This window comes from Rhodococcus sp. C1, from assembly GCF_020809065.1.
GTDB lineage: Bacteria > Actinomycetota > Actinomycetes > Mycobacteriales > Mycobacteriaceae > Rhodococcus_F > Rhodococcus_F qingshengii.
Genome location: NZ_CP078080.1, coordinates 4,087,501 through 4,252,500 on the forward strand (window position 1 = coordinate 4,087,501; position 165,000 = coordinate 4,252,500).

A 165,000-nucleotide genomic window follows, 5' to 3' on the forward strand; every position below is an offset into this window, starting at 1 on the left:
ACCCGTTCGCCGCTCGTGTACCCCGAAAGGCCTTACCGCTCGACTTGCATGTGTTAAGCACGCCGCCAGCGTTCGTCCTGAGCCAGGATCAAACTCTCCGTTGAAGACTCTAGATATCACCAACCCGAAGGCCGGCTAATCAGTCATAGACAAAAAGAGTCAAATCACTAGCAAAAAAACTCAACTAGCAAAAAATGTGTCGGCAACCATTCAGACGGAAGAATGAACAATCACCGACGAAAAATACTCACACCACACACAAACCAACCAAACCCCAAGAGGCGGTTGATCATTCGCGGATGTGAAGTACCAAAAAAATTTTGGCACTGACATTCATCGACACACTGTTGAGTTCTCAAAGAACACGCACACACCATCACCACGACCCTATGGCCGCCGCTCCGGGGCAACTTTTCCAGCCTATCCCAACCAAGTCACCGGCGCAAACCGGAACCCCGTGAAGAAAAACTGGATTGTGTTCGCCAGGCACTTCGTACAACCTCGTGTCACTCACCCTCGCAGGTGGGAGTCGGTGTCCGTGTCGCTCTGACCTGGAATAAGTTACGCGAACCTTCAATCAATTCACAAATCGCCTGGTCACCACACCGAATTGGCCGATTAAGGCCAGGTCAGACCGTTGAGCTTTTCCGCCAACTGCGAATAGGCCCGAGTGTGACGCCGAGCACCGAAGCTATTCGGAGCCCACCCGCTCGATCACTCCCCCGAGTCCACGGAGATTCTCGACGAATCGCGGGTACCCACGGTCGATGTGGAAGATGTCGTGAACTTCGGTGGTTCCGTCCGCAACCAACCCCGCAAGCACGAGCCCGGCGCCGGCCCGAATGTCCGAAGACCACACCGGTGCACTCGACAACACCGGAACTCCGCGGATCACCGCATGGTGACCGTCAGTACGAGCGTCGGCGCCGAGTCGGATCATTTCCTCGACAAATCGGAAGCGCGATTCGAACACGTTCTCGGTGATCATCGACGTGCCTTCGGCAACCGCAGCCAAACCGATTGCCATCGGCTGCAGGTCGGTCGGGAATCCGGGGTACGGCAACGTTGCGAAATTGACCGCTTTAGGCCGTTCACGCTGAATGACGCGGAAACCGTCAACCTCGGGAGTCACCTCCGCGCCGGCCGTCCGAAGCTTGTCGAGGACCAGTCCGAGATGCTTGTGGTTCACCCCGCGAACGCGGACGTCACCCCTGGTCATGGAGGCAGCGACACCCCATGTTGCGGCAACGATCCGATCACCGATGACGCGGTGCGTAGTCGGTTCCAACTTGCGGACGCCTTGAATGGTGAGCGTCGAACTTCCGCCGCCAGATACCTTGGCGCCCATCTCGTTGAGCATGTTGCACAGATCCACGATCTCGGGCTCACGTGCAGCGTTGTCGATCACTGTCTCACCACGGGCGAGGACCGCTGCCATCAAGATGTTCTCGGTTGCACCCACAGACGGGAAGACCAGGCGGATGTTCGCTCCATGCAGGTCGTCTGCCTCGGCAACTACACATCCGTGTTCGATCTCGCTGCACGCACCCAACAGGCGGAGCCCGGATTGGTGCATGTCGAGGGGCCTCGAACCGATGGCGTCACCGCCAGGCAAGGCAACAACAGCGCGTCGACAACGCGCGACCAGCGGACCGAGAACACACACTGACGCTCGGAACTGTTTCACCGCATCGAAGTCAGCGTGATACTTCGGCTCGGCCGGCGTCGTGATCCGCACTTCGGAATCTTCGAGTTCGACTTCGCAGCCCAGACCTCTCAGAACGTCCGCCATCAGCGGTACGTCGAGAATGTCCGGGCAGTTGGTCACGACAGTGGTGCCTTCGGCCAACAGCGCCGCGGCCATCAGCTTCAACACACTGTTCTTGGCCCCTCCCACCAGTACTTCACCTTCGAGGCGGTTACCCCCGGTCACAAGAAAGTGCTCACTCACGGTTCACAGCCTAGAGCCACAACCTCGTCGGCACCGCGCCGGTACCGTAGCCCTATGTCTGTTCACCTGACGAAGATCTACACCCGGACCGGCGACGACGGGACCACGGGCCTCAGCGATTTTTCCCGCGTGTCCAAGAACGATCCGCGTCTGATCGCATACGCGGATTGCGACGAGACCAATGCAGCGATCGGTGTGGCCGTTGCCCTCGCCACTCCCCCGGAGAATCTCCTCGCAATGCTGCGCCAGATCCAGAACGACCTTTTCGACGCAGGGGCCGACTTGTCCACCCCCGTGGTCGAGAACCCGAAGTACCCGCCGCTACGAGTGACTCAGTCCTACATCGATCGACTCGAAGGATGGTGCGATGAGCTCAATGAGCAACTGGCACCGTTGAATTCGTTCATTCTGCCGGGCGGTACCGCCTTGGGGGCCCTGCTTCACGTAGCAAGAACCGTCTCGCGGCGTGCGGAGCGTGCGGCTTGGTCCGCCATCGATGCGAACCCGGAAGACACGAGCGTGCTCCCCGCGAAATACCTCAACAGATTGTCGGATCTGCTCTTCATCATGGGAAGAGTGGCAAATCCTGAAGGTGACGTGCTCTGGAAGCCCGGCGCCGGGGCTTGAGCGGGACCGGTCAGGCGGTGCGTCGCCTACGGGCGCGCCCGTCCGGCCGCGATTCCACCCAGGACAGGAACGCTGTCAATGCTCCACTGTCCAAAGCGATTTCGTAGGCCGACGAGCCGTCATTGACCTTGACCACGACGATGTCGTCGCTCATGATGTCGAATTCGGTACCCGAGGGAGAACGACGGCTCTCGACCTCGATACCTTGACGATCGATCCTGGAGTCCGGGCCCGGCCGCAGACTCGACAGTTTGAAAAAGACAAAGGTGCTTTCGCCGTAGCGAATGATTCCGTGACGCCACCCGCTGTCCCCCGGGGATGGCAGAACACGAAGCAGTGCAGCGGTACCGCCGCGACGCAGAACCAGCAGACGATACAGAAAAGCCGCGACGAGAACCGCGAGCAGCACAACCAGAATGATCAACACAGTCATTCCGAATGTCACTGTTCGTCGGCTCCCGTCGCGGCTTTACTCGAGTAACTTACGCGCGCTCGACGGCCCGGAGCTGACCCTTGGCGACCGCAATCGCTTCGAGGTCGCCCGAGTTCTCGGCCAAGACAGCCTTGGCTGCCTCGACGTCGATGTCCTGTGCCATGTCCGCGGACTCGGCAAGGATCGTCACCGTCGTCGCAGTGACGGAGAGGAATCCTCCGTGTACCGCAGCAACGATACGCTCGCCGTCGACCGAGGTGATCGACACGGTTCCGCCCTCGATCAGCTGGCCGAGGACCGGCTCATGCCCAGGCATGATTCCGATTTCACCCTCGGTGGTCTGAGCGCTGACCAGCGTCGCCGAACCAGACCACAAGCGCTGCTCGACGGCAACGAGTTCTACGGTCATCTCAGCCATCGTGGACTACTTCCCGGCCATCTTCTTGGCTGCAGCCTCGACGTCGTCGAGTCCACCGCAGCTGTTGAATGCCTGCTCGGGCAGGTGATCGAACTCGCCCTTGCAGACGCGGTCGAAGGCTTCGATCGTGTCGCGGAGCGGCACGACGGAGCCGGGCTCACCGGTGAACTTCTCGGCAACGATGAAGTTCTGGCCGAGGAACTTCTGGATACGACGGGCGCGGCCGACGAGGACCTTGTCCTCTTCCTGAAGCTCGTCCATACCGAGGATGGCGATGATGTCCTGCAGTTCCTTGTACTTCTGCAGGATGCGCTTGACCTCGTTGGCAACGCGGAAGTGCTCGGCACCGACGATGCCGGGCTCCAGGATGCGGGAGGTCGAGCTCAGCGGATCCACAGCGGGGTAGATACCCATCTGCGAAATCGGGCGCGAAAGCTCGGTGGTGGCATCGAGGTGCGCGAACGTCGTAGCCGGCGCGGGGTCGGTGTAGTCGTCGGCGGGCACGTAAATAGCCTGCAGCGAGGTGATCGAGCGACCACGGGTCGAGGTGATGCGCTCCTGGAGCTCACCCATCTCGTCCGCCAGCGTGGGCTGGTAGCCCACTGCCGAAGGCATACGGCCGAGGAGGGTGGAAACCTCGGAGCCTGCCTGCGTGAAGCGGAAGATGTTGTCGATGAACAGCAGAACGTCCTGGCCCTGAACGTCGCGGAAGTACTCCGCCATCGTCAGTGCGGACAGGGCGACGCGCATACGCGTTCCGGGGGGCTCGTCCATCTGGCCGAAGACAAGGGCGGTGTCCTGGAGGACGCCCATCTCTTCCATTTCCAGGTGGAGGTCGGTGCCCTCACGGGTACGCTCACCGACGCCTGCGAACACCGAGGTGCCCGAGAACTCGCGAGCGATACGCGTGATCATTTCCTGGATCAGAACGGTCTTGCCGACGCCGGCGCCACCGAACAGGCCGATCTTTCCACCCTTGACGTACGGGGTGAGGAGGTCGATGACCTTGATGCCGGTCTCGAGGATCTCGGTCTTACCTTCGAGCTGATCGAAGGCTGGTGGCTTGCGGTGGATTCCCCACTGCTCGCCGTCGCGGCCGAGGCCCGGGGTGTCGAGGCAATCGCCCAGTGCGTTGAACACGTGGCCCTTGACGACGTCACCGACGGGAACCGAGATCGGCTTGCCCGAGTCGGTCACTGCAGTGCCGCGGACGAGGCCGTCGGTGGGCTGCATGGAGACGGTGCGGACCAGGTTGTCACCGAGGTGCTGTGCAACCTCGAGCGTCAGCGTCTTGGCGACCGAGGGAAGCGTGATCTCGGCGTTCAGGGCGTTGAACAGTTCAGGAACAGCGCCACGCGGGAATTCAACGTCCACGACGGGACCGATGACCCGCACGACGCGGCCGGCTACGGCCGAAGCCGAACCTGCCCCGTTGTTTTCGGTTACTGCTGCGGTCATGTGCTAGTCACTTCCTGCGCTCGAGGCGAGCGCGTTGGCGCCGCCGACGATCTCGCTGATTTCCTGGGTGATCTGGGCCTGGCGAGCCTGGTTGGCCTGACGGCTCAACGTGTTCACCAGTTCGTTTGCGTTGTCCGTCGCGGCCTTCATGGCAGTACGACGGGCTGCCGACTCCGATGCCGCAGCATCGAGAAGCGACGAGAAGATACGAGTGCTGACGTACTTCGGGAGAAGAGCGCCGAGAAGCTTCTCGGGCTCGGGCTCGAAGCTGAAGTCCGCGACGGGGCCATTGTCATGGTCGTCGTCGTGGCCGTTGGTCAGCATGTCGTCACCGAGTTCGATGCGCTCTTCCGACACGAAGACCTCGAGAGGAGCCATACGGCGAACCTCGGGAGTCTGCGTCAGCATCGACACGAAGCGGGTGTAGACGATATGGAGTTCGTCGACGCCCTCGATCGTGCCTTCACCGTTCGGAGCGGCAACCTGGTTACCCGAACCAGCCATGAACAGCTCCACCAGGTGGCGGCTGGCCTTCGCTGCATCCGAGTAACCCGGATCCTGCGAGAAGCCGGTCCACGCAGCACCGATGTCGCGGCCGCGGAACGTGTAGTAGCCGAGCCCCTTGGAACCGAGCACGTACACGACCGGCTCCTTGCCCTCGCTGCGGAGGAGAGCCATGAGCTCTTCTGCCTGCTTGAGGACGTTGGAGTTGTAGCCACCACACATGCCGCGGTCACTGGTGACAACGAGGACCGCTGCCCGCTTGGGCTCCGGACGCTCGTTGAGCAACGGGTGATCGAGCGAAGCAGACGCACTCGCCAATTCGGTGAGTACCTTCGTGATCTCCTCGGCATACGGCTTGGACGCGGCGACGCGAATCTGAGCCTTGGTGATACGCGAAGTCGCGATCAGTTCCTGTGCCTTGGTGATCTTCTTGGTCGAGTTGACCGACTTGATACGAGACCGCAATTCGAGAATGCTCGCCATCGATCAATCACTCTCCCTTCGGAATTCGCAGTGTCATGGGCGCGTACGTCACTTGCTGACGGTCTTGCGCTTGACGTTGATCTGCTCGTTCGCGACCTCGTCGGCGCCCAAAGCGTCAGCCTCGGCTTCGTTCACGACCCGGCTTCCGTCGGATGCGATGAAGCCTTCCTTGAACTTGTTCGTCGCGGCGATCAGCTCAGCAGCGTTGTCGGCATCGAGTGCCTTACCGCCGTTGATGCTGGAGTAGACGCCAGCAGCCGAGTGCTTGAGGTCTTCGAGCAGTTCCTTCTCGAAGCGACGGACGTCGCCGATCGGAACGCTGTCGAAGATGCCTTCGCCGGCCAGGTAGATCGAGACGATCTGGTCCTCGACAGGGATCGGGCTGTACTGATCCTGCTTGAGCAGCTCGACCAGACGGGCACCGCGCTCGAGCTGAGCCTTGGAGGCAGCGTCGAGGTCGGATGCGAAAGCGGAGAACGCTTCGAGCTCACGGAACTGAGCCAGTTCCAGACGCAGCGAACCGGAAACCTTCTTCATGCCCTTGGTCTGTGCAGCGCCACCGACGCGGGAGACCGAGATACCGACGTTGATCGCGGGGCGAACGCCCTTGTTGAACAGGTCGGACTCGAGGAACACCTGACCGTCGGTGATGGAGATGACGTTGGTCGGGATGTACGCCGAGACGTCATTCGCCTTGGTCTCGATGATCGGCAGAGCCGTCAGCGAGCCGCCGCCGAGTGCGTCGGACAGCTTCGCCGAACGCTCCAGCAGACGGGAGTGCAAGTAGAAGACGTCACCGGGGTAAGCCTCGCGTCCCGGCGGGCGACGCAGCAGCAGCGAGATGGCGCGGTACGCCTCTGCCTGCTTGGTCAGGTCGTCGAACACGACCAGAACGTGCTTGCCCTGGTACATCCAGTGCTGGCCGATGGCCGAGCCGGTGTACGGTGCGAGCCACTTGAAGCCTGCGGAATCAGATGCCGGAGCAGCAACGATGGTGGTGTATTCCATCGCGCCCTTCTCCTCGAGGGCAGCCTTGACGCCCGCGATGGTGGAACCCTTCTGACCGATGGCAACGTAGATGCAGCGCACCTGCTTGTTGACATCGCCGGAATCCCAGTTGGCCTTCTGGTTCAGGATGGCGTCAATGCAGACCGCGGTCTTGCCGGTCTTGCGGTCGCCGATGATGAGCTGGCGCTGGCCGCGGCCAATCGGGGTCATGGCGTCGATAGCCTTGATACCGGTCTGGAGCGGCTCCTCGACCGGCTGGCGCTCGAGCACCGAAGCGGCCTGGAGCTCGAGTGCACGGTTCTCGGTGCTCTCGATCTCGCCGAGGCCGTCGATGGGCGCACCCAGCGGGTCGATGACGCGGCCGAGGAAAGCATCGCCGACGGGAACCGACAGAACGTCGCCCGTGCGCTTTACTTCCTGGCCTTCTTGAATGTTCTGGTAATCGCCAAGGATGACGGCACCGATTTCGGTGGCATCCAGGTTGAGCGCGACGCCGACGATTCCACCGGGGAACTCCAACAGCTCGTTGGACATAGCCGAAGGCAGGCCAGAGACGTGCGCAATGCCGTCACTGGTGTCGGTCACTGTGCCGACCTCCTCACGGGAGGCCTCCGGGGAGTAGCTCGCGGTGTAGTTGTCGATCGCGCTACGGATCTCGTCGGAGGAGATCGTCAGCTCCGCCATGTTTTTCCTGCTCTCGGTGTCTGGTCTTCGAAAAGATCTGGAGTATGTGTTCGGCTGAAGGACTACTTGAGGTTCTTCCGCAGTGCTGCGAGTCGACCCGCTGCGCTGCCGTCGATAACCTCGTCGCCCACCCGGACGACCAAGCCGCTGAGGAGTTCTGGATCGACCTCGACGTGCACTGCTACCGGCTTCCCGTAGGTGCGGGTAAGAGTGCTCGCCAAGCGATCCGACTGCTCCGAGCTCAACGCCGAGGCGCTGCGAACGTGAGCAACGGTGGTATCGCGCTGCGCTGCGGCAAGATTCGACAGCTGATCGAAAGTGTCTGCGGGTGCAGACTTCAACCGGCCGACAGCCTGTCCGGCGAGTGCCTCGGTGACCGCGGTGACCTTGCCGTAGAGCAAGCGGGAGAGGAACTCACGCTTGCGGGCTGCGGGAACCGACAGATCCGAGAGCGTCTGCTCCAGGCTGGGATCCCCTGCCACGATGCGACCGAGACGGAAGAGCTCGTCCTCAACGGTGTCCAACTGGCTCTGATCGGCTGCGGCGCGGAGCAGAGCTTCGCGTCCGAGCAGTTCGAGCGAGTTGACCAAGTCGCGGGCCGCAGACCAGTCCTGGCCTGCAGCTGCCTTCACGGTGGCGAGCGCCTCGGCGCCGACCTTTCCGGAGAACAACTGCTCTGCCAAAGCCTGGCGACCAGCGGCCGGTGCCGAAGCGTCAGCCAGCGCGCTGCGAAGAGCGCGCTGGCCGTCGAGTACCTCGACCACCGAGAAGAGCTCGGACCCAGCCTGAGCAGAAGCAGCAGTTGCGGCTCCTGCAGAGACGGCGCCCAGGGCACTGCTCAGCGCAGAACGAGTCTGCGCCAAGGCTTCACGGCTCGCTGCGTACATGTTGCTCACTTCCTGGCTGAATCAGCGCTGACGGTGTCGAGCTCGTTGAGGAAACGATCAACCGTTCCGGCGCGCTTCACGTCGTCGGCGAGGGACTCCCCGATGACCTTCTCGGCCAGGTCTACAGCGGTCTTGCCGAGATCCGAGCGGAGCTCAGCGACAATCTGCTGACGCTGGGCGACGAGCTGGCTGTGGCCTGCGGCCACGATGCGGTCGCTCTCGTCCTGCGCCTGAACCTTCATGTCAGCGATGATCTGCTGACCCTGGGTACGCGCTTCCTCACGGATCTGCGCTGCCTCGGTACGAGCTTCGGCGAGCTGCGCGCGGTACTGCTCGAGCGCTGCTGCTGCCTCCGCCTGTGCGTCTTCGGCTTTCTTGATGCCGCCCTCGATCTGCTCGGTGCGTTCGGCCAAGACCTTCTGGAACTTCGGAAGAACGAGCTTCCAGAAGACGAAACCAACTACTACGAGCGCGACCGCGGACCACACGATGTCGTATGTCTCGGGGATGAGGGGATTGTGTTCAGTCGTCCCCTCCGCCGCGAGAATTGCGATGGTGGCTGCCATGTCGGTCTTAGAAGATGAAGCCGGCGACGAGGCCGATCAGCGCGAGGGCCTCGGTGAATGCAATACCGAGGAACATGGTGGTACGAACCTGGCCGGCCATCTCGGGCTGGCGGACCATGCCTTCGATTGCCTTGCCCACAACGATGCCCACGCCGATGCCGGGGCCGATTGCTGCGAGGCCGTAGCCGATGGCTCCGTAGCCGCGCGACTTGGTCTCGACAACTTCCTGAGCGAGGTAAGCGATGCTCATGGTGTTCCATTCCCTTTCTGTTGACCTCCGCCGGATTCGGCAAGAGGCTCAGTTCTTGGTGTAGCTGGTGAGGAGGTAAAAGGTCAGTGCTCGTCGGCGTGGAGCGCCAGATCGATGTACACCGCGGTCAGCAGCGCGAACACATAAGCCTGCAGGAAGATGACCAGCAGCTCGAAGAACGTGAATGCGATACCGGCAATGATCGACGGAACACCGAAGATCGCCTGGAATCCGCCGGACACGAAGAAGAAGTAGTTCGTCGCGCTGAAGAACAGCACCAGCAGGATGTGGCCGGCCAACATGTTGGCCATGAGACGAACCATCAGCGTGAACGGGCGCAGGATGAAGGTCGAGATGAACTCGATGGGCACCAACAAGAAGTGCAGGGGCAGCGGGACGCCGGGAACGACGATGCTGCTCTTGACGTACTTGAAGAAGCCGTACTTCTTGATTCCGACGTAGTTGAACACGATGTAGGCGAGCGCCGCGAGTACCAGGGGCATACCGATTCGTGCGTTCGGCGAGATGTTCAGGAAAGGAATGATGCTGGCCAGGTTGCTGGCGACCACGATGAAGAAGATCGTCGTGATGACCGGCAGGAAGCGCTTGCCCTGTTCCTTGCCCAGGATCTCCTCGGCGATGTTGATCCGAACGAAGTCGAGCGCAAGCTCAGCGGCGTTCTGAAGTCCGCGGGGAACCAATCGAGGGCTGCGCATCGCGATCACGAAGAAGGCTGCGACCAGCACCGACATCAGCAGACGAATCAGCATCAGACGGTCGAGCTCGAAGGGGCCCGCGTGGATCAACACGGAGGGCGGGAAAAAATCGTCTAGTGACGGCGCATGGAATTCATCCGCGGCCAGGGTGGTGACGCTCAGCGTTCTCTCCCGTAGTCGGTCCGCAGCCATCATTGACTGCGGTTCGATCGGACATTGACGATCTACAAGTCGACAAGTTCGACTCGCGCATTCGTCAGCAGCTGGAGAACCCTAGAGGGGCCTGGCGTCTGTCGGTGTCGGCGACTCTCGTCGACTCAGTGGTCAGAATTTCGACCACCTGCGAGCACATGGCATCGTCGGCTGAGTGTTACTCGGCCCACCATTGCTCTCGCTTGAACCGAACCTTATCAAGTCATCTACGACATTGTGTAGATGGGGTACCTGGAAGTCCGATCAGTTACCTCTTGTAGTACTACTCGTCGTCGTCGACGTTGCTGCTGGGAGTGGGATCGACGTACGGAGTTTTGGTTCCCAGGACGCCGTAAGTCTCCGCACCGAGCACCACGACCAGCGACATGATGATGACCAGGACGAGGGCGGTCTTGTTGTAGAAATCCATGTCCGAGAGGACAAAGAGAACCACCATCGCGAGAATCATCTTCAGCAGCCAGGTACCGAGCAGAACTGCACCGGCCGTGAGCGCAGGCAGCTTCGCTGTGAGCAGCACGCCCAACGCCGTGAACAGGATGAACCCGCCGCCTACGGCTGCGCCGATCAAAGCGCCGTAGACGCCTTCCTTACCGGCGAAGAGCCCGCCCAGGAGCGCGCCGACCACGGCCAGCGCGATCAGCCCCATCACACCCCACTTCACCGCCGACTTCATGGCGGCGGTCGAATCAGGGATGGGTTGCGAGGCAGGTACAGGCTGCGGCGTGTTCGTCACGATGCCCAAGGGTAATGGATCGGAAAACTTGGCTACCGACGCTGTTGCTTGCGATCGATCAGGGAAGGCACCGCGGTGAAGAACAAGGCAATGACCAACCCGGCCGCAACCAGTACGACAACCAGCTGTCGATTGAGCAGCGAGGATCCGACGGCACCGAAAGCCAGAACGCTGACCCACAGGTAGATGACCAGCACAACCCGTCGGTGCGTGTGTCCGATTTGCAGGAGGCGATGATGCAGGTGCATCTTGTCCGGGCTGAACGGACTGACGCCCGCTTTCGTCCGGCGGATCACGGCCAGGAGCATGTCCAGCATGGGGATGAACATCACAGCTCCGACCAGCAACAACGGCGCGAGAAGGCCGACGAGGTCGCGGGTTCCGTAGGCAGTGAGTGGAATACGACCGGATGCACTGGTCGAGATCGCAGCCAGCATCAGACCGATCAACATCGACCCGGAATCGCCCATGAAAATGCGCGCTGGATTGAAGTTGTGCGGAAGAAAACCGAGACAAGCGCCTGCCAAAGCCGCCGCGATCATCGCCGGCGGGTAGACACTCGCGTCGCCGCCCTGATCGTGGAGAAGACCGATCGAGAAGATGAGGATGGCGAGCGCCGCAATCAGACCCAACCCGGCGGCCAATCCGTCGAGACCGTCGACAAAATTCATGGCGTTGATGGTCGCGACGGCAACAGCAACGGTGAACAGTCCGGATTGAATCTGATCGAGGATGATGGTGGACCCACCGTCACCGCCGAACGGGTTGTAGATGATGAACCAGCTGACGCCCATCACCACGAGAACGCCGGCAGCAGTCACCTGACCGACAAATTTGGTGAGGGCGTCGAGGCCCCACCTGTCGTCGATCACACCCACGAGGACGATGACGGCGCCAGCTACGAGCGCAGCGTGTACGTCAGGACTGCCGAAGCCGAAACCTCTTGTGAGCGCGGGTAATTGCTGCGCAAACAGCAGACCGACAGCCATGCCGATATACATTCCGACGCCACCGAGGCGCGGAATCGGCTCGACGTGAACGTCCCGATCACGAGGAATCGCGACAGCGCCGAACCGCAGCGCCAACAACCGGACTGCGCCAGTCGCCAGGTAGGTCACCACCGCCGCCGTACACAGCACGAGCAAAAGTTCACGGATGGGAACACCCGCTCCCCCGCCACCCTGTGCCAGATACGTGGTCGCCTCGTAGGAAGTGATCACTGCTCGAGATCACCCGTCTGGCGGGCATAGGCAGGCTTTGCCCGGACCAGTTCGCGAACGCCGTCGGCAACTGCTGCCAACTCGGCCTCTCCTGACGTGGTGGCGGGGTCCGCGACAACTGCGCGCGCGATCAACTCCCCCACCACGCTCATGTCGGAGCGGTTGAAACCCTGGGTCGTCACGGCCGCGGACCCGACGCGGATTCCGGACGTGACGGCGGGCGACTGCGGATCGAACGGAATCGCGTTCTTGTTGAGCGTGATCGAAGCCAGTCCGCACCTACGCTCGGCGTCGACGCCGGTGACACCGCTTGCGCGCAGGTCGAGAAGCGCCAGATGTGTGTCGGTTCCACCGGACACGGTGCGCAGACCGCGAGCTTCCAACGACAGCGCGAGCGCCGATGCGTTGGCAACCACTTCCTGTGCATACCAACGATATTCCGGCGTCGACGCCTCTTTGAACGCAACCGCTTTCCCGGCGATCGCATGCATCATCGGGCCGCCTTGAATGAAGGGGAACACCGCGCGATCTACAGCCGAGGCATGCTCGCTGCGGCACAGGATCATTCCGCCGCGCGGGCCTCTGAGGACTTTGTGCGTCGTCGCGGAGACGACGTCGGCGTACGGAACGCACGAAGGTATCGCCCGGCCTGCCACCAGTCCGATGAAGTGGGCGGCGTCGACCCACAGGATCGCACCGACCTCGTCTGCGATCGAGCGGAAGGCTGCGAAGTCGATGGTGCGGGAGTACGCGGTCGCGCCGGCGACGATGATTTTCGGCTTGTGCGCCAGAGCCAGGGTGCGAACCTCGTCGTAGTCGATCAATTCGGTGGCCGAATCGACGTGATAGGGAACGGTGGTGAACCACTGCCCAGAAAAGCTGACGCGAGACCCGTGAGTCAGATGCCCACCGTGCGGCAGACTCATCGCCAATACGGTGTCGCCGGGCTTGGCGAATGCGGCGTACACCGCGAGATTCGCAGTGGCCCCCGAATGCGGTTGGACGTTGACGTGCTCGGCGCCGAACAGCGCCTTTGCCCGATCGATCGCCAGATTCTCGGCTACGTCGACGTACTCGCACCCGCCGTAGTAACGCCGACCCGGATAGCCCTCGGCGTACTTGTTGCTCAGGGTCGAACCCAAGGCAGCCAGTACCGAGGGGCTGGTGAAGTTCTCGCTCGCGATGAGTTGAAGTCCGTCGCGCTGACGCTCGAGTTCGGCCAGCGCAACAGCCGCGATCTCGGGGTCTGCCGTGGCAAGCTCACCGAAATCCGGTCCCCAATACGTGGATTCCCCCGCGCGCTCGCCGCCGGCGCCGACCATCGTTACGAAACTCCCTCTACGAGACTTTCCGGACTGGTGCCCAATACCTCGGCGATGGATTCTGCCGAGACGGCACCCACTCGCAAGATACGCGGTGAATTGCCGGTCAGGTCGACGATCGTGGAAGCAACGGCGTGTTCGGCCTTGCCCCCGTCGAGATACACGCTGGCAGATCCGCCGAGCTGATCTCGGGCTTCCTCGACGGTAGTTGCCGGCGGACGCCCCGAGATGTTGGCGCTCGAGACGGCAAGCGGTCCGACATCGCGCAACAGTTCGAGGGCAACCGGGTGGAGGGGCATGCGGAGCATGACGGTTCCGCGGGTATCACCGAGGTCCCAGGCAAGTGAAGGCGCCTGCTCGACGACCAGGCTCAGTCCGCCGGGCCAGAATGCGCGGATCAGATCCCGTGCCTGCGGGCGCACGCTGTAGACGAGCCCGTCGATGGTGTTCCACGATCCGACCAGTACCGGGACGGGCATGTCTCGCCCGCGTCCCTTGGCGCGCAACAGACTCGCGACAGCTTCGCTGTCGAACGCGTCGGCGGCGAGTCCGTAAAGGGTGTCGGTGGGGAGAACTACGAGTCGGCCGGCCTTGAGCGCGTTCTTCGCGGCGGCCAAGCCTGCGGTTCGGGAATCTGTCTGACTGCAGTCGTACACGGTGCTCACTCAGCCATCCTTTCACTCTGCGCTTCGGGCGTTCGATTCCGCTGTGCTTCGACGTCGGTGGCGACACGTCTGGCGACGACGAATCGCGGACGACCGGCAAGATCTGGATGCTGCGCGACCTCGCCGAATACCCGGCGCGCCGAGAACAGCGCAGCGACGCCGTCCCCGTTGGTGTCGTCGTGCTCGATGCCTGCCGCGCCGCCGATTCGAAGCCACCGCGCGATGTTGCTGATCATGGGTTTGATGACGGACAGACCGTCGACGCCACCGAACAACGCGGTGTGCGGGTCGTAATCCATGACCTCAGGCTGCAATTGCGCGCCTTCGGGGATGTACGGCGGATTGGAAACGACCAGATCGACGCCGCCCTCGAGCCCCGGCAACAGGTTCCGATCGGTGACATCGCCCTGATGCAGATGGATCGGTGTATCACCGGCGGCCTCGCGGTCGGCAGCATTACGACGCGCCCACGCCAACGCGGCGGGCTCCTTCTCCACGGCGTGAACGACGGCGTCCGGACGGGCCTCGGCGATGGACAGCGCGAGTACACCCGATCCCGTGCACAGGTCCAGAACTACCGGCGGCTTGCTTCCGCAACCTTCGAGGAACGAGAGTGCCCAACCCATGAGCAGTTCGGTTTCCGGCCGCGGAATGAAGACACCCGGCCCGACAGCGACGTCGATGTTGCCCATCGACGCGACTCCGATGATGTGCTGCAACGGAATCCGCTTCACGCGTTGGGCAACCAACTCGTCGAAGGCCGCGATGACCTCGGGATCGACCAACGGAATCAGTCCGAGACGCGTGCGTTCGACCCCGAGAAGGTGGGATGCCAACAACTCGGCGTCGGTGCGTGGGCTGGGCACACCTGCGGCGTCGAGCTGTTTTGCAGCTTCGATCAGCGCCAAACGAAGTGGAAGTCGACTCACGGGTACAGCCTGCCACGCTCGACCGACACGCGGTTCACCGAGTTCCCGGCGGGATGGAGGTCAGTCATGGTCTGCATCTACTCGGCCGCGAGACGCGCCTCTCGGTCCGCCTTGCCCAATGCATCGAGAAGTGCGTCGAGCTCACCGTCGAGCACCGCATCGAGGTTGTGCGACTTGAATCCGATGCGGTGATCGGTGATGCGGTTCTCGGGGAAGTTGTAGGTGCGGATGCGCTCCGAACGGTCCACCGTCCGAACCTGACTCTGGCGACCTGCCGACGCTTCAGCGTCCGCGGCTTCCTCGGCGACTACCTGCAAACGGGCTGCAAGGACCTGCATGGCGCGCGCCTTGTTCTGGAGCTGCGAACGCTCGTTCTGGCAGGTGACGACGATGCCAGTCGGAAGGTGCGTGATTCGGACAGCAGAGTCGGTCGTGTTGACGCCCTGACCGCCCTTGCCGGACGAACGGTAGACGTCGATACGCAGGTCACTTTCGTCGATCTGGACCTGCTCGACCTCTTCGGGCTCCGGGTAGACCAGAACGCCGGCAGCCGAAGTGTGAACGCGCCCCTGGGATTCGGTGACGGGCACTCGCTGGACGCGGTGAACGCCGCCCTCGAACTTCAGCCGCGCCCACACTCCGTCCGGGGTGTCCGACTTGCTCTTGATCGACAGCGTGGCTTCCTTGTATCCGCCGAGATCGGAGACCGTCGCGTCGAGAATCTCGACGCGCCAGCCATGCCGTTCCGCGTAGCGGACGTACATGCGGGCCAGGTCCGAGGCGAAGAGCGCGGATTCTTCGCCGCCCTCACCGGACTTCACTTCTAGGACGATGTCGTCGCCGTCATGCGGATCACGCGGCGCCAACTGATCGGTAAGCGTCTGCTCGAGCTGCGCGACCTCGGCTTCGAGATCGGGGATCTCGGCGGCGAAGCTGGAATCGTCGGCGGCTAGTTCGCGCGCGGCTTCCAGATCGTCCTGCGCAGCGGTGAGCTTGTTGTACGTCGACATGATCGGCGAGAGCTCGGAGAACCGCTTACCGACGCGCCTGGCAGCGGCAGGGTCGTTGTGCAGCGCCGGATCGGACATCTGTGCTTCGAGACCGGCGTGCTCCGCCAAGATGTCGTCGATGGCCGAGGGCTGGGTTGCGCCTGCCATGGTTCGCTCCGCTCTGAGTTTCGATTCCTACGGTGCGCGCTTGAAGGTATTTCGACGCCGGGACCCGGGAAACGCGCAAACCGAGTGCAGGCACAAAAAAGCCGACGCCCGATCTGCGCATGGCAGATCGGGCGTCGGCGGAACAGCTAGGACTCGGTGGCCGGGACCTTGCTGTCTGCGCGCTTGCCGTAGCGAGCCTCGAAGCGAGCGACGCGTCCACCGGTGTCGAGAATCTTCTGCTTGCCCGTGTAGAACGGGTGGCACTGCGAGCAAACCTCGACGTTGATGCGTCCGGACTCCTTGGTGCTGTGGGTCTCGAACGTGTTACCGCAACCGCAGACGACGGTGGTCGCTACGTAGGTTGGGTGGATTCCTGCCTTCATGGTGTCCCTTTCAATGGTCGCCGGGTCGACGTCGCCAATCGACATCGTGAACCGGAACCGGACTCGGCCGTTCAGTATGCCAGATGCGGTACCTCACCGGATAATCCGCGTCTCGCACGCCTCGGGGTGGCTGTACGAAGTTGTCAACGCACTGTCGCTCGGTTTTGTTCCGCCCACGCAAAAGGCCCACAACCAGCTGGTTGTGGGCCTTTTGACGTCGAATCGATCAGTCGTCGATCGCACCCGGTGCGGTCTTGGAGACCTGCATCAGGAACTCGAGGTTGTTCTTGCTCTTCTTCAGTCGATCGATCAGCAGATCGATGGCCTGATGCGAGTCCAGACCGGACAGGACGCGGCGGAGCTTGTGCAGCACCGCAGCTTCGTCCGGGCTCAGGAGCAACTCGTCCTTACGCGTGCTGGACGGGTTGACGTCCACGGCCGGGAACACGCGGCGTTCGGCGATCTTGCGATCGAGCTTGAGCTCGGCGTTGCCGGTGCCCTTGAACTCTTCGAAGATCACGGTGTCGCCGGTGGATCCGGTCTCGACCATTGCGGTAGCGATGATGGTGAGCGATCCACCGTTCTCGATGTTGCGGGCAGCACCGAGGAAACGCTTCGGCGGGTAGAGCGCCGTCGAGTCGACACCACCGGAGAGGATGCGTCCCGACGCCGGCGAGGAGTTGTTGTACGCACGACCCAGACGCGTGATGGAGTCGAGCAGTACGACGACGTCCTTACCCATCTCGACCAGGCGCTTCGCACGCTCGATTGCCAGCTCGGCAACTGCGGTGTGATCTCCCGGCGGGCGGTCGAAGGTGGAGGAAATGACCTCACCCTTCACGCTGCGCTGCATGTCGGTCACTTCCTCGGGACGCTCGTCCACGAGGATGACCATCAGGTAGCACTCAGGATTGTTGGTGGCGACGGCATTCGCGATCGCCTGCAACACGCTGGTCTTACCTGCCTTGGGCGGGCTCACGATGAGGGCGCGCTGGCCCTTACCGATGGGCATCACCAGGTCGATGACACGCGTGGTGAGAATGTGCTGCTCGGTCTCGAGGCGCAGACGCTGGTTCGGGTACAGCGGCGTGAGTTTGTTGAACTCGGGGCGCTTCTTCGCGGCCTCGACGTCGCCGCCGTTGACCGTGTCGATGCGAACCAGCGGGTTGAACTTCTGGCGCTGGCTGCCCTGCTCACCGTCACGCGAGACGCGGACGGCACCGGTGATGGCGTCGCCACGGCGAAGGCCGTTCTTGCGGATCAGGTTCATGGAGACGTAGACGTCGTTGGGACCGGCGAGGTACCCGGACGTACGCACGAAGGCGTAATTGTCGAGGACGTCGAGGATGCCGGCGACCGGCTGAAGGACGTCGTCCTCACGAATCTCGGTCTCGCGTGAATCGTTGGGTGCGCCACCCTCACCGCGGTCACGACCACGGCCACGGCGCTCGCGGAAACGGCGTCCGCGGCGTCCGCGTCCACCCTCTTCGTCGTCGTCCGGCCCGTTGTTGCGGTTGTCCGTGCGAGGACCGGCGTTGTTCTGGCCGGCGTTGTTCTGATTGCCGCGATCCTGACGGTCCTGGCGATCCTGGCGATCCTGGTTGCCCCGGTTGCCCTGGTTCTCGCGCTGGCCCTGGTTGTCCCGCTGGCCCTGGTTGTCCCGGTTTCGCTCGCGGCGGGGACGCTCGTTGCCCTGCTCGGCGGGAGCCTGATCAGCGTCGGACTTGCCCTCGGTGCGCGCAGGACGCTCGGCCGGAGCCTCGGCCTTGGCGGTCTCGGCGACCTTCGAAGAATCGGCGGCCTTCGCGGTGTCCGCGTCGGACTTCACCGAAGGAGCTCCCTGCTCGATGCTCAGTTCGCCCTGGTCGGGTGAACCTGCACGACGAGCGGCGCCACGACGCTGACGTCCGCGACGGGGTGCGCTCTGATCGGAATCCTCGGCGGATTCGGTACGCGCAGGCGCGGCCTCGGCAGGAGCCGACTCGGCTGCCGGAGCCGTTTCGGCTGCGGGGGTTTCGGTGCGTGCGGCGCGAGTGCTCTTGGCACGAGTGCGCGCAACGGGTGCGTCGTCGAGAGTGAGTTCACTCTGTGCGGGTGCAGCCTTCGCGCTGCCGCCCTGGCGCTCCTTGATGGCTGCGATCAGGTCACCCTTGCGCATGCCGGAAGTGCCTTTGATGCCCAGTTCACCCGCAAGAGTGCGGAGTTCGGTGAGCACCATGCCGGAGAGTCCGGCACCACGGCGCGTTTCGGCACGCTTCGTGGAGGTCGCCACCGCACCGTTCGATGCTGAAGATGACGCCTGAGAATTGTCGCCTGATTCCGACCCGGCGGGTGCAGAAGTGGCGATGAGGTCCGTATCGGTCACGGAGGTCCTTTCCTTCCCTCACTCGCACTGCGCAAAGTCGAGGGTTCGTCCCGCAGTTCGATTGAATACCGAACTCGGTGGTGCCGTACGTGGTTGCTGTCCAGAACTGCCGGCTTGTCCGCCGTCACATGATTGTCGGAAACTCTCGCCTCAAACTTTTCATGCGCTCGCAAACCTGCCCAACGCGCCTTCGTCGACGATTCACTCCCCCGTGTGTTGAACCCCAGAGTGATGGAACCTCTGAGTGTTCGATCCGCGGAGGATTCAAACCTTCGGAGAAGGTACAAGCGTGAGGATCATGCCTGCGAGAATCATGCCAAGGACTGTGGACCCCGATTGGGAAGGAGTTTTGCCCCCTGGTGATGCACCGGCGACTGACGCGCACGATGTACGGACATAGCCCAGGATAGCGCCCAAACCTGAGTCCGGCAAGAATTTGGACGACTGGGTGTGTCAGTTCACTACCGATCGGTAGTGGGCGATCACCAGGACCAAGGCAGGGATCAGACCGTCGTCGTGGATACTTCGACGCCGTCGGCGATGTCCAATTCGAGCACACGTAGTCCGTCTGCCCGCGCCGCTTCCGCGAGTTCGACGGGGAAAGGTTCTGTGCTGAGCGCCAACACGGTGGGGCCGGCTCCGGAAACGGTCGCAGCAATACCCGCCTCGCGCAGGATCCCGATCCATCGCGTCGTGAGCGGAAGCGCGGGTGCGCGCTGTGCCTGATGCAGGCGATCCTCGGTGGCCGCCATCAACAGATCGGGCCGAGCAGTGAGCGCAACGACGGCGAGCGCGCTGCGGCTCGCGTTGAACGAGGCATCCTGGTGCGGAACCAATTCGGGCAGGAGCCCGCGAGTGTGTGCGGTGGACGACCGCTCCTCGGGAACCAGTGCCACAGCACGGATGTCGGGATGGACGTCGAGTTTGGCCGCGGAGTAGATCGGCTCGTCGCCTTCGACGGCCGGTGGGCAACTCCACGAGACGACTGCGCCACCGAGAACACTGGCAGACGCGTTGTCCGGGTGACCTTCGAACTCGGACGAGAGCTGAACCAACTGCTCTTCCGTCAAGCCGATCTCGGCATCGAGAGCGCGCGCCAGACCGTTGGCTGCTGCCAATCCACCGACAGCCGCGGAAGCCGAGGATCCCAACCCGCGCGAATGTGGAATCGCGTTGCGGCACAACACGTCCAGGCCACTGGCCCACACTCCGGCCGCCTCGAGACCACGCTCGATGGCGCGGACCACGAGATGCGAAGGACCCCAGGGCACGTCGGCAGCGCCTTCACCTTCGACGCGAATCTGAAGGCCTGAATCCGTTGTGGTGACCACGATTTCGTCGTACAACCCCAACGCCAGACCGAGGGTGTCGAACCCCGGCCCCAAGTTTGCACTCGAGGCCGGGACGCGAGCAGTCACCGAAAGGCCGATAGGCAGGGTTATAGTCATGTCAGACACCGGATTCCGCGGAGTGGTCGATGAATCCACGGACACTATGCAAGCTCGAGGGCAGCCGCGACGGCAACGGGATCGACACCGATCGGCTCGACGTTCGGCATACCCTTCAAAGCCGTGTCAGGATCCTTGAGACCGTTACCGGTCACCGTGCACACGACGGTCAGGCCCGGCTCGAGCCAGCCCTCTGCACGTGCGGCGAGCAGGCCGGCGACGCTGGCTGCCGACGCCGGTTCGACGAAGACGCCCTCGGTGGCGGCGATCAGACGGTAAGCCTCGAGGATCTTCTCGTCGGTGGCGGCACGGAATGCACCGTTCGACTCTTCCTTCGCGGCGACAGCGCCGTTCCAGGAAGCGGGAGAACCGATTCGGATTGCGGTGGCGATGGTTTCGGGATCCTTGACGGGTGCACCGTTGACCAGCGGAGCCGCTCCGGCTGCCTGGACGCCGAGCATGCGGGGCTTGACCGTGGTCAGACCGTCCGCGTAGTACTCGGAGTATCCGCGCCAGTACGCGGTGATGTTACCGGCGTTTCCGACCGGGAGTGCGTGCACGTCGGGAGCCTTGCCGAGGACGTCCATGATCTCGAATGCCGCGGTCTTCTGGCCTTCGATGCGCACCGGGTTGACCGAGTTGACGAGACCGATGGTGGGGAATTCGGCCGTGGTCTTGCGTGCCAGCTCGAGGCAGTCGTCGAAGTTGCCCTGGACCTGAATGATCTTGGCGCCGTGCATGACTGCCTGCGCAAGCTTGCCCATGGCGATCTTGCCCTGCGGGATGAGCACGGCGCAGGTCATGCCGGCCTTGGCTGCATACGCAGCGGCCGAGGCGGAGGTGTTGCCGGTGGACGCGCACAGAACTGCGCGCTGGCCACGGGCCAAGGCGTCGGTGACGGCCATCGTCATGCCGCGGTCCTTGAAGGAACCGGTGGGGTTGAGGCCCTCGACCTTGAGGTAGACGTCGCAGCCGGTGATCTCGGAGAGGTGGCCGGCCGGCAGGAGCGGGGTGCCGCCTTCGCGCAGGGTGACGGTCTTCCAGTTGTCACCGATCGCGAGACGGTCCCGGTATGCCTCGATGAGACCCGGCCATGCCTTGTGGACGGGGTTGACGATGCCGGTCATTGTTCAGTGCCTTCCAGTCGCAGCACGCTGGTCACAGCGGTGACGAATTCGAGTTCGTTGAGGGCCGCCACGGTCTCGGAGAGAGCCGCGTCGGTTGCTACATGAGTGACGACCACCAGACGCGCGCCGGCGCCGGCGCCCTCCTGGCGGACGACGGAGATGCTCACGCCGTGCTTGGCGAACTCGGCGGCGACTGCGGAAAGCACACCTTCCTTGTCCGCGACCTCCATGTTCACGTAGTAGCGCGTGAGGATGTCGCCCATCGGGGCGACCTTGAGCTTGGCGTACTTGGACTCGCGGGGGCCGCGGCCGCCGTGAACCTTGTTGCGCGCAGCCATCACCAGGTCACCCATCACCGCGGAAGCGGTGGGGGCGCCGCCTGCGCCCTGGCCGTAGAACATGAGCCGGCCGGCGTTCTCTGCTTCCACGACAACGGCGTTGAACGCGCCGTTGACCGAGGCCAGCGGATGGCTGAGCGGAACCAGCGCCGGGTACACGCGAGCGGAAATCCGCTCCTTGCCCTTGGGCGTGACGATGCGCTCGCAGATCGAGAGCAACTTGATCGTGCAGTCGAGTGCCTTCGCCGAAGCCAGGTCGGCGGAGGTGATCGTGGAGATTCCTTCGCGGTACACGTCCGCGGCAGTGACGCGGGTGTGGAACGCGATCGACGCGAGGATCGCTGCCTTCGCCGCGGCGTCGTAGCCTTCGACGTCCGCGGTCGGGTCGGCTTCCGCGTATCCGAGGCGTCCGGCTTCGGCCAAGGTCTCTTCGTAGTCGGCGCCGGTCTCGTCCATCGCCGAAAGGATGAAATTGGTGGTGCCGTTCACGATTCCGGCGACCTTGTTGACACGGTCTCCGGCCAACGACTGTGTGAGCGGGCGGATCACGGGGATCGCGCCGGCAACAGCGGCCTCGAAGTACAGGTCGACAGAGTTGGCCTCTGCAGCCTCCGCCAATTCACCGGTGTGGTCCGCGAGCAGCGCCTTGTTGGCGGTTACGACCGACTTACCGGAGTTGAGGGAAGAGAGAATCAGCTTGCGAGGGAGCTCGATTCCGCCGATCACCTCGACCACGATGTCGACGTCGTCACGACCGACCAGGGACTCGGCGTCCGTCGTCTGCAGTTCCTCGGGAATTCCGCGGTCCGAGCCGATACGGCGGACGGCAACCCCCCGCAGTTCCAACGGGGCGCCGACGCGAGCTTCGAGTTCCTCGGCCTGCTCACGAATGATCCGGACGACCTCGCTCCCGACGTTGCCGAGGCCGAGAACGGCCACACCGATAGCGCGATGCGCCGATTCGCTCGTCACTGCGATACCTCCAAGCTGAGCAGATCTTCCACTGTTTCCCTCCGCAGAATCACGCGTGAGACTCCGTCACGCACCGCCACCACGGCTGGGCGGGTGAGCAGGTTGTACCTGCTCGACATCGAATAGCAGTATGCACCGGTCGCTGCTACCGCTAGTAAATCACCGGGCCCGACGTCCTCGGGCATCCAGGTGTCCCGAATGACCACGTCACCGGACTCGCAGTGCTTACCGACGATACGTGCAACGACGGGATCAGCCTCGGAAGTTCGCGAAACCAACTTGGCTTCGTACTCCGCACCGTAGAGGGACGTGCGGATGTTGTCGCTCATCCCGCCGTCGACGCTGATGTAGCGGCGTGTCAGCGAGCTACCCACCGTGACGTCCTTGATGGTGCCGACCTCGTAGAGCGTCACCGTGCCAGGTCCGGCGATGGCGCGGCCGGGTTCGACGGCAAGCGTCGGCTCCGGCAATCCGGCCAGTGCGGACTCGTTGCGCACGATGTGGCCGAGCTTTGCTGCCAGTTCGTCGACGGGCGGCGGGTCGTCGGAGGGGATGTACGAGATCCCCATGCCGCCGCCGAGGTCGATGATCGAAATCTGCTTGGTCTTCTCGACTCCGAACTCGGTGACGACGTCGCGGAGCAAACCGATCACGCGGTGCGCTGCCACCTCGAAACCGTCGACGTCGAAGATCTGCGAACCGATGTGGCTGTGCAGGCCGACCAGGCGCAAGTTGTCGGCAGCGAAGACGCGACGGACCGCGTCGATCGCCGCTCCCCCGGCCAGCGAGAAACCGAACTTCTGGTCCTCGTGTGCGGTGGAGATGAATTCGTGAGTATGCGCTTCGACGCCGACGGTCAGTCGGATCAACACGTCCTGAACGACACCGGCCTCACCGGCGACACGATCGAGTCGGTCGATCTCGATCGACGAGTCGAGCACGACGTGTCCGACGCCCGCGGCGACACCAGCGGCCAGTTCGGCGACTGACTTGTTGTTGCCGTGCATGGCAATTCGCTCGGCCGGGAAGTCCGCGTGCAACGCGATCGCCAGTTCGCCGCCGGAGCAGACGTCGAGCGAGAGGCCTTCGTCGGCGACCCAGCGTGCGATCTCGCCACAGAGGAATGCCTTGGATGCGTAGTGCACCTTGGCATCCGGGCCGAAGGCGCGGGCCATGTCACGGCAGCGCGAGCGGAAGTCGTCCTCGTCGATGACGAACAGCGGGGTGCCGTACTTCTCGGCAAGTTCACCGACCTTGACACCCGCGAGGGTCACTTCACCGTCGTCGCCACGAGAAGCGTTGCGCGGCCACACCTGCGGTGAGAGTTCGCCGAAGGCTTCGGGGCTGGTCGGACGGTCGGGCAAGCCGGGGGCCTGCAACTGCTCGGCGTGCTTGGGGCCGGCGGGGTGCGCGTTCACATTTGCTCCGGTGCGGTGACGCCGAGCAGTTCGAGACCGTTGGCCAGGACCTGTCGGGTGGCGGCGCAGAGAGCCAGACGCGCGCGGTGCACGTCGGTGGCGTCTTCGTCGCCTTGCGGAAGGATGCGGCACGCGCCGTAGAAGCGGTGGTACGCACCCGCGAGTTCTTCGAGGTAGCGGGCAATACGGTGCGGCTCACGCAGATTCGCAGCGCTCGACACGACGCGTGGATACTCGCCGATCGTGCGGATGAGGTCACCCTCCTGCTCGACGGTGAGCAGGGCGAGGTTGCTCGCGTCGGCGGACAGACCGAGGTCTGCGGCGTTGCGGGCGATCGCCGAGAGGCGTGCGTGCGCGTACTGCACGTAGTAGACGGGGTTCTCGCTGCTGGTCTTGGTCCACAGGTCGAGGTCGATGTCGATGCTCGAGTCGACCGACGAGCGGATCATGACGTAACGCGAGGCGTCGACGCCGATTGCCTCGACCAGGTCGTCGAGGGTGATGACGGTGCCTGCACGCTTGCTCATCTTGACGGCAGTGCCGTCCTTGACGAGGTTGACCATCTGGCCGATCAGCACCTCGACGGTGTCCGGATCGTCGCCGAATGCGGCAGCGGCAGCCTTGAGACGGCCGATGTAACCGTGATGGTCGGCGCCGAGCATGTAGATACAGAGGTCGAACCCACGGGCGCGCTTGTTCTGGAAGTAGGCGATGTCACCGGCGATGTAGGCGGCGTTGCCATCGCTCTTGATGACGACGCGGTCCTTGTCGTCGCCGTAGTCGGTGCTCTTGAGCCACCACGCACCGTCTTCGTGGAAGAGGTTGCCCGAACCCTTGAGGGATTCGACGGCCTTCTCGACCGCACCGGATTCGAAGAGCGAGTTCTCGTGGAAGTAGACGTCGAAGTCGACGCCGAAGTCGTGCAGGGTCTGCTTGATGTGCGTGAACATCAATTCGACGCCGATGGCGCGGAAGGTTTCCTGCTGCTCGTCGGCAGGCAGATCCATGACGTCGGGACGCTGCTTCAGAACCGAGGCGGCGATGTCGGCGATGTATGCACCGGCGTAACCGTCTTCGGGAGCAGGTTCACCCTTCGCTGCAGCGATCAGCGAACGCGAGAAGCGGTCGATCTGGGCACCGTGATCGTTGAAGTAGTACTCACGTGTTACCAAACCACCCTGCGCGGACAGAATGCGTCCGAGCGCGTCTCCGACTGCGGCCCAACGGGTTCCACCGAGGTGAATCGGTCCGGTGGGGTTGGCGGAGACGAATTCGAGGTTGATCTTCTTGCCGGCGAGGGAGTCACCCGAGCCGTACGACGCACCGGCTTCGAGAACCGACACGACGATCCCGCCCTGGGCGTCCTTGTCCAACCGAATGTTGAGGAAGCCGGGCCCGGCGATCTCGGCGGATTCGATTCCGTCGGCAGCGGTGAGGGCTTCGGCGATCCAGCCCGCCAGCTCGCGGGGATTCGTGCCGACCTTCTTGGCTACCTGCATGGCAATGTTGGTGGCGTAATCGCCGTGCTCGGGGTTGCGTGGTCGCTCGACGGTGAGGGTTTCGGGTAGCACGGATACGTCGAGGCCACGATCGGCAAGGACGCTCGCTGCGGTTCCGCGGAGCAGTTCGGCAAGGTCAGCTGGAGTCACAGGTATTCATCCTATTGCCTGCACACCGGAAGTGGAGACTCGCCTCACGCCTCGCTCTCCGTGAACGTGCGCGGGGCCGCTGTGGCGTGTCGCACGCCACTCTCAAAGTTTGCCCTCAGACTCGGAAAGTACAGTGGTAATGCCCGAGCTACCACCGCGTACCTTCATGCGCGGGCGCGCCACACCTCAAGCCCACACACCGAAAGAGCCCAATCGATGCCAAGCGGTTCCGATAGTCGCGGTCCCAACAAGAACTCCGGGGCCAAATCAGCCAAGGCCATCAAGGCCGCCAACAAGAACAGTCGGCCGGCCAAGAAGGGCAAGGGCGGCGTCCCCGCTCCCCGCCAGATCCCCTGGCTGTCGATCGGCGCCGGTGTGGCTGTGCTCGCACTCATCGCCGTGCTCGGTATCAATCTGTGGCCCAAGGTCGAGGAGCGGCAGGCCCTCGAGCCGTACAAGTACAGCTCCGAGAACAAGGATCCGTCCGACAAGATCGACGGCGTCCTCAAGATCGAGTACCCGGCCGGCCAGCACGTCGATTCCACTCAGCGCGTGGCGTACGACCAGACCCCGCCGTTCGGTGGCCCGCACGACGCCACCTGGGCTAACTGCACCGGAACCGTGTACGCCGACCCGATTCGCACCGAGAACGCCGTCCACTCGCTCGAGCACGGCGCCATCTGGATCACGTACAACCCCGATCTCGTCGACCAGGACCAGATCGACAGTCTCGCCGGACGCGTGAACGGCAAGTCCTACATGCTGATGTCGCCGTACCCCGGTCAGAGCAGCCCCATTTCTCTGCAGTCGTGGGGCCATCGCCTCGAGATCGACAAGGCCGACGACGATCGCATCGATCAGTTCATCACTGCGCTGAACCAGAACCCGAACGTCTACCCCGAGGTCGGCGCGAGCTGCACCAACCCGCTGTTCACTCCGTCGACGTCGCCGTTCGATCCGACACCTCCGGGCGCCGACGCCATCCAGATGGACGGCACGGGCGCTACCCCGGCCACCGACGAACAGATTCCCGCCGGTGGATAGTTCGACGAACACCGATCAGTCTTCGAAGCCGAGTCAGCGCACCGCACTGCTGATCATCGGTCTGATCGGCGCGATCGCCGTCGGTTTTGCGCTCGGCGCACTGACCAACCTCCTCGGACCCGATGCGAAGTCGTCACTGACCGTTCCGGCTTCGGATTCGGTGGACGTGGGCTTCGCGCAGGACATGAGCGTGCATCACAGCCAGGCCGTCGACATGGCGGCCATCGCCCTGACGAAGTCCACCGACAACGACGTACGCACGCTCGCGTTCGACATCTTGACCACGCAGCAGAACCAGCTCGGTCAGATGCAGGCGTGGCTGACCATGTGGGATCAGCCGCTGTCCAAGGTGGGCCCGTACATGGAGTGGATGTCGTCCGATTCGGGCTCCGGCCATGGATCGCACGGGACTTCGGCCACGATGGACATGAGTCATTCCGGGCCGGTCGACACGATGCCCGGCATGGCGTCCCCCGAGGACCTTGCGGCTCTCCGCGCAGCGGAAGGTCTGCAACTCGACACCTTGTTCCTGCAGCTGATGCTTCGTCACCACGAAGGTGGGCTTCCGATGATGGAGTACGCAGCAGCCGACGCCACCGAGGGGCCGGTGCGCAGCCTGGCGCAGACGATGGTCAACACGCAGCAGAGCGAGTCCAAGCTGATGACCGACATGTTGGCAGCTCGCGGCGCAGTGCCACTGCCCATGAACTGAGCAGAACTGAACTGAGCCGAAATTGTTCAGACCCAACTGGGCCTGGTCCTGAATTTCAGGACCAGGTCCAGTTTTCTACTTCCGGCATGTCTTCGAGGTGCTCGACGATGTAACGCGAGTGCTTTTCGAGTTGTGTGCGGCAGAACTCCGCCAACTCGGATGCCCCGGCCGGCCGACGCTTGGAGCGTCGTAACGCCTCGATCACCAGGTGGTAGCGGCTCATCTTGTTGAGGACAACCATGTCGAACGGTGTTGTGGTTGTTCCCTGTTCACTGAATCCGCGAACGTGGAAGCGCTCGGGACTCGGACGCCCGTGAATCAGTTCGTGCACGGCACGCGAGTATCCGTGGAATGCGAACACGACGTCGGTCTGCGCGGAGAACAGATCGAGGAAGACCCGCTCCCCGAATCCGTGGGGATGCTCGGTTGGCGTCAGCAAGGCCATCAGATCGACGACGTTGACGACGCGGGTGATCAGTTCGGGTGTGTGATCGCGCAGCAACTGTGCAGCAGCCAGGATCTCCTGCGTCGGCACATCTCCCGCGGCGGCCAGGACCACGTCCGGTTCCTGTCCGCGAGCCTCGGTTCCGGCCCATTCCCAGACCGAAGCGCCCGCCGCGCAGTGCTCGTGCGCTTGCTCGAGCGTGAGGTACTGCAGGTGCGGTTGCTTGTCCACGACTATCAGGTTGACGTGGTCGGTACTACGCAGGCAGTGGTCCGAGATCGAGAGCAAGGTGTTGGAATCCGGCGGCAGCCACACGCGGATCACACTGGGTGCCAAGGGAATAACGGCGTCGATCATGCCGGGGCCCTGATGACTGAATCCGTTGTGATCGTTGCGCCAGCACGTACTGGTCAACAGCACGTTGAGCGAAGCGACGGACGCCCGCCACGGCAGGTCGACGGCATGTTGGAGCCACTTGGCGTGCTGGATGAGCATCGAGACACTTACCATGGCAAATGCTTCGTAGCTCGCGAACATCCCGTGTCGGCCCGACAGCAGATAGCCCTCGAGCCAACCCTCGCAGAGGTGCTCGCTGAGGACCTCCATGACACGACCGTCCGCGGACAGCCCGTCGTCGTAGTCGGTGATCGGCAGTTGCCAGCAGCGATCGGTTGTCTCGAATACGGCGCCGAGGCGATTGCTAGCCGTCTCGTCCGGACAGAAGAGTCGGAAGATCCCGCCGCTGTCCTCGGTTTCCGTGGCGGCGTAGATGTCGCGCAGAAGCTCGCCGAGCACTCGCGTCGTCTCGTGGAAGGTCGAACCCGGCGATTGGATGGGAAGCGCGTACTTTTCGAGCGGCGGCATCGGGAGATCGACGCGAAGTCGTCCACCGTTCGCGTAGGGAGTGCTCCCCATGCGCTTGTCCCCCGTCGGCGAGAGCGCCGCCAGTTCCGCGGCCAGTGATCCGTTGGCGTCGAACAACTCGTCCGGACGGTACGACCGCATCCACTCTTCGAGTTGCCGCAGATGCGATTCGTTGGTTCGCACGCCGGACAACGGCACCTGGTGCGCACGATGTGTGCCCTCGACCAAAATTCCGTCGACGGTGTGTGGACCGGTCCATCCTTTTGGCGTCCGCAACACGATTGCCGGCCACGAACCCGTCCACTCCTCTCCGCGGCGTGCGGCACCCTGCATCTCGCGGATCTTCTCGTGCGCCTGCGAGATCGCTTGATACAGCTGAGGAAACACCGCGTCGGGGTCGTCACCGGAGACGACGATCGGCGCCCACCCCTGTCCACCAAGATAGGCCTGGATGTCTTCGTCGCTGCTGCGTCCGTAGACCGTCGGCCCGGCGATCTTGGCACCGTTCACGTGCAGGATCGGCAACACCGCGCCGTCGCGTCGTGGATTCAGGAACGCCGGGAGCTTCCACGAACCGGACAACGGCCCGGTCTCCGCTTCGCCGTCGCCGATCACACAGGCCACCACGAGGTTCGGATGATCGAAGGCAGCGCCGGCCGCATGGGCAAGGGCGTAGCCGAGTTCGCCGCCTTCGTGGATGCTTCCGGGTGTCTGCACACTCACATGGCTGGGCACTCCGCCGGGAGCGGAGAATCGCCGACACATCCGGTGGATGCCCTCGGCGTCGTCCGAGACTTCCGGATAGATCTCCGAGTACGTTCCCTCGAGATACGTCGACGCGACCAGCGCCGGACCGCCGTGCCCGGGACCGGTCACGTAAAGCCAGTCTGCGCCGGTGGCGACGATGTGCCGATTGAGGAGCGTGTAGATCATCGACAAGCCGGGGCTGGTCCCCCAGTGCCCGAGCAGTCGGGGCTTGATGTGCTCGGCACGCAACGGTTCCCGCAGAAGCGTGTTGTCCTTCAGATAGATCTGCGCGACGGTCAGGTAGTTGGCCGCTGCCCACCACTTCAGGTCGAGCGCGAGCTGGTCTTCGGAATAGTGGTGATCGGTCATCAACGACTCCCGTACCTCACGAGGGTGCCCGAGCAGTCCGCCCGAGCCTGTGCTCAGAGCCGAGCCTAGGCGTAAAAAGCATCCGAGTCAGTCGGTACAGATGATTCGACGACCATGGTCCCCGGCCGCATCCTCGACTACCTCACGCGAGGACGCCATGCCGAGACGGGTGCCGGTTTGGTCTTGTCCCCCCGTGATGCGCTACGCTAACGCAGCCCAATCGGCACACCGAGTATTCGGTGCGCCCCCGTAGCTCAGGGGATAGAGCGTTCGCCTCCGGAGCGAAAGGTCGCAGGTTCGAATCCTGCCGGGGGCACCACGAAGACGCAGGTCAGCGATTGATCGTCGACCTCTTCACGGTGCCACACCAAAATATTCAGGGCAATCTACCCGACTACTGTCGATCTCATGCCTCGCATCGATCCTGCTCCCACGTACACGATGCGTCAGCTGGCCGCGTTTGTCGCGGTAGCCGAGACCGGAACGATCAGTGCCGCGGCCGAGCGCCTGCACCTCTCTCCTTCCGCCCTGTCCGCGGCGCTCACCGAACTCGAACGCGCGCTCAAAGTTCAACTGTGCGTTCGCCGTCGCTCATTCGGCATTCAACTGACCCGCACCGGTGAAGCGGTTCTGGTGCGCGCCCGGGCGCTACTTCAGCAAGCCGGGGAACTCGAATCCGATGCGCTCGGAACCGGCGGAAGCGTGTCGGGGCCCATCGCGATCGGCTGTTATCCCGCTCTGGGGCCGACGGTGTTGCCGTCGATGATCGCCGGGTTCACCCGTGAGAATCCTGACGCGCAGGTGGAGTTCCGCGAGGACACTCAGAATCGGCTCCAGACACATCTCGAGAACGGCGAGTTGGACCTCGCGATCGCTTACGACCTGGACCTGTCTCCACAATTGCGCACAGTTCCGTTGGCCGTCCGCGAACCCTTGATCGTCCTGGGTGCAGAACACCCACTCGCGCGGTCCGAGCGACCGATCCATCTTCCGGACCTGGCGGAACACCCGATGGTTCTCCTCGACGCGCCGCCGAGCACCAAACACGCGCTCGACGTCTGTCGCGCAGGCGGATTCGCCCCGAAGGTTGCCTACAGAACTGCGAACTTCGAGACGGCGAGGGCATTTGTCGGCCGTGGCCTCGGCTGGACGCTGCTACTCCAGCGGCCCAAGATCGACGTCACGTACGAGGGGCTCGAGGTGGTCGTCAAGACCATCGCTTCCCCCGCCGTGCCGTCGGTGCACGTAGTTCTCGCTTGGCACCAGAACACTCGCCTCAGCCGCGTCGCACGCGCTTTCATAGAATTCGTTTCACCCTCAGAACCTGCCCAATAGTCCCGCTACCAGGCAGCGGAGCTGGTTCCACGCATTTTCCGTGCAAGAACCTCCAATTCTTTCGCTTTTCAATTGTTGTGGCGCACGTCATTGTTTCTTCAAGCCACATTCATCTCGAAAGGCACTTCATGACCTCCATCGCCTCACCGACCGCAACGCGCGCCGCCGCGACGGTCAAGGCGCGTAAGGCCGCCCTCGGCAGCTTTGTCGGCACCGCCATCGAGTGGTACGACTTCTTCATCTACGGCACCGCCGCCGCGCTCGTACTCGGCAAGCAGTTCTTCCCCGGCACGTCCGATCTGGCCGGCACCCTCGCCGCCTTCGCCACCCTCGCCGTCGGATTCGTCGCGCGTCCCATCGGCGGAATCGTGATGGGCCACTTCGGCGACCGCATCGGACGCAAATCCATGTTGGTCACCTCGTTGATGCTGATGGGCTGCGCCACCGTTGCCATCGGGCTGCTACCCAACTACGCCGCTATCGGCGTCTTTGCCCCCATACTCCTGGTGACCTTGCGATTCGTTCAGGGACTCGGTGTCGGCGGCGAGTGGGGCGGCGCAGTTCTGGTCGCCACCGAAAACGCACCCGAGGGCAGGAAGGGGCTGTACGGCAGCGCACCACAAATCGGTGTTCCCGCAGGCGTACTGGTGGCCAATCTCGTCTATCTCCCCCTCGCCGCCTTCATGGACGACGATGCATTCAACTCCTGGGGATGGCGAATCCCGTTCCTGCTCAGCGCAGTTCTGGTGGGCGTTGCGATGTGGATCCGTCTCGGCCTCGAGGAAAGTGACGAGTTCACCGCGTCGAAGTCCGAGGCACCGGCGGAGTCCATGCCGATTCTCGAGGTTCTCACCAGACACTGGAAGACTGTGCTCCTCGCCGGTGGAACCTTCATCGCCACCAACGGAATCGCGTACGCGTACATGGTTTACGTCCTCAAGTACGGCGAGACCGAACTCGGCTTCAGCAAGACCACGATGCTCTTTCTTCTCATCGCATCCTGCCCGTTCTGGATGGCGGGAATGGCTTTCAGCGCTCACAAGTCGGACACTCTCGGACGCCGGACCGTCTACATCCGCAGTTCGATCACCCTGGTAGTGGCGGCAGCGGTGTTCTTTCCGCTGATCGACACAGCGATCGTTCCGGTGATGCTCGTATCGATGATCGCCCTCGGCTTCACGCTCGGCTGCTGCGCCGGCCCACAAGCGGCACTGTTCGCCGAATTGTTTCCCGCACACATCCGCTACAGCGGAGCGTCACTCGGCTACCAGATCGGCGCAATCCTCGGCGGCGGTCTGGCCCCGATGATCGCCACCGCGCTCTACGCCGCCTTCGACACCTCGTTCGCCATCACCGTGTACTTCGTGATCATTGCCGTGATCAGCCTGGTTTCCATCCTGCTGCTCCCGGAACCTCAATTGATCCCGAAAAACACTGCCGCACAGAAAGCCTCGTGACCATGTCGACCTACTTTCATCCGAAGAAGTACGCACCCGAGGACTTCGCTTCCCTGGCGCCTTCGGCCGACGCACTTCCCGTCGTGATCGTCGGAGCCGGCCCCGTCGGCATGGGCGTAGCCATGGGCTTGGCGCAGCGCGGCATTGCCGTCACGATTCTCGAAGCAGCCGATCAGGTCTCGTTCGGCAGTCGCGCGATCTGCGTGTCACGCCACAGCCTCGAAGTTGCCGAACGCCTCGGCTTCGGTGCCGAGCTCGAAGACATCGTTCTGCCGTGGGTGGGTGGTCGGAGTTACTACCGCGATCAGGAAGTACTGCAGTTCCGCATGGCATCCGCCGAGCACGACGCGCGTGGACCCATGGTCAACGTCTCGCAATCCGAGTTCGAGCAGATCATGACCGACAAGCTGCTCGCTTACCCACTGGTGAACTTCCACTGGTCGTCGTCGATCGCCGGCATCTCCGTCGGTGACGACGAGGTGACTCTGACCGTCGACACCGCGTTCGGAACCCGCGAACTGCGCGCGGCGTGGGTCGTTGCCGCCGATGGTGGACGCAGCAAGATGCGCGAACTCAGCGGAATCCGCTTGCAGGGCAACAGCTACGAGGGCAACTACGTCATTGCCGACATTCATTGGGAATCGGAACTCCCGGCCGAGCGTCTGGTGTGGTTCGACGCACCCAGCAACCCGGGGTCCACGATCATCATGCATCGCCAACCACGGGACATCTGGCGCATCGACTACCAGCTCGACGCCTCGGACGATCCGGAAGCGGAGACGCAAGAAGATCGCATCCGTGACCGCATCACGCGTCACCTCGAATGGCTCCAGAGCGACATCCCCTGGACCCTGGAATGGTTCGGCTTCTACCGCGCCCACGCACTCGCTCTGGAAGATTTCACTCACGGCCGTGTGCTTTTTGCCGGCGACGCCGCGCATCTCGTTCCGATCTTCGGTGTTCGCGGCCTGAACTCGGGCATGGAAGACGCCGAGACCTTGGTGTGGCAACTAGCCGCCGTCATCAACGGAGCTGCCGATTCCACCATCCTCGACGCGTATTCGAAGGAACGTCGCAGCGCGTGGCAGCAGAACGTCGACAACGCAGGCAAGTCGACGCTCATCATGTCGCCGGGAAGTCACGGCTACCGGACCACCCGCGATGCCGTACTCGAACTCGCCACCAAGCGAAGCGAATTCGCGCACCTCATCAACCCGCGCCAGTCGAGTGCGACGCACGCCCGGCTCTCCCCGCTGACGTGGCCGACAGCTGCGGGCGCCGAGGGCGTACTACCCGGCGATCCGTTGGAAGACAGGGTCGTCCAGGTCTCGGCGGACGGTTCATCTACCTCCTTGAACAGTCTGCGCGGTACTGGATTCGGCCTGCTGGCTTTCGGACTGTCAGCTGAGCTGGTATCCGAACTCGACACGCAAGCCGAAATCCTTGCTCAGGCCCTTGCACCGGAAACCGTACGCGTGATCACCGTGGGAACTACCGACTCCACGGTTCCCGATGCCGAAGGCAATCTCGCATCTGCCCTCGGCGCTCGTGTCGGCGAAATCTTCGTGATTCGGCCCGACGGATTGTTGCTGTGCCGCATCAGCGATCCCACGCAATTGAACGACGTGGCCAAACACCTCACCGCCGGCACTGCGCCGACGCACTTCGATACGGCACAGTCGGCGACAACTGCGGTGGTCGACGACGAGGGCCATCGCGAACACGTCTGGTTGGCACTGTCGAACGCACTGGATCAGGCTGATCCGTCCGACCGCGAAGCCATGTTGGTGCGCCTTGCCTTGATTCTCGGTTCGCAAGCTACGTCGACGAGCTTCGACCTAGCACTGAAAGACGCAGCCCTGAAAGACGCAGCCCTGAAATCTGCCACCCGATAGTTCAGACACAGCAACTCGGCCGCGCAGGATTGTCCCCTACGCGGCCGAGCGCATTCGGGGATGAAGCGAGTATTCAGTTGACCTCGGCCAATTCCTTTTCTTCCTCAGCGCGCATTTCACGCACGGATCTTCCCCGCTGCGACCTTCCACGTACCAGCGGCGAGACGGTGATCGCCAAGCCCACCAGCGCGACCCCGGTGACCAGGATCAGTCCGGGATGGAACTGCTCGAATCCGGCGGTACCGGCGCCGGACGCGGTGTGCGATCCAGCGGTTACGAGGGCAGTGGTCAGAGCGAGCACGAGCGCCGCACCGACCTGAGCGGAGGTGTTCACCAGCCCGGACGCCAAACCCTGCTCCGAGTCGTCGACACCCGAGGTGGCCTGGGCCATGATCGAGGTGTACCCCAGCGCGAATCCGAGTCCGAGCAGGATGACGCTCGGCAGAATCGCCACGACGTACGACGGTGAATCGCTGCCCGCGAAGAGGAACCAGAGGTACCCGACGCTGAGCGACGTCAGTGCCGCGATGATGAGCTTGGCACTGCCGTACAGGTCGACCAGCCGTCCGACGAACGGTGATCCGAAGGCGACGATGATGCCCGCGGGCAGCAGTGCCATCGCCATCTTCAGGGGCGACCAGCCGAGGGCCGACTGCAGGAAGATCGTCATCATGAACTGGAAGCTCAGGTAGGAACCGAAGAGCGCGATGATGGCCAGATTCGCACGAACGATAGTGCCGACGCGCAGAAGCCCAAGTCGCACAAGCGGATGCGCCACCTTCTTCTCCACGAAGAAGAACGTCGCCAGAAGCACGGCTGCGACGGCGAACGAACCCAGCGTCATCGGGTGTGCCCATCCACGGGTCGGAGCCGAAACCATCGTGTACACCGTGAGAAGCATTCCCGTCACCAGGGTGACGGCGCCGACGAGATCGTGTCCCCCGGTATCTGCGGGACGGTCCCGCGGAATGAGGAAGTACCCACCGATCAGCGCGATGACGGCAAACGGAACCGGCATCAGGAACGTGAATCGCCAACCGGCACTGGTCAACAGCCCACCGAGGATCAGACCGGACGAGTAACCACTGGCGCCGAACACGGAGAACACCGACAGCGCACGGTTACGGGCCGGACCTTCCTTGAACGTCGTGGTGAGAATGGACATTGCGGTCGGAGCGGTGAAGGCCGCGGCCAATCCCTTCACGAATCGTGATGCGATCAGCAGTGTTCCGTTGTCGACAAGGCCACCGACCAGCGAGGCGATTGCGAACACGGTCAGTGCGATCAGGAAGACCTTCCTGCGCCCGAGAAGATCGGCGGTACGTCCACCGAGTAGCAACAGGCCGCCGAATCCGAGGACGTAGCCGTTGATGATCCACTGCAGCGAGGTAGTGGACAGGCCCAGTTCATTGCCGATGGACGGAAGCGCGACGCCCACCATCGACACATCGAGACCGTCGAGGAACAACACGAGGCAGAGCACCGCGAGGATGCCCCACAGCTTGAGGGACCAGCCCTCCCCTGTGGCCGGATCCGAGGATTCCGTAGAAACCGGGGCTTCCGGCGAATCGAATGGTTTGAGTGTCGAGTCTGTGCAAGTCACGTCAGCGAGAATAGATGCACATGCACATAATGCACAAGCATTTAATGCAATTGCACGTAATCGAGTCTTCAACTAGAATGCGGTCGTGACGTCGGAATCCGAATTGCGCAACACCTGGCGCTCGCTGTCGACCAGCTACAACGACATCGCGTGCGAACTCGATCGCCAGATGCAGTCGGCGCATGGGCTGAGCATGAGCGACTTCGAGGCTCTCGACCGACTCATGGACGCCACGTGCGAACGTCCACGCATGCAGGAGCTTGCCTCGGAGATGTACCTGAGTCCCAGCGCGCTCTCCCGTAGCGTGGCCCGTCTCGAGAAGGCCGGACTGGTTCAGCGAGCACTGTGCGAGGCCGACCGGCGCGGAGTCTTCGTCGACGTCACCGACAAAGGACGTCAGGTACACGCGGACGCCAGCAAAATCCAACTGGCCGTACTGGATTCACGCCTGCGCGAGCAGTAGCCACACGTCAGCGGAGCACGACACAGCGCCCGGCCACCGGGTGAGGGCCGTTCCGGACTAGACTGAGCACATACCGACGCGCCTTTCTGTTGCCGTCGGCGATCGACAGCAGCGCAGCCAGCACGCTTTCACGCGGTCCTGGCCGAGGCAATCTGCCAGCGTTCCTGCGGCTTCTGCTAGTCCCTCAGGCTCCTGCCTGACATCTCTACCTGCTCCTATCGAGAGATACACAATTGAACAACGCACGCACCCTTGGAGTCATCGGACAGTCGAGCAAACCGGCAGAACGCCGGTTGCCGATCCATCCTGCGCATTTCGATCGCATCGATGCCGAACTACGTTCTCGGATCTACCTCGAAGAAGGCTACGGCCACCCCTTCGGCTACTCCGACGACTACCTCTCGCGCCTCGTTGCCGGAATCCGCACGCGCAAGCAGATTTTGGCGGAAACCGATGTGGTTCTGCTACCGAAGCCGTTGGTGCGTGACCTCGCCGAACTACGGTCAGGTCAGGTTCTCTGGGGCTGGCCGCACTGTGTCCAGGACACCGAACTGACACAGATCGCGATCGACAAGAAACTGACTCTCATCGCCTTCGAGGCCATGAACTTCTGGCACAGCGACGGATCGTTCAATCTGCATGTGTTCCACAAGAACAACGAGCTCGCCGGTTATTGCTCGGTACTGCACGCCCTGCAGTTGATCGGTTCCACCGGTGATTACGGCCGGCGTCTCACCGCTGCCGTGATCGGTTTCGGAGCCACTGCACGCGGCGCGGTCACAGCACTCAAGGCGCACGGTATCCACGAAGTGGACGTCCTCACCCAGCGTGGAGTCACCGCCGTCAGCTCCCCCATCCACTCGGCGCGCATGGTCTCGTTCGACAACAACAACGGTGACGTCCGTGGCAGCCACGTCATGCTCGACAACCACAGCGTGCCGGTGCCCGGCTTCTTGGCCGAGCACGACATCGTCGTCAACTGCGTACTGCAGAACACGGACGCCCCACTGACGTTCCTGACCGAGGAAGACCTCATGGACTTCCAACCCGGCAGCCTCATCGTCGACGTCTCGTGCGACGAAGGCATGGGGTTCAGCTGGGCTCGTCCCACCTCGTTCGCGGATCCGACCTTCATCGTCGGCGACAACATCACTTACTACGGCGTCGATCACAGCCCGTCGTACCTGTGGAACTCCGCGTCGTGGGAGATCAGCGAATCACTTCTTCCCTACCTGCCCACTGTGATGGCAGGAGAGACGGCCTGGAAGGCAGACGAGACCGTCGATCGGGCCATCGAAATCCGGGACGGCGTCATCGTGAATCCCGCCATCACACGTTTCCAGCACCGCTCGTCGGACTACCCGCACGCTGTCATCGCGGAGTAGGCGCCCCGATCAGGCCTGGCCGGCTGCCGCATTGATCGGCGCCATGTCGAAATAGTCGCGCCAGGCTTTGATCTTTCCGTCCTCGACTTCGAATACCCCCATGACCGGGAGCGCTACCTCGGCGCCGTTGATGGTGAAGACGTCGACGCGCTCGTTCATGACGGTGTTGCCGTCCGCGACCTGACGCTTGATCTGAAAGTCGATGTTGCCGAAGGCACCGACAAACTGCTCGATGAACGCCCGGACGGCCTCGCGACCGACCACGGGCTCCATCGGAATGTTGTGATAAACGACGTCATCGGTGAAGTAGTCGACGATCTTTGCAACATCGGCGGCCGCCCACAGCGCGCAGAAATCGGTGATCAGTTTGTCCGATGTCATTGTGTGCCAGCCTCTTTCGAATTGTCTTCGTGGGGTTCGATGATTGCCAGGATGCTTTCGATCTCGCCTGCCGGTATCCCGAAGTACTCGGTCACGAAAACCGTGACGGCCGGTGCCTGGCCAGGTGTTCCGAGGTCGAGCAGATACCGGGCTACTACGCTCTCGCCCCACTCACGCAGCGCGAGTTCACGTATCGCCACGATTCCGCGATATTGCTGGCCTTGTTCGAGCTCGTTGCTGATGAAGGCGCCGCTGTCACCGGTTCGCTGACCGTTCTCGACCCGCCAGGCGTCGGCGGCGAAGCGGACCTTCGTTGCGTCATGAGTGAGCAATGCGTTCACGTATTCACGCGCCATGGCGACGCGTCCGCTGACCGCAGACTCCGTGGAGTGCTTGGCAATTGCGCCCAGGATCGACTCCGACAACTCCGGTCGGCAGATCACGAGATCCGGCAGGTACGGATGAGATTCGTTGTAGAGCAGCGGCGAACCGTCGATGCGGCTGCAATGCAGTCCCGCCGCCTGTGCGACGCCGACGGGCGCAGCCGAATCCCATTCCCACTGCCCACCGGCGTGCAGGTACGCGTCGACCTCGCCGCGCACCACCGCCATCGCCTTGGCGCCGGCCGATCCCATGTGCACCACGTCGGCGCCGAGTTCGGCTGCCACCGCTTCGGTGAATGCGGGTGGTCGCGATCCGCTGACTACTACGCGGAGCGGCGAGTTGGCGGCAACCGAAGCTGCCTCGTCGCCACTGGAGTACACCGCTCCGAGCGCCGGCTGAGCAACCGCGGCTGCGGTAATTCCGCTACCGCTCTCCCAAAGCGCCACGTGCACTGCCCAATCCGCATGATTCGGCAAGCCGTATTCCTTGGAGCCGTCCAGCGGATCGATGATCCAGACCCGAGCTGCATCCAGACGACTGCGATCGTCGGCAGATTCCTCAGAGAGCACGGCATCGCCCGGCCGCTCGGCAGCCAACCGGTCGAGGATGTAGGAATCGGCGGCCTTGTCGCCCCGGCGACCCAGTTCACGACCGTCGTCGACACCCAGACCCTCGGCTCGGATCCCCAGGAGGATCGCACCGGCGGCCTGCGCCAATTCCGCCGCGAGTGCCTCGTCGGCGATTCTGCTGTGTGTGGATTCGCTCACCGGTCCAACACTTCCATAATTCGCAGCGCAAGTTCGGTAGGCGTTCCGTCTTCGGGTCTGATCACCAGCTCGGGACTTGTCGGAGCTTCGTAGGGATCGTCGACTCCGGTGAATCCCGTGATTTCCCCGGCCCTGGCCTTGGCGTACATGCCCTTGGGGTCTCGGGCTTCACATTGCTCGATCGGGGTGTCGACGTAGACCTCGACGAACTTCAGCCCGGCGGCCTCGTGCGCCGCCCGCACTCGATCACGATCTTCGCGGTACGGGCTTATCAGGCAGGCCACTGCCACTGCACCTGAATCAGCGAACAACTGCGCCACCGAGCCGACTCGGCGGACGTTCTCGGCGCGGTCATCGGCACTGAATCCCAGATCCGCGTTCAATCCGTGCCGGAGGTTGTCGCCGTCGAGGCGGTACGCCGGGATACCCGCGGCCACCAACCGCCGCTCCAGTTCCACCGCGATCGTCGACTTACCCGAGGCCGAGAGACCGGTGAGCCACACGGTGGCGCCGGCAGTCGCACGTTCCTCGCGAGAAACCTCCGAACTGTGCCAGACGACGCGCGATTCCTTGAGCGTCGGACCGTTGATCATTCCGGCGGCGACGGTATTGCCCGTGGTCTCGTCCACGAGAATGAAGCTGCCCGTCACGCGGTTGCGGCGGTAGGGATCGAACATCAACGGCTGCTGCGTCTTGATCGAGATGCGGCCGATCTCGTTGAGGGACAGAGATTCTGCCTTCTCGTCGCGGTGCAGAGAATTGACGTCCAGCCGGTAGTCGAGCTTGACGATCTCCGCTTTCGTGGAGCGCGTGGTGTGCAGCAACGAGTAGCGATTGTTCTCCGACAGAGTTGTCTGTTCGGTCAACCAACAGACCATCGCATCGATTTCCTGCCCGACCTGCGGCCGGTTGTTGAGCCGACACAATTGGTCCCCGCGGCTGACGTCGAGATCGTCGGTCAGCTCGATGCATACGGCCGAGGGCGCAAACGCTTCGTCGATCACGTCACCGCCCGGCCCGTGGACTGCCTTCACCGTCGAGGTGAATCCTGAAGGCAAAGCCACGATTTCGTCGCCGGGCTTGAAGACGCCACTGGCCACCGTTCCGGCGTATCCACGGAAATCGTGGAGGTCGGCGTCGGTCTGCTTCTGCGGACGGATCACGTACTGCACCGGGAAACGCGCGTCGATCAAATTGCGATCCGACGCGATGTGCACCTGCTCGAGATGGTGCAGCAGAGAAGGCCCGTCGTACCAGGACATGTTCTCGGTCCGGGCAACGATGTTGTCCCCCAACAGCGCCGAGACCGGAATGAACGTCAGGTCGTGGACGTCCAGTTTGATCGCGAACTGTCGGAATTCTTCCTTGATCTCCTCGAACCGTTCCTGAGACCAGCCCACGAGGTCCATTTTGTTCACACACAGCACGAGGTGGGGTATCCCCAGGAGAGTGGACAAGAAGGCGTGCCGCCGCGTCTGTTCGAGCACCCCTTTGCGAGCATCCACCAGGATCAGGGCAAGATCGGCCGTCGACGCGCCGGTCACCATGTTGCGGGTGTACTGCTCGTGCCCGGGAGTGTCCGCAATGATGAACTTCCGATGAGGGGTCGCGAAATACCGGTGGGCCACGTCGATCGTGATGCCCTGTTCACGCTCGGCGCGCAATCCGTCGGTCAGTAGCGCGAGGTTGGCGTACTCGTCGCCGCGTTCTCGACTGCTCCGTTCCACGGCCTCGAGTTGGTCCTCGAAGATCGACTTGGAGTCGTAGAGCAACCGGCCGATGAGTGTCGATTTTCCGTCGTCGACACTGCCCGCTGTAGCGACTCTCAGCAGTTGCGGCATCAGAAGTACCCCTCTTTCTTACGATCTTCCATGCCAGCTTCGGAAATCCGGTCATCAGCTCTGGTTGCGCCACGCTCCGTGATACGGCTCGCCGCAACTTCTTCCACGACAGCGCCCGGTGTTTCGGCCGACGATTCGACACATCCGGTACACGTTGCGTCGCCGACCGTACGGAAGCGCACCAACGCCTCGTAGGACTCTTCGCCGGCGCGAAGCTCGAGGAAACGGGTGCGTGCCAACAACATTCCGTCGCGTGGAACCACCTCGCGACGATGGGCGTAGTAGATGCCGGGGAGGTCGATCTGCTCGCTCTCGATGTACTGCCAGATGTCGAGCTCTGTCCAGTTGGAGAGCGGGAAGATCCGAATATGTTCGCCCTTACGGTGTTTGCCGTTGTACAGGTTCCACAGTTCAGGTCGCTGCACCTTCGGATCCCATTGCCCGAACTCGTCCCGGAAGCTGAACACCCTCTCTTTGGCGCGCGCCTTCTCCTCGTCTCGGCGAGCACCACCGAACACGGCGTCGAACTTGTTGTCGCGAATTCCGCGCAGCAACGCGTGCGTCTGCAGGCGATTGCGACTGGAACCGACTCCGGTGTCCTCGATGACGCGTCCGGCGTCGATGTCGTCCTGCACGCTGGAGACGACAAGACGCAGGTTGAAGCGATCGACCGTCTGGTCGCGGAATTCGATCACCTCGTCGAAATTGTGACCGGTGTCGACGTGCATCACAGCGAACGGCAGTGGGGCAGGCCAGAATGCCTTGGCCGCTACGTGCAGCATCACGACGGAATCCTTACCTCCGGAGAACAGGAGGACCGGCTTTTCGAAAGTCGCTGCGACTTCGCGGAAAATATGGACCGCCTCCGCTTCGAGTGCTCGCAGATGCGACAACTCGTAGGCGGGCGGGGTCTGGAGTGTTGCCATGTCTTTCGCTCCTGAGCATCACGTACTCCGTGCGGAACACCATTTCCGCATCGGTACATTTATGTACCGGACTGGTTCTAAATTGAACGCAATCACAGAATAGAACTCGTTCTACCCAAAGGTCAATGACCGGCAATAAGACGTCACAGACCGCGAACCGGACTCCTGCCACCAACTTCCGCCGTCACCGCATCCGCCGCCGCAACCAGCACCGCGGCGCGGCGCTCGATCTCGGCGCCCGTGATCGCCCCACCCACATAAAGTGTCAGCACAAGGGCCTGATGCCCCTCGGCGTCGTAGGTCGGGGCCGCGATGAGACTGACGGGATGCTCGTCGTCAGAGCTGATGTCGCGCCCGAGATACACCCTCTCGCCCAGGCTCGACACCATCTCACCGAGCAGTTCACGCACCTCCGGCGGAAGATCGTGCGTCGCAACGCCCGCCATCAGCGTGTGCAGTCGCTGCCCGACGGGATCCAGACTCTCGACCAGATACCCCGCAGCCCGACACTCGCGGACCACGTTCCACAGACGCTCGCGATCCAAGCGCACCGGCAAGCTCGGCTCTTTGCTCAGCCAACTGTCCATGTCGTGATCCGAACCCCAGAGGACGTACATCAGCCCGACCGGCGGAGCGAACGGGTACACCTGACCGACCTTGGCAGCGCGACGCGCGCCGATCGGTCCGGTCACTTCGAGAACGCTGATCTGATCACCGATCACACCGGACGCCGTGCACGTCGTCCCGAACTCCGTGCTCACTTTCTCCAGATGGGTGCGGGCAATGGGTCCGACGGCAAATCCTCGCTGAGCTGCACGTCCGGCCGCGATCAAGGCCGGACCGAGCCCATAGGTCTTCGACACCTCGTCCCGAGTCAGGTATCCACGATCAGCCAGCGCCGTGAGGATTCCCAAGCAGGTGGGCTTGCTGATCTCGAGCGCGCGGGCCAGTTCCGACAGCCCGAACCGCTGATCAGGGCGGCCGACGAGGTAGTCGAGCACCTGAACCACCCGTTCGGTGGGAGGCGATTGTCTCCCCCTCGGGCGTCCCTCTTCAGGCGTCTTCTCCGGTCCACCCATTGACCACTCCCTAGAACGCGTTCTATTGTCGAAATACCCAACATCTACCAAATAGGTACATATTTGTACCACGACGCTCTGGACCGGCGACATAGTCGGAACTGTGAGGAGCCAGCGTGCTGACGGACCCGTTTGCCGAGGCGATCGCCGAAGCCGAGAAATTGATCGAGACTGCGCCGCACATCAGATCCGAACAGGATCTACTGGAGGGATACCAATATCTGGCCGGCGGAATCATCGCGACGACGCATGCCGCCTGGGCCGGCGAAAAGACCCATCCGAGTTTCATCCAGGGCACCGGACCATTCACCAAGATGGGCCTCGACAACCCCGACACTCTGTACTTCGGCGCCCGAATCAACGACGACAAGGAATACAAGGTCACCGGAAAGCGCGGCACCACAGCCGATCTCAGCTTCCAAGTGTTGAGTGGGAACTACACCAACTCGAACGTTCCCGGAAGCGAAATTGCCTTCGACGACCGCGAGCTGGAGATAGACGACGACAGCAACTTCGTCGCTTGGTTCGGCCCCGGCCCCGCCGACGGCCGAGCCAACTACTACACCCTGGCGCCCGGATCCTCGCAGCTGGTCGTTCGCGAGGTCTACAGCGACTGGAGTCAGCAGCGCGGCGTGATCCGCATCGAGCGCACCGATTCGATCGGGATCGCGCCGCCACCTCTCACCGCCGAAGAGACCGAGAAGCGTTACGCCCGGGCTGGGAAGGCACTGGTCACGCGGGTCAAGACGTGGCTCCAGTTCCCGGAGTGGTTCTACCTCAAGCTCGCGGTCAACACCATGACCGAACCACGCCTGACACCGGGCGGGCTGGCAACGCAGTACTCGTCGGTGGGACATTACGAACTCACCGACGAGCAGGCGATGATCATCACCGTTCCCGCCTCCGACGCACCGTATCTCGGCTTCCAACTGGGGAGCCTCTGGTACATCTCACTGGACTACGTCAATCATCAGACCTCCCTCAACAACGGCCAGGCACAGGTCGATCCGGACGGGATGGTCCGAATGGTGGTCAGCGAGAAGAACCCCGGTGTCACCAACTGGATCGAAACCGTCGGACATCCGCGCGGCATTCTGCAGTTCCGTTGGCAGCGCGTGTCCCGCGAGTTGACGCCGCAGGACGGTCCCACCGTCGACATCGTCGCCGTCGCAGATATTGCGAAGCACCTGCCGCATTTCGACACCAACGCCATCACCGCCGAGGACTGGGCAGCACGCATTGCCCAGCGCCAGGCCGCCATCGACAACCGAATGCTGGGGTAATCATGACCGCCTTGCTCGAAGACCGTGTAGTAGTCATCTCCGGAGTCGGCCCGGCACTCGGCCGCGCTCTGGCCCTTCGATGTGCGTCGGCCGGCGCGAGTCTTGTTCTCGCAGCACGTACGCAATCGCGACTCGACGACGTTGCGAAGGAAATAGTCGATGCCGGTGGGCGCGCCGTCACCGTTGCCACCGACATCACCGACCAGGCTTCCGCCGAGAATCTGGTGGCCGAGTCCATTGCCGCCTACGGCAAAGTGGACACTCTGATCAACAATGCATTCTCGATTCCGTCGATGAAACCGTTGGCTCGCACCGATTACCAGCACATCCGCGACAGCATCGAACTGACCGTTCTCGGGGCGTTGCGCCTGACTCAGCTGTTCACGCCGGCACTTGCCGAGTCGGACGGCTCCGTGGTGAACATCAATTCGATGGTGTTGCGGCATTCGCAAGAGCGTTACGGCAGCTACAAGATGGCGAAGTCGGCCCTGCTCGCCATGTCGCAGTCCCTGGCCACCGAACTCGGCCCGCAGGGAATTCGTGTCAATTCGATTGCACCCGGCTATATCTGGGGCGACACCCTCAAGGGATACTTCGCGCACCAGGCGGAGAAGTTCGGCATGACTGTCGAGCAGATCTACGAGCACACTGCGTCGAACACCGACCTCAAGCGCCTGCCGACGACGGATGAAGTATCCGATGCGGCGATCTTCCTGGCGTCCCCGATGGCCAGCGCGATCACCGGCCAATGCATCGACGTCAACTGCGGCGAATTCCATCACTAGGAGCACCATGACTGAACGCACTCACGTCGGCACCGTCGAGGATCTCCATGCCTCGGCGACGCGGATGACCGGCCTGACGGACTTCGGCGCCGACGATTACACCGAGGCTCTGTCGGTCCTCCTCGAGTCCTACGACCGCGACGAGGATCTGACGCCCTTCGGCAGCAAGATCTCTCGGGTATTCCTTCGCGGCGCCCTGGTGGCCCGTCTGCTCAGCGAATCGGCGTGGAAGGAGCATCCGGAACACGCCGACGTCAAGATCGAGCGGCCGATCTTCGTCACCGGATTGCCACGGACGGGCACCACTGCCTTACACCGCCTCCTCACGGTCGACCCGGCTCACCAGGGCCTCGAGATGTGGCTGACCGAGTTCCCTCAGCCTCGCCCGCCTCGCGATACGTGGGAATCGAACCCGGTCTTCGCCAAGATCGAGGAGACATTCGGTCAACACCACGTCGAGCATCCCGAATTCATGGGCGTGCACTACATGTCGGCCAGCGAAGTCGAAGAATGTTGGCAACTCTTGCGTCAGACGTTCAAGTCCGTGTCGTACGAGTGCCTGGCAAATCTACCCACGTACTCCGCATGGCTGAAGGACCAGGGGTGGTCGAACGCCTATGCACGACACAAGAAGAACCTGCAGCTGATCGGTCTGCCCGATCAGGATCGACGGTGGGTCCTCAAGAACCCGAGCCACCTGTTCGCGCTCGATGAATTGATGGAGGCGTACCCCGACGCGCTTGTCATCCAGACTCACCGCTCCCCTACGACGATCATTCCGTCGGTATGCAGCCTGGCCGCCCAGGCGACAGAGGGTTGGTCGAACACGTTCACCGACAAGGTGATCGGCGAAAGTCAGCTCGAATTGTGGGCCAGGGGGCTCGAGCAGTTCGACAGTGCACGCGCACACCACAATCCCGCGCAGTTCATCGACGTCGACTATCAGGACTTCGTCACCGATCCACTGGGAACCGTCGAGAACATCTACACGCATTTCGACATCCCGTTGACATCTACCGCTCAGCAGTCGATGGAGGCCATGCACGAGGAAAGCCGCTCGGGTGCTCGCAAACCGTCGCACAAGTACACGCTCGAGGAGTTCGGCCTGACGAAGGAGCAGGTGGAAGAGCGATTCGGAGCTCGCTGACCACGGTTGGTCGACGACCTTGCTGACGACTGAAGCCCCCGCCGAACGGCGGGGGCTTCGGTACGAAACTCGGTCAGCTGCTGAAATGCTCACCGAGCAACCGATCCAACTCCGTCGGCGCCTCGTCGGGGATCCAGTGGCTCACACCCCGGAGAACTTCGAACCGATACGGACCGTCGACAAACGCGGGGGTGAGCGCAGACCCTTTGGGTCCGATGGCGGCGTCGCCGTCACTCCAGACGTGCAGGGTCGGCACGGTGACCCTGGCAGTTGCGGGGTTCGGCTTGGTCATCCACATCGCGCGGTACCAGTTCAGACCGCCGCGTAGCCGACCGGGAGCCAGCATGGCGTTCAGATCGCGCCGCGCGTTCTCCGGCGTCTGCCCGCTCGAAATCAGGAACTTTTCACCCGCCGACGTGGAGGACAGAATCTTCTCGGGGACGAAGGGCAATTGGAACGCCCCCATGTACCACGACTTCAGTCCCTGTGTGCTGGTCACCATCGCCTTGATGAACGCCAGTGGGTGCGGAACCGACACCGCGGTAACGGTGTTGAGCAAATCCGGCCGCTCGGCAGCGACCTGCCATGCGACTGCGGCACCCCAGTCGTGGCCGACCAGGTGCACTTTGCCCACTGCGAGCGCGTCGATCAGTGCGACAGTGTCAGCGGCGAGTTCGGACCCGCGGTACGCCCAGCGCGCTTTCGGCCTGGCGCCGGGTGAGTACCCTCGCTGATCCGGCGCCACCGTGCGGAAGCCGCGGGTGTGCAGCAGCGGTGCGAGCTGATCCCACGAGCTCGAATCCTGCGGAAAACCGTGCAGGAGGACCACCACCGGACCGTCTGCCGGACCTTCGTCGCGTACGTCGAAGGTCAGCCCGGACCGGGAGTACGAGGTGAGGCGATCCGCCGGTGTAGTCATAGCGCCACGCTAGTCTTCGCGGCCCTGGTAACCGGAGCCTTTTCACCGGCACGCAGGAACTGACCTGTCTTTTCGATTCCGAATCCGGGGGCGAATTCGCCGTCGCGGTAGACGAGTCGGCCGTTGATCACCGTAGCGACCGCTGCGTCGTCGCTGCGGTTGACCATCCGGCTGATCCCGCCGTACTCGGGAACCTTTGCCTCGAACAACCCGTCCACCGACTCGTCGAGCCCGGCCGGGTCGATGACAACGAAGTCCGCGCGGTCACCCTGGCGTAGATGCCCGGCGTCGATGCCGTACCAGTCCGCCAGTTCGCCCGTCAGACGGTGGATTGCGCGCTCGATGGTGAGGAACGGCTTGCGGTCACTCTGAGCGTCCTTGACGCGCTTGAGGAGTCGCACCGGGTAGTTGTAGAACGCCATGTTGCGCAGATGCGCGCCGGCATCGCCGAAGCCCATCTGCACACCGGAACTCGCGGCGAGTTTCTTCGCGAACTTGGGCCGGTGATTGGCAATGGTGGTGCGCCAGCGAAGATCTCGCCCGTACTTCACCACCAGGTCGAGGTACGCGTCCACCGGGTGCACTCCGCGGATGTCACCGACCTGACCGAAGTTCTTGCCGATCAACGTCTCGTCCGGGCATCCCACGATGACCGCATCGTAGAAATTGCGATGCCAGATGCGGGGTGAGAACTTGTTGTCGTAGTCCTTACGGAATGCGCGACGGTACGACTCGTCCTGGAGCAGTTCGTTGCGCTCCACCTGGTCCTTGAGGTGCAAAGCGGCGGCGCCGGCACCGAACTCCTCGAACACGACCAGGTCGATTCCATCCGCGTAGACGGTGAAGGGAACCGGAAGGTGCTGCCACTTGAAATCGGTCTTCGCGAAGCGATTGAGCAGTGGGGCCGCAGCGAGCATGAAGTACACGATCACCGGGTAGGCCTTCGAATCCGCACCGGAGAGCAGCGACGTCTTGAGCGGCTTCTTGCGTCCGATCGCCGAGCTTTCGGCGAAGAACGCCGCGACGTTCGGATGCAGGTTGATGGTCGGAGCGCTCTGCAAGATCTTACCGCGATCGCGAAGGATGCGGTTGAGGAATCGGAACTCTTTCCACCGTGCATACGTAGACGGCAAAGAGCGAGAACGATATTCGTCGCCGTCGATCTTGTCGAGGGCATTGGTCATCGACGACAGGCCGAGCATCCCAGCGTCGATGGCATCCTCGAGCATCGAGCCCATCCGGCCGAGTTCCGAGCGAGTCGGCTTGACCTTCTTGTCGGTGCCGCGCCCCAGTCCGAGTACGTGCGTGCGGATGTCGGAATGACCGATGAAGGCCGCGACATTGGGTCCGAGGGGAAGGGCTTCGAGGGCGGCGGTGTACGCCGCGGGACCGGTCCAGGTCTTGTTCGCTTCGAGGATGCGCAGCACCGCGTCGTGGGGAACTGCTTCGACCCGGCTGAACAGATCCGCGATCTCGCGCGGCGTCGAATACACCGTCGACAGCGAGCAATTGCCGAGCACGACCGTCGTGACGCCGTGGCGAACCGATTCCGGAAGCCCTGGACTGACCAAGGCTTCGGCGTCGTAGTGCGTGTGGACGTCGACAAAGCCGGGGAGAACCCATTTGCCGGCCGCGTCGATCACTTCTGTGTCCGGCCCGATCTCGAGGCGCGTCGTGGACACCTCCGCGACCACGCCGTCTCGAATTCCGAGATTACGACGCAGACCTGGAGCCCCCGTCCCGTCGAACCACAACCCGTCGTTGACCACGATGTCGAAAGCAGACACTGTCGGACTCCTCGCCTCACGTATGTGTTACCTCACGTTATAGACAGCGTTGAGTAAAAGTCAATGAACCTTCCGAACCAATACATAAGATGACGGAATGGCTGCAGTCCCCCGCTCCCCCGAAGACCGTCAGAGGCAAATCCTCGAGGTGGCAGTACAGATGCTGCGGACCGAGCCTTTCGACCAACTGTCGATGGATCGCGTCGCAGCCGAGGCCGGTGTCTCGCCGCCACTGCTGTTCCACTACTTCAAGAACAAGAAGGGTTTCCAGAACGCCATCCTCGAGGCCGCCTCGGCCGATCTCGAAGATCGAATGCGACCGGATCCCGAGCTACCCATCACGTCCCAGCTGCGCTCAGGTATCGAGACATTCGTCGACGCCGTTATCGAGCACCCCACCATTTACCTCGCCGTGATGCGTATGGCCGGCAGTGGCGACGTTCGAATGCGCACGATCTACCGAGGCATGCGCCGCACTTTCACCACGTGGATCGTCGCTGCGCTGACGAATCTAGGCATCGAATCGAATGCGACCGTGGAGGCGACAATCGCCGGGTGGCAGGCATTCATGGAGGAAATCGTCGTCAACTGGATCGACGAGCCGACGCTCGAGCGAGGCGAAATGGTCGACCTCTGCGAACGAATCTTCTACCACTGCCTACCGGCAGCGGGCATCAGCGTGGAGCAAATAGTGGCAGCCACCGTTGTCGCGACGGCCAGTGAGTCCGGCGCAACACAACTGTGATCTTCGTGCCGGGGTTTCACAGGTGGTCACGATTGGGTATCTTGCTTGCAGTGGCACTGGACCACGACCCCAACACATGAAGGATCCAACATGGAGTCTGTCGAAAACGTATTGCCCGAGGGTGTCAAGCTCGAAGACGTCTTGAGTGTCCTCAAGGTCGCAGTTGCGGGCATCGGCCTCATCAGCGCACTTTCGGCATTCAGCTGATCGCAAAGCGTCATCGACAGGCCGGACTTCGGGGAGTCCGGCCTGTTTTTTGTTTACGTTCCTGAACAATCCGTGAACTTTTCAGCAACTTCAGCGCAAAGCGGTCATTTCGACCCAAACAAGCGTCCAGTTTGCTAACTTGTGTCTGCGACACAAGGTCGTACAGAAACACCACGCAGACACAACCTTGTACATACACACCTGTACATACGACACGGAGGACCGAAACATGGGTTCCATCAACACCCTCAGCGCCGTCATCGACATCATCAAGGTCGTCCAGCCGTTGATCGCCAAGCTCAACCTCAGCTGAATCACTTGCACCACACCCCTGCCAGGGCGTAACTCGAAATGGGGCCGACAATGTCGGCCCCATTTTCCGTAGGTGCTCTATCTCAGCCGAGTGCCTTCTTGATCTCTCCTGCCAGCGCCGAGGCCAGTTGCGGCGGCACCGCATTGCCGATCATCGTGCGCACCGCTCCCCACTTGCCCTCGAAGACGTAGTCGTCGGGAAAGGTCTGGAGGCGAGCAGCTTCTCGAACGGTCAACGATCGCGTGTGTTTCGGATGCACGTTGCGTGAAGCCGAGATCATCCCGAAAGTGGTTCCGACCGTGGACGCCGGCTCGTCCCACCGCAATCGCTTGTACGTCGTGTTGTATCCGGACGACGGTCGCATGGCCGGATCTTCGTTGTCGTGAGCCGACATTCCCTCCGGCACATCGCGCAGCCACCGCAAGACGTGCTCGGGATGTTCGACGGCCCAGTGCAGCGGGTCCGTCTCGCAGGCCTGCCCGGATTCCAGCGGGGCCAGGTCGACGGTGGCGTCGCGGAAAGTCCTCAGCGGTGCAACATCATTCACGCCGTGAGTCTTCGGCGGGAAACGCAGCGGCCCGATACCACTGTCGCGGCAGGTCGCCACGATGAACACTCGTTCCCGGAACTGCGGGACGCCGTAATCCTGCGCATTGACCGTGTTGACCGACGCGTCGTAACCGCATGCAGCCATCTCGCCGAGAATCCGGTCGACGACCATCCCACCGTCCGGGTCTTTCATGCTCAGCAGCAGCCGAACATTTTCCATCACCACGACCTTCGGCCTCACCAGATCGGCGAGCTCGAGTAGGTTCCGGAAGAGATGGTTACGCGGATCGTCGCGGTCTCGCCGTCCGGCGAGACTGAAACCCTGACACGGCGGTCCCCCGGCCAACACATCGATATTCACCTGTGCCAGAAGATCTTTCACCCGGGCTTCGTCGATCGCCCGGATGTCCTCACCGAGGCACTTCGCGCCGGGGAAGTTCCGATCGAAGGTCGCGCGCGCCTCCGGCACGACTTCGATGTATCCCTCCACCGAAAACCCCGCCATCCGAAAGCCTTCGGCCATACCGCCACAACCGGAGAACGCCGTCAATACGGTGGGGCCACCGTTTCCTGCCCCCGCGACCGCACGCCTGGCCACCGAGGCGGGGTCGTTGACCGGTGTCGCTCGACGCGCACGGGTACTACCGCTCGATCGCTTCCGGGGGGCCGCGTACGTGCCCTCACGCTTGGCCGCTTCCAGCGCGGAGAGGGCCGTGAGAACTGCTCGTTCCGCCGGTGGCTTCGGATACGCCTTGTCGAGTTCCCACGCGGAGACGACGGCTGACGAGACTCCCGCCTGGCGGGCGAACTGGAACTGACTGATCCCCACGTGCAAGCGCCGCGATCGCAGGTCCTGTCCCGAAATCAATTCAGTGCCTCACTCATGTGGTCCGCTCGCTCCGGCAGCCCAGACTATCGCAGCCGACCCCGCGAACCGGGACCACACAAGAGAGACCGGCAGGCGATATGCCTGCCGGTCTCCGACACGAGCGGATGACGGGACTCGAACCCGTGTGAACGGCTTTGCAGGCCGGTGCCTAGCCACTCAGCCACACCCGCGTCAGTGAGTAACTCTGCCCTGAGTGACGATCTCGAACCACAGTTCCGCTCAGCATGATTCGAGTGCATTCTCACCAAGCGTTCCAGTCTCTGGGAAAAGTGCGGGCCCTTCGGGAACAAATCGGTCAGTCTCGATGCTGACTCCCTCGGTGGGCGCAGGTCATACGAATTTCGCCCGAACGACCGAGCAGTTCGCCAGACCCAGACAACCCAGAAGGTTTCATGAGTGCCGAGAACACCGCCATCGCCCCGCCCGTGAAGGCAGCCCCGCTGGAAACGAGCAGTATCGACCGTAAGCCGAGCGTCGGGAAGATTCTTGCCCTCGGTTCCATGACGGCGCTCGGGCCCTTCACCATCGACATGTACTTGCCCGCGCTGCCGGATATCGGTGCCGATCTCGGAGTCTCGTCGTCAACGGTTCAGCTGACGATCACCGGAACCCTCATCGGCCTCGCACTCGGACAGCTGTTGGTCGGGCCGCTTTCGGACACTCTCGGCCGCAAGAAGCCGCTGCTCGCCGGGATCGGTGTGCACATCCTGGCTTCGCTGCTGGCGGTCTTCGCACCGAGCATCGCTGTCCTCGGCATCCTGCGGGTTTTCCAGGGCATGGGCGCGGCGGCCGCGGCAGTGGTCACCATGGCGATCGTCCGCGACCTCTACAGCGGTAACACCGTTGCCGTCGTGATGAGCCGGCTGATGCTCGTGCTCGGCGTTGCGCCGATCCTGGCGCCCAGCATCGGTGGCGCCCTCCTCGTCGCCCTCGACTGGCGCGGGATCTTCGTCGTACTGGCACTGATCGGCGTCGGCACAACGATGATCGGTGCGTTCGGACTGTCCGAAACATTGCCGAAGGAAAAGCGTCGCCCGAGCGGATTGACGTCGGTTCTCCGTACCTACGGTTCGCTGCTCGGCGACCGCACGTTCATGGTCCTCACGCTCGTCTCCAGCGTCGGCATGGCGTCGTTGTTCGCGTATGTCTCCGGCGCGTCGTTTGTCTATCAGGATCAGTACGGCCTCAATCAGCAGGAGTTCGCACTGCTCTTCAGTGCGGGCGCGATTGCGTTGATCGGCGCTTCGCAGGTAAACGTCCGACTGCTCGACCGGTGGACTCCTCAGCAGATCACCAAGTGGGCCCTCGTGGCTGCCGTTGTCTCCGGGGCCGTCGTCATTGCTGTCGCGGTCCTGGAACTGGGCGGGCTCGCTGGATTCGTGATCGCACTGTGGGTCATGGCCGGCGCCATCGGGTTCGTTCTGCCCAACGCCCCGGCACTGGCGCTCGCTCGTCACGGCGAAGCGGCCGGTACTGCCGCCGCAATGCTCGGTGCATTCCAGTTCGGCGTCGGTGCGGCCATCGCGCCGGCCGTCGGCCTACTGGGAAACACGAGCACAGCCCTGGCCGTCACGATGACGGCGTGTGTGTCGCTCGGTCTGATCGCTCTTCTGGCTACGACCCGAAAGAGTGAATCGGTCTAACCGGCAGCGGAGAACCACTCGCTGTAGAAGGTGGCAAGTCCCAGGACGCACGAGATCGCGACGAAGATCCAGAATCTTGCGATCACGACGGTTTCCGGCCAACCGAGTAACTCGAAGTGATGATGGATCGGGGCCATCTTGAATACGCGTCGACCGGACGATCGGAAGACCAGAACCTGGATGATCACCGACAGGATCTCAGCGACGAACAGGGCGCCGATGATGACCATCAGCAGCTCGGTGTGCGTCGTGACGGACAGGCCGACAACCAGGCCGCCGAGTGCCAAGGAGCCGGTGTCGCCCATGAAGATCTGAGCCGGGGCGGCATTCCACCAGAGGAAGCCGAGGCACGCCCCGCCTGCTGCGGCAGCGACGATCGCTAGATCGAGAGGGTCACGAACGTCGTAGCAACCGGCGGCAGGCTCGAGGACACACGAGTTCCGGTACTGCCAACCGGCGATGACGACGTAGGTCCCCAGGATCATGCCCATCGAACCGGCCGCGAGACCGTCGAGGCCGTCGGTGAAATTGACGGCGTTGGACCAGGCGAACACCAGAATGCAGAAGAAGACCACAAAGCCGATGGCACCCATGGAGAACACCGAGATGTCACGAACATGGGACAGGTACTGGCTTCCGGGAGTGACTCCGTTGTTGTTGGAGAACTGCAGGAACAAAATGCCGAAGATGATGGCACTCGCCAGCTGACCGACGGTCTTCGCTGTCTTGTTGAGCCCGAGATTGCGCTTCTTACGGATCTTGATGAAGTCGTCGAGAAAGCCGACGATTCCCAGTGACGTGGCGAGCGCGAGAACCAGCCAACCGGATGCAGACAGCCGCGGTAGCCGCGAGCCGAATCCGATGATGTGTGCCGCCAGGTAGCCCGCCCACATGCCGGCGATGATCGCGATCCCGCCCATCGACGGGGTGCCACGCTTGCCCTGATGACTCTGCGGACCCTCGATCCGAATCTCGTGCCCGAGCCCCTGCCGCGAAAGCACACGAATGAGAAACGGAGTCAGGAAGAGCGCGACGAACAACGAGACGCCACCCGCTACGAGGATTGAAATCACCCGTGGGACTCTACAGACGTAAGCGGCTGCGACACACAATCAGACAAGGCACCCGACCGCTTGCCAGCATGGGATGATCGAACTTATGTCTCCCCCCGCGCCGCTCCCCCTCGACCCCATCGAAGAGGCGCATCGTCAGTGGACGAAGCACGGTTGGAGCGATGTCGCCGACGGTATGGCTGCGGTCACGTCGGTGATGCGTGCGCAGCAGATCATGATGGCGCGGGTCGAAGAGGTACTCAAGCCTCTCGGGCTGACCTTCGCCCGCTACGAACTGCTGACGCTTCTCACCTTCACCAGGTCGGGCGCACTCCCGATGGCCAAGGCAAGTGCCCGACTCCAGGTTCACCCCACCAGCGTCACCAATGCCGTCGACCGTTTGGAGAAAGCGGAGTTGGTCAGGCGGGTCCCGCATCCCAGCGATCGCCGTGCAACGCTCATCGAGATCTCGGACGCCGGTCGCGCACTGGCCCTCGAAGCCACCGAAATGCTCAACAGCAAGGTGTTCGCTCACCCCGGACTCCAGCAGGACAAGCTCGAGCAATTGGTGACGATCCTCACTGAACTTCGCAAGACTGCGGGTGACTTCGACACCGGCGGCGCACCGACCAAGTGGTGAACCGACCACCCGTACACACAAAGAAACTGCCCTCACACTCTCGACGAGTGTGAGGGCAGTTTCAGCGCTGTTGAAATTCGGCGCTGTTGAAATTCAGCGATGCTTGAATTCTGCCGACCGCTTCTCCACGAACGCGGTCATGCCTTCCTTCTGATCCTCCGTCGCGAAGGTCGAGTGGAACACCCGACGCTCGAAGCGGACGCCCTCGGCGAGGGTGGTCTCGAAGGACCGGTTGACTGCTTCCTTGGCCATCATCGCAATCGGCAGCGACATCTCGGCGATGGTGGTTGCGGTCTTCAGGGCATCGTCGAGCAGATCGGCGGCCGGAACGATCCGGGCAACCAGGCCTGCACGTTCGGCTTCTTCTGCGTCCATGTTGCGACCGGTGAGGCACAGCTCCATGGCCTTGGCCTTGCCCACGGCGCGCGTAAGGCGCTGCGAGCCACCGATACCCGGAATGACACCGAGCTTGATCTCGGGCTGGCCGAACTTCGCGGTATCCGAAGCGATGATGAAATCGCAGAGCATCGCAAGCTCGCAGCCACCACCGAGCGCGTATCCGGAGACGGCGGCGATCAGCGGCTTACGAGCTGCTGCGACGCGGTCCCACGGGGTGAAGAAATCCTCGACGTATGCGTCCATGTACGTCTTGGACTGCATTTCCTTGATGTCGGCACCGGCGGCGAAGGCGCGCTCGGAACCGGTGATCAGGATGGCTCCGATGCCGTTGTCCGCTTCGAGGTCGGCAACCGCGGCGACGACCTCGTTCATCAGCTCGGAGTTCAGCGCGTTGAGAGCCTTCGGGCGGTTGAGCGTGATGACGCCGACGCGACCCTTACGCTCGAGGATGATGGTGTTGAAGTCGGTCACTACTGTCCTTCGGTCGAACGGTCACGGATGTCGTTGATGATGGCAGAGAAGTCCTGACCGCCACCGCCCGCGGCATGGAAGCGACTGTAGAGTTCGGCGGCCTTGAGTCCGATCTCCGCATCGACGCCGTTGTTGCGCAGCGCATTTGCTGCCAGACCGAGGTCCTTGTCCATCAGTGCAACAGCAAAGCCAGGCTGGTAGTCGTTGTTGGCCGGGCTGGTGGGCACAGGTCCCGGTACCGGGCAGTTGGTGGTCAGTGCCCAGCACTGTCCCGAGGCGTTGGACGCCACGTCGAAGAGCGCCTGGTTGCTCAGTCCGAGCTTTTCGCCCAACACGAACGCCTCGCTGATCGCGATCATCGAAATGCCGAGGATCATGTTGTTGCAGATCTTGGCTGCCTGGCCGACACCGGCGTCGCCGCAGTGAACGACCTTGCGGCCCATCACGTCCAGCAACGGTGACGCGGCTTGGAAGTCAGCCTCGGAACCGCCGACCATGAATGCCAGCGTGCCTGCGGTAGCCCCGACGACTCCACCGGAGACCGGAGCGTCGACGCTGCGGTGACCGGCCGCTTCGGCCTTGTCGTGTGCCTCGCGGGCGTCGGCGACGTCGATGGTGGAACAGTCGATGAACAGCGTGCCCGGTGTTGCCACCGGCAGCAGCTCTTCGTACAGACCCAGAACGTGCTTACCGCTCGGCAGCATCGTGATCACGACGTCGGCACCGCGAACGGCGTCGACCGCCGAATCCGCTACCGATGCACCGTCTTTGACTGCCTGCTCCAGCGCCGCAGGTGCCAGGTCGAAACCGACGACCTTGTGTCCGGCCTTGACGAGATTGGCCGCCATCGGGCCACCCATGTGACCGAGTCCGATAAATCCAATGGTGCTCATTAGTGATGCTCCTTCGGCGGTGATCAGTTGCCTTGCGGTTGAGGGGCGAGTCCGAGCTCGTTGTCGCCCAACGGGGCGAAGTAGGCGTCGACGGATTCTGCCGTGACGTCGTCGAGAGTTGCCGGCAACCACTTCGGGTTTCGGTCCTTCTCCACGACCTGGGCGCGAATGCCCTCGACCAGATCGTGTGAGGCGAGCGCAGCGGTCGAGACCCGGAACTCCTCGTTGAGGACTTCTTCCAAGCTTGCTGCTTCCTTGGCATGTCGAAGGGATCGCAGGGTCACCGACAGTGCAATCGGGGACTTGCCGAGAATCTGCTCCGCTGCCTTCTCCGCTTCGGGGATTCCACTCGCTCGAAGACGCTCGACGATCGTGGATACGTCGTCGGCCGAGTACGCGGCGTCGATCCAGCTCTGCTGGGCCAACAGTTCCGACACCGGAGCCGGCTCCGCGTACTGCGCCACGGCGTCGGCAACCGAAGACGACGCGAGTGCGACGATGAACGTCTCGATGTTCTCCGACGGGATGAAGTGGTCAGCGAAACCTGCTGCGATGGCATCGCCGGCGCTCAGTCGCGCCGTGGTGAGCGCGATGTGCGTCCCGAGTTCACCGGGAGCACGCGAGAGCAGGTAAGTTCCGCCCACGTCTGGAATGAAACCGATTCCGGTCTCGGGCATTCCGATCATCGAGCGCTCGGTCACGATGCGAATGTCGCCGTGTGCGGACACTCCGACGCCACCGCCCATGACGATCCCGTCCATGATCGCGACGTACGGCTTCGGGTAGTTCGCGATCTCGGAGTTGAGGATGTACTCCTCACGCCAGAAGTCGAGCGAACCGGTCTTGCCGTCCTTGGCGTCATGGTAGATCGAGACGATGTCGCCGCCGGCGCACAGACCACGCTCGCCGGCGCCCGTGAGTACGACTGCCTTGACGTCCTCGTCGGACTTCCATTCCTCGAGGGCCTTGGCCATCGCCTTGACCATCGAGTGGTTGAGGGCGTTGATCGCCTTGGGACGGTTGAGAGTGATGAGCCCCAGTCCGTCACGCTTTTCGATCAATACCTCGAGCTCGTCGCTCATGCTGCTCCCTGCTTTCCCTGACCTGATGCGACCACGCTGCGGGCGATGACCACCCTCATGATCTCGTTGCTGCCTTCGAGGATCTGATGAACCCGAAGATCGCGGACGATCTTCTCGATCCCGTACTCAGCAAGATAGCCGTACCCGCCGTGAAGCTGGAGGGCCTTGTTGGCTACGTCGAATCCGGTGTCGGTGGCAAAGCGCTTGGCCATCGCACACAACTCCACGACGTCGGACGCTCCGTCTTCGAGTGCGGCAGCGGCGCGCCACAGCAACGTCCTGGCCGCTTCGAGTTCGGTACGCATGTCGGCGAGCTGGAACTGCAGGGCCTGCGACTCGATCAGTGCCGAACCGAAAGCTTTGCGGTCCACCAGATATGCGACTGCCTTCTCGAGCGCTGCCTGGGCCCCACCAACCGAGCAGGCGGCGATGTTCAGCCGGCCGCCGTTGAGACCCTTCATGGCGATGCGGAAGCCGCTGCCCTCTTCACCGAGCATGTTGGCGGCAGGGACTCGCACGTCTTCGAAGATCACCTGACGGGTGGGCTGCGCGTTCCAGCCCATCTTGACCTCGTTGGCACCGAAGGACAGTCCGGGCGAATCCTTGGGCACGATGAACGCCGAGATCCCCTTGGCGCCGGCAGATCCGGTGCGCGCCATCACGACGTACACGTCGGAAGTGCCTGCGCCGGAGATGAACTGCTTGACGCCGTTGAGGATGTAGTCGTCACCGTCGCGAACGGCCTTGGTGCTCAAGCCCGCAGCATCGGAGCCAGCGCCGGGTTCGGTGAGGCAGTAGCTGCCCAGTTGATCCATCGAGCAGAGTCCGGGAACCCACTTGTGGCGCTGTTCGTCGTTGCCGAACTGGTCGATCATCCACGTGACCATGTTGTGGATGGAGATGTACGCGGCGATCGACGGATCGCCCTTGGCCAGCTCTTCGAAGATCCGTGCAGCGTCGACGCGGCTCAGCTCACTGCCACCCACGTCTTCACGAATGTAGATACCGCCCATCCCCAGGGACGCCGCCTTACGGAGGACGTCCACCGGGAAATGCTTGGTCTGATCCCACTCCACTGCGTTGGGCGCCAGATGCTCGGCCGCGAAGTCGCGGGCAGTGTCACGAATCGCCCGCTCGTCATCGGTCAGAGTAAACATGGAAGTGTTCCGATCAGTTCATCGTGGGGATGACGAAGTGGTTGGTCTCTTCCTTCTTGCCGGAAGGCCAGCGCTGCGTCACGGTCTTGGTCTTGGTGTAGAAGCGGAAGGAGTCGGGACCGTGCTGGTTCAGGTCACCGAATCCGGAGCGCTTCCAGCCACCGAAGGTGTGGTACGCGATCGGGACCGGGATCGGCACGTTCACGCCGACCATGCCGACGTTGACGCGAGCGGTGAAGTCACGCGCGGTGTCGCCGTCGCGGGTGAAGATGGAGACGCCGTTGCCGTACTCGTGTTCGGTCGGAAGACGCAGTGCCTCTTCGTAATCGGCAGCGCGGACCACCTGAAGGACGGGTCCGAAGATCTCTTCCTTGTAGATGCGCATGTCCGAGGTGACGTTGTCGAACAGGGTTGCGCCGGCGAAGAATCCACCTTCGTGGCCTTCGAGGGTGAAGCCGCGGCCGTCGACGACTGCCGTTGCGCCCTCGTCGATGCCGATCTGCACGTAGTTGTTGACGCGGTCGAGGGCATCCTGGCAAACGAGCGGTCCGAAATCGACACCTTCGTCGTCACTGCGACCGATCTTGAGCTTCGCGACGCGCTCCTTCAGCTTCGCGACAAGAGCGTCCGCAGTCTCCTCGCCGACGGGAACGGCAACCGAGATGGCCATGCAACGCTCGCCGGCGCTGCCGTAGCCCGCACCGATCAGGGCGTCGGCAACCTCGTCGAGGTCGGCGTCCGGCATGACGATCGCGTGGTTCTTGGCGCCACCGAAGCACTGTGCGCGCTTGCCGTGAGCTGCGGCCGTCTCGTAGATGTACTGAGCGATCGGCGTGGAGCCGACGAAGCCGACGGCCTTGATGCGATCGTCGGTGAGCAGAACGTCGACAACTTCCTTGTCACCGTTGACCACGTTGAACACACCCGCGGGCAGTCCCGCTTCGAGGAACAACTCGGCCAGGCGCAGCGGCACGGAGGGGTCGCGCTCGGAGGGCTTGAGGATGAAGGCGTTACCGGCGGCGAGGGCGGGGCCGGCCTTCCACAGCGGGATCATCGCGGGGAAGTTGAAGGGCGTGATGCCTGCGACGACGCCGAGCGGCTGACGCATGGAGTACACGTCGATGCCGGTGCCGGCACTCTCGGTGAATTCACCCTTGAGCAGGTGCGGAGCGCCGACGGCGAACTCGATGACCTCGAGGCCACGCTGGATGTCACCCTTGGCATCGGCGACGGTCTTGCCGTGCTCGGACGAGAGGAGGCGGGCCAGAGAATCCATCTCGGCCTGAGCGAGCTGCAGGAACTTCATCAGCACGCGGGCGCGCTTCTGCGGGTTGAACGCTGCCCACACCTGCTGCGCCTCTTCGGCATTGGCGATGATGGCTTCGGTCTCAGCCTTGCTCGCGAGGGGGACGCGGGCCTGCACCTTGCCGGTGTTGGGATCGAACACGTCCGCAAATCGATCAGATGTCCCGGGAACACGCTTGCCACCGACGAAGTGCGTCAACTCGTGAACCGTCGCATTTTCAACCATTGTGCTAACCCGTTCCTTGCTCGTATGGACCGCCCAGGAGGCAGCAGTGAATATGTCTACCATCCTATAGTTGGATGTCCATGTATGTCTAGAGCCCAAGGGCTGTGCGCCTTTATTAACCGCGGGGGGTTAATAAAGGCGCACAGCGCGGAGCGCGGCTGCCGCTTCCTGCGCGACTACTGCATCGGTGACGTCGTATCCGTCCGATCCCCCACCAGGTCCGCCGGAAACTGCGACAACCTTGCGTGCCGAGAGATGCACCGCATCGACGCCGACGGCGGCGATTGCCGGGATCTCGTCGACGGTTATTCCGCCACCGGCCATGATCTGGATCCGGCCCGCGGCATGTTCGACCATTCGACCGATCTCGTCGAGTCCCTCGTTGCAAGTGTCCGCACCCCCGGACGTCAGCACGCGGGTCACGCCCAGGTCGATCAGTTCGTCCAGCGCAGTCAGACGGTCGGTCACCACGTCCATCGCACGATGTACTGTCACCTCGACTCTCGCCCGGTCCACGCATCCGATGATGCGGCGCAGCACGACGGTGTCGATCGAATTGTCTTCTGTCAGCGCGCCGATCACGATGCCGGAAGCTCCACCGGCCACAGCAGCATGTACGTCGTGCTCCATCACCCACACTTCGTCGGGTGAGAACACAAAACCTCCGGCGCGCGGACGGATCAGCGGGTGAACCGCGATCCCCACTTCCGACACAGCCTCGATCACTCCGATGCTGGGCGTCAATCCCCCCGTCGGGCCGAGTGCCGCACACAACTCGACTCGAGTCGCTCCCACCGAACGCGCGATCCTCGCCCCCCGCACGTCCTGCACAGCCAGCTCCAGAACCGTCATGTCAGAAGGACTGCCACGACGGCTTGTGTTCGAGCGCATACCGGTAGTAGTCGGCAAGTTTGAGTGAACTGGCCGCAGCTTCGTCGATGACGACGGTGACATGGCGATGCAATTGCATCACCGAAGCCGGGCAGAAAGCAGACAACGGACCTTCGACGGCAGCGGCGATCGCGTCAGCCTTGCCTTCTCCGGTCGCGATCATCACCAGATGCCTTGCATCGCTGATGGTTCCGAGCCCCTGGGTGAGCACGTGATGTGGGACGTCGTCCACACCGTCGAAGAAGCGTGCGTTGTCGATCCGGGTCTGCTCGGTCAGCGTCTTCACGCGGGTTCTCGAGGTCAACGACGATCCGGGCTCGTTGAAGCCGATGTGGCCGTCGGTACCGATGCCGAGCAACTGCACGTCCACTCCCCCGGCCGCCGCGATGCTCTGGTCGTACCGGGCGATCTCCTGCTCCGGGCACGGCGCTTCACCGTTGGGACTGGACACCATCGCGGGATCCAGGTTGACGTGATCGACGAACTCCGACCGAATCACCGAGTAGTACGACTGCGGATGGCGTTTCGGCAATCCCAGGTACTCGTCGAGCAGGAATGCCCGAGCCAGCGAGAAGTCGAGTTCGGCGTCGCGATGCCTCGCTGCCAGTTCACGATAGGTTCCGATCGGCGACGACCCCGTTGCGAGACCGAGCGTCGTCGCCCCGGCTCTGACGTAGCCTTCGACGATGTCCGCGACGGTCGAGTCGACCTCCGCGGGTGTCGGCTGAATTACGATTTCCATGATTTTTCCTTTCCGGCGACTTTTCCGCCGAGTAGTACACGCCCCAGGCGCAAGTGACGATCGGTGATCAGGATGTCGGCTCGGCAGCCCACGGCTAGCGATCCGATCAGGTCGCCAAGTCCCAGCAGACGCGCTGGGCTCCGAGTTGCCGCTGCCACAGCGTCTTCCAGCGCGACGCCGCCGTCGAAGACAGTGCTGCGAAGCACGTCGAGCAATCTTGCAGTCCCTCCGGCGATGGCACCGGAACTGCCGTCGGTGGTCGCGAGTCTTGCCACTCCGTCGGCAACCGTGACGTCGAGCGCACCGAGTTGGTAGTCGCCGTCGTCCATTCCCGCCGCGGCCATCGAATCACTGACCAAGGCGATCTGGTCCGGTCCGACAGCGTCGAAGACCATCGACACGGTCTCGGGCGCAAGATGCACACCGTCTGCGATCAGTTCCACCACCATCTCGCCTCTCGCGGCAGCCGCCAGGCACGCCGCGACGGGACCCGGAGATCGATGGTGCAGGGGCGGCATCCCGTTGAAGAGGTGGGTCGCGCTGATCTGTCCGGCCCAATCCCCCTGCACCGCAGCATCGATCCGCGCCGACGTCGTTGCCGCGTCGGCATCGGTGTGACCGAAACTCGGCACGATGTTGCGATGACGCATGATCGCGAGCAACTCTTCGAAATTCTCGGTCTCGGGCGCCAAGGTCATGGACCGCACGGTCCCCCGCGCAGCGTCACACACGGCTTCGAGCAGATCCGGATCACCGGGAATGATCGCTGCCGGATCCTGGGCACCGCAGCGGACGCCGTTGATGAACGGCCCCTCGAGGTGGATACCCAGAAGTTCTCCGCGTTCGACCAGATCGGCGAGCATCGTTGCTTGTCGCACCAGATCTGCGCGCGGTGCGGAGACCAGGCTGGCCAGCATTCCGGTCGTGCCGTGCTCACAATGATGCGCCGCCGCGCGGCTCGCTCCATCGGCGTCGGTGTTCGGGAAACCAGCACCCGCGGCGCCGTGGCTGTGGACATCGATCAGGCCGGGCATGATCACCGCGTCGGTGCGTTCCGGAATGACGACGACGGGTGTGGACGCCACATAGTCCGCAGCCGAGCCGACCCAACTGATCTTTTCGCCGTCCACGACGACGACTCCGTCGTGAATCTTCCCGGCCGGAGATCCGATCACAGTTCCCCGCAATACGATCGGATCGCCGACAGTAGCCGAGCCTGATGTACTCATGCCGACTCGCGAATCCGCGCGACGGCCGCTCTACCCTCGATCGGATTTCGCGCGCCCCGCGCCGCCGCGGCCATGTCCTTGCACACCGCCAGATCGAGAGAGGCCAGTTGCGCGCGAACTGCGCCCAATGCCGGGACCGACATCGACAGACTCGTCACGCCCAAACCGACCAGAACCGGAGCCAACAGCGGGTCCGACGCGGATTCTCCGCACACACCAACAGGTTTTCCGGCATCGGCGCCCGCCTGACCGACCATCGCGATCAGATCGAGGACCGCCGGCTGCCACGGATCGAGCAGTTGCGCCAGGCCTCCGGCCATACGATCCACGGCGCAGGTGTACTGGCTCAGATCATTGGTACCGATACTGACAAAATCGAGGTGCTCGAGGATATCCTTCGCCCGCAACGCTGCAGCTGGAACCTCGATCATTGCTCCGACCTTGCCGATCCCCCGCGAACGCGCAAGTTCTGCAAAGTCTTTCGCCTCGTCGGCCGTAGCTACCATCGGCGCCATGACCCACAGATCGGCGCCCGTCGCATTGCCTGCCGCCGCGAGGGCGTCGAGCTGGCTGATGAGTGTGTCGGGATAAACCGTGCCGACACGGAGCCCGCGGATACCAAGGGCCGGATTCTCCTCGACCCCGAGATCGAGAAACGGCAACGGCTTGTCCGAACCCGAATCGAGAGTGCGGACCACCACCTTCTGTCCGGCGAAGTGCCCGAGCACCGACGCGTACGTCTGTGCTTGCTCCTCCACCGACGGTGCGTCGTGACGCCCGAGATACGAGAATTCGGTACGAAACAGTCCGACGCCCTCGCAATCCGCCGCTCCGGCCCGCGCGGCGTCCTCGAGGGTTCCGATGTTGGCCGACAACCTCACCGCGAACCCGTCACGCGTGCGTCCTGGACCCTGTGCCGAAGCCGACTGCTCTGCCACGAACGATGCTTCGAGGACTGCGCGCTCGCGCGTTTCTGCCGAGGGATCGATGGTGACCGTCCCGGTGGTGCCGTCGAGGATGAGAAGTTTCCCCTCCGCCAGCAGATCGGTTCCCGAGCAGTTGACCACGGCCGGGATTCCGAGCGACTTCGCCAAGATAGCCGTATGGCTGGTCGGACCTCCTTCGGCAGTCAACAATCCGACCACGTCACTGGTGCCCAGCGTCGCCGTATCCGCCGGAGCGAGGTCGCGCGCCACCAGTATGTACGGGTAACCGGGAGTGGGGATTCCGGGCATCGGCTCCCCTCGAAGAACGGCCACGGCTCGCTGCCCGAGATCGCGCAGATCGGTTGCCCGTTCGGCCATGTACCCGCCGAGCGCCGTGAGCTTTTCACAGAAGGCGTCGAAGGCGACTGCGACGGCGTGTGCGGTCGGCAGCCCCGATTCCAGGTTCGCCTTGGCCGCCTTCACGATGCCCGCGTCGCGCGCCATCGCAGCCGACATCGTCAGGATCTCCGCGGAGACGCCCTCGACTGTCTTTGCACGCGAGAGCAGTTCCTCCGCGACGGCGTCCAGTGCCTCACGGATCCTGATCAGCTCCGCCTCGGGACTGCCCGTGATCGGGTCCGCCGCCGAGGTCGGCTCAGGCGTGGAGAATCGCAACCACGGCGCGCAGACCGAACCCGCGCTCACTCCGATACCCGCGATGCGGTTGTCCACACTCGCCGTCATCAGGCTTCGTCCAGTTCGGATGCGAGAAGCTCTGCGAGCGAACCGACCGCAGCGTCGGCGCCGTCACCGTCAGCACGCAAGGTCACCGAATCCCCGAATGCTGCACCGAGAGTCATGACAGACAACATGCTGGAGGCATCGACGGGTTCGCCGTCGCCGAGCGCGATGGTGACGTCTACCGGTAGATCGGCTGCGGCGCGCGCGAAGAGCGCTGCGGGTCGTGCGTGGAGTCCGACGCGGGATCCGATTGTCGTGGTTGCGATCGCCATGTTCAGCGTCCTTCCAGTTCCTTGTCGAGCTTGTTTTCCAGTTCGGCGACGAGCGGGGCGTCGGTGCGGCTGTCACCTTCGGCAGCCAGTGCCAGTTCGGCTTCGAGCAGCGCTGGGTCGGGCTCACCTGCAGCCACCTCGACCTCTTCTTCTCGTCCTGGCGTGCGCAGATTCCACTTCTTGATGACGAAGCTGAAAAGGAAGTAGTAGATCACGGCGTAGCCGAGTCCGATCGGGATCAACATCCATGCGTTGGTTGCCTTGCCGAAGTTCAACACGTAGTCGAAGAAGCCTGCGGAGAACGTGAATCCGTCGTGAATCCCGAGCGCATTGACCAAGGCCATCGACGTTCCGGTCAGGAGCGAGTGGATGACGTACAGGGGCCACGCGACGAACATGAAGGAGAATTCGAGCGGCTCGGTGATACCGGTGAGGAATGCGGTCAGGCCGGTGGAGAGCATGATGCCGCCGACGAGCTTCTTCTGAGAAGGCTTGGCGTTACGCCAGATTGCGAAGGCTGCAGCGGGGAGGGCGAACATCATGATCGGGAAGAAGCCGGTCATGAACGTACCGGCGGAGGGGTCGCCGGCGAAGAACCGGTTGAGGTCACCGCGAACGATTTGACCGCTCGCGTCCTGGTAGTCGCCGATCAGGAACCACACGGCGGAGTTCAAGATGTGGTGCAGGCCCGTGGGGATCAGGAGGCGGTTCGCTGCGCCGTAAATGCCGCCGCCCACAACAGTATTGGAAGCAACTGCTTCACCGACCCAGTTGAGGCCGGAGTTGAACAAGGGGTACACGAATGCCATCAGGACACCGACCACAAGACCGGTGATCGCTGTCAGGATGGGAACGAGCCTGCGCCCGTTGAAGAACCCGAGATAATCGGGAAGCTTCGTTCGATAGAACCGCTGCCACAAGATCGCCGACAGCAAGCCCATCACGATACCGGCGAGCACACCGTAGTTGATCAGGGATTGATCCCCGTTCGGGTCCGTCTTCCCTTCGAGGACGATCGGCGACATCGCCTTGAACACGCCGTCGATCACCATGTAGCCGACGACGGCTGCCAAGGCAGTCGATCCGTCGGCCTTCTTGGCCCAGCCGATCGCGATACCGACGGCGAAGATCAGCGGCAGCCACGTGAAGACTGCTTGTCCTGCCGCAGAGATCACTGCAGCAGCACTGTGCATCGAACTGAATCGCCCGAGCAGGTCGTCCTGGCCGAGGCGGAGCAAGATTCCCGCAGCCGGCAGAACGGCGATCGGAAGCATCAAGCTTCGGCCGAGGCGTTGAACCCCGGCGAACACTTTCGATTCCTTCTTCGGGGTGTCTTCGAGAGTCATCAAGGACCTTCTTCGTTCGCCGGGCCGCGTCGCGATCGGCCGCTGGTTCTGGAAATTCGGGTGTCGTACACGTGCAGGTTTCGTGAAAATGCAGGTCACGGTTCTTGCTCGGAAGTGAGGCCGAAACCGTTTTGTCGAAACTGTTGTGGAGCCGGACTTCCAACGGGTACTGTCCGGTCATAACCAGTTGTAGTTTTACCTGGTGGAGGCGAGTTGTCAACACCCAAATGTGACATACGTAACCGGGATAGCCTTGACCAGCAACTAGTCAGCCCACCTGCACGACCGTTCAACGATCACGACCAACCCGACAATCAGGAGCAGCAAATGTCGAAAGCGGAAGCAATCATCAAGGGCCTCGGCGGCGCAGAGAACATCGTCGAGATCGAGGCTTGCATCACCCGCCTGCGTACCGAGGTCAAGGACGGAGCGAAGGTGAACGAGTCCGCTCTCAAGGCTGCCGGCGCACACGGCGTACTCAAGGCCGGAACGGTTGTCCAGGTCATCGTCGGGCCCGAGGCCGACACCCTTGCCGAGGACATCGAGGACATCCTGTGACGGTCGTCCTCGCCCCGCTCCCCGGTCGGGTCGTCGCACTCGCTGACGTACCGGACCCGGTGTTCGCTCAGCAGATGGTCGGCTCGGGCGTCGCGATCGAACCCGCTCGCGGTCAGGGCCCACTCACGGTCGTGGCGCCGATCAGCGGAAAGATCCTGAAACTTCACCCCCACGCGTTCGTGATCTTCGGCGAGAAAGCCACCGGCGTGCTGGTCCATATCGGCATCGACACGGTCAAGCTCGAAGGCGACGGATTCACCCTCATCGCCGCCGAGGGTGACACCGTCGATGCGGGTGATCCCATTGTCAGCTTCGATCCAGCGCACATCGACACGACCGGTTACTCGGCGATCTGCCCGGTAGTCGTGATGGATTCCAAACCGGACACCGTCGAATCCCCTTCCGTCGGTGGGGACGTCGCCACTGGCGACACTCTGTTCGACTGGTCGGCGTAACGCAAAGGGCGAGCACACCGGAAGGTGTGCTCGCCCTTTCGCTTCGAACGATGACTATTGGTCGCCGCGCGTTTTGGGCCGCGCTTGGCCCTGGACTTCCATCTGCAACTGGTAGCGGTCGGATCGGTACCAACTGCGAGTGTGCTCGACCGGTGCGATCTCGCTGAACGACACTCGATCGAAGTACAGAACCGGAGCGCCCTTACGAGTGCCCAGGAGAGTCGCGATCTCCGTACTGGCACCATCGGCACTGACTGTCTGCTCTGCCCGATCGATCGGCTTGTCGTACTTGTCGGCGGTTGCCCGATAGATCGAACCGGTCAAGTCCATGTCGAGTAAACCCGGCAACAGTTCGGGATTGAACCAGCCGTCGTCCACGCTCACCGGCTCGCCGTCGGCAAGGCGCAAGCGCTTGACGTGGTAACCGTCGGAACCCGGTCGCATATTCAGTGCGGCAGCAGTGTTTTCGGGGACCGGCCCCTGTTCGCTGACCAGGACCACTGTCGTGGGGTGATGCCCCTGGGCGCGCATTTCCTCGGTGAAGGATGCAAGGTGCAGCTTGGATTGGACAGCACGGTGCGCAACGAAGGTTCCCTTGCCACGCACGCGAACGAGGTGTCCGTCATTGACCAGTTGCCCGATTGCCTCGCGAACGGTGATCCGACTGACGCCGTAGTCCTGCATCAGGTTTCGCTCGCTGGTCATCAAGTCGCCAGGCTGGAGTTCTTGGGTGCACTTGCGCAGGAGAATGGTGCGCAACTGTTCGTGTTTGGGTATTGCGCTGTCGCGCAAATGAACGGGCATCACAGCGACTGTCCCTCCGAGAAATGAATAGTCGTCTATTCGCCGACGACAACGACCTGAAATCGCAGGCAGGTCCCGACCGGACCGGTCCAATTAACGATACTGGAATTTACGACAGGAAACTAGCACCAGTCCGGAGTTGTCCGATTTCAACCGTCCAACCGTCGGTAGATGGACCGTATTTCGTCCAAGGCGACGTTCTGCTGAGCCATGTCCAATCCCAATGCCGCAACCGCCTCGCGCAACCGCCTGATATCCAGATCGTCGATCGCCGCGCGAAAAGGCACCTTCGGTAGCGCAGGGAGGGCAGCCGCGATTCCGAACCAATTCTCGACGTCCACCGAAACAGTCGACTCGTCTTCCACTCCCCCGATCAACTGCTCCAGGTCGACCCCGCGAAGTCTCAGCAACCTGAGCGGATCGGTGTCGATTCGCTCCGCGGTCAAGAACGCCACGGCCGCAGCGTGTTTGCACGGCCAACCGACATCGGGGCAGGTGCAGTCGAAGCGAAACGCCGACGGACCGTCCGGTATCAGTTGAGCAGCAAGCATGTCCGGCACAACGCCGGACACCAGTGCGGCAAGACTTCCCGGCACTCGGCGGATCTTGGTGATGATGTCGTCGATATCCGATTGATCGAGGGTGTCGATCGACAGCGTGGAAACGAAAGGTTGAAGTTGGCTGCCCTGAACCTCGGCCGTCACCACTCCCGGTTCGATGTCGAGCGCCAAAACCTGACCCGAACGCGCATACGTTCGCCCACGCGTGACACGAGGTTTGTCGCCGATCTCTTCGACGACGCGGACAAAAGCCTTGCCCCAGAATGTCCTCCCGAACGCTGGACGAGGCTTGACCGGCGCGGGTGCTCGCCGTCGAGGCCCGGTGTACTCACTGAAATCGGGGCCCTTACCGCGCGGACTCATTCGCCCACCGCGTCGTCGCCGAGTCGCAACAACTCGTCCAGTTGCTCGACGCTCATCTCCGTCACCCAGTTCTCACCCGTCCCGACTGCAAGTTCGGCGAGTTCACTTTTACTCGCGATCATCGTGTCGATTCGCTCTTCCAAGGTTCCGACGCACACCATCTTGCGTACCTGAACGTTCTTTCTCTGACCGATGCGGAAGACACGGTCCGTCGCCTGGTTCTCTACCGCCGGGTTCCACCATCTGTCGAGGTGAACCACATGGTTGGCCGCCGTGAGATTCAGACCCGTGCCGCCGGCCTTGAGCGAGAGCACCATGATGGGCGGGCCGCCTTCACCTTGGAATGCCTCGACCATTGCGTCGCGCCCGGCTTTCGACACTCCGCCGTGGAGAAACGGAACTTCGGTGGTGAACCGGTCGGCCAGGTACGGCACCACCAATTCGCCGAACTCACGAAACTGTGTGAACAACAGAACCTTCTCGTCGTCGCCGATGACCGACTCGACGATGTCCTCGACCAGTCCGAGCTTTCCCGAACGGTGTTGCCCGCGGCGCATCACCGGCGAACCGTCGCGCAGGAAGTGCGCGGGATGATTGCACACCTGTTTGAGTTTGGTCAGCGCAGACAGGACGGCGCCCTTGCGCTTCATCCCTTCCGTCCCCTTGATCTGCGCCATCATCTCGTCCACCACGGCGCGGTACAACGCGGCCTGCTCTTCGCTGAGATTCGCTCGAACCGTCATCTCCAACTTCTCCGGGAGATCCGCGATCACGGCGGGATCGGTCTTCACGCGCCGCAGCACAAAGGGGGACGTGACGGCTCGCAGTCGCGAGACGGCAAGCTGATCTTTTTCCCGCTCGATCGGTACGACAAACCTTTTGCGGAACATCTGCTCCGAGCCGAGTACACCGCGATTGGCAAAATCGAGGATTGACCGCAGCTCGTCCAGTCGGTTCTCCACCGGCGTTCCGGTCAGAGCAACGCGATGATCCGCGGGGATGCTGCGAGCAGCTCTCGCCTGAGATGTCTTGGCGTTCTTGATGTGTTGAGCCTCGTCGAGCACTACGCGCCGCCAGTCGAGATCCTTGAGCGCCGCGACGTCGCGGGTCATGAGCGCGTAGGTGGTGATCACGAGGTCACTCTCACGAACTGCCTGTTCCAACTCCGCCCCGGTAGCGCGATCCGAACCGTGATGAACGTAGACGCGCAAGCTCGGCACGAATCGCGCCGATTCACGCTGCCAGTTACCCACAACCGACATCGGGCACACCAAAAGGGTTGCTGTCTTGGACTTCTCGTGCGCAAGTAACGCCAACAGTTGCAGCGTCTTACCCAGACCCATGTCGTCGGCCAGAACAGCGCCGAGCCCGAGAGCACTCATGTACGCCAACCAGTCGAGACCGCGTCGTTGATACGGACGCAAAGTCGCGTTGACCGTCGACGGTACCGCCACCTGCCGCGGAGCCACCGACTGGTCGAGCAGTGCAGAGGCCCATCCAGTTGCTTTCACTTCCTCGACCGGCAGGTCTTTGAGGTCGTCGGCGATCAAGTCCTTGATCAGATCGACGATCGCTCGGTCCCCGCTCGAGTGCCGCTGACTGACAAAACGAGCCGCGCGGGCCAGGACGTCTTTGTCCGCCTGAACCCACTCGCCGCGCAACTGGACCAGATCGGACTTCGCATCGACGAGTCGGGTCATTTCCTCGGCGGTGAGCACCTTGTCTCCGAGCGCCAATTCCCAATCGTATTCCAGCAATTGGTCCATACCGACCGTACGATTCTCCGCAACGATCGGAGATGCTGCCGAGGTCACGCGCACACGCAGGGATGGAGACACCACGTTCCATGCGCGAGGAAGCAGCAGCGTGATCCCTCGCTCTCGCAGGACAATCGCGCCGTGTCCGACCAGGTCCATCACGACAGGTGTGGGCAGCAACAGGTCGAGGCTGTCCTCGTCACGCGGCACGTCGCGAAAACGTGGGTAAGCCTTGATTGCGTCTTCGAGCTTGCGGCTGCCGAGCTGGATACGTTTGGGATCTGCCCGGTGCAGTCGAACACGTTCGGGCGCTTCACCTTCAGGACGCAAACACACTTGCAGACGCCACAGCGCATCGTCGTCGGGATCGGAATTGTCGTCGAGTTCAGGCTCGATCAGCCGCAGAACCAAGTCCGGCTCTCCGGCGGTGAACGTCGACCCCCATTCGGCGAGTCCCTCGGCCGCTCGTACCGACACGTCGTCGAAAGCGTCCCCGGACAACACGGCCTGCCACAGCGGGGTCTGCACCACCGGATGTGAGTCCCCGAGAGCACGACGAACGATCGGGTCCGTGAGTTCGTTCGTGATGTCTTCGATCGTCGCCCTCGGCGAACCGACCGCCCGCTGCACCGGCGGCATCGCCACGACCAGTTCGCCGATCCAGGCGCGCTGGCGTTCCCCCACCGACAACTGCCAGCGTGGCCACCAACTTCCTTCAGCCCGCGTCAGTGCGGGGACCACCCGTCCGGCGCGCACCCACCGGTCGATTCCTCGCGTCACGTGCACGAGAAAGTGCAGGTCTCCCGCGATTCGCTGGTCGTCGGCCTTGAACCGCAGCAGGAGATCGACTGCGTCCGGCGGCGCCAACGCGACAGCTGCGTACTCACTCTGCAAAGGTCCGCCAGGTACGGGCGGCATAGCGATATTCACACGATGACGGAACTTACGATGCAGGACAGCACTGACCGGATCACGGGGATCGTCGGTCCCGGCACCGTCGTGCCCGTCGACCCACAGTTTGAGCCCCGATCCCGGTGACCAGAGTCCATGCAGCATCAGACCATCCAATCAGGTGCCACCGACACCACTTCCGGCCTACCGGGCAATAGGCTGGCAGGCATGACGACGGCATACGGCTTCACCGAGTACGGCGGACCCGACACACAGTCCTACTTCGACGTCACCTTGCCCCCGCCCGGTGCCGGCCAACTGCTGGTGTCGGTCCGAGCGGCGGGCGTCAACCCCGCTGACTGGAAAGTTCGCGCGGGTACTCGAAAAGATACTGTCCCGGTGACGCTGCCTGCGGTTCTGGGCCGCGAAGTGTCCGGTGTTGTCATCGGAGTAGGTCCGCGGGTCACCGAGTTCGAGGTCGGCGACGAAGTGTTCGGCGCTACCGCGACCGGCTTCGGCGGCTACGCCGCGTCGACATTGCTCAACGTCTCCTCGACAGCACACAAGCCGCCTACCGTGTCCTGGGCCGATGCCGCAGTGCTGACGGTTGCGGCAGGAACGGCCTACGACGCACTCCACGATCTCGGTCTGAAACCCGGGGCGACACTCCTGCTGCTCGGCGCCGGCGGCGGCGTTGGTCGCAGCACGATCGCGCTTGCTCTGGCGCGGAGTATCAACGTGATCGGTGTCGCGAGCGAGTCCAAGAGAACCGCGATCGAGGAAGCGGGAGCACGTTGGGTTGCGTCGGGGGACGGCTTCGCAGACGACGTGTCCGCGTTGTCCCCAGTCGGAGTGGACGCGGTTTTCGACCTGGTCGGCGGGGACACTCTCACTCGCGGCGCTGAGCTCGCCCGACCGGACGCACCGATCCTGAGCATCGCCGATCCTCTGGCGGCGAGCCGACTCGGCGGCGGTGGTGTCGAACGCCGAAGAACTACAGCAGTATTCACGGAGGTCGCGGCGCTCGTGGCCGACGGGATCCTCGACCCGTCCGTGTCCGGGCGGTACCCATTCTCCCGCGCTGGGGAAGCGCTCGCTGCAGTCGAAGACGGCCATGCCGCCGGCAAAGTGGTGATCGAGTTCGGCTGATTCCTGTCGGACCCCGATGGTTCAATCACCGTCTACGACGGACGGCGTTGAATCACCGTCTACGACGGACGGGGGCACAGGTGGTTGCACGGTTATCTGCGATCCTGTCGACGCTCGTGCTCGTATGTCTCGTCGCGTCCTGCGGATGGGTCGGGGACGAGCGTCTCGAGTCGGCCCCGGGCAGCCCGACACGATCGGAGCTCGAATCGCTGCTGTCCCGGACCGCGATTGTCGACAACCGCCCACATCCGGGTGGATACGAGCGCGGCTGCGGTAACGGCGAGGCCTGCGTCTTCGGCCCCGCGTGGTCCGACGACCAGGACGCACCTGGTGGCCACGACGGGTGCGATACCCGCAACAACGTTCTGGCCCAAGATCTCTCGGACGTGGTGTTCAAACCGGGAACACGTGACTGCGTCGTACTGTCGGGCGCGATGACCGACCCGTACTCCGGAGATCGCATCGAATTCGAACGCAGCCAGGCCAAGTCCGTCCAGATCGACCACGTCTTCCCACTCGCCGCGGCTTGGGACTTCGGCGCGAACTCCTGGACGCCCGCGCTTCGGATGAGGTTCGCGAACGACATGTCTCTGAACCTGTTGGCCGTCAACGGCCCCGACAACCAGTCGAAAGGCGACAGCACGCCCAGTGAGTGGTTGCCGCCCGATCCTGCATACCGATGCTTTTACGCCGGCAAGTACTTGACCGTCGCGATTTCCTACGGCTTACCGGTCAGCCGGGCGGATCACTCGGCGTTGACAGAACTCGCCACTCGCTGTTGAGCTACCGGCCGTCCTTCACCACTCGACCGCTCTGAATGACGAGTGCGATGCGCTCACGATCGGCAAAGATGGACGGATCCGTCAACGGATTGCCGCGGAATGCAACGAGGTCGGCGAACTTGCCGACTTCGATGGTGCCGACCTCGTCGGCGATACCGAGAATGTCGGCGTTGATCCGGGTAGCGGAAACCAATGCGTCCATCGGGGTTTCGACCTTGGCGCGCAGGACCAGCTCCATTCCCCGGCCCGTTTGATCGGTACCGATGAGGTCCGATCCCAAGCCCACTCTGACGCCGGCATTTCGAGCAGCAAGAAGCCCGTCGATCTGACCCTGCATCATCTGGCCGATCCGAGCCGAAATCGATTCGGGTAGACCCGCCGACGCCGCACTGTCCGAGAGCGCCTGCACCACAGCCAACGTCGGCACCAAGGCGACGTCGTGCTCGGCCATCAACTTGGCGGTCTCGTCGTCGATATCGGAGCCGTGCTCGACGCATTTTGCCCCGGCTGTGACAGCGTTACGGATTCCCTCGTTGTTGTGAGCATGCACCGTGACATAGGTACCGCGCGCATTGGCTTCCTCGACGGCAACTTCGATCTCGTCGACCGTGAACTGGGTATCGGTGAGCTTGTCATGAGTGGATACCACTCCCCCGGTAACACACAGTTTGAGGAAGTCCGCGCCCCTGCGGAACGTCTCGCGAACGTTTTTTCGCATTTCGTGCGGACCGTCGGAAAGCAGAGACATACACCGTAATCCGGGGATGTCATGATCGGACCAGTCCGAAGTCGGCTCCCATTCGGCCGCCAGGTGTCCGTGTCCACCGGTCTGGCACTGGATCGGGCCGCACTGAATGATCCGCGGACCCGGAATCTTGCCCGAGGCGACAACTCCGGCGAGTCCACCGTCGATTCCGCCGCAGTCACGAACAGTGGTGAATCCCCCGTCGAGGGTCGATGCGCAGGTCGCGAACATGTCTGCAGCGAGCTCCGCTACCGAGATCTGACGCCGCAGACTCGGTGCGAGATCGCTCGATCCACCGAGATGAACGTGCGCGTCGATGAGGCCGGGCGTGATTGTCAGCCCGGTGCAGTCCAACACCTCCGCCCCCGCAGGTGGCGTGCCACCGAGTGCACTGATCCGCCCGTTTTCCACAGCAACAGCGCAGTTCTCGATCGGGTCGGCGCCCGTCCCGTCGATGATCGTTGCACCGGTCAGCCATACGACAGACATTTTGAATGTTCCTCCGACGTGTACCGATCGCCGGAAGATTCCGCCGACATACCGAATAGGGTTCGGTTAGTATGATGCATACCGGCTCCCGAAATCAAGGAGTTGTCATCACTCGATGAAGTCCGAGATTGCTGACGAATCCCTCACCAGGAGAATCGATGCCGCGTCCCACTCAGCCGATACTGTCCACGCGAAACATCACCGACGCGGCTCTGGATGCTGTCGACGCAACCGGCGACTTCACCATGCCCGGGATCGCCAAGCAACTGAACGTGACTCCGTCTTCGCTCTACACACATATTTCGGGTCGGTCCGAGATCGTCGAACTCATGCGCATCCGCGTGATGTCGTCGATCTCTGTCCCCCACCCACCCCCAGGATGGAGCGAACGGATCAGCGCGTGGGGGTGGGCCTATCGCCGAGCTGCCGTCGAACATTGGCGCCTCATCCCGCTACTCATGACACGCAGCGTCCGCACCGAGGTGACTTTTGATATCGATACTGCACTGGTTCAAGCATTTTCGGACGGCGGTTTCGATCCGACCGACACTCGTCACGCAATCTCCACGCTGGACAGTTTGGTTCTCGGATCCGTCGTGAAACTCTCGACGCCGGATGTCGCGTGGACTCAATCCTCCAACCCGAGCGAGGTCACGCGCGAGGCCACGACCCCGCTGCGAACCGACGACACGTTCGACTTCGGCCTGCGAACCCTGATCGCCGGATGGATGGCTCAGCGCGTTGTTCGTCTGTATACCGAACCTCATTCGGATTCCGACGTCACTTCACGGTGAACGACCTGGTGTGCCATCCCGTGGCGCCACCGGGAATCGGCGGAGTGCGCTCTTCCACCTGAACGTTCCCGTCCAAATCCGTCGCTCTGACCTGCACCGTGTGCAAACCCGAGCCTGCATCCCACATCCACGACCATTGACGCCAGGTGTCGATCGAGTACTCCTGCGCCAGTGTCGCCGGTTGCCATTCACCGTTGTCGACGCGAACCTCGACCTTCTCGATCCCGCGATGCTGCGCCCAGGCCGTTCCCGCCACCAGCACCTGGCCCGGCTCGATGGGAGCCAGAGCTGCCGGCACCTCGATACGCGAGGACGTCTTGATCGGTGCCTGCGCACCCCAACCGCGCTGGGTCCAATAGGCCTCGACCTTGTCGAAACGCGTGAGTTCCCACTCCGTCACCCACTTGGTGGCGGACACGAAACCGTACAGACCGGGAACGACCTGCCGAACGGGATAGCCGTGCTCGAACGGCAACGGCTCACCGTTCATCGCCACGGCGAGAATCGCGTCACGGCCGTCGGTGACTATCTCGACCGGGGTGCCGACTGTGAAGCCGTCGACGCTGGTCGAGAGGAGCATGTCGGCGTCGGGATGGACACCGACTTCGTCGAGCAGGTCCTTCATGGGATAACCGATCCACTTCGCGTTCCCGGCCAGAACGCCGCCCACCTCGTTCGAGACACACGTCAGCGTGATGACTCGCTCGATGGGCGTTCGCGCCACCAGATCGTCGAACGACAACGTCATCTCGCGGTCCACCATTCCGTGAATCCGCAGTTCCCACGAATCCGTTGTCAATTGCGGAACGAGGAGTGCAGTGTCGATTCGGTAGAAGTCGTCGTTGGGCGTGATGTACGTCGACGCACCCGCAATCGCGATGTCCGCACCCGCCGGAATCGGCGGCGCCGGGTCAGCGGCGGTGGGCACGACAAAATCTTCACGATTCGCTACTGCTCCGGCGATTCTCTGCCCCACGAACTTCCCGGCCGCACCCGCTGCCGCAGCCACTGCCAACGCCGCACCCGCAAGCAGGAGGAACTGACGACGAGGCAACCACGAGTCGGCGACGCCCGGCGAGAGCGGCACTTCGAGTTGTGTGATCAGCAACCGCAAGGTTGCGACGCCCGCCACCACACCGACCAGTGTCGGGAACACGTACATCGCGTCGGCAGTCGGGCGCTGCATCGCCGCATACACACCAACCGCGCCCAGAAGAACAAGGATGACACTGCCGATCGGGCGGCGTCGCCGTTCCAGGAGCCCGGCCACCGCACCGAGCAGAACGATCAAGATCGACATTCCGATGAACAGCGCCGGCTTGTCATTGGTACCGAAAGTGTCGATCGCGAACTCGCGAGCCCACGCCGGCGTTCGGTCGACGGTAGTCGCACCTACCGCGTAGAAGGGCGACGCGTCCGGGTTGATCGGCAACGCAACCAGTTCACCGACGCCCAGGACGACAGCCGCGGCCAAGACCCCGGAGATCGCGTGAGCAGCCCATCTACGACGCGGTGGACGAGATTCGGTGCTCGGGTGCTCGTCGATGTTCTGTGTGACCATGTCGTCTCGGCTCTGTCGGTGCGAGTGGTGCTTCGATCGGATACCCGACATTCGGCGCTGCGGGCCATCCGGATGGGTGCACTCCTCCATCAAGAACTACTCCGAACTCGCGATTAGAGTGGGAACGATGACCGTCGACCTCAACAAGGACACGCTCCTGTGCATGTCGCTCTCCGGGCGACCGAGCAACATCGGCACCAGATTTCACAATTACCTCTACGAGGAATTGGGCCTGAACTTCGTCTACAAAGCCTTCACCACCGAAGACGTGCCAGCCGCGATCGGCGGCATCCGAGCACTCGGGATTCGAGGCTGCGGGGTGTCGATGCCGTTCAAGGAACAGGTCATCGAGCACATCGACGTCATGCATGATTCGGCCAGCGCCATCGACTCCGTCAACACGATCGTCAACGAGTCCGGAGTGCTGCACGCCTACAACACCGACTATCAGGCGGTGGCCGATCTACTGCGTGACAACAACGTCGACACGAGCCTGTCCGTCGCTGTCGCCGGCAGCGGTGGCATGGCAAAAGCAGTCGTCGCCGCGGTGCGCGACACCGGATTCACCGACGTCACCGTGATCGCCCGCAACCAGCAAGTGGGGTCATCGCTTGCGAAGCAGTACGGCTTCGACTGGCAGGCCGAACTCGGTGAGCTTCGTCCCGGTGTGCTGATCAACGCCACCCCGATCGGTATGTCCGGCGGCGCAGAAGCAGATGCACTGTCGTTCCCCGAGCACGCAGTGCGCGCAGCCGATGTCGTCTTCGACGTCGTCGCGATGCCTTCGAAGACGCCACTGATCGCGTTGGCGACCGAACTCGGCAAAACGGCGATCACAGGAGCGTCGGTCATTGCCCTTCAGGCCGCCGAGCAGTTCGTTCTCTACACCGGTGTGCGCCCGAGCGCGGAGCAGATCCAGCGAGCGTCGGAATACTCACGGGCGTAGGAACCACGTCGCCGTGAACGAGACCGGGGAGACTCCACCTCAACAACTCGCGCGGAACTTCAACGAGTTGTTGCAAGAGCTGCGCGTCGCGCTCTCTGGTGTGCAGATCCTGTTTGCCTTCCTGCTGGCCGTGGCATTCACCGAACGCTACGAGGAAGCGTCGGCGTACATCCGCGGCATCCACTTGGTGACAGTGATCCTTGTTGCCATCTCGTTCGGGTTCCTGATGGCACCCGCGGTCTGGCATCGCATGCTTTTCCGCCGTGGGCACCGCGAGAACATATTGCCCGTGGCCAACCGATTCGCCCTGTGCGGCATAGCCTTTCTGGCCGCCTCCATGACCGGCACGGTCCTGTTGATCGCCGAGGTCGCCGTCGGCGGAGTTGCCGCAAAGGTTTTGGCAGCGTGCGCCGCGATCATGTTCACGGCGCTGTGGTTTCTCGTGCCGTCATTCATCGATCGCACCAAGAGCTGACTCAGGCTCCGGTGTCGACGGCGCGAGTGCTGTCGTTGGACCACTGTGACCACGAGCCCGGGAACAGCGTCGCGTCGTAGCCGGCGATCGCGAGCGCCGCGATCTCGTGCGCTGCAGTCACTCCGGATCCGCAGTACACCGCCACCTTGTCTCCGACGCCCAGTCCGGCGAATCGCTCACGCAGGTGGGTCGTATCCAGGAATCGCCCGTCGCCGGTGATGTTCTCGGCGGTCGGCGCGTTCACCGCACCGGGGATGTGCCCTGCGACGGGATCCATCGGCTCGACCTCGCCGCGGTACCGCTCCCCGGCTCGGGCGTCGAGAAGGACACCGCCCTCGCTCGTCCAGTTGCCGACACCGTCGATGTCGACAGTCGGCATGTTGCCGCCGGTGACAGTCACGTTGCCCGGGCTGACGGACTCGCCGATACCGGCCGCCAACGGCAGTCCTGCGGACTCCCAGGCCTGCAGCCCGCCGTCGAGCAGTCGGACGTCCGAGAGCCCGGCCCACCGCAGCAGCCACCAACCACGGGCCGCGGCCGTGTTGCCGGTGGCGTCGTAGAGCACCACCGAATCACCGTCGTCGATTCCCCAACGACGCGCAGCGGCCTGCAGGTCTTCGAGACTCGGCAGCGGATGCCTCCCCTCGTCCGGCGACGGCGGCGAGGCAAGTTCCTCGTCGAGGTTCACGAATACCGCACCGGGAATATGGCCGTCGCGAAAATGCTGCTCGCCGTTCGAATCACCCAGCGCCCATCGGACATCGAGCAATCGCGGCGCAGCGCCGGCCTCGATGAGAGCGGACAGTTCTTCGACGTCGATCAGCACGGGAAGTGTCATGAGCCCATCCTGACACGACCACTCATGCAACCCCGAAGAAGGCACCGAGGCCCACCAACAACACTCCCGTCACCACGTCGATTCGCTTCCCGACGCCAGGGCGACGCAGCTTCTTGCCGGCTCCGGCCGCCAACACCACCACGATCGCCCACCACAGTGCCGCGGCGACCACCGTCGCGCCCGCCAACATCAACGTCCGCAGCCCTGCGCCTTCACCCGGCTCGATGAATTGCGGGAGTAGCCCGAGAAAGAACAACAACGCCTTCGGGTTCAGCAGGTTCGAGAGGAAGCCGTAGCGAAATGCCGTGGTGACCGCGATCGGTTCTTTCGCTGCCGGAATTCCCTCGTCCGAGGCGCGGGCTTTGAAAGCACTTCGAATCGCGGAGATGCCGAGCCAGGTCAGATATGCCGCCCCGGCGTAGGTGAGCGCGGAGAGCAACTGTGGCCGTGTCGCCACAAGTGCGGAGAGACCCAGTGACGCGGCAGCGGTGTGAACGAAGAGCCCGGAAATCACACCGGCGGCCACCACCGCGCCGGTCCGACGATCTGCTAGAGAATGACGCAGGATCAGGACAAAATCCGGTCCCGGCGTGAACAGGACGATGGATAGCAGGGAGCCGAAAGCGAGCCATTGACCGACACTCATCCGAAATACCTCACACCCGAGCTGATTCGAGACACATGTTCATGCCAGGAGTGTGCAACTGGATCCGGGAAGTTCAAAACGACTCCGGATATAGTTCGGCAGATGACGAAGAATGAGCCTCTGGATCCGGTGGACTGGAAGATTTTGGCCGAATTGCAGAACGACGCGTCGATCACCAACAAGGTGTTGGCCGATCGAGTCGGCTTGGCGACGTCCTCGTGCCACGAGCGCGTACGACGCCTACGCGCCAACGGCACGATCAGCGGCATCCATGCGGTTGTCGATCCGGCAGCCGTTGGCCGGTCGATGCAGGCGATCATCGCCGTTCAATTGCGACCACACCGCCGCGACCTCGTCGACCGGTTCACCGCCGACGCGCTAGCGCTGCCGGAAACGCTTGCGCTCTTCAACGTCTCGGGGCCCGAGGACTTCTTCCTCCACGTCGCGGTCCGTGACAGCGCTCATCTACAACGGGTATTGATCGACCACCTCGCCGCACATCCCGAGGTCTGGCACGCCCAAACGCACCTCATCTACGGCAAAGCGGTCACCTCACCCATCCGACCGGACAGGTAAATCGGGCCTCGAGCGGGTCGGGCAGAATCACTGACCATGTCGGACTCCACAGATACCACCGAACCGGAAGCCGTTCGCAGCAACTCGCAACCGATGAGCGCAGGCATCGTCACGGCCCTCGTCGGCTTCACCAGTTCGTTCGCGGTGGTCCTCACCGGCCTCGCCGCTGTCGGCGCGGACGCGACCGAGGCGGCGTCCGGACTGCTGGTTCTGTGTGTGACCCAAGCGTTGGGAATGCTCTGGCTCTCACGCCGGTATCGGATGCCGATCACCCTGGCCTGGTCGACTCCCGGTGCCGCTCTGCTCGCCGGCGCCGGAGCCGTCGAGGGTGGGTGGCCTGCGGCGGTCGGAGCATTCATCGTCGTCGGAATCGCGATTGTTCTGACCGGACTGTGGCCGACGCTCGGAAGGATCATCTCGGCAATCCCGACGCCCCTCGCGCAGGCGATGCTCGCCGGGGTTCTGATGCCGTTGTGCCTGGCGCCGATCATCGCCGTCCGGGACGCCCCCGCAGCGGTCGCGCCCGTCATCCTGGTTTGGCTTGCCGCGCAGCGCTTCTCCAAGCGATGGGCGGTTCCGCTCGCGTTCCTCACCGCCGCGGTCGTGATCGGGATCAGCCTCGTCACGTCGGATCGAGTGCTCGACGCCGGCGCCATGATTCCCCGCATCGATCTCACCGCGCCGTCGTGGACCTGGCAGGCAATGATCGGCATTGCGATTCCCCTCTACATCGTCACGATGGCTTCGCAGAACATTCCCGGTGTGGCCGTGATGAATTCGTTCGGATACACCGTTCCCTGGCGACCGTCGATGATCGTGACGGGTATCGGCACCATCGTCGGCGCACCGGCCGGTGGCCATGCGATCAACCTCGCGGCGATCAGCGCAGCCCTGGCCGCCGCCCCCACCGCACATCCGGATCCCAAACGTCGATGGATCGCTGCCTTCACCGCAGGCTGGGCGTATCTCGTTCTCGCTGCCGGCGCGGCCGCGGTGGCCGCTCTGGTAGCCGCCGCACCGGCCGGAGTCGTGGAAACTGTTGCCGGACTGGCGCTCCTGGCAACGCTTGCCGGCGCCCTCACGTCGGCGCTGAGCGAGGCGAGTGAACGTGAAGGCGCCGTGGTCACGTTTCTGATCGCCGCATCCGGGGTCAGTATCCTGGGAATCGGTTCGGCATTCTGGGCACTGTTGGTGGGGCTGATCGTGCGTGCAGTCCTACAGGGCACCACCCTGCCCTCACTCTCGCGAAAGTCCTCACTACAGTCGAAGCCGTGAGCACAGCGCAGACGCCCCCGTCGATCAGCGAGTTTCCCGTTCTCTGGCCCGTCCCGACGCGGTGGGACGACAACGATCACTACGGCCACGTCAACAACGTGACCTACTACTCGTACTTCGACACCGCGGTCAACGCCTGGCTGATGTCTTCCACTGGAACCGACATCCGCACCCTGCCTGCCATCGGCGTCGTCGCCGAGACGTCGTGCCGGTACCTGAGCGAACTGTCGTTCCCCGAGCAGTTGCAGGTGGGTATCTCCGTCGAGAAGCTGGGCACCAAGAGCATCGTCTACGCCCTGGCGATATTCCACGAGGTCGACGGTGGCAATTGGGAACCCGCTGCCACCGGCCGCTTTGTCCACGTCTACGTCGACGCCGACACCCGTAAGCCGGTGGAGATCCCGGCGGCCATCAGATCTGCAGCCGGGACCTTGACCGAAAACTAGCTCAGACCGAGCTGATCTGCCGTCAAGACGGCGCGTGCAACGATTCCGTCGATCAGCGCGACCGTCGGGCCGCCGTGCTCGGCCTTGTTGCGCGGATCGTCGAGGATACGTCGCAGCACGCCCTCCGCGATGATCGAGAGCTTCCACAGAGCGAGTACGTGCCAGTATCCGACCGCTGACACGTCGCGGCCAGTCGCCTCGACGTAGGCAGCGACCAGCTCGTCACGGTTCGGGAAGCCTTCCAGCGTGGACGCCATGAACGGACCGGCAACCTTGTCACCGGCTTCCGGCCAGTACGCGAGTAGCGCACCGAGGTCCGCGAGCGGCTCCCCCAACGTGCACAGCTCCCAGTCGACGACGGCAACGATGCGCCCCTCGGCCGGATCGGTGATGACGTTGTTGAGGTGGAAGTCGCCGTGAACCAACGTCACTTCGTTCTGTTCCGGAATGTTTCGGTGCAGAATCTCGGCCAATCGGTCGACATCCGGAACATCGCGGGTCTTCGACTTCTCCCACTGCGCCGACCACCGCTTGAGCTGACGCTCGGCAAAGGGCTTGCGGCTGGCCAGGTCGTCCAGCCCGGTCTCTTCCAGGTCAACTCCGTGGATGCTGGCGAGGGTTTTGGGCATCGCCAAGCCGACCGCGCGACGCTCGTCCTCGGTCAACTTCTGAGCCACCGGAACGCCGTCGATCACAACGCCGTCGATGTAGCTCATGAGGACCAGCGGAGCGTCCGTGATCTCCGGATCTTCCGTGATGCCGAGGATCTTCGGAACCGGCACTTTGGTTCCCTGGAGCGAGGACAGGATGCGGTGCTCGCGAACGACGTCGTGCGCGGACGCCAACAACGTGCCGAGTGGAGGTCTGCGCAGTACCCACCGTCCTCCGCCCGCATCCGTCACGGAGTAGGTCAGGTTCGATTGCCCGTTACCGATCCTCTCGAAAGTCAGTGGTGTCGTGGCGCCGACCCCCAGTTCGGCGATCCACGCGGAAACAGCTTCTTCGTTCAAACCGACTGCAGTCACCGCACCGATGCTAGCGGTTGAAGTCCGATCGGTTGGCCGTACCGACACGTTTGTTACTCGCCAGTTCGCAGTTCAGGTCTTGATACGGCAGTGAAAATACTTGCGGATTTCCCAATCAGGGGGATCCTGATGGTAGAGCGACAACTGCATACGACACATCGGGATTGTGCGGCGTACTCACGAGGCACGCCGGGCATGAGCAGAAACCGAGGTGAGCGAAGATGATCGACAACCTCGATTATCCGGTCCAACTCATCCAACCGAACGGCGCACGGGTGTGCCGTCCCGAATTCGACCGCCTGATAACGGACATCGGGCCTGACGAACTGCTGTCGTTGTATCGCGATCTCGTCGTGAGTCGCCGAATCGACACCGAAGCTGTTGCCCTGCAGCGTCAAGGCGAAATCGGTTTGTGGGCTCCGATGCTAGGCCAAGAAGCCGCCCAGGTCGGTTCCGCGAGAGCGCTCGCCCCAGACGACTTCGCGTTCACCAGCTACCGCGAACATGCCGTCGCGTACTGCCGGGGTGTTCCCCCCGAATTGCTGACCACCATGTGGCGAGGAATCTCCCATTCCGGTTGGGATCCAGAACAATTCAACGTCACCAATCCGGCGATCGTCGTCGGCTCCCAAGGGCTGCACGCCACCGGATACGCACTCGGCGCACACCTGGACGGCGCCGAGATCGCAACGATCGCGTACTTCGGCGACGGCGCCACAAGTCAGGGTGACATCGCCGAGGCGATGGGATTTGCCGCCAGTTTCCGTGTCGGCGTTGTCTTCTTCTGCCAGAACAACCAGTGGGCAATCAGTGAACCGGTATCCCTGCAGTCCCGTACACCCATCTCGCATCGGGCGATCGGTTACGGTATTCCGGCGATCCGCGTCGACGGTAACGACGTCCTTGCCGTGCTCGCCGTGACGCGCTCGGCGCTCTATCGCGCACGCGAAGGCAGCGGCCCGACGTTCATCGAGGCGATCACCTGCCGGATGGGCCCGCACACGACCTCCGACGATCCGAGCAGGTACCGCACCGATACGGATATGTCGGAGTGGAAAAGCCGCGATCCGCTCGAGCGAATGCGTCTGCTCCTCGGCCGTCGCGATCTTCTCGGAGAAAACGAACTCAGCACCATCGCGGCAGCCGCCGACGACGTCGCCGCTGGACTGCGACGCGCAACCATCGCGCTCGCCGATCCGCCCCCGTCAGCGCTCTTCGATCACGTCTACGCCGAGGCACACCCACTGATCGACGCTGAACGCGAAGAGCATCGCGCGTATCTCCGTAGCCTGGAAGGGGCTTCGTCATGACCGTCATGAATCTGGTGACCGCGCTCAACACCGGCCTTCGACGCGCACTCGAAGACGATCGTCGCGTTGTCATCATGGGCGAGGACGTCGGCCGTCTCGGCGGCGTATTCCGGGTTACCGACGCCCTGCAGAAGGACTTCGGCGACACTCGGGTGATCGACATGCCCCTCGCCGAATCAGGGATCGTGGGAACAGCTTTCGGGCTTGCCTTGCGCGGATATCGTCCTGTCTGCGAAATCCAGTTCGACGGTTTCGTCTACCCGGCCTTCGACCAGATCGTCTGCCAGGTGGCAAAGATTCACTACCGCACCCGAGGCACTGTGACCGCACCACTGACGATCCGGATTCCCAGCGGCGGCGGAATCGGTGCGGTGGAACATCATTCGGAGTCGCCGGAAGCGTACTTCGCTCACACCGCAGGGCTGCGGGTGGTGTACCCGAGCAATCCGAGCGACGGTTTTCACATGATCCGCCAATCCATTGCGGCCGACGACCCGGTGATATTCCTCGAACCCAAACGGCGCTACTGGGATACCGCCGACGTGAATACCGATGCCGCGCCCGAGCTTCCGCTCCACCGTGCTCGCGTCGCCCGCTCGGGGAACGACGCGACAGTGGTTGCGTACGGATCCATGGTCACCACCGCACTCGACGCCGCGCGGATCGCCGAAGAAGAGGGCCATGATCTGGAAGTGGTGGATCTGCGTTCACTCTCCCCCGTCGACTTCGACACGATCGAGGCGTCGGTGAACAAGACAGGCCGGCTGGTCGTTGTCCACGAGGCTCCGAAGTTTCTCGGCGTCGGCGCCGAAATCGCAGCACACGTCGCGGAACACTGCTTCTATCAGTTGGAGTCACCGATCCTGCGGGTCACCGGATTCGACATCCCCTACCCGCCCGCCAAGCTCGAGCGTTTTCACCTTCCGGACGCCGACCGGATCCTCGCGGCGCTCGACCGAACGCTGGCAGCATGAGCACGGCACACGAATTCCGGTTACCGGATCTCGGCGAGGGCCTGACGTCCGCCGATCTGGTCGAGTGGGCGGTCGGCGTCGGCGACACGGTGGCACTCAATCAAGTTCTCGCCCAGGTAGAGACAGCCAAAGCTCTTGTCGAACTGCCGTCGCCCTACGTCGGTGTTGTCAGAGAACTCCTCGTCGAACCTGGCACTACCGTTCCGGTGGGTACTCCGATCATCCGTATCGAGGAGTCTTCAAATTCACCGTCTCCAAGTAATTCTCAGTCTCCGAGCGTGCTGGTCGGATACGGACCCGCGACCGAGAGACCGAGCCGCCGACGGAGCAAGATCACGCCGTACTCGCAATCCGCGGCGAGTACCGAGCGTCGGCCCGCAACCCCCGCGGCGCGGCGCGCGGCCCGCGAAGCCGGCATCGATTTGAGCGAAATCACCGGCAGCGGATTCGACGGTGCCGTCACCGCAGCTGACGTCGCAGACGCGCTTACCGTGCAGTCGCCTTCGGATAACGCGACACGCCTGGCCTCGTCCGGCATACGAAAACAGATGGCGTCGGCGATGGTTGCCAGCACCCGTGCTCCGCAGGCCAGCGTCTTCCTCACCGCCGATGTCACGCCTTCGATGGAACTGCTCGGCAGGCTCCGTTCCTCGGAGGCGTTCACCGGACTGTCCCTCACTCCGCTGACTCTCGCTGCCAAGGCAATGGTGGCCGCCGTCGCCTCGCACCCGATGGTGAACGCGCATTGGGACGAGGCCCGCGGCGACGCCGCCGTCGACGATGACGTGAATCTCGGCATCGCCGTCGCCTCCGAACGTGGACTGTCCGTGCCCAACATCAAGAGCGCCCAGACCCTGAGCCTGGTCCAGCTCGCACGCGCGGTGACCGAACTGACCGTCGCTGCCCGTGAGGGAAAGACGGACGTCCGTCATCTGACGGGTGGCACCGTCACGATCACCAATGTCGGAGTCTTCGGCGTCGACGGCGGCATTCCGCTTCTCAATCCGGGAGAAGCCGTCATTCTCTGTCTGGGCTCGGTGAGCGAGCGTCCGTGGGTGATCGAGCGCAAGATCGAAGTGCGGAGCGTCGTGACACTGACGTTGACGTTCGACCACCGCGTGCTGACCGGTGAGCAGGCCGCGAGATTCCTCTCATTTGTCGCACAGATGCTCGCGGACCCGGACCTGTTGCTGACTCACCTGTAGAAAGGAACGAGTGAGCGTCAACCCCACCGACCGCGCAGTCCCCACCTCCGCCCTGGTGCGCGCCCGCGCCGGCATCTTCGGCATTTTCGGCATCAACGGATTTCTCCTCGCGATGTGGGTCGTCCACATCCCGTCCATCGAACACCGAGTGGGGATCAGTCACTCGACGCTCGGCTCACTTCTTCTCCTTCTTGCAGTCGGAGCCATTGCCGGCATGCAGTTGAGCGGCCCGCTCGCAGATCGATACGGCAGCAGACGCATGGTCGTCCTGGCGGGTAGCGGGCTGGCATTCGCCACTCTCGGCCCGGGGTTTGCCACGAACACCTGGCAGCTGGGCGCTGCACTTGTCGTGTTCGGCTTTGCGAACGGCGCGTTGGACGTGTCGATGAACTCGCAGGCCGTCGAGGCCGAACAGTTGTACCGGCGCCCGATCATGGCGGCCTTTCACGGCATGTTCTCGGTCGGTGGCGTATTGGGCTCTGTCATCGGATTCGGCACTCTCGCACTGGATCTTCCGCCGTATGTCACGCTCAGCATCGCGTCGGCAATCGGCTTGCTGGCAGTCTGGTTGTGCTCGCGACCCCTTCTCCCTCACGTCGACGTGCATGCCGAAACCGCGTCGACTACCGGAAAGACACACGGCAGATTCTCGGCTCGCGTACTTGCCCTCGGAACCCTCGCCTTTGTTCTGATGCTGGCCGAGGGAGTGGCAAACGACTGGAGCGCGCTGCAGGTCAAGGAAGATCTCGGTGTTTCGAATGCCGTTGCCGCACTGTCGTTCGGCGCATTCTCCGCCACGATGACCGTCGGCCGGTTCACCGCGGATCGGATCAGCGCGGCGGTAGGCCCGGTGGCCGTGGTTCGCTACGGCGCGTTGCTGTCGTCCGTCGGCATGCTGACCGTCGTGGTATCCGGCTGGCTACCACTGACGTTGCTCGGTTGGGCGCTGTTCGGCGCAGGCCTGTCGGGATGTATTCCGCAGATCTTCACCACGGCCGGAAATCTGGGCTCAGGTTCGGCCGGTACCAACATGTCTCGCGTCGTCGGCATGGGATACATCGGATTCCTCGCCGGGCCGGCAACCATCGGGTGGGTCACCAAGCTTGTGCCTCTCACCACAGCAATGTTGATCCCGTTTGCATGCGTCCTGGTCGCAGCGGGTTGTGCGGGTGTCGTTCGGCGCGATTCTCCGACCGCCTACAGACCTCACAGCTGATCCTCACGATCGGCACAGACTCAACAGGGATGCTGGTACTCGTGACCGTCTCGACCTCCACCCAGCACCCCGCTCCCTCCACAACCACTCGCTTCCTCGTCCTTGCCGCGATCGCCGTCGTAGCGCTGGGCGTCTTGTATTTCGTGCGACCCACCTCGCCCGGTTTGAGCGTCCCGGAACAGGTGCGCGCACTTGCCGAGTGGACGGTAGGCCGATTCGACGTCACCGCTGTACTCGCAGCCACTACCGCTCTGGCCGTCGTCTCGATGGTCCGCGGACTGCCATACGGCATCGGCGCGATCCTGCTCCTCGGAATGGGCGCCAATCTCACCAACGCGGCATTCGGTTCCTGGCTCCCCGATGTGCCCCAGGACCTATTGCCCAGCGGTCACGTCGCAGCGGCGACCGCGCTGTACTGCTCGGCGATCTTGATCTCCGCCCCGCAGTGGCGTCCGGTGGTCGCCGGGCTCGGATTCGTCGGAGTTGCTGCGATCGGTGCCAGCGCGCTCGCCGCCGAGCTGAGCGGCCTTTTCGGAGTGATAGCTGGCATTCTGATCACCCTGGTATGGGCCTGTGCCGCAGCCATTTTGATGGCACGATCGCCCATCGCCGCGAAACGTGAAGAGCTACGCCCGGATACGGCAGCCATCGCGTTCTCCAGGCACCGGAGCATCCGACTTTAGTCCTAAATCTTTGGGATTCAGAGATTTTCGCCGATAGCTCGCCCGCCACGGTTGCACATGACGTATGTTCTGAAATGTCCGAATCAAGTAGTTCCACAGCGAAGGAGTCTTTACCGTGAGCCTCGAAGATCTGAACCCGCTCGAACTGATCCAGAAGTTGATCGAACTACTTTCCGGCTTCTCTTCCGACCCCGAAACCCCCGAGGTTCCGTAAAACGTCGCCAGAGGCGCCTGTTCCGAGTTTCGTCTCGGACCAGGCGCCTTTGTCGTTTCAGCACAAGAAGTCGTTGCAGCACAAGAAGTCGTTGCAGCACAAGAAGTCGTTGCAACACACGACATCTTTGCAACACACGGCCACGAAAAAGGCGTCCACTCGCAGCTGCGAGTGGACGCCCCTTCCGAGTACCAGCGCTAGAGCGCCTTGAGTTCCTCGGTTACTTCGGAGACCGACTTCTTGGCGTCACCGAAGAGCATCGAGGTGCCCTCGGCGAAGAAGAGCGGGTTCTCGATACCGGCGAAACCGGAGTTCATCGAGCGCTTGAGCACGATGACGGACTTCGACTGGTCGACGTTGAGGATCGGCATTCCGTGAATCGGTGAGCTCGGATCGTTGCGCGCCGCCGGGTTGGTGACGTCGTTCGCGCCGATCACCAAGGTGACATCGGTACGAGAGAACTCGTCGTTGATGTCGTCCATTTCCTTCATCGCGTCGTACGAGACATCCGCCTCTGCGAGAAGGACGTTCATGTGACCGGGCATACGGCCGGCGACCGGGTGAATGGCGTACTTGACCTCGACGCCCTTCGACTCGAGCAGTTTCGCCATGTCCTTGACGGCATGCTGAGCCTGCGCGACGGCAAGTCCGTATCCGGGTACGACGATGACCTGGTTGGCGTAGGCCATCTGGATGGCCGCGTCGGCGGCCGAGGTCGCCTTTGCCGTGCGCACGACGCCGTCGGAGGATGCGGCTTCACCGCCACCACCACCGAAGCCGCCGGCAACGATGGCCGGGATGGACCGGTTCATGGCCTTGGCCATGAGGTTGGTCAAGATGGTGCCCGAAGCACCGACGATCATGCCGGCGACGATCATCGCCTGGTTGTTGAGCGCCAAACCTGCAGCAGCAGCTGACAAACCGGTCAGAGCGTTGAGCAGCGAGATGACGACGGGCATGTCCGCGCCGCCGATGGGCAGCACGACCATCAGTCCGAGGATGCCCGAGAGCACGAGCACGCCGACGATCCACAGTGAGCTGGTCGGGCCTTCCGGTGAGATCGCCTTGATACCGATGATCACCGAGAACGCGACGGCGGCAATGAGCAGCAGAGCATTGAGCGGCTGCTGGAGCTTGCCGATTCCGATCGGACGACCAGGCAGAGTTTCCTGCAGCTTCAGGAACGCGATCACGCTGCCCCAGAAGGAGATCGATCCGATCACCGCGGCAAAGAGCGAAGCGATGACGATGTGTACCGTCGGCGATTCGCCGTGCTGGAATGCGGTGAAACCGTCCGAGTCCAGGAACTCCGCGTACGCGATCAACGCGACTGTGCCGCCGCCGACACCGTTGAACAGTGCCACCAACTGCGGCATGGCCGTCATCTTCGTCCGGAGCGCCGGCGGAACGCCGAGCACGACACCGATGACAAGGCCGGCAGCGATGAGGATCCAGTTCCCCATCTCCGCATCACGAATGGAGATCAGAGTTGCAACGACGGCGATGAGCATGCCGACCGCGGCGATCTGGTTGCCGCGGACTGCGGTCTTCGGGCCGGTAAGACCCATGAGGCCGTAGATGAACATCGAGAACGCGACAATGTAGAGCGCATTGACCAGGTATTCCATTACTGGTCACCATCCTTCGACACAGACTTGGCAGCCGGCTTGGCCTTGAACATCGCCAACATGCGGTCCGTGACCACAAAACCACCGACAACGTTCACGGTTCCGAAGACGAGCGCGACGAACAAGATGATCTGCAACCCGATCGAGGGATCGTGCACCTTGCCCAGGACGACCAACGCACCCAGGACGACGATGCCGTGGATGGCGTTCGTACCGGACATCAACGGGGTGTGCAGGGTGTTCGGAACTTTGGAGATCACAGCGAAACCGACGAACCCGGACAACACCAGGATCGCGATGTTCGCCAGAAGTGATGTGTACATCAGGCGCCCTTCTCTTCACGGGTGACGCACGCACCGGCCAGAACCTCGTCGGAGAAATCAGGCGCCAAGGCACCTTCCACCAACATGAGTTCGATCAGCGCGGAAATGTTCTTCGAGTACAACTCGGACGCATGCTCCGGCATGGACGCCGGCAAATTCAGCGGAGAGCAAATGGTCACGCCGTGCTTGACGACGGTTTGACCCGGCTCGGTCAGCTCGCAGTTACCACCGGTTTCACCCGCGAGGTCGACCACGACACTGCCCGGCTTCATGCCTTCGACCGCGGCAGCGGTCACCAGGCGCGGCGCGGGACGACCCGGAACCAGAGCTGTGGTGATCACAACGTCGAAGCCCTTGATCGCATCTTCGAGTGCCTGCTGCTGCTTCGCTCGCTCGTCGTCGGTCAACTCGCGGGCGTATCCACCCTCGCCCGCCGCATCGATTCCGAGGTCGAGCCACTGTGCACCCACCGAACGCACCTGGTCGGCGACCTCAGGACGCACGTCGTACCCGGTAGCGCGGCCACCGAGACGCTTGGCTGTCGCCAGCGCCTGCAGACCTGCCACACCCACTCCGAGGACCAGAACCGTCGCAGGCTTCACCGTGCCCGCAGCGGTGGTGAGCATCGGGAAGAACCGCGTCGACTCCGATGCTGCCAACAGAACAGCCTTGTACCCGGACACGTTCGCCTGCGAGGACAACGCGTCCATCACCTGCGCGCGGGAGATACGAGGAATCGCCTCCACGGCGTATCCCTCGATGCCGGCGGCCTTCAACTCGGCGATGCGGTTGTCCGCATTACGCGGATTCAGGAAACCGATGAGCTTCGCGCCGGTACTGATCCGGGCGATCTCTTCTGTCGACGGAGGCGCAACCTTGACCACCACGTCAGCAGTCCACGGATCGCCGATCTTCGCGCCGGCAGCGGTGTACAACTCGTCGGGAATCAACGCCCCGAGACCGGCCCCGGACTCGACGACCACGTCGACACCCTTGCCGATCAAAGCGGACACAATTTTCGGCACCAATGCGACCCGACGCTCACCATCACTCGATTCCCGAGGGACGCCGACCGACGGACGCACTTGTGCGCTCTTCGATGTTTCCATTTTCCATTACCTTCTGCGGTTGGTGGTTCGCCTGCTGCGACGAGCGGCAACCAGCATGTGATGAGCGGAAGATGACCCGCTTTTGGGTGAATGGTGACTGATAGTAGCCAGAGTTAACGCGGCGTAGGGAAACCGACGACGCACTTTCTCCATCTGAATCGAGTCCGAACAGTATGTTTGGACATACCTGAAGAAGCCTACTGTGAGGCCGATCACACCGGAATGGCGGACTATTCCACTATTTGAAACGGCCGAAAGACGTAAAGGCATCAGAATGACGCGCCGAATAATCACCGTCGAGCGAGTTTACGAACCGGCTTCCGAATGTAACGCCGTCCGACTCCGTGTAGACCGACTCCGGCCACGCGGCCTCAAACGCGAAAACCTGCAGTACGCCTCGCACCGGCCTCGGATGCTCGACCCGTTGTTCTACTGACAGCAAGCAAGGACCTGCCATACGGTCACGCGCAGGTCCTTGCCGACTATCTCGCAGAATTACTCTGATGTCCTAGCATTTCACTAGAGCATCAATTGCTCACATATTGAGACCGCAACTTGTGCTTGACGAGCTTTCCTGTAGCGGTCCTAGGCAATTCGTCGGCAAAGTCAATGCTTCTCGGTGCTTTGAAATGTGCGACCTGACTGCGAACGTATTCCAGCAATTCCTCGGCGACATGGGCACCAGGCTCGATTCCCTCCGCTAGTTGGACAACCGCCTTGACCTGCTCACCCATTTCTTCGTCGGGAACACCGATGACCGCCACGTCGAACACCTTCGGGTGCAAAGTAAGGATGTTCTCGGACTCCTGTGGGTAGATATTCACACCACCGGAGATAATCGTGAACGCGGCGCGGTCGGTCAGATAAAGGAAACGCTCGGAGTCGATATAGCCGATATCTCCACTCGTCGTCCACGTCGGATGATCCGGATGCTGCGCGGCAGCCGTTTTCTCGGGATCATTGTGGTACCGGAACGGCAAAGTCTCCCGCTCCCAGAACACGGTACCGATCTCGCCGACCGGAAGATCGCGCCCGGCGTCGTCACAGATGTGCACGATCCCCATCACTCCGTCACGCCCGACGGAACCCGGATGCGACAAGGCCTGCTCACTGTTGATGAAGGTAGCGCCCGAACCCTCGGTCGAGGCGTAGTACTCGTAGATCACCGGCCCCCACCAGTCGATCATTGCCGTCTTCACTTCGGGCGGGCAGGGAGCAGCAGCGTGAATGGCGACCTTCACCGTCGAGACGTCGTAACGATCACGGGTCTCCTTCGGAAGTTTCAACATTCGAACGAACATCGTCGGTACCCACTGACTGTGCGTCACAGCGTATTTACCGATCAACTCCAGCGCGGTTTCGGCTTCGAATGCATCCATCAAGATCACGGTTCCGCCGACCGAATTGATCACGCCGCAAAAACGCAGGGGCGCCGCGTGATAGACCGGAGCCGGGCACAAATAGACTGTGTCGGAATCGAACCCGTACATCGGTGCGAACACCGCGGTGTACGGATCCATGGTGGTGTTCACCTCACCCTCCGGGAGATCTCCTTTGATCCCCTTCGGCCTGCCGGTGGTTCCCGACGAATACAGCATGTCAGCCCCACGCGGCTGCGAGTCGAGTGGAGCAGTGGACTGCGCATCGACCGCTTCTTCGTAGTCGTCGAAGCCCTCGAGGGCGCCGCCGTACACCAATCGGTGCCGCACGCGTGGAATCAGCTTCTCGTCCAACGGAACTGCTGCGGACGCCTGCCCCGACGCCACCAGAATTGTCGCCTCGCAGTCGTCGACGATGTAGGCAGCCTCCGCAGCCGTGAGATGCCAGTTCACCGCGGTGATGTAGAGGCCGGATCTCAACGCTGCCCAGTACACCTCGAACGCCCGGAGATCGTTGTTCGAGATGAGAGCGACGTGGTCCCCAGGCTTGGCACCGACACTTCGGAAGTATCGCGCCAACTGCGTCGACCGTTCGTCGAGTTCCCGATAGGTGATGGACTCACCCGTCGCAGGGCGAATGACGGCGGGCTTGTCCGGTGTGGACTGGACAAAATTTCCTGGAAACACGAAGACTCCTCTGTCGGTGACGACAACGCCGCGTGAGCCTGATTCGGCGTCGACAATCCTGGTCTACCACAGGAACTCTGCCACCCTCGGAGGTTTGGCGACACCGACTCGAAGCATGGGAATGCCCGCTCACTTATCCGCCGGGACATACAGTGAGGAGAACCGCACCGTCCGAAACAGGAGATGTCCACATGAGTGGTTGGCCCCAGGACTCAGTAGTCGACGCATTGACCGAGGAATGGAGAGTCATCGACGCACTGCTGGCCGAACTCGACGGCGATCAGTGGTTGGCACCGTCGAACCTTCCGGGGTGGACGGTTCACGACATCGTGTCCCATCTGATCGGTACGGAATCACTGCTCTCGGGCATCAATCCGCCGTCGATCAATCTGGACGTGCACGCATTGCCCCACGTCCACAACGAGATTGCGGCGTTCAACGAGCGCTGGGTCGAAGGCCTGCGGCGGACACCGCACTCGGACCTGCTGACCCGATATCGCGAGATCACCGCCGAACGAACCGAAGCGCTGCGCTCGATGACCAGCGCGGACTGGGACGCCGAGACACAAACACCGGTCGGTCTTGCGCCCTATGGCCGGTTCATGCGTATTCGGACCTTCGACTGTTGGATGCACGAACTCGACATCAGAGATGCAGTTGGCATTCCGGGTGAGGAAGGCGGATTGCGCGCGGAGACTGCATTCGGCGAAATCACCAGCGCGCTCGGATTCGTCGTCGGAAAACGAGGAAAGGCGCCAGAGGGAGCACGGATCACTTTCGAACTCGAAGGGCCACTTGCCCGTTCACTTCACGTCTCGGTCGACGCGCGAGCAACACTCGTCCCGGAGTTGGACGGTCCGGCGACCACGACCATCTCGATGAGCTCACCGCTCTTCACCCGAATTGCCGGTGGCCGTGTCCACGCGTCGGATCACCGAACCGACATCTCGCTTCGCGGTGACACCACGGTGGGCACACGCGTCGTCGACAATCTGGCGTTCACGATTTGAGGGCTGGGTGGGTACGTCGCGAAGGTACTGAGAAGTGAAACTGTTTCTCTCGTCCTACCGATTCGGCGACCACCGCGAGGCCTTTGTCGATCTCGTAGGCCGCGGCGCTCGCATCGCAGTCATCGCCGCGGCTGCAGATTCGTGGCCCGTCAATGCCCGCAGTTCAGCAGTCACCAGCGAATTGACTCTGCTACGGGCAGCGGGCTTCACCGCAGAGGAAGTGGATGTCCGAGACTTCCTGGGTGCACCGGAAGCACTGGAACTCCGGCTCCGCGATTTCGACTGCCTGTGGGTTCGCGGCGGAAACACGTTCGTCCTGCGAGCTCAGCTAGCTCGAAGTGGCGCTGACCGGGTCATCGAGATACTGGTTCGTTCAGGCGTCGTGGCCTATGCGGGATACAGCGCCGGAGCGTGCCTGGCGACTCCGACTCTGATCGGGCTGGACGCGTCGGACGACCCCGCTGAAGTCATGCCAACGTGCGGTATCGACCCGATCTGGTCCGGGCTCGCGCTGATCGACTTCGCGATAGTGCCGCACGGCGGCGATTCGCTACTCGAAGATCCACAGGTGACTGCGCGGACGGTTGCGACCCTGACCACGGCGGGCGTGCAATTCACCGTGCTCACCGATTACGAGGTGATACTCGTCGACCGTTGATGTAACGCAGACGGTTGATCTTGACGCAGACTGAGCAGTCGACTCGGCCCGACCGGATCAGCCGTGCTCTGCCACCGCGGTTCCGGCTGCCGGCGACTGACGCTCGAGCCTCGTCCACGCGATCTCCCAGCGCTTGACAGAGACCTCGTCAGCGTCCTCGAGAAGGGCGTCGAGGAGCAGGCGTGGATTTTCGCGCCATGCCAGTTCAGCGGCATGAACTTCCGCAGCCGAGAACAACCCGGAAGCCTCGAGATCACGAATCCATTCGCAGATCTCGCCTCGGTGAATCCGTGCGATGGTCTCGTATCCCAGACCTTCGTCAAGGAAGTCGTACGAAAAAATTGCGGCAAAGTAACTGTTCGACTCACGCTGCCCGAAAATCATGTGCGTTCCTTCCTCGAAGTTGTCCGACGAAGACTCGAAATCGAACCGTTGAGCAGCGACGCCAAAGTTTTTTTGGCGAAGTTGTAACGCTTCTTCTATCCCCGACGATTCAAACGCTAACCCCCCGAGAGGGTCTTTGGGATCACGTCCGAGAAACGATCTGATGACCAACGCAATACCCCTGGGGTTTCCGCCCGCTCGCACCCATCATCGACACGCAACCAGCGCGCCGCTGACCTGCAATTTGCCCGTTTCAGGCCCTCCACTTAATCCATCCGAACAGACGACAAAAAACTTTGTGACCAGTCCCACATATTGGGATGTTTACGATCGTGATGCATATGTATCACCCGTTGTGGGCACAAAAGTACGGGCAAATCGGCACGTACAGACCAGTTTTGTTCGTTCTCCATGGCGACGAAGGTCCCTTGAACGGTCGTCCAGTTGTAGTTGCGCTAAGTAACGGATCCCACGTCGGCAACCGATATTGCGGACGGCCTGCCAGGTAGCGTGCTCCAGAGAACGTAGACGCGGCGCGGCGCAACCGGCCGCCCTTTCGAAACGGAGCCCGAAGATGACCGAGACAGTGGCGCACAATCCCGCGGAAACGCGTTTCGAGATCCGAGTCGACGGCGAACTCGCCGGTTTCGCCGAGTACTCGGACCATTCCGGCGTCCGTGATTTCCACCACACGGTGACCTATCCGCAGTTTCGTGGGCGCGGGCTTGCCGCCATCGTGGTGCGTGAAGCGCTCGATCAGACCCGGAACGAGGGATTGAAGATCCTTCCGACGTGCTCGTACGTCGAGAAGTTTGTTGCGGAGAACCCCGTCTACCAGGCATAACCGAACGAGAACGGCCAGGGAAAAACCAGTCGCGAACCTGCAGACCCCGCTGCTAGCGTCGATGGTGCCGTCGTCGAAATCCTGGGCGGCACCATCTCGGGGAAGGAAAGAACGTGGTCGCCTCAGCAGATCGGCGTCCACCTGCGTCCACGGACGTAGCTATCCCCAGCTATCTCCCTCTCGCACTGATCAATCTCGCGACGCTGTTCTCGGCGATCGGCAACGGTATCGCCATCGTCGTGCTCCCCTGGCTGGTTCTCGAACGAACCGGTAAGGCTACCGACGCGGCGATAGTTGCCGGCGCAGCAGCCATTCCGCTACTCGTGTCGAGCCTGTTCTCGGGGACATTCGTCGACAAGTTCGGACGCCGTCGAACGTCGATGATTTCCGACGCTCTCTCCGCGATGTCCGTTGCAGCGATTCCGATCATCGCGGCCACCGCGGGCTTGACGATCCCGGTGATCGCGGCGTTGGCCGCACTCGGCGCCGTGTTCGACCCCGCCGGAATGGCGGCGAGGGAGTCCATGCTGCCTGCAGCGACTCGGACCGCCAAGTGGAAGCTCGATCGAACCAACAGTGTGTACGAGGCCAACTTCAACGTCGCGTATCTGATCGGCCCTGGCATCGGCGGTGTCCTCATCGCAACGATCGGAGCGGTGAACACGCTCTGGGTCACGGCGGCAGGTTTTGTGTTCTCGATAGTCGTGGTCGCCTTCATCCGGCTTCCCGGCGCCGGAGTGCCCGAACACGAACACCGTCCGAAATCGATCTGGCACGGCACACTCGACGGTCTTCGGTTCGTCTGGAACAACAAACTGCTGCGCACCCTGGCGCTGATCGACATGGCAGTCGTCGCGCTCTACATGCCTGTGGAGAGTGTCGTGTTCCCGGTGTACTTCACAGAGTTGGATCAACCGGCCCAACTCGGATCGGTGTTGATGGCCTTGGCGATCGGCGGCATCATCGGCTCTCTCGCCTACGCCCCACTGGCGCCGATCATGTCCCGGCGGCTGATCATGATTTTTGCCGTCGCCGTTCTCGGCATAGCGATGCTGGCCATGGCGCTCCTACCTCCACTGTGGGTGATCCTCGTACTTGCCGGACTGCAGGGCCTCGTCTACGGACCAGTCGGCCCGATCGCCAACTACGCCATGCAGACGCACAGCCCGGAGCACATGCGTGGACGCGTCGTCGGTGTCATGACGTCGACGGCCTACGCCGCAGGCCCGCTCGGCTACCTCGCGGTCGGCCCGCTGCTCGATCAACTCGGAATCGCGTCGACCTTTGTGGCCCTGTCGATTCCGATCATCCTGATCGCCGCAGTCTGTGCCTCTCTGCCGGTGCTTCGCGAACTGGATCGTCCGCGGCACTCGACCGACGTCAGTTGAACCCCATCACGTCGTTGCCCCAGGCGACGCGCAATCCGTGATCGGGGTCGCTGACGAGGGTGTCGGCGGAGTCGATCAACAGCGTCGACCGCTTCTCTTCCTCGTACGGCGCCCAGTGCTTCGAGCCGTCGAGGGCCGCCGGCACTGCATGCCTGGCGAAGGCCAACCATCGCCGTTGGATACGGCCGGCCACCTCCATCGCGGCCTTCCGACCGCCGAGCCAGAACGTGGGGTCGACGTTCAGGGTTCCGAAATTGCCGAATACATAAGGTAATTCGGTCGCGTGGCCCGCGCCGATCCGCGCCGCCTTGAGCATCGGCGTCGCGTGATCGAAGCGGTAGACCCATGTAGGGGAATGCCTGCAGTGCGCGTCTGCGATCCAGAGGGTCGGCATGCGAAACGCAGCGTCCCGTGACAGTGCCAGCGCGCCACTCGGTTTCGCATGGTCAGGGTAAGCCGACATGATCTCGGCAAGTTTGGTCGCGGAGATGTCGGGGTGATCGTCGGCCAGTAATTGGAGCATTGCCTCGACGGACTGCGCACTCACCGGCATCAGCGGAGACTTCATGAACTTGAAGATCGACGCCTCGTCCTTGTTGGAACCGATGATCAGTGGGATTCGGTGCGCGTAACCCTTCTGGAAAGCCGCAACCGGGTAGTGCGGCACCAGATCGCGATCGACAACGGGTGCCATCGCCAAAGTTCCCGGAATCCGGGTCGGAATTTCGTTGACCAAATCATCGCTTGCCTTGACGAGCAGTTCCAGATCCGTGGTCAGCAGATCGCCTGCGTCTTCGGGGTCGATCGAGAGCAGTTCGAGAAACCGCTCTGCAACGGTCTTGGCGCGCTCGGCCCCGTAGACGGAGGTCGCGGGCGGACTCTGGGCAATCGCACGATGGAACAGACCTTCGGCGCTCGGACAGGTCATGAGCGTCGTGATGGATCCTGCGCCGGAGGACTCCCCGAACACGGTCACCGCACTCGGGTCACCACCGAAGGCGTCGATGTTGTCTCGAACCCATTCGAGTGCCGCAATCTGGTCTCGCAGACCACAGTTCGATTCGAAAACAGTATCCGCGGTGGAGAATGCAGACAGGTCCAGGAATCCGAGTGCGCCGACGCGATAGTTGAAGGAGACGAGAACGACGTCGCCGGTTTCAGCCAGATGACGGCCGTCGTAGATCGTTTGGGCGGCGGATCCGAGGCAGTAGGCGCCGCCGTGAATCCACACCATCACCGGTCGCGGCGTGCCGTCGGGTCGCGGGGCCCAGACGTTGATCGACAGGCAGTCCTCGTCGATTTTGAAGGCCCGATCGATCGGAACCGCCGGACTCTGGCCTTGCGGCGCGATCGGCCCGAACTCACGACAGTCGCGCACCCCGTCCCACGGCTGTGCGGGTTGTGGCGCTCGGAACCTCCGCTCACCCACCGGCGCCGCTGCGTAGGGCATGCCCTTCCACGCGAATACACCGCCATCCGGATACCCGCGGGCTTCTCCGCCTCGCGCCCGGATCACCAGAGTTCCGTCCTCGCCGAGATTTGGTCGAACGTCGGTCTCCATGTCTGAATCCCCTCCCGACCCGCGCGTGTGGCAATCAAGACCAAACCTACCAATCTCGGACGGGTGTGCGCCGAGTACGCAACCCCTCGGTGTTAAGGTCGCCTAGTTCTGACACGGGGTGCTCCGCATGGGCGGGGCTGAGAACACACCCGGGAACCTGATCAGGTAATGCTGACGAAGGGATGTCATGGCTACTACGCAGCCTGCATACAATTCTGCCGAAAACTCGGTGGCCACAGCGCCGTCGACGGATCGGTTCACAGATCGACTCTGGGCCGAGACGAAGGCCCTCCGCGAGTCGATCGACTCACTGGAGTTCCTCCGCCGCCTCGGCGACGGAACATTGCCTCTCGACGCGTTCCGCACGTACATCGAGCAAGACAAGCTTTATCTCGAGGGGTATTCGAAAGCGTTGTCCCTGGTCGCGGCCCATGCCCCGGATCCGCAGTCCGCGGGCTTCTGGTCGAATTCCGCGTCCACGGCAGCGACAGTGGAATCTGCGCTTCACGACGGACTTCTCACCGGTGGAATTCTTCCAGCGGGATCGGGAAGGCTCGAGCATTCGCAGGCCTGCCTGGGATACGTCTCGTATCTGACGGCGACTGCAGCAACTGCGCCTTACCCGGTCTCCGCAGCGGCAGTACTCCCCTGCTTCTGGATCTACGCCGAGGTCGGCCGCGATCTTGCCGCTTCAGCGCGCGAGGTACTCGACGCCGATCCGTCGCATCCGTACGCACAGTGGGTCACGACCTACGACGCACCCGAATTCCACGAGTCGGTGGCGCAGGCCCGCGTGCTGGTCGATGCTGCGGCCGAAGCTGCCACCGAGACAGAGCGTGAGGCGATGAGTGAAGCATTCCGCATCGCCAGCCGCTATGAGCTGATGTTCTGGGATTCCGCACTCCACCAGCAGCCTTGGCCGGCGTCGTGATGTCGTTTGCGGCGCTGCGCCGCACGCTTGCCACGTCTGCCGCGATCGCAGCCGCGTTCACAGTTCTGACCGGATGCGCCTCTGACACCGGCTCTTCCGACGGGACCATTCGGTTCGCACTCGACTGGACACCGAACACGAACCACACCGGTTTGTACGTAGCACTCCAAGAGGGCTACTTCGAGGACGCCGGCCTGGACGTCTCGATCCTGCCGTACAACAACACCTCGCCCGACACCCTGGTCGATGCCGGCAATGCGGAGTTCGGCATCAGCACACAGAGTCAGGCCACGTTCGCCCGTGCAGCCGGCGCCGCCACGACGTCCGTCATCGCGCCACTTCAGCACCGCGCCACCGGCATCGGCGTGAAGGCGGATCGTGCGGACATCACGCGCCCACGTGATCTCGACGGGAAGACGTACGCCGGGTTCGGTGATCCCGGCGAAGTCGAAACGCTGCAGCAGATCATCCGCAACGACGGCGGGACCGGGAACTTCACGACGGTCACGCTCGGAACTTCCGCGTACGAAGCCGTGTACTCGGGCCAGGCAGACTTCACCGTCTCCTACTTTGCTTGGGAAGGCCTCGAAGCGGAGCGAAACGGAACTCCGATGCGGTACTTCCAGTACACCGATTACGGCTTCCCCGATGCGTATTCGATCGTGATCAACGGCAACCAGCAGTGGTTGAAGGACCATCCCGACGAGGCACGCAAGTTCGTCAAAGCCGTTCAACGCGGATATCAGACTGCTGCCGACAACCCGGACCAGGCCGCGCAGGATCTCATCGACGCGAACCCCGGAGCTTTCACCGACGAAGACCTCGTGCGTGAGAGTCAGCGGATGCTCGCCGCCGACTACATGAAAGACGTCAACGGCGTTGTGGGCGCCCAGAATCTCGAAACCTGGTCGGGTTATTCGGGATTCCTCTTCGAGAACGGATTGCTCGCCGGACCCGACGGGAAGCCGTTGACCCAGAAGCCGGACTGGTCGGAGTACTTCACCAATGAGTATCTCGACGCGTCCTGACGTGAGCGGACGGTTGGTCTCGACCATGCGGCGGGCGCTTCCCGCGCTCGCCGTGGTGGTGCTCCTCGTGGCGGCGTGGCAGGTCTACGTCGAGATCAGTGGGATTCGGCCGCAAGTACTTCCGTCTCCGGGGCGCGTTCTGTCCCAGGGGTGGGACAACCGCGAGATCATCTCCGGCCACGCCTGGTCGACATTGCAGGTCACGTTGGTCGGCTTCACTGTTTCATTGGTGTTGGCCTGGATTCTTGCTGTGGTCGTGGACTTTTCGCCGTGGTTGTCACGCGCGCTGGTACCACTTTTCGTCGTCTCGCAGACGCTGCCGATCATCGCCATCGCGCCGCTGATGATCATCTGGTTCGGCTTCGGGCTGTTGCCGAAGGTGTTGGTGATCGCCCTTGCGACGTTCTTCCCCATGACCATCGGACTCATCGAGGGATTTGCCGCGGCCGATCGGGAAGCGGGCGCTCTCCTGCGCAGTATGGGCAGCACTCGCTGGCAGGAGTTCCGATACGTTCGCCTTCCTTCGGCAATTCCGCGATTCTTCACTGCCCTGCGCATCGGCATCACGTATGCGGTCGTGGGTGCGGTGTTCTCCGAATACGTCGGCGCTACTTCCGGTTTGGGTATCTACATGAGCACCCAGAAGAACTCCTTCCGCACCGACCTGGTGTTGGCGGCCGTACTGGTGACCGCGTTGATCAGTGTCACGCTGTACTTGCTGACGTTCGCCATCGAGCGCATCGTTGCACCATGGGCGATGAACGAAAGGTCGCGGACATGACTGACCCGATGGTCGAGGATGCAATGGTCGAAATCCAGGACCTGACCAAGAGGTTCGACACGGCCGGAGAATCGCGTCTCGTGCTCGATTCGGTGTCCTTTGGCGCCGACGCGGGCGAATTCGTGTCGGTGATCGGGCCGAGCGGCTGCGGCAAGAGCACGATCTTCAACGTCCTGGCCGGGCTCGAATCCCCGACCGCGGGTTCGGTCCGTGTGGGCACGCGCGCAACGGAATCCGAAGCAGCCGCCGAGGTGCACACCGCGTACATGCCGCAGAAAGATCTTCTGTTCCCTTGGCGCTCGGTACTGGACAACACGGCCCTCGGTTTGGAAGTGCAGGGAGTCGGCAAGAAGGAAGCACGCGAGCGCGCTCGCGAGTTGTTCCCGGCGTTCGGACTGTCCGGATTCGAGGACGCCCGGCCGTCACAGCTGTCCGGCGGCATGCGCCAGCGAGCGGCGATGCTGCGCACCGTTGTTCAGGGCAGACCTGTCCTGCTGCTCGACGAGCCGTTCGGCGCACTGGACTCGTTGACCCGCACCGAGATGCAGGCCTGGCTGCAAGACGTGTGGCAGCAGTACCGGTGGACCGTGCTGATGATCACCCACGATATTCGTGAAGCGATCTATCTGTCCGATCGCGTGGTCGTTCTGTCGGCGAGGCCGGCAACGGTCAGGTGCGTCGTCGACGTTCCCTTGCCGAGGCCACGCGAACTGGACATGATCACCTCGCCCGAGTTCGCCGACGTCGAGCGTGAACTGCTTGCCGTTCTCCACGACGAGACGCGCAAGTCGCTACACCCCTAGCGGTTACTGACAATGCGCTGAGAGCGCGCCGATTTCACCTGCCGTTCAAGAGAAAGTGCATCGCAACGGTGCAACTTCGCGTAGGATGTCGCGGCGCTTTCGCCCAAAACGCCTTAATATCAGCAAGATCCGAACGCTCGACACGCAATCCGTCAACGCTGCACAATTCTCTGTACTCTTCGGTAACGTACACTCGGTCGCCTACGAGACCAACGGCCAGAAGGTAACTGGACGGTAAAGCGGAATCGTGGAGGCACAGTCATCGCAACAGATTTGGAAAGGGACAGCGTGAGCACACTGCAGTCAGGTCAGAGCCTCGGAGTCGGCCAGGAACTCAAGTCCGACAACGGCGCATACACCCTCACCTTGCAGGACGACGGCAACCTGGTTCTGTCCGAGGGCGGACAGGCTGTTTGGGCCGCAGGCACCAACGGATCCGGCGCCAACCGCGCCGAGGTGCAGGCTGACGGAAACTTCGTCATCTACAAGGACTCCGACGCCGTGTGGGCATCGCAGACCGCAGGCAACGACGGTGCCTCCCTCTCGGTTCAGGACGATCGCAACGTCGTTCTGTCCGCCGGCGGAAATGCTCTGTGGTCGTCGGACACTGCAATCGCAGCGCCGGCCGCCGAGGCTGCCCCGGAGCCCGCTCCGGCACCCGAGCCCGAGCCTGCCCCCGCCGCTCCGGCAGCGCAGAGCTACACCGTCGAAAGCGGCGACACCCTGTGGGCGATCGCAGAGCGTTTCTACGGTGACGGCAACCAGTACCAGCGCATCGCGGATGCAAACGGCATCCCGAACCCGGATCTCATCAACGCCGGTCAGGTACTGACGATCCCCGCCTGATTCACTGCTTGACCTGGCCCTGGGTGCCGACGTCCGCGTCGACACCCAGGGCCTTTTGTGTTCTACGCCACACAGATTCGCGTCCCGCCCAGCAGACCCTGATACTCCATTGCGGCATCTTTTCGCCTACAGTACTTCCGTACTGCTCCCGAAGGACAGGTGTGCATGAAAGACAGAACAGTCATGATCGGCGCTGTCGCAGTGGCCGCTCTTTCTCTGACATCAGGCCTCGTTTTCGGCGGAGCAGCCGGCGCATTCGGTGCCGGCGGCCCTGTGGTGAAGCCTCCCACTCTGGTCTCGTCGGTTTCCGTGGAGTCCGTCGCCGGGATCGAACCGGCCGCGTTCTACAGCTCGGTTGCAGTCCCCACGGTTGTCATCCCGCCGACGCCGACCTGGCGAATCGCCGACGAGACGACCGCTCCTCGCAATCAGCCGCTTGTGGTGACCGCGACAAGCACGAGCTCCGCCACCTCGACTACGACGGCCACCAGTACGACAACACCCGTCTCATCCACCACAACTGCGTCGGCTACCGCGACCTCGTCACCGACCGCGACGGCCACAACCACCAAGACCAGCACCACCCCCGTTGTCACGACCGGGTCCACGCCGCCCGTCGTCGAGGTCTCGCCCGTTCTCGCCGGATAACCCTCGCCCTTTCGCCCGCACACCGCCTGGCGTGACGGCGGTTACAGGCACACTTCAGTCGCCGCTCTCGAATAACCGATCTACCTGCGACTACCTTCCTCGCCGTCACGGTTCGTGGTCCGCTGCAATCCGGTCGACCGGAAAAGGACAGCAGCATTGTCGGAGCCTCGCGATACCGTATAGGTCTGAGCTTTTGCGGAAGGAGGTGGCTGATGAGCGCAATGGGCTTCGATCTCGATGTCAGTGTCGACCGGGCGTGGGCAGAATTTCAACGTCGCCTCGGCGATCACATTTCCATCATGGTCGACGGCGACGTGCTTGCCGTGGAATCGTCCACCGGCGACTTCGATCCAGCTGACGGCGCAGCGCCATGCGTTCAGTTCCTCGTGTGGGACAAGAACACAGTCCGCTGCGAGGTTCCTTCCAACGACTTCCTTCATCCACGCTATCGACTCGAAGATGCCGACGAACAAAAGTTGATCGCACTCGGCTGGAATCCGCCTTCCGAGAATCTCGAGGATCCGAACAACTCCCCCGCCTTCTGCGTCGACAAGGCACAGAACTGGGCCGATCAGCTCGCAGCGATGACTGTCGCTGCATTCCGTGATGTGTTCGGTGTGCAGCACCCGGCTTTTCTATCCAGCGATCTCACCGGCAACGAGCAGACTCCGGATTTCGATCCGTCGGTCGTCGAGTCGACAGAACTTCCGACCCTCGACCCCACCGCGGCCTACATGCCCAACGACATCGACCATCTCAAGGAGTTGGTCACTCTCGCTTTGCTTCCCATGCTCGGCACTCTTCCCGAGCGAGACAGCGACGGCGACATACCCATTCGTGTCGGTTCGACTGTCATGTTCGTCGGTCCACTTTCCGAGTCCATGGACGTGCAGTTGTTCTCGCCGCTCGTTCAGGACATCAGCAACCGCACCCGTGCAGCCGAGGTCATCGCCGATCTCAACCGCAAGTGGTCGCGCATCAAGTTCGTCTTGATCGACGACCGTCTGTCGGTGTTCCTCGAGGTGGCGGGTTCACCATTCGTTCCCAAGCAACTCACCGATACGTGCGCCGCCCTGACATCGTTCCTGCGTACCGTGGACGACGAGTTCGCCGCACGCGTCGGCGGAGACCTCTTCTTCGCGAACAAGAGCGGTGATTCCTCCTCGCTGCAGCCCGATCTGACAGCCGAGGACCTGCCTCCCGAACTCGAGACCCTGCTGCACCTCGATCTGGATGTGGCCGAGGATCTCGACGCGGTAGCCGATGTCTGCGGTCGTGATCGCGATCTGATTCTTCAGCTCCTCCACATCAGCAACGAATGGCAGATTCAGCTGCGTAGTCAGGCTGTGGACGCCCACAGTCGCGGGGACGCCGAAGAGGCGGCGGGCTACGAGGATCAGGTCGGCGGGTGGGAACTCATGGTCGACCGTCTGCGCGGGGCTTTGCGACTGGTGGTCCTGCCCAATTCTCGGACCGAGACGCCGGCAAAGCCGCAACCTGAGCAGATGGGCTTGTTTGCCGATCCCTTGCAACAGAGCCTCTTCGACGATCCGTCCTGATAACACGGATCGCCTTTCCCGCTATTCGAAGTGGGATTTGACGATCTGTCCGTGGACGCCCACGGTTCGATCGACTACCTGCGAGACCGTGAAATCGGCTGCGGCAGAAAGATAGGCGTAGGCCGTCGCTCGATCCATTCCGCGATCATGCTCGAGGAAGTCGAGCGCGTTGACCACCGCGCGCCGCATGGCGCCGTTGAGGTCACTGTTCTGCCCATCGACCGAACCGTTGGGGTCGGACAGGCCGATCGGAATCCAGGCCTCCTCGGTCTCGGCGAACGGGTATCCGAAAGCCACCGATGGAGCGTCACCGGAATCCTTCTTACACACGCTGAGTCGGAACGTGCCGCGCAGCGATCCTTCCATCGCGGTCAACGCTGCCTCACCGTCTCCCATCGCCATGTGGGGGTCACCGACGTAGAACAGGGCGCCTTCGGCAAAGACCGGCAAATAGAAGGTTGATCCAACACCGAGATGCCTGATGTCGATGTTTCCGCCGCCCAGCGTCGGAGGAATGGAGTTCGACGACGGGGATGTCGGGTCGGCATCCGAGGAATAGGCAACTCCCATCATTCCCATGAAGGGCCGCAGGGGAAACCGCACCTTCGACTGTCCGAAAGGCATCACGCCCTTGCCGTCTTCGATCGCCGTGAAAGTGGAAACACCGCCGTACTTCAACGGGTCCTTTGTTGCGCGCCCGTCTGTGGCGACCGGCGGCATGACTTCGTCCAGAGTGATTCCCGCTGGAGCGGTTCCGTCTGCTGTGACGGCGAGAGCGCCCTTGCCGTGTCTGCTCGACACAACGCCGTACGGCACGCGGGGAATGGCTTCGAGAGTCTCGATCTTGAGTACGTCTCCAGGCTGGGCGCCTTCGACGAAGACCGGGCCGGTGACGACGTGCGGTCCGTCCTTGTCGAAGTTTCGTTCGGTTCGGTTGTATTCGGCCGCAACGGCAATCGCATCCTCGAGCACGTCCTTATCGGAAACGCCTTTGCTACCGAAGTATTCGAGAGGATTGCGCCCTTGATCCTCGAGAATTCCCTCGTGCGAGAGGGCGTCGATCGTGACGGTCTGGCCCGACTTCATCCGCATCACCTCGCGGGTGTGGATGTTGGGCACATAACCCCACATGACGTCCGACGGATCCGAACTCAGATAGTGATCGCCACTGACGTTTCCGCTGCCCGGTTGCAGAATCGGAATGCCATCGGCGAACGGTAGTGCAGAGGAGGACGATCCAGCCGGTGACGCGTTCGAGTGCGCGCATCCCGAAGCCACACCGGCAACTCCTACGCCCGCACCGAGGGCAGCGACTGCCCTCATGAATCCGCGTCGGCCAAGACCTTTCGTCAGGTCTTCGGCTGCGTTGCGGGCAAGAGTGTATTCCATCGAGATTCCTCCGGAGTGCGTGACGATGTGCGACTGCGAAGAAAGCTAGACCCGATTTGTTACTCGTTCATTACCATTTCATGGCAAGGAAATACCGCTGACTGAGAATGAATTCAGCGACGGCGAAGCCGCCAGAGCGAGGTCGTCTCTCGTGCCCGGGCAGCGTGAAGCGCATCGGTTCGGTCACTGACCTTTGCGTGCGTCGGTTTGACGTCCATGCGATCGACAACAGTGAGTCCACCGGCCGCAATCAGGTCGTGTAGTTCGGATCGCGTTCGGAGACCGAGGTGTTCGGCAATGTCCGAGAGGATCAGCCACGCTTCTCCCCCGTCGTCCAGATGCGCTGCGACACCAGTCAGGAAGCCCTTCAGCATCGCTCCAGCGGGGTCGTAGACGGCGTATTCGATGGGCGAGGTGGCCTTGGCCGGAATCCAGGGAGGATTGCAGACCACCAACGGAGCGGTGCCTTCGGGAAAGAGGTCTGCTTCCACCACGGTCACCTGATCGCCGTAGCCAAGCCGCGAGAGGTTGCTACGAGCGCATTGCAGTGCCCGGGGGTCCTGGTCGGTGGCCGTCACTGCCTTGACACCGCGCTGCGCCAGTACGGCAGCAAGAACGCCGGTGCCGGTGCCGATGTCGAAAGCCGATTCCGTCGACGGCAGTGGCGCAGACGCGACAAGATCGACATACTCCCCGCGGACGGGTGAGAACACTCCGAAGGCGGGATGCACTCGTGCGTCGAGAGCCTCGATGAAAACACCTTTGCGGTGCCACTCGTGAGCGCCGATCGCGCCGAGGATGTCACGCAACGAGCGAACCGAAGGCTCACCGGTAATCCCGAAAGCTTCGGTCAACGCGACTTGCGCGTCCGGGGCTCGCCGGAGTGGAATCGACAGATCTGCATCCAAGGGAATGAGCAGCATGCCGAGGATCTGCGCGCGGCGTCCTTGGGTCTGCCGGTGGAGATGGAAGGCTTTGGCTGGGTCGTCGGACGCTCGGCGCGGCTTGCGGTCGATGCGCGACGCGACGGCCTTCGACAGTTGGCGAGCGTTCTGAAAATCTCCGCGCCACAACAACGCCGTGCCTTCGCATGCCAAGCGATAGGCGTCGTCGGCCTTCATCGTGTCGTCGGCGACGACGATGCGCTTGGGCACCGGGGCGTTGCTCGTCGAACCCCAACGGGCCGATTGCTCGACGTCGTTCTCGGTCCACACTGCGAATTGTTCAGTCATGTAAGCCCTTCCGGCGTCCGACGCATAGCGGCCGGTCTACCGGCTGATGTGGTCCAGATCTGCAAAATCTGCTCGTCTGGTGTCCACACTAGTCGGGACCGGCCGCGCTACATGACTGCGAGAGGGATGTCAGCCCTTGGCGACGCGAGCTGCCTCGGCGATCCGAGCCTCGGCGACCGCGTCAGCAGCCTCGCCGGCGAGGATTCCGTTGTTCTTCGACTTCGCGAAGATCTCGGTGACCGTGTCGAAGATCTTCTCGACCTTGAGCTTGACTTCTTCGGCCGAGTTGCCCTTCAGCTCGCCGGCAACCTGGATGAGGCCGCCGCCGTTGGCGACGTAATCGGGGGTCCAGGTGATGCCGCGGTCGCGGAGAATGTTCTCGACCTCGGGCACGGTGAGCTGGTTGTTGGCAGCGCCGCAGACAACCTCGGCCTTGATCGAGCGTGCGGTCGTGTCGGTGAGGGTTGCGCCCATCGCGCAGGGTGCGTAAACGTCGAGATCGGCGTCGATGATGCTGTCGACGATGCTCACCTGCGGGAAGTCAGCCTTGACGCGGTCGAGCGCTGCGGCGTTGACGTCGGTCGCGAGAACGGTCGCGCCGTCTGCGAGGAGGAGCTTGATCAGCTCGTAGCCGACCTTGCCTGTGCCTTCGACACCAACAGTCTTGCCTGCGAGCGACGGAGTGCCCCAATGCGACTGCGCCGCGGCGCGCATCGACTGGAATACGCCGAGGGCCGTCATCGGAGCGCTGTCGCCGGAACCGCCGACCGTAGCGTTGCGGCCGACGACGAAGTCGGTGTTACGACCGATGATGTCGAGATCGTTGGAGTTGGTTCCGACGTCACCAGCGGTGATGTAGCGGCCGCCGAGGGTCTGGACGAATTTTGCGTAGGCGCCGAGCAATTCGTCGGTCTTGGCCGTTGCGGGGTCGCCAATGATGACAGCCTTGCCGCCGCCGAGGTCGACGCCGGCAACCGCAGCCTTGTAGGTCATGCCGCGCGAGAGGCGCAAAACGTCTGTGACTGCGGCGGATTCGTCGGAGTACGGGTAGAAGCGCGTTCCGCCGAGCGCGGGGCCGAGCGTCGTGGAGTGGATGGCGACGATGGCCTTGAGGCCGCTCGCGGGATCCTGGAAGAAGCTCACCTGCTCGTGGGGGTAATCGCGCAGGTAGTCGGCGCGATCGAACACGCCCGCAGTGTCGTCATGGGAAACAACGGAGTTCACGGGCTCGGCGGTGAGAGTCATTGTGGGATAGACCTTTCCGAAGGATAAACGGGGCGCAGTCGAAATATTGGGGCGAATTGGCCATTGGGTACTATTAGGGACAAATAACCCAAAGAGAATCCCGCTGAGCAATTCGTGGAACCAATGCTCTGCCTGAGTTACGATTTGGTCAATGCAAATCTCTTGAACTAGTCAATTCGATCATCCAGTGACTCATATCACTGAGGAGAGGTTCACAAAGTGCTCAGCATCGACAAGCTCGACGTCCAGTTGCTCGGTCTGCTCAGCAAGGACTCGAGGATGAGTGTGGCCGAGTTGGCCAACTCGTTGGGCGTCGCCCGCAACACCGTCCAGTCGCGAATGAAGCGCATGGAATCCAACGGACTTCTCACCGGGTTTCGGCCGAATCTCAATCTCCCCGAGGTCGGTATCCCGATTCAGGCATTTGTCGGTCTGGAACTCGAGCAGGGCAAGATCAGTGCAGTCGCTCGGAGTCTGACCGAGTTGCCCGAGGTGATCGAAATTCACGCCACGACCGGTCGCGAGGATTTGCTCGTTCGCGTCGCCACCTCGACGCACGCGGCCCTGCAGAAGTTGGCCGAGCAGATCGTGTCACTTCCAGGCGTCACGCATTCGACCACGACCATCGCTCTGACCAATCCCCTTCCGTATCGAATTCAGCCTCTCCTCGAGCACCTCACCAATGACGCCGGCTGGGGTCGTTCGACCGCCTTCCCCCGTCAGCAGGACTAGGACGGGTGGTCGCGTCGATGCTTCCAAGTGCGCTAGTTTCATGGTTATGAGTGAGATCCAGGGACAGCGCATCGCGTTCATTCAGGCGACGTGGCATCGCAACATCGTCGACCGTGCACGCGACGGATTCACCGACGCGATCGTCGAGCTCGGCTACCCCAAGGACACGGTTGATTTCTTCGAGGTACCGGGAGCTTTCGAGATCCCGCTGCACGCCCGGCGGTTGGCCAAGACCGGCCGCTACCAGGCGATCGTTGCCGCAGGTCTGGTCGTCGACGGCGGTATCTACCGGCATGACTTCGTGGCAACGGCCGTTATCGACGGTCTGATGCGCGTGCAGCTCGACACCGATGTTCCGGTCTTCTCGGTGGTTTTGACGCCGCACCACTTCCACGAGCACGCCGAGCACGTCGACTACTTCAGCACGCATTTCGTGAAGAAGGGCGCCGAGGCTGCTCGCGCGGTCGACGCCACCGTCAAGTCGTTGAAGGCCCTGCCCACCAGCTAGTCGTTACCCAAGTCTCGCTGAGTCGAATGCCATCGACTCAGCGAGATTTTTTGTGTCTATCGAGGGGTGTCGACGCTTGCCAGTGCGGAGGCATTCGAGCCCTCGACTTCGCCATAGCGGTCGACGCATTGCTGGAAGAAGTCCCGCATCTCGGTGACCACCTGAATGTGGCTGGTCAACGACTTCTCCAACGAATCTTCACCGCCGACGGCCTTCTTGGAGAACTTCGCGGCGAGGTCCTGCCCAGACTTGAGTGTTCCCATCCCCTTCACGTCTCCGATTCGCTCACACATGAGCACCATCGCTCGCAGCTCGTCGAGCAACGAATTACAAGCACATACAATCGGTTTCGCAACATCGGGCTCGACAATCACAAGCCCCCTCGCCGTGCTCACCGCGGGAGGTCCCCGTCGAGGTGTTCTGCGACGTCTGCAACCAATTCACACGCCGACTCTTGGTGCGTGACCCCGGCCTTTGCTTCGACATTTACCCACACCGAACCCTGCGTTGCCGCAAAAGCCACGTAGCACCCATCGGCTGCTGCATCGCTTCCTCGCTGGAACCGGATACCCGCGCGATCGCCAATAGTCATTTCAACAAACTCCGCATATTCCGGGTTTCGGGTCACTTCAATCTGGGTGTATCGGTTGGAGAGAACTGACACGAAGAACCACGTTCCCGTCCATGAGCAAATTCTCCATCCAGGCTGCTCAACTCCCGCGATATCAACTTCCTCGGTAGCCGGATCAAGCCCCACTTCTTCCAACACCGAGTCCGGAATGTCCTTGCACGGATCGAACAGACCCTCTTCGCCGGATGCAGGCTCAGCCGCCCCCTCCACGACTGAGCTGCATCCTGCCGCAGCCCACACCAACACCCCAGCCATGAGCAGTCGCCCAACCCCCACCGACCCCCGCATGACACCCCCTGTTGATGTGGACCCACTGTATTGGATGCACCGGAGGCTCGATCGGTTCCCGCAATCAAGAAATTCCCAGTTCAGGTTCGCCGGTTCACTCAGAGCGCATCTTCAGCGATTGACGCTCAGCTCAGCAGTCGCATACTGGAGAGGTTGACTACGACTTCGGGAAGGCACCGAGTGAGCGCACCGAAAGCCCCGGCCAAACCAGCAATCCTCAGCGTCGACGACGATCCTGGTGTTTCGCGTGCCGTCGTTCGAGACCTTCGCAAACGGTACGGAGAGAAGTACCGAATCATTCGTGCGGAGTCCGGCGACCAGGCTCTCGAAACCTTGCGTGAAATGAAACTTCGCGGCGATGCAGTCGCTGTGATCGTCGCCGATTACCGCATGCCCGGTTTGAGTGGAATCGAGTTCCTCGAACAGGCAATGGACCTGTATCCCGTAGCTCGTCGCGTTCTCCTCACCGCGTACGCCGACACCGATGCTGCGATCGACGCCATCAACGTCGTCGACCTCGACCACTACCTCCTCAAGCCTTGGGATCCGCCGGAAGAGAAGCTGTACCCCGTCATCGATGCGCTGCTCGATGCCTGGGCAAGTTCGAGTCATCACCCCGCCGAGGAAACCAAGGTGATCGGCCATCGTTGGTCCGAGCGATCATCCGACGTCCGAGAGTTCTTGGCACGCAACCAACTTGCCTATCGCTGGTACATGTCGGACGAACCCGAAGGACAACGGCTGCTCTCCGCTGCCGGTACCGACGACCTGCGACTTCCCGTCGTCATCGCATCCAATGGGGATGTACTCGTCGAGCCCACTGACGCCGAACTCGCCGACAAACTCGGGTTGAGTACCACCCTCTCCGAAGACTTTTACGATCTCGTTGTCATCGGCGGCGGCCCTGCGGGTCTGGGGGCTGCCCTGTACGGCGCTTCGGAGGGGCTTCGGACGGTTCTCATCGAACGGCGGGCGACTGGCGGTCAGGCCGGCCAGAGTTCACGAATCGAGAACTACCTCGGCTTCCCCGACGGAGTTTCCGGCGCACAGTTGGCCGATCGCGCAAGACGCCAGGCAACCAAGTTCGGCGCCGAGGTCATCACCGCGCGAGACGTCACCGGTTTGGAAATCAACGGCTCGGCCCGCACCGTGCGTTTCGACGACGGTTCGTCGGTCGACGCCCATTCGGTCATCTTGGCGACCGGTGTTTCCTATCGCCAACTGTCGGCGCCGGGGCTCGATACCTACACCGGCCGAGGGGTTTACTACGGATCGGCCGTCACCGAAGCTGCACGGTGCAGCGAGCAGGATGTGTACATAGTCGGCGGCGCCAATTCGGCAGGGCAAGCTGCGGTCTATCTCTCCCGCGGAGCTAGGTCCGTCACCATTCTCATTCGCGGCAACTCGCTCGAAGCCTCGATGTCCTACTACCTGATTCAGCAGATCGAAAAGAATCCGAAGATCACCGTGCGCACGTGCACGGAGGTAGTCGGCGCTGAGGGTGACGATCATCTCGAACGAATCACACTGCGTAACAGAGCCACCGGAGAAGAAGACACTGTCAATGCTCAGTGGTTGTTCATCTTCATCGGTGCCGCTCCCCTGACCGACTGGCTCGGAGACGTGGTGGTCCGCGACGGAAATGGCTTCGTTCTTGCCGGCCCGGACCTTCCGTCCGAGGGCGTCACCCCGGACGGGTGGCCGCTTGATCGCGCACCACATCATCTCGAAACCAGTGTCCCTGGAGTGTTTGTCGCCGGGGACGTACACGCCGAATCGGCCAAGCGCGTCGCGTCGGCCGTCGGAGAGGGCGCGATGGCCGTGATGTTCGTCCACCGCTATCTCGCTCAACAATAGGGAGATTCGATGTCCATTCCTGAATGCAGCCCAGACTTGCTTCGCACCCTGTTCCTGTTCGAGAAGCTCACCGACGATCAGCTCGAATCACTCTGCCAGGCAGGCCATATCACCGAGATCGATCGAGGTCAGGTCTACCTCGAAGGTGAGCCTGCCACCTGCTTCTACGTCCTCATCGAGGGCGAGGTGGTGCTGTCCAAGCTGTCGGGCGGCGAAGACATCGAGATCAACAGGACCACCCAGCGCGGCGTCTACTCGGGAGGCTGGACGGCGTATCTCGGCGATCGTGTACCGCAGGTCTACGCGGGGTCGATGCGAGTGACGACTCCTTCGACGTTTTTCGTCCTGGACGCCGACAAGTTCGGCAACGCGATGCGCGAGTGGTTTCCAATGGCGGTTCATCTACTCGAAGGTGTTTTCTTCGGCAAGAAGAACACTCAGCAGATCATCGACCAGCGAGAGCGACTCCTTGCACTCGGATCACTGTCGGCCGGGTTGACTCACGAGCTCAATAACCCTGCAGCCGCAGCGGTTCGAGCGACAGCCTCTTTGCGCGAGCGTGTTGCAGGCATGCGTCACAAACTGGGGATGGTTGCATCGGGCACCTACGACCGCGATGCCCTCGTCACTCTCATGCGACTTCAAGAGGAAGTTGCAGAGGTTGTCGCCAAGGCGCCGACGCTCACTCCCCTCGAAGCCTCCGATCGGGAGGATTCGTTGGGTGAATGGTTCGAGGATCATTCGATTCGAGAAGGTTGGGACCTGGCTCCGACCTTCGTGCAGGCTGGACTCGACACCGCTTGGCTCGAGAACGTTGCTGCAGCCGTTGACGAGTCCGTACTCGAGGGCGCAATTCGCTGGCTGAATTACACCATCGAATCCGAACTACTGATGAACGAGATCGCCGACTCCACAACGAGAATCTCGACGCTCGTCGGTGCGGCGAAACAGTATTCTCAGATGGACCGCGCTCCCTTCCAGACCATCGATGTCCACGAATTGCTCGACAGCACGTTGATCATGTTGGGGCAAAAGATCGGAAGCGGAATCGAAGTCGTCAAGGAATACGACCTCGCGCTGCCACCGATCGACGCCTACGCCGCCGAACTCAATCAGGTGTGGACCAACCTCATCGACAATGCGGTGTCTGCCATGGACGGATCGGGAACACTCACCGTTCGGACAAGCCGCGACGGTGACCGCGTGTGCATCGAGATCTGCGACACCGGCGCCGGGATTCCCGATGACGTCATCGACAGGATCTTCGAACCCTTCTTCACGACTAAGCCTGTCGGTGAGGGAACCGGTCTCGGCCTTGATATTTCGTGGCGAATTGTGGTCGGCAAGCATCGTGGTGAGCTGCGGGTCACGTCGGAGCCCGGTAACACCCGGTTCAGAGTTTTGTTGCCAATCGCGGGCCCACCGCGGGATACGCGCGACGACTAGCCACCTTGCACGGCCGGTAGGCAAAGCGCACGATGAAATGACCGACTTCAGTCAGCGAGAGGGTGGACCATGACCGACGGACTTCCAGCGGGGATCGATCCGAGCGTGCCGCCCAGTGGCGCGGGATGCGTCGAATGCGATGCGAGCGGCGGTTGGTGGGTGCACCTGCGTCGATGCGCGCAATGCGGTCACGTGGGGTGTTGCGACTCCTCACCGTCACAGCACGCGAGCAAGCATGCGGCCTCGACAAAGCATCCGTTCATGCAGAGCTACGAACCCGGTGAGGATTGGTTCTGGAGCTTCGAAACCAACGAGGCGTACGACGGACCTGAATTGGCGGCGCCCACTTCACATCCCGTAGATCAGCCGACGCCGGGACCTAAGGGTCGTGTCCCAGCCGATTGGCAGCAACACATCCACTGACTCAGTTCGGTTGGTCGATCGACCTCAAAGTCGAGACGTTCGACGACTCCTGATCCAATGCGTTGTCGATGCAGGCTTGAAACTGAGCCTGCATTGCCTCCACGACCGCGATATGACTCGCCAACACATCGACGAGCGCATCCGGGCCGCCAACCGCCTTTTCCTCGAACTTAACCTGCAGTGCCCGGGCGGATCCGAGAGTGCCGAAGCCTCCCACTTGCCCGAGATAGTTCGCATCGTCCGACAGTGACCTGAACAGCGAAATTAGATCATCACACGCCTTCGCCAGATCCTCTGCGACCCTCTTCTCCAGATACAAACCGGACATCACATACTCCAATTCACTACGAGTCGAATCTCTTCCGAGCGTTATTCGGGAAGCAGCGGTAACACGGTCAGACCGACCCGCTCAACCAGTTCACACGGAGTTTCGGGGCGCTGGTCTCCGACTTTCGCACCCACTCGAATCATCGCCGTGGACTGAGCAGTCGCGAAGGCGATATTGCACGCGGTGTCCGCCTTGTCATTGTGTTCCTGGAACATCAGGACCTGTCGGCCGGCGAGTTGAATTCGATGTAGATCGCGCATCACCGGATTTGCTTCGACTTCCGCAAGCGAGTGTGTTGTGGAAGTCAGACGGAGGAAGAACCAAGATCCTTCCCACTTGCATATATTGAACCCATCGATATGGGTGTTGACTATGTCAACCTCTTTTGTTGCCGGGTCAACTCCGACTCTCTCCAATTCCTCATTGCTGAGAACCTCACACGGATCAAACATCCCAATCACATCGACAGGGAAAGCCTCGCCCTCTACGGTCGAGGAACAACCCCCAACCAACAGCGCGGCCGCGACCAGGACCACTGCACCCCTCACTCCCACAGCACTCCCCCTCGTTCGCGGCCCGCTCACAGTATTGGACGCTCGCCAGCACCGATCGGTTCCACCCCATTGCATTCCGTTGCAACCCTTCACCCACGCCGATAATCGGCCTAACGTCGATCTACCAGGGGATTCACAACGAAGTGAGGTGCGGATCAATGAAGGCAGCACGGTTCCACGGGCAGAAAGACATCCGGATCGAAGAGATCCCTGAGCCCGAATTGCGGCCAGGAACAGTCAAGCTGAAGGTCGCATGGTGCGGAATCTGCGGCACCGATCTCCACGAGTACCTCGAGGGACCGATCTTCATCTCCGCACCGGGCCACCCGCATCCACTCTCACACGAGAATGCGCCGGTCACGATGGGCCACGAGTTCTCCGGCACCGTCGAAGAGGTCGGCGAAGGTGTCACGGACGTCGAGGTCGGTGAAAATGTTGTCGTCGAGCCGTACTTCGTCTGCAACGAGTGCGCCCCGTGCAAGGCGGGCAACTACCACCTGTGTACGAAGATGGGGTTCATCGGCTTGGCCGGCGGCGGTGGCGGACTCAGCGAGAAGGTCGTCGTCGACCGTCGCTGGATCCACAAGATCGGCAACATCCCGCTCGACGAGGCAGCTCTCATCGAACCGTTGAGCGTCGCCCATCACGCCGTCGTACGCAGTGGAGCCGAAAGCGGCAACGTCGCCATCGTGGGCGGAGCCGGACCGATCGGACTCCTCGTTGCGGCAGTCCTCAAGGGTCTGGGTGTCACGACGATCGTCACCGAACTCAGCGAGGCCCGCAAGGCCAAGGCCCTCTCCAGTGGAGTCGCCGACTACGTCATCGATCCCACCACCGAAGACGTCAAAGCGCGCGTCCTCGAACTCAGCGGAGGCATCGGCGCAGACATCGGTTTCGAGTGCGCAGGCGTCAACGCAGTACTCGACACCATGCTCGACACGGTCAGGCCTGCTGGAGTTGTTGTCAACGTGTCGATTTGGGGCAAGCCCGCGACCATTGACATGCAGAAGCTGGTCCTCAAGGAAATCGACCTACGCGGAACCATCGCGTACGTACGCGACCATGAAGCGGTCATCAAGATGGTCCAGGACGGTGTCGTCGATCTGGCGCCATTCATCACCGGTCGTATTCAGCTCGAAGAATTGATCTCCGAAGGATTCACCACTCTGATCGAGCACAACGACACTGCGGTCAAGATTCTCGTCAGGTCGTAACCGGACGGGGCACCTCCGGGCCCACCGCAGTCAGGGACCCAGGTGCCCGCCCTTTGCCCCATCCGATCTTCTCTCGGTAGCGGCCGATGTGATCGCCCTCGATCACATCGGCCGTTTCCAACGGCGTGGATTGCGGATGCACATACAGCGCATCCGTCGGGCAATATGCCTCACACATGAAGCAGGTCTGGCAATCCGATTGGCGCGCAATCACCGGGACGCCCGACGGCGTCCGATCGAAAACATCTGTAGGACAAACGTCTACGCACTTGTCGCAGCCGATGCAGTCAGGCGCAGAAACCAGCTCGATCATGACGCCACCAGTGCAAACCCGACAGATTCAGAAGTCCGGGTCCACACCGAATCCAAACCGCCGGTGAGGACGTGATGGTGCTGCGTCACATCGAGTTCGGGATAATCGTCCCGCTTGCTCATTCCCCGAGTCTCGGTCCGCGCCAACGTCGAGTGGTACATCCAGCGACCGACGGCCGTGATCGCGGCAGCCTGCCGCGCCGCCATCCGACCTGCTGGATCCGCGCCCAGATCCGCACTCACTGCACCCCACAGCGATTCGAGCTCACCGAGCGCTGCGGATACTCGATCACCGCTGCGGAGGTAGTTCTTGTCGAAGGGAATCAGCTGCGCCTGAGCAGCTTTCACCACATCGTCGGCAGCAAACCCGGTTCGTACCGGATTACGCAATCCGACGGTTCCGGCTCCGCGAAGACCACTGGTAGACCCACGTCCGACCGACAGCGCATAGCGCGCAGCACCGGTTCCCGCCCACGAACCAGAAGACATCGCCCACGCGGCGTTGTGACTTCCCCCGCCGGTAAACCCTCCGCAGATTCGCTCTCGGGTCGCGGCGTCCCCGGCGGCAAACAGTCCTGGAACGGATGACGCGCAATCGTCATCGACGACGTTGATTCCCCCAGTGCCGCGCACCGTGCCTTCAGCGAGCATGCCGACCTCGAATTTGTCGGTGAAGGGATCGATTCCGCGGCGATCGAATTGCAGGAAGAAGTTGGGTTGCCCCAGCCTCATTCGACGCTGTACATCAGCGTCGGCCCGATCGATCTGCGCGAAGACCGGCTCGTTCTGCAACGTGCTGGCGATGACGGACCTCCCCTTCGCCGAACCGGCCCCTTCGAGCACGCTTCCGTCTGCGTGAAAGAACGTCGCGTACGCGTAGTAAGCCGTCTTGGTGATCGTCGATCCGGCCGCCGCGATCCCGTACGCGTTCGAGAACTCCATCCCGGAGAACTCGGCTCCGACTTCCGCTGCCATCAATGCACCGTCACCGGTATCGACGTTGGTGCCCAGCGCACCGGACAGAAACGCACAACCTCCGCTGGCGACCACTACCGCGCCTGCCGAGACTCGGTAGTCCTGGTGTTCGTGGCGTTGGTAGCCCGCAGCTCCGCGAACTCGTCCTTCGCCGTCCACCAACAGCTCCAGCGCCGGCGAATGATCGAGGATCCGCACACCGGCTCGACGAATCCAGGTGCGCATCCGTCGCATGTACTCAGGTCCCTGCAAGCCGGTACGGATCTGCTTGCCCGTGCTGGGGTCGACGGGGAACGGATATCTGCCCTCCACCGCGAGGAGATCCATGTTGGAGTAGGTCTGCTCGAGGACGCGGTCCATCCAATGGTGGTCGGCAAGATATCCGCCGAGCGCCTCACGACCGGCCTTCGCCCGCTCACGGGCAGTCGTATCCGGTTCGACGTACCAAACACCTGTTCCGGAGGGGGCCGTTGCGCCGCTCGTTCCGCAGTAGCCCTTGTCGACCAGGACGACGTCTGCACCGGCTTTGGCCGCGCGCAACGCTGCCCACGCGCCGGCGGGACCACCACCGATCACCAATACATCGGTGGAGAGTTCGAGGACGTCCGTCACTGGCCAGCTCCTGTCAGAGGTCTACGCAACACTTCTGTTGCCGCAATATTCCTCGAACGAACTACCCAGCGCCACAGTCAGAATCACTGTGAACTCAACCGGTCACCATCGCATCAACAGATGTGCTACGACGCTTCCCGCTCCTCACCGGTGCACAACGCGGAATACTTGGCGAAGGCTTCCTGCAAGGTCAGCGATTTGCGTCGCTCGGTGATGTCGCGGGGCTTTCCCTGCGCGACACATCGACGCGCATGTTCGATCACAGCTTCACGTATGACGCTGGAAATGTCCGCGCCCGTGAGCTCTTGGAGGGTCTCTAGGGCCCTCAGTTCCTCTACGTCGAATCTCACCGTTACCGATCGTCTAGCCACGCTCAGGATGTTACTTGCGGGTACACCAAATTTGGTGAGTTACATATGCGTCGAGTCGAATATCTTTGGGCGCCAAAACCTTCGAATTCCGATCTACGTGGGTAAATAGTTTTCCACTCAGGGCACTCATGTAATGCAACGCACACAGTGCCATCCAGCGTGCCGACGGACACTGTCGCTGTCTATGCTTGCGAAACACTGCCTTCGATCGGAGATACATCGCGTGAGCATCGACCACATCGTTTCCGCAGTCGACGGCGATGCTGCCGAGCGAATCAAAACGGCCCTGACCCAGAGAGCCGCAACCTCGACGGACACGACCACGCTGGTGTTCGACGGCGTCCGGATCGAGATTCCACCGTCGGTCGGCGACGCCGTCGTGCAGCTCCTGACCTACCTCGCTGCCGGGGACAGCGTCGCCCTCGGGCCAGTCGCAGAGCTCCTCACCACCTCGCAGGCAGCAGAGATCCTCGGCGTTTCGGACACGTATGTGCGCAAACTCGCCGACGCCGGGAAACTCCCGATCGAACTACGCGGCACCCACCGCAGGTTCCGCCTCGACGACGTGATGGCTTACCGCGAGCAGTTCCCCAAACGCGCCTAGCTCTTCGCGTACATTCCTTCGATCTCTTTCGAGAACCGATCGACGACGACATTGCGCTTGATCTTGAGCGTCGCTGTCATCTCACCGTCTTCCTCGGTCAGATCGCGATCGAGAATGACGAACTTCTTGATCGACTCTGCATGTGAGACAGCGGCATTGGCGTCGTCGACGGCCTTCTGCAGCTCCGCTCGAAGGTCCTTGTCGTCACGTAGTTCGGCGACGGTGGCACCAGAAGGCTTGCCGTTCTCGGCCTTCCACTTCTCGAACACCTCGGGGTCGACGGTCAACAGCGCCGTGATGTAGGTCTTCCCGTCGCCGACGACGACTGCCTGCGAGACGATGGAATGCGAACGGATACGGTCTTCCATCGGGCCGGGCGAGACGTTCTTGCCGCCCGCCGTCACCAGAAGATCCTTCTTGCGTCCGGTGATGGAAAGGTAACCTTCGCTGTCGAGTTCACCGAGATCACCGGTTCGCATCCAGCCGTTGACGAATGTCTCTTCGGTGGCCTTGTCGTTCTTCCAGTATCCCTTGAAGACGACTCCACCGTTGAGTTCGATCTCGCCATCCTCGGCGATGCGAACCCCGTTGCCGCCCATCGGCTGTCCGACGGTTCCGATCTTCTGAGCACCCGGGACGTTGACGCAGTGCGCTGCTGTGGTTTCGGTGAGGCCATAGCCTTCGTAGATCGGAACTCCGAGCCCACGGAAGAAGTGCCCCAGTTCAGGAGTGAGGGCGCCGCCGCCGGAGATCGCGAACCAGCACTCGCCCCCGAGAGCCTCACGAAGCTTCGAGTACACGAGCTTGTCTGCCACTGCGTGCTTCGCCTTCAAGATCAGCGAGGGACCGCCCTTGTCGAGGGCTTGGCTATATTCCTTTGCAGTGACTTCTGCGAAAGCGAAGATCGCGCCCGGAATCTTTCCACCGGACTCCGCCTTGCGTGCTGCGCCGTCACGAACTTTTTCGAAGACACGCGGAACACCGAGGATGGTGTTGGGCTTGTAGCGCTCGAATTGAGTTGTAATGGTGGCGAAGTCGGACCAGTGTGCCTGCGAAGCGCCAGCTTCGAACGTCGCGAGGGAAACCGCGCGAGCCAGCACGTGAGCCAGCGGCAGGAAGGTCAGGACTCGGTTTCCCGGAACCGCCACCTTGCCGATCGATGCCGTGAGAATCCCGCGCACCTCGGACAGGAAGTTGCGGTGCGTGAGGATGCATCCCTTGGGACGGCCTGTCGTGCCGGAGGTGTAGACGAGTGACGCAAGATCGTCGGCCTTGATGCCCGCGAGTCGCTTCTTCAGCTCGGTGTCGTCAACGTCGGCACCCTGTGCGGTCAGCTTTTCGACTGCTCCGTCGTCGATCTGCATGACGGCCTTGAGAGAGCTTGGCGCGTCCTGGAACAGCTGCTCGTGCGCGCCGGTTTCGACGATCGCGATGACGGCCTCGGAGTCTTCGAGGATCCAGCTGACCTGCCCCTGAGACGACGAGTCGTAGATCGGAACGGTAGCCGCGCCGGCGGCCCAGATGGCGAAGTCGAACAGCGTCCACTCGTATCGGGTCGCAGAGAGGAGTGCGACGCGGTCGCCTGCCTGCACGCCAGCGGCGATGAGCCCGTTTGCGACGCCGGTGACCTGCTCGGCGAACTCTTTAGCCGTTACATCTACCCAACCCTCGCCCTTGGGTCGGGAGAACACCGTCAGATCTGGCGTGCGCTCGGCGTGAGTGAAGACGGTGTGCACCACAGACTCATTGTCGGAGATGGTGAACTGGGCTTTGGCGCTGTACTCACTCACAGGGTGTCATCTCCGTTGGTCTGCGATTCGATGCTGATTCTGAAGCGGTGGAGTGCGCGGGCGAATTCTGCGACCTCGGACTCGGTCCAATCGTGCAGCCTGCCGGCGACTTGGTCGAGCCGACGCGCGTCGGCGGCGTCGAGGTATTTGCGGCCAGCCTCCGTGAGGTGCAGCGGATTGCCCTGACGAACGGATCCCGGATCGGCATATACCCAGCCTGCCTCGATGCACCCGCGCACTTGGCGCGAGATGGTCGAGCGGTTGACGCCGAAGACTTCGGAGATCTCCGTGGCCTTGCATCCGTCATTGCGGCCGATGAAGGAGAGGAACGAATGCTGGGCGATCGACGGGTGGTCATCGGAATGCCGATCCCCCGTCATCAACTGCCGCGTCAGGTGCACCAGCTCGTCATGAACGGCTGGTGGACCGGTGAGCGCCATTGCTCCGTCGTGTTGCACTGGGCAACTATAACGCTGCCCCCAGTCCCGATTGCAATATGACCGCCGCCACCGACAAGAAGTCCGTCGGTGGCGGCGTGAAAAGTTAGACCAGATCCTCACCGTTGCGGCGAGCAGTTGCCCAATCCTTGAAGAATCCCTTGCTGATGACTCCCAGCACGACCAAGACCAACGCCGGCCAGATCAGAACATAAATGGTCAGTAGAGCTGTACTCATTCGTATCCCTTCCACTTGTCTCGACGGTTACTTTCCGGACGCTCCCACGGCAGAAAGCTCGTCATCGTCGAAGTCTCCGGTCCGCTGCTTGATCAGTTCGAAATCGAACGTCTCACGCTGATTGACGGACATCGCAAAGCACACGACGGTACTGACGGCATAGGCCACCAAAGATCCGCTGAGCGTTGGGTAGTCGTGGAGGAAGCCGATTGCGAACGGCGCGGACAGCACGATCGCCAGGCCACCGACGATCTGCGCAACCTTCAGGCCGAAGAATCCAAATGCCATGAGCCCCAGCACCACTCCGATACCGACAACGGCAACGATGTCGGAGAAGATCCCGAACATCCCATCCATCGGCACCCAACTGAATCGGACGGGCAAGAAGGCGGCAAGCGCCACCAGCACCGACACAGTGAAGGCCTTGTTGGTGACCTTTCCCCAATAGAAGCTCGCGATAACCGGGAACACCAGCGCGCCCCACAGCGCGCCGACGAACACCAACAGATCAAGAATGCTCAGTTGCAGACTTGCCAAGGAGATAGCCGCCGCCGTGGCAACTATCATCGTTACTCGGCCGATGAGCAGCATCCGTCGAGGGTTCGCATTGGCCTTGCCTGCGACGGCTTGGCCGTAAACGTCGGTCATCACGATGGACGAGAGCGCCGCAAGGTCCGAGTCTGCCGTCGATGACAGCGCGCCGATGATCATGACAAAGAAGACAGCCAGCAAAATTCCGGGCAGGTACGACGCGGCCATCTGCGGAATCAGATTGTTGACGTCACCATCCATCGGCTCGATTCCGAGGTATAGAGCGAGAACACCCAGCATTCCGACACCAATGACCGTTGCGCCGTATCCGACGGTTGCGGTGATGAAGGTGGGCTTGATCAGGTCTTCGTGGACCGCGAACAGACGTTGGGCAATGGTCTGGTTGCCGATTGCGTAGGCAAGAACTGCCGCGATGTACGGCGCGCCCTGCTCGAAGAAGGCAACGCTCGAGAAGAAGTTGCCCTGCTCAGCAGTAAGGTTGCCTGCCCCGGATTCGAAGGCTGCCGGGAACCCTGCCACAAAGAAGATGAACGGCACCAAAACCGCTACCGCACCGAGCATTCCGATCAGCTGAACGAAGTCGGTCAACACCGAAGCGCGGAAGCCCGACCACAACGTGTACAGCAAAACGCCCAGCGCAACGATGAACACACCCTGGATGAAGTTGAACGGCGAAAGCAACGCGATCAGCAGACCACCAGCGAGGAAGTTCGACATCAAACTGATGAGACTGCCGACGATATTGGAGCCCGCGAGCATCAGCTGACTCGAGCGTCCGTGCCGCGCGTACATGACCTCAGCCAGGGTGTGGGCTTTCGGCGCTACTTTGCGAATTCGCTGGCCGAACGGATAAATGAAGAGAATCATCAACGCGCCCCACAAACCGTAGTGAATGGGGCCGGAGATTCCGTAGGTGTAGCCAGAAGTGGCAGATGCGTACATCGACGACGCCCAAATCCAGGTGGCCGTCATGCTCGCGGCCGAAACACCAAATCCTAATTTGTTTCCGGCGGTCATAAAACCGTCGGCATTTTCCTGTTTCTTACCAATACGAAGAGAAATCAGAAATGTTCCACCATAAAAAGCAACAAGCAGTGAAACAATTACCAAGGTACTGAACTGGACCATGTCGGACCCCGTCACATGCCACATCCTTCGCACATAATCGGCAGAGCAAAGCACAAAACCCCTGTTCAGGATTTTTGCGCTTCGTTTCTGCACGCCCTCGGAGCGACCGCCATACCAACACCGGTCACATATTCAATTGACTAGCAACACGCACTTCGTCTTTTCGGAAACCCAACCTCCACAAAATAAATCTTCTGCGCAAGCTTTTGGCTCTACCACGCAATTCAACAACTGAGAATCGACCATAGCATGATGGCAATTTCGAACAAAAACTCCGATATTTTCCCACCCGAAAATATTCATGTTTCCGCCGCAGTAATATCGTGCGCTTCCAGCGCATATAACAACTCCGCATCGATTGAAATCGATGCTCGATTCGATCGCGTACCTACATCGACAGGACCATCCTGGCAAACCGTCGGCCCCACTCGGGATCGGCGGAAACATGCTGGTCCAGCGGATTGGAGACAATCGCCCCGATCATTCGCAGGTACACGAGAGTGTCTCGCACCATCCACGTCCAATCGTCGTCCCCGAGTCGTGTTCCGTCTGTTGCCGACCAACCCAATGCCGTGAGGCCTTCGATCATCACTTCACTACGTTCGGACTCCGACAAGCCGGCAGCCAACGTAAGGAACAGAATTCGGCCGGCTTCCTGCGCCAACTCACCCTTTCCCAACGGCATGGCCGTCACGATGTGACGCCACAGCTCGCCTTCATATGCAAGCACTGACGCGCCGAGTCGAGTCAGAATCAAAGTGCCTCGGAGTTTCCGGACAAATCCCAGTGTCTTGGCGGCTTCAACGAGTACTGCCAATTGCGAGTCACTCCCTGCCGTGACATCGATCCAGTCACTGCCCCAATCGAGTTCGTCTCGGGCGTCCGCAACATGGTCCGAAGGAAGTGCCCCGGACGCCGTCAAAACAATCCCACCACCTCGCGCGGAGTTCAGCAGCCACAGCAGTTGGCGGGTTGCTCCCTCACGCATCACCTCGAAATAGTTGTCATATCCGCCACGAAGCTCCGATTTGGCAACTGCGGCAAACAATTTCGGCGCGGAATGAACCGACAGGCGGCGCAAGAACTTCTCGAATACCGAGCTTCCCACAGGTGGTGACTTATGCAGTGCCACTGCAATGGTGACTGCTGCATTGGACTCTGCGGGAACAAAACGTTCGGGATCGAACAGTCCGGTACTCGCCTGCACGTTCAGGAACTCGCGATACCCGATCGGACCGCCAGAATCCTCCGGCGGGCACGCTCTCTCGCCGTCGAGACAGGATGGCTCAGAAATCGGCTGGTCTTCGACAATCTGCTCGAGAACCAACGTGTGACTCCACCTTGCGCGGGCATTGTACTCATAACGGACGTACTCCCCGACCGCGGTAACTGCCTCGTCGATCCGGACTTCGTCCTCACCAAACTCGTCTTCCTGGTATCCGTCGCGCTCGATCACCTCTGGCGCGATATACCGATCTGGGCCATTGTCCGTTGAATGATGGACACTCACCCACTGATGAGCGTGTTGATCTCCCCACCCCATCACCGCCTGCACAATCGAATGAAGTTGGTCCAGTTCGATATTCGACGGGACCGAAAACCGTCTCCAAATAGGCGGCGTGATGCAATCGAGTTCGATCCGCATGACAAAGTTCGCCACCTCCGGCCGTCGACGCTGATTCCGCATCTGCCTCGGCGTAAGGACCTTCATCTGGCTTTGGGTCGCTTGATATGCAGGTACCAAACGCAGATGTGAAGCTCGCCGAACTCGCTGACCCGTCATGTATGGAGGCTAGATCTACCTACCGACAGCCGAGATACTCACTGCCACAAGGTTGCCCGATTTGTCGGGGCTCGCATCTCGTCGCTGGTCGGCTGTCAAGTCCAGATCAACACGGACCTACCCAGGCATCTTTGATCATCCACTGCGCGGACAACAGTGTGCGCCGATTACCGTAGACCTGACAGCTACCGCACGAAAACAGTGCCCAGCGCCTGCTCGGACTGGCACAGAACATGAGGATCCATGAGCGACCACGACACGACCGCCGACCAGCCCCTCCACATCAACGGCGCAATTGCCTTGGTGACGGACGAGCGCGACGAATTGGTTCGCCTGTGCGTCCAGACCCTCGCCGAACTACTGGGTAGTGAGCCTGCCACCGATGACGACGGCGACATCGTCGTGCCGGTTCACGGATTTGTCGTCTACGTGACAGTTGCGGATGACGGCCCTCAGATCAACGTCTGGTCTTCGGTTCTGACCGGCCTCGGCAATCCCTCGCATGCTGCGACTCGACTGATCGAACTCGCGCAGGAATGGCCGCGCCTGCGCTTCGCCTTCAGCGGCGACCACCTACTGGTCTCCACGATGCTCGACGCCGATCCCTTCGCGCCGCAGCATCTGCTGAACCTGATCGACGAGGTTCACGACTTCACTCACGAACTCGACGACGATTTTGCTGAGTCCTTCGGCGGCACCCTCGACTGCGACGCCGATGACGACAGCTACGCCGGCGACTGCAATCCCGGCGGTTGCGGCGGTGACTGTGACTGTGCGTGCGGCGATGATGCAGACGGCGTCGACGGTGATCTTGGTATTACACAAGTTAAGTAGTCTGGCTCATCTTCGATCTGCTCCGCAGAGCGCTCGCTGGCGAAGTCACGAAGCGACATAGATCTGCGTGCGGTGCCAGTCCAGATAGACAACATCCGGACGCTCCGCCTTGTCCGGCAAGATCAATCGGTCTCTCAGAGGTGGCTTCCCGAGTGCGGCGCGAAGCGGACCTTCGATCTCCATATCGCTCTCGACGCCGGGCGCGTAATGGAGGTTCAAGTCCTCATCGACGGTGATGAGCCCCGTATCGAAGGCAATGTCATGTGTCGGACACGCGGTGAAGCCGTTGCGACGGTCAAGTCGCTCTTTGTCAGTGCTGTCTCGCCAGGGCTTGATATGGCTTGCAGTAAGGAGGCGCGGCCGGCGTCGGCCACCGATGTTCGCGCTAAGGCCACAGAACACGCAGCGGTGCTCGTGATTGCTGAGTACGCCAGCGGCGAACCGATGCTGGCCGATCCGAACCCTCGAGGTCAGCAATCGCTGGGTGGTCGCGATGGGGATATCTTTACGCTCGCTAGACCACTTTTCGAGCGACTGCTCCAAGGATCTCTCGATCTCACTTTGGACTAACTCTTCTTGTCCCGCCAACCACAGCGTTTCGCCGTTTTCCAATTCGAGGAAGTCTGGCAACGCATGTTCGTCAATTCCGTGGGAACGCGCCGACCGCAGAATTCGAAGGTATACGTCCTGCATCAACACGCTGTCCGAAAGCATCAACGACGCGACTTCGACCTCATATCGCCCGCCATGACTACGTGTTCCATCCAGGTTCGCCATCTTTGCGATAAAGCTCGTGGGCGGACGCTTGAACAAACTCGCAAGATGCTGGACCGGCATTCCCGCTCGATGTGCAGAAGAGCTACCGAACCGGCGATGGTCAACCAACAGCGATGCGCAGAGCGACAACACGACCTCGCTCGGAACGAACGGCACCTGTCGGCTTCCCTTCGGTACCTCCTGACGTGCGAGTACCGATTTCCACTGCGCCTCCAGCGCGGCGGGCGATGGGTCAAGAAACTCGGAGATCACCGAAGGTGCCACTATGCGCCTTCCTGGTAAGCGTCCAACCCGCAAGTTCACACACTAGCCGGCGCCGCGCGGAATCATTCGAAGCCACTCGTGTGGTATCGCCATCCACTGATGAAGGAGTCCGGCGAACCAGTGCGCCAATCTGGCGGCCCCAAGGACCACAACGGCGCGCTGAGAGAAGGAGCCCCTACCGGAACGCACTGCCCTTCGAGGTCAGTGCCTTCACCCGCTCGACGGTCCAGACCGCCAGCACATCGACCTTCCGTTTACGGCCGGTCTCCTTGTGCGTGTCGATCTCCTGCTCCGCGATGATGTCCTTGATCCCGTCTGCATCGAGGGCTGAAAGACGCTCCAGCAGCGCTGCTTCCCCATCGACCTTGAAGACATCGAACGGGTCGAAAGCCCCCGGCTCCCGCTTCACCTTCGGTACAGCAGCACGACGACGCGGCGCCGGCGCAGAAGCAGGTACCACAACGGCGGATCCATCCGACGGAACTACGAAAGCGCTTTCGATTGCCTTCGCGAAGCGCGGGGTACGGGCAGCTTCCTCTGCAACTACCTGAACCAGTTTGGCCAGCAACACCGATGCCGAGGCATTGGTTGCTCCCAACTTGAGGAGCGCTGCACCGGTTTCCTGCACCTGCACGCGACGACGCGCCTCATCGATACCCGCACTCATAGCTTCGCCTGCGCTTCCGTGAGAATGTTCTGCGTAATTGCACGCATCTGATCGAACTGACCTGCATTGCCGTACTTCACCTTCAAAGTGCTGTACGGGTGAAACTCCGCCGACGCGGCAATCTGATTCGACTCCGCGAGATACTCCGGCAATACGTGAGGGACGTTGGGATCGCGTCGAAGATTTCGCACAGTCGTGCGGTGCACCGCCGAGTTGGACTTGTACTTGGTGATCACCAACCCGAGTTCGAAGAGTTCACGGCCGAGTTCTTTGCCGAACTTCGCGATGTGCGTCTGGATCTGCGGAATGCCGTACGTGGAGAGCACATCCGGGATCGTGGGGATCACGTAGCCGTCAGCCATGGCCAATCCGTTGAGTGTGATCGGCCCGAGATTCGGCGGGCAATCGATCAGAACGTAGTCGTAGTACGGCATCACCGGGGCGACGGCATCCCTCAACAATTCAACCGGCTTGGTGGAGTTCCGATCAGCAACCCGAAGGGCACTGATCTCCTCCTGTAGCTCGATCAAATCGAGAGATGAGGGAAGCAGATCCACACCCGTCACTCGCTTGACCGGAGAAACTCCGCGCTGAATCGAGGCTTCAAGATCGAAGTTCGACGTGCCATCGACGGCGTCGCGGAAAATGGTTGCGCTGGTCAGCCCTTGCTTGTTGAGTTCGAGCCAGTGATCCTCACTGATCATCATCGTCGTCAGATTGATCTGCGCATCGAGGTCGATCAACAGCACGCGCTGACCGAATTCGAGCGACATGAACTCGGCCAACCCCGCGGTGATCGTCGTCTTACCGACGCCGCCCTTGAGGTTGATCGTCGCAATCGTCTTAGCCATCAGAACCCATTCCTGTCTCCCACCACAACACACCTAGTTCGCATCGACGATCGCCCCTGTCCCTGACTGCTTCACCCGAAAACCGATTCGCCCCAACGGCTCCGCCGCGTGCGGAAGCGCGTACGAGAACAACGTCGCAAAATCGCGCGAGTCCACGGGACCAGCCTGTGCCCGTTTCAACTGACGAGGAGCCGGATCGTTCGCCAATACCAGAATCAATGCACCGCGAGTCTTCCGATGAAGAGCACCCGCAAGCGGTCCACCGTTCTTCTTCGGGCTGCCCGCAATGTGCTCGATCGCATCGCGCTCACGGACGGCCGTACCGGTGAAACCTGTTCGGTACTCGCGTTCCTGACGCTTGCGATTGACGATCGGAAGTTTCTCGTGCCAACCCTTGATCTCGATCGGCTCCCGGGTCTTGGGGTACGGCAGCAGAACTGCAAAATCCTCGAGCAATCCGGATTCGATTGCGGTCGAAAGCGCTTCGCGGTGGGGACCGAAATCCCACCCGTTCGCCCACTCGAACTGGTCGACGGCCTCTAACACCACATGGGCAGGGACAATGCCGTATCGCGCAGTGAACGATCGCGAAACATCATCCTTGTCAACGAAATTGAAGGACCCTGTTTCGCCCAACGACTTCAATAATGGTGCAACCGCGTCGAAGTGCCGAGCGTTGATCGAACCGTCACCTCGCGGGGGCTGCATCGTGAAGCTGAAACTTTCACCGCCCATGCCTCGATAAACCAGATCGGCGTTGAACATCTTGTTTCGAGCCGTTGGCCTCAGCCACGGCAGCTGCTGAAACACCATCGGCGGCACATCGCGTGGAGTGACCCACGGTTCGCCCTTCTCGTTCACGCCGCTGAACCGAGTGAGCTCGTTCCGGAACTCCTGCTCGTCCCGAACGATCGCCTCGAACGCCTTGTACATGTCGTAGTCCGCGCCGGCGGGTCCGCCAACCGTGCGGCCGATGAACAGGCGCACCAAGTCTCGGTACCCGGGGCGGAATCCGAACCATCGTCCCATCTGCATCAATGTGTCAGCTTGGCCCGTTCGACGCGTATAATAAGTGATGGTCAGGCCCTCGACCGTGAAGCCGCGACTCAGCTTCGTGCCGCCGACCAGAATCTTCCACACGCCGCGTTCCTGGAAATCGAGGGAATCCTGTTTGTAGTCCTTCTCGGCCGCACCGTTGACCACGATAACGGGGCTGGTTCCCTCGGAAATCTTGTCGTAGGCAGCGCCGATGAATTCCTCCAACTCGGCAAACGAACCAGGATTCTCCAGTTCACTGCCCCGAGCCGCACTCACCACCGCAAAGTCTTCGGCCCAGAGCTTGTCCAGCCGGGAAAGACTCTTGGCCTGGCTGTATCCGGCCGATTTCCACAAGGCCTTGAAGTCGTCGGCTACGGCGTCATGCTCGGCCTGCTTCACCGATTCGTGCACCAGCATCGTGTGGTGCCGATACGGCTTGGCGCCCTTCGATTCCCGGAATAGCTTGATCGCCCCGGTCAGGACAAACGAGTCGAGCGCTCGCAACTGCTCGGCTGAGCGATCCTCGTCGCACTCGGCCCGGAGATCCCGTACGTACGCTTTCTGGTTCGAATTGGCCGGAGTCTTGTCGTCGTCTTCGAGATCGTCTAGATCGTGGAAGTCCGCACCACCCATGTACGGGCCGGGCCGCTCGAGACTGACGATGAAGTCCGAAGGAAAGACGTTGACGCTGTCTTCCGGATCGACAAACACATTGGCAAAAGGTGTTGCGGTGTAACCGATGTACTGGGCACGCTCGAGTAGACCGAGGATCTCGGCAATCTGACCGTTGATCGCCGTCCGCTCGACCTGCTCGGTTTTCATCTTCTTCGGATCGATCGTGTTCACCGATGCCTGATCGGCTTCGTCGTCGATGATCAGGGCAGGAATCTGATCGAGTTCGGTCGGCACTTTCTTCAGATCGGCCACCAGCTTCTTGAGGCTGGAGACGTTCTTCTTCACGACCGCGATGCGAATATTGCTGGGGTACAGATTCTTCGGATCATTCAGCGGAAGGGAGTGATCCACGGTTTCGAAGTGCAGTGCGCTCAGGCCCGCGAGCAGGCTCTTGTAGTCAAAGGTCGAGGTGGTGAGTCGACGGATAGCCGGGATTTCATTGGTCTTGTTCGGATCGATTTCGTGTTCGAGAAAGTTCCCGTCCCGCCAGTCCTCGTCGTTGGCGTAGTCGTCGTCCACACCGGCACTGATGTTTTGACGACCGACCAATTCCATGTCGAGGCGTCGCTGAGTCTGGCTCCGGAGAATCTCGATCGTGCCGGTCAACACGATGACCAAGCGGTACCCAGCGTCGATCGCCTTGGCCACCACGCCGCTGAAATTCGCCGTCTTCCCGCTCTGGACGTAGCCGACCACCAAACCTTTGGACTGATACGGCTCGGGCCGCGTCGGATCCGCAAGCCGGTGCACAACCTCAGTGGTTGCAATGTCCAGCTTTCCGATTGTCGCCTCGTCCCAGTTCTTGTCGGCTAGACCTCGCTTGTAAGCGCGCCAATAGAAGTCGTGCTCGCGGCGGCGTTCGGAGGTGTACCAGGGGTCCCACGGCTGCTGAGCCGCAATGACAACGGGCCCACCTTCGCGAGGGAAGTGCGCATCCATCTCGGCGTGGGCGTCGACCGGCAATCCCAACAAGTCGTAGATCCGAGCCCGCCGTTCCGGACTTTGCGGAACAGTCGAGCCTACCCACGTCTCAACACTTTCCGCATCCCACTGCCGTAGACGCGAGGTGAGCGCCGTTCGTACACCGACAGCACTCTCATCGAGGAACACATCGATGATGTCCGCGATGGTCAGGCCATCCGGATAGCTCGCTCGCAGGCGCGCGTTGACCGGGTAGAGCACGTTCTCGGGCGGAAACCCGTCACCGAGTTCACGCGCAACCGCACGGAATACTTCATCACTCACTGCACTACCTGCTCCCGGTGCGCTGCCACTGCGGAAATCAACACTTCCTGCCACGCCTGCATCTTTTCCCTCTGACGAGCGCCGATTCTCGTTCCTTCGAACATCTCACTCACCAACAGGAAGACAAGCGTCTTGAGCACCGGAGCATCAGCCGGGTCGAGACTGCGACGTCCGAGCAGATCACGCCGAAAACGCGCATTGATCCACAAAGTCCGAGTCTTGAGGTCAACTTCGAAGAACTGATCACGCGCCAAGGCTCGCCAACCCACAGCAACAGGATCATCACCGACGCTGAATTCGAAGGCGTCGCTGAAGGAATCGAGCACGTCTTCCGGAAAGCCGGATGCCGGCTCGATGACGCTGATCGGCCGAGGTGCAGAACTTCGGGCTGCCCGCACGACGCGCTCGGCATCGGTCAGATACGAACGGAATCCACCGTTGCAATCCGTGAAGACGGCCCCGTCGACGGCAGCCGACGCAGTGGCGTCGAGCGTCACCCCCGATTTCTCGGGATTGATGGTGATGTGCTGCAGCAGAGAATCGTTCAGATCGACAGCAATTCGTGCCAATCCGTAGTCCGGTCGGCCCCGCACTATCGCGTTCCAGCCGCCGATCTGCAGGAGTCGATCGTGCCGATAGAAGTAGAGCCCCTGCTGGTCGCGGCCGGGGGCGCCGTGGATGCGAAATTCCGGTGCATTGCTCCGGGCGGGCCACATGTGAGCTTCGGCGGTTACTGTGGCACCGGCGATCGACACGGTAAGTGTCCGAGGGTAGTTGGGGTCGCCGGTGCGCGGATACCGGAACGGGTCGATGGCACTGACTGTGCGCAGCGCGCCGGCGCGTCCCGCTTCGACGTCGAAGACATCCACAGTCAGAGCGATCCGGCCGGATTCGATGAGACGGTGAAATACGACGCCGAGGTGACTGCGCACGTCGTTGATGGTCTGTTCGAGCCAGCTGGTCTGCTCGTCCGCGTGCGCGGACATGAGAAATGTTGTGATGCCGCGCCATTCGACAACAGTTCCGGTGTCGAAGGGAAAGCGGGGCGTGACTGCGTCGAAGAATTCTTCGGCTTGCCGGTCCTCGATCACCGAAACTGACTGACGCCCCTGCACTGAGGCCGAGTCGATCTCGCGGCCCTGCGTCGGGTGCCCGGACTTTCGAGACCACACTCGGAGCAACCGAGCCTGACTCAACGACGCCGCCTTCATCCCTACACCGAAATGACCCAGGTCCCCGGCGGCATAGTCGCGTCGGCGGCCGTAGGTCATCGCGGAATCAATGGTGTCACTGTCCATGCCGGAGCCGTTGTCGATCACCATCATCGACACGATCCGTGTGCCGTCCTGAACGAACCTGATCAGCACGTGGGAGGCCTCGGCGTCGAGGCTGTTGTCGATCAGATCGGCGAGCGCTGTCGCGATGGTGTGGTGCAAGCCGATGGCGCCGGCGAGGGACTCGTCCGCAGCAAGGATCTTGGTGCCCACTATGCGGGTGTCCGCGACGTCAGTCATGGGATGCATCCTTACCCTCTACCTCGTCGATTTCGGATGCTTCGCCGCGCCTCCATGCCGCCTCCAGGAAGTCCAAAACCACGTCTTCACCACGATCTTCGTACGCGCGCAGTATCTTTCGTGGACGGTCTTCGCCGTCCAGACACACGGCTTCGGCGAGAATCCGCACCACATGTCTCTCGGCAGTTCGCAATGGCTCGCGATTGCCAACCTCTGCGAGTGCCTGACGTAGTGGGTCGATGTCAGAGTGGACAATCGCCGGTCGGACCACGCGGAAGGTTCCGTCTTGCCACAGCTCGAGCAACACGTCTTCGCCCTCGACAGCGGAGAGTTCACGCAGGAATCGGCGGATAGTGCCGAACGTCGGCTGCGCTCCGGTCCACCGAACTGCTTGAACGCCGAGGTGGCTCTCCAACTCGATGGTCTCACCGCGAACACAGCCCGCAGCGACCGCAACACCGGCGGGCACCGCAAACCCGGAACCCCGTAGATGATCGGAGGTCACGGTCAGTCGATACCGCCACGTACTACCTGACCGGTACAGGCGGCGAGTCAACTCTGGCGTCTTCGCAGTTTTACGTGTCCGCTTGCGCCGGACGATCCCGTCACCACCAATGTTGAACTCACTGGCTTCTTCAGCCTCTCCCGAAGAAACCGATTCCTCCCCAACGGAATCCGCGCTTCCCCAGGCGTGCAGCCGCCACACTGCGCCGTCGAGCGCCACGCGATCGTCGGCCTCGAGCGCGCGCTCGATCGACCGGTCACTGCGATCGGACTTCAGCAACTCCACAAGCTCGACGACGGACTTCGGCGATCCGACGGCTTCGAGCGCGCCGACTGCCAGATCGGAGATCCGACGCGCACGCGTCAGCGCAGAATCCGCCACTACGACAACGCCGCACCACGCAAGCCACTTCTCCAGTTCGCCGCGTGACATCGACACAACTTCGGCGACGTCGTCGAGTGCAACCACACCGTTGGGGGACTCAAAGTCTTCCAGCAAGGTCTGAGTGCGTTTCTTGGCCGCCGCGACGCCCGGAGCGGCTGCCCAACCGTCAGTCACCTCGAAGTAGTCGTCGAGACGGTCCAGAACCAACCACAGCGGAACTCCGTAACCAGGCACCTCCGCCGCGATGCTCGGATGCACGTCGAGGAGGCGATCAAGCGAAGCTACCGGCTGAATCTCGACGCGCAGGCTGGCAAGCAGGTTCCCCACGGCTGTCCCGAATCCGCACGCCGCGTTGAGTTTGGCTTTCACGTCGGCCTCGATCTGCCCGACCCGCCCCGAGCCCACTCCGAGCTTGGCTCCGATCGCTCCCCTACGCTGCGGCACTCGCGCTACGATCCGCTCACGCAACACCAACGACTCCCGCTCGTCCAACTGGGAGAAGAGATTGTCGATTTCGTCCATCGCGTCGGTACGGTCGGTGTCGGGCAAGTCGTTCGGCGTCAGAGCCGAGATCCGGGCGGCGACTTCCTGAATCGAGGCCGGAGATTCGTCGTCGATCTCGACGGTGACGAGTGGTCTGCTGTCCTGACCTCGGACCCGTCGCCACATAGCAAGCTGAGCGAGATCGTCGAGCAGCGCTGTGATCGCGGGTGGGGCACCTGCTTCCTCATTGGCCTCGACGCGGGCGAGCGGAGTCGTCATGACCGCACAGACCAACAGGTTGAGCACTATGTCGTGCACCGTCTGTTCGCTCGTTCCGCGCACGCCGAAGATCTCAGCGGTCGTGTGCATCAGCAGTCCGCCGATTGCTTTGTCGGTGGTGAGCCGAGACAGTGCAGTCACTGCGCGAGTATCGAGACTCAACACCTCCAGCGGGAGATCTTCACCAAGTAGCGGAAAGCTCGCTCTCAATACCGCTGCCGCGTGGTGAGCGATGTAGAGGGACGCCAGCTCGGAGAGAACCTTCTCGAGATCGACCTCGAGAACAGTGAACGACGGCGCTTCGCTGAACCACCAATCAGGTGACGGTGCCAGCGGCTCGAGCAGCGCAGCACGATCGGATACGTAGTCGTCCAGCCAAGGAAACAGATCGACCCACAGCGTCTGACTCAGCTCGTTCGCGGGAAGCGAGTTCACACCCAACGTCAACGCACTACTCCCACTCACGGATACCTTCATTGCGGTCAAAACCGACCGCGATGTCGGTAACAAGTTACTGCAGCTCGTGAGCGGTCGCAGCGCCGGACCCGCTTACCCGACAGTCAGACTTCTCCGCTCAGTCGACGGCGGTGAAACCCTTCGCCCGATCTTTGTCGGCCGAGGTCCACAGCGTCGTCGACAGTTCGGCCTTCACCAGCGGGATAACCTCTTCCGCAAATCGGCGCAGGGTGTCCTTCTGCTGCTCGAAGTCGAGCACGTGATTGACCGACACCGATTGGAAATCGTGGCCGTAGCTCTCGTGATAATCGAGGATCTTCTCGGCGACTCGCTCCGAAGACCCGACCAATGCCGGCCCACGGTCGACGGCTTCCTCGATGGTCCGGAAGCTTGTCGACTTTCCGACCGCTTTGGGATCGTGCTTGCGTTTGTCGGCCTGCGCAACGGCGCCTTCGTAGATCGGACGGAACTCTTCGATGGCCTGCTCGGTCGTGTCGGCGAGGAACAATCCGCCCGAACCCGAACCGACATACGCCTTGGCCGGGTCATGTCCGTACGCCAGGTACTGCTCGCGGTAGTGGTCGATCAGCACTTTGTAGTTCTCACGAGGCTGGAAGGCGTTGGCGGTGACGATGGGGTCACCCCACTTCGCCGCGAGTTCGACGGCCTCGAACGAGGTAGCCGATCCGTGCCAGATACGGAACGGGCCGTCGAAAGGACGCGGTAGCGTCGTCGCGTCCTCGAGCGAAGGCCGGTGCGTTCCCACCCACTTGACGTTTTCCTCGCTGATCAGCAGTTTGAGGAGTTCGTAGTTCTCGGTGAGGTACTCGTACTGCTTGGCGATGTCCAGACCGAGGAGCGGGTATTGAAGAACCTCGTTGCCCTTGCCGATCACGATCTCGAGGCGTCCCCGGCTGAGTTGATCGATGGTTCCGAAATCTTCGGCGACTCGGATCGGGTCGAGTAGCGAAAGGACCGTGACACCCGTCGAGAGCAGGATTCTGTCCGTGGCCTGCGCAATCGCCCCCAAAACGACGGTTGGCGCCGACGAAAGAACCGGCCCGGCATGGCGCTCACCCACCGAGAACGAATCGATACCCAGTTCTTCGGCGAGAACCGCCAGTTCGACGACGCGGTTGAGCCGATCGGACGGGGCAACTTCCTCGCCGGTCACTGGATGGGGTGGGTTGAAAATGATGTCCAGAACCTGAAAACGCATGACCCGTCTTTCTCGATAACCGCACAGCGCGCCTGTCCCTCGGAGGCTAGTGCGCGACTCGTCGACGGATCCGCCATCCGAGGACGCCCCTGACACGGCGAAATCACGAAAAACCCTATTCAACAACTACTTTCGACTCAATGGCATCATTCGGTCGATAAAACTCTCCCCGATCCGAAGTCGACCGAAAACATGCCGCACTCCCGCCAGGCAGGACCTGTGTCACCAACCAAACGAGCGCACGGTAAACATGAAGTACTAAGAGTGCGTTCCCTTATCGTTAAGAGGTACTTGATATGAACGGTGCGGCAGCCATCGGTGATGGCATATTTCAGATTCCTGTCCCGATCACGGACAACCCGCTCGGGCACACGCTCGTCTACGCCATGGAATCCCCCGGCGGACTGATCTTGGTCGACGCTGGTTGGGGCGACGACAACGGCTGGCAGGGCCTCAACGCCGGGCTCGCCGAGATCGGGCATTCGGTGACCGACATCGAGGGCGTCGTGGTCACGCACTTCCATCCGGACCACACCGGCCTGTGCGGACGGGTCCGCGAGGCATCCGGCGCCTGGATCGCCATGCACGAGGACGACCACTACTTGTTCGATCAGATGGCCACTGCGCGTAACGAGGAGTGGATGGCGTACCAGCTCGACAACATGGAACGTGCCGGAGCGCCCGCAGCTGACCGTGATGCATTCCGACTGGCTGCCGCGGGTGAGTCTCCGGTGGGCCCCGAGTCCGCTCCCGACCGCCTTCTCGCGGACGACGAAATCATCGCGCTCACCGGCCGCGGCCTCCGCGTTGTCTACACCCCCGGCCACACGCCTGGTCACGTCTGCTTCTACCTCGACGACGCCGACGTCATGTTCACCGGCGACCACGTCCTGCAGAAGACCACACCACACGTCGGCAACTTCGTGTACCCCCTCGACGAGCGTGATGCCCTCGCCGATTTCCTCGACTCGCTCGCACGGGTGCAGAACATGAACATCACCCGCGGTCTCGGCGCACACGGCATTCCGATCGACGACGTCGGAGGTCGCGCCGGCGAGCTGATCGAGCATCACCAGGAGCGACTCGATCACCTGCTGCAGGAGTTCGCCGACGACAAGCTCACGGTGTGGGACGTCGCGGCAAAGATGAAGTGGTACAAGCCGTGGGCCGAGATCTCCCCGATGGGAAAGACGATGGCGCTCTCCGAGGGCGCAGCTCACCTTCGCCATCTGGTTGCCCGAGAGCAGGTCTCTCAGGTTCCCGGCTCCGAGCCAGCGCTCTTCGCTCGCTCCGTCTGAAAGATCAGGGCCGACAAGCACTCCGCTCGTCGGCCATGATCTCTATTCCGCTTCGGCCTGATCGACTATTCGGGTCGACGCCGATCGCGGCACCACCACCACCGGAACCGGTGAGTACCGCACGATCTTCGCCGCCCGACTGCCGAGGAACACCCGCGCCAGTGGACCTGCCTTGCTCGAGCCGACAGTCAGAACGTCACCTCGGTCCCACTCGACGCCCTCGAGCGCCTCGGCCCAGTTACGACCATGGCTGATAACCGATTCCATGACGTCGGGTATTTCGGGCAGTGCACGCACGCGCTCGAAGGCAGCGTTGGTCTCGCGCTCGACCACCTCGGCCCACTCAGAGATGATCGGTGAATCCCCCTCGGTCCCGAGCGTGGTCGTGTACTGCGCGTTTGCGCGAACTGCAAACGCCGCCAGTCTGAGTCCGGCATCGACACGCGCAGCCACGGTCGCGGCGGCGAGCACCAGATCGTCTTGATCGGGTGTGCCCGAGTATGCGGCGGTGACGCGGCGAACCACCTCACCGGGCTTGGTTCGAAATCCCCTCGGCGCCAGGGCGACCGGAACGTCGGAGCTGTGCAGCAAGCGTGAGGTGACACTGCCGAGAGCCACGTGACCGAACACCCCGGCCGTAGACGAATCCAGGACGATCATCTTGGCTTCGTGCTCGTGAACGAGATCGAGCAGGCCACTCGACGTCGACTGAGCCTCATGCACGACATAGGTTACGTCGACGTCGGAGGGCATGTCTGCCCGCGCTTTCGCCAGTGCCGCTTCGGCTTCGGCTCGCAATTGCTGGTGGTATTCGGCGTCGACACGCGCCATCCCGGGCGGTGGCGGCGAGGGAATCACCGCGCAGATCACCAGCGGTTCACCGGACGAGCGCGCCAACAGCGTTGCCAGATGGACGGTTCCGGAGCTGTCACCGTCGGGTGCGTATCCCGCGAGCAACGTCATGACTCGGACTCCGATCCCAGTTCGGCGCGGTTCTTCGCCCCGAGGCGCGAGTGCTTCATACCGTAGGCGAAGTACCAGATGATCGCGACGGTCACCCAGACGAGGAATACGTAGATCGTGACGGTTCGGAGGTCCTTGATGATCCACAGGCAGCCCAGGATCGAGAGGATCGGCGTCACCGGATAGCCGGGAACTTTGAAGCTGCGCGGCAGGTCCGGGTCACTGCGCCGCAGGATGATGACCCCGACCGAGACCACGAGGAAGGCCACCAGAGTTCCGATGCTGGTCATTTCGGCGAGGAAGTTGATCGGAATGAAACCGGCCAGAATGCTGATGACGACGCAGACGATGATGGTGTTGGGCACCGGCGTCAGAGTCCGCGGGTTCACCTTGTGGAAGATCGACGGAATCATGCCGTCGCGTGACATCGCGAACAGGATCCGGGTCTGACCGTAGATGACCACGAGCGTGACGCTGCAGATCGAGATCACCGCACCGGCGGCCAGAAGTGTTCCCGGCCAGGTAGATCCGGTCACCTGTTCGAGGATGGCGGACAGTCCGGCTTCCTGACCTTCGAACGAAGCGGAATCCTGTGCACCGATCGCGACGGCGACAACAGCGATGTAGATCGCGGTGACAGACACGAGCGCAATGAGGATCGCGAGAGGGAGATTGCGACGAGGGTTCTTCACTTCTTCGCCGGCGGTGGACACAGCGTCGAGGCCGATGTACGAGAAGAAGATGATTCCGGCGGCGGACATGACGCCACTGAATCCGAACGGTGCGAAGTCGGCGAAGTGATTGCTGTTCCATCCGGCGATGCCGACCACGATGAAGAGCAACAGAATTGCGAGTTTGATCGAGACCATGATGGCGTTGGCCTTGGCCGATTCACTGGCGCCGCGGATGAGCAGAACACCGCACAGGCACACCAGGATCACTGCGGGCAGATTGATGATGCCGCCCTGCTCCGGCGCTTGTGACAACGCGTCGGGAATCTGGAACCCGAAGAGGTTGCCAAGCAGCTGGTTCAAGTATTGCGACCATCCGACGGACACCGCCGCGGCCGATACTCCGTACTCGAGAAGCAGACACGCTCCGACGGCCATGGCCGGAAGCTCTCCGAGCGTCGCGTAAGCGTAGGAATACGACGAGCCCGACGCCGGGACAGCTCCGGCCAACTCCGCGTAACAGATCGCCGTGAGTCCCGCGACGACACCGGCAACAACGAAGGAGATGATGACCGCCGGACCCGCAACCGGGACTGCCTGCGAGAGGACGAAGAAGATACCGGTGCCGATCGTGGCGCCGATGCCGAACATGGACAACTGCGCCAAACCGATACTGCGGGTCAGCTCGCCGCCGTTGGTATCTGCGCCGGTCTCCTGGTCTATCTGCAAAGCCGGCTTGCGCCGAAGTACGTGTTTGACGAGAGTAGCCATCGACGCTCCTCTAGAGTGCCTGGTAGGAAACTGTTGTATCCTCATACTGCACGCAAGTGTCCTGCGACACAACTGTTGGAGCAAAGTTGTCCAGCTCACGCCAACCGTCCGGTCTGGAAAGCCCGGATCGTGAACCGCCTTCGGAGAAAACGGGGAGATCATGACCGGACCGACCATCACCGTCGACCTGCGTCGTATCGAACAGAATGCGCGCGTCCTCGTCGAGGCGTCCAGCGCTCACGGTATATCGGTGGCCGGTGTCAGCAAATCTACGTGCGGATCCCCCAAGGTGGCACGAGCAATGGTCCGCGGCGGCGTCACGCAGATCGCCGACTCCCGCCTGGACAACCTGGCCCGCATTCGCCGCGACGGCATCACCGTTCCCCTGATGCTGATCCGCGCACCGTCGCTGAACGAGATCGACGACACGATCCGCTACGCGGACATCAGCCTCAACTCCGAGTTGACGACGATTGCTGCTCTGGGCAGAGCAGCACAAACGCGAGGCGTAGTCCACGACATCGTGCTGATGATCGACCTCGGAGATCTCCGCGAAGGAATCCTGCCGGCGGAGGCGCTGGACGTAGTCGCTGAAATCCTTCCTATCGAGGGCATCAGACTGATCGGAATCGGCGCGAACCTCGCGTGCGTCGGTGGCATCCAACCGACCGTCGACAACCTGTCGAATCTGGTCTACCTAGCCGACGAAATCACGAAGCGGTTCTCGATCGAACTGCCGATCGTTTCCGGCGGCAATACGTTCTCGCTGCCACTACTCGAGACGGGCACGATGCCCGAGGGGATCAACCATCTGCGTTTGGGCGCCAGCATCGTACTGGCCGAATCACCCACTCCCCCCGGACTGTACGAACTGCTGAACAACGATGCCTTCACTCTCACCGCGGACATCATCGAGGCCAAGGTCAAGCCGTCGCGGCCGTACGGCGTCTCAGGCGAAGACGCATTCGGCCGACGCCCCGTCTTCGACAACGAGGACAAGCCGAGCCGACGCCTGATCTTGTCCATCGGCCGCGAGGACATCTCGCCGGAAGGCTTGACCCCGATCGATCCGCGTCTGAAGGTGATCAGCGCCAGTAGCGATCACCTCCTCGTCGACGCCGGAGAAACAGGCGACGAATACCGACTGGGTGGCACCGTCGACTTCACGATCGATTACGGCGCGCTCTTGATGGCGATGACATCGCCCTACGTCGAAAAGCGCTACGTCCTGGGCACCGAACCGATCGATGCCAATGCGACCGTCGAATTGATCGACCTCGAAACTACCGGGCTGGCAAGCCATCTCCTCGATCACGGCCTACGTGAGGACATGTCCGGAATCGGTTTCGACTGCATTCAAGCCGAGAATGCCGCTGCGGATCTCACAACGCTGCCGCTGTGGCTCACTGCCGAAGCCTGGCAGAACACCAGAATTCCGATCGCCACCGAACCTGGAACCGATTTGGGTGCAATCATTTTCGCCTCCCACGGCGATATCGAACAATTGCTGTCGTCGGCGGCGGATCTGCACGGCCCCAGTTTGGAGAACACCGTCTTGGTGGGCGTCAAGGACGCCACGGTCGATCACAAGCGCGCACTCGACGAGTACGGGGTATTGCTGGTGACGATCGACGAGATCGATCGCCATGGCATGGCGGCCTTGATGCCTCGCGTTCTCGCCGCGGCGGGACAGGGTGTGAACGGCGTCCACGTCCACTTCGACATGGACATCATCGACGGACGTGTTCTCGGAGTCGACGACACGACACATCTGGGCGGCCTCACGTTCCGAGAGGCTCACCTCGCCGCCGAATTCATCAGCGAGACCGGCCTGACGAGATCGATTTCGATCGGCAGCGTCGCGGCAGCGGATTCCGATCCTCTCGGCCGTCAGGCGACCTTCGTCGACGGACTGGTTGCATCGCTGCTCGGGCGCAAGGTGGTCAAAGCCTGACGTTGTCGGCAGCCCTTGCGAGAATCGTTCGATGATCATGCGGAGCCCCGGTCAGCACGTATTCATCGCACTCGGCACGCCATGGATCGATGCTGTGGTCGCGTTTCTCGAACCCCGGGCCCGTGTCGATCCCTGGATCATGCGCGGAAAGATGGCCATCGGTGACCTGCTGGTCACGGTTCTCGACACCACTCCTCGCGCGGTGCTCTGCATCGAGACCGTGGCTGCGCCCTTCGACGGCACGTCGCCGATGGAAGTCGATGAACGCCCGTACGAACTCCACGGTTTGCCCACCGTTCCAGAACTCGAACAACGATGGTCCATCACGTTTCCCACGGATCCTGGGCCGGTCGACGACGCACTGGCCGACCGGATTCTCACGGCCGGCCAGTCACACTATGCGCACTACTTCGGCGACATCGACACGCTGGATCCGACGTCCACAGCTGCCCACGCCCGAACGTTGATGAACGAGCGGGGCAACTGCACAGGTTGCAGCTCACCGATGCCGTTGCGAAAGTTCAACAGCAGCGATCGCCTTCACTTTCATTCCGCATCACGGATCTTCAGGCAGGCTGAACCTGGTGACGACTACCCAGCCGTCCTGTGCCGCAAGTGCACCGGAAGGATGGCCACGTCTGGGCACACCAACTTCATCGACTACATGCTGGCGAAGAATCCGTCGTGCCCACTCTGCGGTGCACACAGAACCGCTCAGTGTGCACCGGGGATGCCGGTCCATCCGTTCGATCACCTACCGTGGCTCGCCGTAACTGGCTGCGTCGTGGGACCGGACACCCCGGAATGGACGTGCCGAGCGTGCAGTCACTCATGGGGACAGATGTTCCCGCCGGATCACCCGCAGCACGACTGATCAGTTCGCGGCGAAGCCGGGAAGCCGATCGATGTCCGCGATGATCGAATACTCCGCGGCGTCACCCTGGAGGATTCGACTCTGCTCGCCGTGGACGTCGACGGGGACGTCGCCGGCCAATGTCACTCGGTGCACACTGCGCGCCTGAGTCCCGTAGTCGGCGATACCGTAATGCTGAGTCGCCTGGTTGTCCCAGATCGCCAGGTCGCCGGCCGACCAGTTCCATCGAACAGTGTTTTCCAACTTGATGATTCGTGCCTGCAGGATCTGGTAAAGAGCTACCGACTCCGACGGTTTGAGCCCGACGAACTCCTTGAAGAAGTGACCGAGCAGGAGGGTCTTCTCCCCCGTCGCCGGATGGATACGCACCACCGGATGTTCGGTCTAGTAGATCTCACGGGTGAATTCGGCGTAGTAGGCCTGGCGCTGCGCGTCTACCGGGTTCGCCTGATCGACAACCTCGGCATAGTCGTAGGCATTGGTGTGAACGGCCCGCAAATTCTCGACCAAGACCTTGAGTGAAGACGGCAGTTGGTCGTACGCGGCGGTGGTCGACGCCCACGTGGTCGCTCCGCCGTACTCGGGAATGGTCGTCGCTCGCAGAATCGAGGCTTTCGGGATGCGGTCGACAAACGTCACGTCCGTGTGCCAACTGTTGGCGGCTCGGTCGAGCACCAACAGCTTGTCGCCCCTGGACTTCACCGTCGGATGCGGGGTGGTCTGGGTGCCGAGGGTTCCGGCGAATTCGTACTGCGACGTGTCGTCGAGATGATGCTGCCCACGGAAGAACACAACCTTGTGCGCTGCCAGCGCATAGTTGATCGCGTAGGCGGTCTCTTCGGACAGATCCCCCGAGAGGTGTACGCCGTCGATGCGGGCGCCGATCAGCTCACCGACCTTGTGGACAGTGATTCCGCCGGCAGCGTAGATCTGCTCCGGGGTCTGGGTGACACGTTCGAGTTCGGTGACGGACATGGCGATCTCCTGTGAGTCGGTCAAGCCTACGGGCGCGGCAGTCGTCATGGCGCCGCCTACTGTGAACACTCAATCATTTACGCTGCGGGCTCGAATACGGTTGAACTCGAGGTGATCTCAAAGTTCACCGCTCCCTCGTCGGAGAATACTGCCGCTCACTGGGACGAGGCCGTCGTCGTTGTCGTCATGAGCTGTAGCGTGCGATCTGCCGCACCCACGTCTACGGAGGACAGCATGCAACCCGAGGGCCCTGCCGAACAGATTCGTTCAACGCTCGCTCGCATCGCGCATCTTGCCGACACCGGCTCGGTCGAGGATTACGTGGAGCAGTTCACCCGCGAGGCCGAATGGAACATGCCCGCCAATCCCGATCGCGGTATCCCCGCACAGGTACGACGTGGCCGCGAAGAAATTGCTGCTGGAGTAGTCGAGCGTCGAGCCGCCGGCATACAAGGCCCGGGCACATTCACACGCCACGTCACCACGGCGATCGCCGTGGACGTGACCTCGGAAACGACAGCCCGCGCGGATGCGGTGTGGACGTTCTACGTCGACACGACCACAACCCCCAAGCTCAGCGGCGTCGGGAGCTACGCGGACGAGTTCGAACTCGAAGATGGGCGGTGGCGACTCTCGCGACGGGTGATTTCGCGCGGCTGACGCTCAGTCTTCTTCGCCGGTGATCGCCTCACACCAGTCTTCGACCTGATCGATCCCCTCTTCCGTCCATTCGGGGCTCATGTCTTCGAGTGCATCGAAGACCACCTCGCAGGTCAGCATCTCCGGTGAACCCTCCGACCCCGCTGCCTCGGTTCCCTCCGCAGACGCTGTCGCAACTGGGCCGGCGGCCAGCGCAACCGCCATCGCGCCTGTTCCGACCATCGCTTTCACACGCATCGGTTCTCCTCCTTCACTCTCGCTTCGGTCCTCGGGGTACCCGACTCGGCCCGCCCTACCCATCGCCGTCACTCATGTCCGACTTTCGGCGCCGACGGCATAGACTGAGCTCGTCGCCACCACGCTCTCGCAGCGTCGGGGCGACAGATACACAGCTGGATCAGAATCGGAAGGCATCCCATTACAGAATCTCCCGCTCCGCACGACATCTACTTCGTACCCCCGGAGCAGGACAGCCCCAATCCTGTGGAGCCGGCGTCGGCCGCGTCACGCGCACGGATGGGCGAGCTACCCGAGACCGTCCGATTCAAGAATCGTTTTGCCCTCGCGATCACGACCACCACGCCGCTCGAGGCGATGGTCGAAGATCTCCTCTTCATCCGCGACATCCTCGACGCCGCAGGAATCGAGTATCTACTCGTCCGCGGAAACGACGAGCGCCCCGTGATCGCGGTGAGCTGGACCGAGCGCAAAAACCTGCGGCAGGCACTTGTCGAGGGATGCGCAAACGCACCCTTCTATTCCAAAACCGTCGACGCGAAGAAGAGCCCAGCTCTCCTTGTCGCGGACGGTGCCCTGTCGAAAACCAACAAGTCACGGATCTTCCGCTTGTTCCGTCCGAGGGTTCACGTCGCAAGCGGTATGAACTACGGCGCGAACATCGGCGTTCAAATCGAATTGTGGTCGATTTCCGACGAAGAAATCGTCCTACCCGTCGAGAACTCACTGACACGACGAACCGTCCTCCCTGAAGAAGCGGTCCGAGGAACCGTCGAGCGATTCGGCCGGATCTGGCCGACCATCGAGAACATGTTCGCCGATCATGCCTCCGATATCAGCTTCGATATCGATCTTGTCTTTTCCTGGGTCGACGGCTCTTCCAAGGAGTTTCAGGCTCAGCGCGCCAAGCGCATGCAGAACTACATCGTCGGAGAGGGCGACGAATCAGAAGCGCGCTTCCGTCAGATCGACGAGCTCAAATACGCGCTTCGATCCATCCACATGTACGCGCCGTGGATCCGGCGGATCTTCGTCGCAACCGATTCCGATCGTCCGGACTGGCTTGCGGACGATCCGCGAGTCACGTTCATGCCCAGCGAAAAGTTCTTCGCCGATCCAAGTGTGTTGCCCACCCATAATTCTCAAGCTGTCGAGTGCCAGCTGCACCATATTCCGGGTCTGGCGGAGCATTTCCTCTACTCCAACGACGACATGTTCTTCGGTCGCCCCGTCGGCCCCGATATGTTCTTCTCCCCCGGCGGGATCAGCATGTTCATCGAGGCCGACACCAGAATCGGTTTGGGACACAACGACAACGACCGCAGCGGGTTCGAGAATGCGGCTCGCGTCAACCGCCGTCTGCTACAGGACCGCTTCGGTCTGATGACCACCAGACATCTGGAGCACGCAGCGACGCCACTACGCAAGAGCGTGATGGCCGAGATGGAACGCGAGTTCGCCGAAGACTTCGCGGCCACTGCAGCAAGCACCTTCCGCGCGAGTTCCAATATCTCGGTGACCAATTCGCTGTACCACTACTACACGCTCATGAGTGGACGGTCGGTGGTGCAGAAGTCCGCCGCCGTCAAATACGTCGACACGACGGTCAAGGCCGGTTTGCGCGACATGGACTCACTGCTCGCCAAGCGCTCCATGGACTTCTTCTGCCTCAACGACGGCAGCGCTCCGGAGATCGATCTGGAACTTCGGACACGCAAGATCACGGAGTTCCTGGAGAGCTACTACCCCATCCCGGCGCCCTGGGAAGCCTAGACGAAACAAGGGCCCAGCCGATTTCGGCTGGGCCCTTGCTACTTCGGTCGATCAGCGTGCTGTCACATGCTCCCGTTGCACCGGAATGGGCAGACCGAGATTGTCACGCAACGTCGTTCCTTCGTAGTCACTGCGGAGAACACCTCGATCCTGCAGCAGCGGCACCACGTCGTCGACGAACTCGTCGAGGCCGGTCGGCACAAGGTGCGACCCGAGGATGAACCCATCCGAACCGTCGTTGCTGACAAACGAATCTATTTTCTCGGCAACCTGCTGCGGTGTACCGACGATCGGTCCACGCTCGAACTGATCGATCACCACTTCGCGCAGATTCAACTTCTTGCTCTCCGCTACCGCGCGCAGTTTTGCGACGGTCGCGAAACGATCTTGGTGAATGAAGGCGCGGCCCTGGATGATCGGCGGAGCCTCGGGATCCGGAGCGATATCGGGTAGTGGTCCTTCGGGGTCGTACTTCGACAGATCGAGATTCCAGATCTGTTCGAGCAGAACCAAAGCGGTCTGGCCGGTGACCTGCTGGTCGCGAATCTCTCGGTACTTCTCGATCGCATCTGCCTCCGAGGTGCCGAGAACAAAACTCGCCGACGGCAGGATCTTGATGTCACCCGGGTCACGTCCGGCCGCGACGGCACGTGCTTTGATATCGCGATAGAAATCGGCCGCCTCGGGCAACTGACCGTACGGTGAGAAGATCGCGTCGGCATTGCCGGCAGCAAAATCGCGCCCCTGCGGCGACACCCCGGCCTGCAGAATAACCGGGCGCCCTTGCGGGCTACGCGGCACTGTGAATCGGCCGTTCACGTCGAAATGCGATCCATGAAAGACGAATTCACCGGCATCCGGTCGCGCGAGAAAGCGCCCTGATGCCTTGTCTGCCACGATGTCGTCGCTTCGCCACGAATCCCACAGTTCACGCACCAGCGCTACGGTCTCCTCCGCACGCTCGTATCGTTGCGCGCGGTCGAGGTATCCGCCGCGGCGAAAGTTCTGGCCGGTGAATGCGTCGAACGAGGTGACGACGTTCCAGGCGGCACGCCCTCCGGACAACTGATCGAGCGTCGCGAATTGGCGGGCCAGTTCGTACGGCTCGTTGAACGTGGCATTGATAGTGCCGGCCAATCCGAGGTGTTCGGTTACCGCCGCCAACGATGCAAGGACCGTGAAGGTGTCCGGCCTACCGATGATGTCTTGGTCGAAAATCTGTCCCGCACGCTCACGAAGGGCGAGGCCTTCGGCGAGGAAGAAGAAGTCGAACTTCCCACGCTCGGCGGTTCGAGCGGTGTGTTCGAAGGTATCGAACTCTATCTGGCTGCCCGCCTGCGGATCCCACCACGCAGTGTGATGGTTGACGCCGCCGAGGTAGGCACCCAGGATGACCTGCTTACGCTTCTGAGAACTCATGAGAATCTATTCCTCGTCTGTCAGGCGGCCGGAGTACCGGCGGCGTAGCGGTTGGGAACGTCGATGGGTAGACCAAGGAGTCCGCGAAGATTCGCCTGCGGATATTCGGTGCGGAATACGTTGCGTCGCTGCAATTCAGGCACCAGCTCACCTGCGATGGCGTCGAGGTCGTCCACGACAACGCCCGGCCGCAAACGGAAGCCGTCGATTCCCAACTGCTGCCACCGGAGAACAAGATCCGCCAACTCCGCAGCAGAGCCGGTGAAGGTCAGTGCGTCCGAACGGTATTCGGCGCCGGCCTGCGCGTCGAGGCGAGCGAGCCGTTCCTTTCCGGTTTCTTCCGGCGTATCGAAGAAGACGACGATGTCGGTGAAGACCCGAAGAGGTTCGCCGGTGCGCTGCACGTGTTCTTCGGCTGCTCGCACTTCACCCAGGATTGCCGTGACCTGCTCCTCGTCGAACGGCGTCACGAACACCAGATCGGCCGTCCGCGCCGCCAGTTCGTACGCGACCCGCTGATGTGCCAACGCGGTAACGACGGGATGCCCCTGCGGCGGGCGCGGGGTCACCGACGGTCCACGGACCGAGAGGTACTTTCCCTCGAAGTCGATGTAGTGCAACTTGTCCCGGTCGATGAATCGACGCTGTTCGACATCACGGATCTCGGCGTCGTCCTCCCAACTGTCCCAGAGTCGCCGGATTACGTCAGCCGCCTCCGCAGCTTCGTCGAACAGGTCGCGCACGAAGTCCGGGAGGACGCCTGAAACGATCGACTGACGGTCGGCATCGGTGAGCGCTGGGATGTCGCGACGCCCGAACTGTGCTGCCTCGGATTCCGACGCCGAAACCTTCACCTGCCATCCGGCGCGACCGCGTGAGGTGTAATCCAGCGTGGCAACGGCTTTGGACACGTGGAACGGCTCGGTGTGAATGGTGGTGATGGTCGGGATCAAGCCGATGTTGCTCGTGATCGGTGCCAGTCGGGCGGCCACGAGATGCGCGTCGAGCCGAGCGCGCACCCGATCAACCGCGTCGTCGACGGGCTCGAGTGGGTTGGCCGGCACCGAGAGACTGTCCTCGATGGTGACGAAATCGAGCAGACCACGCTCGGCGGTCGTCACCACGTCAGTCCAATACGACGCGCTGAACAGCTCACTCGGGCGCGAGTGTGGCTCTCGCCAGGCCGCTGGGTGCCAACCGGCACCGTCCAGCGCTACGGCGAGATGCAACGGAGCAAGATGAGAAGAAGGGGTGGAGGTCATCGGCGCATACTCCTGTTCGAGAACTACTCGGGAGCGCACAGTGCCGACCGCAGAAACCGTCAGCACCCGACTGACGGTTCTCGTGGCGACTGCCGCTTGCGACACGCACCGCGCGTATCGCCAGGTGTGATTCCGGGGCACCCCATCGGCATGAAGGGTTGCCGTCCAGCTAGCCGGTCCTTGTTGCTGGAGCTCTGCACCTACCTCGACGGTAGTGAGTACGCGACCGCCCGGCAATCACCCGGAACTGCGCGTGGGTGCCGGAAACCGCCTGCGACCTCAGATGATCGAGCGTGCCGCCTTTTCGCTCTCGAGGATTCGAATGCCGGCAGCACTGAGCCTCCGGGCACCCTCGGCCGCGTCGACGGGCTCACCGACCGTCACGTGCGCACCGAGTGGAACGACCGAATGAACAATTGTCTCGTCGTACACGTGCACCAGATTGCACCCCTGAGCCCCGTCACGACCACGCTGACCACCGACTTCCACGTTCAAGTCCTGGGTGTAACACGTCGACGACGCCACGGAAACCGGAATGCCGGCGAACGTCGCCGTCGTCGAATAGTGCAGGTGCCCGGCAAGAATCGCCCGGACGTCGCTGCCACGCAAGACGTCTGCCAACCGGGACTGATCACGCAACTCCACCAGAACCGCGAGATCCTGAATGCACGGAACCGGCGGATGATGCAGCGCCAGAATTGTTCCGTCGGGCGCCGGCACCGTCAATTCTGTTCGTAGCCAGTCTAATTGACGATCCGAGATCTCACCGTAGTGATGACCGGGAACCGACGAATCCAGGGTGATCACCCGCAGTCCGTCAAGGTCGTAGACGTTGTCGACGGGATGATCGGTGGCGTCCTCGCCCAACAGCAGAGATCTGAACGTAGGGCGGTCGTCGTGGTTGCCCATCGCCCAGACGACCTGCGCATCGATCTCGGCCGCCACGGGTTCCACGATGGCTTTCAGTTCCGCGTATGCGTCGGGGTGTCCCTGGTCGGTCAGGTCGCCGGTGAATATCAGTGCATCCGGGCGTGCGCCCGAGGCCACGATCCCGCTGAGCACTTCCCGCAATCTCGTCGACGCATCCACGGCGTCGTACAACTCCCCCTGAGCCACCAGATGCGTGTCACTGAGGTGCACCAGGAAATGCTTCGGACGCGGGTACTCGGCATTCCGAACGCTCATCGGTCTCTCGCTTCCGCTTGCCGACGCGTAGGCGCCGGTGCGGCACCTACTGATCGTCGAGACTAGTCAACCGACCAACAGTGACTGATCGGGGCACGCCCGACGAACACGAAGCGAACTCCCGCGGCGACCCTCGGGATCGAGTAGTTGAAGCTGCGAGTAGTGTGTGGACAGTGTTGTTCCTGACCAGTCGGCGTTACGTCGACCTTCGCCTGCAGGCGAGCGCAATGTGTACGCGCTCGCTCTGACCTGACGCGTACCAGGAAACATTTCTTCGAATCTGCCCGGCCTCTGGTGCCGCGCTGCGTTTCGCTCCCTTGATTTTCGAAAGGCATAGTCATGCCCAGCTCCACCTCCACCGGCGTGCCGGAAAAGTCCACGTCCCGTTTTCCGTCCTGGGCGACGGCATTCGGACCGCAGATCGTCGCCGGTCTCGTACTCGGTGTCATCATCGGTCTCGTCGCCCGGGCAATGCCTGATGCGGCCGACGGCAACGTCAACTGGTTGGTCGGCACCGTGCAGACCATCGGTTCGAGTTACGTCAAGCTGCTCACCGTTGCGGTTATCCCGCTGGTGTTCACCGCCATTGTCAGCTCCATCGCCAACCTGCGCCAGGTCGCCAATGCAGCTCGCCTGGCCGTGCAGACCTTGCTCTGGTTCGCGATCACCGCTTTCATTGCTGTGATCATCGGCATCATCGTCGGCCTGATCACCGATCCCGGTTCACGGACCGATGTCGCCGCCGAAGCAGCGAAGGAACCCAAGAGCTCCGGCTCGTGGTGGGCGTTCATCACCGGACTGGTTCCGAACAACTTCCTGGGGCTGGGCGCAAAGACTTCCGTCGCCGAAGGCGTGGCGACTACATCGCTGAGCTTCAACGTCCTGCAGCTGCTCGTCATCGCCGGCGCAATCGGCATTGCTGCACTGAAGATCGGCCCCAAGGCTGCGCCGTTCCTCGAGTTCAACGCGTCGCTGCTCGCGATCGTCCAGAAGGTCCTGTGGTGGATCATTCGCCTCGCCCCAATCGGTACGGCCGCACTGATCGCCAACGCTGTCGCCACCTACGGCTGGGATGCAATCGGCTCGCTCGGCGTATTCACCGCGGCCATCTACATCGGTCTGGCCATCGTCTTCTTCGTGGTCTACCCCATCCTGATTGCCGCGCACGGCCTCTCGGTCCGAAGCTTCTTCTCCGGTGTCTGGCCTGCAACTCAACTCGGATTCGTCTCGCGCTCGTCGATCGGCACTCTGCCTCTGACCGAACGCGTCACCGAACGCAACCTCGGTGTTCCGCGTGAGTACGCCTCATTCGCCGTTCCGCTCGGCGCCACCACGAAGATGGACGGTTGCGCCGCAATCTATCCCGCGATCGCGGCGATCTTCGTCGCAGGCTTCTACGACGTTCCGTTGACCTTCACCGACTACCTGTTGATCGTCGTCGTTTCGGTCATCGGCTCGGCAGCAACGGCCGGAACCACCGGTGCGACAGTCATGCTCACACTCACGCTCTCCACCCTGGGTCTTCCCCTGGCCGGCGTCGGACTGCTCCTCGCAGTCGAACCGATCGTCGACATGGGCCGCACCGCAGTCAACGTCACCGGCCAGGCTCTGGTTCCGGTCATCGTCGCAAAGCGTGAGGGAATCCTCGACAAGGAGCGCTTCGACGCTCCCCGCAACGGTGATCCCTTCGCCGAGGAACTTGTCGACGCGTAATCCTCGATGACAACAGCAGCGTCCCCGCACCCGAGCAATACGGTGCGGGGACGCTGCTTTTCAACCGGAACTGCACAGAGTGTTGTCGAACCGTCAGACGCCCAATGCCCGGGACAGAGTCGGCCACGCCTTCGGCAGTCGTTCACGCCAATACGCCCACGCGTGTGTGCCGTTCGGCTCGTAATCCACCTGCGCCGGAATCTTCAGCTCCTGCAACCGAGCGTCGAACATCTTGGTGCAGGCGTGGGCGGCAACCTCGATGCCGCCGCCGATCACCAGACGCTCGAGCAGTTCAGGAGTCTGCAGCGTCTCGTCGGACCCGGGACGACCGTTTGCAGTCGACACGTAGATTTCCTTGCCACGCAACTTCTCTGCGTTGATCAACGAATCGTGTGCCTCCCATTCCGGGCCCCCTGGCACACCCCAGATGTTGGCCGGATCTCCGCTTCGAGAAGAAATCGTGGCCTGGACGGCAGTTCGGCCGAGCGGATCCATCGTGGAATAACAGCCGCTGAACACGGCAACGCCGCGATACATGTCCGGAAAGCGTTGGGCGAGCATCATTGCACCCATCGCGCCCATGGAATTGCCGGCAATCGCGTTGATTCCGTTGGTCTCGAGTCGCGCGTCGATCAGCGGTGGCAACTCCTCGGTGATGAAGGTTTCCCACTTGTGCAGTCCCAGCCGCGGATCCGGATTCTCCCAGTCCGAGTACAGGCTCGCGATTCCGCCATTGAGCATCACGACGTTGACGTTCTTGTCGGCGAAGAACGCCGGGGCGCCGCCGATCGTCATCCATCCGCTGCTTTTCTCTCCGGCGTCGACACCCTCGAGCATGTACAGCGCTGGGCGCGGAACCGAATTGTCAGCGGGTAGCAAAATCTCGACGCCGACCTCCCGTCGAAGTGCAGGCGACGCCACCGTCAGCCTGACCGCCTGTGGTGCGGTCACCTTCTCGCCGACGATGGCCGGGACGACGATGTCGTCGCGCAGGTCCGGTTTGGGGCCCGGATCCTCCTGAAGTGGTCCCGGGATCGTCGACCCCGAGCTCACGCTTCCCTCGACGCTGCCCAGACTTCCCGAGCTTCCCGAACTACCCGAGCTTCCGGAACTCGGCGCTGCCGTCGACAGTCCGCCCAATTGCAAAGAAAGTGCACAGACGGCCAAACACACCGCACCTGTGCGCGCAGATCGAATCCACGCACGCCGCTCAGTCCTCATGAAACTCCCAAACCAGTCAAAGATGTTTCCGTGAACATACCGTGCAGTTCGGACTTTCTTGGACAAACGACCACGACAAGATCTGTCGGTCGCCGCTACTAGGCTGGCCCCCGTGCAACCGGATTCAGTCAGGGCCCTCGACCTCGACCGAATTCGCGCTGTCGTGGGCACAACCACCTACGAACGTGGACTTGTCTACCTGCGGCAGAATGCAGTCGAATCCATCGGATGGAACGACACCGCTGACACCTTGACCGGCGCTGTATCGGGAACTGCGCGAGAGCCGTACACCTGCACGATTTCGGTAAGTCGCAGCGCGGCCGGTACAGCAACGTTCACGCGTGGCCTCTGCACGTGTCCCGTGCGGATGAACTGCAAGCACGTAGTCGCGTTGGTGCTCGCAGCGGTTGCCGAGGCGAACAAGACTCCACAACACCTCGGATGGGACAGCGCGCTCGAGGAGTTGCTCCGACCAGACCCGGCCGGCCGTACTACACGTGGACTTGGCATTCAATTCACCACCCGAACCAAGGGCGCATCGACACGGCTCATCATCAAACCCGTACAACCAGGAGCGAGAGGGTGGATCTCCGGCGGGCTCGCCTGGAACAAACTCGGAAGCACTTTTCAGTTCCCCGCAGATCACCTCCGGGTTCTACGCGACATACATCTCCTCCACAGCGCCGGCAACTTCTACCGAAATCAAAATGCCGCGGAAATCGATCTTGCCGGGTTCGCGAGCCCGCAACTCTGGTCGCTTCTTCGTGAGGCCATCAGCGTCGGCGTTTCACTCGTTCACTCGAAGGCCGGCCTCGGCAACATCTCCCTACTCGACGATGCCAGCATCTGCCTCGACGTCCACGGAGCGGAAGACAACAACCTCCGTCTCACTCCCCGAATTCAGACCGATGGGCACATCATCACCCATTCCGACTGGGGACTTGTCGGTACACCGGCACATGGTGTCTTCGCGCTCGACGCCGCCAACGCGATCACGCTCGCACCACTGCACACGCCGGTCACCCACCAATTCAGGCAGTTGATCGACTCCGGAAAGTCAGTCGACATACCCGCCGAGCATCGGGATACGTTCACTTCGCGGTTCGTGTTCAAACTCGGAAGCCTCGCTCCCGTCCTATCTTCCGACGGTGCTTACAACCCACCGACTGTGTCCGGTCCTCGGCTACAACTGATGGCCACTTACGAAGGCGACCACCGCATCGACATCGAGTCGGCATGGAAGTACACCGTCGATGCCGACGAACTGATCATTTCTACCGCCGATGCAACCACCGACGAGTCCGAGGTCCGCAATCACGCTGCCGAAGATGCCATCACTAACAGCCTCGGCGCGGCCGCGGCGAAGGCCACTCTCGCGGGAACTTTGACCGGCCTCGATTCCATGCAGTTCACACTCGACCTCCTGCCCCAACTCGAAGCGCACGACGCCATCGACCTCACGGTTGCAGGAACCCCCGCCGACTACCGGCCTGCAGACGACGCTGTCGTGATCGGCCTCAGCACATCAGCCCCCGACGGGCACAGCGGATCCGACTGGTTCGACCTCGATGTCACCGTCGATGTTGCGGGACAAAGCGTTCCGTTCACAACACTGTTCTCTGCTCTGAGCAAGGGCGAGACTCACGTACTGCTACCGGACGGCGCCTTCTTTCGGCTCGACGCACCTGAACTACTCGGCCTGCACCGTCTCATCACCGAAGCGCGGTCGCTACTCGATCGGCCTACCGGCAAACTCGGGATCAGCAAATTTCAGGCCGGACTGTGGGAAGAATTGACGGCGCTCGGAAGAGTCGAACATCAAGCAGCAGCATGGAAGAAGCAGATCGCAGGATTGCTCGGCAGTTCGGGCATCGATCCGGTCGAAGTCCCGGACACGTTGACGGCAACGCTACGTCCCTATCAGGTCGACGGATTCCGTTGGCTCAATTTCCTGCGCCAGCACAGCTTGGGCGGCATACTCGCCGACGACATGGGCCTGGGCAAGACACTGCAGACCCTCGCAATGATCTGCGCTGCAAGGCAATCGAATCCAGCCGCGCCTCCCTTTCTGATCGTCGCACCCACCAGCGTCGTATCCAACTGGAAGTCCGAAGTGGCGAAGTTCGCACCGACCCTCCACACCGCTGTCATCACGGACACGCTGCGCCGCAGAAAAACCGATCTGGCCGCACTCGTCGACGGGGCGGACATCGTCGTGACGTCGTACGCCCTCTTCCGCCTCGACACCGATGCGTATTCCGCGGGCCGCTGGTCCGGACTGGTACTCGACGAAGCCCAATTCGCCAAGAACCACAAGTCCAAGGTCCACCAGTGCGCGAGGGCGGTGAACGCACCGTTCAAACTCGCGATCACCGGAACACCCATGGAGAACAATCTCATGGAGTTGTGGTCGCTGCTCGCGATCACTGCACCGGGACTGTTTCCCAGCCCCACCACCTTCACCGATTTCTACCGCACTCCCATCGAAAAAGACGGTGATGCAGAACGATTGGCGCAACTGCGACGACGCGTCAAACCGCTGATGGTGCGGCGCACCAAGGAACAGGTGGCTGCGGACTTGCCGCCCAAGCAGGAGCAGGTACTCGAGATCGAGTTGCATCCGAGCCATCGCGCGATATACGACACCCACCTGCAACGCGAACGGCAGAAGATTCTCGGACTGCTCGACGACGTCGACAAGAACCGATTCACGATCCTGCAATCGCTGACGCTGCTACGCCAACTCAGTCTCGACGTCTCGCTGGTCGACGAGGAAAGCGGACCCGTCCCATCGGCCAAGGTCGACGCTCTCGTCGAGCAATTGGACGACGTCATTGCCGGCGGACACCGTGCGTTGATCTTCAGCCAATTCACCGGGTTCCTCGGTTCTGTCCGCAACCGACTCGACGAGGAAAGAATTCCGTACAGCTATCTCGACGGTTCGACGCGCAATCGCGGTGAAGTGTTGGAGGAGTTCAAGTCTGGTGCAGTCCCCGTCTTCCTGATCAGCCTCAAGGCTGGTGGCTTCGGCCTCAATCTCACCGAGGCCGACTACTGCTTCATTCTCGACCCCTGGTGGAACCCGGCCGCCGAGGCACAAGCGGTCGACCGTACTCACCGCATCGGGCAGACACGAAACGTCATGGTCTACCGCCTCATTGCCAAAGACACCATCGAAGAGAAGGTCATGGCGCTCAAAGCCAAGAAGTCGGCATTGTTCTCGAATGTCATGGACGCCGAAGGCACACTGGGCACCGGACTCGACGCCGAGGATCTTCGCGCGCTGTTCGAGTGAGGTGCCTATTCGGTCGAACCGCACCTACCCGCTCACGGTAATGTGAGTCGCGAACGGACAACACAGAACTCCCGAACGAAGAAATCCACTTCGTTCGAACGAGAGGAACCTGAATGGGCGTCACACTTGCCAAGGGCGGCAACGTATCTCTGTCGAAGGCCGCACCCAATCTGACCAAGGTCGCAGTCGGTCTCGGCTGGGATGCACGCAGCACCAGTGGTGCCGACTTCGACCTCGACGCCAGCGCGTTGGTCACCGGCCCGGAACGCAAGGTCCTTTCCGACCTTCACTTCGTCTTCTACAACAACCTTCGCTCGCCCGACGGATCCATCGAGCACACCGGCGACAACCTCACCGGTGAAGGTGACGGCGACGACGAGGTCATCAACGTCGACCTCCCGGCTGTACCGCCCAACGTCACCAACATCTTCTTCCCCGTCTCGATTCACGACGCCGATGCGCGACTCCAGTCCTTCGGACAGGTCACCAACGCCTACATCCGCGTCGTAGATCTGTCGAACGGCTCCGAACTGGCACGCTACGACCTCTCCGAAGATGCATCCACGGAGACAGCCATGCTTTTCGGTGAGCTCTACCGCCACAATGGCGAATGGAAGTTCCGTGCAGTCGGACAGGGATACGCATCCGGACTCGCCGGAATCGCCCGCGACTACGGCGTGAACATCTGATCTCTATCGGTACACGAAACGGGGTTCGATTCGGCATTGCCGGATCGAACCCCGTTTCGGTTGTCTGCGTCGACGCGCGAGTTAACGCCGCAAGATCGCCCTCGCGAGGTGAACAGCCCAGGGCGAGTCCGCTTTGCTGCCGAACTTCCCCAGCTCGTACCCCGTAGCGCCGATCAATCCGAGCACCTCTACGGTGCTCCCTGACGTGTCACGTCTGGGAGTCTGAGCCCCAGCCATCAGGATGCTCGACGACCGAATCGACTCCAGCGCTCCCGCGACGAAACGATGACGATCCGCCGGCGACATGCCGGCGGCTACGGCAAGGAGGACAAGGAGTTCCACCGCTCTCTGCGAGCCGCCGGGCGCAACCGGAACTCCCTCGACGATCACCGACCACGTCATTGACGCGTCCCGCTCTGCCGACTGTCCCCGCTTCGTCAGTACAATCTGCCCTTTGTGCTTTCGCACCAGGCCGAACTTCTTGAGCACTGCGAAGAGTGATCGCCCTTGTGGAAGGTTTACAGGTCCCAGTTCAGGTTCGTCGAGCATCGCGTCGACCGTCGTGAAGAAATCATCGGCACCGATCCCTTCGACACCGATCAGAGCCAGAACCGCTTGAATGCGTTGGCCCGCCTCGACGTGGACCAACTCCCCGATTGCCGACTGATCGTCAATGCCTGCTCGGGCTAGGACCGCGTGCAGTTCCGGGACTCGCGAGGGTCCCAGGCATTCGACGAGCTTCGCAATGTCGTACGACGCAGCGATCTCGTCCGGTCTAGGACTATGCAGTCGATTATTGACCTCAGCGATCTCGAATCGTGTCGGCTCGAAATCAGTTTGTGGCCATTCGAGGGTCCATTCATGGGAGCGCAGCTTCTCCGAAGCGAGAACACCGAGGAGCTGCTCGTACTCGTCAGGTCCGACGCATTCCTCCGGCGGACAAGCACCGCGACCCGCGGCACACACAACTTGGAACCCTTCGGGCAGTACTTCGGAAGATTCAAGTGTCAGCGTGTGGCGCCAGTTCCCGAAGCGTCCGTAGCGATAACTGATTTCATCGCCAGGCGAGACCATGACCTCGTCCAGGCGTACCGCGGACTCTACGATCGCCGCTCGGCCGGCCCGACGCTGCTCTGCGTTGCTCCCGGAAGCTACGTACTCTTCGACCTCGCCGGGAAATCGGCTGCCGGACTTGGACCACGCGTGCGATTGACGGTCACTCCACCCCATTGCCCGTTGAACCACCGAATGCAGGTCATCCAGATTCAGATCCGACGCGACGAGGATTCGTCGCCAGATCTGAGTGGAAACATTGTCGACACTGATACGTATCGCGTATTGCGCCGGTACCGCGCGCCTCTTCGAACGCAACGATCGCGCAATCTGAATGCCCCCACGCCCTCCGCCAGCTTCTAGTACAAACCTTTGCAGTTCTTCAGGTTCCGTCGGAACGAGTCGCAAATGCGACACCCTCGAGCTGCTCAACCCCACCATGAGACTCAGCCTAGGCCAAAGTGCTAGGGACGAAGGCACAAAATCGGAGAGTACTTCGGACTTATGAGACGGTTCACAACCTATACCTTGGCTAACAAGTCGCTACGTGCGTCGGCGACGGCATCTTCCTGGCCCAATCCCTGCCCTGATGGTGAACGGCACGTTCGGTCGATCTGAGGCGACGAAAGTGTCGTTCGCTCGGTCCCGGACGGGGTGGTGAGTCGGCGGCGTGCCCGCCCTTGATGGTGTGAACGGTGCGTTGGGTCGATCTGAGGCGACGAAAGTGCCGTTCGCTCGAAGTCGGGGCCGGCGAAGGTACTTTCGGGTGATGGTGGGGGTGTTTTGGGTACGAGAAAGCCCCCCAACCAGTACTGGTTGGGGGGCTTCTCTAATGTGTGTTCGGCGGTGTCCTACTCTCCCACACCCTGTCGAGTGCAGTACCATCGGCGCTGAAGGGCTTAGCTTCCGGGTTCGGAATGGGACCGGGCGTTTCCCCTTCGCTATGACCGCCGTAACTCTATGAAACTGTCACAGTAACCTTCTTCTGATCACCTGGTTTCACCACCCGTCAACACCAGTTTCTGGTGTTGGGGGATGGAGAAAACAGGGTTTCTCATCAGTATCTGTGTGTTGTTTCAGATACCGCACAGTGGACGCGTAGCTTCTTTGTGGTAAGTCCTCGGCCTATTAGTACCAGTCACCTGCATGCATTACTGCACTTCCAGTTCTGGCCTATCAACCCGGTGGTCTGCCGGGGGCCTTACCCCCTCGAGGGGGTGAGAAACCTCATCTTGGAACAGGCTTCCCGCTTAGATGCTTTCAGCGGTTATCCCTTCCGAACGTAGCTAACCAGCGGTGCTCCTGGCGGAACAACTGGCACACCAGAGGTTCGTCCGTCCCGGTCCTCTCGTACTAGGGACAGCCTTCCTCAAGTTTCTAACGCGCGCGGCGGATAGAGACCGAACTGTCTCACGACGTTCTAAACCCAGCTCGCGTGCCGCTTTAATGGGCGAACAGCCCAACCCTTGGGACCTACTCCAGCCCCAGGATGCGACGAGCCGACATCGAGGTGCCAAACCATCCCGTCGATATGGACTCTTGGGGAAGATCAGCCTGTTATCCCCGGGGTACCTTTTATCCGTTGAGCGACACCGCTTCCACTTGCCGGTGCCGGATCACTAGTCCCGACTTTCGTCCCTGCTCGACCTGTCAGTCTCACAGTCAAGCTCCCTTGTGCACTTGCACTCGACACCTGATTGCCAACCAGGCTGAGGGAACCTTTGGGCGCCTCCGTTACATTTTGGGAGGCAACCGCCCCAGTTAAACTACCCACCAGGCACTGTCCCTGAACCAGATCATGGTCCGAGGTTAGAGGTCCAATTCGATCAGAGTGGTATTTCAACAACGACTCCACGATAACTGGCGTCACCGCTTCACAGTCTCCCACCTATCCTACACAAACCGAACCGAACACCAATACCAAGCTGTAGTGAAGGTCCCGGGGTCTTTTCGTCCTGCCGCGCGTAACGAGCATCTTTACTCGTAATGCAATTTCGCCGAGTCTACGGTTGAGACAGCTGAGAAGTCGTTACGCCATTCGTGCAGGTCGGAACTTACCCGACAAGGAATTTCGCTACCTTAGGATGGTTATAGTTACCACCGCCGTTTACTGGGGCTTAAATTCTCAGCTTCGCTCCCGAAGGAACTAACCGGTCCTCTTAACCTTCCAGCACCGGGCAGGCGTCAGTCCGTATACATCGTCTTACGACTTCGCACGGACCTGTGTTTTTAGTAAACAGTCGCTTCTCACTGGTCTCTGCGGCCCCACCCAGCTCAGACAGTAAATGTCGTCACCAGACAGGGCCCCCCTTCTCCCGAAGTTACGGGGGCATTTTGCCGAGTTCCTTAACCATAGTTATCTCGATCGCCTTAGTATTCTCTACCTGACCACCTGTGTCGGTTTGGGGTACGGGCCGTGTGAAAGCTCGCTAGAGGCTTTTCTCGGCAGCATAGGATCACTGAATTCGCCTCAATCGGCTACGCATCACGTCTCAGGCTTGTATGCGACCCGGATTTGCCTAGGTCACGCCCTACACGCTTACACCAGTATTACCACTGACTGGCTCAGCTACCTTCCTGCGTCACCCCATCGCTTGGCTACTACCAGATCAGGTCCCATGCATCCACCAACTCGAGACCCGAAGGTCTTCTCGTGGCTTCAGGATGGTTAGTATCACTGATTCACCATGGGCGCGTTCACACGGGTACGGGAATATCAACCCGTTGTCCATCGGCTACGCCTGTCGGCCTCGTCTTAGGTCCCGACTCACCCTGGGCGGATTAACCTGGCCCAGGAACCCTTGGTCATTCGGCGGACGAGTTTCTCACTCGTCTTTCGCTACTCATGCCTGCATTCTCACTCGTGTGGCCTCCACGGCTAGGTCACCCTGCCGCTTCCATGGCCACACGACGCTCCCCTACCCATCCACACACCTGCCAGAAAATCCTTGGATCAACTGGGGGCTATTGCGTGAATGCCGCAGCTTCGGTGGTGTACTTGAGCCCCGCTACATTGTCGGCGCAGGATCACTTGACCAGTGAGCTATTACGCACTCTTTCAAGGGTGGCTGCTTCTAAGCCAACCTCCTGGTTGTCTTCGCGACCCCACATCCTTTTCCACTTAGTACACGCTTAGGGACCTTAGCTGGCGATCTGGGCTGTTTCCCTCTCGACTACGAACCTTATCGCCCGCAGTCTCACTGCCGCGCTCTCACTCACCGGCATTCGGAGTTTGGCTGATTTCGGTAAGCTTGTGGGCCCCCTAGACCATCCAGTAGCTCTACCTCCGGTGAGAAACACGCGACGCTGCACCTAAATGCATTTCGGGGAGAACCAGCTATCACGGAGTTTGATTGGCCTTTCACCCCTACCCACAACTCATCCCCTCAGTTTTCAACCTAAGTGGGTTCGGTCCTCCACGACGTCTTACCGTCGCTTCAACCTGGCCATGGGTAGATCACTCCGCTTCGGGTCTAGAGCATGCCACTACGATCGCCCTATTCGGACTCGCTTTCGCTACGGCTACCCCACACGGGTTAACCTCGCGACATGCCACTAACTCGCAGGCTCATTCTTCAAAAGG

The 165,000-nt window shown here is 62.0% G+C and carries 146 protein-coding genes, 2 tRNA genes, 3 rRNA genes, 1 pseudogene and 2 riboswitches (2 of these 154 cut by a window edge); of the genes and pseudogenes, 58 read left to right on the forward strand and 94 right to left on the reverse strand.

Annotation, left to right across the window (positions count from 1 at the left end; translation table 11 throughout):
- Both KTR60_RS18625 and murA read right to left on the reverse strand, forming a co-directional pair.
- Nucleotides 1–104 (reverse strand): 16S ribosomal RNA (locus KTR60_RS18625) (it extends 1,414 nt beyond the left edge of the window).
- Nucleotides 105–691: 587 nt separating this feature from the next.
- Nucleotides 692–1,951 (reverse strand): UDP-N-acetylglucosamine 1-carboxyvinyltransferase, encoded by a 1,260-nt coding sequence (gene murA / locus KTR60_RS18630; RefSeq protein WP_228401139.1) that lies wholly within the window; start codon nt 1,949–1,951, stop codon nt 692–694.
- Nucleotides 1,952–2,005: 54 nt separating this feature from the next.
- Between murA and KTR60_RS18635 the strand changes: the two genes are divergently transcribed.
- A complete protein-coding gene (locus KTR60_RS18635; protein WP_116056461.1) occupies nt 2,006–2,578 on the forward strand; it encodes a cob(I)yrinic acid a,c-diamide adenosyltransferase in 573 nt (190 codons plus the stop codon).
- A gap of 10 nt (nt 2,579–2,588) precedes the next feature.
- Here KTR60_RS18635 and KTR60_RS18640 read toward each other — a convergent pair whose 3' ends face one another.
- From KTR60_RS18640 to argS, 22 genes are all read right to left on the reverse strand, one after another.
- Nucleotides 2,589–3,011: a DUF2550 domain-containing protein gene (locus tag KTR60_RS18640; RefSeq protein ID WP_029255703.1), complete on the reverse strand. Its 423-nt coding sequence runs from the start codon at nt 3,009–3,011 to the stop codon at nt 2,589–2,591.
- A gap of 49 nt (nt 3,012–3,060) precedes the next feature.
- Nucleotides 3,061–3,429 (reverse strand): F0F1 ATP synthase subunit epsilon, encoded by a 369-nt coding sequence (locus KTR60_RS18645; protein ID WP_003941287.1) that lies wholly within the window; start codon nt 3,427–3,429, stop codon nt 3,061–3,063.
- A gap of 6 nt (nt 3,430–3,435) precedes the next feature.
- A complete protein-coding gene (gene atpD, locus KTR60_RS18650) occupies nt 3,436–4,887 on the reverse strand; it encodes a F0F1 ATP synthase subunit beta (protein ID WP_003941349.1) in 1,452 nt (483 codons plus the stop codon).
- A gap of 3 nt (nt 4,888–4,890) precedes the next feature.
- The gene (locus KTR60_RS18655) at nt 4,891–5,874 is read right to left on the reverse strand and encodes a F0F1 ATP synthase subunit gamma (protein WP_003941320.1); all 984 of its coding nucleotides are present in this window, start codon (nt 5,872–5,874) and stop codon (nt 4,891–4,893) included.
- Nucleotides 5,875–5,922: 48 nt separating this feature from the next.
- The gene (gene atpA / locus KTR60_RS18660; protein WP_007726218.1) at nt 5,923–7,566 is read right to left on the reverse strand and encodes a F0F1 ATP synthase subunit alpha; all 1,644 of its coding nucleotides are present in this window, start codon (nt 7,564–7,566) and stop codon (nt 5,923–5,925) included.
- A 62-nt stretch (nt 7,567–7,628) separates the two neighbouring features.
- The gene (locus KTR60_RS18665) at nt 7,629–8,453 is read right to left on the reverse strand and encodes a F0F1 ATP synthase subunit delta (RefSeq protein ID WP_003941304.1); all 825 of its coding nucleotides are present in this window, start codon (nt 8,451–8,453) and stop codon (nt 7,629–7,631) included.
- Nucleotides 8,454–8,458: 5 nt separating this feature from the next.
- The gene (locus KTR60_RS18670) at nt 8,459–9,019 is read right to left on the reverse strand and encodes a F0F1 ATP synthase subunit B (RefSeq protein ID WP_003941337.1); all 561 of its coding nucleotides are present in this window, start codon (nt 9,017–9,019) and stop codon (nt 8,459–8,461) included.
- A gap of 7 nt (nt 9,020–9,026) precedes the next feature.
- Nucleotides 9,027–9,269 carry an ATP synthase F0 subunit C gene (locus tag KTR60_RS18675; protein ID WP_003941327.1) on the reverse strand — a complete coding sequence of 81 codons (243 nt, stop codon included), beginning with the start codon at nt 9,267–9,269 and terminating at the stop codon, nt 9,027–9,029.
- An 83-nt stretch (nt 9,270–9,352) separates the two neighbouring features.
- Nucleotides 9,353–10,180: a F0F1 ATP synthase subunit A gene (atpB, locus tag KTR60_RS18680; RefSeq protein WP_042445557.1), complete on the reverse strand. Its 828-nt coding sequence runs from the start codon at nt 10,178–10,180 to the stop codon at nt 9,353–9,355.
- A 280-nt stretch (nt 10,181–10,460) separates the two neighbouring features.
- Nucleotides 10,461–10,931, reverse strand: a complete 471-nt coding sequence (locus tag KTR60_RS18685) for a glycine zipper family protein (RefSeq protein WP_019749175.1) — start codon at nt 10,929–10,931, stop codon at nt 10,461–10,463.
- A 32-nt stretch (nt 10,932–10,963) separates the two neighbouring features.
- The gene (locus KTR60_RS18690; RefSeq protein ID WP_228401140.1) at nt 10,964–12,151 is read right to left on the reverse strand and encodes a glycosyltransferase family 4 protein; all 1,188 of its coding nucleotides are present in this window, start codon (nt 12,149–12,151) and stop codon (nt 10,964–10,966) included.
- Entirely contained in the window at nt 12,148–13,473 is a 1,326-nt protein-coding gene (gene glyA / locus KTR60_RS18695) for a serine hydroxymethyltransferase (RefSeq protein ID WP_054186743.1), read from the reverse strand. The genes KTR60_RS18690 and glyA overlap by 4 nt, the downstream gene beginning before the upstream one ends.
- Nucleotides 13,474–13,475: 2 nt before the next feature.
- On the reverse strand, nt 13,476–14,138 hold the full coding sequence (locus KTR60_RS18700; RefSeq protein WP_228401141.1) for an L-threonylcarbamoyladenylate synthase: 663 nt from the start codon (nt 14,136–14,138) through the stop codon (nt 13,476–13,478).
- A complete protein-coding gene (gene prmC / locus KTR60_RS18705; protein ID WP_054186744.1) occupies nt 14,135–15,067 on the reverse strand; it encodes a peptide chain release factor N(5)-glutamine methyltransferase in 933 nt (310 codons plus the stop codon). Before prmC ends, KTR60_RS18700 begins: the two co-directional genes overlap by 4 nt.
- A 77-nt stretch (nt 15,068–15,144) precedes the next feature.
- Nucleotides 15,145–16,224 carry a peptide chain release factor 1 gene (gene prfA / locus KTR60_RS18710; protein ID WP_003941341.1) on the reverse strand — a complete coding sequence of 360 codons (1,080 nt, stop codon included), beginning with the start codon at nt 16,222–16,224 and terminating at the stop codon, nt 15,145–15,147.
- Nucleotides 16,225–16,370: 146 nt separating this feature from the next.
- The gene (gene rpmE / locus KTR60_RS18715) at nt 16,371–16,607 is read right to left on the reverse strand and encodes a 50S ribosomal protein L31 (protein ID WP_003941310.1); all 237 of its coding nucleotides are present in this window, start codon (nt 16,605–16,607) and stop codon (nt 16,371–16,373) included.
- Between the two features lie 226 nt (nt 16,608–16,833).
- Nucleotides 16,834–18,972 carry a transcription termination factor Rho gene (gene rho / locus KTR60_RS18720; protein WP_228401142.1) on the reverse strand — a complete coding sequence of 713 codons (2,139 nt, stop codon included), beginning with the start codon at nt 18,970–18,972 and terminating at the stop codon, nt 16,834–16,836.
- A gap of 503 nt (nt 18,973–19,475) precedes the next feature.
- Nucleotides 19,476–20,420: a homoserine kinase gene (thrB, locus tag KTR60_RS18725; RefSeq protein ID WP_007726194.1), complete on the reverse strand. Its 945-nt coding sequence runs from the start codon at nt 20,418–20,420 to the stop codon at nt 19,476–19,478.
- A 44-nt stretch (nt 20,421–20,464) separates the two neighbouring features.
- Nucleotides 20,465–21,547: a threonine synthase gene (gene thrC / locus KTR60_RS18730; protein ID WP_003941280.1), complete on the reverse strand. Its 1,083-nt coding sequence runs from the start codon at nt 21,545–21,547 to the stop codon at nt 20,465–20,467.
- Nucleotides 21,544–22,857: a homoserine dehydrogenase gene (locus KTR60_RS18735; protein ID WP_007726192.1), complete on the reverse strand. Its 1,314-nt coding sequence runs from the start codon at nt 22,855–22,857 to the stop codon at nt 21,544–21,546. The genes thrC and KTR60_RS18735 overlap by 4 nt, the downstream gene beginning before the upstream one ends.
- Nucleotides 22,854–24,275 carry a diaminopimelate decarboxylase gene (gene lysA, locus KTR60_RS18740; RefSeq protein WP_003941384.1) on the reverse strand — a complete coding sequence of 474 codons (1,422 nt, stop codon included), beginning with the start codon at nt 24,273–24,275 and terminating at the stop codon, nt 22,854–22,856. Before lysA ends, KTR60_RS18735 begins: the two co-directional genes overlap by 4 nt.
- The gene (gene argS, locus KTR60_RS18745) at nt 24,272–25,924 is read right to left on the reverse strand and encodes an arginine--tRNA ligase (RefSeq protein WP_007726189.1); all 1,653 of its coding nucleotides are present in this window, start codon (nt 25,922–25,924) and stop codon (nt 24,272–24,274) included. Before argS ends, lysA begins: the two co-directional genes overlap by 4 nt.
- A 216-nt stretch (nt 25,925–26,140) precedes the next feature.
- Here argS and KTR60_RS18750 point away from each other — a divergent pair, with 216 nt between their 5' ends.
- Both KTR60_RS18750 and KTR60_RS18755 read left to right on the forward strand, forming a co-directional pair.
- Nucleotides 26,141–26,968: a DUF3105 domain-containing protein gene (locus KTR60_RS18750; protein ID WP_003941378.1), complete on the forward strand. Its 828-nt coding sequence runs from the start codon at nt 26,141–26,143 to the stop codon at nt 26,966–26,968.
- Nucleotides 26,961–27,680 (forward strand): DUF305 domain-containing protein, encoded by a 720-nt coding sequence (locus KTR60_RS18755; RefSeq protein ID WP_007726186.1) that lies wholly within the window; start codon nt 26,961–26,963, stop codon nt 27,678–27,680. The genes KTR60_RS18750 and KTR60_RS18755 overlap by 8 nt, the downstream gene beginning before the upstream one ends.
- Nucleotides 27,681–27,735: 55 nt before the next feature.
- Here KTR60_RS18755 and KTR60_RS18760 read toward each other — a convergent pair whose 3' ends face one another.
- Entirely contained in the window at nt 27,736–30,105 is a 2,370-nt protein-coding gene (locus tag KTR60_RS18760; protein WP_007726185.1) for a phosphoketolase, read from the reverse strand.
- A gap of 243 nt (nt 30,106–30,348) precedes the next feature.
- On the opposite strand from KTR60_RS18760, the gene KTR60_RS18765 reads away from it, so the two are divergent.
- The 4 genes from KTR60_RS18765 (at nt 30,349) to KTR60_RS18780 (ending at nt 34,792) form a co-directional block, all read left to right on the forward strand.
- Nucleotides 30,349–30,424 (forward strand) — tRNA-Arg (locus KTR60_RS18765).
- An 89-nt stretch (nt 30,425–30,513) separates the two neighbouring features.
- Entirely contained in the window at nt 30,514–31,440 is a 927-nt protein-coding gene (locus KTR60_RS18770) for a LysR substrate-binding domain-containing protein (protein WP_007726183.1), read from the forward strand.
- Nucleotides 31,441–31,568: 128 nt separating this feature from the next.
- Nucleotides 31,569–32,897, forward strand: a complete 1,329-nt coding sequence (locus KTR60_RS18775) for an MFS transporter (RefSeq protein ID WP_075833726.1) — start codon at nt 31,569–31,571, stop codon at nt 32,895–32,897.
- Between the two features lie 2 nt (nt 32,898–32,899).
- Complete coding sequence (locus tag KTR60_RS18780; protein ID WP_228402291.1) at nt 32,900–34,792, forward strand: FAD-dependent monooxygenase; 1,893 nt, start codon at nt 32,900–32,902, stop codon at nt 34,790–34,792.
- 73 nt (nt 34,793–34,865) lie between these two features.
- Here KTR60_RS18780 and KTR60_RS18785 read toward each other — a convergent pair whose 3' ends face one another.
- Nucleotides 34,866–36,395: an MFS transporter gene (locus tag KTR60_RS18785; protein ID WP_007726177.1), complete on the reverse strand. Its 1,530-nt coding sequence runs from the start codon at nt 36,393–36,395 to the stop codon at nt 34,866–34,868.
- An 85-nt stretch (nt 36,396–36,480) separates the two neighbouring features.
- On the opposite strand from KTR60_RS18785, the gene KTR60_RS18790 reads away from it, so the two are divergent.
- Both KTR60_RS18790 and KTR60_RS18795 read left to right on the forward strand, forming a co-directional pair.
- Entirely contained in the window at nt 36,481–36,858 is a 378-nt protein-coding gene (locus KTR60_RS18790; protein WP_003941367.1) for a MarR family winged helix-turn-helix transcriptional regulator, read from the forward strand.
- Between the two features lie 233 nt (nt 36,859–37,091).
- A complete protein-coding gene (locus KTR60_RS18795; protein ID WP_007726175.1) occupies nt 37,092–38,243 on the forward strand; it encodes a N(5)-(carboxyethyl)ornithine synthase in 1,152 nt (383 codons plus the stop codon).
- A 9-nt stretch (nt 38,244–38,252) separates the two neighbouring features.
- Here the strand turns inward: KTR60_RS18795 and KTR60_RS18800 are convergent, their stop codons facing one another.
- The 5 genes from KTR60_RS18800 to KTR60_RS18820 form a co-directional block, all read right to left on the reverse strand.
- Nucleotides 38,253–38,624 (reverse strand): nuclear transport factor 2 family protein, encoded by a 372-nt coding sequence (locus KTR60_RS18800; protein WP_042952314.1) that lies wholly within the window; start codon nt 38,622–38,624, stop codon nt 38,253–38,255.
- On the reverse strand, nt 38,621–39,775 hold the full coding sequence (locus tag KTR60_RS18805) for a 3'(2'),5'-bisphosphate nucleotidase CysQ (RefSeq protein WP_228401143.1): 1,155 nt from the start codon (nt 39,773–39,775) through the stop codon (nt 38,621–38,623). Before KTR60_RS18805 ends, KTR60_RS18800 begins: the two co-directional genes overlap by 4 nt.
- On the reverse strand, nt 39,772–41,616 hold the full coding sequence (gene cysC / locus KTR60_RS18810) for an adenylyl-sulfate kinase (protein WP_228401144.1): 1,845 nt from the start codon (nt 41,614–41,616) through the stop codon (nt 39,772–39,774). Before cysC ends, KTR60_RS18805 begins: the two co-directional genes overlap by 4 nt.
- Nucleotides 41,616–42,542 carry a sulfate adenylyltransferase subunit CysD gene (gene cysD / locus KTR60_RS18815; protein WP_003941285.1) on the reverse strand — a complete coding sequence of 309 codons (927 nt, stop codon included), beginning with the start codon at nt 42,540–42,542 and terminating at the stop codon, nt 41,616–41,618. Before cysD ends, cysC begins: the two co-directional genes overlap by 1 nt.
- A gap of 143 nt (nt 42,543–42,685) precedes the next feature.
- Nucleotides 42,686–43,621, reverse strand: a complete 936-nt coding sequence (locus KTR60_RS18820; RefSeq protein WP_047270168.1) for a helix-turn-helix domain-containing protein — start codon at nt 43,619–43,621, stop codon at nt 42,686–42,688.
- A gap of 116 nt (nt 43,622–43,737) precedes the next feature.
- Between KTR60_RS18820 and KTR60_RS18825 the strand changes: the two genes are divergently transcribed.
- From KTR60_RS18825 to KTR60_RS18835, 3 genes are read left to right on the forward strand one after another with little or no spacing between them, the layout of a single operon-like run.
- Complete coding sequence (locus tag KTR60_RS18825; RefSeq protein ID WP_228401145.1) at nt 43,738–44,904, forward strand: hypothetical protein; 1,167 nt, start codon at nt 43,738–43,740, stop codon at nt 44,902–44,904.
- 2 nt (nt 44,905–44,906) lie between these two features.
- On the forward strand, nt 44,907–45,689 hold the full coding sequence (locus KTR60_RS18830) for an SDR family oxidoreductase (RefSeq protein WP_007726165.1): 783 nt from the start codon (nt 44,907–44,909) through the stop codon (nt 45,687–45,689).
- 7 nt (nt 45,690–45,696) lie between these two features.
- On the forward strand, nt 45,697–46,836 hold the full coding sequence (locus KTR60_RS18835; protein WP_228401146.1) for a sulfotransferase family protein: 1,140 nt from the start codon (nt 45,697–45,699) through the stop codon (nt 46,834–46,836).
- A gap of 73 nt (nt 46,837–46,909) precedes the next feature.
- Here the strand turns inward: KTR60_RS18835 and KTR60_RS18840 are convergent, their stop codons facing one another.
- Both KTR60_RS18840 and KTR60_RS18845 read right to left on the reverse strand, forming a co-directional pair.
- Nucleotides 46,910–47,755 carry an alpha/beta fold hydrolase gene (locus KTR60_RS18840; protein WP_030537320.1) on the reverse strand — a complete coding sequence of 282 codons (846 nt, stop codon included), beginning with the start codon at nt 47,753–47,755 and terminating at the stop codon, nt 46,910–46,912.
- On the reverse strand, nt 47,752–49,542 hold the full coding sequence (locus KTR60_RS18845; protein ID WP_116056454.1) for an N-acyl-D-amino-acid deacylase family protein: 1,791 nt from the start codon (nt 49,540–49,542) through the stop codon (nt 47,752–47,754). Before KTR60_RS18845 ends, KTR60_RS18840 begins: the two co-directional genes overlap by 4 nt.
- A 97-nt stretch (nt 49,543–49,639) precedes the next feature.
- Here KTR60_RS18845 and KTR60_RS18850 point away from each other — a divergent pair, with 97 nt between their 5' ends.
- Both KTR60_RS18850 and KTR60_RS29215 read left to right on the forward strand, forming a co-directional pair.
- The gene (locus KTR60_RS18850) at nt 49,640–50,287 is read left to right on the forward strand and encodes a TetR/AcrR family transcriptional regulator (RefSeq protein ID WP_003941289.1); all 648 of its coding nucleotides are present in this window, start codon (nt 49,640–49,642) and stop codon (nt 50,285–50,287) included.
- Between the two features lie 394 nt (nt 50,288–50,681).
- Entirely contained in the window at nt 50,682–50,807 is a 126-nt protein-coding gene (locus KTR60_RS29215) for a hypothetical protein (RefSeq protein ID WP_003941303.1), read from the forward strand.
- Nucleotides 50,808–50,889: 82 nt separating this feature from the next.
- Here KTR60_RS29215 and dcm read toward each other — a convergent pair whose 3' ends face one another.
- Together dcm and KTR60_RS18860 are read right to left on the reverse strand one after the other, a co-directional pair.
- The gene (gene dcm, locus KTR60_RS18855) at nt 50,890–52,185 is read right to left on the reverse strand and encodes a DNA cytosine methyltransferase (protein ID WP_228401147.1); all 1,296 of its coding nucleotides are present in this window, start codon (nt 52,183–52,185) and stop codon (nt 50,890–50,892) included.
- Nucleotides 52,186–52,344: 159 nt separating this feature from the next.
- Nucleotides 52,345–52,415: transfer RNA gene (locus KTR60_RS18860), tRNA-Cys, on the reverse strand.
- 222 nt (nt 52,416–52,637) lie between these two features.
- Here KTR60_RS18860 and KTR60_RS18865 point away from each other — a divergent pair.
- Nucleotides 52,638–53,888, forward strand: a complete 1,251-nt coding sequence (locus KTR60_RS18865; RefSeq protein WP_228401148.1) for a multidrug effflux MFS transporter — start codon at nt 52,638–52,640, stop codon at nt 53,886–53,888.
- Here the strand turns inward: KTR60_RS18865 and mraY are convergent.
- On the reverse strand, nt 53,885–54,961 hold the full coding sequence (gene mraY, locus KTR60_RS18870) for a phospho-N-acetylmuramoyl-pentapeptide-transferase (protein WP_003941316.1): 1,077 nt from the start codon (nt 54,959–54,961) through the stop codon (nt 53,885–53,887). The genes KTR60_RS18865 and mraY overlap by 4 nt on opposite strands.
- 85 nt (nt 54,962–55,046) lie before the next feature.
- Here mraY and KTR60_RS18875 point away from each other — a divergent pair, with 85 nt between their 5' ends.
- Nucleotides 55,047–55,580: a MarR family winged helix-turn-helix transcriptional regulator gene (locus tag KTR60_RS18875; RefSeq protein WP_020970065.1), complete on the forward strand. Its 534-nt coding sequence runs from the start codon at nt 55,047–55,049 to the stop codon at nt 55,578–55,580.
- 93 nt (nt 55,581–55,673) lie between these two features.
- Here KTR60_RS18875 and KTR60_RS18880 read toward each other — a convergent pair whose 3' ends face one another.
- The 11 genes from KTR60_RS18880 to KTR60_RS18930 all read right to left on the reverse strand — a co-directional run bounded on the left by KTR60_RS18880 (nt 55,674) and on the right by KTR60_RS18930 (nt 67,260).
- The gene (locus KTR60_RS18880) at nt 55,674–56,450 is read right to left on the reverse strand and encodes an enoyl-CoA hydratase (protein ID WP_003941374.1); all 777 of its coding nucleotides are present in this window, start codon (nt 56,448–56,450) and stop codon (nt 55,674–55,676) included.
- On the reverse strand, nt 56,450–57,343 hold the full coding sequence (gene mmsB / locus KTR60_RS18885; RefSeq protein ID WP_003941308.1) for a 3-hydroxyisobutyrate dehydrogenase: 894 nt from the start codon (nt 57,341–57,343) through the stop codon (nt 56,450–56,452). Before mmsB ends, KTR60_RS18880 begins: the two co-directional genes overlap by 1 nt.
- A 23-nt stretch (nt 57,344–57,366) precedes the next feature.
- Complete coding sequence (locus KTR60_RS18890) at nt 57,367–58,425, reverse strand: enoyl-CoA hydratase/isomerase family protein (RefSeq protein ID WP_228401149.1); 1,059 nt, start codon at nt 58,423–58,425, stop codon at nt 57,367–57,369.
- Nucleotides 58,422–59,582 (reverse strand): isobutyryl-CoA dehydrogenase, encoded by a 1,161-nt coding sequence (locus tag KTR60_RS18895; RefSeq protein WP_007726145.1) that lies wholly within the window; start codon nt 59,580–59,582, stop codon nt 58,422–58,424. Before KTR60_RS18895 ends, KTR60_RS18890 begins: the two co-directional genes overlap by 4 nt.
- A gap of 13 nt (nt 59,583–59,595) precedes the next feature.
- Nucleotides 59,596–61,113 (reverse strand): CoA-acylating methylmalonate-semialdehyde dehydrogenase, encoded by a 1,518-nt coding sequence (locus KTR60_RS18900; RefSeq protein WP_003941275.1) that lies wholly within the window; start codon nt 61,111–61,113, stop codon nt 59,596–59,598.
- Between the two features lie 129 nt (nt 61,114–61,242).
- Nucleotides 61,243–61,965 carry a copper homeostasis protein CutC gene (locus KTR60_RS18905; RefSeq protein WP_047270176.1) on the reverse strand — a complete coding sequence of 241 codons (723 nt, stop codon included), beginning with the start codon at nt 61,963–61,965 and terminating at the stop codon, nt 61,243–61,245.
- A gap of 1 nt (nt 61,966) precedes the next feature.
- A complete protein-coding gene (nagB, locus tag KTR60_RS18910; protein WP_007726140.1) occupies nt 61,967–62,746 on the reverse strand; it encodes a glucosamine-6-phosphate deaminase in 780 nt (259 codons plus the stop codon).
- Complete coding sequence (locus tag KTR60_RS18915) at nt 62,734–63,975, reverse strand: N-acetylglucosamine-6-phosphate deacetylase (protein ID WP_080712786.1); 1,242 nt, start codon at nt 63,973–63,975, stop codon at nt 62,734–62,736. The genes nagB and KTR60_RS18915 overlap by 13 nt, the downstream gene beginning before the upstream one ends.
- A complete protein-coding gene (gene ptsP, locus KTR60_RS18920; protein WP_030537313.1) occupies nt 63,972–65,645 on the reverse strand; it encodes a phosphoenolpyruvate--protein phosphotransferase in 1,674 nt (557 codons plus the stop codon). The genes KTR60_RS18915 and ptsP overlap by 4 nt, the downstream gene beginning before the upstream one ends.
- Nucleotides 65,645–65,914 carry an HPr family phosphocarrier protein gene (locus KTR60_RS18925; RefSeq protein WP_003941322.1) on the reverse strand — a complete coding sequence of 90 codons (270 nt, stop codon included), beginning with the start codon at nt 65,912–65,914 and terminating at the stop codon, nt 65,645–65,647. The genes ptsP and KTR60_RS18925 overlap by 1 nt, the downstream gene beginning before the upstream one ends.
- A gap of 2 nt (nt 65,915–65,916) precedes the next feature.
- On the reverse strand, nt 65,917–67,260 hold the full coding sequence (locus KTR60_RS18930; protein ID WP_003941307.1) for a PTS transporter subunit EIIC: 1,344 nt from the start codon (nt 67,258–67,260) through the stop codon (nt 65,917–65,919).
- Nucleotides 67,261–67,587: 327 nt separating this feature from the next.
- On the opposite strand from KTR60_RS18930, the gene KTR60_RS18935 reads away from it, so the two are divergent.
- Complete coding sequence (locus KTR60_RS18935) at nt 67,588–67,818, forward strand: glucose PTS transporter subunit EIIB (RefSeq protein WP_003941324.1); 231 nt, start codon at nt 67,588–67,590, stop codon at nt 67,816–67,818.
- Nucleotides 67,815–68,273, forward strand: a complete 459-nt coding sequence (locus KTR60_RS18940; RefSeq protein WP_019749215.1) for a PTS sugar transporter subunit IIA — start codon at nt 67,815–67,817, stop codon at nt 68,271–68,273. The genes KTR60_RS18935 and KTR60_RS18940 overlap by 4 nt, the downstream gene beginning before the upstream one ends.
- A gap of 54 nt (nt 68,274–68,327) precedes the next feature.
- On the opposite strand, the gene KTR60_RS18945 is transcribed toward KTR60_RS18940, so the two are convergent.
- From KTR60_RS18945 to KTR60_RS18955, 3 genes are all read right to left on the reverse strand, one after another.
- Nucleotides 68,328–69,077 (reverse strand): GntR family transcriptional regulator, encoded by a 750-nt coding sequence (locus tag KTR60_RS18945; protein ID WP_007726130.1) that lies wholly within the window; start codon nt 69,075–69,077, stop codon nt 68,328–68,330.
- Nucleotides 69,078–69,226: 149 nt separating this feature from the next.
- Nucleotides 69,227–70,000 carry an SWIM zinc finger family protein gene (locus KTR60_RS18950; protein ID WP_047270178.1) on the reverse strand — a complete coding sequence of 258 codons (774 nt, stop codon included), beginning with the start codon at nt 69,998–70,000 and terminating at the stop codon, nt 69,227–69,229.
- Nucleotides 69,997–72,813: a DEAD/DEAH box helicase gene (locus KTR60_RS18955; RefSeq protein WP_228401150.1), complete on the reverse strand. Its 2,817-nt coding sequence runs from the start codon at nt 72,811–72,813 to the stop codon at nt 69,997–69,999. Before KTR60_RS18955 ends, KTR60_RS18950 begins: the two co-directional genes overlap by 4 nt.
- Nucleotides 72,814–72,876: 63 nt before the next feature.
- Between KTR60_RS18955 and KTR60_RS18960 the strand changes: the two genes are divergently transcribed.
- Both KTR60_RS18960 and KTR60_RS18965 read left to right on the forward strand, forming a co-directional pair.
- Nucleotides 72,877–73,797 carry an NADP-dependent oxidoreductase gene (locus KTR60_RS18960; RefSeq protein ID WP_054827462.1) on the forward strand — a complete coding sequence of 307 codons (921 nt, stop codon included), beginning with the start codon at nt 72,877–72,879 and terminating at the stop codon, nt 73,795–73,797.
- A gap of 80 nt (nt 73,798–73,877) precedes the next feature.
- Complete coding sequence (locus KTR60_RS18965; RefSeq protein ID WP_228401151.1) at nt 73,878–74,579, forward strand: HNH endonuclease family protein; 702 nt, start codon at nt 73,878–73,880, stop codon at nt 74,577–74,579.
- Nucleotide 74,580: 1 nt separating this feature from the next.
- Here KTR60_RS18965 and KTR60_RS18970 read toward each other — a convergent pair whose 3' ends face one another.
- Entirely contained in the window at nt 74,581–75,813 is a 1,233-nt protein-coding gene (locus tag KTR60_RS18970; RefSeq protein ID WP_030536844.1) for a metal-dependent hydrolase family protein, read from the reverse strand.
- Between the two features lie 158 nt (nt 75,814–75,971).
- On the opposite strand from KTR60_RS18970, the gene KTR60_RS18975 reads away from it, so the two are divergent.
- A complete protein-coding gene (locus KTR60_RS18975) occupies nt 75,972–76,607 on the forward strand; it encodes a TetR/AcrR family transcriptional regulator C-terminal domain-containing protein (RefSeq protein WP_054187324.1) in 636 nt (211 codons plus the stop codon).
- On the opposite strand, the gene KTR60_RS18980 is transcribed toward KTR60_RS18975, so the two are convergent.
- Entirely contained in the window at nt 76,594–78,168 is a 1,575-nt protein-coding gene (locus KTR60_RS18980; protein WP_020908339.1) for a molybdopterin-dependent oxidoreductase, read from the reverse strand. The genes KTR60_RS18975 and KTR60_RS18980 overlap by 14 nt on opposite strands.
- A gap of 127 nt (nt 78,169–78,295) precedes the next feature.
- Here KTR60_RS18980 and KTR60_RS18985 point away from each other — a divergent pair, with 127 nt between their 5' ends.
- Together KTR60_RS18985 and KTR60_RS18990 are read left to right on the forward strand one after the other, a co-directional pair.
- On the forward strand, nt 78,296–79,114 hold the full coding sequence (locus KTR60_RS18985) for a shikimate 5-dehydrogenase (protein WP_007726117.1): 819 nt from the start codon (nt 78,296–78,298) through the stop codon (nt 79,112–79,114).
- 13 nt (nt 79,115–79,127) lie between these two features.
- Entirely contained in the window at nt 79,128–79,589 is a 462-nt protein-coding gene (locus KTR60_RS18990; protein ID WP_003941357.1) for a DUF6328 family protein, read from the forward strand.
- Between the two features lies 1 nt (nt 79,590).
- On the opposite strand, the gene KTR60_RS18995 is transcribed toward KTR60_RS18990, so the two are convergent.
- Both KTR60_RS18995 and KTR60_RS19000 read right to left on the reverse strand, forming a co-directional pair.
- Nucleotides 79,591–80,427, reverse strand: a complete 837-nt coding sequence (locus KTR60_RS18995) for a sulfurtransferase (protein WP_070160843.1) — start codon at nt 80,425–80,427, stop codon at nt 79,591–79,593.
- Between the two features lie 22 nt (nt 80,428–80,449).
- The gene (locus KTR60_RS19000) at nt 80,450–81,073 is read right to left on the reverse strand and encodes a LysE family translocator (protein ID WP_003941342.1); all 624 of its coding nucleotides are present in this window, start codon (nt 81,071–81,073) and stop codon (nt 80,450–80,452) included.
- Between the two features lie 102 nt (nt 81,074–81,175).
- On the opposite strand from KTR60_RS19000, the gene KTR60_RS19005 reads away from it, so the two are divergent.
- The 3 genes from KTR60_RS19005 to KTR60_RS19015 are packed head-to-tail and all read left to right on the forward strand — an operon-like array spanning nt 81,176 to nt 83,370.
- Entirely contained in the window at nt 81,176–81,649 is a 474-nt protein-coding gene (locus tag KTR60_RS19005) for an Lrp/AsnC family transcriptional regulator (RefSeq protein WP_003941284.1), read from the forward strand.
- A 36-nt stretch (nt 81,650–81,685) separates the two neighbouring features.
- A complete protein-coding gene (locus KTR60_RS19010; protein WP_003941402.1) occupies nt 81,686–82,924 on the forward strand; it encodes a benzoate/H(+) symporter BenE family transporter in 1,239 nt (412 codons plus the stop codon).
- Nucleotides 82,921–83,370, forward strand: coding sequence for an acyl-CoA thioesterase (locus KTR60_RS19015; RefSeq protein ID WP_042447890.1), 450 nt, complete (start codon nt 82,921–82,923; stop codon nt 83,368–83,370). Before KTR60_RS19010 ends, KTR60_RS19015 begins: the two co-directional genes overlap by 4 nt.
- Here KTR60_RS19015 and KTR60_RS19020 read toward each other — a convergent pair.
- The gene (locus tag KTR60_RS19020; protein ID WP_003941376.1) at nt 83,367–84,395 is read right to left on the reverse strand and encodes a phosphotransferase family protein; all 1,029 of its coding nucleotides are present in this window, start codon (nt 84,393–84,395) and stop codon (nt 83,367–83,369) included. The two genes, KTR60_RS19015 and KTR60_RS19020, sit on opposite strands and share 4 nt — an antisense overlap.
- A 221-nt stretch (nt 84,396–84,616) precedes the next feature.
- Here KTR60_RS19020 and pdhA point away from each other — a divergent pair, with 221 nt between their 5' ends.
- Genes pdhA through KTR60_RS19045 form a run of 5 tightly spaced genes read left to right on the forward strand, consistent with a single transcriptional unit; the run spans nt 84,617 to nt 89,783 of the window.
- Complete coding sequence (gene pdhA, locus KTR60_RS19025) at nt 84,617–85,705, forward strand: pyruvate dehydrogenase (acetyl-transferring) E1 component subunit alpha (protein ID WP_042447892.1); 1,089 nt, start codon at nt 84,617–84,619, stop codon at nt 85,703–85,705.
- Complete coding sequence (locus KTR60_RS19030; RefSeq protein ID WP_208690464.1) at nt 85,702–86,679, forward strand: alpha-ketoacid dehydrogenase subunit beta; 978 nt, start codon at nt 85,702–85,704, stop codon at nt 86,677–86,679. The genes pdhA and KTR60_RS19030 overlap by 4 nt, the downstream gene beginning before the upstream one ends.
- A complete protein-coding gene (locus KTR60_RS19035) occupies nt 86,676–87,884 on the forward strand; it encodes a dihydrolipoamide acetyltransferase family protein (RefSeq protein ID WP_208690463.1) in 1,209 nt (402 codons plus the stop codon). The genes KTR60_RS19030 and KTR60_RS19035 overlap by 4 nt, the downstream gene beginning before the upstream one ends.
- Before the next feature lie 10 nt (nt 87,885–87,894).
- On the forward strand, nt 87,895–89,100 hold the full coding sequence (locus KTR60_RS19040; RefSeq protein WP_116056444.1) for an MFS transporter: 1,206 nt from the start codon (nt 87,895–87,897) through the stop codon (nt 89,098–89,100).
- A gap of 29 nt (nt 89,101–89,129) precedes the next feature.
- Entirely contained in the window at nt 89,130–89,783 is a 654-nt protein-coding gene (locus tag KTR60_RS19045) for a hypothetical protein (RefSeq protein ID WP_007726101.1), read from the forward strand.
- Nucleotides 89,784–90,194: 411 nt separating this feature from the next.
- On the opposite strand, the gene KTR60_RS19050 is transcribed toward KTR60_RS19045, so the two are convergent.
- The 4 genes from KTR60_RS19050 to KTR60_RS19065 all read right to left on the reverse strand — a co-directional run bounded on the left by KTR60_RS19050 (nt 90,195) and on the right by KTR60_RS19065 (nt 95,123).
- Entirely contained in the window at nt 90,195–91,625 is a 1,431-nt protein-coding gene (locus tag KTR60_RS19050; protein WP_003941368.1) for an NAD(P)(+) transhydrogenase (Re/Si-specific) subunit beta, read from the reverse strand.
- Nucleotides 91,625–91,948, reverse strand: coding sequence for an NAD(P) transhydrogenase subunit alpha (locus tag KTR60_RS19055; RefSeq protein WP_003941319.1), 324 nt, complete (start codon nt 91,946–91,948; stop codon nt 91,625–91,627). The genes KTR60_RS19050 and KTR60_RS19055 overlap by 1 nt, the downstream gene beginning before the upstream one ends.
- A complete protein-coding gene (locus tag KTR60_RS19060; RefSeq protein WP_003941381.1) occupies nt 91,948–93,057 on the reverse strand; it encodes a Re/Si-specific NAD(P)(+) transhydrogenase subunit alpha in 1,110 nt (369 codons plus the stop codon). The genes KTR60_RS19055 and KTR60_RS19060 overlap by 1 nt, the downstream gene beginning before the upstream one ends.
- A gap of 527 nt (nt 93,058–93,584) precedes the next feature.
- The gene (locus tag KTR60_RS19065; protein WP_042923127.1) at nt 93,585–95,123 is read right to left on the reverse strand and encodes an AMP-binding protein; all 1,539 of its coding nucleotides are present in this window, start codon (nt 95,121–95,123) and stop codon (nt 93,585–93,587) included.
- A 191-nt stretch (nt 95,124–95,314) separates the two neighbouring features.
- On the opposite strand from KTR60_RS19065, the gene KTR60_RS19070 reads away from it, so the two are divergent.
- Both KTR60_RS19070 and KTR60_RS19075 read left to right on the forward strand, forming a co-directional pair.
- Nucleotides 95,315–96,133, forward strand: coding sequence for a maleylpyruvate isomerase family mycothiol-dependent enzyme (locus tag KTR60_RS19070; protein ID WP_003941328.1), 819 nt, complete (start codon nt 95,315–95,317; stop codon nt 96,131–96,133).
- Between the two features lie 34 nt (nt 96,134–96,167).
- Nucleotides 96,168–96,791, forward strand: coding sequence for a Type 1 glutamine amidotransferase-like domain-containing protein (locus tag KTR60_RS19075; protein ID WP_228401152.1), 624 nt, complete (start codon nt 96,168–96,170; stop codon nt 96,789–96,791).
- Nucleotides 96,792–96,848: 57 nt separating this feature from the next.
- Here the strand turns inward: KTR60_RS19075 and KTR60_RS19080 are convergent, their stop codons facing one another.
- Nucleotides 96,849–97,175: a hypothetical protein gene (locus KTR60_RS19080; RefSeq protein WP_003941297.1), complete on the reverse strand. Its 327-nt coding sequence runs from the start codon at nt 97,173–97,175 to the stop codon at nt 96,849–96,851.
- A gap of 574 nt (nt 97,176–97,749) precedes the next feature.
- Between KTR60_RS19080 and KTR60_RS19085 the strand changes: the two genes are divergently transcribed.
- Both KTR60_RS19085 and KTR60_RS19090 read left to right on the forward strand, forming a co-directional pair.
- The gene (locus tag KTR60_RS19085; protein WP_007726096.1) at nt 97,750–98,019 is read left to right on the forward strand and encodes a GNAT family N-acetyltransferase; all 270 of its coding nucleotides are present in this window, start codon (nt 97,750–97,752) and stop codon (nt 98,017–98,019) included.
- 161 nt (nt 98,020–98,180) lie between these two features.
- Nucleotides 98,181–99,407 (forward strand): MFS transporter, encoded by a 1,227-nt coding sequence (locus KTR60_RS19090; protein ID WP_172403525.1) that lies wholly within the window; start codon nt 98,181–98,183, stop codon nt 99,405–99,407.
- Here the strand turns inward: KTR60_RS19090 and KTR60_RS19095 are convergent.
- Nucleotides 99,400–100,968: a carboxylesterase/lipase family protein gene (locus KTR60_RS19095; protein WP_007726092.1), complete on the reverse strand. Its 1,569-nt coding sequence runs from the start codon at nt 100,966–100,968 to the stop codon at nt 99,400–99,402. The two genes, KTR60_RS19090 and KTR60_RS19095, sit on opposite strands and share 8 nt — an antisense overlap.
- A 104-nt stretch (nt 100,969–101,072) precedes the next feature.
- A riboswitch (TPP riboswitch) is annotated at nt 101,073–101,168 on the forward strand.
- Here KTR60_RS19095 and KTR60_RS19100 point away from each other — a divergent pair.
- The 7 genes from KTR60_RS19100 to KTR60_RS19130 all read left to right on the forward strand — a co-directional run bounded on the left by KTR60_RS19100 (nt 101,156) and on the right by KTR60_RS19130 (nt 107,564).
- Nucleotides 101,156–101,899, forward strand: a complete 744-nt coding sequence (locus tag KTR60_RS19100) for a TenA family protein (RefSeq protein WP_007726090.1) — start codon at nt 101,156–101,158, stop codon at nt 101,897–101,899. (Overlaps the previous riboswitch by 13 nt.)
- Nucleotides 101,899–102,927: an ABC transporter substrate-binding protein gene (locus tag KTR60_RS19105; RefSeq protein ID WP_058037976.1), complete on the forward strand. Its 1,029-nt coding sequence runs from the start codon at nt 101,899–101,901 to the stop codon at nt 102,925–102,927. Before KTR60_RS19100 ends, KTR60_RS19105 begins: the two co-directional genes overlap by 1 nt.
- On the forward strand, nt 102,905–103,708 hold the full coding sequence (locus KTR60_RS19110) for an ABC transporter permease (protein WP_208690461.1): 804 nt from the start codon (nt 102,905–102,907) through the stop codon (nt 103,706–103,708). Before KTR60_RS19105 ends, KTR60_RS19110 begins: the two co-directional genes overlap by 23 nt.
- 8 nt (nt 103,709–103,716) lie before the next feature.
- Nucleotides 103,717–104,511, forward strand: a complete 795-nt coding sequence (locus KTR60_RS19115; protein ID WP_228402292.1) for an ABC transporter ATP-binding protein — start codon at nt 103,717–103,719, stop codon at nt 104,509–104,511.
- 288 nt (nt 104,512–104,799) lie between these two features.
- Nucleotides 104,800–105,357 (forward strand): LysM peptidoglycan-binding domain-containing protein, encoded by a 558-nt coding sequence (locus KTR60_RS19120; RefSeq protein ID WP_003941373.1) that lies wholly within the window; start codon nt 104,800–104,802, stop codon nt 105,355–105,357.
- A 165-nt stretch (nt 105,358–105,522) separates the two neighbouring features.
- Nucleotides 105,523–106,005, forward strand: coding sequence for a hypothetical protein (locus KTR60_RS19125; protein WP_003941346.1), 483 nt, complete (start codon nt 105,523–105,525; stop codon nt 106,003–106,005).
- A 212-nt stretch (nt 106,006–106,217) separates the two neighbouring features.
- The gene (locus tag KTR60_RS19130) at nt 106,218–107,564 is read left to right on the forward strand and encodes a T3SS (YopN, CesT) and YbjN peptide-binding chaperone 1 (protein WP_030536824.1); all 1,347 of its coding nucleotides are present in this window, start codon (nt 106,218–106,220) and stop codon (nt 107,562–107,564) included.
- Nucleotides 107,565–107,585: 21 nt separating this feature from the next.
- On the opposite strand, the gene KTR60_RS19135 is transcribed toward KTR60_RS19130, so the two are convergent.
- The 3 genes from KTR60_RS19135 to KTR60_RS19145 form a co-directional block, all read right to left on the reverse strand.
- Complete coding sequence (locus KTR60_RS19135; protein WP_228401153.1) at nt 107,586–108,953, reverse strand: acetamidase/formamidase family protein; 1,368 nt, start codon at nt 108,951–108,953, stop codon at nt 107,586–107,588.
- 113 nt (nt 108,954–109,066) lie between these two features.
- Complete coding sequence (locus tag KTR60_RS19140) at nt 109,067–110,185, reverse strand: methyltransferase (protein WP_070159798.1); 1,119 nt, start codon at nt 110,183–110,185, stop codon at nt 109,067–109,069.
- 129 nt (nt 110,186–110,314) lie between these two features.
- Complete coding sequence (locus KTR60_RS19145; RefSeq protein ID WP_228401154.1) at nt 110,315–111,430, reverse strand: Glu/Leu/Phe/Val family dehydrogenase; 1,116 nt, start codon at nt 111,428–111,430, stop codon at nt 110,315–110,317.
- A 219-nt stretch (nt 111,431–111,649) separates the two neighbouring features.
- Here KTR60_RS19145 and KTR60_RS19150 point away from each other — a divergent pair, with 219 nt between their 5' ends.
- Both KTR60_RS19150 and KTR60_RS19155 read left to right on the forward strand, forming a co-directional pair.
- The gene (locus tag KTR60_RS19150) at nt 111,650–112,162 is read left to right on the forward strand and encodes an Lrp/AsnC family transcriptional regulator (RefSeq protein WP_003941343.1); all 513 of its coding nucleotides are present in this window, start codon (nt 111,650–111,652) and stop codon (nt 112,160–112,162) included.
- Between the two features lie 46 nt (nt 112,163–112,208).
- Nucleotides 112,209–112,670 carry a 6,7-dimethyl-8-ribityllumazine synthase gene (locus KTR60_RS19155; RefSeq protein WP_003941401.1) on the forward strand — a complete coding sequence of 154 codons (462 nt, stop codon included), beginning with the start codon at nt 112,209–112,211 and terminating at the stop codon, nt 112,668–112,670.
- Between the two features lie 56 nt (nt 112,671–112,726).
- Here KTR60_RS19155 and KTR60_RS19160 read toward each other — a convergent pair whose 3' ends face one another.
- Entirely contained in the window at nt 112,727–112,933 is a 207-nt protein-coding gene (locus KTR60_RS19160; RefSeq protein ID WP_228401155.1) for a hypothetical protein, read from the reverse strand.
- A gap of 128 nt (nt 112,934–113,061) precedes the next feature.
- Nucleotides 113,062–113,511: a DUF3558 domain-containing protein gene (locus tag KTR60_RS19165; protein ID WP_267132973.1), complete on the reverse strand. Its 450-nt coding sequence runs from the start codon at nt 113,509–113,511 to the stop codon at nt 113,062–113,064.
- Nucleotides 113,512–113,769: 258 nt separating this feature from the next.
- On the opposite strand from KTR60_RS19165, the gene KTR60_RS19170 reads away from it, so the two are divergent.
- The 3 genes from KTR60_RS19170 (at nt 113,770) to KTR60_RS19180 (ending at nt 117,315) form a co-directional block, all read left to right on the forward strand.
- Nucleotides 113,770–115,446, forward strand: coding sequence for an FAD-dependent oxidoreductase (locus tag KTR60_RS19170; RefSeq protein WP_047270241.1), 1,677 nt, complete (start codon nt 113,770–113,772; stop codon nt 115,444–115,446).
- Between the two features lie 9 nt (nt 115,447–115,455).
- Nucleotides 115,456–116,892, forward strand: a complete 1,437-nt coding sequence (locus KTR60_RS19175) for an ATP-binding protein (RefSeq protein ID WP_003941311.1) — start codon at nt 115,456–115,458, stop codon at nt 116,890–116,892.
- Between the two features lie 69 nt (nt 116,893–116,961).
- The gene (locus KTR60_RS19180) at nt 116,962–117,315 is read left to right on the forward strand and encodes a UBP-type zinc finger domain-containing protein (RefSeq protein WP_003941317.1); all 354 of its coding nucleotides are present in this window, start codon (nt 116,962–116,964) and stop codon (nt 117,313–117,315) included.
- A 1-nt stretch (nt 117,316) separates the two neighbouring features.
- Here KTR60_RS19180 and KTR60_RS19185 read toward each other — a convergent pair whose 3' ends face one another.
- Both KTR60_RS19185 and KTR60_RS19190 read right to left on the reverse strand, forming a co-directional pair.
- Nucleotides 117,317–117,643, reverse strand: coding sequence for a hypothetical protein (locus KTR60_RS19185; protein ID WP_007726060.1), 327 nt, complete (start codon nt 117,641–117,643; stop codon nt 117,317–117,319).
- 41 nt (nt 117,644–117,684) lie between these two features.
- Complete coding sequence (locus KTR60_RS19190; protein ID WP_003941299.1) at nt 117,685–118,179, reverse strand: DUF3558 family protein; 495 nt, start codon at nt 118,177–118,179, stop codon at nt 117,685–117,687.
- 176 nt (nt 118,180–118,355) lie between these two features.
- On the opposite strand from KTR60_RS19190, the gene KTR60_RS19195 reads away from it, so the two are divergent.
- Nucleotides 118,356–119,411 (forward strand): 2,3-butanediol dehydrogenase, encoded by a 1,056-nt coding sequence (locus KTR60_RS19195; RefSeq protein WP_003941279.1) that lies wholly within the window; start codon nt 118,356–118,358, stop codon nt 119,409–119,411.
- Here KTR60_RS19195 and KTR60_RS19200 read toward each other — a convergent pair.
- The 3 genes from KTR60_RS19200 to KTR60_RS19210 all read right to left on the reverse strand — a co-directional run bounded on the left by KTR60_RS19200 (nt 119,401) and on the right by KTR60_RS19210 (nt 121,681).
- Nucleotides 119,401–119,724 carry a 4Fe-4S dicluster domain-containing protein gene (locus tag KTR60_RS19200; protein ID WP_080712758.1) on the reverse strand — a complete coding sequence of 108 codons (324 nt, stop codon included), beginning with the start codon at nt 119,722–119,724 and terminating at the stop codon, nt 119,401–119,403. The two genes, KTR60_RS19195 and KTR60_RS19200, sit on opposite strands and share 11 nt — an antisense overlap.
- Complete coding sequence (locus KTR60_RS19205; protein WP_047270239.1) at nt 119,721–121,310, reverse strand: FAD-dependent oxidoreductase; 1,590 nt, start codon at nt 121,308–121,310, stop codon at nt 119,721–119,723. Before KTR60_RS19205 ends, KTR60_RS19200 begins: the two co-directional genes overlap by 4 nt.
- A 125-nt stretch (nt 121,311–121,435) precedes the next feature.
- Nucleotides 121,436–121,681 carry a hypothetical protein gene (locus KTR60_RS19210; protein WP_228401157.1) on the reverse strand — a complete coding sequence of 82 codons (246 nt, stop codon included), beginning with the start codon at nt 121,679–121,681 and terminating at the stop codon, nt 121,436–121,438.
- A 223-nt stretch (nt 121,682–121,904) separates the two neighbouring features.
- Between KTR60_RS19210 and KTR60_RS19215 the strand changes: the two genes are divergently transcribed.
- Complete coding sequence (locus KTR60_RS19215) at nt 121,905–122,285, forward strand: helix-turn-helix domain-containing protein (RefSeq protein WP_007726046.1); 381 nt, start codon at nt 121,905–121,907, stop codon at nt 122,283–122,285.
- Here the strand turns inward: KTR60_RS19215 and KTR60_RS19220 are convergent.
- The 5 genes from KTR60_RS19220 to KTR60_RS19240 form a co-directional block, all read right to left on the reverse strand.
- Nucleotides 122,282–124,075 carry an AMP-dependent synthetase/ligase gene (locus KTR60_RS19220; protein WP_165639726.1) on the reverse strand — a complete coding sequence of 598 codons (1,794 nt, stop codon included), beginning with the start codon at nt 124,073–124,075 and terminating at the stop codon, nt 122,282–122,284. The two genes, KTR60_RS19215 and KTR60_RS19220, sit on opposite strands and share 4 nt — an antisense overlap.
- Nucleotides 124,072–124,533 (reverse strand): MarR family winged helix-turn-helix transcriptional regulator, encoded by a 462-nt coding sequence (locus KTR60_RS19225; RefSeq protein ID WP_158646339.1) that lies wholly within the window; start codon nt 124,531–124,533, stop codon nt 124,072–124,074. Before KTR60_RS19225 ends, KTR60_RS19220 begins: the two co-directional genes overlap by 4 nt.
- An 85-nt stretch (nt 124,534–124,618) precedes the next feature.
- Nucleotides 124,619–124,750, reverse strand: a complete 132-nt coding sequence (locus tag KTR60_RS19230) for a putative transporter small subunit (RefSeq protein ID WP_003941363.1) — start codon at nt 124,748–124,750, stop codon at nt 124,619–124,621.
- A gap of 27 nt (nt 124,751–124,777) precedes the next feature.
- Nucleotides 124,778–126,430: a sodium:solute symporter family protein gene (locus KTR60_RS19235; RefSeq protein ID WP_416309282.1), complete on the reverse strand. Its 1,653-nt coding sequence runs from the start codon at nt 126,428–126,430 to the stop codon at nt 124,778–124,780.
- 388 nt (nt 126,431–126,818) lie between these two features.
- On the reverse strand, nt 126,819–128,117 hold the full coding sequence (locus KTR60_RS19240; RefSeq protein WP_228402293.1) for a plasmid pRiA4b ORF-3 family protein: 1,299 nt from the start codon (nt 128,115–128,117) through the stop codon (nt 126,819–126,821).
- Between the two features lie 339 nt (nt 128,118–128,456).
- Here KTR60_RS19240 and KTR60_RS19245 point away from each other — a divergent pair, with 339 nt between their 5' ends.
- Nucleotides 128,457–129,047 (forward strand): T3SS (YopN, CesT) and YbjN peptide-binding chaperone 1, encoded by a 591-nt coding sequence (locus KTR60_RS19245; protein WP_064074713.1) that lies wholly within the window; start codon nt 128,457–128,459, stop codon nt 129,045–129,047.
- A 45-nt stretch (nt 129,048–129,092) separates the two neighbouring features.
- Here KTR60_RS19245 and KTR60_RS19250 read toward each other — a convergent pair whose 3' ends face one another.
- The 7 genes from KTR60_RS19250 to KTR60_RS19280 all read right to left on the reverse strand — a co-directional run bounded on the left by KTR60_RS19250 (nt 129,093) and on the right by KTR60_RS19280 (nt 139,404).
- On the reverse strand, nt 129,093–130,088 hold the full coding sequence (locus tag KTR60_RS19250) for an HNH endonuclease (RefSeq protein WP_054825839.1): 996 nt from the start codon (nt 130,086–130,088) through the stop codon (nt 129,093–129,095).
- 175 nt (nt 130,089–130,263) lie between these two features.
- The gene (locus KTR60_RS19255; protein WP_064074712.1) at nt 130,264–130,755 is read right to left on the reverse strand and encodes a hypothetical protein; all 492 of its coding nucleotides are present in this window, start codon (nt 130,753–130,755) and stop codon (nt 130,264–130,266) included.
- On the reverse strand, nt 130,752–131,606 hold the full coding sequence (locus KTR60_RS19260; protein WP_003940667.1) for a ParA family protein: 855 nt from the start codon (nt 131,604–131,606) through the stop codon (nt 130,752–130,754). The genes KTR60_RS19255 and KTR60_RS19260 overlap by 4 nt, the downstream gene beginning before the upstream one ends.
- A gap of 33 nt (nt 131,607–131,639) precedes the next feature.
- Nucleotides 131,640–134,564, reverse strand: coding sequence for a Z1 domain-containing protein (locus KTR60_RS19265; RefSeq protein WP_058227724.1), 2,925 nt, complete (start codon nt 134,562–134,564; stop codon nt 131,640–131,642).
- Nucleotides 134,561–136,078 (reverse strand): ATP-binding protein, encoded by a 1,518-nt coding sequence (locus tag KTR60_RS19270; protein ID WP_007729274.1) that lies wholly within the window; start codon nt 136,076–136,078, stop codon nt 134,561–134,563. The genes KTR60_RS19265 and KTR60_RS19270 overlap by 4 nt, the downstream gene beginning before the upstream one ends.
- Nucleotides 136,071–138,194, reverse strand: a complete 2,124-nt coding sequence (locus KTR60_RS19275; protein ID WP_228401159.1) for a hypothetical protein — start codon at nt 138,192–138,194, stop codon at nt 136,071–136,073. The genes KTR60_RS19270 and KTR60_RS19275 overlap by 8 nt, the downstream gene beginning before the upstream one ends.
- A 109-nt stretch (nt 138,195–138,303) precedes the next feature.
- A complete protein-coding gene (locus KTR60_RS19280; protein WP_054825837.1) occupies nt 138,304–139,404 on the reverse strand; it encodes an LLM class flavin-dependent oxidoreductase in 1,101 nt (366 codons plus the stop codon).
- Nucleotides 139,405–139,700: 296 nt separating this feature from the next.
- On the opposite strand from KTR60_RS19280, the gene KTR60_RS19285 reads away from it, so the two are divergent.
- Nucleotides 139,701–140,702, forward strand: a complete 1,002-nt coding sequence (locus KTR60_RS19285) for an MBL fold metallo-hydrolase (RefSeq protein WP_058037188.1) — start codon at nt 139,701–139,703, stop codon at nt 140,700–140,702.
- A gap of 42 nt (nt 140,703–140,744) precedes the next feature.
- Here the strand turns inward: KTR60_RS19285 and KTR60_RS19290 are convergent, their stop codons facing one another.
- Both KTR60_RS19290 and KTR60_RS19295 read right to left on the reverse strand, forming a co-directional pair.
- A complete protein-coding gene (locus tag KTR60_RS19290) occupies nt 140,745–141,665 on the reverse strand; it encodes a universal stress protein (protein WP_003940649.1) in 921 nt (306 codons plus the stop codon).
- Nucleotides 141,662–143,107, reverse strand: a complete 1,446-nt coding sequence (locus KTR60_RS19295) for an amino acid permease (protein ID WP_007729264.1) — start codon at nt 143,105–143,107, stop codon at nt 141,662–141,664. Before KTR60_RS19295 ends, KTR60_RS19290 begins: the two co-directional genes overlap by 4 nt.
- 160 nt (nt 143,108–143,267) lie before the next feature.
- Here KTR60_RS19295 and KTR60_RS19300 point away from each other — a divergent pair, with 160 nt between their 5' ends.
- Nucleotides 143,268–145,061: an alanine racemase gene (locus tag KTR60_RS19300; protein WP_064444051.1), complete on the forward strand. Its 1,794-nt coding sequence runs from the start codon at nt 143,268–143,270 to the stop codon at nt 145,059–145,061.
- A gap of 31 nt (nt 145,062–145,092) precedes the next feature.
- Nucleotides 145,093–145,935, forward strand: coding sequence for a hypothetical protein (locus tag KTR60_RS19305; protein WP_064444050.1), 843 nt, complete (start codon nt 145,093–145,095; stop codon nt 145,933–145,935).
- On the opposite strand, the pseudogene KTR60_RS19310 reads toward KTR60_RS19305, so the two are convergent.
- Nucleotides 145,936–146,910 (reverse strand): annotated as a pseudogene (locus tag KTR60_RS19310) (TauD/TfdA dioxygenase family protein). It abuts the gene before it with no gap.
- Between the two features lie 234 nt (nt 146,911–147,144).
- Between KTR60_RS19310 and KTR60_RS19315 the strand changes: the two are divergent.
- Nucleotides 147,145–147,570 carry a nuclear transport factor 2 family protein gene (locus tag KTR60_RS19315; RefSeq protein ID WP_064444255.1) on the forward strand — a complete coding sequence of 142 codons (426 nt, stop codon included), beginning with the start codon at nt 147,145–147,147 and terminating at the stop codon, nt 147,568–147,570.
- Between the two features lie 3 nt (nt 147,571–147,573).
- Here the strand turns inward: KTR60_RS19315 and KTR60_RS19320 are convergent, their stop codons facing one another.
- Nucleotides 147,574–147,807, reverse strand: coding sequence for a hypothetical protein (locus KTR60_RS19320; protein WP_064444049.1), 234 nt, complete (start codon nt 147,805–147,807; stop codon nt 147,574–147,576).
- 279 nt (nt 147,808–148,086) lie between these two features.
- Here KTR60_RS19320 and KTR60_RS19325 point away from each other — a divergent pair, with 279 nt between their 5' ends.
- Nucleotides 148,087–149,580, forward strand: a complete 1,494-nt coding sequence (locus KTR60_RS19325; protein WP_020970156.1) for a stealth family protein — start codon at nt 148,087–148,089, stop codon at nt 149,578–149,580.
- A 51-nt stretch (nt 149,581–149,631) separates the two neighbouring features.
- On the opposite strand, the gene KTR60_RS19330 is transcribed toward KTR60_RS19325, so the two are convergent.
- The 3 genes from KTR60_RS19330 to KTR60_RS19340 all read right to left on the reverse strand — a co-directional run bounded on the left by KTR60_RS19330 (nt 149,632) and on the right by KTR60_RS19340 (nt 153,446).
- Entirely contained in the window at nt 149,632–150,999 is a 1,368-nt protein-coding gene (locus KTR60_RS19330; protein ID WP_064444048.1) for an NtaA/DmoA family FMN-dependent monooxygenase, read from the reverse strand.
- Between the two features lie 20 nt (nt 151,000–151,019).
- Entirely contained in the window at nt 151,020–152,366 is a 1,347-nt protein-coding gene (locus KTR60_RS19335; protein ID WP_181184583.1) for an LLM class flavin-dependent oxidoreductase, read from the reverse strand.
- Nucleotides 152,349–152,462: riboswitch (SAM riboswitch) on the reverse strand. Its footprint overlaps the gene before it by 18 nt.
- 78 nt (nt 152,463–152,540) lie before the next feature.
- Complete coding sequence (locus KTR60_RS19340; RefSeq protein ID WP_007729250.1) at nt 152,541–153,446, reverse strand: phosphodiesterase; 906 nt, start codon at nt 153,444–153,446, stop codon at nt 152,541–152,543.
- 339 nt (nt 153,447–153,785) lie between these two features.
- Here KTR60_RS19340 and KTR60_RS19345 point away from each other — a divergent pair, with 339 nt between their 5' ends.
- The gene (locus KTR60_RS19345) at nt 153,786–155,159 is read left to right on the forward strand and encodes a dicarboxylate/amino acid:cation symporter (protein WP_003940669.1); all 1,374 of its coding nucleotides are present in this window, start codon (nt 153,786–153,788) and stop codon (nt 155,157–155,159) included.
- A 93-nt stretch (nt 155,160–155,252) separates the two neighbouring features.
- Here the strand turns inward: KTR60_RS19345 and KTR60_RS19350 are convergent, their stop codons facing one another.
- Nucleotides 155,253–156,380: an alpha/beta hydrolase gene (locus KTR60_RS19350; RefSeq protein ID WP_037129024.1), complete on the reverse strand. Its 1,128-nt coding sequence runs from the start codon at nt 156,378–156,380 to the stop codon at nt 155,253–155,255.
- A gap of 112 nt (nt 156,381–156,492) precedes the next feature.
- On the opposite strand from KTR60_RS19350, the gene KTR60_RS19355 reads away from it, so the two are divergent.
- Both KTR60_RS19355 and KTR60_RS19360 read left to right on the forward strand, forming a co-directional pair.
- Nucleotides 156,493–159,675, forward strand: coding sequence for a DEAD/DEAH box helicase (locus KTR60_RS19355; RefSeq protein ID WP_228401160.1), 3,183 nt, complete (start codon nt 156,493–156,495; stop codon nt 159,673–159,675).
- A gap of 113 nt (nt 159,676–159,788) precedes the next feature.
- Entirely contained in the window at nt 159,789–160,364 is a 576-nt protein-coding gene (locus KTR60_RS19360; protein WP_003940660.1) for a TerD family protein, read from the forward strand.
- An 81-nt stretch (nt 160,365–160,445) separates the two neighbouring features.
- On the opposite strand, the gene KTR60_RS19365 is transcribed toward KTR60_RS19360, so the two are convergent.
- The 3 genes from KTR60_RS19365 to KTR60_RS19375 form a co-directional block, all read right to left on the reverse strand.
- Nucleotides 160,446–161,735 (reverse strand): plasmid pRiA4b ORF-3 family protein, encoded by a 1,290-nt coding sequence (locus KTR60_RS19365; protein WP_228401161.1) that lies wholly within the window; start codon nt 161,733–161,735, stop codon nt 160,446–160,448.
- A gap of 520 nt (nt 161,736–162,255) precedes the next feature.
- Nucleotides 162,256–162,372 (reverse strand): 5S ribosomal RNA (rrf, locus tag KTR60_RS19370).
- Between the two features lie 153 nt (nt 162,373–162,525).
- Nucleotides 162,526–165,000, reverse strand: a 23S ribosomal RNA gene (locus KTR60_RS19375); it runs 661 nt beyond the window's last position.

Coding starts and splice junctions, on each gene's coding strand:
- KTR60_RS18800 (WP_042952314.1), bottom strand. CDS start 38,624: ATGACATCGGACAAACTGATCACCGATTTCTGCGCGCTGTGGGCGGCC.
- rpmE (WP_003941310.1), bottom strand. CDS start 16,607: ATGAAGGCAGGAATCCACCCAACCTACGTAGCGACCACCGTCGTCTGC.
- KTR60_RS18665 (WP_003941304.1), bottom strand. CDS start 8,453: ATGTACGCAGCGAGCCGTGAAGCCTTGGCGCAGACTCGTTCTGCGCTG.
- KTR60_RS19315 (WP_064444255.1), top strand. CDS start 147,145: ATGCAACCCGAGGGCCCTGCCGAACAGATTCGTTCAACGCTCGCTCGC.
- KTR60_RS19300 (WP_064444051.1), top strand. CDS start 143,268: ATGACCGGACCGACCATCACCGTCGACCTGCGTCGTATCGAACAGAAT.
- KTR60_RS18820 (WP_047270168.1), bottom strand. CDS start 43,621: ATGGGTGGACCGGAGAAGACGCCTGAAGAGGGACGCCCGAGGGGGAGA.
- KTR60_RS18635 (WP_116056461.1), top strand. CDS start 2,006: ATGTCTGTTCACCTGACGAAGATCTACACCCGGACCGGCGACGACGGG.
- KTR60_RS18945 (WP_007726130.1), bottom strand. CDS start 69,077: ATGCCCGTTCATTTGCGCGACAGCGCAATACCCAAACACGAACAGTTG.
- KTR60_RS19050 (WP_003941368.1), bottom strand. CDS start 91,625: ATGGAATACCTGGTCAATGCGCTCTACATTGTCGCGTTCTCGATGTTC.
- KTR60_RS19110 (WP_208690461.1), top strand. CDS start 102,905: ATGAGTATCTCGACGCGTCCTGACGTGAGCGGACGGTTGGTCTCGACC.
- atpA (WP_007726218.1), bottom strand. CDS start 7,566: ATGGCGGAGCTGACGATCTCCTCCGACGAGATCCGTAGCGCGATCGAC.
- KTR60_RS18770 (WP_007726183.1), top strand. CDS start 30,514: ATGCCTCGCATCGATCCTGCTCCCACGTACACGATGCGTCAGCTGGCC.
- KTR60_RS19135 (WP_228401153.1), bottom strand. CDS start 108,953: ATGGAATACACTCTTGCCCGCAACGCAGCCGAAGACCTGACGAAAGGT.
- KTR60_RS19105 (WP_058037976.1), top strand. CDS start 101,899: ATGTCGTTTGCGGCGCTGCGCCGCACGCTTGCCACGTCTGCCGCGATC.
- KTR60_RS18900 (WP_003941275.1), bottom strand. CDS start 61,113: ATGGTTGAAAATGCGACGGTTCACGAGTTGACGCACTTCGTCGGTGGC.
- ptsP (WP_030537313.1), bottom strand. CDS start 65,645: ATGACGGCGAGTGTGGACAACCGCATCGCGGGTATCGGAGTGAGCGCG.
- KTR60_RS19160 (WP_228401155.1), bottom strand. CDS start 112,933: ATGGGAACACTCAAGTCTGGGCAGGACCTCGCCGCGAAGTTCTCCAAG.
- KTR60_RS19140 (WP_070159798.1), bottom strand. CDS start 110,185: ATGACTGAACAATTCGCAGTGTGGACCGAGAACGACGTCGAGCAATCG.
- KTR60_RS18850 (WP_003941289.1), top strand. CDS start 49,640: ATGGCTGCAGTCCCCCGCTCCCCCGAAGACCGTCAGAGGCAAATCCTC.
- pdhA (WP_042447892.1), top strand. CDS start 84,617: ATGATCGACAACCTCGATTATCCGGTCCAACTCATCCAACCGAACGGC.
- KTR60_RS19285 (WP_058037188.1), top strand. CDS start 139,701: ATGAACGGTGCGGCAGCCATCGGTGATGGCATATTTCAGATTCCTGTC.
- KTR60_RS19035 (WP_208690463.1), top strand. CDS start 86,676: ATGAGCACGGCACACGAATTCCGGTTACCGGATCTCGGCGAGGGCCTG.
- KTR60_RS19245 (WP_064074713.1), top strand. CDS start 128,457: ATGAGCGACCACGACACGACCGCCGACCAGCCCCTCCACATCAACGGC.
- KTR60_RS19360 (WP_003940660.1), top strand. CDS start 159,789: ATGGGCGTCACACTTGCCAAGGGCGGCAACGTATCTCTGTCGAAGGCC.
- nagB (WP_007726140.1), bottom strand. CDS start 62,746: ATGGAAATCGTAATTCAGCCGACACCCGCGGAGGTCGACTCGACCGTC.
- KTR60_RS19100 (WP_007726090.1), top strand. CDS start 101,156: ATGGCTACTACGCAGCCTGCATACAATTCTGCCGAAAACTCGGTGGCC.
- KTR60_RS19295 (WP_007729264.1), bottom strand. CDS start 143,107: ATGGCTACTCTCGTCAAACACGTACTTCGGCGCAAGCCGGCTTTGCAG.
- KTR60_RS18925 (WP_003941322.1), bottom strand. CDS start 65,914: ATGGCGATCGCAACCACGACAATCGGATCCCGCGTCGGACTCCACGCA.
- KTR60_RS19345 (WP_003940669.1), top strand. CDS start 153,786: ATGCCCAGCTCCACCTCCACCGGCGTGCCGGAAAAGTCCACGTCCCGT.
- KTR60_RS19085 (WP_007726096.1), top strand. CDS start 97,750: ATGACCGAGACAGTGGCGCACAATCCCGCGGAAACGCGTTTCGAGATC.
- KTR60_RS19070 (WP_003941328.1), top strand. CDS start 95,315: ATGAGTGGTTGGCCCCAGGACTCAGTAGTCGACGCATTGACCGAGGAA.
- cysD (WP_003941285.1), bottom strand. CDS start 42,542: ATGGCAACACTCCAGACCCCGCCCGCCTACGAGTTGTCGCATCTGCGA.
- KTR60_RS18760 (WP_007726185.1), bottom strand. CDS start 30,105: ATGACCGATCACCACTATTCCGAAGACCAGCTCGCGCTCGACCTGAAG.
- KTR60_RS19095 (WP_007726092.1), bottom strand. CDS start 100,968: ATGGAGACCGACGTTCGACCAAATCTCGGCGAGGACGGAACTCTGGTG.
- KTR60_RS19130 (WP_030536824.1), top strand. CDS start 106,218: ATGAGCGCAATGGGCTTCGATCTCGATGTCAGTGTCGACCGGGCGTGG.
- KTR60_RS19175 (WP_003941311.1), top strand. CDS start 115,456: ATGTCCATTCCTGAATGCAGCCCAGACTTGCTTCGCACCCTGTTCCTG.
- KTR60_RS18840 (WP_030537320.1), bottom strand. CDS start 47,755: ATGACTACACCGGCGGATCGCCTCACCTCGTACTCCCGGTCCGGGCTG.
- KTR60_RS18645 (WP_003941287.1), bottom strand. CDS start 3,429: ATGGCTGAGATGACCGTAGAACTCGTTGCCGTCGAGCAGCGCTTGTGG.
- KTR60_RS18955 (WP_228401150.1), bottom strand. CDS start 72,813: ATGCTGCATGGACTCTGGTCACCGGGATCGGGGCTCAAACTGTGGGTC.
- KTR60_RS18750 (WP_003941378.1), top strand. CDS start 26,141: ATGCCAAGCGGTTCCGATAGTCGCGGTCCCAACAAGAACTCCGGGGCC.
- KTR60_RS18895 (WP_007726145.1), bottom strand. CDS start 59,582: ATGTTTACTCTGACCGATGACGAGCGGGCGATTCGTGACACTGCCCGC.
- KTR60_RS19005 (WP_003941284.1), top strand. CDS start 81,176: ATGACGAAGAATGAGCCTCTGGATCCGGTGGACTGGAAGATTTTGGCC.
- KTR60_RS18985 (WP_007726117.1), top strand. CDS start 78,296: ATGACCGTCGACCTCAACAAGGACACGCTCCTGTGCATGTCGCTCTCC.
- thrB (WP_007726194.1), bottom strand. CDS start 20,420: ATGACTATAACCCTGCCTATCGGCCTTTCGGTGACTGCTCGCGTCCCG.
- KTR60_RS18780 (WP_228402291.1), top strand. CDS start 32,900: ATGTCGACCTACTTTCATCCGAAGAAGTACGCACCCGAGGACTTCGCT.
- KTR60_RS18930 (WP_003941307.1), bottom strand. CDS start 67,260: ATGACTCTCGAAGACACCCCGAAGAAGGAATCGAAAGTGTTCGCCGGG.
- KTR60_RS19280 (WP_054825837.1), bottom strand. CDS start 139,404: ATGCGTTTTCAGGTTCTGGACATCATTTTCAACCCACCCCATCCAGTG.
- KTR60_RS19080 (WP_003941297.1), bottom strand. CDS start 97,175: ATGATTTTCGGGCAGCGTGAGTCGAACAGTTACTTTGCCGCAATTTTT.
- KTR60_RS18830 (WP_007726165.1), top strand. CDS start 44,907: ATGACCGCCTTGCTCGAAGACCGTGTAGTAGTCATCTCCGGAGTCGGC.
- KTR60_RS19115 (WP_228402292.1), top strand. CDS start 103,717: ATGGTCGAGGATGCAATGGTCGAAATCCAGGACCTGACCAAGAGGTTC.
- KTR60_RS18995 (WP_070160843.1), bottom strand. CDS start 80,427: ATGACACTTCCCGTGCTGATCGACGTCGAAGAACTGTCCGCTCTCATC.
- KTR60_RS19320 (WP_064444049.1), bottom strand. CDS start 147,807: ATGCGTGTGAAAGCGATGGTCGGAACAGGCGCGATGGCGGTTGCGCTG.
- KTR60_RS19000 (WP_003941342.1), bottom strand. CDS start 81,073: ATGAGTGTCGGTCAATGGCTCGCTTTCGGCTCCCTGCTATCCATCGTC.
- KTR60_RS18865 (WP_228401148.1), top strand. CDS start 52,638: ATGAGTGCCGAGAACACCGCCATCGCCCCGCCCGTGAAGGCAGCCCCG.
- KTR60_RS19240 (WP_228402293.1), bottom strand. CDS start 128,117: ATGCGGAATCAGCGTCGACGGCCGGAGGTGGCGAACTTTGTCATGCGG.
- KTR60_RS18970 (WP_030536844.1), bottom strand. CDS start 75,813: ATGTCTGTCGTATGGCTGACCGGTGCAACGATCATCGACGGGACGGGC.
- atpB (WP_042445557.1), bottom strand. CDS start 10,180: ATGATGGCTGCGGACCGACTACGGGAGAGAACGCTGAGCGTCACCACC.
- prfA (WP_003941341.1), bottom strand. CDS start 16,224: ATGGCAGGCGCAACCCAGCCCTCGGCCATCGACGACATCTTGGCGGAG.
- KTR60_RS19270 (WP_007729274.1), bottom strand. CDS start 136,078: ATGACTGACGTCGCGGACACCCGCATAGTGGGCACCAAGATCCTTGCT.
- mmsB (WP_003941308.1), bottom strand. CDS start 57,343: ATGAGCACCATTGGATTTATCGGACTCGGTCACATGGGTGGCCCGATG.
- KTR60_RS19030 (WP_208690464.1), top strand. CDS start 85,702: ATGACCGTCATGAATCTGGTGACCGCGCTCAACACCGGCCTTCGACGC.
- KTR60_RS18950 (WP_047270178.1), bottom strand. CDS start 70,000: ATGAGTCCGCGCGGTAAGGGCCCCGATTTCAGTGAGTACACCGGGCCT.
- KTR60_RS19325 (WP_020970156.1), top strand. CDS start 148,087: ATGGGCGAGCTACCCGAGACCGTCCGATTCAAGAATCGTTTTGCCCTC.
- KTR60_RS19195 (WP_003941279.1), top strand. CDS start 118,356: ATGAAGGCAGCACGGTTCCACGGGCAGAAAGACATCCGGATCGAAGAG.
- cysC (WP_228401144.1), bottom strand. CDS start 41,616: ATGCCGCAACTGCTGAGAGTCGCTACAGCGGGCAGTGTCGACGACGGA.
- KTR60_RS18875 (WP_020970065.1), top strand. CDS start 55,047: ATGTCTCCCCCCGCGCCGCTCCCCCTCGACCCCATCGAAGAGGCGCAT.
- KTR60_RS18890 (WP_228401149.1), bottom strand. CDS start 58,425: ATGAGCGACGAGCTCGAGGTATTGATCGAAAAGCGTGACGGACTGGGG.
- KTR60_RS19180 (WP_003941317.1), top strand. CDS start 116,962: ATGACCGACGGACTTCCAGCGGGGATCGATCCGAGCGTGCCGCCCAGT.
- KTR60_RS19060 (WP_003941381.1), bottom strand. CDS start 93,057: ATGGAAACATCGAAGAGCGCACAAGTGCGTCCGTCGGTCGGCGTCCCT.
- KTR60_RS19155 (WP_003941401.1), top strand. CDS start 112,209: ATGAGTGAGATCCAGGGACAGCGCATCGCGTTCATTCAGGCGACGTGG.
- KTR60_RS19305 (WP_064444050.1), top strand. CDS start 145,093: ATGATCATGCGGAGCCCCGGTCAGCACGTATTCATCGCACTCGGCACG.
- KTR60_RS19230 (WP_003941363.1), bottom strand. CDS start 124,750: ATGAGTACAGCTCTACTGACCATTTATGTTCTGATCTGGCCGGCGTTG.
- KTR60_RS18915 (WP_080712786.1), bottom strand. CDS start 63,975: ATGAGTACATCAGGCTCGGCTACTGTCGGCGATCCGATCGTATTGCGG.
- KTR60_RS19145 (WP_228401154.1), bottom strand. CDS start 111,430: ATGACTCTCACCGCCGAGCCCGTGAACTCCGTTGTTTCCCATGACGAC.
- KTR60_RS19350 (WP_037129024.1), bottom strand. CDS start 156,380: ATGAGGACTGAGCGGCGTGCGTGGATTCGATCTGCGCGCACAGGTGCG.
- KTR60_RS19200 (WP_080712758.1), bottom strand. CDS start 119,724: ATGATCGAGCTGGTTTCTGCGCCTGACTGCATCGGCTGCGACAAGTGC.
- KTR60_RS19290 (WP_003940649.1), bottom strand. CDS start 141,665: ATGACGTTGCTCGCGGGATACGCACCCGACGGTGACAGCTCCGGAACC.
- KTR60_RS18670 (WP_003941337.1), bottom strand. CDS start 9,019: ATGGCAGCCACCATCGCAATTCTCGCGGCGGAGGGGACGACTGAACAC.
- KTR60_RS18775 (WP_075833726.1), top strand. CDS start 31,569: ATGACCTCCATCGCCTCACCGACCGCAACGCGCGCCGCCGCGACGGTC.
- KTR60_RS19330 (WP_064444048.1), bottom strand. CDS start 150,999: ATGAGTTCTCAGAAGCGTAAGCAGGTCATCCTGGGTGCCTACCTCGGC.
- KTR60_RS19125 (WP_003941346.1), top strand. CDS start 105,523: ATGAAAGACAGAACAGTCATGATCGGCGCTGTCGCAGTGGCCGCTCTT.
- KTR60_RS19255 (WP_064074712.1), bottom strand. CDS start 130,755: ATGAGTGCGGGTATCGATGAGGCGCGTCGTCGCGTGCAGGTGCAGGAA.
- glyA (WP_054186743.1), bottom strand. CDS start 13,473: ATGGTCGGCGCCGGCGGCGAGCGCGCGGGGGAATCCACGTATTGGGGA.
- KTR60_RS18835 (WP_228401146.1), top strand. CDS start 45,697: ATGACTGAACGCACTCACGTCGGCACCGTCGAGGATCTCCATGCCTCG.
- KTR60_RS18935 (WP_003941324.1), top strand. CDS start 67,588: ATGTCGAAAGCGGAAGCAATCATCAAGGGCCTCGGCGGCGCAGAGAAC.
- KTR60_RS18905 (WP_047270176.1), bottom strand. CDS start 61,965: ATGACGGTTCTGGAGCTGGCTGTGCAGGACGTGCGGGGGGCGAGGATC.
- KTR60_RS19055 (WP_003941319.1), bottom strand. CDS start 91,948: ATGTACACATCACTTCTGGCGAACATCGCGATCCTGGTGTTGTCCGGG.
- KTR60_RS19185 (WP_007726060.1), bottom strand. CDS start 117,643: ATGTCCGGTTTGTATCTGGAGAAGAGGGTCGCAGAGGATCTGGCGAAG.
- KTR60_RS18960 (WP_054827462.1), top strand. CDS start 72,877: ATGACGACGGCATACGGCTTCACCGAGTACGGCGGACCCGACACACAG.
- atpD (WP_003941349.1), bottom strand. CDS start 4,887: ATGACCGCAGCAGTAACCGAAAACAACGGGGCAGGTTCGGCTTCGGCC.
- KTR60_RS18640 (WP_029255703.1), bottom strand. CDS start 3,011: ATGACTGTGTTGATCATTCTGGTTGTGCTGCTCGCGGTTCTCGTCGCG.
- KTR60_RS18675 (WP_003941327.1), bottom strand. CDS start 9,269: ATGAGCATCGCTTACCTCGCTCAGGAAGTTGTCGAGACCAAGTCGCGC.
- thrC (WP_003941280.1), bottom strand. CDS start 21,547: ATGACCGGCATCGTCAACCCCGTCCACAAGGCATGGCCGGGTCTCATC.
- KTR60_RS19260 (WP_003940667.1), bottom strand. CDS start 131,606: ATGGCTAAGACGATTGCGACGATCAACCTCAAGGGCGGCGTCGGTAAG.
- KTR60_RS19045 (WP_007726101.1), top strand. CDS start 89,130: ATGCTGGTACTCGTGACCGTCTCGACCTCCACCCAGCACCCCGCTCCC.
- KTR60_RS19010 (WP_003941402.1), top strand. CDS start 81,686: ATGTCGGACTCCACAGATACCACCGAACCGGAAGCCGTTCGCAGCAAC.
- KTR60_RS18975 (WP_054187324.1), top strand. CDS start 75,972: ATGCCGCGTCCCACTCAGCCGATACTGTCCACGCGAAACATCACCGAC.
- KTR60_RS18655 (WP_003941320.1), bottom strand. CDS start 5,874: ATGGCGAGCATTCTCGAATTGCGGTCTCGTATCAAGTCGGTCAACTCG.
- KTR60_RS19235 (WP_416309282.1), bottom strand. CDS start 126,430: ATGGTCCAGTTCAGTACCTTGGTAATTGTTTCACTGCTTGTTGCTTTT.
- KTR60_RS18980 (WP_020908339.1), bottom strand. CDS start 78,168: ATGGTCACACAGAACATCGACGAGCACCCGAGCACCGAATCTCGTCCA.
- KTR60_RS19340 (WP_007729250.1), bottom strand. CDS start 153,446: ATGAGCGTTCGGAATGCCGAGTACCCGCGTCCGAAGCATTTCCTGGTG.